This window comes from Thauera sp. WB-2, assembly GCF_027594845.1.
GTDB lineage: Bacteria > Pseudomonadota > Gammaproteobacteria > Burkholderiales > Rhodocyclaceae > Thauera > Thauera mechernichensis.
The window spans coordinates 57672-288357 of record NZ_CP088935.1 but is presented as its reverse complement, the minus strand read 5'-3'; the positions used below and the strand labels follow the sequence as shown (position 1 = coordinate 288357).

General features: G+C 65.5%; 186 protein-coding genes and 5 pseudogenes (1 of these 191 running past the window's edge). 87 read left to right on the top strand and 104 right to left on the bottom strand.

What is annotated here, in order from left to right:
- Nucleotides 1-63 precede the first annotated feature (63 nt).
- The 9 genes from LQF09_RS01175 to LQF09_RS01135 form a co-directional block, all read right to left on the bottom strand.
- Nucleotides 64-489 (bottom strand): F0F1 ATP synthase subunit epsilon, encoded by a 426-nt coding sequence (locus LQF09_RS01175; protein ID WP_002925429.1) that lies wholly within the window; start codon nucleotides 487-489, stop codon nucleotides 64-66.
- A 54-nt stretch (nucleotides 490-543) separates the two neighbouring features.
- Entirely contained in the window at nucleotides 544-1944 is a 1401-nt protein-coding gene (gene atpD / locus LQF09_RS01170; protein WP_002925431.1) for a F0F1 ATP synthase subunit beta, read from the bottom strand.
- A gap of 26 nt (nucleotides 1945-1970) precedes the next feature.
- Nucleotides 1971-2840 carry a F0F1 ATP synthase subunit gamma gene (atpG, locus tag LQF09_RS01165; protein WP_002925433.1) on the bottom strand — a complete coding sequence of 290 codons (870 nt, stop codon included), beginning with the start codon at nucleotides 2838-2840 and terminating at the stop codon, nucleotides 1971-1973.
- 21 nt (nucleotides 2841-2861) lie between these two features.
- Nucleotides 2862-4400 (bottom strand): F0F1 ATP synthase subunit alpha, encoded by a 1539-nt coding sequence (gene atpA, locus LQF09_RS01160; RefSeq protein ID WP_002925435.1) that lies wholly within the window; start codon nucleotides 4398-4400, stop codon nucleotides 2862-2864.
- A gap of 12 nt (nucleotides 4401-4412) precedes the next feature.
- Nucleotides 4413-4946 carry a F0F1 ATP synthase subunit delta gene (locus tag LQF09_RS01155; protein ID WP_002925436.1) on the bottom strand — a complete coding sequence of 178 codons (534 nt, stop codon included), beginning with the start codon at nucleotides 4944-4946 and terminating at the stop codon, nucleotides 4413-4415.
- Between the two features lie 3 nt (nucleotides 4947-4949).
- Nucleotides 4950-5423: a F0F1 ATP synthase subunit B gene (locus tag LQF09_RS01150; RefSeq protein ID WP_037982477.1), complete on the bottom strand. Its 474-nt coding sequence runs from the start codon at nucleotides 5421-5423 to the stop codon at nucleotides 4950-4952.
- Between the two features lie 47 nt (nucleotides 5424-5470).
- The gene (gene atpE, locus LQF09_RS01145) at nucleotides 5471-5716 is read right to left on the bottom strand and encodes a F0F1 ATP synthase subunit C (protein ID WP_002925444.1); all 246 of its coding nucleotides are present in this window, start codon (nucleotides 5714-5716) and stop codon (nucleotides 5471-5473) included.
- A 65-nt stretch (nucleotides 5717-5781) separates the two neighbouring features.
- Nucleotides 5782-6627 carry a F0F1 ATP synthase subunit A gene (gene atpB / locus LQF09_RS01140; protein ID WP_002925446.1) on the bottom strand — a complete coding sequence of 282 codons (846 nt, stop codon included), beginning with the start codon at nucleotides 6625-6627 and terminating at the stop codon, nucleotides 5782-5784.
- A 2-nt stretch (nucleotides 6628-6629) separates the two neighbouring features.
- Nucleotides 6630-6971, bottom strand: a complete 342-nt coding sequence (locus LQF09_RS01135) for an ATP synthase subunit I (RefSeq protein ID WP_002937654.1) — start codon at nucleotides 6969-6971, stop codon at nucleotides 6630-6632.
- Between the two features lie 234 nt (nucleotides 6972-7205).
- Between LQF09_RS01135 and LQF09_RS01130 the strand changes: the two genes are divergently transcribed.
- Nucleotides 7206-8540, top strand: a complete 1335-nt coding sequence (locus LQF09_RS01130) for an MFS transporter (RefSeq protein WP_270068948.1) — start codon at nucleotides 7206-7208, stop codon at nucleotides 8538-8540.
- Here the strand turns inward: LQF09_RS01130 and LQF09_RS01125 are convergent.
- The 4 genes from LQF09_RS01125 to mnmG all read right to left on the bottom strand — a co-directional run bounded on the left by LQF09_RS01125 (nucleotide 8537) and on the right by mnmG (nucleotide 12856).
- The gene (locus LQF09_RS01125; protein ID WP_002925451.1) at nucleotides 8537-9388 is read right to left on the bottom strand and encodes a ParB/RepB/Spo0J family partition protein; all 852 of its coding nucleotides are present in this window, start codon (nucleotides 9386-9388) and stop codon (nucleotides 8537-8539) included. The genes LQF09_RS01130 and LQF09_RS01125 overlap by 4 nt on opposite strands.
- Nucleotides 9389-9402: 14 nt before the next feature.
- On the bottom strand, nucleotides 9403-10173 hold the full coding sequence (locus tag LQF09_RS01120) for a ParA family protein (protein WP_270068947.1): 771 nt from the start codon (nucleotides 10171-10173) through the stop codon (nucleotides 9403-9405).
- A gap of 104 nt (nucleotides 10174-10277) precedes the next feature.
- The gene (gene rsmG, locus LQF09_RS01115; protein WP_270068946.1) at nucleotides 10278-10931 is read right to left on the bottom strand and encodes a 16S rRNA (guanine(527)-N(7))-methyltransferase RsmG; all 654 of its coding nucleotides are present in this window, start codon (nucleotides 10929-10931) and stop codon (nucleotides 10278-10280) included.
- A complete protein-coding gene (gene mnmG, locus LQF09_RS01110; protein ID WP_270068945.1) occupies nucleotides 10928-12856 on the bottom strand; it encodes a tRNA uridine-5-carboxymethylaminomethyl(34) synthesis enzyme MnmG in 1929 nt (642 codons plus the stop codon). The genes rsmG and mnmG overlap by 4 nt, the downstream gene beginning before the upstream one ends.
- Nucleotides 12857-13264: 408 nt before the next feature.
- On the opposite strand from mnmG, the gene LQF09_RS01105 reads away from it, so the two are divergent.
- The 12 genes and pseudogenes from LQF09_RS01105 to LQF09_RS01050 form a co-directional block, all read left to right on the top strand.
- Nucleotides 13265-13630 carry a response regulator gene (locus tag LQF09_RS01105; protein WP_002925461.1) on the top strand — a complete coding sequence of 122 codons (366 nt, stop codon included), beginning with the start codon at nucleotides 13265-13267 and terminating at the stop codon, nucleotides 13628-13630.
- Nucleotides 13631-13632: 2 nt separating this feature from the next.
- Entirely contained in the window at nucleotides 13633-14907 is a 1275-nt protein-coding gene (locus tag LQF09_RS01100) for a methyl-accepting chemotaxis protein (protein WP_002925463.1), read from the top strand.
- 8 nt (nucleotides 14908-14915) lie between these two features.
- Nucleotides 14916-15236, top strand: coding sequence for an STAS domain-containing protein (locus LQF09_RS01095; protein ID WP_002925465.1), 321 nt, complete (start codon nucleotides 14916-14918; stop codon nucleotides 15234-15236).
- Nucleotides 15237-15254: 18 nt separating this feature from the next.
- On the top strand, nucleotides 15255-17480 hold the full coding sequence (locus tag LQF09_RS01090) for a chemotaxis protein CheA (RefSeq protein ID WP_270068944.1): 2226 nt from the start codon (nucleotides 15255-15257) through the stop codon (nucleotides 17478-17480).
- A 39-nt stretch (nucleotides 17481-17519) separates the two neighbouring features.
- The gene (locus tag LQF09_RS01085) at nucleotides 17520-19739 is read left to right on the top strand and encodes a methyl-accepting chemotaxis protein (protein WP_270068943.1); all 2220 of its coding nucleotides are present in this window, start codon (nucleotides 17520-17522) and stop codon (nucleotides 19737-19739) included.
- Between the two features lie 28 nt (nucleotides 19740-19767).
- Nucleotides 19768-20307, top strand: coding sequence for a chemotaxis protein CheW (locus LQF09_RS01080; protein WP_002934334.1), 540 nt, complete (start codon nucleotides 19768-19770; stop codon nucleotides 20305-20307).
- On the top strand, nucleotides 20307-22775 hold the full coding sequence (locus tag LQF09_RS01075) for a methyl-accepting chemotaxis protein (protein ID WP_270068942.1): 2469 nt from the start codon (nucleotides 20307-20309) through the stop codon (nucleotides 22773-22775). The genes LQF09_RS01080 and LQF09_RS01075 overlap by 1 nt, the downstream gene beginning before the upstream one ends.
- A gap of 37 nt (nucleotides 22776-22812) precedes the next feature.
- Nucleotides 22813-23403, top strand: coding sequence for a chemotaxis protein CheD (locus LQF09_RS01070; protein WP_002925469.1), 591 nt, complete (start codon nucleotides 22813-22815; stop codon nucleotides 23401-23403).
- A gap of 20 nt (nucleotides 23404-23423) precedes the next feature.
- On the top strand, nucleotides 23424-24287 hold the full coding sequence (locus LQF09_RS01065) for a CheR family methyltransferase (RefSeq protein ID WP_002925470.1): 864 nt from the start codon (nucleotides 23424-23426) through the stop codon (nucleotides 24285-24287).
- Complete coding sequence (locus LQF09_RS01060) at nucleotides 24284-25348, top strand: protein-glutamate methylesterase/protein-glutamine glutaminase (protein ID WP_270068941.1); 1065 nt, start codon at nucleotides 24284-24286, stop codon at nucleotides 25346-25348. The genes LQF09_RS01065 and LQF09_RS01060 overlap by 4 nt, the downstream gene beginning before the upstream one ends.
- A 104-nt stretch (nucleotides 25349-25452) precedes the next feature.
- The gene (locus tag LQF09_RS01055; RefSeq protein ID WP_004249240.1) at nucleotides 25453-26304 is read left to right on the top strand and encodes a CheR family methyltransferase; all 852 of its coding nucleotides are present in this window, start codon (nucleotides 25453-25455) and stop codon (nucleotides 26302-26304) included.
- A gap of 23 nt (nucleotides 26305-26327) precedes the next feature.
- Nucleotides 26328-26891: pseudogene (locus LQF09_RS01050) on the top strand (chemotaxis protein CheB); the annotation flags it as partial.
- 5 nt (nucleotides 26892-26896) lie between these two features.
- On the opposite strand, the gene LQF09_RS01045 reads toward LQF09_RS01050, so the two are convergent.
- On the bottom strand, nucleotides 26897-27985 hold the full coding sequence (locus LQF09_RS01045; RefSeq protein WP_002937638.1) for a substrate-binding domain-containing protein: 1089 nt from the start codon (nucleotides 27983-27985) through the stop codon (nucleotides 26897-26899).
- Between the two features lie 128 nt (nucleotides 27986-28113).
- On the opposite strand from LQF09_RS01045, the gene LQF09_RS01040 reads away from it, so the two are divergent.
- Nucleotides 28114-28947 (top strand): extracellular solute-binding protein, encoded by an 834-nt coding sequence (locus LQF09_RS01040; protein ID WP_270068940.1) that lies wholly within the window; start codon nucleotides 28114-28116, stop codon nucleotides 28945-28947.
- A gap of 25 nt (nucleotides 28948-28972) precedes the next feature.
- Here the strand turns inward: LQF09_RS01040 and LQF09_RS01035 are convergent, their stop codons facing one another.
- On the bottom strand, nucleotides 28973-29443 hold the full coding sequence (locus LQF09_RS01035) for an Lrp/AsnC family transcriptional regulator (RefSeq protein ID WP_198291753.1): 471 nt from the start codon (nucleotides 29441-29443) through the stop codon (nucleotides 28973-28975).
- Between the two features lie 171 nt (nucleotides 29444-29614).
- Between LQF09_RS01035 and leuA the strand changes: the two genes are divergently transcribed.
- Nucleotides 29615-31327 carry a 2-isopropylmalate synthase gene (leuA, locus tag LQF09_RS01030; RefSeq protein ID WP_270068939.1) on the top strand — a complete coding sequence of 571 codons (1713 nt, stop codon included), beginning with the start codon at nucleotides 29615-29617 and terminating at the stop codon, nucleotides 31325-31327.
- 48 nt (nucleotides 31328-31375) lie between these two features.
- Here the strand turns inward: leuA and LQF09_RS01025 are convergent, their stop codons facing one another.
- The 7 genes from LQF09_RS01025 to LQF09_RS00995 form a co-directional block, all read right to left on the bottom strand.
- The gene (locus LQF09_RS01025; RefSeq protein ID WP_270068938.1) at nucleotides 31376-31597 is read right to left on the bottom strand and encodes a hypothetical protein; all 222 of its coding nucleotides are present in this window, start codon (nucleotides 31595-31597) and stop codon (nucleotides 31376-31378) included.
- A gap of 49 nt (nucleotides 31598-31646) precedes the next feature.
- Entirely contained in the window at nucleotides 31647-32309 is a 663-nt protein-coding gene (locus LQF09_RS01020; RefSeq protein ID WP_270068937.1) for a C39 family peptidase, read from the bottom strand.
- Between the two features lie 44 nt (nucleotides 32310-32353).
- Nucleotides 32354-32935, bottom strand: coding sequence for a hypothetical protein (locus tag LQF09_RS01015; protein ID WP_270068936.1), 582 nt, complete (start codon nucleotides 32933-32935; stop codon nucleotides 32354-32356).
- Nucleotides 32936-33264: 329 nt separating this feature from the next.
- Nucleotides 33265-33675 (bottom strand): hypothetical protein, encoded by a 411-nt coding sequence (locus LQF09_RS01010; RefSeq protein WP_270068935.1) that lies wholly within the window; start codon nucleotides 33673-33675, stop codon nucleotides 33265-33267.
- A gap of 156 nt (nucleotides 33676-33831) precedes the next feature.
- Nucleotides 33832-34584, bottom strand: a complete 753-nt coding sequence (locus tag LQF09_RS01005) for a transporter (protein ID WP_270068934.1) — start codon at nucleotides 34582-34584, stop codon at nucleotides 33832-33834.
- Nucleotides 34585-34707, bottom strand: a complete 123-nt coding sequence (locus LQF09_RS01000; RefSeq protein ID WP_270068933.1) for a hypothetical protein — start codon at nucleotides 34705-34707, stop codon at nucleotides 34585-34587.
- Nucleotides 34708-34973: 266 nt separating this feature from the next.
- The gene (locus tag LQF09_RS00995; RefSeq protein ID WP_270068932.1) at nucleotides 34974-35855 is read right to left on the bottom strand and encodes a DUF2059 domain-containing protein; all 882 of its coding nucleotides are present in this window, start codon (nucleotides 35853-35855) and stop codon (nucleotides 34974-34976) included.
- 282 nt (nucleotides 35856-36137) lie between these two features.
- Here LQF09_RS00995 and LQF09_RS00990 point away from each other — a divergent pair, with 282 nt between their 5' ends.
- Together LQF09_RS00990 and LQF09_RS00985 are read left to right on the top strand one after the other, a co-directional pair.
- Entirely contained in the window at nucleotides 36138-36971 is an 834-nt protein-coding gene (locus LQF09_RS00990; protein ID WP_270068931.1) for a DUF3025 domain-containing protein, read from the top strand.
- Between the two features lie 171 nt (nucleotides 36972-37142).
- Nucleotides 37143-38024 (top strand): DNA ligase, encoded by an 882-nt coding sequence (locus tag LQF09_RS00985; protein ID WP_270068930.1) that lies wholly within the window; start codon nucleotides 37143-37145, stop codon nucleotides 38022-38024.
- Between the two features lie 18 nt (nucleotides 38025-38042).
- Here the strand turns inward: LQF09_RS00985 and LQF09_RS00980 are convergent, their stop codons facing one another.
- Nucleotides 38043-39848, bottom strand: a complete 1806-nt coding sequence (locus LQF09_RS00980; protein WP_270068929.1) for an ABC transporter transmembrane domain-containing protein — start codon at nucleotides 39846-39848, stop codon at nucleotides 38043-38045.
- A gap of 212 nt (nucleotides 39849-40060) precedes the next feature.
- Between LQF09_RS00980 and LQF09_RS00975 the strand changes: the two are divergent.
- Nucleotides 40061-40165 (top strand): annotated as a pseudogene (locus tag LQF09_RS00975) (DUF924 family protein); the annotation flags it as partial.
- 11 nt (nucleotides 40166-40176) lie between these two features.
- Here the strand turns inward: LQF09_RS00975 and LQF09_RS00970 are convergent.
- Nucleotides 40177-44016, bottom strand: coding sequence for an EAL domain-containing protein (locus LQF09_RS00970; RefSeq protein WP_270068928.1), 3840 nt, complete (start codon nucleotides 44014-44016; stop codon nucleotides 40177-40179).
- A 227-nt stretch (nucleotides 44017-44243) separates the two neighbouring features.
- Between LQF09_RS00970 and LQF09_RS00965 the strand changes: the two genes are divergently transcribed.
- On the top strand, nucleotides 44244-44756 hold the full coding sequence (locus tag LQF09_RS00965) for an LEA type 2 family protein (RefSeq protein ID WP_002925508.1): 513 nt from the start codon (nucleotides 44244-44246) through the stop codon (nucleotides 44754-44756).
- Nucleotides 44757-44793: 37 nt separating this feature from the next.
- Nucleotides 44794-45582, top strand: a complete 789-nt coding sequence (locus LQF09_RS00960; protein WP_037984138.1) for an enoyl-CoA hydratase-related protein — start codon at nucleotides 44794-44796, stop codon at nucleotides 45580-45582.
- A 48-nt stretch (nucleotides 45583-45630) separates the two neighbouring features.
- Here LQF09_RS00960 and LQF09_RS00955 read toward each other — a convergent pair whose 3' ends face one another.
- A complete protein-coding gene (locus LQF09_RS00955; RefSeq protein WP_002925512.1) occupies nucleotides 45631-46443 on the bottom strand; it encodes a helix-turn-helix domain-containing protein in 813 nt (270 codons plus the stop codon).
- Between the two features lie 308 nt (nucleotides 46444-46751).
- Between LQF09_RS00955 and LQF09_RS00950 the strand changes: the two genes are divergently transcribed.
- From LQF09_RS00950 to LQF09_RS00930, 5 genes are all read left to right on the top strand, one after another.
- Nucleotides 46752-48221, top strand: a complete 1470-nt coding sequence (locus LQF09_RS00950) for an alanine/glycine:cation symporter family protein (protein ID WP_002937586.1) — start codon at nucleotides 46752-46754, stop codon at nucleotides 48219-48221.
- A gap of 73 nt (nucleotides 48222-48294) precedes the next feature.
- Nucleotides 48295-49698: an aspartate ammonia-lyase gene (locus LQF09_RS00945; RefSeq protein ID WP_002925515.1), complete on the top strand. Its 1404-nt coding sequence runs from the start codon at nucleotides 48295-48297 to the stop codon at nucleotides 49696-49698.
- A complete protein-coding gene (locus tag LQF09_RS00940) occupies nucleotides 49695-50699 on the top strand; it encodes an asparaginase (protein ID WP_270068927.1) in 1005 nt (334 codons plus the stop codon). Before LQF09_RS00945 ends, LQF09_RS00940 begins: the two co-directional genes overlap by 4 nt.
- A gap of 132 nt (nucleotides 50700-50831) precedes the next feature.
- Nucleotides 50832-52748 carry a B12-binding domain-containing radical SAM protein gene (locus tag LQF09_RS00935; RefSeq protein WP_270068926.1) on the top strand — a complete coding sequence of 639 codons (1917 nt, stop codon included), beginning with the start codon at nucleotides 50832-50834 and terminating at the stop codon, nucleotides 52746-52748.
- A gap of 90 nt (nucleotides 52749-52838) precedes the next feature.
- A complete protein-coding gene (locus LQF09_RS00930) occupies nucleotides 52839-54530 on the top strand; it encodes a DUF342 domain-containing protein (RefSeq protein WP_270068925.1) in 1692 nt (563 codons plus the stop codon).
- Nucleotides 54531-54586: 56 nt separating this feature from the next.
- On the opposite strand, the gene tpx is transcribed toward LQF09_RS00930, so the two are convergent.
- From tpx to phnD, 4 genes are all read right to left on the bottom strand, one after another.
- Nucleotides 54587-55087 carry a thiol peroxidase gene (gene tpx / locus LQF09_RS00925; protein WP_002925521.1) on the bottom strand — a complete coding sequence of 167 codons (501 nt, stop codon included), beginning with the start codon at nucleotides 55085-55087 and terminating at the stop codon, nucleotides 54587-54589.
- Nucleotides 55088-55186: 99 nt separating this feature from the next.
- The gene (locus LQF09_RS00920) at nucleotides 55187-57196 is read right to left on the bottom strand and encodes a PhnE/PtxC family ABC transporter permease (protein ID WP_270068924.1); all 2010 of its coding nucleotides are present in this window, start codon (nucleotides 57194-57196) and stop codon (nucleotides 55187-55189) included.
- Between the two features lie 37 nt (nucleotides 57197-57233).
- Nucleotides 57234-58049, bottom strand: coding sequence for a phosphonate ABC transporter ATP-binding protein (locus LQF09_RS00915; RefSeq protein ID WP_002925525.1), 816 nt, complete (start codon nucleotides 58047-58049; stop codon nucleotides 57234-57236).
- A 68-nt stretch (nucleotides 58050-58117) separates the two neighbouring features.
- Nucleotides 58118-59038 carry a phosphate/phosphite/phosphonate ABC transporter substrate-binding protein gene (gene phnD / locus LQF09_RS00910; RefSeq protein ID WP_270068923.1) on the bottom strand — a complete coding sequence of 307 codons (921 nt, stop codon included), beginning with the start codon at nucleotides 59036-59038 and terminating at the stop codon, nucleotides 58118-58120.
- Between the two features lie 307 nt (nucleotides 59039-59345).
- Between phnD and LQF09_RS00905 the strand changes: the two genes are divergently transcribed.
- Nucleotides 59346-60482: a toll/interleukin-1 receptor domain-containing protein gene (locus tag LQF09_RS00905; RefSeq protein WP_270068922.1), complete on the top strand. Its 1137-nt coding sequence runs from the start codon at nucleotides 59346-59348 to the stop codon at nucleotides 60480-60482.
- Nucleotides 60483-60487: 5 nt separating this feature from the next.
- Here the strand turns inward: LQF09_RS00905 and htpX are convergent, their stop codons facing one another.
- From htpX to def, 3 genes are all read right to left on the bottom strand, one after another.
- Nucleotides 60488-61327 (bottom strand): zinc metalloprotease HtpX, encoded by an 840-nt coding sequence (gene htpX, locus LQF09_RS00900; protein WP_002937570.1) that lies wholly within the window; start codon nucleotides 61325-61327, stop codon nucleotides 60488-60490.
- A 101-nt stretch (nucleotides 61328-61428) separates the two neighbouring features.
- Nucleotides 61429-62388, bottom strand: coding sequence for a methionyl-tRNA formyltransferase (fmt, locus tag LQF09_RS00895; protein ID WP_002932977.1), 960 nt, complete (start codon nucleotides 62386-62388; stop codon nucleotides 61429-61431).
- Complete coding sequence (gene def / locus LQF09_RS00890; RefSeq protein ID WP_270068921.1) at nucleotides 62388-62891, bottom strand: peptide deformylase; 504 nt, start codon at nucleotides 62889-62891, stop codon at nucleotides 62388-62390. Before def ends, fmt begins: the two co-directional genes overlap by 1 nt.
- A gap of 187 nt (nucleotides 62892-63078) precedes the next feature.
- Between def and LQF09_RS00885 the strand changes: the two genes are divergently transcribed.
- The 4 genes from LQF09_RS00885 to LQF09_RS00870 all read left to right on the top strand — a co-directional run bounded on the left by LQF09_RS00885 (nucleotide 63079) and on the right by LQF09_RS00870 (nucleotide 68571).
- Nucleotides 63079-64113, top strand: a complete 1035-nt coding sequence (locus LQF09_RS00885) for a LysM peptidoglycan-binding domain-containing protein (RefSeq protein WP_270068920.1) — start codon at nucleotides 63079-63081, stop codon at nucleotides 64111-64113.
- Nucleotides 64114-64150: 37 nt separating this feature from the next.
- Entirely contained in the window at nucleotides 64151-65317 is a 1167-nt protein-coding gene (dprA, locus tag LQF09_RS00880; RefSeq protein ID WP_002932985.1) for a DNA-processing protein DprA, read from the top strand.
- A 113-nt stretch (nucleotides 65318-65430) separates the two neighbouring features.
- Nucleotides 65431-65901 (top strand): DUF494 family protein, encoded by a 471-nt coding sequence (locus LQF09_RS00875; protein ID WP_002937563.1) that lies wholly within the window; start codon nucleotides 65431-65433, stop codon nucleotides 65899-65901.
- Nucleotides 65902-66006: 105 nt separating this feature from the next.
- A complete protein-coding gene (locus tag LQF09_RS00870) occupies nucleotides 66007-68571 on the top strand; it encodes a DNA topoisomerase III (RefSeq protein ID WP_270068919.1) in 2565 nt (854 codons plus the stop codon).
- 142 nt (nucleotides 68572-68713) lie between these two features.
- On the opposite strand, the gene ipdC is transcribed toward LQF09_RS00870, so the two are convergent.
- The gene (gene ipdC / locus LQF09_RS00865) at nucleotides 68714-70342 is read right to left on the bottom strand and encodes an indolepyruvate/phenylpyruvate decarboxylase (protein WP_270068918.1); all 1629 of its coding nucleotides are present in this window, start codon (nucleotides 70340-70342) and stop codon (nucleotides 68714-68716) included.
- Between the two features lie 121 nt (nucleotides 70343-70463).
- Here ipdC and LQF09_RS00860 point away from each other — a divergent pair, with 121 nt between their 5' ends.
- Nucleotides 70464-70985: an Lrp/AsnC family transcriptional regulator gene (locus LQF09_RS00860; RefSeq protein ID WP_002932997.1), complete on the top strand. Its 522-nt coding sequence runs from the start codon at nucleotides 70464-70466 to the stop codon at nucleotides 70983-70985.
- 67 nt (nucleotides 70986-71052) lie between these two features.
- Here LQF09_RS00860 and LQF09_RS00855 read toward each other — a convergent pair whose 3' ends face one another.
- Nucleotides 71053-71523, bottom strand: a complete 471-nt coding sequence (locus LQF09_RS00855) for a Dps family protein (protein WP_002932999.1) — start codon at nucleotides 71521-71523, stop codon at nucleotides 71053-71055.
- Nucleotides 71524-71641: 118 nt separating this feature from the next.
- Nucleotides 71642-72592, bottom strand: a complete 951-nt coding sequence (locus LQF09_RS00850) for a hydrogen peroxide-inducible genes activator (protein WP_270068917.1) — start codon at nucleotides 72590-72592, stop codon at nucleotides 71642-71644.
- 134 nt (nucleotides 72593-72726) lie between these two features.
- Here LQF09_RS00850 and LQF09_RS00845 point away from each other — a divergent pair, with 134 nt between their 5' ends.
- Nucleotides 72727-74775, top strand: coding sequence for a TonB-dependent receptor plug domain-containing protein (locus LQF09_RS00845; protein WP_270068916.1), 2049 nt, complete (start codon nucleotides 72727-72729; stop codon nucleotides 74773-74775).
- A gap of 154 nt (nucleotides 74776-74929) precedes the next feature.
- Nucleotides 74930-76399, top strand: a complete 1470-nt coding sequence (locus tag LQF09_RS00840) for a DegQ family serine endoprotease (RefSeq protein WP_270068915.1) — start codon at nucleotides 74930-74932, stop codon at nucleotides 76397-76399.
- A 57-nt stretch (nucleotides 76400-76456) separates the two neighbouring features.
- Here LQF09_RS00840 and LQF09_RS00835 read toward each other — a convergent pair whose 3' ends face one another.
- Nucleotides 76457-78082, bottom strand: coding sequence for a methyl-accepting chemotaxis protein (locus tag LQF09_RS00835; RefSeq protein WP_002932210.1), 1626 nt, complete (start codon nucleotides 78080-78082; stop codon nucleotides 76457-76459).
- A 264-nt stretch (nucleotides 78083-78346) separates the two neighbouring features.
- Between LQF09_RS00835 and LQF09_RS00830 the strand changes: the two genes are divergently transcribed.
- Nucleotides 78347-78799, top strand: a complete 453-nt coding sequence (locus LQF09_RS00830; protein ID WP_002932207.1) for a c-type cytochrome — start codon at nucleotides 78347-78349, stop codon at nucleotides 78797-78799.
- Nucleotides 78800-78879: 80 nt separating this feature from the next.
- Here LQF09_RS00830 and LQF09_RS00825 read toward each other — a convergent pair whose 3' ends face one another.
- Nucleotides 78880-79566 (bottom strand): cytochrome b/b6 domain-containing protein, encoded by a 687-nt coding sequence (locus LQF09_RS00825; protein ID WP_002932194.1) that lies wholly within the window; start codon nucleotides 79564-79566, stop codon nucleotides 78880-78882.
- Nucleotides 79567-79681: 115 nt separating this feature from the next.
- Nucleotides 79682-85471 carry an excinuclease ABC subunit UvrA gene (uvrA, locus tag LQF09_RS00820; protein WP_270068914.1) on the bottom strand — a complete coding sequence of 1930 codons (5790 nt, stop codon included), beginning with the start codon at nucleotides 85469-85471 and terminating at the stop codon, nucleotides 79682-79684.
- Between the two features lie 234 nt (nucleotides 85472-85705).
- Between uvrA and LQF09_RS00815 the strand changes: the two genes are divergently transcribed.
- Both LQF09_RS00815 and LQF09_RS19625 read left to right on the top strand, forming a co-directional pair.
- A complete protein-coding gene (locus LQF09_RS00815) occupies nucleotides 85706-86350 on the top strand; it encodes a DUF1826 domain-containing protein (RefSeq protein WP_002932189.1) in 645 nt (214 codons plus the stop codon).
- A gap of 316 nt (nucleotides 86351-86666) precedes the next feature.
- Complete coding sequence (locus LQF09_RS19625) at nucleotides 86667-87086, top strand: ATP-binding cassette domain-containing protein (RefSeq protein WP_333482874.1); 420 nt, start codon at nucleotides 86667-86669, stop codon at nucleotides 87084-87086.
- Here LQF09_RS19625 and LQF09_RS00810 read toward each other — a convergent pair.
- The 3 genes from LQF09_RS00810 to earP form a co-directional block, all read right to left on the bottom strand.
- Nucleotides 87013-87564, bottom strand: coding sequence for a hypothetical protein (locus LQF09_RS00810; RefSeq protein ID WP_270068913.1), 552 nt, complete (start codon nucleotides 87562-87564; stop codon nucleotides 87013-87015). The genes LQF09_RS19625 and LQF09_RS00810 overlap by 74 nt on opposite strands.
- A gap of 150 nt (nucleotides 87565-87714) precedes the next feature.
- Nucleotides 87715-88272, bottom strand: coding sequence for an elongation factor P (gene efp / locus LQF09_RS00805; RefSeq protein ID WP_002932183.1), 558 nt, complete (start codon nucleotides 88270-88272; stop codon nucleotides 87715-87717).
- Nucleotides 88273-88337: 65 nt separating this feature from the next.
- On the bottom strand, nucleotides 88338-89522 hold the full coding sequence (gene earP / locus LQF09_RS00800; RefSeq protein ID WP_270068912.1) for an elongation factor P maturation arginine rhamnosyltransferase EarP: 1185 nt from the start codon (nucleotides 89520-89522) through the stop codon (nucleotides 88338-88340).
- 399 nt (nucleotides 89523-89921) lie between these two features.
- On the opposite strand from earP, the gene LQF09_RS00795 reads away from it, so the two are divergent.
- Nucleotides 89922-90878, top strand: coding sequence for a hypothetical protein (locus tag LQF09_RS00795; protein ID WP_270068911.1), 957 nt, complete (start codon nucleotides 89922-89924; stop codon nucleotides 90876-90878).
- 75 nt (nucleotides 90879-90953) lie between these two features.
- Here the strand turns inward: LQF09_RS00795 and LQF09_RS00790 are convergent, their stop codons facing one another.
- Entirely contained in the window at nucleotides 90954-91688 is a 735-nt protein-coding gene (locus tag LQF09_RS00790; RefSeq protein WP_270068910.1) for a 16S rRNA pseudouridine(516) synthase, read from the bottom strand.
- A gap of 77 nt (nucleotides 91689-91765) precedes the next feature.
- On the opposite strand from LQF09_RS00790, the gene LQF09_RS00785 reads away from it, so the two are divergent.
- The 5 genes from LQF09_RS00785 (at nucleotide 91766) to hemG (ending at nucleotide 96913) form a co-directional block, all read left to right on the top strand.
- On the top strand, nucleotides 91766-92233 hold the full coding sequence (locus LQF09_RS00785; RefSeq protein ID WP_002932175.1) for an SRPBCC family protein: 468 nt from the start codon (nucleotides 91766-91768) through the stop codon (nucleotides 92231-92233).
- Nucleotides 92234-92340: 107 nt separating this feature from the next.
- A complete protein-coding gene (locus LQF09_RS00780) occupies nucleotides 92341-93321 on the top strand; it encodes a recombination-associated protein RdgC (RefSeq protein WP_270068909.1) in 981 nt (326 codons plus the stop codon).
- A gap of 174 nt (nucleotides 93322-93495) precedes the next feature.
- The gene (locus tag LQF09_RS00775) at nucleotides 93496-95643 is read left to right on the top strand and encodes a methyl-accepting chemotaxis protein (protein WP_002932171.1); all 2148 of its coding nucleotides are present in this window, start codon (nucleotides 93496-93498) and stop codon (nucleotides 95641-95643) included.
- A gap of 360 nt (nucleotides 95644-96003) precedes the next feature.
- Nucleotides 96004-96387 (top strand): hypothetical protein, encoded by a 384-nt coding sequence (locus LQF09_RS00770; protein WP_002932170.1) that lies wholly within the window; start codon nucleotides 96004-96006, stop codon nucleotides 96385-96387.
- Between the two features lie 4 nt (nucleotides 96388-96391).
- Nucleotides 96392-96913 (top strand): menaquinone-dependent protoporphyrinogen IX dehydrogenase, encoded by a 522-nt coding sequence (gene hemG, locus LQF09_RS00765; protein WP_002943477.1) that lies wholly within the window; start codon nucleotides 96392-96394, stop codon nucleotides 96911-96913.
- A gap of 40 nt (nucleotides 96914-96953) precedes the next feature.
- Here the strand turns inward: hemG and LQF09_RS00760 are convergent, their stop codons facing one another.
- On the bottom strand, nucleotides 96954-98561 hold the full coding sequence (locus LQF09_RS00760) for a peptide chain release factor 3 (RefSeq protein ID WP_002943480.1): 1608 nt from the start codon (nucleotides 98559-98561) through the stop codon (nucleotides 96954-96956).
- 399 nt (nucleotides 98562-98960) lie between these two features.
- On the bottom strand, nucleotides 98961-99179 hold the full coding sequence (locus LQF09_RS00755) for a glycine zipper 2TM domain-containing protein (protein WP_037983081.1): 219 nt from the start codon (nucleotides 99177-99179) through the stop codon (nucleotides 98961-98963).
- Nucleotides 99180-99523: 344 nt separating this feature from the next.
- Between LQF09_RS00755 and LQF09_RS00750 the strand changes: the two genes are divergently transcribed.
- The 4 genes from LQF09_RS00750 (at nucleotide 99524) to LQF09_RS00735 (ending at nucleotide 106792) form a co-directional block, all read left to right on the top strand.
- Nucleotides 99524-100675: a sugar diacid recognition domain-containing protein gene (locus tag LQF09_RS00750; protein WP_270068908.1), complete on the top strand. Its 1152-nt coding sequence runs from the start codon at nucleotides 99524-99526 to the stop codon at nucleotides 100673-100675.
- A gap of 123 nt (nucleotides 100676-100798) precedes the next feature.
- Nucleotides 100799-101947 (top strand): glycerate kinase, encoded by a 1149-nt coding sequence (locus LQF09_RS00745; protein WP_002943487.1) that lies wholly within the window; start codon nucleotides 100799-100801, stop codon nucleotides 101945-101947.
- A gap of 32 nt (nucleotides 101948-101979) precedes the next feature.
- A complete protein-coding gene (ppc, locus tag LQF09_RS00740; protein ID WP_270068907.1) occupies nucleotides 101980-104754 on the top strand; it encodes a phosphoenolpyruvate carboxylase in 2775 nt (924 codons plus the stop codon).
- Nucleotides 104755-104983: 229 nt separating this feature from the next.
- Nucleotides 104984-106792 (top strand): sensor domain-containing diguanylate cyclase, encoded by a 1809-nt coding sequence (locus tag LQF09_RS00735; protein ID WP_270068906.1) that lies wholly within the window; start codon nucleotides 104984-104986, stop codon nucleotides 106790-106792.
- Nucleotides 106793-106797: 5 nt separating this feature from the next.
- On the opposite strand, the gene LQF09_RS00730 is transcribed toward LQF09_RS00735, so the two are convergent.
- Entirely contained in the window at nucleotides 106798-107388 is a 591-nt protein-coding gene (locus tag LQF09_RS00730; protein WP_270068905.1) for a hypothetical protein, read from the bottom strand.
- Between the two features lie 139 nt (nucleotides 107389-107527).
- Here LQF09_RS00730 and LQF09_RS00725 point away from each other — a divergent pair, with 139 nt between their 5' ends.
- The 5 genes from LQF09_RS00725 to LQF09_RS00705 all read left to right on the top strand — a co-directional run bounded on the left by LQF09_RS00725 (nucleotide 107528) and on the right by LQF09_RS00705 (nucleotide 118397).
- Complete coding sequence (locus LQF09_RS00725) at nucleotides 107528-109117, top strand: glycoside hydrolase family 19 protein (protein ID WP_270068904.1); 1590 nt, start codon at nucleotides 107528-107530, stop codon at nucleotides 109115-109117.
- A 51-nt stretch (nucleotides 109118-109168) separates the two neighbouring features.
- Entirely contained in the window at nucleotides 109169-115204 is a 6036-nt protein-coding gene (locus tag LQF09_RS00720) for a DUF7379 domain-containing protein (RefSeq protein WP_270068903.1), read from the top strand.
- 128 nt (nucleotides 115205-115332) lie between these two features.
- A complete protein-coding gene (locus LQF09_RS00715; RefSeq protein WP_270068902.1) occupies nucleotides 115333-116313 on the top strand; it encodes a Bug family tripartite tricarboxylate transporter substrate binding protein in 981 nt (326 codons plus the stop codon).
- A 131-nt stretch (nucleotides 116314-116444) separates the two neighbouring features.
- Nucleotides 116445-116888 (top strand): tripartite tricarboxylate transporter TctB family protein, encoded by a 444-nt coding sequence (locus LQF09_RS00710; RefSeq protein ID WP_002926289.1) that lies wholly within the window; start codon nucleotides 116445-116447, stop codon nucleotides 116886-116888.
- A 3-nt stretch (nucleotides 116889-116891) separates the two neighbouring features.
- Nucleotides 116892-118397 carry a tripartite tricarboxylate transporter permease gene (locus LQF09_RS00705; RefSeq protein WP_270068901.1) on the top strand — a complete coding sequence of 502 codons (1506 nt, stop codon included), beginning with the start codon at nucleotides 116892-116894 and terminating at the stop codon, nucleotides 118395-118397.
- A 406-nt stretch (nucleotides 118398-118803) separates the two neighbouring features.
- Here the strand turns inward: LQF09_RS00705 and LQF09_RS00700 are convergent, their stop codons facing one another.
- The 6 genes and pseudogenes from LQF09_RS00700 to LQF09_RS00675 form a co-directional block, all read right to left on the bottom strand.
- A complete protein-coding gene (locus LQF09_RS00700; RefSeq protein WP_270068900.1) occupies nucleotides 118804-119214 on the bottom strand; it encodes an acyl-CoA thioesterase in 411 nt (136 codons plus the stop codon).
- Nucleotides 119215-119296: 82 nt separating this feature from the next.
- A complete protein-coding gene (locus LQF09_RS00695) occupies nucleotides 119297-121999 on the bottom strand; it encodes a CoA-binding protein (RefSeq protein WP_270068899.1) in 2703 nt (900 codons plus the stop codon).
- Between the two features lie 32 nt (nucleotides 122000-122031).
- On the bottom strand, nucleotides 122032-123321 hold the full coding sequence (locus tag LQF09_RS00690; protein WP_270068898.1) for an ATP citrate lyase citrate-binding domain-containing protein: 1290 nt from the start codon (nucleotides 123319-123321) through the stop codon (nucleotides 122032-122034).
- 31 nt (nucleotides 123322-123352) lie between these two features.
- Nucleotides 123353-124396 (bottom strand): porin, encoded by a 1044-nt coding sequence (locus tag LQF09_RS00685; protein WP_270068897.1) that lies wholly within the window; start codon nucleotides 124394-124396, stop codon nucleotides 123353-123355.
- Nucleotides 124397-124548: 152 nt separating this feature from the next.
- Complete coding sequence (locus LQF09_RS00680; protein ID WP_270068896.1) at nucleotides 124549-126075, bottom strand: sensor histidine kinase; 1527 nt, start codon at nucleotides 126073-126075, stop codon at nucleotides 124549-124551.
- Nucleotide 126076: 1 nt separating this feature from the next.
- A pseudogene (locus tag LQF09_RS00675) lies at nucleotides 126077-126764 on the bottom strand (response regulator).
- Here LQF09_RS00675 and LQF09_RS00670 point away from each other — a divergent pair.
- Both LQF09_RS00670 and LQF09_RS00665 read left to right on the top strand, forming a co-directional pair.
- The gene (locus tag LQF09_RS00670) at nucleotides 126660-128021 is read left to right on the top strand and encodes an ABC transporter substrate-binding protein (RefSeq protein WP_333482873.1); all 1362 of its coding nucleotides are present in this window, start codon (nucleotides 126660-126662) and stop codon (nucleotides 128019-128021) included. The pseudogene LQF09_RS00675 and the gene LQF09_RS00670 overlap by 105 nt on opposite strands.
- Entirely contained in the window at nucleotides 128022-129083 is a 1062-nt protein-coding gene (locus tag LQF09_RS00665; protein WP_002936124.1) for an AbrB family transcriptional regulator, read from the top strand.
- A 29-nt stretch (nucleotides 129084-129112) separates the two neighbouring features.
- Here LQF09_RS00665 and LQF09_RS00660 read toward each other — a convergent pair whose 3' ends face one another.
- On the bottom strand, nucleotides 129113-130675 hold the full coding sequence (locus tag LQF09_RS00660) for a sensor domain-containing diguanylate cyclase (RefSeq protein ID WP_270068895.1): 1563 nt from the start codon (nucleotides 130673-130675) through the stop codon (nucleotides 129113-129115).
- Between the two features lie 352 nt (nucleotides 130676-131027).
- Here LQF09_RS00660 and LQF09_RS00655 point away from each other — a divergent pair, with 352 nt between their 5' ends.
- A complete protein-coding gene (locus tag LQF09_RS00655; protein ID WP_002926263.1) occupies nucleotides 131028-131402 on the top strand; it encodes a hypothetical protein in 375 nt (124 codons plus the stop codon).
- A 15-nt stretch (nucleotides 131403-131417) separates the two neighbouring features.
- Here the strand turns inward: LQF09_RS00655 and mscK are convergent, their stop codons facing one another.
- Entirely contained in the window at nucleotides 131418-134771 is a 3354-nt protein-coding gene (gene mscK / locus LQF09_RS00650; RefSeq protein WP_288023789.1) for a mechanosensitive channel MscK, read from the bottom strand.
- Nucleotides 134772-134942: 171 nt separating this feature from the next.
- Between mscK and LQF09_RS00645 the strand changes: the two genes are divergently transcribed.
- The 8 genes and pseudogenes from LQF09_RS00645 to LQF09_RS00610 all read left to right on the top strand — a co-directional run bounded on the left by LQF09_RS00645 (nucleotide 134943) and on the right by LQF09_RS00610 (nucleotide 145911).
- Nucleotides 134943-136130, top strand: coding sequence for a YbfB/YjiJ family MFS transporter (locus LQF09_RS00645; RefSeq protein WP_002936116.1), 1188 nt, complete (start codon nucleotides 134943-134945; stop codon nucleotides 136128-136130).
- A gap of 215 nt (nucleotides 136131-136345) precedes the next feature.
- The gene (locus LQF09_RS00640; protein ID WP_002926254.1) at nucleotides 136346-138583 is read left to right on the top strand and encodes an NADP-dependent isocitrate dehydrogenase; all 2238 of its coding nucleotides are present in this window, start codon (nucleotides 136346-136348) and stop codon (nucleotides 138581-138583) included.
- A gap of 101 nt (nucleotides 138584-138684) precedes the next feature.
- On the top strand, nucleotides 138685-139977 hold the full coding sequence (locus tag LQF09_RS00635; protein ID WP_270068893.1) for a nucleoside recognition domain-containing protein: 1293 nt from the start codon (nucleotides 138685-138687) through the stop codon (nucleotides 139975-139977).
- Between the two features lie 267 nt (nucleotides 139978-140244).
- Nucleotides 140245-142023: pseudogene (locus LQF09_RS00630) on the top strand (putative bifunctional diguanylate cyclase/phosphodiesterase); the annotation flags it as partial.
- Nucleotides 142024-142053: 30 nt separating this feature from the next.
- On the top strand, nucleotides 142054-142584 hold the full coding sequence (locus tag LQF09_RS00625) for a BLUF domain-containing protein (RefSeq protein ID WP_270069905.1): 531 nt from the start codon (nucleotides 142054-142056) through the stop codon (nucleotides 142582-142584).
- Nucleotides 142585-142698: 114 nt separating this feature from the next.
- Complete coding sequence (locus LQF09_RS00620; RefSeq protein ID WP_002936112.1) at nucleotides 142699-143277, top strand: NnrU family protein; 579 nt, start codon at nucleotides 142699-142701, stop codon at nucleotides 143275-143277.
- Nucleotides 143278-143334: 57 nt separating this feature from the next.
- Nucleotides 143335-144537, top strand: coding sequence for a hypothetical protein (locus LQF09_RS00615; protein WP_270068892.1), 1203 nt, complete (start codon nucleotides 143335-143337; stop codon nucleotides 144535-144537).
- A 48-nt stretch (nucleotides 144538-144585) separates the two neighbouring features.
- Nucleotides 144586-145911, top strand: coding sequence for an SIR2 family protein (locus LQF09_RS00610; RefSeq protein WP_270068891.1), 1326 nt, complete (start codon nucleotides 144586-144588; stop codon nucleotides 145909-145911).
- Between the two features lie 22 nt (nucleotides 145912-145933).
- Here LQF09_RS00610 and LQF09_RS00605 read toward each other — a convergent pair whose 3' ends face one another.
- The 4 genes from LQF09_RS00605 to LQF09_RS00590 form a co-directional block, all read right to left on the bottom strand.
- Complete coding sequence (locus LQF09_RS00605) at nucleotides 145934-146353, bottom strand: hypothetical protein (RefSeq protein ID WP_002926243.1); 420 nt, start codon at nucleotides 146351-146353, stop codon at nucleotides 145934-145936.
- A 110-nt stretch (nucleotides 146354-146463) separates the two neighbouring features.
- Complete coding sequence (locus LQF09_RS00600) at nucleotides 146464-147480, bottom strand: class I SAM-dependent rRNA methyltransferase (RefSeq protein WP_270068890.1); 1017 nt, start codon at nucleotides 147478-147480, stop codon at nucleotides 146464-146466.
- A gap of 46 nt (nucleotides 147481-147526) precedes the next feature.
- Nucleotides 147527-148033 (bottom strand): hypothetical protein, encoded by a 507-nt coding sequence (locus LQF09_RS00595; RefSeq protein WP_002926240.1) that lies wholly within the window; start codon nucleotides 148031-148033, stop codon nucleotides 147527-147529.
- 58 nt (nucleotides 148034-148091) lie between these two features.
- Nucleotides 148092-149213, bottom strand: coding sequence for an extracellular catalytic domain type 2 short-chain-length polyhydroxyalkanoate depolymerase (locus LQF09_RS00590; RefSeq protein ID WP_002926238.1), 1122 nt, complete (start codon nucleotides 149211-149213; stop codon nucleotides 148092-148094).
- A 213-nt stretch (nucleotides 149214-149426) separates the two neighbouring features.
- On the opposite strand from LQF09_RS00590, the gene parA reads away from it, so the two are divergent.
- Both parA and LQF09_RS00580 read left to right on the top strand, forming a co-directional pair.
- Nucleotides 149427-150086: a ParA family partition ATPase gene (parA, locus tag LQF09_RS00585; RefSeq protein ID WP_002926237.1), complete on the top strand. Its 660-nt coding sequence runs from the start codon at nucleotides 149427-149429 to the stop codon at nucleotides 150084-150086.
- A gap of 2 nt (nucleotides 150087-150088) precedes the next feature.
- A complete protein-coding gene (locus tag LQF09_RS00580) occupies nucleotides 150089-150466 on the top strand; it encodes a hypothetical protein (protein ID WP_002926235.1) in 378 nt (125 codons plus the stop codon).
- An 18-nt stretch (nucleotides 150467-150484) separates the two neighbouring features.
- Here LQF09_RS00580 and LQF09_RS00575 read toward each other — a convergent pair whose 3' ends face one another.
- Entirely contained in the window at nucleotides 150485-151126 is a 642-nt protein-coding gene (locus LQF09_RS00575) for a hypothetical protein (protein ID WP_002926233.1), read from the bottom strand.
- A gap of 215 nt (nucleotides 151127-151341) precedes the next feature.
- On the opposite strand from LQF09_RS00575, the gene gpmI reads away from it, so the two are divergent.
- Nucleotides 151342-153009: a 2,3-bisphosphoglycerate-independent phosphoglycerate mutase gene (gpmI, locus tag LQF09_RS00570; RefSeq protein ID WP_002926231.1), complete on the top strand. Its 1668-nt coding sequence runs from the start codon at nucleotides 151342-151344 to the stop codon at nucleotides 153007-153009.
- A 111-nt stretch (nucleotides 153010-153120) separates the two neighbouring features.
- Here gpmI and LQF09_RS00565 read toward each other — a convergent pair whose 3' ends face one another.
- The 22 genes from LQF09_RS00565 to tnpA form a co-directional block, all read right to left on the bottom strand.
- On the bottom strand, nucleotides 153121-154266 hold the full coding sequence (locus tag LQF09_RS00565; RefSeq protein ID WP_270068889.1) for an OprD family outer membrane porin: 1146 nt from the start codon (nucleotides 154264-154266) through the stop codon (nucleotides 153121-153123).
- Entirely contained in the window at nucleotides 154263-155099 is an 837-nt protein-coding gene (locus LQF09_RS00560; RefSeq protein WP_270068888.1) for a methylated-DNA--[protein]-cysteine S-methyltransferase, read from the bottom strand. The genes LQF09_RS00565 and LQF09_RS00560 overlap by 4 nt, the downstream gene beginning before the upstream one ends.
- Nucleotides 155100-155234: 135 nt before the next feature.
- Entirely contained in the window at nucleotides 155235-155756 is a 522-nt protein-coding gene (locus LQF09_RS00555) for a M48 metallopeptidase family protein (RefSeq protein ID WP_270068887.1), read from the bottom strand.
- Nucleotides 155753-156205, bottom strand: a complete 453-nt coding sequence (locus LQF09_RS00550) for a gamma-glutamylcyclotransferase family protein (protein WP_270068886.1) — start codon at nucleotides 156203-156205, stop codon at nucleotides 155753-155755. Before LQF09_RS00550 ends, LQF09_RS00555 begins: the two co-directional genes overlap by 4 nt.
- A 147-nt stretch (nucleotides 156206-156352) precedes the next feature.
- Nucleotides 156353-156985, bottom strand: coding sequence for an RluA family pseudouridine synthase (locus LQF09_RS00545; RefSeq protein WP_270068885.1), 633 nt, complete (start codon nucleotides 156983-156985; stop codon nucleotides 156353-156355).
- Between the two features lie 237 nt (nucleotides 156986-157222).
- Nucleotides 157223-157891 (bottom strand): DUF4276 family protein, encoded by a 669-nt coding sequence (locus LQF09_RS00540; protein WP_270068884.1) that lies wholly within the window; start codon nucleotides 157889-157891, stop codon nucleotides 157223-157225.
- Nucleotides 157892-157893: 2 nt separating this feature from the next.
- A complete protein-coding gene (locus LQF09_RS00535; protein WP_270068883.1) occupies nucleotides 157894-159288 on the bottom strand; it encodes an AAA family ATPase in 1395 nt (464 codons plus the stop codon).
- 93 nt (nucleotides 159289-159381) lie between these two features.
- Nucleotides 159382-160590 carry a DUF3322 domain-containing protein gene (locus LQF09_RS00530; RefSeq protein ID WP_270068882.1) on the bottom strand — a complete coding sequence of 403 codons (1209 nt, stop codon included), beginning with the start codon at nucleotides 160588-160590 and terminating at the stop codon, nucleotides 159382-159384.
- Nucleotides 160587-164006 carry an ATP-binding protein gene (locus tag LQF09_RS00525; RefSeq protein ID WP_270068881.1) on the bottom strand — a complete coding sequence of 1140 codons (3420 nt, stop codon included), beginning with the start codon at nucleotides 164004-164006 and terminating at the stop codon, nucleotides 160587-160589. Before LQF09_RS00525 ends, LQF09_RS00530 begins: the two co-directional genes overlap by 4 nt.
- Nucleotides 163999-164667: a DUF4194 domain-containing protein gene (locus LQF09_RS00520; RefSeq protein WP_270068880.1), complete on the bottom strand. Its 669-nt coding sequence runs from the start codon at nucleotides 164665-164667 to the stop codon at nucleotides 163999-164001. Before LQF09_RS00520 ends, LQF09_RS00525 begins: the two co-directional genes overlap by 8 nt.
- Before the next feature lie 23 nt (nucleotides 164668-164690).
- Nucleotides 164691-166145, bottom strand: a complete 1455-nt coding sequence (locus LQF09_RS00515) for a DUF3375 domain-containing protein (RefSeq protein WP_270068879.1) — start codon at nucleotides 166143-166145, stop codon at nucleotides 164691-164693.
- Between the two features lie 3 nt (nucleotides 166146-166148).
- On the bottom strand, nucleotides 166149-166427 hold the full coding sequence (locus LQF09_RS00510; RefSeq protein ID WP_270068878.1) for a type II toxin-antitoxin system RelE/ParE family toxin: 279 nt from the start codon (nucleotides 166425-166427) through the stop codon (nucleotides 166149-166151).
- Nucleotides 166427-166696, bottom strand: coding sequence for a CopG family ribbon-helix-helix protein (locus LQF09_RS00505; protein WP_270068877.1), 270 nt, complete (start codon nucleotides 166694-166696; stop codon nucleotides 166427-166429). Before LQF09_RS00505 ends, LQF09_RS00510 begins: the two co-directional genes overlap by 1 nt.
- 239 nt (nucleotides 166697-166935) lie before the next feature.
- Nucleotides 166936-168126 carry a hypothetical protein gene (locus LQF09_RS00500; RefSeq protein ID WP_270068876.1) on the bottom strand — a complete coding sequence of 397 codons (1191 nt, stop codon included), beginning with the start codon at nucleotides 168124-168126 and terminating at the stop codon, nucleotides 166936-166938.
- On the bottom strand, nucleotides 168123-168695 hold the full coding sequence (locus LQF09_RS00495; RefSeq protein ID WP_270068875.1) for a hypothetical protein: 573 nt from the start codon (nucleotides 168693-168695) through the stop codon (nucleotides 168123-168125). The genes LQF09_RS00500 and LQF09_RS00495 overlap by 4 nt, the downstream gene beginning before the upstream one ends.
- 501 nt (nucleotides 168696-169196) lie before the next feature.
- A complete protein-coding gene (wrbA, locus tag LQF09_RS00490) occupies nucleotides 169197-169799 on the bottom strand; it encodes an NAD(P)H:quinone oxidoreductase (RefSeq protein ID WP_270068874.1) in 603 nt (200 codons plus the stop codon).
- 374 nt (nucleotides 169800-170173) lie between these two features.
- Nucleotides 170174-170779 (bottom strand): exopolysaccharide biosynthesis protein, encoded by a 606-nt coding sequence (locus LQF09_RS00485; RefSeq protein ID WP_270068873.1) that lies wholly within the window; start codon nucleotides 170777-170779, stop codon nucleotides 170174-170176.
- On the bottom strand, nucleotides 170776-171852 hold the full coding sequence (locus tag LQF09_RS00480; protein WP_270068872.1) for a calcium/sodium antiporter: 1077 nt from the start codon (nucleotides 171850-171852) through the stop codon (nucleotides 170776-170778). The genes LQF09_RS00485 and LQF09_RS00480 overlap by 4 nt, the downstream gene beginning before the upstream one ends.
- A 128-nt stretch (nucleotides 171853-171980) precedes the next feature.
- Entirely contained in the window at nucleotides 171981-172400 is a 420-nt protein-coding gene (locus tag LQF09_RS00475; RefSeq protein WP_270068871.1) for a hypothetical protein, read from the bottom strand.
- A gap of 395 nt (nucleotides 172401-172795) precedes the next feature.
- Nucleotides 172796-174412: an IS66 family transposase gene (gene tnpC, locus LQF09_RS00470; protein WP_270067957.1), complete on the bottom strand. Its 1617-nt coding sequence runs from the start codon at nucleotides 174410-174412 to the stop codon at nucleotides 172796-172798.
- Nucleotides 174413-174441: 29 nt separating this feature from the next.
- The gene (gene tnpB / locus LQF09_RS00465) at nucleotides 174442-174801 is read right to left on the bottom strand and encodes an IS66 family insertion sequence element accessory protein TnpB (RefSeq protein WP_270068870.1); all 360 of its coding nucleotides are present in this window, start codon (nucleotides 174799-174801) and stop codon (nucleotides 174442-174444) included.
- Nucleotides 174801-175109, bottom strand: coding sequence for an IS66 family insertion sequence element accessory protein TnpA (gene tnpA, locus LQF09_RS00460; protein ID WP_333482882.1), 309 nt, complete (start codon nucleotides 175107-175109; stop codon nucleotides 174801-174803). Before tnpA ends, tnpB begins: the two co-directional genes overlap by 1 nt.
- Nucleotides 175110-175239: 130 nt before the next feature.
- Here tnpA and LQF09_RS00455 point away from each other — a divergent pair, with 130 nt between their 5' ends.
- Nucleotides 175240-176685 (top strand): trypsin-like serine peptidase, encoded by a 1446-nt coding sequence (locus LQF09_RS00455; RefSeq protein WP_270068869.1) that lies wholly within the window; start codon nucleotides 175240-175242, stop codon nucleotides 176683-176685.
- A gap of 170 nt (nucleotides 176686-176855) precedes the next feature.
- Here the strand turns inward: LQF09_RS00455 and LQF09_RS00450 are convergent, their stop codons facing one another.
- The 6 genes from LQF09_RS00450 to LQF09_RS00425 form a co-directional block, all read right to left on the bottom strand.
- Nucleotides 176856-177581: a type I restriction enzyme endonuclease domain-containing protein gene (locus LQF09_RS00450; RefSeq protein WP_270068868.1), complete on the bottom strand. Its 726-nt coding sequence runs from the start codon at nucleotides 177579-177581 to the stop codon at nucleotides 176856-176858.
- A 153-nt stretch (nucleotides 177582-177734) separates the two neighbouring features.
- Nucleotides 177735-179846, bottom strand: a complete 2112-nt coding sequence (locus LQF09_RS00445; protein ID WP_270068867.1) for a 3'-5' exonuclease — start codon at nucleotides 179844-179846, stop codon at nucleotides 177735-177737.
- Nucleotides 179846-180661 (bottom strand): HNH endonuclease signature motif containing protein, encoded by an 816-nt coding sequence (locus LQF09_RS00440; protein WP_270068866.1) that lies wholly within the window; start codon nucleotides 180659-180661, stop codon nucleotides 179846-179848. Before LQF09_RS00440 ends, LQF09_RS00445 begins: the two co-directional genes overlap by 1 nt.
- A 231-nt stretch (nucleotides 180662-180892) precedes the next feature.
- Nucleotides 180893-181930, bottom strand: coding sequence for an IS5 family transposase (locus LQF09_RS00435; RefSeq protein ID WP_270067868.1), 1038 nt, complete (start codon nucleotides 181928-181930; stop codon nucleotides 180893-180895).
- A gap of 235 nt (nucleotides 181931-182165) precedes the next feature.
- On the bottom strand, nucleotides 182166-184949 hold the full coding sequence (locus LQF09_RS00430) for a site-specific DNA-methyltransferase (RefSeq protein WP_270068865.1): 2784 nt from the start codon (nucleotides 184947-184949) through the stop codon (nucleotides 182166-182168).
- A 2-nt stretch (nucleotides 184950-184951) separates the two neighbouring features.
- Nucleotides 184952-186625, bottom strand: coding sequence for a restriction endonuclease (locus LQF09_RS00425; protein ID WP_270068864.1), 1674 nt, complete (start codon nucleotides 186623-186625; stop codon nucleotides 184952-184954).
- On the opposite strand from LQF09_RS00425, the gene LQF09_RS00420 reads away from it, so the two are divergent.
- Nucleotides 186606-187643: an IS5 family transposase gene (locus tag LQF09_RS00420; RefSeq protein WP_270068863.1), complete on the top strand. Its 1038-nt coding sequence runs from the start codon at nucleotides 186606-186608 to the stop codon at nucleotides 187641-187643. The genes LQF09_RS00425 and LQF09_RS00420 overlap by 20 nt on opposite strands.
- 113 nt (nucleotides 187644-187756) lie before the next feature.
- Here LQF09_RS00420 and LQF09_RS00415 read toward each other — a convergent pair whose 3' ends face one another.
- The 3 genes from LQF09_RS00415 to LQF09_RS19665 all read right to left on the bottom strand — a co-directional run bounded on the left by LQF09_RS00415 (nucleotide 187757) and on the right by LQF09_RS19665 (nucleotide 189692).
- Entirely contained in the window at nucleotides 187757-188575 is an 819-nt protein-coding gene (locus tag LQF09_RS00415; protein ID WP_270068862.1) for a hypothetical protein, read from the bottom strand.
- A complete protein-coding gene (locus LQF09_RS00410; RefSeq protein ID WP_270068861.1) occupies nucleotides 188556-189191 on the bottom strand; it encodes a TnsA endonuclease N-terminal domain-containing protein in 636 nt (211 codons plus the stop codon). Before LQF09_RS00410 ends, LQF09_RS00415 begins: the two co-directional genes overlap by 20 nt.
- Nucleotides 189192-189461: 270 nt before the next feature.
- Nucleotides 189462-189692 carry a helix-turn-helix transcriptional regulator gene (locus LQF09_RS19665; protein WP_443081769.1) on the bottom strand — a complete coding sequence of 77 codons (231 nt, stop codon included), beginning with the start codon at nucleotides 189690-189692 and terminating at the stop codon, nucleotides 189462-189464.
- A gap of 360 nt (nucleotides 189693-190052) precedes the next feature.
- Here LQF09_RS19665 and LQF09_RS00405 point away from each other — a divergent pair, with 360 nt between their 5' ends.
- Nucleotides 190053-191033, top strand: coding sequence for a helix-turn-helix domain-containing protein (locus LQF09_RS00405; RefSeq protein WP_270068860.1), 981 nt, complete (start codon nucleotides 190053-190055; stop codon nucleotides 191031-191033).
- A gap of 289 nt (nucleotides 191034-191322) precedes the next feature.
- On the opposite strand, the gene LQF09_RS00395 is transcribed toward LQF09_RS00405, so the two are convergent.
- A complete protein-coding gene (locus tag LQF09_RS00395; protein ID WP_270069917.1) occupies nucleotides 191323-191493 on the bottom strand; it encodes a hypothetical protein in 171 nt (56 codons plus the stop codon).
- Between the two features lie 52 nt (nucleotides 191494-191545).
- On the opposite strand from LQF09_RS00395, the gene LQF09_RS00390 reads away from it, so the two are divergent.
- The 9 genes from LQF09_RS00390 to LQF09_RS00350 all read left to right on the top strand — a co-directional run bounded on the left by LQF09_RS00390 (nucleotide 191546) and on the right by LQF09_RS00350 (nucleotide 201900).
- Nucleotides 191546-191863, top strand: a complete 318-nt coding sequence (locus LQF09_RS00390) for a helix-turn-helix domain-containing protein (protein ID WP_270068859.1) — start codon at nucleotides 191546-191548, stop codon at nucleotides 191861-191863.
- Nucleotides 191864-191898: 35 nt separating this feature from the next.
- Nucleotides 191899-192468 (top strand): Hsp20/alpha crystallin family protein, encoded by a 570-nt coding sequence (locus LQF09_RS00385; RefSeq protein ID WP_270068858.1) that lies wholly within the window; start codon nucleotides 191899-191901, stop codon nucleotides 192466-192468.
- Nucleotides 192469-192560: 92 nt separating this feature from the next.
- Nucleotides 192561-195410, top strand: a complete 2850-nt coding sequence (clpK, locus tag LQF09_RS00380) for a heat shock survival AAA family ATPase ClpK (RefSeq protein ID WP_270068857.1) — start codon at nucleotides 192561-192563, stop codon at nucleotides 195408-195410.
- A 16-nt stretch (nucleotides 195411-195426) separates the two neighbouring features.
- Nucleotides 195427-196857 (top strand): cardiolipin synthase, encoded by a 1431-nt coding sequence (gene cls, locus LQF09_RS00375; protein WP_270068856.1) that lies wholly within the window; start codon nucleotides 195427-195429, stop codon nucleotides 196855-196857.
- A 27-nt stretch (nucleotides 196858-196884) separates the two neighbouring features.
- A complete protein-coding gene (gene ftsH, locus LQF09_RS00370; RefSeq protein WP_270068855.1) occupies nucleotides 196885-198768 on the top strand; it encodes an ATP-dependent zinc metalloprotease FtsH in 1884 nt (627 codons plus the stop codon).
- Complete coding sequence (gene trxC / locus LQF09_RS00365; RefSeq protein ID WP_009238721.1) at nucleotides 198765-199205, top strand: thioredoxin TrxC; 441 nt, start codon at nucleotides 198765-198767, stop codon at nucleotides 199203-199205. The genes ftsH and trxC overlap by 4 nt, the downstream gene beginning before the upstream one ends.
- A gap of 75 nt (nucleotides 199206-199280) precedes the next feature.
- Complete coding sequence (locus tag LQF09_RS00360) at nucleotides 199281-199781, top strand: phosphate-starvation-inducible PsiE family protein (RefSeq protein ID WP_270068854.1); 501 nt, start codon at nucleotides 199281-199283, stop codon at nucleotides 199779-199781.
- Nucleotides 199759-200724: a zinc metalloprotease HtpX gene (locus tag LQF09_RS00355; protein ID WP_270069904.1), complete on the top strand. Its 966-nt coding sequence runs from the start codon at nucleotides 199759-199761 to the stop codon at nucleotides 200722-200724. The genes LQF09_RS00360 and LQF09_RS00355 overlap by 23 nt, the downstream gene beginning before the upstream one ends.
- A 24-nt stretch (nucleotides 200725-200748) precedes the next feature.
- Nucleotides 200749-201900: a S1C family serine protease gene (locus tag LQF09_RS00350; RefSeq protein ID WP_270068853.1), complete on the top strand. Its 1152-nt coding sequence runs from the start codon at nucleotides 200749-200751 to the stop codon at nucleotides 201898-201900.
- An 18-nt stretch (nucleotides 201901-201918) separates the two neighbouring features.
- Here the strand turns inward: LQF09_RS00350 and LQF09_RS00345 are convergent, their stop codons facing one another.
- Entirely contained in the window at nucleotides 201919-202284 is a 366-nt protein-coding gene (locus tag LQF09_RS00345; RefSeq protein WP_270068852.1) for a lysozyme, read from the bottom strand.
- A gap of 43 nt (nucleotides 202285-202327) precedes the next feature.
- Between LQF09_RS00345 and LQF09_RS00340 the strand changes: the two are divergent.
- Nucleotides 202328-202864, top strand: a pseudogene (locus tag LQF09_RS00340) (IS1634 family transposase); the annotation flags it as partial.
- Between the two features lie 849 nt (nucleotides 202865-203713).
- On the opposite strand, the gene LQF09_RS00335 reads toward LQF09_RS00340, so the two are convergent.
- Together LQF09_RS00335 and LQF09_RS00330 are read right to left on the bottom strand one after the other, a co-directional pair.
- Nucleotides 203714-204487: a competence protein CoiA family protein gene (locus LQF09_RS00335; RefSeq protein ID WP_002926204.1), complete on the bottom strand. Its 774-nt coding sequence runs from the start codon at nucleotides 204485-204487 to the stop codon at nucleotides 203714-203716.
- Entirely contained in the window at nucleotides 204480-204710 is a 231-nt protein-coding gene (locus LQF09_RS00330) for a hypothetical protein (RefSeq protein ID WP_270068850.1), read from the bottom strand. The genes LQF09_RS00335 and LQF09_RS00330 overlap by 8 nt, the downstream gene beginning before the upstream one ends.
- Before the next feature lie 131 nt (nucleotides 204711-204841).
- Here LQF09_RS00330 and LQF09_RS00325 point away from each other — a divergent pair, with 131 nt between their 5' ends.
- The 6 genes from LQF09_RS00325 (at nucleotide 204842) to LQF09_RS00300 (ending at nucleotide 215742) form a co-directional block, all read left to right on the top strand.
- Nucleotides 204842-205933 (top strand): hypothetical protein, encoded by a 1092-nt coding sequence (locus tag LQF09_RS00325; protein ID WP_270068849.1) that lies wholly within the window; start codon nucleotides 204842-204844, stop codon nucleotides 205931-205933.
- 168 nt (nucleotides 205934-206101) lie between these two features.
- Nucleotides 206102-208375: a type I restriction-modification system subunit M gene (locus LQF09_RS00320; protein WP_270068848.1), complete on the top strand. Its 2274-nt coding sequence runs from the start codon at nucleotides 206102-206104 to the stop codon at nucleotides 208373-208375.
- Nucleotides 208372-209457: a PDDEXK nuclease domain-containing protein gene (locus LQF09_RS00315; protein WP_270068847.1), complete on the top strand. Its 1086-nt coding sequence runs from the start codon at nucleotides 208372-208374 to the stop codon at nucleotides 209455-209457. The genes LQF09_RS00320 and LQF09_RS00315 overlap by 4 nt, the downstream gene beginning before the upstream one ends.
- The gene (locus tag LQF09_RS00310) at nucleotides 209457-210746 is read left to right on the top strand and encodes a restriction endonuclease subunit S (RefSeq protein WP_270068846.1); all 1290 of its coding nucleotides are present in this window, start codon (nucleotides 209457-209459) and stop codon (nucleotides 210744-210746) included. Before LQF09_RS00315 ends, LQF09_RS00310 begins: the two co-directional genes overlap by 1 nt.
- A gap of 11 nt (nucleotides 210747-210757) precedes the next feature.
- Nucleotides 210758-213730, top strand: coding sequence for a type I restriction endonuclease subunit R (locus tag LQF09_RS00305; RefSeq protein ID WP_270068845.1), 2973 nt, complete (start codon nucleotides 210758-210760; stop codon nucleotides 213728-213730).
- Between the two features lie 53 nt (nucleotides 213731-213783).
- On the top strand, nucleotides 213784-215742 hold the full coding sequence (locus LQF09_RS00300; protein WP_270068844.1) for an ATP-dependent nuclease: 1959 nt from the start codon (nucleotides 213784-213786) through the stop codon (nucleotides 215740-215742).
- 506 nt (nucleotides 215743-216248) lie between these two features.
- Here LQF09_RS00300 and LQF09_RS00295 read toward each other — a convergent pair.
- Both LQF09_RS00295 and LQF09_RS00290 read right to left on the bottom strand, forming a co-directional pair.
- The gene (locus LQF09_RS00295) at nucleotides 216249-217022 is read right to left on the bottom strand and encodes a competence protein CoiA family protein (RefSeq protein ID WP_002926204.1); all 774 of its coding nucleotides are present in this window, start codon (nucleotides 217020-217022) and stop codon (nucleotides 216249-216251) included.
- Complete coding sequence (locus LQF09_RS00290; RefSeq protein ID WP_002926203.1) at nucleotides 217015-217245, bottom strand: hypothetical protein; 231 nt, start codon at nucleotides 217243-217245, stop codon at nucleotides 217015-217017. The genes LQF09_RS00295 and LQF09_RS00290 overlap by 8 nt, the downstream gene beginning before the upstream one ends.
- Before the next feature lie 131 nt (nucleotides 217246-217376).
- Between LQF09_RS00290 and LQF09_RS00285 the strand changes: the two genes are divergently transcribed.
- The 3 genes from LQF09_RS00285 (at nucleotide 217377) to copK (ending at nucleotide 219619) form a co-directional block, all read left to right on the top strand.
- Nucleotides 217377-218453 (top strand): hypothetical protein, encoded by a 1077-nt coding sequence (locus LQF09_RS00285; RefSeq protein ID WP_270068843.1) that lies wholly within the window; start codon nucleotides 217377-217379, stop codon nucleotides 218451-218453.
- 379 nt (nucleotides 218454-218832) lie between these two features.
- On the top strand, nucleotides 218833-219228 hold the full coding sequence (locus LQF09_RS00280) for a CzcE family metal-binding protein (protein WP_043742024.1): 396 nt from the start codon (nucleotides 218833-218835) through the stop codon (nucleotides 219226-219228).
- A 112-nt stretch (nucleotides 219229-219340) separates the two neighbouring features.
- The gene (gene copK, locus LQF09_RS00275) at nucleotides 219341-219619 is read left to right on the top strand and encodes a periplasmic Cu(I)/Cu(II)-binding protein CopK (protein ID WP_168940888.1); all 279 of its coding nucleotides are present in this window, start codon (nucleotides 219341-219343) and stop codon (nucleotides 219617-219619) included.
- A gap of 223 nt (nucleotides 219620-219842) precedes the next feature.
- Here copK and LQF09_RS00270 read toward each other — a convergent pair whose 3' ends face one another.
- From LQF09_RS00270 to LQF09_RS00230, 9 genes are all read right to left on the bottom strand, one after another.
- Complete coding sequence (locus tag LQF09_RS00270; RefSeq protein WP_012586262.1) at nucleotides 219843-220472, bottom strand: methyltransferase family protein; 630 nt, start codon at nucleotides 220470-220472, stop codon at nucleotides 219843-219845.
- Between the two features lie 17 nt (nucleotides 220473-220489).
- Nucleotides 220490-220744 carry a DUF2933 domain-containing protein gene (locus LQF09_RS00265; protein WP_141020265.1) on the bottom strand — a complete coding sequence of 85 codons (255 nt, stop codon included), beginning with the start codon at nucleotides 220742-220744 and terminating at the stop codon, nucleotides 220490-220492.
- A gap of 117 nt (nucleotides 220745-220861) precedes the next feature.
- Nucleotides 220862-223210 carry a heavy metal translocating P-type ATPase gene (locus LQF09_RS00260; RefSeq protein ID WP_270068842.1) on the bottom strand — a complete coding sequence of 783 codons (2349 nt, stop codon included), beginning with the start codon at nucleotides 223208-223210 and terminating at the stop codon, nucleotides 220862-220864.
- Nucleotides 223211-223234: 24 nt separating this feature from the next.
- A complete protein-coding gene (locus LQF09_RS00255) occupies nucleotides 223235-223633 on the bottom strand; it encodes a c-type cytochrome (RefSeq protein ID WP_002943401.1) in 399 nt (132 codons plus the stop codon).
- A gap of 1 nt (nucleotide 223634) precedes the next feature.
- Entirely contained in the window at nucleotides 223635-223883 is a 249-nt protein-coding gene (locus tag LQF09_RS00250) for a DUF2933 domain-containing protein (RefSeq protein WP_141020262.1), read from the bottom strand.
- Between the two features lie 242 nt (nucleotides 223884-224125).
- Nucleotides 224126-227365 (bottom strand): efflux RND transporter permease subunit, encoded by a 3240-nt coding sequence (locus LQF09_RS00245; protein WP_270068841.1) that lies wholly within the window; start codon nucleotides 227363-227365, stop codon nucleotides 224126-224128.
- 1 nt (nucleotide 227366) lies between these two features.
- A complete protein-coding gene (locus LQF09_RS00240; RefSeq protein WP_270068840.1) occupies nucleotides 227367-228905 on the bottom strand; it encodes an efflux RND transporter periplasmic adaptor subunit in 1539 nt (512 codons plus the stop codon).
- A 14-nt stretch (nucleotides 228906-228919) separates the two neighbouring features.
- Nucleotides 228920-230227, bottom strand: coding sequence for a TolC family protein (locus tag LQF09_RS00235; RefSeq protein ID WP_270068839.1), 1308 nt, complete (start codon nucleotides 230225-230227; stop codon nucleotides 228920-228922).
- 134 nt (nucleotides 230228-230361) lie between these two features.
- Nucleotides 230362-230686, bottom strand: partial view of a copper-binding protein gene (locus tag LQF09_RS00230; RefSeq protein WP_247726269.1) — the 3' portion only. The gene runs 23 nt beyond the window's last position; only the last 325 of its 348 coding nucleotides appear in the window; the start codon falls outside the window, past its right edge — the gene reads right to left on this strand; it ends in the stop codon at nucleotides 230362-230364.

Genomic DNA, 230686 nt, shown 5'->3' with positions numbered 1-230686 from the left:
CAGCTCCGCAGAGCTGCTTTTTTGTTGTCCGGCGCCTTGTACCAAGGTACAAGGCAAGCCCGCTCAGTGCCCGCGCTTGCGCAGACGCTGGATGGCGGCAAGTTGCGCCACCGCTTCCATCAGTTCGGCCTGGGCCTTGGCATAGTCCAGACGCGCGGTCTGGTTGGCCATGGCTTCCTCGGCCTTGCGCTTGGCTTCGAGCGCCTTCGCTTCGTCGAGATCCTTGCCGCGGATCGCGGTGTCGGCAAGCACCGTCACCAGACCCGGTTGAACTTCCAGCAGGCCACCCGCAACGAAAACCAGTTCGTCTTCGGTTGCGTTCTGGGCACGCACACGCACGGCGCCCGGCTTGATCCGGGTCATGAGCGGCATGTGACCAGGCAGGATGCCGAGTTCACCCGTCTCGCCAGGCAGCGCGACGAATTCCGCCAGCCCGGAGAAGATCTGCTCTTCCGCGCTGACGATGTCGACGTGAACCGTCATAGCCATAGTGTTTCCCCTTGATGTCCCGCGCACCACACACGTGGCGCGCGGGCAGCCTCGTTACTGGAGCTTCTTGGCCTTCTCGATGGCCTCGTCGATGTTGCCGACCATGTAGAAAGCCTGTTCCGGCAGGCTGTCCAGCTCGCCGCTGACGATCATCTTGAAGCCCTTGATCGTGTCCTTCAGCGAGACGTACTTGCCCGGCGAGCCGGTAAACACTTCCGCAACGTGGAAGGGCTGCGACAGGAAGCGCTGGATCTTACGCGCACGAGCCACGGAGAGCTTGTCTTCCGGCGACAGTTCGTCCATGCCCAGAATCGCGATGATGTCGCGCAGTTCCTTGTACTTCTGCAGGGTCTGCTGAACCTGGCGGGCCACACCGTAGTGCTCTTCGCCCACGACCAGCGGATCGAGCTGGCGCGAGGTGGAGTCGAGCGGATCAACGGCCGGGTAGATACCCAGCGCGGCGATGTCACGCGACAGCACGACGGTGGAGTCGAGGTGCAGGAAGGTGGTAGCGGGCGACGGGTCGGTCAAGTCATCCGCCGGCACATACACGGCCTGGATCGAGGTGATCGAGCCAACCTTGGTCGAGGTGATGCGCTCCTGCAGACGGCCCATTTCTTCGGCCAGCGTCGGCTGGTAACCCACCGCGGACGGCATACGACCCAGCAGCGCGGACACTTCGGTACCGGCCAGGGTGTAGCGGTAGATGTTATCCACGAAGAACAGGATGTCGCGGCCTTCGTCACGGAAGCGCTCGGCCATGGTCAGACCGGTCAGCGCCACGCGCAGACGGTTGCCCGGGGGCTCGTTCATCTGACCGAACACCATCGCAACCTTGTCGAGAACGTTGGAGTCCTTCATCTCGTGGTAGAAGTCGTTGCCCTCACGGGTACGCTCACCCACGCCAGCGAACACCGACAGACCGGAGTGCTGCTTCGCGATGTTGTTGATCAGCTCCATCATGTTCACGGTCTTGCCGACGCCGGCGCCACCGAACAGACCCACCTTGCCGCCCTTGGCGAACGGGCAGATCAGGTCGATAACCTTGATGCCGGTTTCGAGCAGCTCGACCGACGGCGACAGCTCGTCGAACTTCGGCGCCTTCTGGTGAATCGCGCGCAGCTCGTCGGTCTCGATCGGGCCGGCTTCGTCGATCGGGCGACCCAGCACGTCCATGATGCGGCCCAGCGTGCCGTGGCCAACCGGCACCGAGATCGGCTTGCCGGTGTTGGAAACCTTCATGCCGCGGCGCAGGCCGTCGGAGGAACCCAGCGCGATGGTACGCACCACGCCATCACCGAGCTGCTGCTGGACCTCGAAGGTCAGGCCAGCTTCGGCGAAGGAGTCGGCAGCGTCCTCGAGCTTCAGGGCGTCATACACCTTGGGCATCGAATCGCGCGGGAACTGAATGTCCACCACGGCGCCGATGCACTGAACGATCGTACCTTGACTCATCGTCATATCCTTAAATCAATAATCCGTTACACCGCGGCGGCGCCGCCGACGATTTCCGACAGCTCCTTGGTGATCGCAGCCTGGCGGGTCTTGTTGTAGACCAGCTGAAGCTCGCCAATCACGTTCTTGGCATTGTCGGAAGCGGCCTTCATTGCCACCATGCGCGCGCTCTGTTCGGATGCCATGTTCTCGGCCACGGCCTGATAGACCAGCGCCTCGACGTAACGCACCAGCAGCTCGTCGATGACGACCTGCGGATCCGGCTCGTAGAGGTAGTCCCAGGAGCTCTCGGGCGTGCCCAGCTTCTCGCCGGTGAGCGGCAGAACCTGCTCGAGTACCGGCTCCTGCTTCATGGTGTTCACGAAGCGGGTGTAAGCGATGTAGACCGCGTCGAGCTCGTCGTTCTGGAACGCGTCGAGCATGACCTTGACCGGACCGATCAGCTTTTCCAGGTGCGGCGTGTCACCCAACTGGGTGACGTTCGACACCACCTTGGCGCCCATGCGCTGCATGAAGCCCAGACCCTTGTTGCCGATGCAGCAGGCACGGATCTCGGTCACGCCGGCGGACTCCCAGTCCTTCATCGCGTTGAGCGCGATACGCTGGACGTTGGTGTTGAGACCACCGCACAAACCCTTGTCGGTGGTCACCAGGATCAGCCCCACCCGCCTCACCTGGTCCTTGCGGACCAGGAACGGGTGCTTGTAGTCGGTCACATTGGCCTGGGACAGGTTCGCGGCGAGTCGGCGGATCTTCTCGGCAAAGGGGCGGGCAGCGCGCATCCGGTCCTGCGCCTTGCGCATCTTGGACGCGGCCACCATCTCCATGGCCTTGGTGATCTTGCGCGTGTTTTGCACGCTCTTGATCTTGGTACGGATTTCCTTACCGCTAGCCATATTCCGTCTCCCTCGCCAGTCTTAGGCCCAGCTCTTCTTGAACTCGGCGATCGCGGCAGCCAGGGTCTTTTCGCCGTCGGCGTCCAGTTCCTTCTTGCTCAGGATCGAGGAGACCAGGTCAGCCTGCTTGGTCTTGACGAACTGCAGCAGCGCGGCTTCGAACGGCAGCACACGTGCGACATCGACATCGTCGAAGTAGCCGTTGTTGACCGCGTAAAGCACGATGGCCATGTCGGCGATCGACATCGGTGCGTACTGGGCCTGCTTCATCAGTTCGGTCACGCGGCGGCCGCGCTCGAGCTGCTTGCGGGTCGCATCGTCCAGGTCGGAAGCGAACTGAGCGAAGGCGGCGAGCTCGCGGTACTGCGCGAGGTCGGTACGGATACCGCCGGACAGCTTCTTGACGACCTTGGTCTGCGCAGCACCACCGACGCGGGACACCGAGATACCGGCGTTGATCGCGGGACGGATACCGGCGTTGAAGAGGTCGGTCTCGAGGAAGATCTGGCCGTCGGTAATCGAGATCACGTTGGTCGGAACGAACGCGGACACGTCGCCGGCCTGGGTCTCGATGACCGGGAGGGCGGTCAGCGAACCGGTCTTGCCCTTGACTTCGCCGTTGGTGAACTTCTCGACGTAGTCGGCGTTCACGCGCGCGGCACGCTCGAGCAGACGGGAGTGCAGGTAGAACACGTCGCCCGGGTAGGCTTCACGGCCCGGCGGACGGCGCAGCAGCAGGGATACCTGACGGTAAGCCCAGGCCTGCTTGGTCAGATCGTCATAAACGATCAGCGCGTCCATGCCGCGGTCGCGGAAGTACTCGCCCATGGTGCAGCCGGCGTAGGCGGCCAGATACTGCATGGCGGCCGATTCCGACGCGGTGGCGGCGACGACGATGGTGTACTCCATCGCGCCGTTCTCTTCCAGCTTGCGCACGACGTTGGCGACGGTCGAAGCCTTCTGGCCGATGGCCACGTACACGCAGTACATGTCCTGGCCCTTCTGGTTGATGATCGCGTCAACCGCAACCGCGGTCTTACCGGTCTGACGGTCGCCGATGATCAGCTCGCGCTGGCCGCGGCCAATCGGCACCATGGAGTCAACCGACTTCAGGCCGGTCTGCACCGGCTGCGAAACGGACTGGCGGGCGATGACGCCCGGCGCGACCTTTTCGATCTTGTCGGTGAGCTTGGCGTTGATCGGGCCCTTGCCGTCGATCGGCTGACCCAGGGCGTTCACGACGCGACCGACCAGCTCGGGGCCGACGGGCACTTCGAGAATGCGGCCAGTGGCCTTGACGGTGTCGCCTTCGGTGATGTGCTCGTATTCGCCGAGGACCACCGCGCCAACGGAGTCACGCTCGAGGTTGAGCGCCATGCCGAAGGTGTTGCCAGGGAATTCCAGCATTTCGCCCTGCATGACGTCGGTCAGGCCGTGGACGCGGCAGATGCCGTCGGTCACGGAGACGACCGTGCCCTCGTTACGCGACGTGGCGGCGAGCTGCAGGTTCTGGATCCGGCTCTTAATCAGATCACTGATTTCAGAGGGGTTGAGTTGCATATATGTATGCTCCTAGTTCTTAAGCGCAGCGGCCATGTTCGCGAGCTTGCCGCGGACCGAGGCGTCGATGACTTCGTCGCCGACAGCAATGCGGACCCCACCGATGAGTTCGGGGTCCAGGCTGACAGTTACGTTGATCGCGGCCTTGAAGCGAGCTTCGAGGTCCGCCTTCAACGCAGCCAGCGCTGCATCGTCGAGCGGGAAGGCAGAGGCGATCTCCGCCTCCAGGACGCCTTCGTGTTCGTTCTTGAGTGCAACGAACAGGTCACGGATCTCCGGAAGCACCAGCAGGCGTTCGTTGTCGATGAGGACACGAACGAAGTTCTGCTGTTCGGCGGTCAGTTCACCCGTGACTTCCTGCATCAGCTTGTCGAGCTGTGCGGCAGAAAGGTTGGGGTTCTTGATGCACGCCTGCATGTCGGGATCGGCCGCCACGGAGGCGAGCCGATCCAGCGCTTCCGACCAAGGCCCCAGCGCACCTGCCCCGCGAGCCAGCTCGAAGGCGGCATCGGCATAGGGGCGCGCGATGGTGACGTTCTCGGCCATGACTTATTGCAGTTCCTGTTTCAGGTTGGCAAGCAGTTCGGCGTGCACCTGGACATTGATCTCGCGGCGCAGGATCTTCTCGGCACCGGCAACCGCCAGATGGGCGACCTGGTCGCGGAGAGCTTCCTTGGCACGTTGCGCTGCGACGCCGGCTTCGGCTTCGGCAGCTTCACGCGCTGCGGCAATGATGCGACCGGCTTCGGCGCGGGCTTCGTCGATCAGCTGGCTCGCCTGCTTTTCAGCAGAGGTACGCACGTCACCCGCGGATTCGCGGGCCTTGCGCAGTTCCTCGACGACCTTCTTCTCGGCGAGTGCCAGATCGGCCTTGGCCTTGTCCGCAGCTGCCAGCCCGTCTGCGATCTTCTTCGCACGCTCGTCCAGTGCCTTCACGATGGGCGGCCACACGAATTTCATCGTGAACCACGCCAGAATGAAGAACACAACGAGCTGGGCTATCAGAGTTGCGTTCAAATTCACGGTTCTTGGCCCTCAGGTTGGTTCAAAAAAGGATGAACTCGAACCGATCAGAGCTGGAACGGGTTGGCGAAGGCGAACATCATGGCGATACCGACACCGATCAGGAACGCGGCGTCGATCAGGCCGGCCAGCAGGAACATCTTGGTCTGCAGGGCGTTCATCAGCTCGGGCTGGCGCGCCGAGGCTTCGAGGTACTTGGAACCCATGATGCCGATACCGATACAAGCACCGATGGCACCGAGACCGATGATCAGACCAGCAGCCAGAGCAACAAAACCCAGAACGTTTTCCATGACGACTCCTTAGTGGGGAAGGTGAGTTTAAAAACTAGGTACTGCGTTGAAGATGAAACCGAAACTTAGTGGCTCTCGTGCGCCTGACCGACATACACCAGAGTCAGCATCATGAAGATGAAGGCCTGGAGCAGGATGATCAGGATGTGGAAGATCGCCCAGATGGAACCCGCGATCACGTGACCAACGAAGCCGAACACGGTGGCGGTGCCGCCGAGCAGCGCGATCAGGATGAAGATCAGCTCGCCAGCGTACAGGTTGCCGAAGAGTCGCATGCCGTGCGAGATGGTCTTGGCGAGGAACTCGATGATCTGCATCGCGAAGTTGATCGGGTAGAGCACCGGGTGGCTGCCGAAAGGCGCGGTGAAGAGCTCATGCACCCAGCCGCCAAGACCCTTGATCTTCACGTTGTAGTACAGGCAGAGCAGCAGCACGCCGCAGGACATGCCCAGAGTGGCGGACAGGTCGGCGGTGGCCACGACGCGCATGTAAGCGTGGGCAGGATCACCGCCTGCGGCGGAATAGATGCCGGTCCAGAGCATGGGGATGAGATCGACCGGCACGAGGTCCATCGCGTTCATCAGGAAGATCCACACGAACACGGTGAGCGCGAGCGGGGCAACGAACTTGCGCGACTCCGGGCTGTGGATGATGCCCTTGGCCTGGTCTGCGACCATCTCGACCAGGAGCTCGATGAAACCCTGGAAGCGCCCGGGGACGCCGGAGGTCGCCTTGCGAGCGGCCAGCCACAGGATGAAGATGGTCAGCAAACCGAGTCCGATCGAAAACACCATCGAGTCGATATTGATGATGCTGAAATCGACGATGTTTTCCTGGGGGTGCCCGGAATTGTTGAAGTGTCCGAGGTGGTGGGTCACATACTCGGATGCGGTGGGAGCGTTTCCAGCCATGGTCAGGTCTTCACCAAAAATGCAAATAAATTCGCTTTCAGCGCCAGAACGAGCCCGATCAGCATGCCCCCCCAGTGGAGGTCAGGATAAACGGCCCACACCAGCACCAACAATCCCACTATCGAGGCGACCTTGATGAATTCGCCTGCGACGAAGGCAGCCACCGTCGCCGACCCGGTCTTGCGCGTCATGGCCGTAAGGCGCATGGCGAACATCCAGCTCGGCAATACACACGCCAGGCCCGCTGCTGCTGCCGAGATCGCCCCGGCAACTCCGAACAGCGCGGCAGAAATCAGCGCGGCGAGGAGTGTAGCTAGCAACTGCAGTATGACGGCTTTAAGCATCGGTGTAACAGCTCCTGCGTCAAACGCGCGCAGGCGACCGCCCAAAATCCCGCGGATGGTAGGGGTTAACCGCAGTAAAGTCAAACCTCGGTTGCATTGCAGCAAGCACTTCCCGAGGCGTCGTGTATCTTATAGAAGTTGTATCACCAGCGGGGGCCGCAATGAACCGATCTTCGACAGTTCGCGCCGCCCGCCCCCCGTCACCTGCACTGCAGCCGCAGCCCCCGCACAATCATGATCCGTACCCGCAAGGCCAGTCGCAGGGAGATCTTCGGCTGGTGCATGTTCGACTTCGCAAACCAGGCCTACACACTACTGATCATCACGGTGGTGTTCGGCGACCTGTACACCCGGGTGATCGTTGGCGACGCCCCCGATTACAGGCTCGGCAACCTGCTCTGGAGCCTTGCACTGTGCATCAGCTATGCCATGGTCGTGGTGAGTGCGCCGCTGCTCGGTGCGGTGATGGACCACGCGCAGGCCAAGAAGCGCATGCTGCTGGCGAGCTACCTCGTCACCGTGGCGAGCACCGCCATGCTCTACCTGGTCAGCCCGGGATACGTGTGGCTGGGGTTCGCGCTCATCGTGATCTCGAACACGGCCTACTCCGCAGGAGAGTCCTTCATCGCCAGCTTCCTGCCTTTCCTCGGCGACAGCCACGAGATGGGGAAGATCTCCGGCCTGGGCTGGGCGCTCGGCTATGCGGGCGGGCTGGTGTCGGCCGGGTTCGTGCTGCTCTTCCTCGGCGAGGTGAGCGCGGAGAACTTCGAGCGCATGCGCTGGGTCGGCCCCTTCGCCGCGGCCTTCTTCCTGCTCGCCGCCATCCCGACCTTCCTGTGGGTACGCGAGCCTCGAGTGGGCCACCATCGCCGGCTCGACGCGGCGGTGCTGCGCGGCGCCTATGCGCGCCTGCTGGCGACCTTGCGCTCGGTATCGCAGTTCCCGGACCTGGGTCGGCTGTTCATGTCCATCCTGTTCGCGATGGCCGGGGTCTATGTGATCGTGGCCTTCTCCTTCATCTACGGCGCCCAGGTGATCGGATGGAGCGAGGCCACGCGCAACCTGATGTTCATCGTCGTGCAGATCACCGCCCTGCTGGGGGCGCTGCTGTTCGGCGCGCTGCAGGGGCGGCTCGGCGGACGTCTGACCTATTCGCTCACCCTCGTGCTGTGGATTGCAGCCATCCTGGCGATCTACTTCGTCGGCGAGCTGACCGCAGGCCTCAACAGGCAACTCGGTATCGAACTGAAGGTCGAGGAGGTATTCCTGTTCGCCGGGCTGCTGTCCGGCCTCAGCCTGGGTTCGAGCCAATCGGTGGGACGCGCCCTGGTAGGCATGTTCGCACCTGAGCAACGCGCGGCCGAGCTGTTCGGCTTCTGGGGCCTGTTCAGCAAGCTGGCGGCGATCTTCGGCATCTTCGGCGTCGGCCTGCTGCAGTGGCTGTTCGGCCTGCAGGGCGCAGTGCTGTTCTGCATCCTGCTGTTTGCGCTGGCCTTGCTGCCGCTCGCAGCGATCGACGAGGCGCGCGGCATCGCCGCCGCGCAGCGCGCAGACGCGCCTGCGCCCTAGCGCAGGCGGCCGAGCAGGCCGTCGAGCTGGTCGAGGCTGCCGAAGCGGATCGTGACCTCGCCGGCACCCTTCTTGTTGGCCTTGATCTTCACCGTCGCGCCAATCGCGTCCGACACCTCTTCCTCGAGCCGCAGCAGATCGCGGTCGGGCTGGGGCGCAGGCTTCTTCTGGCGCGGGTTGAGGATCTGCTGCACCAGGCGCTCGGTGTCACGCACCGACAGCTGACGGGCGGCGACCTGGTTGCCGAGCTGGATCTGGCTGGCGCCGTCGAGCGGCAGCAATGCGCGCGCATGACCCATGTCGATGTCGCCCGCCATCAGCAGTTCCTGCACCGGCTTGGCAAGGTTGAGCAGGCGCAACAGGTTCGACGCCGCCGGACGCGAGCGGCCGACCGCATCCGCGGCCTGCTGGTGGGTCATGGCGAACTCGTCGATCAGGCGCTGGATGCCGCCGGCCTCTTCGAGCGGGTTGAGGTCCTCGCGCTGGATGTTCTCGATCAACGACATCGCCAGCGCGGCTTCGTCGGGGATCTCGCGCACCAGGCAGGGCACTTCGGCGAGGCCGGCAATCTGCGAGGCCCGCCAACGGCGCTCGCCGGCGATGATCTCGTAGGCATCGTCGCCTACCGGGCGCACCATGATCGGCTGCATGATGCCCTGCGCCTTGATCGACGCCGCGAGCTCTTCGAGCGAACCGGGGTCCATGCGCGTGCGCGGCTGGTACTTGCCCGGCTGCAGCGCGATCGTGGGCAGCGTCTGCAGCTCGCCCTTGTCGGCTTCGTCTTCCTGGTTGGCTGCGAGCAGCGCATCGAGGCCGCGGCCAAGGCCCTTGAGTCTGGGTTTGTTCATGTCGGTTCCGGTCTTCAGAAGGTCTTCGCGCGTTCGATCATCTCGTGCGCAAAGGCCATGTAGGCCTGCGCACCCTTGGCCGCCCTGTCGAACACCACGCCCGGCATGCCGTGGCTGGGCGCCTCGGCCAGGCGCACGTTGCGCGGCACGATGGCTCGGAACACCTTGTCGCCGAAGTGGCCCTCGAGCTGGGCGGAGACCTGTTGCTGCAAGGTGACGCGCGGGTCGAACATCACCCGCAGCAGGCCGATGATCTTGAGGTCGCGATTGAGGTTGGCATGCACCTTCTTGATCGTGTTGACCAGGTCGGACAGACCCTCGAGCGCGTAGTACTCGCACTGCATCGGGATGATGACGCCGTTGGCGCAGCACAGGCCATTGAGGGTGAGCATCGACAGTGAGGGCGGGCAGTCGATGAGGACGAAATCATAGTCGGCATCGAAGGCAGCGAGCGCGTTGCGCAGGCGTTTCTCACGCTGATCCAGATTGACCAGCTCGACCTCGGCACCGGCGAGGTCGCGGTTGGCCGGCAGCACGTCGTAGCCGCCGGTGGGCGAGGGCACGCGGACGCCGGCGAGGTCTACCATGCCCACGAGCAGGTGATAGACCGAGCTCTTCAAGCCGCGCTTGTCGACCCCGCTGCCCATGGTCGCGTTGCCCTGCGGGTCGAGGTCGATCAGCAGAACGCGCTGGCCGGCCTGGTGCAGGGCAGCAGCGAGATTGACGCAGGTGGTGGTTTTGCCCACCCCGCCCTTCTGGTTGGCAACGCAGAAAATCTTGGCCATGTCGGTTCAGGCTGTTCCGTATGCAGGGACCGCACGCAGGGTGCGAGTCCCGGAGTGTACTTCAATGCGGCGCCGCAGCAGACGCCCCTCTTCAGGGCTCAGTATCAGGCACGACGGATGACCAGCAGGTGACGCTCGGCATCCAGCCCGGGCACCACGAGCGCGTGGGTCTCCGCCACCACCCACCCGGCGGGCAGCGCAGCGATCTCGTCAGCCGGGTGGGCGCCCTTCATCGCGTACAACGCACCACCCTCTGCGAGCAGATGGCCCGAAAGGTTCACGAAATCGGCCAGACTCGAGAACGCCCGCGAGATCACGCCTTCGGCCGCACCGCCGGGCAGGCCTTGGGCCTGCACCTGTTCGACCCGCTTGTTGAGCACGCTGAAGTTGCCCAGCCCAAGCTCGATCTTCGCCTGTTGCTGGAAGCTCGCCTTCTTGCCCACGGTCTCGATCGAGCTGACCACCAGACCGGGACGCACGATCGCCAGTGCCACGCCCGGCAGCCCGCCACCGGAACCGATGTCGGCCAGCCTGCTCACGCGCTCGAGGTGCGGCAACACCGCCAGCGAATCGAGCAGATGATGGGTGATCACCTCCTGCGGGCTACGGATCGCTGTGAGGTTGTAGACCTTGTTCCACTTGAGCAGCAGCTCGCCGAAAGCGAGCAGGCGATCGACCGTTTCCTGCGGCAGGGCAAGTCCGAGAGCGGCGACCCCATCGCTGAGCTGTGCCGCCCAGGGTTGCAGGCGGCCGCTCATGCCGCAGGCCTCCGCGCCGCCTCGTCCGCGGCCACACCGGTGCGCGCCGCCAGGTCGCGGCGCTTGAGCCACACCAGCAGCAGCGAGATCGCCGCCGGGGTCACGCCCTGAATGCGGCCGGCCTGGCCGATGGTTTCCGGCTTGTGCAGGTTGAGCTTCTGCTGCACTTCCTTGGACAGGCCGCGCACCTGGGCATAGTCGAGTTCGACCGGCAGGCGGGTGGCCTCAGCCTGGGCCTGCTTCGCCACCTCCTCCTGCTGGCGGTCGATGTAGCCCTGATACTTGGCTGCAATCTCGAGCTGCTCGATGACCTGCGCGTCGGTCTCGCGCTCTTCCGGCGCTCCAGGCAGGCTCATCAGCGTCTCGTAGCTGGTCTCGGGCCGGCGCAGCAACTCGAAGTAGCGCTGCTCGCGCTCGAGCGCCTTGCCGAGCACGCGTTGCTGGTCCTCGGCGGGAATCGCCTCCGGTCGCGCCCACGCCGCCTTCAGTTGCGCGGTGCCGCGCTCGATCGCCTCGCGCTTGGCACAGAAGGCGGACCAGCGTTCGTCATCCACCAGGCCAAGCTCGCGGCCCTTCTCGGTCAGGCGCAGGTCGGCATTGTCCTCGCGCAGGCTCAAGCGGTACTCGGCACGCGAGGTGAACATGCGGTAGGGCTCGGAAACGCCGCGGGTGATCAGGTCGTCCACCAGCACGCCGAGATAGGCCTCGTCGCGACGCGGACACCATGGCTCGCGGCCCTGTACCTGCAGCGCCGCGTTGGCACCGGCGAGCAAGCCTTGCGCAGCGGCCTCCTCGTAGCCGGTGGTGCCGTTGATCTGGCCAGCAAAGTACAACCCGCCGATCGACTTCGTCTCCAGGCTGGACCTGAGGTTGCGCGGATCGAAGTAGTCGTACTCGATCGCGTAGCCGGGGCGCAGGATGTGGGCGTTCTCCAGGCCGCGGATGCTGCGCACGATCTGCAGCTGCACGTCGAAGGGCAGCGAGGTCGAAATGCCGTTGGGGTAGATCTCGTGCGTCTCCAGCCCTTCCGGCTCGAGGAAGATATTGTGGCTGTCCTTCTCGGCGAAGCGGTGGATCTTGTCCTCGATCGACGGGCAATAGCGCGGCCCGACGCCCTCGATCACGCCGGAATACATCGGCGAGCGGTCGAGGTTGGCGCGGATCACGTCGTGCGTGCGTTCGTTGGTCTGCGTCATCCAGCACGGCAGCTGACGCGGGTGCTGGGCGGCGTTGCCGAGGAAGCTGAACACCGGCACCGGATCGTCGCCCGGCTGGATGCTCATCACCGAGAAGTCGATGGTGCGCGCATCCAGCCGCGGCGGCGTGCCGGTCTTGAGTCGGCCCTGCGGCAGCTTGAGCTCCTTCAAGCGCGCGCCGAGCGAGATCGCCGGCGGATCGCCCGCGCGCCCGGCCGAGTAGTTCTGCATCCCGACGTGCACCAGGCCGTTGAGGAAGGTCCCTGCGGTCAGCACCACCGCCGGCGCCTCGAAGCGCAGGCCGATCTGGGTGACCACGCCGGTAACGCGGTCGCCGGCCACGGTGAGATCATCCACCGCCTGCTGGAACAGCCACAGATTGGGCTGGTTCTCCAGCCGACGCCGGATCGCCGCCTTGTACAGCACGCGGTCGGCCTGGGCGCGGGTGGCACGCACCGCCGGGCCCTTGGAGGCGTTGAGGGTGCGGAACTGGATGCCGCCCTCGTCGGTGGCCGCCGCCATCGCACCGCCGAGCGCATCGACCTCCTTGACCAGGTGGCCCTTGCCGATGCCGCCGATCGAGGGGTTGCAGCTCATCGCCCCCAGCGTCTCGATGTTGTGGGTGAGCAGCAGCGTGGCTGCGCCCATGCGCGCTGCGGCAAGCGCAGCCTCGGTCCCGGCGTGACCGCCGCCGACCACGATGACATCGAAACGAGTGGGATAGAGCATGGCGCGCTCCGGGCTGCAATGCGTGAACAAGGGGCGAGATTCTACGCCTTCAACGCCCGAGCGGCCAGGCATGCGCCCCATGTTTCACGAAATTACGCATTTTAAACAGCTGCTTATCACTTATCGTCGGGCAAGATCCAAGAGAGGCGCCACCCACCCGCCTTGCTCCGTCCCCGTCCGAGCGGTCCAACAAAGGCATCCGCGCGCTAAAGTCCTCGCGCCAAGCCCCCGTTAATATCCCCAACGATTGGACTACAGTAACGACATTCGCTTCGAAGTGTGACATGGTTCGCGGAGCAGCCCGTGTAGGGACGAGGTTTGTAGACCTTGATCAAAGCTCAGTGCGCTGCTCGATGATGTCATGCCGGTGCCCTTCCCCATCATCAAGACCGACCCGGTTAACTCACAATGAAAACCATCTTCCTCGTCGATGACTCCGCCACCATCCTGCTGTCGATCTCCGGGATCCTGAGCAAGGCTGGCTACGCGGTAGAGAAAGCGCCGAGCGCGCTCGACGCCCTCAAGAAATTCCAGGGCGGCGTCAAGGCAGACCTGCTGATCACCGATCTCAACATGCCGGGCATGAACGGCATCGAGTTCATCAAGGAGGTGCGCAAGCTGCCCGCGTATCGCTTCATGCCAATCCTGTTCCTGACCACGGAGTCGCAGCAGTCCAAGAAGGCGGAGGCCAAGGCGGCAGGCGCTTCCGGCTGGATCGTCAAGCCCGCCTCGGCAGACGAACTGCTCAATACGATCAAGCTCGTCATGCGCTGACCATGAACTCCTCGATCTTCCTGCGTCGCTCACTGGTGATGCTGGGCGCCATCGCGCTCGCTGCCGGCGTCACGGTGTTCCTGTTCAACGAGTGGTTCAACGCCAGCTTCCTGCCGGCGCTGGGCATCCCCCAACCGCTCGGAAACGCGATCGGCGCAATGTTGATCGTCTTCGCGGCCTATCTCGGGGTGCGTCTGGTATCGCTCGCCGTCTTTCGCGACGCTGCATTCGGCCAGGAGATCACCCTCGACACGCTGCAGAACAACCGCGAACAAGCCAGCCAGGTCTGCCGGGAAATCGCCGTCGAGCTACGTGCCGTGCCGGCTTTCAGCGACGTGCTGCGCAAGCAACTCGACAGCGTCGTGCAGCAGACCGAACAGGCTGCCTACGACATCGGCGAGCGTCTGCAGACGATTGACGACGTGGTCAATCGGCTCAACACCTTCGTCACCGAACAGTCGAACGAGTCGACCGAGAGGGTGCATAGCTCGGAATCGCGCATCGCCAACAACCAGAAGCTCATCCGGCGCATGCAGCAGTACATCGACCATCGCATCCAGGAAGCCCGGGAGGATCAGGAGCGCGTCGCCCAGGTGGTCCGCGAGGCACGCTCGCTGGAGTCGCTGACCAAGCTGATCAAGGACATCGCAGCACAGACCAACCTGCTCGCACTCAATGCCGCGATCGAGGCAGCGCGGGCGGGCGAAGCCGGTCGCGGCTTCACGGTCGTTGCCGACGAGGTTCGCAAACTATCGACCGAGACGGAAAATGCCGTGCAGTCGATCAACCTTGGCATCCAGGGCGTGGCCTCGACGATCGAGACCCAGCTCAAGGAAAAACTGGCCGCCACCGATCTCGACGACGAACGTGACGCGCTAGGCCAGTTCGCCGTGCAGCTCGCCGAACTCGGCCAAAGCTACGAAGACATCCTGCAGAATCAATCCAGCGCAATGGACACGGTGCGCCAGAGCAGCAACGAGCTTGCAGCAATGTTCATGGATGCGCTGGCAAGCGTCCAGTTCCAGGACGTCACCCGGCAGCAGATCGAACACACGGCCGAATCGCTCAGTCGCCTCGACCAGCACCTGGGCGTACTCGCCGAGCGACTCGATCAGAGCGACAACCCCAGCTTCAGCTACACCCCGCTCGCGGAGCACCTGGAAGAGATCTATGGCCGTTACGTGATGGAGCAACAGCGCCACACGCACGAGCAGGTCACCGGCAAGACATCGTCAGGTACCGCAGCGGCAGCAAATCCAAAGATCGAACTTTTCTGAGTACGACCATGCCTGCGCGCAAGAAAAAGACCGGGGATCGCATCGCCATCGCCGAGGACATGAGCATCTACCACGCTGCAGCACAGAAGCAGCAGCTCATCGACGCACTGCACCACGCAGCCGAGCGCCTTGAGATCGACCTCTCCGGCGTCGCCGAAATCGACACCGCCGGCTTCCAGCTTCTTATGCTGGTCAAGCGCGAGGCACGCCGACTCGGCAAGGAGGCACAGATCATCGCGCACAGCGAGGCAGTACGCGACGTGCTCGATTTCTACAACATGGCAGCCGAGTTCGGCGATCCGCTGCTTATCCCGGCAAACCAGGCCTGATTCCGGACGCGCAGAACCATGGACGAGATCACCACCGTATTCGTCACCGAGAGTCGCGAACAACTCGCAACCCTCGAGTCGGCCCTGCTGCAACTCGAGAACAGCCCCGACGACGACGACACCCTGAACGCGATCTTCCGTAGCGCGCACACCATCAAGGGGGGCGCCGCGGTCATCGAATGCGGTTACATCGTCGCCTTCACCCATGTGGTCGAGAACGTACTCGACAAGTTGCGCAACCGCGAGATCAAGCTCGACTCAGACCTCATCGCGCTGCTGCTGGGCTGCGGCGACCACATCGGCAATCTGCTCGGCGTGCTCGAATCCGCTGCCAGCAGCCCCGACCCCGACCTCGCCGCCGAGGGCGAAGGGCTGCTCGCCCGCCTGCAGCGCGACTGGCTGTCGGAGACGAAGGCCGACTCGAGCTCGGGGCCGCCAAGCGCCATGCCGCCACCGATCGAGAGCAGCGGTGGCGGCATGGTCGAAACCGATTGCTGGCATATTTCGCTGCGCTTCGGCCCCGACGTGCTGAGGAACGGCATGGACCCGCTGTCCTTTCTGCGCTACCTCGGCAGCATCGGGCGCATAGAGCGCCTGGAGACCATCGCCGACGCCATGCCGAACGCGGAGGACATGGATCCCGAGGCCTGCTACCTCGGCTTCGAGATCAGCTTCTCGTCCAATGCCGACAAGGCCGCCATCGAGCGCGTCTTCGACTTCGTGCGTGATGACTGCAGCCTGCACATTCTGCCGCCGCACAGCCGGCTGGACGACTACCTGGCGCACATAAACGCCCTGCCCGAAGACCCGATGCGCCTGGGCGAGATCCTGGTGAAGGTGGGTGCGCTGACCCAGGCCGAACTCGACGAGGGGCTCAGGCTGCAGCACGCGGACGATGGCGAAACCGTGCTGGCCGAGGCTCAGGACGCTCCCGCCGAGCCCCACCCGATCGGCGAGATCCTCGTCGAGCACAAGGTCGTCCAGGCCGAACTGGTCGATGCCGCGGTCGCCAAGCAGAAGCAGGTCGCCGAAAAGAAGGTCGCCGAGGCGCGCCTGATCCGCATCCAGGCCGACAAGCTCGACCGCCTCATCGACCTCGTCGGCGAGCTCGTCATCGCCGGCGCCAGCGTCAGTCTTCTAGCCAGTCGCAGCGGCCTGGGCGAGCTGGTCGAAGCCAACTCCATTACCAGCCGCCTGGTCGAGAGTATTCGTGACGCTGCGCTGCAACTGCGCATGGTGCAGATCGGCGAGACCTTCAACCGCTTCAACCGCGTCGTGCGCGACACCGCACGCGAGATGGGCAAGGACATCGAGCTGGTGATCAGCGGCGGTGAAACCGAGCTCGACAAATCCATGGTCGAGAAGATCGGCGACCCGCTGATGCATCTGGTGCGCAATGCCATGGACCATGGCCTGGAGCAGCCTGCGGCGCGCGAGGCCAAGGGCAAACCGGCGCGCGGCCGGCTCGAACTCAACGCCTTCCACGACTCGGGCAGCATCGTCATCGAGGTAGCAGACGATGGCGCCGGCCTCAACCGCGACCGTATCCTCGCCAAGGCGATCGAGCGCGGACTCGCCCAGCCTGGCCAGGCCCTGTCGGACGCCGAGATCTACAACCTGATCTTCGAGCCCGGCTTTTCCACCGCCGAGAAGGTCACCAACATTTCCGGCCGTGGCGTCGGCATGGACGTCGTCCGCCGCAACATACAGAGCCTGCGCGGCAGCGTCGAGGTCAGCTCCGAGATCGGCAAGGGCTCGCGCTTCGCCATCCGCCTGCCGCTCACGCTGGCGATCATCGACGGCTTCCTCGTCGGCATCGGCGATGCCGCCTACGTCATCCCGCTCGACAGCGTGGTCGAGTGTGTCGAGCTCTCGGTGGATGGCTTCACCCGCGACTACGTCAACCTGCGCGGCGAAGTCCTGCCCCTGGTGCGGCTGCGCCAGATGTTCGACATGGCGGGCGAGGCACCGGCGCGTCAGAACGTGGTCGTCGTACAGTACGCCGGGATCAAGTCCGGCATCGTGGTCGATCAGCTGATGGGCGAATTCCAGACCGTCATCAAGCCGCTCGGCAGCATTTTCCGCCACATCAAGGGGATTGGCGGCTCAACCATCCTCGGCAGCGGCGAGGTCGCACTCATCCTCGACGTGCAGGCATTGGTTCAGCGCTGCGCTTCGAGCGAGGAGCAACGCGCCGGCGGCCACGCCACCACGCGCGCACCCGCCTTGGCAGCCCGCAACTGACGGCGACCTGGCTCGCATCGATTTTTCCTGGAGTACATCATGAAGAACCTGAAGATCGGCATCCGGCTCGGCATCGGCTTCGCCATCGTGCTGCTGCTGCTGGTCGCCATCGCGGCCGTGGGCAGCCTGCGACTGAGCAACCTGCAGGCCGAAATCACCGACATCGTCAGCGACAAGAACGTCAAGCTGTCGACCTCGAACGAGATGATCGCGTCGATCAATCTGATCGGGATGTTGCACCGGAACATGCTGATCATGCGCGGCGAGCAGGACCTGCGCGACTTCGCACAATCAACAAGCGCAGAACGCGCCAAGCTGCTTCAGAACCTGGAAAAGCTCAACGGCATGACGTATGGCGCTGAAGGCGCGCGCTTGCTGGAAGCCATCAAGACCACCCGGCAGGCTTTCATGGGCCTGCAGCAGGAGTTCGAGGGGCTGACCCAGCAGCGTGACTTCGACGCCGCGGCCACGATGTTCTCGGCAACCTATCGCCCAGCCTTCCTCGCCTATCTCGACGCCCTCAACAGGTTCATCGCCTATCAGACCACACTGACCCAGGAAACCGGCCGCAATGCCGAGACGCTCGCCGAGCGTTCCGTTACCGTACTGATCGGGCTGGCGATCGCCGCGCTGCTGGTCGGTATCGGCTTTGCCATCTTCATCACGCGCTCGATTACGCGCCCGGTGGGCGAGGTGAGCGCCGCTGCCGAGCGCATGGCCAGGGGCGACTTCGCCTTCGACCTCCAGTCCGACGCCAAGGACGAGGTGGGTAGCGTGGTGCGTGCAGTGGCCGGCGTCCAGACCAGCGTCAAGCGCATGATCGACGACGCCAGCATGCTGGCCGACGCCGCAATCGCCGGCAAGCTCTCCACCCGCGCCGACGCCAGCCGCCACGAGGGCGATTTCCGCAAGATCGTCGACGGCGTCAATGCCACGCTCGACGCCGTCATCGGGCCGCTCAACGTGGCCGCCGACTACGTCGACCAGATTGCCAAGGGCGCCATCCCCGCCCGCATCACCGACAGCTACAACGGTGACTTCAACACCATCAAGAACAACCTCAACACCGCCATCGACGCGGTCAATGCGCTCGTCACCGACGCCAACATGCTCGCCCAGGCCGCCGTCGAGGGCCGCCTGTCCACCCGCGCCGACGCCAGCCGTCACCACGGCGACTACGCCCGCATCGTCCAGGGCGTCAACGCCACCCTGGATGCGGTCATCGCCCCCATCGACGAGGTCAAGCGCGTCATGGTCGCACTCTCCGGGGGCGACCTCACCCAGAAGATCACCGACAACTACGCCGGCGACTTCCAGGTGCTGCAGAACGCGGTCAACGAGTCCATGGACAAGCTCGCCGAGATCATCGAGCAGGTCCGTGGCGCGGCCGATGCGCTCACCAACGCCGCAGGCCAGGTCTCGGCCACCGCTCAGAGCCTGTCCCAGTCCTCCTCCGAGCAGGCCGCCAGCGTCGAGGAAACCTCGGCTTCGATCGAGCAGATGAGCGCCTCGATCAACCAGAACTCGGAAAACGCCAAGATCACCGACGCCATGGCCACCAAGGCCGCCTCCGAAGCCGGCGAGGGCGGCCAGGCCGTCAAATCCACGGTCGAGGCGATGAAGAACATCGCCGGCAAGATCGGCATCATCGATGACATCGCCTACCAGACCAACCTGCTCGCGCTCAACGCCGCCATCGAAGCGGCCCGTGCCGGCGAGCACGGCAAGGGCTTTGCGGTGGTCGCCGCCGAGGTCAGAAAGCTCGCCGAGCGCAGCCAGGTCGCCGCCCAGGAGATCGGCCAGCTCGCCGGCAACTCGGTGCACCTGGCCGAGCGCGCGGGTACGCTGCTCGACGAGATCGTGCCCTCGATCAACAAGACCTCCGACCTCGTGCAGGAGATCGCCTCGGCCAGCCAGGAGCAGACCGCCGGCGTCGGCCAGATCAACAACGCCATGGGCCAGCTCAACAAGGCCACCCAGCAGAACGCCTCGGCCTCCGAAGAGCTCGCCGCCACCGCTGAGGAGCTCGGCGGGCAGGCCGGACAGCTGCAGGAGCTGATGGGCTTCTTCAGCGTCGGCAGCGACGACGCGACATCCAGGCGCAGCCCCGCACGCAAGCCAGCGGCGGCAGTGAGTCCTCCGTCCCCGGCGCCGACGGCAAGCGATAGCGCACCGCGCCGCAACACGGCGCGCACCAACAGCCGGCTGAAGATCGGCAAGTCAGTCAGCTTCAGCGAAAGCGATTTCGAGAAATTCTGAGCACACGCCACGCAGCAGGAGCCAGGCCATGAGCCAGAGCCTTACACAAACCAGACAGAAGATGCCTGCGATCGCCGATGCGGGACCGCAGCAATACCTCACCTTCAGCCTCGGCGGCGAGGTGTTCGCGCTCGGGATCCTGAACGTCAAGGAGATCATCGAGTTCGGCAACATCACGGAAATTCCGATGATGCCGGCCTTCATCCGCGGCGTGATCAACCTGCGCGGCGCGGTTGTGCCGGTGATCGACCTGTCTGCTCGCTTCGGCGGCGAGACCTCTGCCGTCTCCCGCCGCACCTGCATCGTCATCGTCGAGCTGGGCGACGGTGACGACCGCCAGGACCTCGGGGTGATCGTGGACGCTGTCAACGAAGTGCTGGAGATTCCACGCGGCGATATCGAACCACCGCCGAGCTTTGGCGCAAAGATCAGGGCCGACTTCATCCAGGGCATGGGCAAAGTGGATAACCGATTCGTCATCATCCTCAATGTCGATCGCGTGCTCTCGACCGAGGAGATCACGATGCTCGCCAGCATGGGCGGCGACAGCGCCAAGGAAGAGGGCTGATGCCCATCCCCGGGAAGACCATGATGACTACGCAATCCTACGGCTGGCGCTCGATCCGGCTACGTCTTTTCCTCCTCTTTGCAATCGTGATCGCAGCGGTGCTGTTCTATGCGCTCACCGATGTCGCCCGCCAATGGCAGGCTCAGAACGCCATGCAGCGCGGCGCCCAGTACAGCCAGCTGTCGGTGCAGATCAACAACCTGGTGCACGAACTCCAGAAGGAGCGCGGGCTGTCGGCGGGCTTCATCGGTTCGCGCGGCGGCCGCTTCCAGGCCGAACTCGCCGCTCAGCATCAGGACTCGAATACGGCGCGCAACGCACTGGATGCCTGGCTGGCAAGCGCCGATCGAAACCTGCTGGGCAGCGACATCGTCACCGCAGTGGAGTCCGCGCAAGGCCGCCTCGCTGCGCTGCAGGATACCCGTGGGCGCGTCACGAGCCTGTCGCTGCCGGGCCCCGAGTCATTCAGCTATTACACCGGAACGATCGAACACCTGGTGGCGGTGATCGACATCGCCGCCTCCTCGGCCGAGGAGGTCGAGTTGTCGCGCGGCATGAACGCTTACCTGATGTTCGTGCTCGCCAAGGAGCAAGCCGGACGCGAACGTGCATCGATCAACGGGCTGTTCGCCGCCAACACTGCCGCCGATGTTGCCCTGCATCGGCGCATCATCACCATCCTGACCGCGCAGGACACCTATCTTTCGAACTTCCGCTCGATGGCACCGCAGAGCTGGATCGACGGCCTGCAATCGGCACTCGACAGCGAGGCGGGGCGCGAAACCGCGCGCATGCGCCAGATCGCGCTCGATCGCATGAACATCGGCGAGTTCGGCGTCGAGCCCGCCACCTGGTTCGCCACGATCACGCGCAAGATCGACCTGCTGAAGGTCGAGGAAGATCGTATCGCGTCCACGCTGCTCGACCGCGCCCAGGCGCTGCGCGCCGACTCATCGTCGCAACTGGCGCTGTCGGTCGCGATGACGGTGGCCGTCCTGGTCGCCGCCATCCTGTTCGGGCTGCAGGTGACCGGCCTGTTGCGCGGCCTGCGTGGCAACGCCGAAGCGGCCCATCGCATCGCGCAAGGCCAGCTCGACGAGAAGGTCACGGTGCGCAACCACAACGAACTCGGCGAGATCGAAGGCGCGCTGGCCGAGGTGCAGTCAAACCTGCACGCGATGATGGACGACACCGCGATGCTCTCTGCCGCCGCCGTCGAGGGCCGCCTCGCCACGCGGGCCGACGCCGATCGCCACCCTGGCGACTACGCCCGCATCGTGCAAGGCGTCAATGCCACGCTCGACGCCGTCATCGGGCCGCTCAACGTGGCCGCCGACTACGTCGACCAGATTGCCAAGGGCGCCATCCCTGCCCGCATCACCGACAGCTACAACGGTGACTTCAACACCATCAAGAACAACCTCAACACCGCCATCGACGCGGTCAATGCGCTCGTCACCGACGCCAACATGCTCGCCCAGGCCGCCGTCGAGGGCCGCCTGTCCACCCGCGCCGACGCCAGCCGTCACCACGGCGACTACGCCCGCATCGTCCAGGGCGTCAACGCCACCCTGGATGCGGTCATCGCCCCCATCGACGAGGTCAAGCGCGTCATGGTCGCGCTCTCCGGGGGCGACCTCACCCAGAAGATCACCGACAACTACGCCGGCGACTTCCAGGTGCTGCAGAACGCGGTCAACGAGTCCATGGACAAGCTCGCCGAGATCATCGAGCAGGTCCGTGGCGCGGCCGATGCGCTCACCAACGCCGCAGGCCAGGTCTCGGCCACCGCTCAGAGCCTGTCCCAGTCCTCCTCCGAGCAGGCCGCCAGCGTCGAGGAAACCTCGGCTTCGATCGAGCAGATGAGCGCCTCGATCAACCAGAACTCGGAAAACGCCAAGATCACCGACGCCATGGCCACCAAGGCCGCCTCCGAAGCCGGCGAGGGCGGCCAGGCCGTCAAATCCACGGTCGAGGCGATGAAGAACATCGCCGGCAAGATCGGCATCATCGATGACATCGCCTACCAGACCAACCTGCTCGCGCTCAACGCCGCCATCGAAGCGGCCCGTGCCGGCGAGCACGGCAAGGGCTTTGCGGTGGTCGCCGCCGAGGTCAGAAAGCTCGCCGAGCGCAGCCAGGTCGCCGCCCAGGAGATCGGCCAGCTCGCCGGCAACTCGGTGCACCTGGCCGAGCGCGCGGGTACGCTGCTCGACGAGATCGTGCCCTCGATCAACAAGACCTCCGACCTCGTGCAGGAGATCGCCTCGGCCAGCCAGGAGCAGACCGCCGGCGTCGGCCAGATCAACAACGCCATGGGCCAGCTCAACAAGGCCACCCAGCAGAACGCCTCGGCCTCCGAAGAGCTCGCCGCCACCGCCGAGGAGCTCGGCGGGCAGGCCGGACAGCTGCAGGAGCTGATGGACTTCTTCACGGTGGTCAGCGCACACCGCGGTCGGGCGCGTTGAGGCTGGCACGACTGCAGGCTGCCGAGGACAGTCCCGCATGATCGACTGGCACAACATGTCGCCGCAGGAAATCGAGCGCCGGGCGAGGAACATTGCGCCGGGCGAGTGGGCGGTCGAAATGCAGAAACCGATCTCCACCCTGCTCGGCTCCTGCGTTGCCGTGTGCATGTACGACCCGGCTGTCGGGGTCGGTGGCATGAACCATTTCATGCTGCCGAACATGCGCAAGCGAGAGGGGACGGTCGACGTGGATTCGCTGCTGTCCGGAGACTACGCGATGGAGGTGTTGCTCAACGGCATCCTCGGCCGCGGCGGCGCTCGCCATCGCATCAAGGCGAAGGCGTTTGGCGGCGGTACGATCATCAGCGGCATCGCCGCTTCGGGCATCGGCAAGCGCAATGCCGACTTCGCGCGCGAATGGCTCGATCGCGAAGGCATCGAGCTGATCGCCTCGGACTTCCTCGGCGCTTGCTCACGCAAGCTGCTCTTCGTGCCGGCGACAGGTGATGCATACTGCCGGCGCATGACCACCACAATGGCCACGGCCCAGGAAGTCGCCAAGGCCGAGCAGGCCTATGCCGAATCACTGCGACGTCCACCGCCCAAGTCCAATGTCGAACTGTTCTGAGCTCGGGACTCCACCCGTACATGGATAACCAAAGCCTGACCGACCAGGAATTCAGCCTGTTCCAGAAGCTGATCTACCGCCTTGCCGGCATCAACATGGCCGACAGCAAGAAGGCGCTGGTGGCCGGCCGCCTGTCACGACGCCTGCGCCACTACGGCCTCGACAGTTTCGGTGCCTATTACACGCTCGTCACCAGCGGCGACGCCCTCGACGAACGCCAGTTGATGGTCGACCTGCTGACCACCAACGAGACCTACTTCTTTCGCGAGGCGGCGCACTTCGACTTCCTGCAGGACTTCGCCGCCAGCCGGCGCGGCCGCCCGCTCAGGGTCTGGAGCGGTGCGTCGTCGAGCGGCGAGGAGCCCTATACCATTGCCATGGTGCTGGCCGAAACCCTGGGCATGTCAGCCCCCTGGGAGGTGATCGCCTCGGACATCAGCCTGACCGTGCTCGAACGCGCCGCAGCCGGGCTCTATCCGCTCGAACGCGGTCGCGGCATTCCTCCCGAGCTGATGAAGAAGTACTGCCTGAAGGGCGTTCGCAGCCAGGACGGAAACTTTCTCGTCATGTCCACGCTACGCGAGCGGGTGACGTTCCGCCATCTCAACCTGCTCGAACCTCACCACCGCGACCTCGGCCAGTTCGACGTCATCTTCCTGCGCAACGTAATGATTTACTTCGACAACGACACCAAGCGCAAGGTCATCGCCAACATGCTCCCCCACCTGCGCGAGGACGGTGTCTTCATCGTCGGCCACTCGGAGACGCTGACCGGGATCACCGACCAGCTCGGCGCCCTGAGGCCGACGCTGTACTGCCGCGCGGGTGCCCGCGCCCAGTTCGAGCGCTACCGCAGCGCAACGCGAAGCGGGCACGGACGATGAACAGCCGGATCAAGGTCATCATCGTCGATGACTCGGCGGTGGTGCGCCAGACCGTGCGCCAGGCCCTCGAGCGTGACAGCGGCATCGAGGTGATCGCGGCAGCCTCCGACCCCTTGTTTGCCATGGGCCACATGCAGCGCCAGTGGCCGGACGTGATCGTGCTCGACATCGAGATGCCACGCATGGACGGCCTGACCTTCCTGAAGAAGATCATGACCGAGCGCCCCACACCGGTGGTGATCTGCTCCTCGCTCGCAGAGAATGGCGCTGCCGCAACCATGCAGGCCCTGGCGGCCGGCGCGGCGGCGATCATCACGAAACCCAAAATGGGCGTGAAGCAGTTTCTCGAAGGCAGCGCCAACGACGTGGTACAGGCGGTGAAGGCCGCCGCACGGGCCAACGCGAGCCGGCTCGCGCCGCGTACCGTGGCGCCCAAACTGAGCGTCGACGCCATGATCGGCGCTGGCCTGGGAAGCGGCTCGAGCATGGTGCGTACCACCGAACGCGTCATCGCCATCGGCACATCCACCGGCGGTACGCAGGCGCTCGAAGCCGTGCTGACCCGCCTGCCGGCGGTATGCCCGGGCATCGTCATCGTCCAGCACATGCCCGAGCGCTTCACCGCGATGTTCGCCGAACGCCTCGACAGCCTGTGTGCGCTGGAGGTGCGCGAAGCGTGCCACGGCGACCGCGTCATGCCCGGACGCGCGCTGATCGCCCCCGGCGGCAAGCACATGATGCTCGCCCGCAGCGGCGCACAGTACACCGTCGAAGTGGTCGATGGCCCGCTGATCAATCGCCATCGGCCCTCTGTCGATGTGCTGTTCCGCTCGTGCGCCAGATTCGCCGGTCGCAACGCGGTCGGCGTGATCATGACCGGCATGGGCGACGACGGCGCACGTGGCCTCAAGGAGATGCACGATGCCGGCGCCCACACCATCGCCGAGGACGAATCCAGCTGCGTCGTCTTCGGCATGCCGCGCGAGGCGATCAAGCTCGGCGGTGTGGACCAGGTGCTGCCGCTCGACCTCGTTCCCGAAGCGATCATGAAGGCGGGTTGAAAGGTCGCAGCGCACACGAGGCGCCGACGCGGCATCCATGCGGCAATGCTGATGCATACTATCGGCGGCGGATCCCCACCCATGTTCAGCACAGGCGCTCGACAATGCACAGCACCGGCCTCACCGACCAGGAGTTCAAGCTTTTCCAGACGCTCATCTACAGCCTGGCGGGCATCAGCATGGCCGACAGCAAGAAGCAGCTGGTTGCGGGTCGCCTGTCGCGCCGACTGCGTCACTACGGCCTGGACACCTTCGACGCCTATTACCGGCTGGTCACCCGTCCGGACCAGTCCGTCGAGCGCCAGTTGATGGTGGACCTGCTGACCACCAACGAAACCTACTTCTTCCGCGAAGCCGCGCATTTCGGCGTGCTCGCCGAGCTTGCGGCCAGCCGTCGTGGGCGAAGCTTCCGGGTCTGGAGTGGAGCCTCGTCCACCGGCGAAGAGCCCTACACCATCGCCATGGTGCTGGCCGAGACCCTGGGCATGTCGGGCAACTGGAAGGTCATGGCCTCGGACATCAGCCTGACCGTACTCGAGCGCGCACGCGCCGGCGTATACCCGCTCGATCGCGGACGCGGCATTCCACCGGCGCTGCTCAAGAAGTACTGCACGCAGAGCGGACAGGGGCTCGATGCCAGCCTCGAGGTCGTGCCCCAGTTGCGTACCCGCGTGGAGTTCCGCCAGATCAACCTGATCGCCCCTGGCCATGCCGCAATGGGCAAGTTCGACATGATCTTCCTGCGCAACGTCATGATCTACTTCGATCAGGACACCAAGCGCAAAGTCATCGGCAACCTGCTCCCGCACCTTGCGGACGACGGCATCTTCATCGTCGGGCACTCCGAAACCCTCAGCGGCATCACCACCGAGCTGACGTCCCTGCGCCCGACCCTGTACACCAGGCCCGGCGCACGAGAACAGCTCGCACAGTTCACCAACAACGCCCGCCGATGAAGCTCGACCGCCTCCCTCGCAGCGGCGAACGCATCATCGCCATCGGTACGTCCACCGGCGGTACCCAGGCACTCGAAACAGTGCTCACGCGACTACCGGCCAACTGTCCCGGTATCGTGATCGTGCAACACATGCCCGAGCGCTTCACCGCGATGTTCGCAGCGCGTCTGGACAGCCTGTGCGCACTCGAGGTGCGTGAAGCGCGCAACGGCGACATGGTCCAGCCCGGGCGGGCATTGGTCGCCCCCGGCGGCAGGCACATGCTGCTCGCGCGCAGCGGCAGCCATTACTCGGTGCAGGTGGTGGATGGCCCCCTCGTCAGCCGCCATCGCCCGTCGGTGGATGCCCTGTTCAACTCCTGCGCCAAGGTCGCCGGTCGCAACGCGGTCGGCGTGATCATGACCGGCATGGGCGACGACGGCGCACGTGGCCTCAAGGAGATGCACGATGCCGGCGCCCACACCATCGCCGAGGACGAATCCACCTGCGTCGTGTTCGGCATGCCGCGCGAGGCGATCAAGCTCGGCGGCGTAGACCAGGTGCTGCCGCTGGAGCGCATACCGGACGCAATCCTGAAAGCTGTTTGAGTGCCTCACTTTCGTCTGGGGAAACGCCACCAGGGCAACACACGGCTCATCGAAAGCACCTCACCGCTATTCGAGGGTTGGTAGCCGGGGAGGCTCACCAGCCGACGCTGCCACGCGCTCGAACCGAGCAGTGCGAGAAGCGCACGGACTGCGGATTGATCCAGGGTGGACTTCAGGCAGGCGAGGAAGTATGTCTCCTCCACCAAGGGTATGAAGTCCAGCCCCCGGTCACGAGCACTTGCCTCAATCCCGAAACCGGCATCGGCCTCACCGCTTGCCACGGCCTGGGCAACCGCGGCGTGCGAAGGCTCGTCCACATCGTAGCCTCGGATCGAGAAAGGGCTCACCCCGAGCTCCCCCAGAAGCTCGTCGAATACGACACGCGTACCCGTACCGCGAGCCCGGTTGACGAAACGCACGCCTGGCCGCGGAAGATCACGCAGCCCGCATAGGGCGAGCGGATTACCCGGCGCCACGATCAAGCCCTGGCTGCGGCGCGCAAAACCGATGAGCTTATGAAGCCCGGGGCGCAACAGAGGCTTGTAGGTGTGGCGGGAGAGCGAGTCGGGCGCTGCGGGCTGGCGGACATGGAAGCCTGCCATCGTGCAACGGCCTTCGTTGAGCGCTCGGATGGCGTCGACGCTGCCCGTGAAGCGTATGTCCAAGTGCAGACGGCCAGAACGCGCCTCCTCGGCCAGGGCCGCAAGCCCTTGATCGTAGCTTGCGTGCAAGCTCAATACATGCGCCGACTCATCGAAAGCGATCGCAAAGGCGCGCTCCAGATCTCCACGCAGAGCTTCGATCTGCGGCAAAAGCCTCGCCTGCACCTGGCGTTCTGCCATAAGCAGCTTGGCCGCAAACGCGGTAAGCCGCGCCGCCTGTCCCTTCTCCCAAAGGATCAGCGGCTGACCAAGCTCGGCCTCCCAGCGCTTGAGTTCGCCCCAGACATGACGGTAGGACAAGCCAAGCGCGCGTGCTGCAGCCGAGATCGAGCCCTGCACACTGACCGCCTGCAGCAGGTCCAGCAAGGGGTTGCGCACCAAGGCGGGTGCCGCCGCCGGGCCGAGGGTGTAGTTGAGGCTGATCCTATGCATAGCCGTTCATATTGATGAGCTTAGGTTAGGCCAATAGATTGCGCCAAGCTGGTCGCTGAAGCCAATCCTGCCGATCACTCCAATTTGCCTACAACACGGTTGCCCGATAGCCGACGGAGACGATACCCATGCGCACCTCACTGCTTTCCCTCGCCAGCAAGCACGTCGCAAGCCTCGTTGCGGCCACCACCATCGCACTGTTACCGCTCGTCGCCCAGGCGCAAGCCACCTCGATCGTGATTGCATCCACCACCTCGACCGAGCAGTCGGGCCTGTTCGGCCACATCCTGCCCCAGTTCAAGCAGGCAACCGGCATCGACGTGAAGGTGGTCGCGCTGGGTACCGGACAGGCGCTGGATGTGGGCCGCCGCGGCGACGCCGACGTGGTGTTCGTGCATGACGCTGCGGCCGAGCAGAAATTCGTCGACGAGGGCCACGGCGTAGCGCACCGCCAGGTGATGTACAACGATTTCGTGCTGGTCGGCCCCAAGGGCGACCCGGCAAGCGCGGCAGGCAATGACATCGCCGCTGCGCTGCAGAAGCTCGCCGCCGCCGGAGCCCCTTTCGTGTCGCGCGGTGACAAGAGCGGCACCCACGCGGCCGAACTGCGCTACTGGAAAGCCGCCGGCCTGGAGGACAAGGGCAGTGGCTACAAGGAATGCGGCTGCGGCATGGGGCCAGCGCTCAACATGGCGGCATCGAGCGGCGCCTATGTCCTCACCGACCGCGGCACCTGGCTCAGCTTCAAGAACCGCGCCGACCTCGCAGTCCTGGTCGAGGGCGACACCCGGCTGTTCAACCAGTACGGCGTGATGGTCGTCAATCCGGCGCGCCACCCGCACGTCAAGGAAGCCGAAGCGCGCAGCTTCGTCGACTGGGTCGTGTCGCCCTCCGGTCAGGAAGCGATCGCCTCGTACAGGATCGCTGGCGAGCAGCTCTTCTTCCCCAACGCCGGGCAGTAAGCGAACGCCGGCAAGTAAGCAACGATCAGGCGCTGCCCAGCGGCAGCGCCGTCTTGTCGATCACCCGCCGCAGCACGAAGCTCGAATGCACCCCGGTGACACCGGGAATGCGGGTAATGCGGTTCAGCAGCAGTTCCTGGTAGCCGTCCATATCGGTGACGACGACCTTCAGCTGGTAGTCGGCATCCTGACCGGTAATGAGCAGGCACTCGAGCACCTGCGGAATGTTCTCGACCTCGGCCTCGAAATGCGAGAAGCGCTCGGGCGTGTGGCGGTCCATCGAGATGTGGATCAGCGCCATCAGCGACAGGCCGAGCTTCTTTGCATCGAGCAGCGCGCGGTAGCCGATCACCAGGCCGGACTCCTCCAGCGCGCGCAATCGCCGCAGGCAGGCCGAAGGTGACAACGCGATACGGTCGGCGAGCTCCTGGTTGCTGATTCGACCATCCTGCTGCAACAGATCCAGAAGCTGGCGGTCATAGCGGTCAAGCTGCATGATCAGGCGCCTCATTGTTCATGAATCGCAGATTGTTGCACCAAACTTCCGTTTCGTGAACTTTTCTGCCGGCAAACACCGAATCGCACTGCAACAACGCAATCGTCTGCCGCAGCTCGGCGCGTAAACTCTCCTCCATCGAATCACGCCACGCCCCCCGAGGACCGCGCCATGATGTTGCAGAACCCCGCCGCCAAGTACCGCCCCTTCGCCCCGATCGCACTCGCCGACCGCCAATGGCCGAACAAGGTCATCGACCGTGCGCCGATCTGGATGAGCACCGACCTGCGCGACGGCAACCAGGCGCTGTTCGAGCCCATGAACGTCGAGCGCAAGATGCGCATGTTCCGCACCGTGTGCGATATCGGCTTCAAGGAGATCGAGGTCGGCTTCCCGTCCGCCTCGCAGACTGACTTCGACTTCGTACGCACCCTCATCGAGGGCGGCCACATCCCGGCGGACGTCACCATCCAGGTGCTCACCCAGGCGCGCGAGGACCTCATCCGCCGCACCATGGCGTCGGTACGCGGTGCGCCGCGGGCGATCATCCACGTCTATAACGCCACCTCGCCCACCTTCCGCGAAGTCGTGTTCAACATGGATAAGCCCCAGGTGGTTGCGCTCGCGGTGTCGGCCGTGCGCTTGATCAAGCAGATCGGCGCGCAGATGAGGGCCGAGTGCGGCACCGAGATCCGCCTCGAGTACAGCCCGGAGACCTTCTCCGCCACCGAGCTCGACTTCGCCAAGGAAGTCTGCGACGCCGTCACCGCCGAATGGGGCGCAACGCCGGACAACAAGGTCATCATCAACCTCCCCGCCACGGTCGAGGTCGCCACGCCCAACGTCTACGCCGACCAGGTCGAGTGGATGCATCGCCAGCTCGAGCGCCGCGACAGCATCGTGCTCTCGCTCCACCCGCACAACGACCGCGGCAGCGGCATCGCCGCCGCCGAACTCGGCATGATGGCCGGCGCCGACCGCGTCGAGGGTTGCCTGTTCGGCAACGGCGAGCGCACCGGCAACGTCGATATCGTCACCCTCGCGCTCAACATGTACACCCAGGGCGTCGCGCCCGGGCTCGATTTCTCCGACATCAACGCGGTTGCACGCACCGTCGAGTACTGCAACCAGTTGCCCATCCACCCACGCCACCCCTATGTGGGGGATCTCGTATTCACGGCCTTCTCCGGCTCCCACCAGGACGCCATCAAGAAGGGATTCGCCGCCCACAAGGCGGACACCCCGTGGAACGTACCCTACCTCCCGATCGACCCCGCCGACGTCGGCCGCAGCTACGACTCCGTGATCCGGGTGAATAGCCAGTCCGGCAAAGGCGGCATCGCCTACCTGCTCGAGACCGAGTACGGCATCGTCATGCCGCGTCGGCTGCAGGTGGAATTCTCGCGCGAGGTCCAGCAGGTCACCGACGCCAGCGGCGGCGAAATGTCGGCGTCGGCAATCTGGAACCTCTTCCGCAGCACTTACCTCGACACCGTCGCGCCGGTTCGCTACGTCGAGCACCATCTGTTCGAGCACGGCGAGGCGCAGGGCATCCGCCTGGTGGTGGAGATCGGCGGCACCCGACACCTGCTCGTCGGCGAGGGCAACGGCCCGATCGACGCCGCCATCCACGCCTTGCGCGGCGCCGGCATCGACGTCCAGGTGCGCAGCTTCGAGGAGCGCTCGATCACCCCCAGCGAGGACGGCGGCAACGCCCAGGCCTGCGCCTTCCTCGAGCTCACCGAGGCCGGCGGACAAGGCGGCGACCGCTACGGCGTGGGCGTAGACGGCAACATCGTCACCGCCTCGATCCGCGCCATCATCAGCGGCATCAATCGCCTACAGCCGGCGCACGCAGAAGCACCGGCAGAAAAGGCGGCCTGAGGCGAGCGGCGGGCGACGCGCGGTCAAGGCGATCAGCATCATCGCCACCTAGCGGTCGCGCGCTTCATGTCCGGGCAGGCCCATGTGCTCGCGCCTGATAGCCTCGATCCGCGCGGCGATCCCATCAGCGGATGCATCACGCACAAGCAGACGGAAGATCTCCGGCACATAGTCGTCGTACTCCGTCTGTGCGCCAGGCTCGGAGTCGATACTGAGCGGATCCCACACCGTGTGCAGGATCTGGCTGACCCGCTTTGCCAACACACCCATGGGCGGGTAGCCAACCCCGGCATCATCTCAGTCCCTCTGACTGCCACGGTTACGGCTGCACGCGAAACGCGAGCTGCGCCGTTGCATTGGCGCTCTGGCGGCGTGGCGCTCGGGTGAAGAAATCGTTGGGCGGTACGCCGTCCGAATCGACGGGCAGCACCGCCAGAAACTTTCCCGCCAATCCATCGTCCGCGTCTTCGCGCGTCTGCCACATCGCCAGAAACTGAGCGCGGCTATAGGTGCGATTGCCCAGCGACGGATCGGCCAACCACACCGTGTCGCCGCTGATGCCGCGCAAAACGGCGAAATGGTCGTCCTTGCGGTGCTTCACATACACGACGACGGGCATCCTGAGCCGTGAAAGCTGCTCCCAGCTCGCAGCAAAGCCCTGCGCCCGAAACCCGAACTCCGGCAAGGCGCGCGCCATATCGTCGAAGCTGGCCCGGCCATCGCCCTTGTCCATGGCCTTGAGCAAGGCTTCCTCAGTGACGTTCTGGCCGTAAAAACTGTTGAGCAAGGTTGCCAGGGACGCCGCGCCGCAAGAGTAGTCCAAGTCCTGCTTGACGATGCGCGCGTCGCGGCGCGTCTTCCAGCTTTGCACCGGGACGATGCGATGGACGGAGTGGGTGACGAGCAGGACGCCTTCGGCACGCTGGGGCGGACCTGCGTCCGCCGTGCCGAGAGTATCCGCCAACACCATGGTGCTGATCATGGGCAGCGCAGCGATGGCGATGAGGCGCCTGTGCAAGGGTCGCATCAACCCATGCCCGCCGGCCCTGCGCCCGGAGGCGGCAGCGGGACAACCCCGAGCATGGCCAGCACGATGCCGAGCACCGCGAACACGACCATAGAGGCCAGCATGGCCGGGATCAGCCCGAGGACGATGCCGCCGATGCTGTAGCCCAGGCTCGCCTTGGGAATGGCGCCCGACAGCGCATTGGCCCCAACCCACACCGAATACAGCCACAGCGGAAAGGTGAATAGCGGGGCGACCCCGAGCGCCGACAAGCCCGCACCCAGGGCATCGGCCACCAGCCACGACGCTGCCACCAGGTTGAACAGATCGCCCTGGCCGTCCCAGCGGCCACCGCGCCTCATCCACCAGCGCAGCACGCCGACGATGATCAGAAACGCCACCCAGGTTGTGAGAAGGCCCATGCCCACGGCCAGCCACAACGGCGGTACGGGCATGTCGGGTGGCGCGGCGCGCAAGCTCGGATCGAGGCCGATCAGCAGGCCGATGAGCGTGATGGCCAGTCCCGATTGCCAACGCGGAAAATCGAGGCGCGATAAGGGAAGTTTGCGTAGAAGGAAGAAGGAGAGGGAAGTATTTAGCATTCCGATGCTGACCAATTCAGTGCTTCCGCTTGTAGCGGAATAGACGAGTATGGGTGCTCCAAGGCAAAACAATCCGAGCAGCACAATGACTACCGGATTCGCCACTTCTTCCGTGCGAGGGTCAAGCAGCCCAAACCCCGCGAGCATCCCCCACGCGCCTAATCCGAGACATAAGGCCAACACTAGTTTTCGGCGACTAGCGACGTGCCACGACCAATACATCAGGGAAAAAGCAGTCACCCGGACAAACATCTCGAGCACAAGCCACTCTCCAGAACACGACGGACTTCACCATTGCATGGCGAAGTCCGTGGGAGTTGATTAGTGCGTCACCGCCAACGCTGCACGTGAGTGGAGTACATGCTACCGCCGACCCCAACACCCCAACCGCTGATCCGCCCTAGAGCACCACCCAGCGCTCCACTTCCGACGGCAACGGCAAGGCCGGAAAAGTTGCGGCTCGGGTTGTTGTACCAATAGGTTGCGCCACCCCCGATGCCGCCGAGAATAGGCATCCACCAGACCGCTCCCTCTGTCTCCCTCATCTCCTGCTGCGACAGCGCCGCCAGCTGCATCGGCTGCCCTGCCTGCTCGAACATCGCATCGATGTCCGTCTGGCTGAACGCCGCGATCGGTTGCGCGGCTTGCAGGTTCTGCACCTGCACCTCGCTGGCGTTTGCCTGTGCCGACAGCATGCCCACCATGGCCAGCGCCACCGCTGCGTGTTTGAACTGCTTCATATAGACTCCTTCGTGTCACGAAGTACAACAACTAGCCTCGAAACAGACTCCCGAGGCACCCATTGACGGTGTTTGCGGCACCGGCAATTTGTCCCGGGCGGCTTGCCGCCCGACTTTCTCGCGCTACCTTCGCACTCCTGCACGCCGCGCCAGCGATCAGAACGTGTACAGCCAGTTCGCCCGCAGTTCCGTACCGCTGCGCCCCGAGGCGTTGACCTTGAACGTGGTGTTGAGCGTGTTGCCGCGGGCAACGCCATAACCGACCCCCAGCAGCAGATCGGTAGCCGTGCGGTCGATGCCCTGGCGCTGGCCGTCGAAGCGGTCTGCCTGGCGGCGCGTCCATTGCACGCCGGTGGTCAGCGTCACGCGGTCGTTCACCGCAAAACCCACCGAGGGGTTGAGCAGCAGCAGGTCGCCGGGCCGGTAGTCCTGCGCGCCGTCGCGGCGGCTCTGGTTGAAGCGGTAGGCGGCGGTCAAGGAGAACACGATCGGGTCGATGGCCGTGTAGGTGGTGACGCCCAGCATGGCCGACTTGAAGCTGGCGCTGCTGTGGCGATGTTTCTCGCGCAGGGCGATCTCCCCGAAACCGAGCACGGCAGGGCCGTCGTCATCCTGCTTGAACTGGTAGTTGACGCCCGCCCAGGCATCGGCGAAACCCGCTTCGCTGCTCGATGTCGTGCCGCCCACACCGCTGCTGCGGTGGCTCGACGACAGGCTGCTCATGCGGGCATAGACCTCGGCCTTGGCCGTCAGGCCATAGCGCAGGCCGAAGGTGGCGACCAGGGTGTCGCTGTTGCCGATGCGCTCGCCCACGAGCGTAGGCACGGCTACGAACGAGGTGGGCCCGGTCTGGACGATGATCGGCTCACCCGTCGACACGCCACTGCGGTCCATGTTGGCGTAGGCCAACTAAAGATCGAGCTTGACCTTGCCTTTGTCGGTGATGAGGTCTTCCACGGTGAGCGGCAGGTCGGCCCAAACCGCGGGGGAAACGGCCAGAAGCAGGCCGGCAAGGCGACAGCGAACAATCATGATGACAAACCATTCCATTGGCGTTTTTATCTTAAATGGATTACATCAATTAGGGCAAATGAATGTAAATTGCAATAACGCAGATGAGCCGTTCACGGCCACAGCGCCTGTTCCGACTGCATGAAGGCGAGCCGTACGACTCTCTCGTCGGCGTACTGCTGCGCGGCGGCCAGCATCCGGCCATCGACGTCACACGGCTCGCAGGGGGTTTCGATCACCCGGATGGCGCTGCAACTGCAATCAATCCGGCCCCGGGCGTCATCCTCTCAAACGGGTCGTTGCCCCAGCCGCCGCCCGGCGGCCTCTCCGACCGCCTCGGACAGGGCCGCCAGGGTCTGGTAGAAGCGGGTGCCGAATTCGATATACAGTGCCCGACCAGCCGGACTGTTCGCCCTTTTCAGCAGCTGTCCGAGTTCCTCCGTATCGAACTCCTGGTACGCGGCGGCAGAGTGAACGAGCAGCATCTGAGCCATCTGTGCCCGCATCGCAAAACGCTGTGCATTCATGTGGCTCTGCACCTCGTCGAAGCTGGGTCTCGCCGTGCCCTGCGGCAGGGTCGAGATCAAACCCCACTCGAGCGCCAACTGGCTTTGCAGCGCCATGTTGGTGGCCTGCTCCACCGCATCGGTGGCCTGCAGCCAGGACTGCAGCAGTGCCATCCGGCTGGCATCCTGGCTGAGCGTCTCCATGATCTGCGGCGCCCGCTCCATCATCTCGCGCTGGAAGGCCGGCGAGGCCGCGTGCTCGTCGGCGGCGGTCAGCTTCCTGCCCAGCGGCGTCGCATAGAAGCCCAGCCAATCGGCCAGCTGCTCTGCGCTCAGGCTGGCTTGCAGGTGGGCGGTGACCGCCTGCTGCAAGCCCTCGAAGCCAAACACCTCGTCGGCCGCAGCCTTGAGCGCAGCCTCGACCTCGGGAGGCACCGCCGCCCCCTGAGCCCTGGCCTGGTCGAGCCCCTGCCTGAAATAGGTGGGCAGCTCCCGCACCATCCGCTCGATGCTGGTCACCTTCAACAGCCGCCGCCAGTCGGTGGCGGCTGCATCGGCCTGGACGCCCTGCATGCCGTCCTGCTGCGCAAACACATGCGCCCCCGGTGCAAGCAAGCTCAACGCGAGCAGCCCTGCCCCCAGGAATCGAAACCGTTTGAACATGATCACTCCTTATCAATGAAACACTCAGGCAGCATCAGGACCGCCAAGTCCGGCCAGCCAGGTTCGAGAGCGCTGGCGCGGCACCAGGCTGCGCGCACACTGACGAACACGGGGGCTGTTAGACGAGACCAGCGGATCTGCGTGTTGATACTCTGTAGTAAATGCCTTTCATTATCATTTACTTTTTTGTCATTTTATCTCCTTCTGCTCCCCGCTTGTCAAGCGCATACGGCTCAGATGAGTTTCCAGAAACAGGCGGTTTGGAGAAGGCACAATGCGAGGATGAGCACCGCAGATCACCATCCCGCAAGTCTCGCTACACAGCCTCTGTTCGCACCGATCGGGCGCTGGCTCGAACGCTGCGCCGGCACCGGCCTGCCTGACCACGCGGCGCTCGACGCCCTGCTCGCCGAGGCGGCCCCGGGCACCCGCAGCGGTGGCGGGGCGCCGATCCGCTTCGTGCCGCCCGGGGAGACGCCTGCGGGCTACGAGGCCCACATCTTCGCCCGCGGCGAGGTGCCGACCCGCAGCGGCGACTGGCACGATTTCTTCAATGCGCTGGCCTGGTGCGCTTGGCCGCGCACCAAGGCCACGCTCAACCGCCTGCATGTCGAAGAACTGCAGACCCGCACGGCGGCAGGCCTTTCCGGGCGCGGGCCGCGCCGTGACGCACTGACCCAGTTCGACGAATGCGGCATCGTGGTGGTGTCGGCCGATACCGAGATCCCCGCGCTGCTCGCTGCGCATGAGTGGGAAGCCGCATTCTGGGACCGCCGTCAGCGCCTCGCACGGACCACCCGCTTTCTCGTCTTCGGACACGCCACCTGGGCGCTGCTGCGCGCGCCCTTCTTCGGCCTGTGCGCGAAAGCCCTCTACCGCAGGGTCGCACCCGACTGGCTGGCGCTGCCGGCGGACGCAGCGCGGGCCGACACCGACGCCTGGCTCGCCCACGCGTTCGCCACCATGATCGGCGACTTCAGCCCGCGCAGCCTGTCAGCCCTGCCACTGCTCGGCATCCCCGGCATGACGCCCGAAAACGAATGCGCCGCGTATTACCGCGACACCCGCCAGTTCCGCCCGCGCCGCGCGCATGAGGCCCACGCCGCCATCCTCTGATATTCGATATGGATAATCCGGACGGCGCCACGTACAATGCCTTCGTCATTGACAGCGCAGATGCTCATGCCGCGTCCACCCACCTCCCCAGAGACGACCCCCAGGACTACCCAGCGGGCCTGCACCGCCTGCGCGCCCGCACCCACGGGCACTCAACGCCCCCGACGGCCAATGAACGCTGCATCGCGACTCGGGCCTGCCCGCACGCACCGCACATTGATCCTGGCGCTGCTGGTGGCCGCGGTCAGCGGCGCGGCCTGGGCCGACCCGCACACGCCACCGGCGCCCGCCCCCATGCTCGCGCTGCGCTACGACGCGGCCATCGACCCGGCCCAGTACTGGATCAGCGAAAAGCTCGACGGCGTACGCGCGCTGTGGGACGGCCGCCAGTTGCGCTTCCGCAGCGGGCGGCCGATCGTCGCGCCCGACTGGTTCGTTGCCGGGTTGCCCCACACGCCGCTCGACGGCGAGCTGTGGCTGGGCCGCCAGCGCTTCGACGAACTCTCCGGCCTCATCCGCCGCGCCGACCCACAGCACCCGGGCTGGCGCGCGGTGCGCTACATGGTGTTCGACCAGCCCGCCGGGGCGGGCGACTTCAGCGCCCGTCTGCAGGCGCTCCAGGCCCTCGTCATGGCGGCCGACCGGCCCTGGCTCCAGGTCGTGGAGCAGCGCCGGGTCACCGACCGCGCAGCACTGCAGCGCCTGCTCGACGACACCGTCGCCGGCGGGGGAGAAGGACTCATGCTGCACCGCGCCGACGCCCACTGGCAGCCCGGCCGCAGCGACGCCCTGCTCAAGCTCACCCCATGGCTCGACGCCGAAGCCCGCGTCGTCGGCTACATCCCCGGCAAGGGCCGGCTGCAGGGCAAGGTCGGCGCACTGGAGGTCGAGACCGACGACGGCCGCCGCTTTCGCATCGGCAGCGGCCTGACCGACGCCCTGCGCAACACCCCGCCCGCCATCGGCACGCTGGTCACCTACCGCTACCGCGAACTTACCCCCGGCGGGCAACCACGCTTTCCACGCTATGTGCGCGAGCGCACGCTGCCGTAGGGCCCCGCGCCGCTCTCCTCACGCCTCCAGCTGCAGCGCCGCCAGCCGTGCATACAGCCCGCCCTGGCGGCGCAGGTCGGCCGGGGTACCGGTCTCGACGATGCGGCCGGCGTCCATCACCACGATGCGGTCCACCTTCTGCACCGTGGCCAGGCGGTGGGCGATGATCAGCGTGGTCCGCCCCCGCATGGCGGCGGCCAGGCCCTGCTGCACCAGGATTTCGGATTCGGCGTCGAGCGCACTGGTGGCTTCATCGAGCAGCAGGATGGGCGCACCCTTGAGGATCGCACGCGCGATCGCGATGCGCTGGCGCTGGCCGCCCGAGAGCCGGGTGCCGCGTTCGCCGAGGAAGCTGGCGTAGCCTTCGGGCAGGCGGGCGATGAATTCGTCGGCAGCCGCGGCGCGGGCGGCGGCGATCACCTCGGCGTCGCTGGCGTCGGGACGGCCGTAGCGGATGTTCTCCAGCGCGCTTGCCGAGAAGATCACAGGGTCCTGCGGCACGATCGCGATCCCGGCGCGCAGCGCATGCAGCGACAACGCGCGGATGTCGCTGCCACTGATACGGATACAGCCCGCGCTCGCCTCGTAGTAGCGCAGCAGGAGCTGGAACAGGCTGGTCTTGCCGGCGCCGGAGGGGCCGACGAGCGCAATCCGCTCGCCGGGTGCGATCTGCAGCGAGATGCCGTCGATCGCGCGCACGCCCGGGCGTGCCGGGTAGCAGAACACGACGTGGTCGAACGCGATCGCGGGCAGGGCGGCGTGGGCTGAGGGCGTGGCGCGGGCGCCCTCGCCGGCGCGGGCCGCGTCGCCATCCCGGATCGCCGGCTCGGCGTGCAGCAGTTCCATCAGGCGCTCGGTGGCGCCGCTTGCACGCATGACGTCGCCCCACACCTCGGCCAGCGTGCCCACCCCACCCGCCACCAGCGCGGCATAGATGAGGAAGGCGCCGAGTTCGCCCACCGACAGTGTGCCCGCCTGTACCTGGCGCGCGCCGATCCACAGCACGAAGATGATCGTGCCCATCACCGCCGCGATGATGAGCGCGGTGAGCAGGGCGCGCACGCGGGTACGCTGCACGGCAGCCTGAAACCCAGTCTCGCTGCGCGCAGCGAAGCGCCGCGCCTCGTTCGCTTCCTGGGTGAAGGCCTGCACCGTCGGCATGGCGTTGAGGATCTCGCCGGCCAGGGCCGAGGCATCGGCGATGCGGTCCTGCGACGCGCGCGACAGCCGGCGCACGCGCCGGCCGATGACGGCGATGGGCAAGGCCAGCACAGTCATCAGGCCGACGATGAGGCCGAACAGTTGCACGCTGGTCACCGCCAGCATGAGCATGCCGCCGACGAACTGGAACAGGCTGCGCAAGCCCATCGAGATCGAGCTGCCAACGACGGTCTGCACCAGGGTGGTGTCGCCCGTGAGCCTTGAGAGCACTTCGCCGGTCTGCAAGGTCTCGAAGAACTGTGGCGACTGATGCAGCACGCGGGCATACACCGCGCTGCGCAGGTCGGCCGTGACGCGCTCGCCGATCCAGGACACCGTGTAGTAGCGCGCCGCGACCACCACCGCCCAGAACAGCGCGAGGCCGACCAGCGCCACGAAGCGGCCGTCCAGGCCCTGCGCACCGAATAGCCCGGCCCCCGCCACATCGCCGCCAAAACCCGCGTCGATCAGGTCGCGGAAAGCCAGCGGCACGACGAGGATCGCGGCCGAACCGAGGCAGAGCAGCACGAAGGCCAGGGCCACCCGGCCACGATGCGGGCGCAGGAATGGCAACAGGCCGCGCAGTGCGGAGAGTGGGCGGGCAATCGGGGGCGAGGACGTCACGGTCGGTAGGCAGGCACGGTGAATGCCCGATTATTGCCGGATTTCCCGCGCTCGAACGCGAACTCCATACCGCACCGAGCTCGCAGACACGGACGGTCGACTGCGCTATGGTGTCCGTACCGCCCGCCCGCAGGAGGTCCCGCTTGGACACGCCCGACTCAATCCACGCCTTCTGGTTCGGCCCGGACGCCGACACGACCGCGCAGACAGCCATCATCGACCGCTTCGGCCGCTTTCCCCATCGCAACGCAGCCCTGGGCCGCGAATCGACGGCGGATGAAGTCGCCTTCCTGCAACAGCCCGGATCCGGGTTCTGACGTAACCGGACTCAGCCAGCGCGAAGCACGGCGTCGAGCGCGCTCTCGATTGCGGCTCGGCGTGCGCCCAGCTCCGCAATCAGGGATGGACGACTGCCGGCGGCAGCAGGCGCGCCAGCACAGCGCTCGCACAGCTGCGCCAGTTGGGCGAGTTCATCCTGCAGGGCTTCGCAGGCCGGTGCGTCGACAGCGCCGGACGCACGCTCTGCGGCCAGCCAACGCCCGAAGGCGCTGCCCTCGATGTCGAACGCAGGCACCTCCGCGCCCTGGTTGCCAAGCGCCGCCGCAGCCAAAGCGCACCAGTGTGCAAGCTCGGCCCCGGCATACAACAGCAGCACCTGGTCGCGGCCGAGTTCAGCCGCACTCTGCCAGGATGGATCCGGTCGCCAGGCCGTCACCCACACGGGTACGGCGGCCGCAGGCATCGGCCGCGCAATACCGTAGCCCTGGGCAAACTCGCACCCCAGCAACAGCAGGCGGCGCGCATGTACGATGCTCTCCACCCCTTCGGCAACCGCCTGACGGCGGAAGGCCTTGGCCAGGCCGATGACGCCTTCCAGGATCGCCAGGTCATCGGGGTCCTCCAGCATGTCGCGCACGAAGGTCTGGTCGATCTTGAGCACGTCGGCCGGCAGGTGCTTGAGGTAGGCGAGCGACGCATAGCCGGTGCCGAAGTCGTCGAGCGCAAACCGCACGCCGAGGCGCCGGCAGCCGCGGATCACCTCTGCGACATGCTCGAGGTTGCCGAGCGCGCTGGTTTCGAGAACCTCGATCTCGAGACGCCCGGGGCCAATGTCGCGCTGACGTCCGAGCAAGGCCTCCAGGCGGGCGACGAAGTCCGCGCGCTGCAGGTGCTCGGCCGAGATGTTGACGCTGACCGGCAGGTCCAGTCCCTGCTCGCGCCAACTCACATGCTGGGCGAGCGCGGTATCGATGACCCATTCACCGAGCTCCACGGCAAGCGGGCTGGCCTCGACATCGGCGAGGAAGGCGCCCGGTGAAAGCAGGCCGCGCTGCGGGTGATGCCAGCGGATCAGCGCCTCCAGCCCGATCACCGCACCGGTACGCATGTTGACCTTGGGCTGGTAGAAGAGCTCGAACTCGCCCCTGCGGAGACCCGCGGCAACCTGGGCCAGCGTCTCATGATGGCCGCGCACGCTGCGATCGAGCTCGGTATCGAAGATGCAGAAGCGGTTCTTGCCGGCCAGCTTGGCCTGGTACATCGCCTGGTCGGCCTGGCGCAACAACTGGTCGGCATCGACGACATCGGGCTGTGGGAACAAGCTGACGCCGATGCTGGCCGACAACTGCAGTCGCACGCCATCGATGTCCACCGGGCGGGACACGACATCGAGCAAGCGCATCACGAAGGGCACGAAGGCACCATGCTCGCCGACATCGACGAGCACGGCCGCAAACTCGTCACCGCCGAGGCGTGCGATGGTGTCGCCCTCACGCAAGGCCGCGCGCATGCCGCCGGCGAACTGCTTGAGCAGGCGGTCGCCGAGCGCGTGGCCATGCTGGTCATTGACCAGCTTGAAACCGTCGAGGTCGAGGTAGGCCACCGCCACGCGCTGCTCGCGGCGGCGGGCCTGCGCGATGGCCTGCTCAAGGCGGTCGCGCAGCAGCGCCCGGTTGGGCAAGCCGGTGAGGGCGTCGTGGTGGGCGAGGAACTCGAGCTCGGCCTCGTGCGCCTTCTGCGCTGCGATATCGGCATACAGGGCAACATAGCGCAGCGCCTCACCGCCGGCGTCCGGCACCGCGCTGATGGTGAGCAGCGCCGGGTAGTGCTCACCGGATTTGCGCCGGTTCCAGATCTCGCCACTCCAGAAACCGCGCTCGCTCAGGCTTCGCCTCATCACGGCGTAGAACTCCGCACCATGTCGCCCCGACTGGAACATCCCCGCCGGATGACCCAGGATCTCCTCGCGCGTATAGCCGCACTGCCTGCAGTAGGCCTCGTTGGCGTCGACGATCAGGCCTTGCCCGTCGGTGATCAGGATGCCCTCGCGGGCATACGAGAACACGCTCGCCGCCAGGCGCTGGCTGGCCTGCGCCTGGCGTTGCTCGGTGAGGTCGATGTCGATGCAGTACATCTCGAACTCACCATCAGCGTTGCGCTGCATGACGTGGCTGGAGAAAACCGGCACGCTGCTGCCATCCTTGCGCAGCAGGTTGAGCTCCCCTGCAGGGATCTCGACGCCTTTCTCGATCCAGTCGCGATGCAAAACCTCGAGGTCAGCGCGCATCTCGGGCGGAATCAGCAGTTCGTCCAGCCTGCGTCCGAGCGCTTCCTCGGCACTGAAGCCATACAGCGCGGTGCTCGCTTCGTTCCAGAAGATCACTTTGCGCTGGGCATCGTAGCCCTGCACCGAGATGTTGGGGATCTTCTCGAACAGCTGGCGGAAGCGCGCCTCGCTCTGGCGCAGCCGGCGCTCGGCATCGCGGCGCTCGAGCGCGTTGCGGATGGCGTCGCCGGCAAGCGCGAGCAAGGCCTTCTCCTCGTCGGCCCAGCGTCGCCGGGCATGCACCGAGTCGAAGCCGATGAAGCCGGACAGGCGCTTGTTCGAGCGCATCGGCGCTGCCAGCGTGGAATGGATGCCCTGCGCCAGCAGTATCTCGCGGTCGAGGCGAGCCTCATCGTCCAGCGCCTCCACGTCCTCGATATCGACGCAGTCGAACGCCCTCAGCGTACGTGCGAACAGCAGCTCGTGATCGAAACGCACCTGCTGCAGGCTGCCGATCTGCGTCGACACCCCCGGCGCGCACCACTCATGGGTATTGCAGGCGTGGGCGTCGTCCTCCGCGACTGCGAACACGTAGGCTCGATCGGCACGCGCATGGCCGGCGAGCTCGCCGAGCGCCTCGACGATCACCTCGTCGAGGCGCTCATGCTCGGCACCGACGATGCGCGCCGAGATGCGTGCCAGGGTCTGCTCGAGCGACACCCGCCGCCGCAGGGCGGACAGATTGCGGCTGTTCTCGAGCTCCGCGCTGACCGGTGCGTCGAAGATCTGGAGCAGGTCGAGCACCACTTGCGGCTGGGCCAATGGACGCCGGCTGAGCAGCGCAAGCAGCCCCAGCGGGTGCCCGGCATGATCGATCAGCGGCACCGCGCAATAGCCTTCTATACCCTTGCGTACGAGCGCCTCGTCGCGCGGGAAGCGCATCGCGACGCCCTCGGCATAGACGCAGGGCGCCCGCCCGATCACATGCTCGCAGGGCGAGTCCGCAAGCGCGTAGTCGAAGGCCTGCATGCGCCCCGCGCTCGACCAGCCGGCGACCGCATTGACCCGCTCGCCGACCGCGTCGACCGCACCGACGAACACGTAGTCGGCATCGAGCGCCTCAACCAGGTGCCGGCACACGCGCTCATGGAAGGCGACCCCGGTCCGCGGAGTGGAATCTGCGGCAAGCAGATCGAGTGCGGCCCGCATGCGCCGCTCGTGGGTGACGTCGTGGGCAATGCCGAGCACGCCGATGAGGCGTCCATCCGCGCCGTGCAGGGGCGCCTTGGTAGTGAGGACAAGCTCACGGTGGCCGTCGCGGGCAAAGGTGAGCCACTCCTCACGGCTCACGGGCTGCATGGCGGCCAGGGCCCGCAGATCGTCCGCGCGAAAGGCTGCGGCCTCTGCTTCGGCAAAGAAATCAGCGTCCGTCCGCCCGAGGATCTGGTCACGGGACCGGCCAAGCAAGGCCTCGACCTGGCGGTTGCAGTGCAGGAACACACCGTCGGGGCTCTTTACCCACACCAGCGCGGGCAACGCATCGACGAGCGCATCAAGCCCGCCGTCGGCAAACACGGAGGTGGCGGCCGGCAGATTGAGGCTCGGATGCGTATGGTCGATCACTCGGACTCCTTCACCGATGCACAGCCGCAGCGGGCGCTACGCATACTGGATTCTAGACAGCTGCCGAAACACCGGTAGTGAAAACCGCACGCCTGGCGAGATACGCCGGTGCCTGCCTCGGTGATGACCTTTGCCCATGCGCGAGCCGGCATGGGCACGCGCCTGGCCAGAGGCCCGTCTGCAGGTAGAATGGACCAGGCCCGGCTTTCACAATGGAAGTTCCGCCCATGCATGCCGCGATCCCCATCCGCCTCGCACACCTCTGCTACCGCAGTCTCACTGCGGTACTGGTCGTCCTTGCCCTGCTCGCGGTCGGCGGCTGCGCCAGCCTGGTGCACCGCGAACCGGTTCGAATCAACGTCGTCGGCCTGGAGCCCATCCCGGGCGAGGGCATGGAGATGCGCTTCAAGGTCAGGATGCGGGTGCAGAACCCCAACGACTCGGCAATCGACTTCGACGGCCTCGCGCTCGAACTCGAGCTCAACGGTCGGCCCTTCGCCACCGGCGTCAGCGATCGCGCGGGCAGCGTGCCGCGTTTCGGCGAGACGCTGATCGAGATCCCGGTGTCGGTATCGGCGATCGCCGTGGTACGCCAGGCGCTCGGCGTGATCGAAGGCGAGGCCAAGGCCGAAGTACCCTACACGCTGCGCGGCCGGCTCGCCGGTGGTCTGGCGGGTGGCATGCGCTTCTCCGACTCCGGTACCCTCAAGCTACCCGATCCGCTCAGGACGCCACGCTGAAACCCGCCGCGCGCGACACTCAAAAGGAGACCGAATGATGTCCCAGCCCGCCCTCAAGGACGCCCGCCTGCAACTCGACGATCGCGTCGCCACCCTCACCCTGGCGCGCGACGACGTGCGCAATGCGCTCACCGGCACCGCACTCATCGACGACATCGTCGATGTAGCCGAGTGGGTGAACCGCTGCGACGAGGTCTCCGTGCTGGTGATCACCGGCGAGGGTTCAGCCTTCTCCGCGGGGGGCAACATCAAGGACATGGCCGAGCGCGGCGGCGACTTTGCCGGCGATGTGGCCGAGGTCGCCACCCGCTACCGCCGCGGCATCCAGCGCATCCCGCTGGCCTTGCAGGCGGTCGAGGTGCCGATCATCGCCGCAGTCAATGGGCCCGCAATCGGCGCCGGCTTTGATCTGGCCAACATGGCCGACATCCGCATCGCCTCCACCCGGGCGAAGTTCGGCGAGACCTTCCTCAACCTCGGCATCATCCCGGGCGACGGCGGCGCCTGGTTCATGCAGCGCCTGATCGGCTACCAGCAGGCCTTCGAGCTCACCCTGTCGGGACGCATCGTCGGTGCGGAGGAGGCGAAGACCCTGGGCATCGCGCTCGAGGTCGTCGAGCCTGAGCAGTTGCTGGCACGCGCCCACGACATGGCCGCGCGCTTCGCCGCCCAGCCGCCCAAGGCGCTGCGCCTGACCAAGCGCCTGATGAAGATGGCCCAGCGCACCGAACTCAAGGACTTCCTCGACCTGTGCGCGGCCTTCCAGGGCATGTGCCACAACGAGCCGGAACACCTCGCGGCAGTCGAGCGCTTCCTGAAGCGCTGAACGGCAGTCAGCCAGGCCCAGCCGTGCAGGCGAGGTGCGCGCGCACGCTCAGTGGCGCGCGCGGAAATGCCACTCGCCGGCTGCGATATCGTTGGCCACGGCCCGGCGCGTCGCCTCATCCACCCGTGTGTCATCGAGCGGATACAGGCCGCACAGGCGCAGCGCGCGCCGGACCTCGATGGCCTGGCCGAGGTATTCATACACGACCCGGGCGCAACATGGCATGCGCTCGCCGCTGCCCGACACCCCCAGCTTGAGCCCAGTGAGCCGGGTGACACGGTTCTTGAACGAGGGGAAGAGGATGGTCTGCGTCATCTCCAGACCAGTCAGCGTCTCGTAGTCGGTCAGGAAGATCCGGTCGGTGAGGAAATGCGCCAGGCCGCGATAGATGCCATGGTAGGCCTTCTCGCGCGGATGCTCGATGAGGCGCTCGGTACGCTGGTAATACACCCGGTCGTCACGCCTTTCCAGGCATACCAGGGTACGCAGAAGCTGCCCGGGGCAGGCCATCGACAGGTAGGTCTCGAAGTAATAGCCCAGGTACTTGTCCAGCCCTGCGCTACCGATCTCCTTCAGGTGGGCGAGATCCGCCGCCTCCGGTGCGTGCGCCACGGCGGGCACCACCGGCCGCGGGCGGACTTGCACCAGGCGCTCGAACTGCGCGCTGGGCATCATGATTTCGTGCTCGTCCACCCCGAAGAAGGCGCAGAACCGGCGCAGCGTATGGGCCGAGGGCCGATAGCGCCCGCTCAGGTAGCGGTTGAACTGCGGCCGGTTGATGTCGAGCCGGCGGCAGACCTCGGCTACGGAGCGGTAGTAGCTGCACAACAGGCGCAGGTTGCGGGCGAAATCCTCGTTCATGGTGGCTCCAGGGGCGACGCGGCGGGCAACAGGAGTGGCGGCTCACGCGTACGGCCCCGGTCGGTGGCACACCTTGGATATGTCGCAGTATGGCGCAGTTTGTGCGCCCATTGGCAACGGCTTGAGCCAGGTCGTCAAATTCCCGTGCTGCCCGCGGCTTGCTGAAATGTCCGTGCTCCCGCCGTTCGCGCGGGGGAAAACGACAACAGCGGCCACGCGCCGCGCAGCAAGGAGACATCTCATGCCTGCCTACCCGTGTCACGTCCCGGCCCTGGCCGCCTGCCACCTCCGCCAGGGAGGGCGCCGTCATGCTTGACCTGCTCAATGACCTGCTATGGTCCAAGGTGCTGATCGTCGTGCTGATCGGCCTCGGCCTGTGGTTCACCATCGGTTCGCGCTGCGTGCAGTTCCGCCACTTCGGACGCATGTTCCGCATCCTCGGCGCCAATCAGGCCTTTGCACGTGACAAGCACGGCCACATCAGCTCCTTCCAGGCCCTGATGCTGTCCGTGGCCGGCCGCGTCGGCGGCGGCAACATCGCCGGCGTCGCCGTCGCCATCACGCTGGGCGGCCCCGGCGCCATCTTCTGGATGTGGATGGTGGGCCTGATCGGCATGGCCACAAGCTACTTCGAGTGCACGCTCGCCCAGGCCTACAAGACTGCCGAGCCTGACGGCACCTACCGCGGCGGCCCCGCGCACTACATCGCCCGCGGCATGGGGCGGCGCTGGAAGTGGCTGGCGGCGGTCTATTCGGTGCTGCTGCTGCTGACCTTCGGCTTTGCCTTCAGCGCGCTGCAGTCGTACTCGGTCGCCACCTCGATCAACGACGCCTTCGGCATCCCGGTCAGCGTGACCGGCGGCATCCTCGCCGTGATCGTCGGCGCGATCATCTTCGGCGGCGTCAAGCGCATCGCCAAGGTGGCCGAGGTGCTCGTGCCGGTGATGGCGGTCGGCTACATCGCCATCGCGCTGGTGGTGGTGGTGCTCAACCTCGGCGAGTTGCCGGGCGTGCTGGCACTGATCGTCAAGAGCGCCTTCGGCCTCGAACCCGCGATCGGCGGCGGCATCGGCGCGGCGATCGTGATGGGCGTCAAGCGCGGCCTGTTCTCCAACGAGGCCGGTCTGGGCAGCGCGCCCAACGTCGCCGCGGTGGCCTACGTGCGCCACCCCGCCAGCCAGGGCATCGTGCAGGCCTTCTCGGTGTTCATCGACACCCTGATCGTGTGCTCGTGCACCGCCTTCATCGTGCTGCTCGGCGACGTCTACCAACCCGGCACAGGAGCCCAGGTCGGCGGCGTAGCCCTCACCCAGGCATCGCTGGCCGGTCTCGTCGGCGAATGGGGCCGGGTATTCGTAAGCGTTGCGCTGATGCTGTTCGGCTTCACCACCATCATCTACAACTACTACCTCGGCGAGAACAGCCTGAGCTGGTTCAACGCCAGCAACCGCGGGCTGGTCGTGCTCTACCGCGCGGTGGTGATCGCACTGTGCGGCTGGGGTGCCACCACCGACCTCGGCACCGTGTTCGCCTTCGCCGACGTGACCATGGGCCTGCTCGCGCTCGCCAACCTGCTTGCGCTCGCGGCGCTGTTCAAGCCCGGACTGCGCCTGATGCGCGACTACGACGCGCAGATCGACGCCGGCGTCGCCGAGCCGGTGTTCGACGCCACACGCTTCAGCGACCTGGACATCGACGCCGACGCCTGGCGCCTGGAGGAAGAAGACCGCGCGGCGATCCAGTCGCCCGCCGCGGACCCGGTTCCGGCCAAGGCCTGATCCGCGACCTCACCCGACCACTCCCGGTGGCTGGCGCACACGGCGCCTGCCACCGCCACAGGAACACACCAACATGAACACCCGCATCGAACACGACCTGCTCGGCGACATGGCGCTGCCCGCCACCACCTGGTACGGCATCCAGACCCAGCGCGCTGTCGACAACTTCGCCATCACCGGCGTACCCATCAGCCACTTCCCGGCACTCGTCAACGCGCTGGCCATGGTCAAGGCCGCTGCCGCGCGCGCCAACCACGAACTCGGGCTGCTCCCGGCGCACAAGGCCGACGCCATCCTCGCCGCCTGCTCGGACATCATCGGCGGTCACCTGCACGAGGCCTTCGTCGTCGACCTGATCCAGGGCGGCGCCGGCACCTCGACCAACATGAACGCCAACGAGGTCATCGCCAACCTCGCGCTGGAGAAGCTCGGCCAGCCCAAGGGCGCGTATGCACACCTGCACCCCAACGACGACGTGAACATGTCGCAATCGACCAACGACGCCTACCCGACCGCGGTCTGCGTCGGCCTGCAGTTCGCCGTCGAGCCGCTGGTGGACGCCATCGCCAGCCTCAAGCGCGCCCTCGAAGCGAAGGGCCGCGAGTTCGCCGACGTCATCAAGATGGGCCGCACCCAGCTGCAGGACGCCGTGCCGATGACGCTCGGCCTGGAATTCGAGGCCTTCGCAGTGAACCTGGGCGAAGACATCGACCGCCTGCGCGAGGTCTGCACCCTGTTGTGCGAGGTCAACCTCGGCGGCACCGCGATCGGCACCGGCATCAACACCCACCCCGACTACGCCGCACTCGCCGTGCGCCATCTCGCCGAGATCTCGGGCAAGCCGATCGTGCCCGCTGCCAACCTGGTCGAGGCGACCTCGGACATGGGCGCCTTCGTGCTCTTCTCGGGCGTGCTCAAGCGCTTCGCGGTCAAGCTGTCCAAGCTCGCCAACGACCTGCGCCTGCTCTCCAGCGGGCCGCGCACCGGCTTCGGCGAGATCCACCTGCCGCCGATGCAGCCGGGCTCGTCGATCATGCCGGGCAAGGTCAACCCGGTGATCCCGGAGGCAGTGAATCAGACCGCCTACCAGGTGATCGGCAACGACCTCGCGGTAACGATGGCGGCCGAGGCCGGCCAGCTCCAGCTCAACGCCATGGAGCCGCTGATCGTCTACAACCTGCTGTCCTCGGTACGCATGCTCGACGCCGCCTGCCGCATGCTGGAGGAACGCTGCATCCGCGGCATCCGCGCCGACCGCGAGCAGTGCCGCCGCCACGTCGAGCACAGCATCGGCGTGATCACCGCGCTGGTGCCGCACATCGGCTACGCCAACGCCTCGCGCATCGCAGCCCAGGCGCTGCACAGCGGCGACACCGTGCGCGCCCTGGTGCTGGGCGAGGGCCTGCTTGGCGAGGCCGAACTCGATGCGCTGCTCAGCCCGCAATCCATGCTCGCCCCGCAAAGGCAGCCGGCATGAACGAGCGCATCCTGGTGCTGCACACGGGCGGCACCATCGGCATGGAGCGCGGCACGGACGGCTATCGTCCGATGCCGGGCTTCGGCGCGGTGCTACGGCGCCATCTGGACGGCGTGGCAGGCCTGCCCGCCTTCGATCTCGTCGAACTGGCACAGCCGATCGACAGCGCCAACCTGCAGCCAGCGCAATGGACCGCGATCGCCCGCGAGCTCGTCACGCGCTGGAACGACTACCGCGGCTTCGTCGTGCTGCACGGTACCGACACCATGGCGTGGACGGCGTCGGCGCTGTCCTTCATGCTGCAGGGCGCCGATCGACCGGTGATCCTCACCGGTGCGCAGGTTCCGCTCGTCGAGCCGCGCACGGACGCACTGGCCAACCTGCAGTCGGCGCTGCTGCTCGCCGACAGCTTGCCGCACGGCGAAGTCGGCGTGTTCTTCGGCCGCCAACTGCTGCGCGGCAACCGCAGCACCAAGGCCAGCAGCACGGCCTTCGAAGCGTTCGCCTCACCCAACGCAGCCGCGCTGGCCGAGGTCGGCATCACGCTGAATGTGCATGCGCAGCGCCTGCAGCCTGCGGGCGCACGCAACTTCCGGCTCCCCGAGTTCGATCCGCGCGCGGTGGCGGTGCTGACCGTGCATCCGGGCCTGGGCGCACACCAGGTCGATGCGCTCACGGCCGATCCCGCATTGCGCGGCCTGGTGCTGAGCAGCTACGGCGCCGGCAACCTGCCCGATGCCGAGCCCGGCCTTCTCGATGCGCTCGCGCGCGCGGTAGCGCGCGGCGTGGTGGTGGTGAACCGGACCCAGTGCAGCCACGGCGCGGTGATGCAGGGCGCCTACGCAACCGGCGCAGCACTGCACCGCATCGGTGTCGTCCCGGCCGCAGACATGACGCTCGAGGCGGCCTTCGCCAAGCTGCATGTGCTGCTCGCGACCGACGCCGATCCTGCGCAGGTGCGCGCGCGCTTCGGCACCGCGCTGTGCGGGGAGATGTCCTGAACCTGGCGCCGGGCACGGCGCGCCGGCGGGGCTGACGTAGAATGGCGCTCCCCGCCCCCGCACAAGACAAGTGCTCGGCCCGACGCCGCGACCGCCCTCATCCCGGCAAGCGACACGGGTGAGCCCCCCATCATGGCAGACAGCTCGCCACGCGTGCTTTCGGTGATCCCGCCGATGACGCAGCTCAACACGCCGTATCCGTCCACGGCCTATCTCACCGGCTTCCTGCGTTCGCGCGGCATCGCCGCGGTGCAGGAGGATCTTGCGCTGAAGCTGGTGCTGCGCCTGCTGTCGCCTACCGGCCTGGACGACATCCGCGCCCGCGCCGAGACCTTGGCACGCAGACAGCGCACGCCGCTGGTGCAGGGCTTTCTCGAGCACTTCACGCGCTACCGCTACACCGTCGGCCCCACCATCGCCTTCCTGCAAGGCCGCGACCCCACCATCGCCCATCGCATCGCGAGCCGGACCTTCCTGCCCGAGGGGCCGCGCTTCGACACGCTCGATGCCTATGTCGACCCGGACGATCCCGAAGGCGGCGACCCGCTCGCCTGGGCCTTCGGCGCCCTCGGCCTCGCCGACCGTGCGCGCCACCTCGCCACGCTGTACCTGAACGAGCTCGCCGACATCCTGCGCGACGCCATCGATCCGCGCTTCGAATTCGTGCGCTACGCCGAATCGCTGGCCATGAGCCAGGCCACCTTCGACGCGCTCGCCGACGCCCTGGCCGCCTCACCGACCTTGGTCGATGCCTACCTCAAGGAACTGACCCTCGAGGCCATCTCCCACCATCGGCCGCAGCTCGTCCTCGTCTCCACGCCCTTCCCCGGCTCGGTGTACGGCGCTTTCCGCATCGCCCAGGCGATCAAGGCCGCCCATCCGGGCATCGTCACCGTGCTCGGCGGCGGCTTCGTGAACACCGAGCTGCGCGAGCTGTCCGAGCCGCGCGTGTTCGACTACTTCGACTACGTCACCCTCGACGACGGCGAGCGCCCCCTGCTGGCGCTGCTCGAACACCTGCAGGGCAAGCGTGGCAAGTCCCGTCTGGTACGCACCTTCGTGCGCGACGCGGACACGCATGCGGTGCGCTACATCAACCTCATCGAGCCCGACGTGCCCTTCGCCGAGGTCGGCACGCCGACCTGGGACGGCCTGCCCCTGGACGGCTACCTGTCGGTGCTCGACATGCTCAACCCGATGCACCGGCTATGGTCCGACGGGCGCTGGAACAAGCTCACGGTGGCCCACGGCTGCTACTGGAAGAAGTGCAGCTTCTGCGACGTCAGCCTCGACTACATCGGCCGCTACGACGGCGCCCCGGCCGCGCTGCTGGTCGACCGCATCGAAGCGATCATCGCCGAGACCGGCCAGACCGGCTTCCACTTCGTCGACGAGGCGGCGCCGCCCAAGGCCCTGCGCGCGCTCGCCGAGGAGCTGCTGCGCCGCGGCGTGGCAATTTCGTGGTGGGGCAACATCCGCTTCGAGAAGTCCTTCACCCCCGAGCTCTGCCGGCTGCTCGCCGACAGCGGCTGCATCGCGGTGTCGGGCGGGCTGGAAGTGGCCTCGGACCGGCTGCTCAAGCTGATGAAGAAGGGCGTGTCGGTGGACCAGGTGGCACGCGTCACCCATGCGTTCACCGAAGCCGGGGTACTGGTCCACGCTTACCTGATGTACGGCTTCCCAACGCAGACGGTGCACGACACCGTTGATGCCCTGGAATACGTGCGCCAGCTCTTCGAAGCCGGCTGCATCCAGTCGGGCTTCTTCCACCGCTTTGCGTGCACCGTACACTCGCCGGTGGGGATGAACCCGCAGGAGTACGGTATCGAGCTCGTACCGCTGCCACCGGTAAGCTTCGCGAAAAACGACATCGGCTTCATCGACCCCACCGGTGTCGACCACGATCGCCTCGGCAAAGCGCTCAACAAGGCGCTATACAACTATATGCACGGTATCGGCCTCGATGCGGACGTGCGCCAGTGGTTTGCCGACAAGGTGCCGCGCCCGCGCGTGGCGCGACAGTTCATTGCCCGCGCGCTCGGGCAATGATGCTCGCACTTGATCTGGCACATGCATGCACGCCCCCGATGAGGGCTAGAATCCCGCCCCGCCTCCCTTCAACGCCACTGCACCGCGCGCATGGACAATGACCTGGCCCCAGGCCCTCTACTGAGCCTCACCCTCGACGCGGCGACCCGTGTGCTCAGCGCGAACCTGGCACATGACACACGCTTCCCGCGCATCGATGCACTCTGGTTGCGCGAGCAGCTCGGCGCGGCCGGCTACGCCGAACTGCGCATCCGGCCGGATGCGATCAAGGGGCTGATCGCGCGCTACAACGCCGGGCAATCGGTCGAGGCCGTCGAGATCGCCGAGTGCGCGGATGCCATGCTCGAGGTCGAAGTCGCGGCCGATGGCCTCAGCGCGGAACTCACCCTCACCCCGGCCAAGGGCGGCCGTCCGGCAACCAAGGCAGAACTGCTCGGCCTGCTCGCCGCACGCGGCATCGTCGAGGGCGTGCTGGTCGACGAGATCAACCGCGCGATCGCCAAGGGCCAGGCCAACCGCCTGGTGATCGCCCGCGGCCGCGAAGCCGTGCCCGGTGAGGACGGCTGGCTCGAACGCCTGCTGCCCGAGACACCTGCGCGCGTACCCAACGTCCGCCCCTGCGGCCGTACCGACTTCCGCGACTTCGGCGAGATCCTCGTGGTGCAGGAGGGAGAGGGCCTGATGCGACGGCATCCCGCGACTCGTGGCGAGGACGGCCGCAACGTGCTCGGCCAGCCGATCGCGCCCAAGCCGGGGCGCGATGTCCGCTTCGCCAGCGGTTTGCGCGGCACGCGCACCGCGGCCGAGGACCCCGACCTCCTCGTCGCTGCCTGCGACGGCCAACCCGTGGAGGTGCGCGATGGCATCATCGTCGAGCCCATCTACACCGTCGACTCGGTGAACATGGCCACCGGCAACATCGACTTCGATGGCACGGTCAGGGTACGCAACGACATCCAGGCCGGCATGAGCGTCCGCGCCAGCGGCGACATCGAGGTCGGCGGCGTGGTCGAGCCCGCCACGCTGGAGGCCGGCGGCAACATCATCGTGCGCGGCGGCGTGATGGGCGGGCTCGGCGGCAAGACGGCAGGCAAGGATTTCAGCGCCGTCGCCATCCGTTGCGACGGCAGCTTCACCGCCACCTATGCTCAACAGGCACGCATCACGGCGGGCGACTCGATCTTCATCGATGATCTGGCCATGCAGTGCCAGCTCGTGGCGCGGAACCATATCCGCGTCGGCAACCAGCGTCGCGGCCACATCATCGGCGGCAAGGCCTGCGCGAACCTGTCGATCCATGCCCGTGTGATCGGCGCGCACAACCGCATCCGCACCGAACTCGAGATCGGCGCCGACACGGCACTCTCCCAGGCGGTGCAGGCCAAGGCCCAGGAGCGCGACATCCAGGAAAACAAGCTGCTCGATGTCGGCAAGCTGCTCAACTTCGCCGACCGCAATCCGGGCAAGGTCACAAGCGAGATGCTGAGCCGCGCCGAGCTTGCAGCGGCTGCGCTGTCGACCGGGATCGAGGCCTTGCGTAACGAGGAAGAGGCCTTGCGTTTCCGGCTCGAGCTCGCCCAGCAGGCGCGGGTGAATGTGGAGCAGACCGTGTTCGAAGGCGTCACGGTCAGCATGGGTGAGCGCAGCCTGCGCATCCCGCAAGTACTCGCCGCCAGCACCATCCGCCTTGCAGACCAGGGGCTCGGCGTGTTTCCGCTCGAGGATGACAGCCACTTTGACGAGCCACAGAAACCGGGTGGCGAGTCTGCTCGCCGCCGCTGAGCGGAAAAGGCAAGGGCCCCGACTGGGGCCCCTGCCTTTCACTGCATGACTGCCGCTTACTTCAGCGCGGCAAGCGCGGCCGCATAGTCCGGCTCATCCTTGATCTCACCCACGCGCTGGGCATGTACGACCTTGTCGTTGGCATCGATCACCACCACTGCACGCGCGGTGATGCCGGCGAGCGGGCCGGAAGTGATGGCCACGCCATAGGCCTCGGCAAAGCCCGGGTTGCGGAAGGTCGACAACGTCTGCACGTTCGCCAGGCCTTCGGTCTCGCAGAAGCGCTTGGCCGCGAAGGGCAGGTCGGCAGAAACCACCAGTACGACGGTATCGGCCAGCTTGCCGGCTTCCTCGTTGAACTTGCGCGTCGAGGTCGCGCACACCGGGGTGTCAAGGCTGGGAACGATGTTCAGTACCTTGCGCTTGCCGGCAAAGGCCTCGAGGCCGACGTCGGCAAGGTCGGCGGCGGTGAGCTTGAAGGCGGGGGCGGCATCGCCGGCTTGCGGGAAACGGCCCGCCACGTCGATCGGATTGCCGCCGAGGGTCACTGCGCTCATGGTTATCTCCTGTGGGTGAGGGTGGTGCCGGCTTGTTCGTGGGGCACCGGCTGGTCCGCCCGCTAGCCTACACCAAGGCGCTGCCCGCTGCCCGGCCGTTCAACGCCCGACGCGGGACAGCTTGAGCAGGCGCGAACCGCGGTCGATCAGCACCGTCAGCAACACGATCATGAGCAGGTAGGTGCCGGCCCGCTCGAAACGGAACCACTCGAAGTTGAAGCTGAACTGGAAGCCCAGGCCGCCCACGCCGACCAGCCCGAGCACCACCGCCGCGCGCACGTTGCTCTCGAACTGGAAAAAGCCATAGGTCATCCAGTCGCGCCACACCCGCGGCACCGCCACCAGGCCGTAGGTTGCCAAGCGCGAGCCACCGCAGGTGGGCTCGAAGCGGCGCAGGGGCTGGTTGTCCACCGCCTCGCCAAACACCCGGGTGAGCACGCCCAGCGTGTGCAGCGCGATGGCCAAGGTCCCCGCCACCAGGCCGGGACCAAAGAAGGCGATGCACAGGAAGGCCCACATCACCTCAGGCACGCCACGTGCGATCACCGCCGTGGCGCGCGCCGCAGCGAGCTGCAGGGCGCGCAGCGCGCGCTGCCAGGGCGCCGGCGTCTCGCCGCTGAAGCGTGCGGCGTGGAGCTGGAAGCTGGCCGAATGCGGATAGGTGAGCAGGATCGCCCCGGCCACGCCGAGCACCGTGCCGACGACCGCAATGGCGAGCGGGATCGCCGCCGATTCCACCACCCGCCACACGAACCACTTCTGCAGCGCCTGCTGCCAGGCCAGCCACGCCGACGGTCGCCAGAAATCGAGCGCGCCATGGGTGGCGAACAATTCGACCGCCTTGCCCTGCTCGAGGCGCGCCGCCGCCTTGGCCGGGTCGCCCAGGCCGATCGCGGCGAGGTCGAGCTCGGGCTGCAGCAGGCGTTCGAAGAAGCGCAGCTTTCCCCAGGCCTCACCACTCAGCAGCTCCATGGCCGGTGCGAGGTGGTTGCGTGCAGCCCCATCCTCGCCGCCACGGTTGCCCCAGCCCATGAACCACAGCGACCACAGCAGGGCCAGCACGACCAGGCCGGTAGCCAGCCAGGGGCCGAACGGCGGACGGGAGACGCCAACCGCAATGGGCGGCGCCACAGCATCGCCCTCAGGCCGTCCCTGGCGCGAGGCATCGCCAGCCCCCGCCACCGCGCACGAGGCACCGCCGCTCTGGCGGGACTGGTCACCGCGCAACTGGCGACGAATGGTGTTGCTGACGAGATCCGCGGCCAGCGTCAGTAACAAGGTGAACAGGATCAGCGTGCCGACCTTGTCCCATGCGCCGAAGCGCACCTGGTACCAGATCTCCGAGCCCAGCCCGCCGCCGCCCACCGCACCAATCACCGCGGCGTTGCGAATCGCGCATTCGGCGCGCATCAGCGTGAAGGACAGCACGTTGCGCGAGGCGAGCGGACGGATGCCGTAAAGGAAGGTCGCCAGCCGGCCACCGCCCAGGCTGCGAACCTGGCCATAACGCGCCGGATCAACGCTGTCCCAAAGCTCGCTGTACACCTTGGCCAGAATGCCGGTGATGTTGAGCGCCAGCGCGAGCGCACCAGTGAGCGGGCCGAGGCCAACCAGTGCGACCAGGATGATCGCCCACACGAAATCCGGCACCGCGCGCAGGATGTCCTGCACCAGCCGGCAGGCCGCGCACAGCAAGGCGGCCGGCGAGCGCAGCGGCAACCACCGCCACAGGCGGGCGACGAGCTTGCCACCCACAGCGCTGCGTTCATCGCCGACACACACCGCACGGCTCGCCCCCATCGCCAACGGCCAGGCCAGCAGCACCGCCAGCGCCGTACCGAGGATGGCAGCGGACAGGGTCTGCAGGGTCAGGTCCCAGGCATGGCGCACGAAGTCCGGCGACAGGTCGGGGCGAGCGAAGGCCGCCAGCCAGGCGCCGATGCGCGCTGCCGCCTGAGCGCGGCGCTCGGCGTCAGTGAGCGCCCCCCAGTCCCAGTCGGCGGCGGCGAAGGCCGCCAGCAAGGCCAGCAGGACGGCGAGCAGGGCGACGAAATGGCCCAGCGGGCGGCGCTCGTAACGCGCGCTGGCGGCCAAGGCGAGCGTACTCACCAAGACACCCCCGGTACACCGCTGCGGCAGCCGTGCTTCATTCCTGCACCTCGATCTCGTCCAGGTGCAGCGCGCGGTATTCGGCGCCGTAGAGCTCGCGCAGCAGATGCTGGGTGATCTGCGCTGGTTCTCCCTGCCAGAACAGGCGGCCGCCACGCAGCGCGATCACGCGGTCGAAATGGCCTTGCAAGAGGTCCAGCGTGTGCAGATTGACCACCAGCGTCACGCCGTCGCGCTGCGCCAGTTGGCATAGCAAGCCGATGATCTCGCGCCCGAGGCGCAGGTCGAGCGCGCTCACCGGCTCGTCCGCCAGCACCAGGCGCGGCTGCTGCACGATCAGGCGGGCGACGGCGACGCGCTGCTGCTGGCCGCCGGAGAGTTCGTCGGGTAGTGCCCACAGCTTGTCGGCGAGCTCGACGCGCGCCAGCGCAGCGCGCGCGCGTTCGATCTGTTGCGGCCACAGCAGGGACAGCAGCGCACGCGCCAGCGACCAGTGGCCGAGCCGGCCCATCAGCACGTTGTGCACCACGCGCAGCTGAGGGATCAGGTTGTCCTGCTGGTAAAGGAAGCCGAGTTCGCGGCGCAGCCGCGCCAGCCGCCGCCCGCGCAGGCGGCGGGTATCCTCGCCCAGCGTCAGCGCGCAACCAGCCGCAGGCTTGACCAGGCCGGCGATGAGACGGAACAGCGTGGTCTTGCCCGCGCCCGAGGGCCCGATGACGGCGACGCGCTCGCCCGGAGCGATGTCCAGGCTGATGTCGTCGAGTACGCGCTGGCCGCCGTAGGCGACCGCGGCGCCCTGCAGGCGAACCGGGTGCTCGGGCACGGCCTGCGCATCAATGGAGTCTGTATTCATGATGATGAGCGGGCAGGGGGCGGCACAGCATCCGGCCGGACGCTGCGCCTACCGGTCCCAGCCAGCCCTCAGCCGCCGATGTCGATACCCGACTCGAGCAGGTCGACGTAGCCCTGCCACTCGCCGATGTCGGCCTCGATGAACTTGCCTGCCTTCAGGTACTTGAGCACCTGGGCACCTTCCGGCGTGCTGCCATCGACGGCGAGCAGCGCGGCACGCAGCCTGGCGAGCAGGTCCGGGCCGAGATCGGCACGGGCGGCGAGGGCGTAATTGGTATAGGGCGGGGTCTTGTAGACGATCGGCGCACGCGCCTTGAGCGCGTCGTCGGCCTTGTCCCACGATGCGTAGTTGAGCGCGCCGACCTGATGGGTGCCGTCGGCCACCATCTGCATCACCACGTCATGGCTGCCGGAATAGGCCACACTGCGGAACACCCGCTCCGGCGCGGCACCGGCCTGGTCCATGAAGTACTTGCGCGGCATCATGTGGCCCGAGGTGCTGCTCTTGCTGCCGAAGGTGAAGCTCCAGCCCTTGCCCTGCGCGGCCTTGGCGAGTTCTCCGAGGTCGCCCACGGTGCCCAGACCGGTCGCCGGGTTGGCGATGAAGTAGCTGACAAAGCCCTTGTCGATGTCTCGGCAGCCAAGGATGGTGAGCTGCTCGCCCATCTGCATGCGCGCCTGCGCGGTGGTCACCGCGCCGAGCCAGGCGACATGGGCGCGGCCGGTGGCGAGCGCAGTGACGCTGGCGGCGTAGTTCTCCACGTGCATGTACTCGACCGGGATGCCCACGGCCTTGCCGAGATGACGGGCCAGCGCGCCGAAGTTCTCGCGCATGCGGTCGGCGTCGCCGTCGTCGGGGATCGCGGTGATGACGAGCTTGGCCGGCTGGGCCAAGGCATCGCCTGCGTTCAGACCCAGGCTGCCGGCCACGGCGAGAGCGGCGGCGGACAGCAGGAAGCCTCTGCGCGAGGCAGTGCGTTGATGGTGCATGTGCTGCTCCGGTTGTTCGGAGACCGCCGGCAGTCGCGCCGCCGATCGGCTTCCAGCCACCCCGGTGCGGGCGCGCCGGGGTTTAATGGCCCGGCATTCAGACCGGGCAGATAGGGTTCGGACGCTTGTCGATATGTAGATCGACGTTCAGGTGTCCGGCGCGCATTATCCGCAATGCTGGCCGGCAAAGGTAGGGTCAGGCGCAGCGGGCGCCGCACCCACGCAGGCCCATGCACCATCGCTTGCTGACGGCGCGGACAGCCTGATCTATGTTGAAGATCGGGCTGTACCGCATGGGAGCGTCGTCATGGAACCGGTCGATCTGTTCTACAGCTATGCACACGAAGACGAGAAACTCCGCGACGAGCTCGATGGCCACCTTGCGCTCCTGCGGCGCAAGGGCGTGATCCGCCCCTGGCACGATCGCAGCATCGTTGCGGGCCAGAAATGGGACGAGGCGATCGATGCCCAGCTCAGCACGGCAGACCTGATCCTGCTGCTGGTGAGCATGGACTTCCTCAACTCCGACTACATATGGGGCAAGGAACTTGCATCGGCAGTAGCGCGTGCCGAGCGCGGCGACGCCAGCGTGGTGCCGGTGCTGTTGCGCGCAGTGGACATCGAAGGGGCGCCCTTTGCCCACCTTCAGGGCCTGCCCACCGACCTGCGCCCGGTCACCTCCTGGCCCAACCGCGACGAGGCGTGGACCGATGTCGCCAAGGGCATCCGGCGCGCCGTCGAGGCAATCCAGCAGCGCTGGGTGAGTGCAGCACCCGCGGCCGCCGCCGCACCGAGGTCGAGCGACTTCGGCGCCACCTCAGCAAGTGTGGCCGCATCGGCGGCCGAGGACGACAGCTGGGCGCTCGAGGCCGCAGCGCCAGAAGGTACGGGCGACACCGCGGCACGCAAGCACGAAGAACCCGACAGTCTGGTCCGGCGCATGATGGCCGGCTTCACCAACGAACTGGCGGTCGCGGCACGAATACGCGGCGCACCCGCGATGGATGGCGCCGAGGCCGAAGATACGGCACTGGCGCTGATCGACATGCCCGAGCAGAAGCGGCTGCTGTGGGTGGACGACAAACCGGAAGGCAACGCGCACGAAATCGCCGCGCTCGCAAAACTGCAGGTCGAAGTCGTGACCGCACACAGCACGGAAGAAGCGCTCACGCGCCTCGACGCCGATACCGAGGGCTTCGACCTGGTGCTATCGGACTGGAGCCGACCCGAAGCACTGGAAGGTCAGCCGAGCGCCGCGTTGAGACTGCTGCGCGCGCTGGCGTCGAGACCGCGCCGGCCTCCGCTGATCGTCTACCACGGCGAGTTCGACGATGCTCGCCGCACGGCCCGACGCGACATGCTGCTGCGTGCGGGTGCCTTGGGCGAGGCCGTCGCCCCGGGCGAACTGCTCGCCTTGGTGAAGACCGCCCTACAGGCGCGCTGAGGCACTCAGCGCATCGCGCGCAGGCGGGCGATACGGTCCTGGGTCGCCGGGTGGGTCGAGAACAGCCCGCGCAGGCCGCCGCCGGAGAGCGGGTTCATGATCATCATCTGCGCCGTCTCGGGGTGCTGCTCGGCGGTATGCATGGGGATGCCGCGCGCGTAGGCGTCGATCTTGGCGAGCGCGCTGGCCAGCGCCTCGGGGTCGCCGGAGATTTCAGCGCCGCCACGATCGGCACCGAACTCTCGGGTGCGGCTGATCGCCATCTGGATGATCATGCCGGCCATCGGCGCCAGGATCATCATCGCGATCGACACGATCGGGTTGGGACGGTTCTCGCCGTCGCGACCTCCGAAGAACATGCCGAAGTTGGCCAGCATCGAGATCGCGCCCGCCACCGTGGCCGAGATCGTCGAGATCAGGATGTCGCGGTTCTTCACATGCGCCAGCTCGTGCGCCATGACGCCGCGCAGCTCGCGCTCGGACAGCATGCGCATGATGCCGGTGGTGGCGGCCACCGCGGCATTCTCGGGGTTGCGGCCGGTGGCGAAGGCGTTGGGCTGGGCCTCGTCGATGATGTAAACCTTGGGCATCGGCAGGTCGGCGCGCTGGGCGAGCTCGCGCACCATGTTGTAAAGGTAGGGCGAGGAGGCGGCATCGACCTGGCGCGCGTTGTACATCTTGAGCACGGCCTTGTCGGAGAACCAGTAGGCCCAGAAGTTCATGGCGCCGCCAATGACGAGCGCGATCAGCATGCCCTGCTGGCCGCCGATGGCCGCGCCCATGGCGCCGAACAGGGCGACGATGCCGGCCATCAGGATGGAGGTCTTGATCCAGTTACCGAACATTGCGGTGTCCTTCCTGCAAAAGGTTGATTCAAAAGCCTAGTTTGGGGCCCGACCAGGCAAATTCAAGCATGGTGCGAGGCCCACCGGCCCAACCGTGGCGCTCAGGCCACGGTTGCGAAGCGTTCGCCCACAGAGACCGGGAAGCCGCGCAGGAATTCCGCGGCAGGCAGGCGCTTGCTGCCCGGACGCTGTAACACCGTGCAACGCAGGGCGTCGCGACCGCAGGCAACGGTGATGCCGTCGTCGCCTGCCGCGATCACCGTGCCGGGCTCGCCCCGGCCGGGCACGACCTCGGCCGACCAGCACTTGACCACCGTATCGCGCAGGCTGGAAGCCGCCCCGGGGAAGGGGTCGAAGGCACGCGTCGCGCGCTCGATGTCGGCCGCCGGGCGCGTCCAGTCGATGTTCGCCTCGGCACGCCCGATCTTGGCAGCGTAGGTCACGCCCTCGGCCGGCTGCGGCCTGGCGACCAACTCGCCGCGCTGCAGGGCGGCCAGCGCGGCGACGATGCACTCACCGCCGAGCGCCGCGAGGCGGTCGTGCAGCGTGGCGGTCGTGTCGCGGGGCAGGATCGGCGTCGAGCGCTCGAGCAGCATCGCACCGGTGTCCAGGCCCTCGTCCATCTGCATGATGGTGATGCCGGTCGCGGCGTCGCCGGCTTCGATGGCGCGGTGGATGGGCGCGGCGCCGCGCCAGCGCGGCAACAGCGAGGCGTGGATGTTGAGGCAGCCCAGGCGCGGCATGTCCAGCACCGCCTTGGGCAGGATCAATCCGTAGGCCGCCACCACCAGCACGTCCGGCGCACAGGCCGACAGGCGCGCACGCTGCTCGTCCGTGCGCAGCCTCTCCGGTTGGTCGACCTCGATGCCACGCGCCAGGGCGAGCTGCTTGACCGCGCTCGGCGTGAGCTTCATGCCACGGCCGGCAGGGCGGTCGGGCTGGGTGAGCACCAGCGGCACCGTGTAGCCGGCCTCAAGGATGGCTTCGAGCGCGCAGGCGGCAAACTCGGGCGTGCCGGCGAAGGCGACGCGCAGCGCCGCGGGGGAGAGGGTGTCGGCCATCACGCGGTGATGCGGGCCTTCTTGGCCAACTTGCTCTTGATGCGGCTGAGCTTGAGCTGGGACAGGTATTCGACGAAGACCTTGCCGTCGAGGTGATCGATCTCGTGCTGGATGCAGACCGCGAGCAAGCCGTCGGCCGCAAGTTCGTAGGGCTCGCCCTTGTCGTCGAGGGCGCGCACCCGAACCCGCTCCGCACGCGTCACCTTCTCGTAGATACCGGGGACGGAGAGGCAGCCTTCCTCGCACACCTGTTCGCCCGAGCGCTCGAGAATCTCGGGGTTGATCAGCGTCATCAGGCCGGATTTGTCCTCGCTGACGTCGATGACCACCACGCGCATGTGGACGTTGACCTGAGTGGCCGCGAGCCCGATGCCGGGCGCCTCGTACATGGTCTCGGCCATGTCGCGCACGAGCTGGCGGATGTCGTCATCGACCGCTGCAACCGGCTTGGCAACCGTATGCAGGCGGGGATCGGGGTATCTGAGAATGGGTAGGAGAGCCATGAATGCCTTGCCGCGTTAAACCTTTAAGTGCAGAATTTCAAGCGTTTTCACATGCATGCGCATGTACTGCGCCGGGGACTCGAAGCGCTTCACGACCGTGTTTGCTTCGCGCATCCGGTTCGACCCTGTCCATGCAACAGCGTTCCAGGGCCTCGTCGGCACGCCCCGCATCTACCGGAAGCGATCAATGACCCGAATTATATTCTCTCTGCTCGTCGCCTTCGCGGCCCTGTTTGGCGCGAGCGCCCACGCTCAATCCGGTGTCCGCCTTGCTGACAACGCACCCGACAGCTACACGGTGGTCCGTGGCGACACCCTGTGGGACATCTCGGGCCGCTTCCTGCAGGAACCCTGGCGCTGGCCCGAAGTCTGGCGCCTCAACCGCGAGCAGATCCGCAACCCGCACCTCATCTACCCGGGGCAGGTCATCCTGCTCGACCGCAGCGGCCCCTGGCTGAGCATCGGCCGGCGCATCGGCGGCACCCAGGACGATCGCGTGCAGCCGCGCATCTACAGCGAAGCACTCGACAGCGCCCTGCCCAGCATCCCGCTGCAGGTAATCGAGCCCTTCCTGAACCGCCCGCTGGTCATCGACGGCCCCCGCCTGGAAGGCTCGGCGACCATCATCGCCACCGAGACCAGCCGCGTGCTGACCGGCACGGGCGACACCATCTTCGCCAAGGACGTCGGCGACGCCGCCGAGGTGTGGCACATCTACCGCCCGGCCAAGCCGCTCGAAGACCCGGTGACGCGCGAAACCCTGGCCTGGGAGGCTGCCTACCTCGGCACCGCGCGCGTGACCGAACGCGGCCAGCCAACCACCCTCGAGGTCACCACCTCGGTCGAGGAAATCGGCGTCGGCGACCTGATGATGCCGAGCGATCGCCCGAGCGTGTTCTCCTTTGCGCCGCATGCGCCCGAGCGCGACGTGAACGGGCGCATCATCTCGATTCATCGCGGCGTGAGCGAAACCGGTCGTCTGCACGTGGTGGCGCTCAACGTTGGCGAACGTGACGGCATCGAGCGCGGCCACGTGCTGGCCCTGTTCCGCAACCGCGGCACGGCCGAATATACCGGCGACGGCGGCAAGGAGACCTTCCAGCTGCCCGAGAAGCGCTACGGCATGGTGTTCGTGTTCCGCGTCTTCGATCGCATCTCCTACGCCCTGGTGATGGAATCCGACGGCCCGGTCACGCTCTCCGACGTCGTACGCCAGCCCTGACGGTCGCCGCCGAGACTCACACGCACTCCCAGGCCTCTTGTCCGCCGATCACGACGACCTCGCCGACTGGTTGCGCCTGAGCTCGCTGCCGGGCCTGGGCGCCGACCGCCAGCGCAGCCTGCTTGCCGCCTTCGGCCTGCCGCGCCACATCTTCGGCGCCGGCCGCAGTGCGCTCGCGGCAGTGGTGGGGGGCGAAGCCGCGGATACAGTGCTCGGCACCCCGCAGGCCGAATGGATGGAGCGCGCGCTCGCCTGGGCGGCCGAGCCCGGCAGCCACGTGCTCACCCTTGCCGACGAAGCCTATCCACGCAGCCTGCTCGACATGGCCGACCCGCCGGTGCTGCTCTACGTCAAGGGCGACCCGGCCCTGCTCCAGCGCCCGGCGATCGCCCTCGTGGGGGCGCGCTCCGCAACCGCTCAGGGAGAGGCCAACGCCGAAGCCTTCGCCCGCGAGCTGGCGGCGCAGGGCTTCACCATCGTCAGCGGGCTTGCTCTGGGTATCGACGCGGCAGCCCATCGCGGCGCACTCGCCGCAGGTACAGCCGGGGGCGGCACGATCGCCGTGATCGGTACCGGAATCGATCGCATCTACCCCGCACGCAACGCAACACTTGCCCGCGACATCGCCCGCTGCGGCGTGGTCGTCAGCGAGTTCCCGCTCGGCACACCGCCACTGCAGCACAACTTCCCGCGCCGCAACCGGCTCATCGCCGGTCTCGGGCAAGGCGTGCTGGTGGTCGAGGCCGCACTCAACAGCGGCTCACTGATCACCGCGCGACTGGCGACCGAATGCGGCCGCGAGGTGTTCGCGATCCCGGGCTCGATCCATTCGCCACTGTCGCGCGGCTGCCACCGCCTGATCCGTGAAGGCGCCAAGCTGGTCGAGACGGCCGAAGACGTCGTCGAGGAATTGCGCGGCCGGCTCGGCTGGGCGGCACCCGAGCGCCCGCACACGGCGGCCGGACGCCGTCGACGCGAACGCAAGGATGCCGCTTCGACGCCGCCGACCATGTCCCAGGCCGAGCTTGCCCTCGACGGCGAGGCGGCACGGGTGCTGCAGATCATCGGCCATGACCCGGTGGACATCGACACGCTGGCCCAGCGCTGCAGCTTGACGGTCGATGCCCTGTACGCCATCCTGCTTCCGCTCGAGCTGGATGGACTCCTCGCGCGCTTGCCCGGGGGGCGCCTCCAGCGCATCTGAATCCGGCCGCACATCACCAGCCGCACGCAAGCACAGCGGGCGAAGCCCTCCATCCGGCATGCCGGTCCTGGAACCGCCCACCACGCTGCCGACCGCCCCAAAATGAGGCCGCCTTGTTCGACATCCTCGTATATCTCTTCGAAAGCTACATCCACGCAGACGCCTGCCCCGAATCCGATCTGCTCGCCCGCAAGCTGTCGGCGGCCGGATTCGACCAGGACGAGATTTCCGAAGCGCTCGACTGGCTGGCCGGCCTGCGCCGCGTGGCACGCGACATCCACCCCGGCATCGCGCCCAGCAGCGGATCGGTACGGATCTACACCGATGAAGAGCAGAAGCAACTCGACGCCCGCTGCCGCGGCTTTCTGAGCCTGCTCGAAAGCGCTGGCGTCCTCGGCGCCGCGCACCGCGAGCTGATCATCGAGCGTGCGATGGCCCTGAACGACTTCACCATCTCGCTGAATCGCCTCAAGGTCATCGTACTGATGGTGCTGTGGCAGCAGGAAGAGCCTATCGACACCCTGATGGTGGACGAGCTCCTCACCGAAGAGGAAGACTGGGCCTACGAACCGACCTTGCATTGAGTGGTCAATCCAGCCTGCTTGCAAGCGCAAGCAGGCTGTCCTTATCATCCGCCGCTTCCCGAACCCCGCGCGCCCGCTGGGCGCCACAGTCGTCTCGACACGAGCATGAGCAAGCAACTGATCATCGCGGAAAAGCCTTCCGTTGCGCAGGACATCGCCCGTGCGCTGGGCGGCTTCACCAAGGAGAAGGACTACTTCGAGTCCGACGAATACGTCTTGTCGTCGGCCGTGGGTCACCTTCTCGAGCTCACCGTGCCCGAGGAGTTCGAGGTCAAGCGCGGCAAGTGGACCTTCGCCCATCTGCCGGTGATCCCGCCCCACTTCGCGGTCAAGCCGATCGAGAAGACCGAGGATCGGCTCAAGCTGCTCACCCGGCTCATCAAGCGCAAGGACGTCACCGGCCTCATCAATGCCTGTGACGCGGGCCGCGAGGGCGAGCTGATCTTCAACTTCATCGCCCAGCACGCGGGCAGCAAGAAGCCGATGCAGCGCCTGTGGCTGCAGTCGATGACCGCACAGGCGATCCGCGACGGCTTCGCCCATCTGCGCGCCGCGCAGGACGTCGAGGGCCTGCGCAACGCGGCGATCTGCCGCGCCGAATCCGACTGGCTGATCGGCATCAACGGCACGCGCGCGATGACCGCGTTCAACTCCAAGACCGGCGGCTTCCACCTCACCACCGTGGGCCGGGTGCAGACGCCGACGCTGGCGATGGTGGTCGAGCGCGAGGACCGCATCCGCAAGTTCAAGTCGCGCGACTACTGGGAACTCGAGGCGCGCTTTGGCTGCGCCGCCGGCGAGTACCCGGGGCGCTGGTTCGACGAGAAGTTCAAGAAGCCCGAGGGCGACGAGCACGCCACCGCCTTCCGCCTGTGGGACAAGGCCCAGGCCGAGGCCATCCGCAGCAAGTGTGCAGGCAAGCCGGGCGTGGTCAGTGAAGAGGCCAAGCCCTCCACCCAGTTGTCGCCGCTGCTGTTCGATCTCACCAGCCTGCAGCGCGAGGCCAACGGCCGCTTCGGCTTCTCCGCCCGGGTGACGCTGCAACTCGCCCAGGCGCTGTACGAGAAGCACAAGGTGCTGACCTACCCGCGTACCGACGCGCGCGCACTGCCCGAGGACTACCTCGCCACGGTGAGCGAGGTCATGCGCACGCTGCCCGACCAGTACGCGCCCTTCGCCAACGAGATCGCCAAGCACGGCTGGGTGAAGCCCAACAAGCGCATCTTCAACAACGCCAAGATCTCCGACCACTTCGCGATCATCCCCACCGGCGCACTGCCGAAGAACCTGTCCGAAGCCGAACACAAGATCTACGACCTCGTCACCAAGCGCTTCCTGGCGGTTTTCTACCCCGCGGCCGAGTACCAGATCACCACCCGCATCACGCGCGTCGAGGGCGAGGCCTTCAAGACCGAGGGCAAGGTGCTGGTCAATCCGGGCTGGCTGGCGGTGTATGGCAAGGAAGCGGCCAACGACGAGAAGGATGCCAAGGACGGCAGCGCACCGCAGCTGGTCGCTGTGAAGCAGGGCGAAACGGTGTCCACCGAGGACATCACGGTCAAGTCGCTGCAGACCAAGCCGCCAGCGCGCTTCAACGAAGCCACGCTGCTCTCCGCAATGGAAGGCGCGGGCAAGATGGTCGACGACGAGGAATTGCGCGCGGCGATGGCCGAACGCGGTCTCGGCACGCCAGCCACCCGCGCGCAGATCATCGAAGGCCTGATCAGCGAGCAGTACATCCATCGCGAAGGCCGCGAACTGATCCCGAGCGCCAAGGCCTTCTCGCTGATCACGCTGCTGAAGGGACTGGGCGTCACCGCGCTGACCTCGCCCGAACTCACCGGCGGCTGGGAATACAAGCTCGCGCAGATGGAGCACGGCAAGCTCAGCCGCGAAGCCTTCATGAACGAGATCGCCGAGATGACGCGCGAGGTCGTCGAGCGCGCAAAGCGCTACGAGTCCGACACCGTGCCAGGCGAGTTCGTGACGCTGCAGACGCCGTGCCCGAAGTGCGGCGGCGTCGTGAAGGAGAACTACAAGAAGTTCGCCTGCCAGGCCTGCGACTGGAGCACCTGGAAGATCGTCGCCGGTCGCCAGTTCGAGTACGACGAGATCGAGACCCTGCTGCGCGAGGGCAAGGTCGGCCCGCTGCTCGGCTTCCGCAACAAGATGGGGCGCCTGTTCAATGCCGACATCGTGTTGAACGAGGACAAGCAGCCCACCTTCGACTTCGGCCAGCCCAAGGAGGGCGAGGAGGCCGAGGCGGTGGACTTCTCCGCGCAGGAGGCCGTCGGTGCCTGCCCGAAGTGCGCCAGCCGGGTGTACGAGCACGGCATGGCCTATGTGTGCGAGAAATCGGTGGGACCAGGCAAGAGCTGCGATTTCCGCTCCGGCAAGATCATCCTGCAGCAGCCAATCGAACGCGAGCAGATGGCCAAGCTGCTGACCGAGGGCAAGACCGACCTGCTCAAGGGCTTCGTGTCGGCACGCACGCGGCGCAAGTTCTCCGCCTTTCTGGTGCGCGGCAAGGACGGCAAGGTTGGCTTCGAGTTCGAAGCCAAGGCACCGAAGGCGACCAAGCCCGCAGCGGCGAAGGCGGGCGAAACCGCAGGCGAGGGTGCTGAAGCACCCGCTCCGCGCAAACGCAGCACCACGCGCAAGGCGAGCTGAACAGACCAGAAAGCTCGCGACTTGCGTCGCGCCTACAGCGAGGCCGCACGCGGCGCGGTTTTCCGCGTGGGAGCGGCACCCGCCGCGAGGGGTTGAAGGCGATGCCCCCTTCAACCCCCTCGGCCGCGCACGCCGATCCGGTTCAGCCCGATTTGGCGGCGTTCAGGCGCTTGACCCCGGCGACGAAGCGCGACAGCGTCTCGGACAGCACACCACGCGGGATCATCACTTCGATGAGCTGGAAACGCCCACGCGTCGCCATCGCACGATCCAGCGCCTGCTTGAGCTGGGCCCGGGTGTGCACGCGCACGCCGTCGCCGCCCATGCCCGCGGCCATCTGCGCGAAGCCCCAGTCGTCGAGATCATTGAAGCCCGACTCGGGCTGGAAGGTGCGCAGCATCTCCCAGCTGCTGTTGTTGAACAACAGCACGATCGGATCCCAGCCGTAGCGTCGGCAGTTGCCCAGTTCCCAACCCGTCATCTGAAAGGCGCCGTCGCCAACGAGGATGAGCGGACGCTGGCCCGTAGCCGCCTGCAGGCCGAGGCCCGCGGGCACACCAAAACCCATCGTGGCGTAATAGCCCGGCGCCACCAGGGCGGTGTGCTCGATGTCCATCGCGGTGAACAGGCAGTCGCCCATGTCGGAGGCGATCGGCAGCTTGCCATGCTCGGCCATCAGGTCATTGACGGCCAATGCCACGTCGGCTGGCGCGATGGTGGCCTCGTCGGCCACCAGGCCATGCGGGAAAGCCGGGCGCGACACCTCGAAGTGTTTCGCCGCCGGGGGCACGCAGGCAAGCAGGCCATCGACGAGCGCATCGAGCGGGATGCGTGGGTAGGTGTGGTAACCCATCGTCACCCGTCCCTCCAGCGCCTGGATGGTCTTGCGCAGGTCGATGTGCTTCTCTGACACCGCGAAGTTGGTGTCCGAGATGATCACGCCGAGCAGGAACAGACCGTCGGAGTCCTCCACCAGCCGCGTCACCTCGGGCAGGCCGGCCAGGCCCATGTAGGTACCCACCAGCGGTGCGCCATGATCTGCAAGCAGGCCGCGGCCCATGAAGCTGGTCACCACCGGCAGGCCAAGGCGGCGCGACAGCTCGGCGACCTTGTCCTCGAGCCCGAAGCGGCGCACCTCGACACCCACCATCAGCACCGGCGCGGATGCGCGCCCGATACGTTCGAGGATCTCTGCGACACACGCCTGCAGCGCCTCGCCATCGACCGCTGGCGGCGGCTCGGCGATCACCGCTGCGCAGGGCTGGGCGACCATGTCGCGCGGGATCTCGATGTACACCGGCTGCGAGTTGCGCAGGCAATTGGCGAGGACGCGCGCGATGTCGGCGGGCGCGCGCGCTGCATCGTCCAGACGCACCTGATCGCAGGTGATCTCACGGAAGATCTGGAACTGGGAGTCGAGCGTCTTGGCCTGGTGATGCAGCAGCAGCCCGGAGTTCGACTCGCCGCGGCCCGGACCGCCGGACAGGACCACCAGCGGTGATTTCTCGGCATACGCTGCGGCCACCGAGTTGATCATGTTGAGCGCACCTGCGCCGTAGGTTACCGCGGCCACGCCCAGTCCGCCGCCGATGCGTCCGGCCGCGTCGGCGGCGAAGCCCACCCCTGGCTCATGCGAGAGCGTATGCAGGGGCAGGATCTTCGATTCCTCGATGATGCGGAAATAGGGCAGGGCGAAGTCGCCCGGGATGCCGAAGATCTGCCGCGCGCCATGCGCCTTGAGCGCATGCAGCAAGGATTCGGTAAGCGTCATGGGGTGTCTCCTCAGGTGGTCTTGTGAGGAGCATTATGCTGCGCATCCCACACATAAAGTGCGCGTTATTCGCGCATTTATCGGTAATATGCGCACAATTCATGCATATTAAAGCACATAAATGAGCACTTTCACCGTAGACCGTCAGGATCTGGCACTCCTCGATGCCCTGCAGCGCAGCGGCAATGCCACCAATGCCACGCTTGGCGAACAGGTCCACCTGTCCGCATCCCAGGTGAGCCGGCGCCTGCAGCGCCTGCAGGAAGGCGGACTGATCGCCGGTTACGCCGCACTGCTGAACCCCGCAGCCGTCGGCCTGGGCGTCACCGCCTTCGCCCATGTCGTGCTCGAGCGCCAGGGCGGGGCACGCAGCGAAGCCTTCGAAGCCGCCGTCGCCGGCTTGCCCGAGGTACTCGAGTGCTTTTCGGTGAGCGGCAACGCCGACTACGTACTGCGCCTGGTCGCTCCCGACCTGGCCGCTTTCTCCGAACTGATGATGAAGCGCGTGCTGTGCCTGCCCGGCATCGCCAACGTGAAGACCGACATCGTGCTCGGCCGCGTGAAGCAGACCCATGTCCTGCCCCTGGACCACATCACCCAGCCCAGCCAGCCCAGGCAACGCGTGCGCTTTTCCGGAGGCTGAAATGAGGACGGGCCCCGCAGGGCCCGTATGCAACTCCGCGCGCCGACCGGCGCGGCTGCACTCAAGCTCAGGCTTCGAGCAGGCTGCGCAGCATCCAGGCGGTTTTCTCGTGCACCTGCATGCGCTGGGTCAGCAGGTCGAGCGTAGGCTCGTCGCTCGCCTTGTCGGCGACCGGCGCGATGCTGCGTGCGGTCTTGATCACCGCTTCCTGGCCCTGGACGAGCAGGCGGATCATGTCCTGCGCCGAGGGTACCCCGTCCGGCTCACTCATGCTGGTGAGCTTCTGGAACTCCTTGTAGGTGCCGGGCGCCGGGAAGCCCAGCGCGCGGATGCGCTCGGCGATCTGGTCAACTGCGAGTGCGAGTTCGTTGTATTGCGCCTCGAACATGAGGTGCAGCGTGTTGAACATCGGCCCGGTGACGTTCCAGTGGAAATTGTGTGTGGTCAGGTACAGGGTGTAGCTGTCCGCCAACAGGCGCGAAAGGCCCTCGGCGATCTTGGCGCGATCCTTCTTGGTGATGCCGATATCGATTTCCATGTCGCTTCTCCTGTGATTGATGCGCTGGAGCGGCTGCGTCCAGCCGGGATGGTTCAATCGTAAGCCAATCGGTCCAATGAATCCAATTGATCGCCGGAATACCTTTCATGCCGCAGGGCTATGCCTGGCGCAGCCCCGTATCCACCTGTGGAACACGCCCCACCGGCCGTACCCCGGGCAGTTCGCTGTCCAGGATCGCCGCTCGTAGCACGTCGATCGCCCCGCTGCGCGGGTAGGTGACACGCCACGCCAGGGCGACACGGCGCTGAGGCTCGGGGTCGCTGAACGGCCGTACCGCGACCAAGGGGTTCTGCGCCGACATCTCGTCGACCGCCGAACTGGGCAACACCGTCACGCCGAGACCCGTGGCCACCATGTGGCGGATGGTCTCGAGCGAACTGCCCTCCAGCGTGCGCTGCAGCCCGCCGATGTTGCGGCAGCTCGGGCACACCTCGAGCACTTGCTCGCGGAAGCAGTTGCCCGCGCCAAGCAGCAACAACTGGTCGTCGGCGAGGTGCTCGGCCGAGACCGACTCATCCTGCGTCCACGGATGGGCCGACGGCATCAGCACCCGGAACGGCTCGTCGTAGACCGGCTGGGCGACGATGCCGGTCTCCTCGAACGGCAGGCTGATGATGATGACATCGAGCTCGCCGCGCTTGAGCGACTCGGCCAGGCGAGCGGTGAAGTTCTCCTGGATGATCAGCGGCATGCGCGGCGCAAGCTGGTGCACGCGCGGGATCAGGCGCGGCAGCAGGTAAGGGCCGATGGTGTAGATCACCCCTACGCGCAGCGGGCCTGCAAGCGGATCCTTACCCGCCGCGGCGATCTCCTGGATCTGGCTCGCCTCCATCAGCACCTTCTCTGCCTGCGCGACGATGCGGCGACCGGTCTCGGTGATCTTGACCTCGGAGGCGCTGCGCTCGAAGAGCTGGACGCCGAGCTCCTCCTCGACCTTCTTGACCGCCACAGACAGCGTCGGCTGTGACACATGGCATTTCTCGGCCGCACGGCCGAAATGACGCTCGTACGCCAACGCGACGAGGTAGCGGAGATCGGTCAGGGTCATGGCGTTTATGCGTTCCGGAAAAGGAATGGAGCCTGAAGCGGATAGCTGGGGATGTTACAGCTTCCAATGCCCTCCTGCGCGACCGGCGGCTCACCGCTATACTTCGCCAGCCCTGACTCAGCTCAAACCCATCGATGCGCTCCCACTCCGGTACTGCCGGCGGACTGGCCCTGATTCTCACCGCAAGCCTGTGCGCAGGACAGGTGCGGGCAGAAGACAGCTTCTTCGCACCGCTGCCGGTCGTGCTCAGCGCCTCGCGCCTGCCCCAGACCCTGCACGACAGCCCGGCTGCGGTCACGGTATTCGATGCGGACTTCATCGCTGCCACCGGCTACCGCGACCTCAGCCGCCTGATGCGGCTCGTCCCCGGCTTCCAGGTTGGCCAGGAACGCGGCAACGCACACTGGGTCACCTACCATGGCCTGGGCATGGACTATCCACTGCAGATGCAGGTCCTGATCGACGGGCGCTCTTATCCTGCGCCCTCGTTCAACTCTTCGGCGGAGCGCATCTCGCTGCAGGATATCGAGCGCATCGAGGTGGTACGCGGCTCGAACTCCGCCGCCTTCGGCTCGAACGCCTTCCTGGGCATCGTCAACATCCGCACCCGGCATAGCGCCGACAACACCGGAACAAGCCTGCGTCTGAGCCGTGGCGCGCCCGGTATCCTGGACGTCAGCGCGCGCCATGCCGTCGAATCGGCCCCGCTCAGCCTGCGCATCAGTGCGCAGCACGAGGCCGACGAAGGCTTTGCCGGGCTGCATGATGGTCGCCGCACGAACCTTTTGTCGGTGCGGGGAGATCTCCAGCTCGACGAACGCAACGAGCTCAACCTCAATGCGGTGTTTGCCGAGGGCCGGCGCGACGCGGGCTATGAGCGCTCCTTCTTCAACAGCGCCGGCATGCGCGAATCGCAGCACGCCAACCGCACCTTGCACCTGCGCTGGCGCCACGTCGCCGCGGCCGAAGAGGAGTGGCTGGTATCGGCCTACTGGAATCGCCAGCGCGTGCGTGACGAATGGCGGCTGGATTCGCGCATCAACCCCCCGCTCCCGCTCGCGCCTGGCGTTGCCTTCGGTGCCGACGTCGGCAACACCGCAGTGACCGACCAGCACAGTCTCGAAGTCGAGCACCGCTGGCGCCTCGATCCCGCCACACGCGTGCTGTGGGGCGCCGAATGGCGGCATGTCGAGCAGGCCTCGCCCTTTTATTTCCACGCTGCCAAGGCGCACCAGCGCAGCGAGCAGCGCCTGTTCGCCAATCTGGAATGGCGCAGCGCACCGGCATGGCTGTGGAACTTCGGCGGCATGGTGGAGAAGCTCGGTGGCGATGCCGCTCGTTTTGCGCCACGCGTATTCCTCAACTGGCAGGCCGCTCCCGACATGACCTGGCGTCTCGGCCACTCGCGCGCCTGGCGCCAGCCCGGACTTTTCGAACGCAATGCCGATGTGCGCATCGTTTCCGACACCGGTGCGCTGCTGCAGCAACGCCAGCTTCCCAATCCGGCCCTGAGGCCGCAGCGCATCGACGCCTTCGAACTCGGCTTCCTGGGCGTACTGCCTGACCAGCGCAGCACCCTCGACGTGCGCCTGTTCCATGAGCGCATCGATGATCTCATCGTGCGCCAGCCCGGACCGCTCATCACCGACCTGCCCCGCACCGGCGACGCGGGCTACCTTGCCTTCCTGGAGACCCTGCGCAGCACGCGCTGGGAGAACTACGCCGGCGAGGTCCGCCTCAGCGGACTCGAGTACCAGTTGCGCACCAGCCCATGGCCCGGGACCGAGTTCATCCTGTCGCACAGCATGATCGATCGCCGCGCCGCGGACGACCGCATCCGCGGCAATACCGCACCCTACTCCGGCAGCCTGAGCTGGCTGCAACGCGTCGGCCCCTGGCAATCGATGCTGAGCGTACTGCGCATGGGACCGATCGACGCCGGCTTCAGCTACGTGCCCGGCTTCAGCTACACCGTGCCTGCGTACACCACCGTGGACTGGAGTGCAGCGCGCAGCTTCCGCCTTGAACACGGCACCCTGAGCTTGCGGCTGAGCGCGATCAACCTGCTCGGCCGCCACCAGGAACTGGCCAACCGGCCACTGCAGGCACAGGCGGAGTATCGCAACCGGCCGGCGAACCAGGCCGGGCGACAGGTCCATGTCACGCTGCAGGCGGAATTCTGACGCCCCTGGCGGGCAGGCAGAGGCGCCGGCCTTGAAGTCACGCCCGCTCGGCCCGATCTGAAAGCGGACGTGTCGTCGGGAACAGGATGCGGATTCCCGCGTCTACGCACTCGTGCACGTCCATCAACTTCCACGACCACGCGTGAATACCGATATGAAGAAGATCATTGCCGTCAGTGCCCTCGCCGTCGCGCTTGCAGCGGCGCTCCCGCAGGGGGCCTTCGTGTCGCCGGCCATGGCGCAGGCGACCGCTCCCTCCATGGTGTCGCCCAACCGCTACGGGCTGCCGGACTTCGGCGACCTGGTCGAGCAGGTCGGACCTGCGGTCGTCAACATCAGCGTCGTCCAGCGCCAGGCACAGGGCGTCACCGGTGAGAACCCGTTCGCGAACGACCCCTTCTACGACTTCCTGCGTCGCTTCGGGGTACCCATGCCGGGATTCCCGGGCCAGCCGGGCATGGGGCCGCGCGCACGCCAAGGCATCGGCTCGGGTTTCATCGTCAGCCAGGACGGCTATGTGCTGACCAATGCCCATGTGGTGGCAGGCGAGAACGCGGATGCCGCGCTGTCCGAGGTCATCGTGCGGCTGATCGACAAGCGCGAGTTCAAGGCAACGGTGGTGGGGGTTGACCGCCGCACCGACGTCGCCCTGCTCAAGATCGACGCGCAGAACCTGCCCACCCTCAGGATCGGCAATGCCGACGACGCCCGCGTCGGCGAGTGGGTGGTGGCGATGGGCTCACCCTTCGGATTCGACAACACGGTCACCGCCGGCATCATCTCGGCCAAGGCGCGCCGCCTGCCGGACGAGACCTACGTACCCTTCATCCAGACCGACGTCGCGATCAACCCGGGCAACTCGGGCGGCCCCTTGTTCAACCTCGCGGGCGAAGTGATCGGCATCAATTCGCAGATCTACTCGCGCTCGGGCGGCTTCATGGGCATTTCGTTCGCAATCCCGATCGACGTTGCCATGAACGTCAAGGACCAGCTCGTCGCCCACGGCCGTGTCCAGCGCGGCCGCCTGGGCATTGCCATCCAGGGCGTCGACAAGGAGCTTGCCCAGTCCTTCGGGCTGGCCGAGGCTCACGGCGCGCTGGTGGCCAGCGTCGACCCGGGCAGCGCGGCGGAGAAGGCCGGCCTGCAGCCCGGTGACGTGGTGCTGCAAGTGGATGGCCGGCGCATCTCCGATTCGGCCGAACTGCCGCGCGTAATCGGCGAGAAACGCCCGGGGACCCAGGTGCGCATGGAGATCTGGCGCGATGGCCGCAGCCGCAGCGTCACCGCAACGCTCGACGAACTGACCACCGATACGGTGGCCGCAGCCGACCCCCTGCCCAGCCAGGTGGAAAAGCTGGGCGACAAGCTCGGGCTGAGCGCACGCGCCCTCACCGCCCAGGAGGCTTCCGAACTGCGGCTGCGCGGCGGCCTGGCCGTGGAGAGCGTCGATGGCGCCGCCGCGCGTGCCGGATTGCAGCGCGGCGATGTAATCCTGGCCATCAACAACCAGCCGGTGACCACCATCGCCGAGTTCCGCGCTCAGTTGCAGCGTTCGGGCAACCGCTTCGCACTGCTGATCCAGCGCGGCAGCGCACGCATCTTCGTCCCCGTCCGCATCGAATAAGTCATTCGACACGCTGGCGGGGGCTGCAGCACGTGTGTTGCAGCCCCCCGCCAGCGTTCAGAAGCGGAACCGCGATACCGAATCCTGCAGCTGTGCTGCCAGCGCCTCCAGGTGGCGTGCAGCCTCCACGGTCTGATCGACGGTGCGGCCGTTGTCCTGGGCCATGCCGGCGATCTCGCTGATGCTGGAAGTCACCGACTGGCTCGATACCCGCTGCGAACCGGTGGCCTGCGCGATGTGGTCCAGCCCGTCCACGACCTCTACGACCAGCACATTGGCCGAATCGAGCACCTGGCTCACCGTTTCAGCTACTGCGCGGCTCGACTCGATGTGATGCAGGCCATCCTCGATCGAACCCTGAACGGAATCCGAGCGGCTGCTGATCTCGCGCGTCAAGGCATCGATCTCGCCTGCCGAGCGCGCGGATTTCTCTGCCAGCTTGCGCACTTCGTCGGCCACCACGGCAAAGCCACGGCCCTGCTCGCCTGCCCGCGCCGCTTCGATCGCCGCATTGAGTGCAAGCAGGTTGGTCTGCTCGGCAATGTCCCGCACTTCGCTCGTCATGCGCGAGATCGCCTGCGTCGAGCCAACAAAGTCGCTCACCGCATCGGCCATCTGCTTGACGGTGGCTTCGACCTGGCCCACCTCGCCGACAAGTCGCCGCAGGCTCTCCTGCCCTTCCCGAGCGCGCTGCAAGCTGTCATGCGAACGCGCACGCACGGCCTCGGTGCGCTCGGCAATGCTGGAGATGTTGCCCATCATGGCGTCGACGGTCTCCGCCGCGTTTGCCGATGTGGCGCGCTGGCGTTGCGAGCCCTGGGCAACTGCCGTGGCGCTTCCGGCCAGCTGCCCGGCCGCGTTGGTGACTGCCGAGGCCGACTGCGCGACCTGGCGTACCAGTGCGGCCAGGGTTGCCAGCATTTCATTGAAGGTGAGCGCGGTGCGCCCGATCTCGTCGTGGCCACCCACTTCCAGGCGCCGGGTCAGGTCACCACCGCCTTGCGCAATCTGTGCCAGGCCTTCATTGAGGTGAGACAGCGGACGACTGACGAAGCGACGGATGAACAGATAGACGAAACCGATCAGCGGCAAGGAGACGAGGAAGGCAAACACGATGCTCTGGTTGCGAAAATCGATCACCGCCGCATTGGCCTTGTCGAGCGAAATCCGCATCGACACCGCACCGAGCGGTGTGCGATCGGCGACCTGGTGACATGCGATGCAATCCTTTCCCAGCCAGTCGCGCAAGGCGAGAGACGGGATCACCACACGCAGATGCTCGCCATGCTCGGCATTGTGCTCGACCCGCATCGTGGTCCGGCCCTCGGCCAGGGCCAGGCGTTCGTCGGCATCGCCACCGACCGTCGGCAAGCCGCCGTCGCCGAAGACCTTGCTCACTGCCTCACCACGGATCACCTTGAGGTCGCGCACGACGCTGAGTTCCTTGATCTGGTCAAGGAACACGTCGCGTTGACCGACCGTACCCGTGATCATCATGCCGGTGAGGCCGGCCATGGTCATCTCATTGATGCTGCCGGCAAAGTCCTTGGCCTGCTCGATCGCCATGTTGCGGTTGACCCGTGTCTCCCACGCGATCATCCCACCCCAGGCCACGACCAGCATGAGCCAGATCACCAGGGTGAGGCGAAGCCAGATCGGTGTATCAGCCAGACGGCGCATCATTCATCTCCTTGTCCGCAGGGACATATCCCTTGCTTGCTGTTTCTTGCTTATAGACTGCTTATTACGACGCCGTCGCGGCAGGCTTTAACACTACGCACGCGATTGCCTCCGCTCATACGAGCGGAATATCATCGCTTGTCGATATGCGATGTGCTGAACCAATCCGCAAGGCGCACTGTCGCAAGGCGGTCAGTCAGCAACCCACATGCCCGCTGTGCCGCTGCCGACACGCATTACCCTTCCCACAACGCTAAGAGGTCGTCAATGAAGAAATCCATCCTGTTCGGCGTCATCGCCCTGTCCGTTGCAGCCACCGCTTCCGCTCAGGTCAAGCCGGAAGACCAGATCAAGTTCCGCCAGGCCGGCTACAGCTTCATGAGCTGGAACATGGGCAAGATCAAGGCCAACGTTGAAGGCGAGTTCAACGCGCAGCAGGTGCAGGCCGCTGCCAACGCCATCGCAGCCATCGCGGGTTCGGGCATGGGCGCACTGTACGGCCCGGGCACCGACAAGGACATCGGCGACCGCAAGACGCGCGCCAAGCCCGAACTGTTCCAGAACATGGAAGATGTCGGCAAGCTGGCGATGGATTTCAACGCCGCTGCAGCGAACCTGGCACAGGCTGCCGCCAGCGGTGACAAGGCCGCGGTGCAGAAGGCCTTCGGCGAAACGGGCGCCACCTGCAAGGCCTGTCACGACAAGTACCGCGCCGACTGACCCGGCACGGTACTTGTACTCCAACGACAAAGCCACCCAAGGGTGGCTTTGTCGTTCTCTACGCCAGGCAAGGGACGACCTTACCAGGCGGGTACCGGAGGCGGTGGCGGTGGCGCAATGAAGCTGCCCGTCGCCGCGTAAAGCACGGCAGCCGTGATCGCCAACGCAAGCAGCAAAGCCACGATGCCGCCACCCTGCGCGGCTTGGGCATCGGCCTCATCGACCTCCTTGTCGCCGGTGATCATCGGCTTGACCAGGTTGTCCTTCTTGAACACGGCATAGAACAGCACTGCCCCCACGTGCAGCGCGACGAGGACGATGATCGGCCAGTAGTTCTGCCGGTGCAGGCCGCTCAACCAATCGCTGGTATCGCCGCTCACCAGCGCGCGCAAGGGGCCGGAAAAAGCGATGTCATCGTTGGCAAAAAGCCCGGTGACCGCCTGGTAACTCATCACGCCGAGCAGGGCGAGCACCGACAGGGCGCCGAGCGGGTTGTGACCAAGCCCGCTCCAGTGACCGCGCAGGTGCGCCCACAGATGAGCGGGGCCCGGGACGAAGTCCGCAAAGCGGGCATAGGTGGAGCCGATGAAGCCCCACACCAGGCGAAAGGTTAGCAGCCCCAGGATGGCAATGCCGACGCGGCCGTGCCACTGGATGAAGCTGCCGCCGAGTTGGCCGGTAACGTAGGCCGCAACCACGAGGACGGCCAGCAGCCAGTGGAACAATCGGGTGGGCAGGTCCCAGACGCGGACTTTACGTGTCGTCATGTGTGTGTCGTTCCATGATCAAAATGCGTGGTGTTGCGAAGAAGGCTGCGCGCCGCAAGATCGTCTGCCCGAGCACAGACCCGGCGTCGGCGCGCGGGTTCCGGCGCACAGGACATCATCCAGCCTTGCGCTGCGCCAGGAACTCGCGCAGATGGCGCCCGGTGTGCGACTCCGGCGTCGCCATCGCCACCTCGGGCGGGCCTTCGGCCACCACCCGGCCGCCGCCATCGCCGCCCTCCGGGCCGAGGTCGATCAGCCAGTCGGCCTCGGCCATGACGTCGAGGTCATGCTCGATCACCAGAACCGTATGGCCAGCATCGGTCAGGCGGTGCAGCACCCGGATCAGCTTGTCGACGTCGGCCATGTGCAGGCCCACCGTCGGCTCGTCCAGCACATACAGGCTGTGCTTGTCGGCCGGCAGCGGCACACCACCCGTGTCTTCGGAGTCACCCGGGCGGCGGCGCACCTTGGCCAGTTCGGTCACCAGCTTGATGCGCTGCGCCTCGCCGCCCGACAGCGTCGGGCTGGGCTGGCCCAGGGTCAGGTAGCCAAGGCCGACGTCCTGCAGCAGCTGCAGCGGGTGGGCGATCGCGGGATGGGCGGAGAAGAAATCCACCGCCTCGTCCACCGGCATCGCCAGCACCTCGGCGACGGTCCTGTCCTTCCAGCGCACCGACAAGGTCTCGGGATTGAAGCGTGCACCGCCGCAGCCCTCGCAGGGCGTCTTCACATCGGGGAGGAAGCTCATCTCGACGGTGGTCTGGCCGGCGCCATCGCAGACCGGGCAGCGCCCGGCGCCGGTGTTGAAGGAAAAGCGCGAAGCGTTCCAGCCGCGGGTGCGGGCGTCGAAAGTGTCGGCGAAGAGCTTGCGGATCGCGTCCCAGAAGCCGACGTAGGTCGCCGGGCAGGAGCGCGGGGTCTTGCCGATCGGGGTCTGGTCGACCTCCAGCACACGGCCGACCTGTTGCCAGCCATGGACGCCCTTGCAGCCGATCAGTGCCTGGTCGACCTCTTCGGGCTGTGCCTTGCCGCGGCGGCGGGCACGGGTGGCCTCGGGGTCTCCAAGGCGGGCGCGCAGGTTGGCGTGGATGACGTCGCGTGCCAGGCTGGACTTGCCCGAGCCGGACACGCCCGTCACCACCGTCAGGCGCGCGAGCGGAATGCGCACCGTCACGTTGCGTAGGTTGTGCAGGCTGGCGCCTTCGATGCGGATCGCCGCATGGTCGTCGGGCACCGCGCGGCGCGGCCGCAGCGGGTGCTGCAGCGGGTGGCGGAAGCATGCGCCGGTGGCGGATTCGGGCGCGGCCAGCAGGTCGTCGATGCCGCCTTCGGCCACCACCCGGCCGCCGCGCACCCCGGCGCCGGGGCCGAGGTCGATGACGTGGTCGGCGCGGCGGATGGTGTCCTCGTCGTGCTCGACCACCAGCAGGGTGTTACCGCGGTCGCGCAGCGCCTCCAGGGTGTCGAGCAGCAGGCGGTTGTCGCGCGGGTGCAGGCCGATGGTCGGCTCGTCGAGGATGTAGCACACGCCGCGCAGGTTGGAGCCGAGCTGCGCCGCCAGGCGGATGCGCTGCGCCTCACCGCCGGACAGCGTGGGCGCGGCACGGTCGAGCGCCAGGTAGCCCAAGCCGACGTGCTGCAGGAAGGCCAGCCGCCCACGGATCTCGCTGACGAGGTCGCGGGCGATGTCGGTTTCGCGCTCGTTCAGCGCCAGATCGGTGAAGAAGCCGGCCGCCTCATCTACTGCTTGTGCCGCGAGCTGGTGCAGGCCGAGCTCGCGGAAGCGCACTGCACGCGCCACCGGATTGAGGCGCGCGCCGTCACAGGCGGGGCAGGGCTCGTCGCTGACGATGACCTCTTCCGCATCGCCCAGGTCGAGCGCGTCCGGGTCCTCGATGCGCGCTGCAGTCTTCAGCCCGGTGCCGTAGCACTTGGGGCACCAGCCGTGCTTGGCGTTGTACGAGAACAGGCGCGGATCGGGCTCGGGGAAGCCGGTGCCGCAGCTCGGGCAGGCGCGAAGGGTAGAGAAGGTGATCGGCGCCGCACCGAGCTTACCGATCTCGAGCACCTTGATCACGCCCTTGCCGATCTCCAGCGCCTGGCGGACGAATTCGCGCAGCGTGGCCTCGTGCTCGGGCTGCACCACCACCATGCCGGTCGGCAGCTCGATGTTGTGTTCCTTGTAGCGGTCCAGCCGTGGCCACTTGGCGGTGGGCAGGTATTCGCCATCGACGCGCAGCTGCGTGTGGCCCTTGCTCCGCGCCCACTTGGCGAGGTCGGTGTATAGGCCCTTGCGGTTGACGACCAGCGGCGCCAGCACTTCGACCGAGGCGCCGCGCAGTTCGCGCTGGATCTGGGCGACGATGGCCTCGAAGCTCTGCGGCGTCACCGGCACGTTGCAATCGGGGCAGAACTGCGTGCCCAGCTTCACGTACATCAGGCGCAGGAAGGGGTGGATCTCGGTCAGCGTCGCCACCGTGCTCTTGCGCCCGCCGCGGCTGGTGCGCTGCTCGATCGCCACCGTGGGCGGGATGCCGAACAGGCCATCGACGTCGGGCCGGCTGGCCGGCTGCACGAACTGGCGCGCGTAGGCGTTGAGCGATTCCAGGTAGCGCCGCTGGCCCTCGCCGAAGACGATGTCGAAGGCCAGGGTGGATTTGCCCGAGCCGGACAGGCCGGTGATCACGGTGAACTGGTCACGCGGGATCTGCAGGCTGACGTTCTTCAGGTTGTGCTCGCGGGCGTGGCGGATCTCTATCGCCGGCGCGGCAATCGGGCGGTAATCCACCCGCGGTTCGGCAGCGACGAGTGATCGCTTCCCCCCTGTAGGAGCGGCGCCAGCCGCGAGCGGTTCTTCCGTCTGGAGATGCGCCAAACCCTCGCGGCTGGCGCCGCTCCTACCGTCGGATGTCTCACCGCTGCGGGTGCGGGCCAGGGCTTCGGCGTATTCGCGCAAGGCGGCGGCGGTGTGCGAATCTGCATGCGCGCGCACGAACTCCGGCGGGCCTTCCACGACGACCGCGCCGCCGCCTTCGCCACCTTCCGGGCCGAGGTCGATGATCCAGTCCGCGGCAGCGATCACGTCCAGGTTGTGTTCGATGACGATGAGTGAATGCCCCGCCTGCAGCAGCTTGTCGAAGGCGCCGAGCAGCTTGGCCACATCCTCGAAGTGAAGTCCTGTGGTGGGTTCATCGAACAGGAAGAGCAACCCGGGGTCGCGATCTTCCCCACGCTTTTCCCCAAAGTTATCCACAGGCCTGGATTTGCGTACAGCTTTCTTCTGCGCTGCCTCGGCGAGGTGGCCGGCGAGCTTGAGGCGCTGCGCCTCGCCGCCGGAAAGCGTCGGCACGGGCTGGCCGAGGCGCAGGTAGTCGAGGCCGACGTCGGCCAGCGGCGCGAGCGCGGCGAGCACCTTGGGGTGCTCGCGGAACACGTCCAGCGCCTCATGTACCGTAAGTTCGAGCACATCAGCAACGGACATTTCTTTCCATTTCAATTCAAGCACTTCCGGCCTGTAACGCTTACCGTCGCAGTCGGGGCAGCGCAGCCAGACGTCGGACAGGAACTGCATCTCGACGTGCTCGAAACCCGAACCAGTACAGGTCGGACAGCGGCCATGGCCGGCATTGAAGCTGAAGGTGCCAGGCGTGTAGCCACGCTGTTTCGCCTCCGGCAGGGCGGCGAACAGGGCGCGGATCGGGTCCCACGCGCCGACATAGCTCACCGGATTGGAGCGCGAACTCTTGCCGATCGGCGATTGGTCCACCATGACCACGCCGCGCAAGTTATCCACATTGTCGAGACGGTCGAAGATCCCGGGTGATTCGACCGCCTCGCCGAAGTGTTTCGCCAGCGCTGGAAACAGCACGTCCTGGATCAACGTCGACTTGCCCGAGCCGGAGACGCCGGTCAGGCAAGTGAGACGCTGCAAGGGGAAGCCGACACGAAGATCACGCAGGTTGTGCTGACGCGCTCCGACCAGCGTCAGCCGCGGGGTGGCGTCATCGACCCGACGCGGCGGGCGATCGACGTCGATGCGCTTCTTCCCCGCCAGCCAGGGGCCGGTCACCGAGTCCGGATTTGCAGCAATCTCGGCCGGCGTGCCGCGCGCGACAATGTTGCCGCCGCGCTCGCCCGGGCCTGGGCCGATCTCCAGCAACTCGTCGGCGGCGACCATCACCTGAGGGTCGTGCTCGACCACCACCAGTGTATTGCCGGCGTCGCGCAGCCGCGTCATCACGCCGAGGATGCGGCCGATGTCGCGCGGGTGCAGCCCGATCGAAGGCTCGTCGAGCACGAACAGGGTGTTCACCAGCGAGGTGCCGAGCGCGGTGGTGAGGTTGATGCGCTGCACCTCGCCGCCCGATAAGGTGCGCGACTGGCGGTCCAGGGTCAGGTAGCCGAGGCCGACGTCGGTGAGGTAATTCAGCCGGCTGCGGATCTCGCCGAGCACCAGTTCGGTGGCCTCGTCAGGGACGCCCGGGATGCGCAGCGCCGCCACCGCCTCGCGGATGCGATCGACCGGCATCGCCATCAGTTCGTGGATCGCCAGCCCGGTCGCCGCGCCCCCTGTAGGGGCGCTGGTCGGCAGGCGCCAGAGCAGGGCGTCGGGTTTCAAGCGCGCGCCGTGGCAGGCCGGGCACTCCGTATAGCTGCGGTAACGCGACAGCAGCACACGGATGTGCATCTTGTAGGCCTTGGTCTTCAGCCAGTCGAAGAAGTGGCGCACGCCATACCAGTAGCGCGGCCACGAGCTGTCCCAGTTCTTCCACTTCGGGTCGCCTTCGAACAACCACTGGCGATGCTCCGGTGGCAGGTCGCGCACCGGGATGTCCATCGCCACACCATACTTCTTCGCCATCTTCTCGAGGTCGGCCTGGCACTCGCGGTAGCTCTCGGTCTGCCACGGCTTCACCGCGCCTTCGGCCAGGGTCTTCGACTCGTCGGGCACCACCAGACCGAAATCCACCCCGATCACCCGCCCGAAGCCGCGGCAGGTCTCGCAGGCGCCGATCGGCGAGTTGAACGAGAACAGACCGGGCGTGGCCTCGGAATAGTGGATGTCGCAGTCCGCGCAATGCAGGCCGGAGGAATAGCGCCACACCGCCTCGCCCGGTGTCCCCGTCCCATTCGGTGTCCCGGATTTGACGCCCTCACCCGACGCATACACCGACAACCGGCCATGGCCGCGCGCCAGCGCCGTCTCCAGCGCCTCGGCCAGGCGAGCATCCTCGGCATTCGACGCGCGGAAGCGGTCCTGCACCACCTGCAGGACGTCGTTGCTCTCGGCGCCGCCCGCGGCGATGCGTTCCTGGATGCGGGTGTAGCCCTGCGCATTGAGCAGGCCGGTCACCTCCGTCTCGCTGAAGTTGGACGGCACCGTCACCGGAAAACACACCACCAGCCGGGGGTCACCTTCCGCCGCCGCGCGCGCACGCAGCTCCGCAGCAATGCTGTCGGCCGAATCGCGCCGCACCGGCTTGCCGCAGCAACGACAGTGCAGGTGCGCGGCGCGCGCATACAGCAGTTTGAAGTGGTCGGCGAGCTCGGTCATCGTGCCCACGGTCGAACGCGAGGTGCGCACCGGGTTGGTCTGGTCGATCGCGATCGCCGGCGGTACACCCTCGATGCGATCCACCTGTGGCTTGTCCATGCGGTCGAGAAACTGGCGCGCATAGGGCGAGAAGGTCTCGACGTAGCGTCGCTGGCCCTCGGCGTACAGCGTGTCGAACACCAGCGAGGACTTGCCCGAGCCAGACACGCCGGTGACCACCGTCAGGCGATTGAGCGGCAGGTCCAGCGAGAGGTTGCGCAGGTTGTTCTGACGCGCGCCACGGATGCGGATGGCGGCTGCGATCGAAGCGGGAGCGTCGACAGGGGTGTAGCGGGGTGCGGAGGCGGACATGAGTGCGGGGCGAAGGCGTGAGCCGCCATTTTAGTCGGCGGAGGTTCGTCTCGGACTCATGGAGCAGGGAGAAAGGTTCCCGCGGGATGACAGCGACGCGATAGCCCGAGACCTCTACGAGACCTCCTCGGCACTCATGCCCAGGACGCTGGGGGTACTTTGGGTCAGCAAATGCAATGTTATATTATTGCATTTGCTGTAGTTTGATCGCCCTAACCTGCCCAGAGAATCCGCATGACCGCCGCGCTCCCGAACCTGGTGACCAGCTGTGCTGCAATCGGCGACGACGCCTTCGGCCTGACTCGCATCTTCGATCCAGCGATTCAGCTCGCCGTTTGGCGCAGGACCCCCGATCCGACGATCGGCAACTGGCTCGAGCGCAATGCGGGCGCACTCGGATGCGGCTTCCGGCAGCTGATCACCCCTGGCCAAACCCCTGTTCTCGACACACTGCCAACGGGCAGCGGGCGTGATGCGCTGGCGGACGATCTCGCCCAACTCGCCGAGATGCTTGCCGAACTGCTCGATGCTCCGGCCATCGGCGTGCGCCTGGAGGTCATCCACAAGGCGATGTGTCCGCGCCTGCACGTCGATCGGGTCGGCGTGCGCATGCTATGCACCTACCGCGGCCCCGGCACCGAGTGGGTCGAGGAACAGTCGATCGACCGCAGCCGCCTTGGCGCTGCATCTGCCGGACTTGCAGACACGCACTCTGGAGTGCTGCGTCCGGACCACTGCATCGAGTCCATTCCGCTTTATGCCGCTGCCCTGCTCAAGGGCAGCCTCTGGCAGGACAACACCGGGCGCGGAATCGTCCACCGCTCGCCCGCCGTGTCCAGCCCGCCTCGCGTGCTGGCTGCATTCGATGCGGCATGGTGAGCCGGACTCACTGGCTACAATCAATATCAATATCGATTATCATTAACAAAAGCACTGACTGGGTACCGATCACCTGGGCCGCAGCATGGTCGCCCGTCTCGCCCATGCCGGGCAGCTGTCCTTGGGGTTGGCCGCGCTCAGCGTGCTCAGTGCCGCCATCCCCGGCGTCCTTCTCGGTATCGTCGCAGCCTGGCGCGGCGGCTGGCTGGAGCGGGCCTGCAGAATGGCGAACGGGTGGAGTCCGGCGCATGTACCCAGGTCCTGAGTAAGCCACACCCCCCTAAACGCAAGCCCTGGTCGCCGCCCAGCCCGAGCGTTGGGCGCCGGGCTGCTTGAACGGCCGCCCGGCGGCGTCTCCGGAGGCGAGTTGCAGCGTGTTGCGCTTGCCCGCGCGCTGCTCCTCGAACCGTCACTGATCTTCGCCGACGAACCGACCTCCCGACTCGACCTGCTGACCCAGCAGCAGACCCTCGAGGTGCTGCTGAGAAGCGCTGAAGCGCGACAAAGCGCGGTGCTGCTGGTTACCCACGACCGCCATCTGGCGCGCTGGTTCAGCCCTGCACAGGTCATCCTCGATACCAGGTCGAACCCCGACACGACCGCCGACTCATCGCACGGAAGCGACCACTCGGTGCGCTCCCTGCCAGCCGGCGTGCCCCCGCTCAGCGCGGCGCTTCGGACTCCACAGGCCGCGCAACATCGCGCTCCTCGACGGGCGCCGGCTGCTGTTCGGTAACGGCATCTACGTCACTACCCTCGCCATCGGCAGCAGTCCCGGAGCGCTGCCGCACGCTGTCGATCGCACCCTTGCCAGCCTCCTTGAGGCGCTGCGCAGCATCTCGCGTGGCGTCGGCAATGCGCTGCGCCGCCTGCTCGGCAGCCTCCTTGGCATCGCGCACCATCGGCTCAGTGCCGGCCGCGGCCTCGGCACCCTTGCGCAGCTTGTCCTCGGTGGACTCGACCACGGCCTGGGCCGCCGCGGCACCGGCTTCGCCGAGCTTCTTCGCCGCCTCTCCCGCCTTGGCAGCCGCCTCACGTGCAGCTTCGACGGCTTCACGCCCAGCCTCCCGGGCGTCTGGCCTGGACTGATCCGCAACCGCAGCTGGCTCGACCGCCTCAGGGGCCTTGGAAGCCTCAGGTGCGACAGGTTCCGGGGCACAGCCCAACAGCAGGCTCATACCGAGGACGGACAGGAGGGGACGCATTACGCTCATGGTGTTCGCAGGACAAGGATGGACAGTGAAGGGTGCATCGATGAGGTTACGCATTCCGACACGGAAGACAACGCGCAAATTGCACACTGCAACATCCGGAAAGCAAAATGGGCCCTTGCGGGCCCATTTTGATGAAGCGATGAAACGCGCTTACTTGACGCGGTTCTTGTACTCGTCGGTACGGGTGTCGATCTCGATCTTGTCGCCGATCTCGACGAAGGCAGGCACCGGCAGCTCGAAACCGGTACCGATCTTGGCCGGCTTCATGACCTTGCCCGAGGTGTCGCCCTTGACGGCGGGTTCGGTATAGACGACCTCGCGCACCACGCTGTTGGGCAGCTCGACCGAAATCGCCTTGCCGTTGTAGAACACCACCTCGCACTGCAGGCCGTCCTCGAGGTACTTGAGGGCGTCGGTCATGTTCTCGGCCTCGACTTCGTACTGCTCGTAGTCGGCGTCCATGAACACGTACATCGGGTCGGCAAAGTAGGAGTAAGTGACTTCCTTGCGGTCGAGTACGACCACCTCGAACTTGTCGTCAGCCTTGTAAACCGACTCCGACGGCGCGCCGGTGAGCAGGTTCTTGAGCTTCATCTTGACGACTGCGGCGTTGCGGCCGGACTTGTTGTATTCGGCCTTCTGCACCACCAGCGGGTCGCTGCCGACCATGATGACGTTGCCCGAGCGGAGTTCCTGAGCGGTTTTCATGCTGTTTCCTGAATTGTTCGACGCGGCGCGCGGCCGCATGTCCTTGAAAAAATTAGCCCGCGATTTTACCTCGCGGCGCCGCGGATGTGGAAACAGAATTTTGTCAAGCGGCTGGCGAGATCGGCTGTCGATGCCAGCCGATCGCTCCAGCACCGCGCATGTCCTGCGATCACGGGCAGGGCCTGCTCCAGTGCGTGCCAGGCTTGGCCAGGCGCGATGTCGTCAGCCCCGTTCCAGGCCCGCCAGAAGTCTCCGAGGGCAGCGGCTGCACCTTCTTCCAAGCCATGACAGTAACGCGCCAGGAAGGCCTCGAGCTTCACGAGGTGGGCGTCATCCTGCTGTGCATAGATCTGCCACACCAGCGGCACTGCAGCCCATTGGGCGCGTACGAATGAGTCCTCGCCGCGAACGAAGTTCAGCGCACAGCTCCATAGCAAGGCGTCGTAACCCGCCTGGTCAGTGAATGGCAGCACACATGTCGTGAGCCGGCCGCGCTCGATACGCTGCCCGGCGTGCAGCGTATCGAGCCCAAGGCCGGCGGCCACATTGCCAAGGATGCGCGACTCCGGCACCAACAGGGCGACCGGGCGCGTGCCCTGTTGCCAGGCCTCGAGCAGGCCGGGCAGGGCAGCTTGCTCGTAGGCGAACAGCGAGATCCATAGCGTGTCATCCGCAAGGCTGCCCAATCCACGCTCGGCGCGCCATGCCGCCATACCCGCAGGATCGGACCTGAAACGCTCACGGCGGCCGATCAGGCCGGTCTCTCTCGGCAGGCCGCCGCTTGCCTCGTCGAAACCAGGGAAGAAGAAGTGCTTGACCAGAGGCAGGCGGGGATGCGGCGAGGCAAGGCCGTGACATCCCGCAACCCAGTCTTCGGCCGACAGATACTCGAGGTTGATCCATACCGGCCGCTCGGCGAGTTTCGCCATCGCCTGCAGATGAACTTCGGGCAGCTCACAGGCAAACGCCTCGATGACGATCTCGCCAGGCACGACGTCCGGGAAAGGCTGCACCCAGTGGCGGAACACCACCCCATCCACTTCGACTCCGCGCCCGGGATCGGCTGCGGCCGCAGCCGGGCAGAGCCGGCCGAGCACGGTCCAATCATCCACCCATAAACGAACCCGCTTGCCGTCGCGATCGGCAAGATCGCGCGCAATACGCAGGCAAACGCCGATATCCCCAAAGTTATCCACAACCTGACAGAAGATCTCCCACTTTGGCCGCTCGTGCAGCAATCTCACATCCATGCGGTGAACAATCCTGAGGGTAAGAAGAGGCGTGCTTGTGAACAACCGGGGCAAAAGGAAAACAAGCAGAATCGATGAACAATGAAGCCACAGGCCATACAAGCATTTCTCAACGCCTTGTTAGACCGGCAACACCCTTGCTGTGCTTGGCACCCGCCGATTTATCCACAGATTTCGCTCTACTGTTAACTTCTTTATTATTTAAATCAATATAAAAACAAAAGAACAAACCTACACCCTGCCAGCAGCAACCGTGCAAGTCCCGGCCTCCGGAAATCCATCCAGTTGGAGTGCATGCAGACCTCGCACCATCCTGCGGTTAGAATCGGGAACGATTCAGCCAAGGCAGGTACCCAGCACGGTTTCGCCGTTCTGGAGGCAACACAAGAGGATCCGACATTGACCAAACGAATCGCCATTCCGCTCCTGATTGGCCTGCTCTGCTCGGGTGCCCAGGCTGCCGGTAGCGGCATAAAGCCAGGCGCGGACGCGCTGCATGCAGAGGACGGGCTGCTCGATACCAGTCGTCACCACGTCAGGGGCTTCTCACTGTGGCTGGGCGAAACCGTCAACGACTGGTTTGGTGACCGGCCATTCGAGGACGGTGGCAAAGTCACACACGGCCGCCTGGGCCTGCGCACGCTATGGCGCCAGGACAATGGCTGGGATACGGGGGTACGCTTCCGTGCGCGCTTCGAATTGCCCAACCTCAAGGACCGCGCCTATCTGTTCATCGGTCGCCAGAACGAGCGCGAGCTGGTCACCGACCAGTCCGAGACCTTCACGCGCGAGCAACAGCTGCTGCTGGAGCGTCGGCGAGACGACCAGACGGGCTTTGCCGGATTGGGCGTGGCACTGCGCAAGAACCTGGATTTTCGGGTCGGTGTGCGTGGCAGCCTGAAAGCCTACGCGCAGGCGCGTTACCGCAAGCAGTGGGCGCTGAGCGATGCCGACAGGATCGAATTCCGCGAGACCGTGTTCTGGACCACACGCGACAAGTTTGGCTCCACCACTTCGCTTGATTACGAACACGCCTTCAACCCCAGGTTGTCGCTGCACTGGAACAACTCGGCGACGATCTCTCAGATCACCGACGACTTTGCCTGGGGTAGCGCACTCGGCCTGTTCCGTAGCTTCGGTGACGACAGGATGCTTTCCGGCGAACTGCTCGTGACCGGCGAGACCGGCAAGCGGGAGAACATCGGCGAATACGGCGCACGCATGAAGTGGGTACAGCCGGTCTATCGCGACTGGCTGATCGGCGAGTTTCTGGTCGGCCATTTCTGGCCGCAGCGCGAGGAGCGCGAACGCGAGCGCTCGTGGGCGGCGGGCGTCAACCTCGAGATGCGTTTCTGATCCGGCATTGCACGCGGATCACATGGATTCGGCAGCGGCCCGGATCGTCCTCGCGACGACCCGGGCCGCGATCCTTCAGGCATAGTCGGCGAGCTGCGCGAGGTCGGCCGCTTCCAGCCAGCGCCACTGCCCGGGCGCCAGCGCCGCGTCCAGCTCCAGGCCGCCGACCCGGCTGCGATGCAAGGCTTCGACCCTGTTGCCGGCAGCGCCGATCATGCGCTTGACCTGATGGTACTTGCCTTCGCAGATCGTCAGCCGCAGCGTGGTCGGGCTGGTGAGTTCGCAGGCGGCGGCAGCAATGGGAGCGGGTTCATCGTGGAGTTCGACGCCAGCCAGCAGCTGCGCGACAAAGTCCTCGCTCACCGCGTGCTTGAGCGTCACCTCATAGACCTTGGGCGTGCGCTTCTTGCCCGAGCTCCACTGGTGGATGAACTGGCCGTCGTCCGACAGCAGCAGCAAGCCCGTGGTGTCCTGGTCCAGCCGGCCCACGCACTGCACGCCGCGCGTCAGCAGCTGCGGTGGCAGCAGAGTGAAGATCGAGGGGTGGAAGGTCGGCTTGTGCGAGCATTCGTAACCGGCCGGCTTGTGCAGCACGACGTAGGCCTGGGCGCGAAAGCGCCACGGCGCCTCATCGACGCTGAACTCGAGTCCGGGCGAGCCATCCTGGCTGCCGGGGTCGAAGTCGGCCTGCGGGTCTTCACACGGGGTGCCGGCGACACTGACTAGGCCGGCGCGGATGAGGGCGCGGCATTCCTTGCGGCTGCCGAAGCCCTGGGCATGGAGTAGGCGTTCGAGTTGCATGGCGCGCATGGTATCCCGGCTCGGGGCGCGAGCGGGTAAACTCCCGGCTTGCCCGCGCGATGTAATCGGGCGCCCGGGAGAAGCCTGTGAAGTTCGAACACCTGATCGAGGTCAACGACCTCAACAACCCCCTGCAGGACCCGCTCACGCGCGAAGCGCTGTGGTTCGGCCTGCTGTGCCGTGCCGAGGATGCGCGTGCCTTCCTGCCCGGGCTGGAAGCCTGCCGTATCGTCGAGCGCCGCGACGACATGCTCGTGCGTGATCTCGACTTCGGCGCGGTCGTCATCCGCGACCGCGTTACCTTCGAGACCCTGCAGTGGATCTGCTTCGAGTCCGAGGCCACTGCGGACCATGCCGGCGGCAGCCTCACCATCAGCATCGAGGAGCCCCAGCCCGGCGCGCTCTTCCTGCGTTTCCGCTACCAGACCACACTACCCGAAGGCGGCGAGGACGCACGCTACGCCGAATTCGTACGTGCGGCCTACCACCGCTCCGACGTCGATACCGTGCGCGTCATCCGCATGATCGCCGAGTCGGGCGGCCTGGAGCAGTAGCCGAACCACGGCTGCACGCAGACCTCACTTCCATCCGCTTCCGCCATGGCCATGCGCCGTGGCCGGAGCGGGTACTCCATTGCATCTCATCAACAGGAAACATCCTCATGTGGTTCAAGAACCTTCAGATCTATCGCCTGCCTGCCGGCTGGGACATTGGCCTCGAGCGCCTCGAAGCGCAGCTTGCCAAGAAGCCCTTCCACCCCTGCGGCAGCCAGGACATGGAAAGCCGCGGCTGGCTGTCGCCGCTCGGCAACGAAGTCCTCGTGCATGCCGTGGGCGGGCAATGGCTGGTCTGCCTGGGCTTCGAGCATCGCCTGCTGCCTTCGGCCGTGGTCAAGCAGGAGGCCGATGAGCGCGCAGAGGAACTGGCCGAGCAGCAGGGCTACAAGCTCGGCCGCAAGCAACTGAAGGAACTGCGCGAGCAGATCACCCAGGAACTGTTGCCGCGCGCATTCACCCGCCGCCGCCGCATGTATGCCTGGATCGACCCGGTCAATGGCTGGCTGGTCATCGATGCGGCCAGCCAGAGCAAGGCCGAAGACATGCTCGAGCAACTGCGCCACACCCTCGACAGCTTCCCGCTCACGCTCCTGCGCACCGAGCTCTCGCCGATGTCGGCGATGGCGGACTGGCTGGCGGGCGGCGAAGCCCCCGAGGGGTTCACGATCGACCAGGATTGCGAACTGCGCTCGGTGAGCGAGGATAAGGCCGCAGTGCGCTATGTGCGCCACCCCCTTGAGGGAGACGAGGTCAAAGGCCACCTCGAAGCCGGCAAGCTGCCGACCCGGCTTGCACTGACCTTCGATGACCGCGTCAGCTTCGTGCTCACCGAGAAGCTGGAGATCAAGCGCGTGGATTTCCTGGACATCGTACGCGACCAGGTCGATGGCGATGCTGACGATGCCGAGGCCTTGTTCAACGCCGAGTTCGCACTCATGACGGGTGAGCTCGTGCATCTGCTGCCTGCAGTCGTGCGTGCCCTGGGCGGCGAACTCGCGAACATGGCGGTCGAATCCCAGGTCGATTCCTCCCTCGCTCCTGCTCCGTCCCCGGCGGCCGTGACGGCAGACGATCCTCCGTTCTGAGTCTTGCCCCGGACGATTCATGAAGGCGCTTCCAGGCTGAGGCTCCGGTTTGCGTGAGTTGGGCATGGTTCCTGCTGCTGCAGCTTGAAGGCGAGCGCTGACGCGTTCCTGGAGCAGCAGGAGCAACAGGGCTCGGGCCACAGGCAAGCTGGAACTCAGTTTTGGAGCAAATTCATGAAATCGATACAAGGGCGGATCGCCGCCCTCGGCAGCGCTTGCCTGTTGGGCACGGCGATCAGTCTGGTGATCTACGGTGTCGTTTCAGAGCGCAATACGCGCGAACTGGTCTCATCGCGCGTTGGCGATCTGATCCAGGAAAACACTGCCGAAAGCCTCAAGAATCTGGCCTGGGCACACGCAGGCGTCATTCAAAGCAAGTTCGACCTCGCGCTGGACGCCGCGCGGACCATGGCGCATGTCTTCGAGGTGGGCAAGAAGGCCGGCACCCTGGATCGTGACGGTATCAACGCCGTCCTGTACCACGTCCTCGTCAACAACCCTGAGTTCAACGGCACCTACTCGAACTGGGAGCCTGACGCGCTCGATGGCCTGGATACCATGTTCCGTACCGGCGAGGACGGCAACAATCGCCAGACCGGGCGTTTCACGCCGTACTGGAACCGTGGCCAGGACGGTCGGATCGCCGTCCAGCCCCTGGTCGAATACGACACCATGGACCGCCATCCGAACGGCGTGCTCAAGGGCGGCTGGTACATCGGACCGCGCGAGAACCACCGTGAAAGCGTACTCGATCCTTTCCCCTACATCGTGCAGGGCAAGTCGGTCTGGCTGACGACGCTATCGGTCCCGATCATGGTCGACCAGCGCTTCATGGGCGTTGCGGGTACCGACTACAACCTCGACTTTGTGCAGAAACTCGCCGAGCAGGCGGATCGCGAACTCTTCGGCGGGCAGGGCGAAGTCACGATCATCAGCAATGTCGGCCTTGTCGTTGCCGACAGCGAACACCCGGATCGCATCGGCCAGGCCTTCGCGCGCAGCAATGCAGACGACGCCGGGCTGCTCAAGGACGTCAAGGAAGGCCGTGCAAGGGGCTGGATCGACGAACGCGGCGGCACCATGAGCGCCATTGCACCGATCGTGCTCGGGCGCACTGAGCGGCCCTGGGCGGTGCTGGTGACGGTGCCGCAGGAGGTAGTGCTCGCCAAGGCCCAGCAGCTCGATCAGGAGATCCAGCAACGTGGCGAATCGAGCACGATCTGGCAGATCATGGTCGGGCTGGTCGTCACCGTGGTGGCGACCACATTGCTCTGGTTCGTCGCCGGCAGCATCGCGCGCCCGATCCGCGCCGCTGCCGATTTTGCCCGCGCAGTGCTGGCGGGTGATTTCTCGCGCCGATTCAGGCATGAATCCAAGGACGAAGTCGGACAACTGGCGACAGCGCTCGACGAGATGTCGCAGAGCTTGCTCGCCAAGGCCAGGCTTGCGGAACAGATCAGTGAAGGCAATCTCGACCTCAATGTCCCCTTGGCCTCCGAGCGCGACCAGCTGGGCTTGGCCTTGCGACAGATGCTCAATGGCCTCAATAACCTGGTATTCGAGTTGCAGGGAGGATCCGAGCGGATCAACGGCAATGCAGGAAAGGTGGCTGGTCTCAGCAAGACCCTGTCCGAAGGAGCGGCTCGCTCGGCCGCATCGATAACCGAGATCGCAGGCTCGATCGGGCAGATGAGCGAGCAGATCAAGCTCAATGCGCAGAATGCGACGCAGGCCGAGCGCTACTCTCAGGAATCCCAGGCTGCCGCGCGCGCAGGCAGCGAGCACATGGCCGAGATGACCGGGGCCATGAGTGAGATTCGTGCAGCGGGGGAGCGCATCAACGACATCATCAATGCCATCAACGAGATCACCATGCAGACCAATCTGCTGGCCCTCAACGCGGCAATCGAGGCGGCGCGGGCTGGCGAGCAGGGGCGTGGCTTCGCAGTGGTCGCCGACGAGGTCCGCAAGCTCGCGTCGCGCAGTTCCGAAGCCGCTGGCCAGGCTGCAACACTGATCGGGGAGTCGGCTGCCAAGACCGAGCGCGGTATCGAGATCGCCGCCCGCACCGCAGCAACGCTCAACGATATCGTGCTCAGTGCAGAACGCGTTTCTGGACTCATCTCCCGTATTGCCGGCGCGTCGCAGCAGCAGTCATCGTCGATTGACGAGGTCAACGTGGGCTTGGGGCAGATCGATGGTGTCACGCGGCGTACCAACGACAACGCCGGCGACTGCAGTGGTGCGGCTGGTGAGTTGCTGCAACAGGCCGAGAATCTCAAGAGCCTGGTTGGTCGTTTCCGAAGCAGGCAACAGGTCTGATTCGTTTGCAGCCGGTCTTCAAGGGCTTATGGAGGATACGGATGTTGGTGTACACAGCTTTTAAATATAAATAAAGACTGTAAACATAGTGTACCGACGTTTTCTGTTGATAAGCCACTTTTCAACTTACTAAACAATGGCTTGAAGTATGTAGAAGAAGGTGCACAGACGCTCGGTGAAGCTAGGACGGTTTGTTGATGAAAAACGCCCGGACGGTGACAGCCATCGTTATCCACAATCCGCGCCAGTGCCTGTGCACAGTTTGTTCACTCACCGAGGTTTGATTCCGCTCATTGTGTGTGGCCGTGCAAGGTGCAGAATCCGGTTCTTGCAGAACCGAACAAACCCTGAGGATCAGACATGAAGCTCAAGCACTTGAAGATGGGGCGCTCCCTGGCGATGGCTCTCGCGTTATCGACGATGTCGGCCGGCGCGATGGCGCAGAACTTCGTCACCAGCAAGGCTGAGGTCGAGCAGTTGTTGAGTGGAGCGACCTTCATCGGCGTCTATCTGCGTACCGAATCGGCCTACACACTCAAGTTCGGAACCGATGGCACGCTTACCGACACCACCGGTGCCAAGGCGCGCTGGTGGGTCGACGATGAGGCTCGCTACTGCCGCGAATGGCTGGATGGCAAGCTCAAGGGCAACACCGGCTGCATGAACGTGGAGCTCGAGGACGGCCAGGTCGCGCTGTATTCAGAGGGCAAGAAGGTGGTCGAGGGCATCATCGCCGGCAACTAAGGCCATGCGGCTGCTGATAGCCTATTCGACGGTGGATGGCCATACGCTCGAGATCTGCGAGCGCATCGCGGACATCGCGCGTGCGGCTGCCCACACGCCGGAGGTGGTCGAGATCGGGTCGGTGTCGGCGACGCAGGTGGCGACTTGCGACTGCGTCGTGATCGGTGCCAGCATCCGCTATGGCGCCCACCGTCCCGCAGTGAAGACCTTCATCGAGCGCTATCGAACCGAGCTCGAGGGGCGGCCGAATGCCTTCTTCTCGGTCAATGCGGTGGCGCGCAAGCCGCACAAGCGCGATGCAGACACCAACCCCTATGTGCGCAAGTTCCTGCGCCAGATCGGCTGGAAGCCGCAACGGGTAGCGGTGTTCGGCGGCAAGATCGAGTATCCGCGCTATGGGGTATTCGACCGCAGCCTGATTCGCCTGATCATGTGGATGACCGGCGGGCCGACCGACCCGCGCTCGGTCACCGACTTCACAGACTGGGCGCAGGTCGAGCGCTTCGCGCGTAAGCTCATCGCCTGATGGGGTGGCAGGCTTGGCCTGCCACCCTGCGGCGGTTGCTTCAGCCCAGCACTTCGCCGTGCTCGCGCGTGGCGTGGAACATCACCTTGGGCCACTTCTCGGCGGTCACTTCCAGGTTGTAGCGGCTGGTGGCGAGGTACACCGGGTTGCCGTCGATGTCCTTGCCCAGGCGTAGCGCCTGCTCGCGCTCGAAGTTGCGACGGGTGACGTCGTCGGGGAAAGTCAGCCAGCGCGCGGTGTGGATGTCGGCGGGCTCGAAGATCGCATCGACCTTGTACTCGTCCTTCAGACGCTGGGCGACGATCTCGAACTGCAGCACGCCGACCGCGCCGAGCAGCATCTGGCCGCCTTCGAGTTCGAAGACCTGGATCGCACCCTCCTCGCCCAGCTCCTGCAGGCCCTTCTGCAGCTGCTTGGACTTGAGCGGATCGCGCAGGCGGGCCGCACGGAACATTTCCGGGGAAAAGTACGGAATACCCTTGAAGCCGAGGTTCTCGCCTTCGGTCAGGGTATCGCCGATCTGCAGCTGGCCGTGGTTGTGGATGCCGACGATGTCGCCGGCCACGCCGTCCTCCATGATCACACGCTCGTTGGCCATGAAGGTGAGCACGTTGGCGAGCTTCATGTCGCGCCCTGCGCGCACGTGCTTGACCTTCATGCCGGCGCTGTAGCGGCCGGAGCAGATGCGGAAGAAGGCGATGCGGTCGCGGTGTTTCGGATCCATGTTGGCCTGGATCTTGAATACGAAGCCGGTGAAGGCGGGCTCGGCCGGCTGCACCATGCGCGTGCCACCATCGCGCGCCTGCGGCGGCGGTGCCCAGTCGATCAGCGACTGCAGGATCTCCTGCACGCCGAAGTTGTTGATGCCCGAGCCGAAGAACACCGGGCTCTGCTTGCCGGCAAGGAAGTCGTCGAGGTCGAAGGGCGGCGAGGCGCCGTCGATCAGCTCGACGTCCTCGCGCAACTGGCCGACCTCGAGCGGGAAGCGCTTGTCGAGTTCGGGATTGTCCAGGCCCTTGATGATCTCGCCGTCACTGCGGCGCTCTTCGCCTGGGGTGAAGGTCAGCACCTGTTGCTGCAGCAGGTGATACACGCCGCGGAAGGCCTTGCCCATGCCAAGCGGCCAGGTCACCGGCGCGCAGGTGATCTTGAGCACGTCCTCGATCTCGGCGAGCAGCTCGAAGGGCTCGCGCACTTCGCGGTCGAGCTTATTTACGAAGGTGATGATCGGCGTGTTGCGCAGGCGGCACACGTTGAGCAGCTTGATCGTCTGCGCCTCGACGCCCTTGGCGGCGTCGATCACCATCACCGCGGCGTCCACCGCGGTGAGCACGCGGTAGGTGTCTTCCGAGAAGTCCTCGTGGCCCGGGGTGTCGAGCAGGTTGATGGTATGGCCCTGGTACTCGAACTGCATCACCGAGCTGGTCACCGAGATGCCGCGCTGCTTCTCCACCTCCATCCAGTCTGATGTGGCGTGGCGGGCGGACTTGCGCGCCTTCACCGTGCCGGCGAGCTGGATGGCGCCGCCGAACAGCAGCAGCTTCTCGGTCAGCGTGGTCTTGCCCGCGTCGGGGTGGGAAATGATGGCGAAGGTGCGGCGCTTTTCGACATCGCGCAGCAGCTCGGGCGGGTAAGGGGTGGTGGTCATCGTGGCTCGTCGGCGAAAAGAAAACCGCCTGCGCGCGATGAGCGAGGCGGGACAAGCGCAATTCTACCAAGCAATCAGGAGCTTCCGACGCAGATGGAGTGCCGCCAGCCGCGAGGGGTCGAAGGCCGATCACGCTGGGGGTGCCGTCCCAGAAGCTCGCGACTTGCGTCGCTCCTACAAGGGCTTATGGGCCGCGCGGCTTTCCGTGTAGGAGCGGCGCCAGCCGCGAGGGGTCGAAGGCGATCACGCTGGGGGTGCCGCCCCAGAAGCTCGCGACTTGCGTCGCTCCTACAAGGGCTTATGGGCCGCGCGGCTTTCCACGTGGGAGCGGCGCCAGCCGCGAGGGGGCGAGGGAGATCAAGCACAGGTGGGCGAACCACGATGGCCCGCCCTCGTCCTTCAGCGCTGCTTGCCGACCTGATCGCCGATCACGCCGCCAATCGCGGCACCACCGACCGTGCCGAGGATGCCACCGTCGGTGACCACCGCACCGGCGACACCGCCCACGCCTGCACCGATCACGGCGCTCTTCTCGCGTGAGGACATGCCATCCCAGGTTGCACAGCCGGTTGCGGCGATGGTGATCAGTACAGCGGGAATGAGGGTTCGCATCTTCATGATTGCCTCCTTTGCGTTGTTGGAGAACAGCACGGCGTTTGGCGGAATGCTGTTTCATGCGAGCAGTATGAACAGCCGCAGCGCATGAAATTCCCGCGCAGCGTTTCAAGTTGTTTCCCGCGGTGGCAGCGGGACGCGTTCTGGAATGGGCTCCGATACGCATGTCTGGCGGGATCTCGGCTCATCGCTGGATGGCTTCGCGGTGCATCGGCCTGGAATACATTCCGATTCATGTCTGCGTCCCAGGCAAGTGTGTTGATCCGACTTGAGGCAATCGATCGCTACTTGTCTGTCCCCGCGCTGCGCGGCAGCATGTGGTGCTCATCAGTTGCCGGCCTGTAGCCATGTTCCTGCTCGATGCGTCACTTGCACAGTCCATCGTCGATCGCGCGATGCAGATCCTGCGCACCAACGTCAATGTGATGGACGAGCGCGGCCTCATCATCGCCAGCGGCGACCGCACGCGAATCGGTACCCGCCACGATGGCGCCTTGCTCGTGCTCGCCCAGGCGCGCACGATCGAGATCGACGAGGCCATGGCGAGCCGCTTGCAGGACGCACGGGCAGGCATCAACCTGCCCTTGCGCGCAGAGGGCAGAGTCGTCGGTGTGGTTGGCCTGAGCGGTGACCCGGCGGCAATGCGCGAGCATGCCGAGCTGGTGCGCATGGCGGCCGAGACCATGCTCGAGCAGGCGCAGTGGCTGCAGACGCTCGCGCGTGACGAGCGCTTGCGCGACGAACTCGTGCTGCAACTGATCGGTGTCGCACCCGCTGCGGCAGGCCTGGAGGTGTGGGCACATCAGCTCCGCATCGACCTTGCGCAGCCGCGGGCGGCAATACTTGTCGAGCTGGCCGACGAAGCGCTCGATGCGGATGGCTTGCTCGCCTGTCAGCAGCGGCTTCGCCGTGTGTTGGCATCGGCCGTGCCCGGGCTGTTGTGTGCGGCCGTCTCGTTGCGCGAACTGGCCGTGCTGTGGCCGCAGGCGGACGTCGACCGGTGGCCCGACGGGTTACGCGCGCTGCTCGATAAGCTACAGCTGCGCCTGGTGGATGAGGCTGGCGGCCCCGTGCGCCTCGCCCTGGGTGGCCATTTTGGCGGTAGGGAGGGCTTGGCGCGCGCCTGGCAATCTGCGCGCGCCACTCTTCAGGCAGGTCGACGCCACCGTCCGCAGGACGTCGTACTGTGCTACGACGAGCTCACACTGCCCGTCCTGCTTTCCGGCCTGGGCGAGGGCTGGCGCGCGGAGGAACTGCAGCGACCCCTGCGCAGGCTGGCCGAACATGACCGCGAAGGCCAGCTGCGGCGCACGCTCGCGACCTGGTTCGCCCACGACATGAAGGCAGTACCGAGTGCGGCAGCGCTGCATGTGCATCGAAACACGCTCGATTACCGCCTGCGCAAGGTTGGCGAGCTCACTGGGCTAGACCTCTCGCGCCTTGGCGATTGCCTGCTGCTGTTCATCGGCCTCGAACTCGATCGAAGCCTGAGTTTGTAATTAATCACAATTTATACTCTTATGAGACCGTTTTTATTGTGATTTAAGTGGAGGCGAGGGTGTGTGAAAGCCACTAAGCTCTCTGTCAGCGGACATCCAGGCCGCAGTGACCGGAGACAGCCCATGAACAAGATCGTCATTGCCCCCGATTCGTACAAGGAGAGCCTTTCGGCGCTGGAAGTGGCGCACGCCGTCGAGGCGGGCTTCCGCCAGGTTTTTCCCGATGCCGAGTACGTTCTGGTGCCGGTGGCCGACGGCGGTGAGGGTACGGTCGATGCCATGGTCGCCGCGACCGATGGGCGCCGCGAGAAGGTCACCGTCACGGGGCCGCTCGGTGATTGCGTCGAAGCCTTTTACGGCCTTACCGGCGATGGCGACACCGCTGTGATCGAGATGGCCGCGGCCAGCGGCCTCGCCCTGGTGCCTCCGGCACGTCGTGATCCCCGCCTCACCACCTCGCGCGGCACCGGGGAGCTGATCCGCGCAGCGCTCGACGCCGGCGCGCGCCGCTTCATCCTTGGCATCGGCGGCAGTGCCACCAACGACGGTGGTGCGGGCATGGTGCAGGCGCTTGGCGCCCGCTTGCTCGATGCGCAGGGGCGGGACATCGGCGCTGGCGGCGGTGCGCTCGCCGCGCTCGCGCGCATCGACGTCTCCGCACTCGACCCCCGCCTGGCCGAGTGCCGCATCGAGGTTGCGTGCGACGTGGATAACCCGCTCACCGGTGCACGCGGTGCCTCGGCGGTGTTCGGCCCGCAGAAGGGCGCCACGCCAGCGATGGTGCAGACCCTGGACGCCAACCTCGCCCACCTGGCCCGCATCGTCGAGCGCGACCTCGGCGTGGCGGTCGATAGCGTGCCTGGCGCGGGCGCAGCCGGTGGCACTGGGGCGGCGATGCTGGCCTTTTTCGGCGCCAGCCTGAAGCCCGGCATCGAGATCGTCACTGCCGCAGTGGATCTCGATGCCCATGTGCGCGATGCCGATCTGGTGATCACAGGCGAAGGCCGCATCGACTTCCAGACGGTCCATGGCAAGACCCCGATCGGGGTCGCTCGCGTCGCCAAGCGCCACGGCAAGCCGGTGATCGGCATCGCCGGTTCGCTCGGTGCCAATGTCGGTGTGGTCCACGCACACGGCATCGATGCCGTGTTCAGCGTGCTCAGCAGGCCATGCACGCTGGATGAGGCGCTCGGTGAAGCCGCCGCCAACGTCGAGCTGACAGCGCGTAACGTGGCGGCAGTGCTGCGCCTGGGCGCCCTTGCCCAGTCCTGAACATGAATCTGCCTGATTCACTGGAGAACACGATGCACGCTGACCCCCTGCTGACCAAGGACCACCCATTGCGCGAGGACATCCGCCTGCTCGGGCGTGTCCTGGGCGACACCGTGCGCGAGCAGGAGGGCGATGCGACCTTCGACTGCATCGAACAGATCCGCCAGAACTCGGTGCGCTTTCGCCGCGACGACGACATTGCGGCCCGGCGCGAGCTCGAGGACATCCTCGATGCGCTGTCGCGCGACCAGACGATCCAGGTCGTGCGCGCCTTCAGCTACTTCTCGCACCTGGCCAACATCGCCGAGGACCAGCACCACATCCGGCGCTCGCGCGCGCACCTGGTGGCGGGCTCGGCCCCGCGCGAGGGCAGCCTGCCGCACGCGCTGCAGGCGGTGTTCGACAGCGGCGTGACCGATGCTGCAGGCCTGGTCGCGTTCTTTGACGGTGCGCTGGTGTCGCCGGTGCTCACCGCCCACCCCACCGAGGTGCAACGAAAGAGCATCCTCAACTGCGAGACCGTGATCGCGCGCCTGCTCGACGAGCGCGACCGCATGCAGCTCACCCCCGAGGAGGCCGCCGCCAGCGACGAGGCGCTGCGCCGCGCGGTGCTCACGCTGTGGCAGACGCGCATGCTGCGCACCGCCAAGCTGTCGGTGATCGACGAGGTCAATAACGGCCTGTCGTATTTCGACACCACCTTCCTGCGCGAGCTGCCGCGTCTGTACGCCAGCCTGGAAGACCGCCTGGCCGCGGCCGACCCGGCGCTGGGCGCGCCCGAGCTGGCCGCCTTCGTGCAGGTGGGCAGCTGGATCGGCGGTGATCGCGACGGCAACCCCTTCGTCACCGCCGAGGTGCTCGAGCGCGCGCTCGCCATGCAGGCGGCCGTCGCCCTGGGCTACTACCTCACCGAACTGCACACCCTGGGCTCGCAGCTCTCGCTCGGGCTGGGCCTGGTCTCCGCCTCGGAGGCGCTGCTGGCGCTGGCCGAGCGCTCGCCCGACCACTCGCCGCACCGCAGCGACGAACCCTACCGGCGCGCCATCACCGGCATCTACGCCCGCCTGGCGGCCACCTACCAGGCGCTGCTCGGGCACGCCCCGGCCCGCCCCGCAGTGGCCGCGGCCGAGCCCTATGCCGGCGCCGACGCGCTCGCCGAGGACCTCGACACTCTGCACCACTCGCTGGTGGCCAACGGCTCGGCCGCGCTCGCGCGCGGGCGGCTGCGCCACCTGCGCCGCGCGGTGAAGGTGTTCGGCTTTCATCTCGCGCCGCTCGACCTGCGCCAGAACTCGGACGTGCACGAACGCGTGGTCGCCGAGCTGCTCGAAGTGGCCCGTCCCGGCACTGCCTATTCCAGCCTTGACGAGGCCGCGCGCTGCGCGCTGCTGCTCGAAGAGCTCGCCACCGCGCGCCCGCTCGCCTCGCCCCACGTCGCCTACTCCGAGGAGAGCGCGGGCGAGCTCGCCATCTTCCGCGCCGCGCGCGGCATCCACCAGCGCTACGGCAGCGCCGCCATCCGCAACTGCATCATCTCCAAGACCGACGACGTCTCCGACCTGCTCGAGCTGGCCGTGCTGCTGAAGGAGGCCGGCCTGCTGCGCCCGCTCGAGAACGCGCTCGACGTGAACATCGTGCCGCTGTTCGAGACCATCGGCGACCTGGAGAACGCCGCCGGCGTGATGGAACGCCTGTTCTCGATCCCGGCCTACCGCGGCCTGCTCGAGGCGCGCGCCCACACCCAGGAGGTCATGCTCGGCTACTCGGACAGCAACAAGGACGGCGGCTTCCTCACCTCGGGCTGGGCGCTGTACAAGGCCGAGGGCGAGCTGGTGGCCACCTTCGCCCGCCACGGCGTGCGCCTGCGCCTGTTCCACGGCCGCGGCGGTTCGGTGGGGCGCGGCGGCGGGCCGAGCTACCAGGCCATCCTCGCTCAGCCCGAGGGCGCGGTGCAGGGCCAGATCCGGCTCACCGAGCAGGGCGAGGTGATCGGCGCCAAGTACGGCAACCCGGAAGTGGGCCGGCGCAACCTCGAGGTGCTGGTGGCCGCCACGCTCGAGACCAGCCTGCGCCCGGCCAGCGCCGCGCCCACCCCGGCGGCCTTCCTCGAGGCCATGCAGGCCTTGTCGGACGCCGCCTTCGCCGCCTACCGCGGCCTGGTCTACGAGACCGAGGGCTTCGAGCGCTACTTCTGGGAATCGACCGTGATCAGCGAGATCGCCGCGCTCAACATCGGCAGCCGCCCGGCCTCGCGCAAGAAGAGCACCGCCATCGAGGATCTGCGCGCCATCCCCTGGGTCTTCAGCTGGTCGCAGTGCCGGGTGATGCTGCCGGGCTGGTACGGCTTTGGCAGCGCGGTGCAGGCCTTGCTCGCCCGCCAGCCCGCGGACGGCCTGGCGCTGCTGCAGCGCATGAACCGCGAGTGGCCCTTCTTCCAGACCCTGCTGTCGAACATGGACATGGTGCTGGCCAAGACCGACCTCGCGATCGCCAGCCGCTACGCCGAGCTGGTCAAGGACGCCGCGCTGCGCGAGGCGATCTTCGGGCGCATCCGCGCCGAGCACCAGGCCACCGTCGAGGCGGTGCTCAAGATCACCGGCCAGGCCGCGCTGCTCGACGGCAACCCACTGCTCAAGCGCTCGATCCGCAATCGCTTCCCCTACCTGGACCCGCTCAACCACGTCCAGGTCGAGCTGCTGCGCCGCCACCGCGAAGCCGCCGCCGCTGCCGGCAGCGACGAGCGCACCCGCAACGGCATCCATATCTCGATCAACGGCATCGCGGCGGGCTTGCGCAACAGCGGCTGATGTCCGTGCCTGTGGGGCTTGTGCGCGGGTGACCCTGTCACTGTTGCTCTTCCTTCTGCCGCCGGCCAGCGGCTGAAACAGCACGCTGGTCGGAACAATGCCGTTTGGGTCAATCGGGCTGGCAGGCTCGTAGTACCATCGAGCAGCGATAGGCTTGGGGGTAGGACCCTCGCCCCGACGACAACAGCCGGAGACTGTCTTGCCGCGGCACTCCTTGAGAATGCAGGTCATGCCATGGCCGCTGAATACGATTCGTGCCGCGATCGTGGTATTGACCCTGTTCGCGCTCGTTTTCGGGTGGTCGGACATGTTGCGCAGCATGGACCAGACCGAGGCGGCAACGGTCGAGCGCGCGCGCCATCAGGCGCGTGGGCAGGCGAAGGCCGTGGGGGAACTGGTGCAGGCAAGGCTCGACAGCCTGGACCTGGCCATCAGGTCGGTGCGCGCGGCCGTCTCCGACGGCCATGCCGCCATCGAGCGCCAGACCCGGCTTGCGCTGCAGGACATGCCGAGCAATTTCGTGCTCCAGTTGTTCATCATCGACCACGATGGTTACCTGAGCTACTCCTCGCTTGGTCCGTCACCGCGCAACTATCTTGGCGATCGCGACTACTACGCCCGCCTGGCGCACGCCGAGGATGACATCCTCGTCGTCAGCGAACCCGTGCTCGGGCGGCTGACCCAGCGCTGGAGCATCCAGGTCGCGAGGGCGATCCGCGACAATGGCGTGTTCGCGGGCGTGGTGTCGATTGCGGTGTCGGTCGAGACCTGGGCCGAGACGCTGGCGCAACTCGAGCCGGGGCGGAGAGACATGCTGACGCTGGTCGGTCGCGATGGCGAACTGTTGATGCGCTCGCTGAGCGGGCCTGAACACTACGGCAAGCAGTTGCGTCTGAGGCGCGACTTCATCGATCAGCCAGCGCTTATGGAAGGCGACTACCTTGCCGAGAGTGTCGCTGATGGCGTTTCCCGCATTTTTGGCTGGAGCCGTTTGTCGTCCGGCTTGGTCATGGTTTCGGGCCTGGCGCTCGATGACGTGCTCGCGCCGGTCAGGAAGGCGCGCGAGCAGGGCATCACGCGAGGAGTGTTCCTGAGCATCTTCTTCCTGCTCGCCGTCTCCGGGCTCCTCTATGCACTCGCGCGCTCGGCACAGGTGATGCGCCGGCTGGCCGTGCGCGAGGCACGCACCAGGAATCTGGTGGACAACATGGCCGAGGGCATCATGGTGGTCGATGATGCGATGCGCATCGTCGCTTCCAACCCGGCCCTGTGTGAGATCAGCGGTCACACCGAGGAGGTGCTCCACGGCGCAAGCCCCGCGATGCTGTGCGGCGAGACGACAGCGGCTGACGATCTGCTGGCCCTGCTGGACGTGGAGGGCGAGGACATGCGTGGTGGTGACTTCGTCGGCATGAGACCTGACGGCGCCCGCTACATTGCTCATGCACGCGTGACGCGGATGAGCAGCGACGAAGGCGGACGCCACAAGCGGCTGGTGCTGGTTGCCGACGTCACCGAATCCCGGCGCGAGGCGGATGACATCTGGCGACGTGCCAACTTCGACATGCTGACCGGCCTGCCCAATCGCGCCCTCCTGCTCGATCGGCTGGAGCGCATGATCCTGCACGCCCGGCGCGAAGGCTCGGAAGTCATCGCACTGTTCGTCGATCTCGATCTGTTCAAGCCGATCAACGATCGTTTTGGCCATGCTTTCGGTGACCGCTTGCTGTGCCAGGTCGCGCGGCGCCTGGAACAGCTGTTTCGCAGCGAGGATACCGTGGGGCGTCTGGGCGGCGACGAGTTCGTCGTGCTGATCCCTGCCAACCCGGCGCGCGATCTCGCGGGGCAGTCTGCCCAGAAGCTCGTAGACCGCCTGTCCGAGCCTTTCGAGATCGACGGTGAAGTGGTGAGCATCTCAGCCAGTGTTGGTGTGGCCTTCTATCCGCGCGATGCCGAGACACCAGCCGACCTCATTGCCGAGGCCGACGCCGCGATGTACCGCGCCAAGCACGCGGGGCGTGCCACCTGGCGCGCCTGAGCCGTTCAGTCATCCGCCCTGGCGAGAACGAAGCGGCTGCACTGCACGGCGACGAGTTGCAGACGGTTTCCGGTGCCGGCGTAGAACAGGGACCCCAGTGCGCGCCCATCCTGCCAGGGCTCGTGCATGGCAAGCGACCCACGCAGCCCCTCGAAGGCGACGGCATCCGGATCGATGGCGTGGAAATCCACCAGGCGGAGCGCGCCTGCGGCATCGTGCAGCGTCTCAAAATGCAGTGCTGTGGCGAGGTCCGGTGACGCATCGCTGAGGCCGGCTGCAAAGCGCGCGCTCTCGGCCTGACCCGGTGCGGGCCAGAGAAACTCCGGAGTGACGATCTCGAAGCGGGTGATGGCGGCCGGTGCGCCCGCTGCCGGCTGCAGCAGGCGGAGTACGAGACGCGTGTGGTCGCTGTCCTTCAGCTCGCTGCAGATCAGTTCGAGTTCATGATCGGCTTCCGTGCCGGGGCCGATGGCCGCAGTGACGATCTCGGCCGCGTACGCGCCGGCGGGTGCAAGCAGGGCGATGGCGATGCAGGTGCAAGCGATGGCGCGTGCCCGCTTGCATGCAGCCGGCGTCGGGGTGTGGGCGGTGTCCATCTGCGCGGCGTCCGAGGGGGCGGGTGGCCGTCATTATGCCGTGCCCTGCCGCCGCTGGTTCTGCGTCTGCTCGAGCAGGCTTGAATTGCGCCATTCCATGGGCTTAAGTTGGAGCGGGACGGACGACCGGAGAGGGGACATGTCGATCACGCGTGAAGTGCTCACCCGCATGGGGGCCAGTGCGGCGAACGCCGACAAGTACCTCGATAGTCTCAATGCCGCGATGGCGGTGCATGGCATCGACTCCAGCCTGCGGGTCGCCCATTTCCTTGCCCAGCTCATGCATGAGTCGGGGATGCTGAAGACCACGGTCGAGAACATGAACTACTCGGCCGAGCGCTTGCAGGCGGTGTTCCCGCGTTACTTTCCCACTGCTGCGGAGGCCGCAGCGCATGCCAACCAGCCCGAGCGCATCGGGAATCGTGTCTATGGCGGGCGCATGGGCAATGGTGCCGAGGCCACGGGCGACGGCTACCGCTACCGCGGTCGTGGCCTGATCCAACTCACGGGCAAGAGCAACTATCGCGCGTTCTCGGCCTGGATCGGCGATGACGTCGTCGCCATGCCCGAGCGTGTGGCCACCCAGTATGCAGTCCAGTCCGCAGTGTATTTCTGGGAGCGGAACGGTCTCAATGCGCTTGCCGATGTCGATGACCTGAGTACGATCACGCGACGCGTCAATGGCGGCCTGAATGGCTTTGCCCACCGCCGCGAACTGCTCGAGAAGGCCAGGCGCGCGCTTGCCGAGCTTGCCGCGCGCGGGGCGGTCGAGCTGCATGCGGGCCCGGTGTTCAAGGCAACGCACAAGGTGGTGCCCGCTGCCCTGAATCTGCGTACTGCGCCGCGTGCCGCGGACAATACACGCATGGCGACGCTGGCGCAGGGCTGCCTGGTCGAAGTGCTGGGCGCGGCGGATGCCGATGTCTGGGTGCGCGTGCGGATCCTGCTCGATGGTGTGCTGCGCGAAGGCTTCGTTGCTGCGCGCTTCCTCGAGCCCCTGGTGCGCGGCCGTGCGCGCACCGCCGTGGCCTCCGAGGCGGCTGCGGCGAGCTTGCCGGCTGCACACATGCAGCAGGGACGTGCCGATATCACGCGCGCGCGTGACGGTGGGCGCGCCTACCCGCTCGGCGAGGAGGGACGACCGGCGCGCGGCGGACGCACGACGCAGGCGCGTGCGGCGGCGCTGGATGCCATTGTCGATTATCTGGACGTCGCTGCGCCCGCCCATCGGCGTTATCAGCCCCAAGGCGGGGCGACCTATTGCAACATCTATGCGACCGATTTTGCCTACCTTTGCGGGGCCTACCTGCCGCGGGTGTGGTGGTCCGGCCCGGCCCTGCGCCGCATCGCCGCGGGTGAGACGGTGGCGGTCAGCTACGGGCAGACTGTGCGCGAACTCAACGCCAACGCCCTGTTCGACTGGCTGGAAGACCATGGCACCGCTTTCGGCTGGGTGCGTGAGGTCGATCCGACCCTGCTCCAGGCCGCCGCCAATGCAGGTGAGGTGTGCCTGATCGTCGCCCAGCGCCGCGACCTCAACAGCCCGGGCCACATTACCGTCGTCGTCCCCGAGCGCGACGGCGCTGTTGCCCGCCGCAATGCCCGCGGCGAGGTCGTGCAGCCGCTCGAATCCCAGGCTGGGACACGCAACGTGCTGCGGGCGCCTGCTGCCAATGCATGGTGGTTGCATGCGCGCTTTCGCGCCCATGCTTTCTGGCGTCATCCTTGAACCAGGCGCCACCCTCCGGCCTGACCCCAACCCTCATCCGGGAGCATCCCCATGGCCAGACGCAAGGCTGCCCGCGCCGCCCGTACCCTGCTCAAGCTGCCGCTGTCGACGCCCGCTTCGGCGTTGGCCGACGCCCGCCCGCCATCGCTTCTCAGCCTGCCAGGCAGCCGTGCCGATGGCAGCGATGCGCTTGCGCTCGTGCCTGGCCTCGAGGTTACCGAAGTGCTGGAACTGGCTGCTGCCAGCCGTAGCGAGGAAGCGCCCGTTGTCCATGGCCTGGACGAGGATGCGGGCCTGCTCGCCCTGGAGGCGGAGGATGGCACGACCATCTTCATTCGCGCCGATGCGCTTGCAGAACAGCTCGCGCGCACCCGGCCCGAACTCGTCGATGCGGATGGCGCGGTCGACTTCGCCGGTTTCCGCGACACCCAGGACAGCACCCGCGGTGCGCTGGGCTGGGTATGGCGGCGGGTGAGCCGGCTGCACCTGCCCGAGGATGCAGTGGGCAAGGCGGCCAAGGACAAGCTGCTCGATCTTGCTGGCGGCAAGGTCGAGGACTGGGCGGCAGCCTGGGCCTCGCGCAAGGGCGCGACCGCACTGATGGCGATGATCGAGGACCGGCTGGCAGGCGAACCCGGTCTGTACGCCTGGGATGGCGGCGCGCTCGCCCGCGAGGATCTGTGCCGGGCGGGCGACGCGCGCCTGGACAGGGCGGCCAGGGCGGGCGCCTTGCTTGTCTTCATCCACGGTACCGGTTCGCACATCCTGGGCGGCTTCGGCGATCTGCGCGGCAGTTCAGCGTGGGCGGTGCTCAAGGAGCGCTTCGGCGATCGCATCTTCGGCTACGAGCACCGGACCTTCTCCCAGAGCCCGATCGACAATGCGCTGGCGCTGGTGGAGACCTTGCCAGCCGGGAGTACGATCAGCCTGGTGACGCATTCACGCGGCGGTCTGGTTGGTGACCTGCTGTGCCTGGACGGTGGCGATGGTGCGCTGGATGCCCTGATCGACGACTACCGCAGCAGCATGCCCGCGCTGGCAGCGCTGCGGGGCAGTGCCAAGGCGGACGCTGAGGCCGACACCGAAGCCTATGCCGCCGGCGAGCGCGCCAAGCTGCGCCGCCTTGCCGCCCTGCTGGTCGAGCGCGCCATCACGGTCGAGCGCTATGTGCGCGTGGCCGCGCCCGCGCGCGGCACCGCGCTGCTGTCCGACAACCTCGACGTGTTCCTGTCCGGGCTGCTCAACCTGGTGCGGCGCGCCGGATCGTGGGGTGTGGGCGCGGCGGTCGGCGTGCTGGCGCCGGCCGCGGCGGCCAAGGCCAAGGCGGTGGCCGATCGTGGCCTGCAGTTTCTCGCCCGCGTGGTGCTCGAGATTGCCGACAAGCGCCTGCAGCCGCAGGTGGTGCCGGGCATCGAGGCGATGCTGCCCGAAGCGCCGATGGGCATGCTGCTTGGCCGCGCCCGCATCGCCGCGACCGTGAAGGTGGGCGTCATCGCGGGTGATATCGAGGGGGGCGGTGTATTGCAGCGTATCGGCGTGATGTTCGTCGATTGGGCGCTGTTCGACCGCGCGCGCAACGACCTGGTGGTGGACACCGACTCGATGTACGGCGGCCTGGTGGCGCGTGCGGCCACTGCCGACAGTGGCGCCGAGACACTGGCGGACGGCCCGGTCGCGGCCAGCCTGCCGGCACACCGTGCGATCTTCGTGCAAGGGCCGGAGGTCAATCACTTCCGCTATTTCCGCGACGAGGTTCAGCGCGACGGCGTGCCCTTGCCGGCCGCGCTCGCCGCCTGGCTGCGTGCAGGCGCGTTGGCGGACAAGGACCCGGCGCTGGCGGCCTGGGCGCCACTGGCGCTGCCGGTGATCGACCCTGCGCTCGCCACCCGCGCCAGCCGGGGCGAGCCCGAGCCGGCCGCCAACACCGTGCCGGTGCTGTTCTTCCTGCCCGGCATCATGGGCTCGCACCTGGCTGCGGATGGGCGGCGGATCTGGCTCGACCCGATCGAACTGGCGCGCGGCAGGCTGGTGCGCATTGCCATCGACAGCAGCAAGGCGGTGAGTCCGGCCGGCCTGGTCGGCATGGCCTACGGTCGGCTCGCCGGCTACCTCGAGTCCGGCCACCGCGTGATCCGCCACGACTACGACTGGCGCCAGCCGATCGCCGAGCTCGGCAAGGCGCTCGCCGGGCGCCTGCGCCAGGCCTTGCAGGACCACCCCGACCAGCCGTTGCGCATCCTGGCGCACAGCATGGGCGGGCTGGTGGTGCGCGCGGCGTTCGCGGCCGACCCCGGCCTGTGGGCCGAGATCGTCGCCCGTCCCGGCCAGGGTGTGCGCCTGCTCATGCTCGGCACGCCCAACCAGGGCTCGCACCTGCTGGTCGAGACCCTGCTAGGCCAGTCCGACACCATCCGCATGCTCGCCCGCCTGGACCTGCGCCAGGGCCTGCAGGCCGTGCTCGACATCGTCGCCGGCTTCCCCGGTGCCGTGCATCTGCTGCCTGCGCCCGGCTTTGTCGACAGCGGCGGCGTGGCGCCCAAGGACTACTATCGCGCCGAGACCTGGGCTGAGCTCGGCGCGATCAATGATGACTTCTGGTTCGGCCGTCGCCTTGCCGGCAAGCCGACCCAGCGCGTGCTAGACAAGGCACGCGCGTTCTGGACTGCAGTCGCCGATACCGGCTGGGTCGCGCAGGCGCCCGAACGCATCGCTTACGTGTTCGGCAACGCGGACAACACGCCCTGCGGCCTGGTCCTGCTCGACGAGGGCAGCCGGCCCTTCGTGCGCATGCGCGGCACGCCCCATGGCGACGGTTCGGTGACCTGGGCCTCGGGGCGGCTTGCCGGCCTGCCGGACGAGCGCTGCTGGCACATGGCCGCCGACCACATGGGGCTGACCAGCACGGCGGATCATTTTGCCGACATCGAGGCCCTGCTCACGCGCGGGACACCGCTGCGCCTGGGCCGGCTGCCGCTCAGCCGCAGCGAGACGGCGCGCGTCCCCGTGCGTGACTACCGCGCCGGGCCACCGCCCGCCTGGCCGACCGAGGCCGAGCTCGCCAGCCGTGCGCTCGGCGGCCGTGTTCCGGCGCTGCCGCAGCGGCGACGCAGCGTGCTGCGCGTGGGTGTGCGCGCGATGGATCTGCGCTTCGTACAGATCCCGCTGCTGTGCGGGCATTACCGTGGTGACCCGATCGCGGGCGCCGAGGCCGTCATCGACCGCTGGCTGGTCGATGGTGCCCTCAGCCACCGCCAGCGCCTGGGCATCCATTCCGGCGAGCTGGGCGATGCGACCGTGGTTTTGATGCCGCGCAGCGCCGAGGAGCGCCTGCGCGGCACCAGCCGTGGCGCGGTGGTGGTCGGCCTGGGCGAGATGGGGGCGCTCGGTGCCGAGGGGGTGACCGAGGCCGTGCGGGCCGGCGCGCTGCGCTACCTGCTGCATGCGTCCGACCGCTACGGCGAGGACCATTGCGATGGCCGCGGCCGTCAGCCCGATACTGCGATTCCGCTGCGCCTCGCAAGCCTGCTGGTCGGCAGCAACTCCGCGGCCAGCCTGGACGTCGGCGAGGCGGTGAAGGCGGTGGTGCGCGGCGTGCTGCTCGCCAATCGCGACTACGCCCAGTGCGCCAAGGCGCGCAGAGGGCCGGTCGGGCGCATTGTCGAACTGGAGTTGATCGAGCTCTATCGTGATGCCGCCATCTCTGCGGCCCATGCAGTGAGCGTGCTCGACAAAAGCCTCGCCGCCGAACTCGAGCGCCTGGGCGCCCGCCTCGACCTGTCCGAGCCGCTGCGCCATGGCGAAGGCGTGCGCCAGCGCCTGAGCGTGACCCCCTTCGGCGACTACTGGCCGCGCCTTGCGGTCACCGATGCCGACGGCGAGACCGCAGCATTGATCGATGCGCCCACGCCGCTGATCCGCCATGCCCGGCGCTTCCGCTTCACCTTCATGGGCGAGAAGGCGCGTGCAGAAGTTGTCGTGCAAGCGCGCCAGCCCGGTCTCATCGAACGCCTGGCCGATGAAGCACTGACCGGGCCTGCGTCTACCCGCTACCGCGGCGGTGAGGGCAGCTTCGGCCACACCCTGTTCCAGCTGCTGGTGCCGGTGGAGTTCAAGGCGGCAGCGCGCAAGGCGCGCAACCTGATCCTGGTGGTCGACGAAAGCACCGCCAACTTGCCCTGGGAACTGATGGAGGATGACGGCGAGCCGCTGGTGAGCCGCAGCCGCATGGTGCGCCAGTTCATGACCCGCAGCTACCGGCACAATGTCGTGCGTACCGACGCCATGACGGCCTGCGTCATCGCCAACCCGAGTACCGAGGGATACCACGTGCAGTTCGGCGGGCCGGGCTGGAAGCCTCGCGTGGATGCCGACGGCACGCCGCGCCCCGACCGCCTGCCCAGTCTGGAGGGCGCTGTGCGCGAGGGTGAGGCCGTGGTGCGCATCCTTGAGGGTGCCGGCTATACGGTGAGCCATGCGCCGCCGGACGCGCTGGCCGGCGATGTGTATGCCCGTCTCTTTGCGCGCCCCAGCCGCGTGCTGGTGATTGCCGCGCATGGCATCCACGCCTGCCGTGCCGCTGACGGCAGCTACCGCAGCGGGGTCGTGCTGTCCGATGGCTTGTTGCTGACCGCAGCCGAGATTGCCCTGATGGAGACGGTACCCGACCTCGTCTTCCTGAGCTGCTGCCACCTCGGCAAGGTCGACGTTGCACAGGGTGCGCACCGTCTGGCTGCCAGCCTGGCGCGCGAGCTCATCGACATGGGTGTGCGCTGTGTGGTCGCAGCCGGCTGGGAGGTGCGCGACGATGCGGCGCAGACCTTTGCCGAGCGCTTCTTCAGCGCGATGGCGATCGAGGGCATGCGCTTCGGCGATGCAGTGTTCGAGGCGCGTGCCGAGGCCTTGCACCGCCATCCGGACTGCAACACCTGGGGCGCCTACCAGGCCTATGGCGATCCCGCCTTCCAGCTCCGGGTGGACCAGCGTGCCGAGCGTGAGGACGGGACCTTGCTGGCGCCCGAGGAGTTGCTCGACTGGCTGGACCAACTCTGGCTGGACGGCCACAGCATCCGCGGCGAGCAGCGCGAATCCGGCTTGCGGGCACTGCAGCGCCGCATCGACCGCCGCCTGGGCCGGCTGCCCGCGCAGTGGTTAGCGCGCCCGGATGTGCAGCAGGCGCTCGGCCGCTTGTATGCCGCCTACGGCGATGTGGGCGGTTTCGACGCGGCCCGAGCGCCCTTGCTGCGTGCAATCGCGGAGGACTCGTCGCGAGGGGCGGTGCCGATCGCGGCGATCGAACTGCTGGCCAATGTCGAGGCCCGGCTGGCCGAGCAGCTCAGCCAGCCGGGCGAGGGGCAGGATCTGGTGCGTGCGCTGGGCCTTGTGGATGACGCCATTGCGCGCATGCGCGCGCTGATCCTGATCGCTTCTGCCGCGCCGGCCGTGGCGGACGCATCCTCGCCGCAGGCTGGGATGCCAGCCAGCCTGCAGCGTCAGGCGATCCTGGGCAGCGCCTGGAAGCGGCGCGCCCTGGTGCAGCTGCGCCAGCTACAGGCCGATGCCGGGTTGGTGGCCGACGGCGGCAAGCCTTCCGCACGCGCTGCGGGCACGGCCGCCTGGGCACGTGTGCGCGATGACCTGTTGCGCGCGCATGATGCCTACGCGCTCGGCGAGGGCGATCCGGCGCAGGCCGACTGGAACCCCTACCCGTGCATGAACCGCCTGCAGTTGGGCTGGCTGCTCGGCGAGTCGATCGACGCTGCCGTGCTCGATGCCTGTCTGGCTGCCGCACGCAGGCGCTTTGCGCGCAGCTTCGACTTCTTCGATGGTGCCGTGGTTGCGGACTGCGCGCTTACGCGCTGGCTCGTCGGCGATGTCGTCGAGGAGGAGGACGCCGCGGCCGCCAGGCTGGTGCAGGCCTACCGCGATGCACTGGGCATGCTTGCGGTGTCGCCGCGGCAGCTCGGTTCGGTGGCAAAGCAGCTTGGCTTGCTGGCCGGTTTCCTCGCGTTGCGCGCAGACGCCGGGGATGACCGGCGTGCAGCGGTGCTCGCGGCGGCGGCGGCGGCATTGGGCGAGGGCCTGTCGTGAGGATCGGCAGAGGAGGCCTGCAACACTGAAAGGCTATCGAAAGCACGTCTTCGTATCGTCCGCTCCACTTGGGGCGAGGCGGTTCTGCTCCGGGATAGACGAATCGATAATCGGAGGAGATCGCCGTGATGCTCAAGAAGACCCTTTTTGCCGCCGCTACCGCGGTGTTTGCCACCCTTGCCGCCGGCGTCGCCCACGCCGAGCCGGCCAAGCCCGAGTGCATCGCCCCGGCCAAGCCGGGTGGTGGCTTCGACCTCACCTGCAAGCTGGCACAGAGCGGCCTGCAGGACGGCGGCCTCCTGAAGGCGCCGATGCGCGTCACCTACATGCCGGGCGGCATCGGCGCCGTGGCCTACAACACCGTGATCGCCAACCGCCCCGCCGAAGCCGGTACCATCGTCGCCTTCTCGGGCGGTTCCTTCCTGAACCTGGCGATCGGCAAGTTCGGCAAGTACAACGAGAACGACGTGAAGTGGCTGGCTGCGGTGGGTGCCGACTACGGCGCCATCATCGTGCGCGCCGACGCGCCCTTCCAGAGCCTGAAGGACCTGATCGAGGCCACCCGCGCCAATCCGGGCAAGGTGGTGTATGGCGCTGGCGGTTCGGTCGGCAGCCAGGACTGGATGAAGTCGGCGCTGATCGCGCGCGAGGCCGGCGTCAATCACAAGAACATGCGCTACGTGGCCTTCGAAGGCGGTGGCGAGGCGATGGCCGCGCTCATGGGCGGCCATGTCCAGGCTTACTCCGGCGACGCCTCCGAGGTGCTCGGCCACCTCAAGGGCGGTCGCATCAAGGTGCTCGCCATCCTGGCGCCCGAGCGCCTGAAGGGTGAGCTGGCCGACATTCCGACCGCGATGGAGCAAGGCTACAACGTCGACTGGACGATCACGCGCGGCTTCTACGTTGGCCCCAAGGTGGCCGATGCCGACTACCAGTGGTGGCTGCAGGCCTTCGACACCATGATGGCCACGCCCGAGTTCGACAAGCTGCGCGAGGAGCGCGGGCTCTTTCCCTACCACCTGACGGGTGACGACCTGACGGCCTACGTGCAGAAGGAAGTGGCGCGCTATCGCGAGCTCGCCGCCGAGTTCGGCTTGACGGCGCAGTAAGCCTCGCCGCTCGGGCAAGGGCGCGGGCACGACCCGCCCGCGCCGCGTGCAGGCTCCAGCTGGCGCGCTGCCCCCACTCCTGTCCCCTCCGCGCCTTGCCGGGCGCGGCCCTCACCTGAAGGGAGATCGCCATGAGCGAACGCATCTTCGGCGGCGTGCTGGTGCTCATCAGCCTCGTCGGCCTCTTCATCGCGCGCGGTTTCGAAGCGCCGTTTTCCTATGAGCCGGTCGGGCCGAAGGCCTTTCCGATGATCGTGCTGGCGTTGCTCGGTCTGTTCGCGCTGGCGCTGGTCTTCGGCAAGACCGAGAAGACTGCCTGGGCGCCGGGTCCGGTCATGCAGCGCATCGGCCTGCTGTTCCTGGTCGTGCTCGGCTATGCGCTGCTGTTCGACCGTCTCGGCTTCGTGATCGCCACCGCGCTGGTGACGCTACCGGTCGCGCGTCTGTTCGGCGCGAGCTGGAAGCAGGCGCTGGCGAGCGGCGTCGGCCTCGGCATCGGCCTGTTCTATTTCTTCGACCGCCTGCTCGACGTCGCGCTGCCGACCGGGCTGTGGCTCAACGCGATCACGGGGTAAATCATGGAAACCTTGACGCTTCTCGCCCAGGGCTTCGCCGTCGCGGCGACGCCCGAAAACCTGATGATCGCGCTGATCGGCTGTTTCCTCGGCACCGTCGTCGGCCTGCTACCCGGCCTGGGCCCGATCAACGGCGTGGCCATCCTGCTGCCGATCGCCTTCGCCATGAAGCTGCCACCGGAGTCGGCGCTGATCCTGCTGTGCGCGGTGTATGCCGGCTGCGAATACGGCGGCCGCATCTCGGCGATCTTGCTCAACGTGCCGGGTGATGCCGGCGCGGTGATGACCACGCTCGACGGCTATCCGCTGGCCAAGAAGGGGCTCGCCGGTCCGGCGCTGTCGATGTCGGCGGTGGCGTCCTTCACCGGCGCCATGGTCGCCACCCTGGGCATCGTCGCCTTCGCGCCGCTGCTCGCCGAATGGGCGATCGCCTTCGGTCCGGCGGAATATTTCGTGCTGATGGTGCTGGCGCTGTCCTGCCTGGGCGGCCTGGTGGGCGATTCCCTGCCCAAGGCGATGATTGCCTGCCTGATCGGCCTGCTGCTTTCGACGGTGGGCATCGACTCGAACAGCGGCGTGTATCGCTTCACCTTCGACATGCTGCATCTGGCCGACGGCATTCCCTTCATCGTCATCGTCATCGGCCTGTTCGCCGTCAGCGAGATTTTGCTGATGCTGCAGGGCCTGCATGCCAACCCCGAGCCGATCGCGCTGTCGGGCCGGATGATGTTCAACCTGAAGGAGTTCATGCTCGCCAAGTGGACGATGCTGCGCTCGGCCGTCGCCGGCTTCTTCATCGGCGTGCTGCCCGGCGCGGGCGCCACCATCGCCTCGGCGATGTGCTACGCCAGCGAGCGCCGCATGGCGGGCAAGGATCACCAGTTCGGCGAGGGCGACATGCGTGGCGTGGCCGCGCCGGAGGCGGCCAACAACGCCTCGGCCAACGGTTCGCTGGTGCCGATGCTGACCCTGGGCGTGCCCGGTTCGGGCACCACCGCGGTGATGATGGGTGCGCTCACGCTGTACAACATCACCCCCGGCCCGACCCTGTTCCAGGACCAGCCGGTGATCGTGTGGGGCCTGATCGCTTCGCTCTTCATCGCCAACGTCATGCTGCTGGTGATGAACATCCCGCTCATCCGCGTGTTCGTCAAGTTCCTGTCGATCCCGGTGTGGCTGCTGGTGCCGGGTGTGGCAGCGATCTCGATGGTTGGCGTGTATGCGGTGCATGGCAACACCTTCGACCTCATCGTCGGTGTGCTCGTCGGCGCACTGGGCTATGCACTGCGCGTCATGAACTTCCCGATCGCGCCCTTCATCCTCGGCTTCGTGCTCGGCGACATGATGGAGCAGAACCTGCGTCGCGCGCTGTCGATCAGCGATGGCGAGATCGGCGTGCTGTTCTCCAGCCCGATCGCGATTGGCCTGTGGGTGGCGGCCATCGCCATGCTGGTGGGCCCGCGTGTCGCACGCATGCTCGACAGCCGCCGCGCGGTGGCTCAGGCATGAGTTGAAGACTCACTTCCGCGGATTCCGGCCTCTGCGTTGCGACGGAATCCGGCTTGCGGTGGCCCCGTCCCGGGCCGCCGCCTTCGATGGGCGCCTGCGGGCGCCCGTTTTTTTGCGGCAAGGCCCGAGGACTCGACGGCTCACCTTGAACCTCTTCTGCTCGACGGTGAGGTTGAGGTCGCCGGCGTGGCTGAGCGGTGTCTTCCCTACCGATCCCGTTGACTGTGCGTCGCCGCTTGATCGCCATCTCGGGCGTCTTCCGGGAGATCTGCTCGAAGCCTCTGCCGGTGATGGCCGAATCGCGACACTTTCGCTGTCCTGCCGCCCTTGCGCACAGCAATAGAGGCGGAACTCTGGCGAGTTCCGCCTCCATCAGGGTAGCTGCGCGCCTGCCAGCGATTCGACTTTACGTGTTTGCCGCGGACTGGGATCCAGGACTGATCACCCGCGGCCGTCCGCCCTGGTCGAGGGCGACGAAGACGAAGCTGGCGTCGGTGACCTTGACCTGTTCCTCGCCGTCGCGCGAGCGGCGCCAGGCCTCGACCTCGATCGTCATCGAGCTGCGGCCGACGCGCACGATCTCGGCGTGGAGGCTGACCTCGTCGCCGATGAACACCGGGCGCAGGAAGGTGATGCGGTCCACCGACACCGTGGCGCAGCGGCTGCGCGCACGGCGGGCGGCGACGTTGCCGGCGGCGAGGTCCATCTGCGCCATCAGCCAGCCGCCGAAGATGTCGCCGGCGGGGTTGGCGTCGGCGGGCATGGCGATGGTGCGGATTGCGGGTTCGCCGCGCGGCATGGCGGTCGAGTCGTTCATGGTGAGGTTCCGGTGGGGGTGGGGGAAGCGCTGCCCGCGGCTCGCCGGGGGCGGCGGCGTGCCCGCCCCCGGGTGAGCGGCGTCAGCTGACGTGACGGCATTTCGACGCTGGCGTGCGCGTATCCATGTTGCGCCCGCGGTTCAGGTGGTCGTCGATCTCGGCCGCGCAGCCCAGCATGCGGGCGTGCAGGAACAGGGTGAACGCGGCGTCTTCCAGGCGCGCTTCGTCGATGCGGCCCTCGCGCCACGGCTGCCAGGTCAGGCGCAGCAGCAGGGCGGCGATCACCGCGTCGATGTTCACGCAATACACCGTGCGCGACACCCCGGCCTCGTGCAGCGCCTGCACCAGGGCGTGGTAGAAGTCGTGGAACACGTTGGCCTCGCTGCGCGCGGTCATCAGCTCGCGGATGAAGGCTTCGCGCGGATCGATGTTGACCGGCCGGTCCTTGAACACCGGGTGGTTCACGCCCGGGATCTTGCGGATGTCCGCGCTGCCGGTCTGCTTGCGTTCGGCCTTGTAGCGCGCGTATTCCTCGGCGCAGTGACGGGCCAGCGCGGCGACGTCGATGCCGTGGGCGGCCGTCGGGTCGTCGAGGCCGCTGTCGCGAAACTGCTCGATCAGGAACTGCACGCCCTCGAAGCCGTTGCCACCGTGGGCGTAGCCGGTGTGGGTGAGGAAGCCGACGACCGCCTTGTTGAGCTGCACACGCTGCGGCGTTTCCGGGCCGTCGGCCGAGACCGCACCCTTGGCGCCCTGGGCGGAGATGGTGCCGGGGCCGTTGCTGAGCAGGATGCCGACCAGGGTCTGGTAGGCGAACAGGTCGGCCGGCTGCGGCACGCGGCCGAGCAGGGCCTGGCAGGTGAGCGCGGTGAGCGAACCGCTACCGAGCATCTCGGCCTCGTCGATGCCGCAGAAGCGGCCGGCCTCGTGCTGCTCGGCCGGGGCCGAGGCGCCGATCAGGGTGCCGACCAGCTGCATCCACCATGGCAGGCTCTCGGCGGTCAGGCGTGAGACGCGCTTGCGCATCAGCGGTCCCCACGCGAGCGTGGTGGTGATCGCGGCGAGCACGGCATCGGCACTCAGGGGCACGCCGGTGTGCTGCAAAAGGCGCACCGGCAACGAGCGCGCGTCGCGTGCCGCCAGCCCGGCGAGCATCGCCTCGGCGCGGGCGTCGGGCGCCGGGGCGCGGACCAGCGCGACCAGATCGGCGTCGTCGGCGAGCGTGCGGCAGTCGAAGTCCTCGTCGAGCGCGTCGCGCAGGCCGGCGGCATGCAGGCGCTCGATGAGCGCTGCGACGATCGTGCGCGCGCGCTCGGCGCGGCCTGGGCCGACGATCGCCATTGCGGCGGCGAGCACGGCGTTGGGCGCATTGCCGGCGGCGCGCGCGGCCTCGGTGGCGGCGAGCGCGGGGTCGCTATGGAGGTTGAGGTGGGCGCCGACCGCCACCGCGATCAGCTTGCGGTCGTTGTCGCCGCCGGCTTCGCGCAGCAGCGCCAGGCCGAGGTTGGCCTCGAGCGGGCGGCGCGCGGCCTCGAGCACGCTCACCCCGTGCAGGCTGGAGACCTGGGTCGCGGGATCCATCTGCGAGGCGCCCGAGGCGTCCTTCATCGTTTCGCGCGGGAACACCGCGCCGACCTGTTCGGCCAGCCGGGCGATCTGGCTGCGGTAGGGCTCGATCGCCGGCACCACCGGCAAGTCGAGTTGCGGCGGCAGCGCGATGCCGAGATTGGCGCCGAACCAGGGCTTGAGCTCCATTGTGCCTTCGGGCTCGAAGTCGGGCAGGGTGGCGTTGGCGCGCATCACCGCGGTGAGCGCGGCGGGGATATGGGCGATGTTGGTGACCACCGCGCCCTTCGCCGAGAACACCGGGTTATCGGGTGTGTACAGGCCGTCGACGCCGAACTTGTCCATGAACCAACGTTCCTTGGCGGCGGCATCGTCCTCGCCGCCGGCCATCGCCCCGGCATGGCCGACCGCGCGCGTCAGCCGCGACTTCCAGCGTCCGACCACGCAGGCCACCACCGGCTTGGTGAACTCGGCGTCGCGCTCGTAGTAGCCGCCGGGCTCGCAGTACAGCACCGCGGCCTTGCTGCGCGCGTCGTTGGCGAGGGCGAAGGCGAACTCCGGCGCGGCGTAATGGATGTAGACGTCCTTGCCGCTGGAGACCAGCGTGGTCGTGCCCCAGCCCGCCATGCGCAGGTACTGGGCGATGGTGGTGGTGAAGCCGCCCGAGTTCGACAGTACCGCGATCGAGCCGCGGCGCAGCGTGTCGGACGGGTTGTCGCCACCGAGGGCGCCGCCGATGCGCACCTGGTTCCACGAGTCGGCCACGCCCAGGCAGTTGGCGCCGAAGATGTCGATGCCGTGCTGCTGGCCCATGGCGCGGATCTCGCGTGCGTCATGCACCGAGATCTTCTCGGTGATGATGAAGACCTTCTTCAGCTCCGGATTCACCCGGATCAGCTCGGCCACGCCGTCGCGCGCCGCCGACGGCGGCAGATAGACCACGCCGCAATTGAAGCGGTGGCCGTCGTCCAGGCCCTCGCGCACGCTGTTGTAGACCGGGACGTTGCCGAGCGGGGTCTCCAGCACCTGGCCGCGGCGCCCCGGCGAGGTGCCGAACACCACGTTGCCGCCCGACCACGCATGGCCGACCGGCGTGACCTCGCTGGATTCGCCGCCGAGGATGTTGAGCACGCACACCCGGTCGTGCCGGGTCGCGATGTGGGCCAGCGAACTGATGCCCACGTAATACTTGAAATCACCAACGCCTTGTTGGTACATGGCTGTCTCCTTGGAATCGGGGGTGTCGGGGCTCAGGCGGCCGTGGCCGCGGGGGCGAGCCCCAGGCGCGCGGCGACGGCGTCGCGGCCGCCGGCCTTCATCCATTCATTGGCTTCGCGGGCGTAGTCGACCACCTCGCTCATCGCCGAATCGAAGCCGAACAGGCGGTAGGGCAGGCCGAGCGCCTCGCAGGTGTCGCGCAGCACGCCCATGCCGCGCACCAGGTTCGGCCCGCCGCGGCCGGCGACCACGGTGAGCGGCGTTGGGCCATGGCTGCCGAAGTGCTCGCGCAGCGCGTCGGCCATGGCGCGGAAGGTCTCGTGGATGTCGGTGTTGTTGGACTTGCCGCCGATGATGAAGAGCACGTTGGCCTGACGCAGCCAGTGCTTGAAGCAGATCGACGCCACCGACTTCATCTTCTCGTAGGGCGGGTTGCCGCCGAAGTCGGACGAGATGATGGCGTCGTCGCCGAGCATCTCGGTGACCAGCGAGTTGGCGCCGCCGCCGAAGGTGGGGGCGAGGATGGTGCCGCCGGCGTTGATCACGTAGACGTCGCTCTGGCCCTGGTGGGTGCGCAGCTGATTGATCTCCTGCTCGAAGTCGGAATAGTCCACTGCGAACAGGTGGGCGGGCAGGTTGAGCCGGTGCCAGCGCGGATCGTCGCGGTCGAAGCCGCACTTGAAGTCGCAGGCCACCGGCGTAAGCCGGCCGCGACGATCGGGGCGCATGCGGATCGGGTTGAGCTCGAGGGTGGTCATGCCGAAGTCGTGATACAGCTCCCACAGGCGCGGCAGGTGCTGCACCAACGGCGAGATGATCTGCTTGGGCGCGCCGATGTCGGCGAGCGCGTTGGCGACGACGAAGGCCTTCAGGCCGGTGAGCGGGTCGAAGGGCACGCGCGCGACCTGCGACTTGTCGAGCTCCTCGATGTCGACGCCGCCGCGGTGGGTCAGGGTCATGGTCGGAGCGCGGAACTCGGTCGAGTCGGTGATCGAGAAATAGACCTCGTGCTCGGCCGGCACCGCGCCTTCGAAGGTGACGCCGTTGGCCTTCGCCACCTGGTGGCCGTGGCGATGCTCGACGAAGTACAGGCGCTCCTTCTCGGCCAGCGCGGTGCGCAGGTCCTTGGCACGCCCGATGAGGCCGGCCTTGCCCTTCTTGCCGACACCGCCCTTGAACAGCGGCTTGACGAAGACCGCGCCGTGACGCTCGATGAGCGCCTTGATCTGCTCCTCGCTGGCGTCCGGGCCGAGCACCTCGGCGGTGGGGAAGTCGGCGAACTGCAGCAGACGCGCGCCGTACAGCATTCCCGTGATGTTCATGTCGGGTTCTCCCGTATGCGGTTATCGAGGGTCAGAAGCGGTGGCGCATGCCGGCCATCATCACCCGGTGGTTGTCGCCGGCTGCCGGCGTGATGTTGCCTATTGCATAGTTGGCACCGCTCTCGTTGGAGAGCTGCGAGTAGCCGGCGTAGAGCGTGGTGCGCTTGGAGAGGGCGTGCAGGTAGTAGGCCGACCAGCCGCTGGCGTCCTCGCCGGCGGCGCCGTCCGATTCGTCGCGATCGGCATAGCTGAGCGCGACCGTGTTCGCAGGGTTCAGACGGATCTCGGCGCTCACGGCCCAGGTGCGTGCCTTGCCATTGCCGACGGTGCCGCTCTCCTTGTCCTGCGACCAGGCAAAATAGGGCTTGACGATGCCGAAGTCGTAGGCCAGGCCGACGCCGCTGGTGCGCACCTTGCCGCCGCTGGCGTCGCGCTGCACGCTCTGCGTGGTGAGCGCGCCCGAGAAGGCGCCGTTGCCGTAGAGCAGGCTGAGGCCGTGGCCGTCGCCTTCCTTGCGCGCGGTGGACGTGGTGGCGACCTTCTCGCCCAGCCAGTAGCCAGCATCGAGCTCGAAGCCGGCAAGCTTGGGCGAGCGGTACTTCACCATGTTGTCGAAGCGCACCTCGTAGGCCGGCTTTACGGCGCCGGTCTTGCGCAGCAGCAGGCCGGCGCTGCGATCGGCGTTGCCGGTGGCGTCGAAGGGGTCGAGGGCGACGAAGGCGGGCGAATACTGGCGGCCCAGGGTCAGGCGGCCGAGGCTGCTCTCGAGGCCGACGAAGGACTGGCGGCCGAACAGGCGTCCGCCCTGCTCGGCGAGGCCGGTCGAGGGGTCGAAGCCGCTCTCGAGCACGAACAGGGCCTTCATGCCGTGGCCGAGGTCTTCGGTGCCACGAAAGCCGAGGCGCGAGCCGTTGAGCTCGCCGTGGTGGACGCCTTCGTAGCGCTGGTCGCCCGATCGCTCATGGCTGAGGTTGAGGTCGATGAGGCCGTAGATGGTGACGTTGGACTGGGCGAGCGCGAGCGACGGGGCAGCGACGGCGGCGGCCAGCAGGACCGATTTGGAAAGGCGTTGCATGGAAGTCTCCTCGATCTTGTGAGTGGGCGCGCCAGACACGTTGGCGCGGCCCGCATTGCAGCGCCGTCGCCTTTCGATCGCCTTTCACTGCTGCCGGTCCGTGAGGAGGATGGACCGATGACTGCGCCCGTTGCAGGGCTGTCGTCGACAATTCAGGGTGCCGGGGCGGCCCCGAGCGGCAGCTCCACTTCCACGCACAGGCCGTGCCCGCCCTCGCCGTCGCGCAGCGTGATGCGGCCATCGTGGGCGAGCGCGATCTCGCGCACGATGGCCAGTCCTAGGCCGCTGCCGTCGCTGTCGCCCTGGCCGAGGATGCGGTAGAAGCGCTGGAACACGCGTTCGCGCTCGGCCTCGGGAATGCCCGGCCCCTGGTCGCATACGCTCACCACCGCCTCGCCGTCGAAGGCGGCGACAGCGACGGTGACCGCCGAGTCGGGCGGGCTGTAGCGGATCGCGTTGTCGACCAGGTTGGAGACCATCTCGCGCAGCATTGGCGCGTTGCCCTCGATCATCAGCGCGTGGCCGATGCCTTCGTAGGCGAGGTCGATGCTGCGCTTGAGGGCGAGCGGGGCGAGCTCCATTGCTACGTCCTTGACCAGGCCGGCGAGGTCGAGCGGCGCGCGCTCGTCGATGAGGCCGTTGGCCGCCTCGGCGCGCGACAGGGTGAGCATCTGGTTGGCCAGCCTGCGCGCGGCGCGGGTGCTGCGCAACAGACTGGCGAAGGTGTTGAGCATCTCTTCCGGGTCGGTCTGGCGCAGGCCGTACTCGGCCTGGGTGGTGAGGACCGCGAGCGGGGTGCGGATCTGGTGCGCGGCGTCGGCAAGGAAGCGTCGGCGTGCGGCCAGCATGGCCGACAGGCGCTGCATGTGGTGGTTGATGGCGTCGATCAGAGGCGCGACCTCGCTCGGCACGCCGTCGGCCCGCACCGGGGTGAGGTCTTCCTCGTCGCGGTTGCGGATGTGGTCGCGCAGCGCCACCAGCGGGCGAAACGCCGTGCCGAGGGCGAGCAGCACCAGCACCGCCCCGACGGCGACCAGGGCCGACTGCCGTTGCAGGCTGGCGAGGAAGAGCTCGCGGGCGAGCGTCTCGCGCGCGCCGGTGGTCTCGGCGAACACGATCAGCACGGCGTCGCCGCCTTCCAGTGCGGGGTCGTACAGGCGCTTGTACATGGCGGCCATGCGCACCGTCTCGCCGCGATAGGCGAGATCAAAGATCCTCACCATGCCCTCGCCGGCGGGCAACGTGGGCGGGCGCAGGTCGGCATAGCCGGTGACGAGCACGCCCGCGGGGTCGAACACGGCATGGAAGATGCGCTCGGCGGCGCTGTCCTCGAAGCCTTCGAAGGCGGCGTAGGGAATGTCGACCTGGATCTCGCCCTCGAGCGAGTGGGTGCGCTCGCCGATCGCCCGCACCGAGGCGGTCAGCGTGCGGTCGTAGGCCTGGTTCACCGCGTCCAGTGCGCCGCGGTAGCTGAACCAGGCATTGACGACCAGCATGATCGCGAGCGGTGGCAGCAGCCAGCCGAGGACGCGACGGCGCAGGCTGCCACCGTGGCGGCGCAGCGCGGCGGGTTCGACGTCCGCGGCCGGTGCCGCGGCGGCTGCCGCAGCCTCGCCGTCGCCTTGGGCGGCGGCGCCATCCGCGCGTCCGCCCTGCTCGGCCCCGGGGGCTGCGCGCATGTCAGGGCGCCGGCCGTTCGGCGAGCAGGTAGCCGAGCCCGCGCAGGGTGTTGATGACGACGTCGGCACCTTCGAGCTTCTTGCGCAGGCGCGAGACGTAGATCTCGATGGCCTCCACGCGGGCGTCGGCGTCGAACTCGAACACTTTCTGGAACAGGGCCTCGCGCGCCACCGGGCGGCCGACGCGCGACAGCAGCACCTCGAGCACCGCCAGCTCGCGCGGTCAGCGCCAGCACCTGGCCGTCCACCGTCGCCATGCGGCTGGTGGTGTCGAACTCGAGCCGGCCCAGCCGCACCCGCGGCACCTGGTTGCCGGCGCGGCGCAGCAAGGCCTTGATGCGGGCCTCGAGTTCGGCGAGCTCGAAGGGTTTCGTCAGATAATCGTCGGCGCCGAGGTTGAGGCCTTCGACGCGTTCTTCGGTGCTGCCGCGGGCAGTCAGCACCAGCACCGGGGTGGGAGTGCTGCCTTCGGCACGGCTCTCGCGGGTGCGCAGCCGGCGCAGCACGTCCAGGCCGTCGAGACCCGGCAGGGAGAGGTCCAGGATCACCACGTCATAGCGCTCGCTGCGCAGGGCCTGGTCGGCATGGTCGCCACGCCCAAGCACCTCGAGCACGAAGCCGCTCTGGCGCAGCGAGCGCGCGACCCACTCGGCGAGTTCGGCGTGGTCTTCGACCAGCAGCAGGCGCATTGGCGTTCCGGTGAAAGTGAATCGAAAGGCGTGTCGGCGATTATCGGGGCAAAGGCGGATGGCGTCCAAGCCGCCGACTTGCAGGGAGATCGGGATATGAGAACAGTGCGGACGAGGACTGGCGACGGCGCCGTGATGGCGATGGTCCGAGCTTGCCGTGAGGCGTTGTGCGGACTGCGCGTGGCGGTTTTCGGGCTGGCCATGCTGTGTGCGGGCAGCGCCCTCGCCCGGCAGGCGCCCGATGCGCGCGAGGCGGCGGTGCGTGAAGGCGTGGTGGTCGTGTATGCGGCGGCTGACCAGGATGTGGTGCAACCCATCCTCGACGACTTCGAGGCCTTGCACCCAGGGATCCGCGTCGAATACCACGACCTGAGCTCGAACGAGCTCTACCAGCGGGTGGTGGATGAGCGTGCAGCCGGTACGTTAGGTGCCGACGTGGTGTGGAGTTCGGCCATGGACCTGCAGGTGAAGCTGGTCAACGATGGCTATGCCCAGCCCCACCGCTCGCCCGAGACCGCCGCGCTGCCGCGCTGGGCGGTATGGAAGGACGAGGCTTTCGGCACCACCTATGAGCCGGCGGCGATCGTCTACAACAAGCGCCTGCTGACTGAGGCCGAGGTACCTGACACCCATGCCGAGCTGATCCGCCTGTTCGGGGAGCAGCCTTCACGACTGCTTGGGCGCTTGGCCAGCTATGATCCTGAGCGCTCTGGCCTGGGCCTGCTGCTGCATACCCAGGATGCACAAGCCAACCCGATCGTGTTCTGGCAGCTGGCGCGCCGGATGGGCGAGCTGGGGCTGGAGCAGCACAGCTCGAGCCGCGACATGCTCGACCGTCTCGCCGCAGGCCAGCTGGTGCTGGCCTACAACGTGCTCGGTTCCTATGCGCACAAGCGCGCACGCAGCGAGGCGGTGCTCGGCGTGGTGTGGCCGCAGGACTATACCCTGGTGCTGAGCCGGGTTGCCTTCATCGCCCGCGATGCCCGCCATCCGGCCGCGGCGCGGCTGTGGCTGGACCACTTGCTGTCGCCGCGCGGACAGGCTTTGCTCGCCGAGCACCTCGGCCTGCTGCCGGTACGTGCCGATGCCGGCACGGCGGGGGCCGACAGTGCGGCTGCCCTGCTGCATGAGAACCTGCGCCATGCTTTCCGCCCGATCCGCATCGGCTCGGGACTGCTCACCTACCAGGACCAGGCCAAGCGCCAGGCCTTCCTGCGCCAATGGGACGCTGCCACACGGCCGTCCGTCGAACCCTAGATGTCGTCCTCAACACAGAAGAACAGCGGCGCTTCGTGGCGCTATGTCCTGGCCACGCTTGTGCTCGCGGCCGTCGCCGGCTGGCTGGCCGAGCGCTTCCACCTGCCGCTGCCGTGGATGATCGGTCCGCTGTTTGCCGTCGCCGCCGTGCGCATGGCCGACATCGAGCTGCGCCCGCTGCCCGGTGGTCGGCAGAGCGGGCAATGGGCGATCGGTGCCGCACTCGGCCTGTACTTCAGTCCCGAGGTCGTGGCGCAGCTGAGCCTGCATGCAGCGCTGGTGGTGGCTGCTGCAGTCGGTTCGCTCGTGCTCGGTGTCCTTTGTGCGCTGATCATGCGTCGCCTGGGTGGCGTCGATACGCCAACCGCCTTCTTCGCGGCGCTACCCGGCGGTGCCTCCGAGATGGCCAATCTCGCTGACCGCTACGGCGGCGCGGTGGATCGCATTGCCGCAGCACATGCTATTCGAGTAATGATGGTGGTGTCGCTACTGCCCTTCGCGCTCACCTTTGGTGGGGTGCACGGCAGTGATCTCTACGTGCCGATCGCCCAGGCCGTGGATGCCCGGCATTTCCCGCAGCTGGTGGTGGCGAGCCTGCTTGGCGTGGCGGCGTTCAAGCTGTTGCGCATTGCCAACGCCTGGGTGCTTGGTCCGCTGCTCGGCGTGGCAGTCGCGACGCTCGCTGGGGTTCCGCTGTCCGCCCTGCCCGTCTGGGTGGTCAACGGCGGACAGCTGCTGATCGGTTGCGCGCTGGGCTGCCGCTTCTCGCGTGCGTTCTTTCGTGCTGCGCCACGCTTCATGGCGGTGGCTGGGCTGACTGCGGTAATGTCGATCGTGTTTGCCGGCGCTTTCGCCGCTTTGCTCGCACTGGCTTCGGGGGTGCCGCTGCCGACCTTGATACTGGCGACTGCGCCGGGCGGGGTATCGGAGATGTGCATCACTGCCAAGGTGCTGCAGCTCGGCGTGCCGCTGGTCACCGTCTGCCACGTGCTGCGCGTGGTGGTGCTGACCGTGGGTGCGCAGTGGAGCTTCGGGGCGTTCCGGCGGATGGTGGAGACCTGAGCAAGGCAGTCGACCTGGGCCGGGCTGGATCAAGCTGTGGTGTCAGCGCTCAGGACGACTGCATGCCGGCCCGACTGCTTGGCGGCATACATGGCCATGTCGGCGCGACGGCGCAGGCTGTCGAGATCGGTGCCGTGGTCGGGACAGATGGCGACCCCGACGCTGCAGGACATGGGCAGCGCACCGGCGCTGGTATGCACGGGCTGCGAAATTGCGGCGAGCAGCTTGTTGCCGACCTGAAGCGCATCGCCAGCGTCGAGGATGTTGGTGAGCAGCACGATGAACTCGTCGCCGCCGTAGCGCGCCACGGTGTCGCAGGAGCGCAACTGCGCGCTCATGCGGTCGCTGGTGGCGCACAGGACCTGGTCGCCAGCTTCATGGCCGTAGCGGTCGTTGATGTCCTTGAAGTGGTCGAGATCGATCAGGATCACGGCGAAGCGTGTGCCATGGCGTTGCCAGCCGTGGAGGGCGCTGGCGAAGCGGTCAGCGAGCAGGTAGCGGTTGGGGAGTCCGGTGAGCACGTCGTGCGTCGCGAGGTAGGCGGAATGTGCGTGCTCGATGCCTGCCTCCCTCAGCGCGCGATAGTGGCGCAGCAGCAGCGAGGAGGCTGCGAGCGCGGCGACCAGCAGCAGGGTAAGGATGGCGACCGTCTGGGGAGTAAGTACATCCTGCAAGTGCGGTTGCCGGGTGAACTGGAGGCCGATCGTCTGGCCTGCCGTCTCGATCCGTTCATGATGTTCCAGCATGGCGAGCAGGCGGCGGTCCAGTGCCGTTCCGGCATCCATTTCCTGCCGCAGCAGAGTGTCTTCCATACCCTCACTGCCGATCAGCACGGCCTGGATACCGAGCTGTCTGCCCAGTGCCGCGCGCTCGCCGGCAGGCAGGAGGGCGGCGCTCTTGATCACCAGCATCGATGCCATCGTGCTGCCGAAGAAGTTGGGGGCGCCTGTGCGGCGGTCGTCCGTGCTGCGTTCGACGACCTGAAGCAGGATGTAGCCGGTGTCGCCCTCATAGAAGTCGAACATCGGTGAAGCCACTGCATGCCCTTTGACGTGCGCGCGGGCGAGCGTGCTGGCGAGGTGGTCCACCGTCTCAAGGCGCAAGCCGAAAATAGGCAGTGTGTCGGGCAGTGGCGGATGGATGAACAGGATCGGCCAGTAGTCCGCCCCGGGCGGCAGCGTGGCCGGCGTACGACCCGTCAGCTCGGCGAAGGTCTTCAGGGCGAATTCGCCACGCCAGTTGCGGCGCAGGCCTTCGGCCAGCCTGGGGGCGTCGTGCGGTCGGATCCTGCGTGCGATCTCGACCTGGTAGATGTGGTCGTGGGCGGCGGTGACAGCGGCCGCATAGCGTTCGGTCGCAGCGTAGTCGTCGCGGTCCACCGCGAGCAGGAAGGCCGATAGCCCTGACAGAACGGCCTCGTTGGCGTGGAGCCTGTGCTGGACGCCGTTAGCCAAGGTGCCCGCGGCCTGGTGGAACTGGCGCTCCACGCGCTGCAGCTCGGTCATGATCAGCAGCGAGCCGGCGACTGCGAGCAGTGTCAGCCATCCGAGCAACAGCAGGATGAGTTTCGATCGTCGGGGTCGATGCGGCATGGCGGCTCCTGTCCGTGCAGTATCGACAGATGGATGCGCCGTGTAAATTTGACCAAAGTCGTAGAGCCCTTGGACGCTTGCCAGCCTTCGACGGGATGAGCGCTCACAGGCGCTAATCCGTGGCGGCCCGCAGGCGATCGAGGCGCAGGCGCTGGCGTTCGTCGAACAGGCGGCGCGCGGGTTTTCAATCGGTGTTCGTCGTGCTTTGGCTAGGTGCCGAGGGCGCGTGTGCGCGAGAATGCATAGCCTCAATCCGCGTGCGCGATGATGCGGAATCTTTCTTCCGCGCAGCGCTCAGATCTACCAATACGCGACGCAGGCGCATACTGCGCATTCACTTCAGGACAAGTTCATGCACAAGGATCCTCGTTTCTCCGGTGTGTTCCTCAATGTTGGCGGTGGCAGTGCCACGCCGCCATCGCTGTGGCAGAAAATCGTCGGCGGTGTGGCGGCGCTCGGGGTGTTCGTGCTGGCGCTGACCTTCTCGGTGGCCTTGTTCGCCGTGGTGATCACCGTTGGCGTGGTCGTATGGGCTTACTTCTGGTGGAAGACGCGCGCGCTGCGCAAGGCTATGCGTGAGCAGATGGATGCGCGCATGGCCGAGGCCGGCATGCGTGCGGGCGAGTCCGGCGGGGCGCAGGCCGCGCGTGGCCTGATCATCGAGGGCGAGGTGATTCGCGAGGTCAAGATCGAGGACGGCGCGGGCCAGGACGAGCGCGGACGCTGAGCAGGCCGCCCGCCCTCACTTCAACTCGCCGCCGCCGCCGGCCCGCGGTGCCTCGATGGTCTGCAGCCGCGCTTCCTTGCCGTCGATGCTGCGGATATGCACATCCATCTGGTTGAAGGCGATTTCGATGCCGTGCTCCTTGAACAGGCGGTCGATCTCGCGGTTGATCTCGTCGATGGCGGCGTTGCGGTCGCCCAGCTCGCGTACATGCACGCGCAGTTCATGGTCGAGTGTGCTGGGGCCGAAGCTGAGGAAGAACACCAGCGGCTTGGGCTCCTTGAGTACGCGCGTGTTGTCCTCGGCGATCCGTAGCAGCAGCTTGCGGGTGAGCTCGAGGTCCGAGCCGTAGGCCACGCCCACCTTGACCGTGATGCGGGTGACGGTGTCGGTGAGCGACCAGTTGGTGAGCTGACCGGTGATGAAGGCCTTGTTGGGGACGATCATTTCCTTGCGGTCGAAGTCGGTGATCGTGGTGGCGCGAATCTGGATGCGGGTGACCGTGCCCGACACGTTGCCGATGGTGACCGTGTCGCCGATGCGCACCGGGCGCTCGAACAGGATGATGAGGCCGGATACGAAGTTGGCGAAGATCTCCTGCAGGCCGAAGCCCAGGCCCACCGACAGCGCTGCCACCAGCCACTGCAGCTTGTCCCAGCTCACCCCCAGCGAGCCGAGCGTGGCGACGATGCCCACCGCCATGATCACGTAGGACAGCAGAGTGGTGGTCGCGTAGGCGCTGCCCTGCGCCAACTGCAGCCGTGACAGCACCAGCACCTCGAGCAGGCCAGGCAGGTTGCGTGCGAGCAGGAAGGCGATGCTGCCGATGACCAGCGCGGCGATGAGGTCGCGCAGGCTGATCGGGGTGACGCTGGCGGTGTCGCCGCTGCCGCTGGCGTATTCGTACAGGGTGATGTTGTCGAGGTAGGCGAACACCGTGATGAGGTCCGCCCATACCCAGTACAGGCTCAGAAGCAGCCCGGCGAGCAGGCCCAGATGCAGCAGGCGCAGCGATTGCTGGCTGATGCGATCGATGTCGAAGCGAGGTGGCTCGATGCCGTCGTCGGTGTCGGCGCCGGGCAGGCCTTCGCGCTCGGCGGCTTCGCGGCGCGCGACCGCCTGCTGGTGGTCGAGGCGGCGGGCGGCGACGCCGAGGGCGCGGATCACGGTGGCTTCGACCAGGCGCCAGAGGATGAGCACGAACAGGGTGTCGATCAGCCGCCCGGTGAGCTTGAGCGCGGTGTAGTAGTAGCCCATGAGCAGGGCCGCGATGAGGGCGAGCGGCATCAGTCCGAGGGCGACGCCGATGGCGACGCGCAGCGGCGAGGGCCGGTCCTGTTGCGAGCGGTGGATCAGCAGGCGCGCCATCAGCCAGGCCATGGTGGCGTAGCCGGCGAGCAGGATCAGGATGCCGAGCACGTCGTTGGCGAGCGCCTCGGGCTGGCGTTCGGCCATGGCGACCACCGCCACCACCGCGAGCACGACCAGGCCGAGGTGGCGCATGTGGCGGTGCAGCTCGCGCACGCGCTCGAGCGGCCAGCGGAAGTGGCGCTCGGCGACGCCAGCGGGCGCGAGCACGCGATACGCGGTGTAGAACACCAGCCAGGCCTGGGCCATCTGCAGCAGGGCGGCGCCCAGGCTGGCGTTCTGGCCGCGGGCGTCCATCTGCAGGGCAAGCCCGGCGAGGGCGAGCAGCAGGCTCACCGGCAGTGCGAGCAGGATGTTGAACAGGATCGCGAGCGGCGTGTGCAGCTGGCTGTCGCGGCGCACGTAGCCGATGTCTGCATGCAGACCGTCCAGCCGGGCGCGCAGCCAGCGCCGCCGCGACAACAGCCACAGGGTCAGCAGCAGCACCGGCAAGAACAGCAGCGGACGAGCCTTGAGACCTGCCCACAGTTCCGTGCTCGCCGACTGCCACGGGATGGCGGCCAGCTGCGCCTGCAGCGCGGCAGGAACGGCCATGACCCAGGCAGCATCGAGCGGGCGGTTGCTGGGGATCCAGAACATCTGCTCGTCCAGCGTGCTGCGCAGGCGGTCTGCCGTGGCCTGCAGCTGCCGTTCGCTGAGCTGCAGTGTGATCGATTCGTTGAGGACGGCGCTGAGTTCGCGGTTGAGCCGTTCGAGTAGCTCCGCGCGTGCCGTCAGCAGCCCGAGCAGCTGGCTGCGCATGGTCTCGTCGGCCTGCTCAGGCGGCAGTTCGGCGAGCAGGCGTTCGGCATGGGCGGCGGGGGTGCCGAGCTGTTCGCGTTGCTTGCTGACCTCGAACTGGTAGAGGCGGATGTCGGCGATCTGCTCGGCGAGCTGCTTGTCCACGCGCGGCTGCGGTAGCGCGCGCTTCTGCTCGAGCAGGATGCGCGACAGCAGCAGGCTGCCTTGCAGTACGTTGATCTGCTCGTCGATGATGGTGCCGGCGCGGTTGAGGCTGTCGAGCTGCTGGCGGGTTGCCAGATTGCGCTGGGTGAGCGTGTTGAGGTGCTCGGTGGCACGCAGCAGGTATTCGGACACACGCTGGTTGGCAGCGATCTCGCGCGCGATCAGGCCGCCGGTGTCGGGTGTCTGGGCCTGCTCGCGCCTGAGCGCCTCCACGGTTTCCACTGCGTCGGCGCTGCGCCGTGCGTTGATCGCGGATTGCAGTGCGTGGGTTTCGGCGCCGAGGCGGCGAAGGTGCTCGGCAGCGAGTTCACGCCGTGCCTGGCCGAGGTCCTGCAGTACGCTGCTACCCGAGAGTTCGAGCTGGCGCAGGCGGTTCTGTGCGTCGAGCGCATGCCATTCGGCCGCGAGCGCGTCGCGCCGCTCGGTGGTCAGCGAGCGGGCCTCGCGGCCCGGGCCCTGCTCGCGGTTGGCGGACAGGGCGGCCTCGATGGCGGTCATGCGTGTCTGGTTGGTGCTGATCTCGGTCTGGGCGCGCTCCGGGCCAGTGCGGGCACTCAGCAAGAGTGCGTCGGCCTCATCGAGACTGCGCTGCCATTGGCTGAGTTCGGCATTGCGCTCGGCCAGGCGTTGTTCGAGCACACCGGCGGACAGCTCCGGGCCGAGGGCTGCAGCCTGGTCAGGCTCCGCCTTGGCCTGCAACGCATCCAGTTGAGTCCGTGCAGTGGAAATCTGCCGGGGGGCTGCGGCCAGGCGCTCGTTCAGCGTGCTGAGCTGCTGGCGGTAATCCTCCGCGGCGGCGAGCCGCGACAAGGCCTGGTCCAGGGCTTGCTGAGCCGCCTGGCGCTCGGATTCGGGCAGCTGGCGCTCCGCCAGTGCAGCGGCGCGAGCCTGCAATTCCTTGGCCGCCGGCGGCAGGGGCGGTTCTGCCGCTGCCCGCAACACGAGCAGTGGCAGGAGCAGGAGGACGAGAAGGCGGACCAGGTGCGGGAACGAGGGCATGCGCGTGAGGAGCGATCTGGGCAAGAGCGGAGTGTACCCTGCTGCGCGGCGAGCGCAGTGTTCCTCCAGCATGGGTGGGTGTGGGTCGGCGCGACGGCAGCGCCCCGTGCTTGAGTCTGCGTCCTGCGCAGACTATGGTGTGTGCCCCAAGAGAGACGGAAAACAACAACAATGGATGAGCAGTTCCAACGCATGAAGGTGCTCGGCGCCGGCATCTTCAGCCTGATGCTTGCGCTCGGCGTAGCACGTTTCGCCTATACGCCCCTGCTGCCGCTGATGCAGGCACAGGCCGGCCTCGGGCTTGCCGAGGGCGGCTGGCTGGCGGCGATCAACTACCTGGGCTATCTGAGCGGTGCATTGCTCGCGGCATCGATCAGCAATCTGGTGCTCAAGGACCGCCTGTACCGTATCGGCATGGTGATGGCGGTGCTGACCACGGTGATGATGGGGCTGACGACCGATTTCTGGGTATGGGCCGCGTCGCGCTACCTGGCTGGGCTGTCGAGCGCGGCGTCGATGCTGCTCGGTACCGGGCTGATCCTGAACTGGCTGATCCGCCACAACCACCGCAGCGAGCTCGGTATCCACTTCGCCGGCATCGGCCTGGGCATCGCGGGTTGTTCGCTGGCGGTGGCGCTGATGAGCCAGTGGCTCGACTGGCGTGCGCAGTGGTTCGTCTTCACGGTGATCGCCTGCGGGCTTCTGGTGCCGGCGCTGTCCTGGCTACCGGCGCCTGATACCAGCGGGGTGACGCGGAGCGGCGCACCCATGCACGACGACCCGCCCAGCCCGCTGTTCATGCGCATCTTCATGGCGTCCTATTTCTGCGCCGGGATTGGCTTCGTGGTCAGCGCGACCTTCATCGTCGCCATCGTCAACCGCCTGCCGGGGCTGGAAGGCCAGGGTAGCTGGAGCTTTCTTGCCATCGGCCTGGCAGCGATGCCGGCCTGTATCGTGTGGGATTTCGTCGCCCGTCGCACTGGCGCCCTCAATGCGCTGATCCTTGCCGCCGTGCTGCAGATCGTCGGCATCCTGCTGCCGGTGGTGGTGGGCGGCATGGTGGGGGCGATCGCAGGCGCGCTGCTCTTCGGCGGCACCTTCGTCGGCATGGTGAGCCTGGTGCTGACCATGGCCGGACGCTACTACCCCACGCGGCCAGCGAAGATGATGGGCAAGATGACCATCTCCTACGGCGTCGCGCAGATCCTCGGCCCGGCGGTCACCGGCTGGCTGGGCGCCACCTTCGGCAGCTATGCGGGTGGCCTGTATTTTGCCGCAGCCATGATGGTGGTGGGCACCATCCTGCTGTTGATGCTGAAGGCGGTGGAGCGCCGCGACCGCGAGGGTGCGCGGGCCTGAGCCGCGGCAGGGGCCAACCCGGGTTGCGAGGCGCCGCCGCCTGATCCATCGGGGGCCGCACAAATTTCCCCTCCATGGCCGTGAAGTGCGAAAATGCGCGCGCAGCGCGTGCTATTTTTTCGCGTCTGCTGCGCGCACGGTCCTCACGTTCCTACAGGGGCGATGAGGGGCCGGCCATCGTTCGTCACCACAAGATCAAGGTCCAGGGGGAAACAATGTCTGCAGGGAATTCGAAGATCATCTACACGCTCACCGACGAGGCGCCGCTGCTGGCGACGTGCGCGTTCCTTCCGATCGTCCGCACCTTCACCGCACCCGCAGGCGTCGAGGTGGAGAAGGCCGACATCTCGGTTTCGGCGCGTGTGCTTGCCGAGTTTCCCGAGTACCTGAGCGAAGATCAGCGCGTGCCCAACACGCTCGCCGAGCTGGGCAAGAAGACCCTCGAGCCCGACGCCAACATCATCAAGCTGCCCAACATCAGTGCCTCGGTGGCGCAGCTCAAGGCCTGCATCAAGGAGCTCCAGGAAAAGGGCTACAAGATCCCCGACTTCCCCGAGGATCCGAAGACGGACGAGGAAAAGGACATCCGCGCGCGCTATGGCCGCTGCCTCGGTTCTGCGGTCAACCCGGTGCTGCGCGAAGGTAACTCCGACCGCCGCGCACCGGCCGCGGTCAAGAACTTCGCCAAGAAGAACCCGCACTCGATGGGTGAGTGGAAGCAGTGGTCGCAGACCCACGTCTCGCACATGCACCACGGCGACTTCTACCACGGCGAGAAGTCGATGACGCTCGACCGCGCACGCTCGGTCAAGATGGAGCTGATCACCAAGTCGGGCAAGACCGTGGTGCTCAAGCCCAGGACCGACCTGCTCGAAGGCGAGATCATCGACTCGATGTTCATGAGCAAGAAGGCACTGTGCGAGTTCTACGAGAAGGAACTCGACGACTGCCGCGAGGCCGGCATCCTGTTCTCGCTGCACGTGAAGGCGACGATGATGAAGGTCTCGCACCCGATCGTCTTCGGTCACTGCGTCAAGATCTACTACAAGGACGCCTTCGCCAAGCACGGCAAGCTGTTCGAAGAGCTGGGCATCAACGTCAACAACGGCATGGTCGACCTCTACGAGAAGATCAAGACCCTGCCCGAATCCAAGCGCGACGAGATCATCCGCGACCTGCATGCCTGCCAGGAGCATCGTCCGGCGCTGGCCATGGTCGATTCGGCCAAGGGCATCACCAACTTCCACTCGCCCAACGACATCATCGTTGACGCGTCGATGCCGGCGATGATCCGCCAGGGCGGCAAGATGTGGGGTGCGGACGGCAAGCAGTACGACGCCAAGGCGGTCATGCCGGAATCGACCTTCGCCCGCATCTACCAGGAGATGATCAACTTCTGCAAGTGGCACGGCAACTTCGACCCGCGCACGATGGGCACGGTGCCGAACGTCGGCCTGATGGCGCAGAAGGCCGAGGAGTATGGCTCGCACGACCGCACCTTCGAGATCGTCGAAGACGGTGTGGCCAACATCACCGATCTCGACACCGGCGAGGTGCTGCTGTCGCAGAACGTCGAAGAGGGCGATATCTGGCGCATGTGCCAGGTCAAGGATGCGCCGATCCGTGACTGGGTCAAGCTCGCCGTCACGCGCGCGCGCAACTCCGGCATGCCGGCCATCTTCTGGCTCGATCCCTATCGTCCGCACGAGAACGAGCTCATCAAGAAGGTGCGCACCTACCTCAAGGAGCACGACACCACAGGCCTCGACATCCAGATCATGAGCCAGGTGCGTGCGATGCGTTACACGCTCGAGCGCGTGATCCGCGGCCTCGACACCATCTCTGTGACCGGCAACATCCTGCGCGACTACCTCACCGACCTGTTCCCGATCATGGAGCTGGGCACCAGCGCCAAGATGCTGTCGATCGTTCCGCTGATGGCCGGTGGCGGCATGTACGAGACCGGCGCCGGCGGTTCGGCACCCAAGCACGTGCAGCAACTGGTGCAGGAGAACCACCTGCGCTGGGATTCGCTGGGCGAGTTCCTTGCCCTGGCGGTGTCGCTCGAGGACCTCGGCATCAAGACCGGCAACGACAAGGCCAAGCTGCTCGCCAAGACCCTGGACGAAGCGACCGGCCGCCTGCTCGACGAGAACAAGTCGCCCTCGCCCAAGACCGGCCAGCTCGACAACCGCGGTAGCCAGTTCTACCTGGCCAAGTTCTGGGCCGAGCGCCTGGCTACGCAGACCGAGGACGCAGAACTGGCGGCGAAGTTCGCGCCCCTCGCCAAGGACCTGGCCGACAACGAGGCGAAGATCATCGCCGAACTGGCCGAAGTTCAGGGCAAGCCCGCTGACATCGGTGGCTACTACAAGGCCGACCCCGAGAAGTGCAAGGCAGTGATGCGTCCGAGCGCCACGCTCAACAGCATCCTGCGTGCCGCAGGGGCCTGATGCAGGCGCCGGCCTGACCGGCGTGCAGCAATGAGACGCGTGGGCGAGCCGCCGAGCGGTTCGCCCACGCGTTTTTTCTTGGTTTCGATATCTTTCCGGTCATGAACGGGATCTTCTTCGGCATCGTCCTCATTGCCTTCGTCGCCGCCGCCTGGCGGCAGTTCAGCCACGTCCCGGTCGACGGCGTGCAGTCGCCGATGGAGGTGCTGTCCGCAGGCATGATCTCGTCCGCCAGCGGCGCGGTGGAACTCGCGCTCGGCCTGGTGGGGGTAATGACGCTGTTCCTTGGCCTGATGAAGGTGGCTGAGGCTGGCGGGCTGCTGGTGATCATCGCGCGCCTGATCCGGCCCTTGATGACCCGGCTGTTCCCCGAGGTACCGCCCAACCATCCGGCGATGGGGGCGATGATCCTCAACCTGTCGGCCAATGCGCTTGGCCTGGGCAATGCCGCCACGCCTTTCGGCATCCGTGCCATGCAGGAGCTCGACAAGCTCAATACCCGGCCCGGTACGGCGACCAACTCGATGGCGCTGTTCCTTGCCATCAACACCTCCAGCATCACGCTGCTGCCCACGGGTGTCATCGCCATCCGCGCTGCGGCCGGCTCGGCCGATCCCGCAGCCATCCTGCCGACGACGTTGTTCGCGACCGTGTGCGCCACCATTGCCGCCATCACCGCGGCACTGATCTACAAGCGCTTCTCGGCCCTTGGCCCGATCGATCCGGCCGCCGCTGCGATGGAGCGGCCCTGGGTGGCCGACGATCCGGCGCGTGAGGCGGTGGACGACCCCGGCGCTTACCCCTTGTGGGTGTCCGTCCTCGCCCTGGGCGCCATCATCGCGCTCATTCCCGCGACCATCGTATGGGGGCGCGTGATCTCGCCGTGGATCATCCCCGGGCTGATGATGGGCTTCCTGCTTTTTGGCGTGTTGCGCGGGGTGCGCATCTACGAGGTCTTCGTCGACGGCGCCAAGGACGGTTTCCAGGTGGCGCTGCGCATCATTCCCTACCTGGTTGCGATCCTGGTCGCGGTCGGCATGTTCCGCGCCAGCGGGGCGATGGACGTGATGGTGAACCTGCTCGGCGGGCTCACCTCCCGCGTCGGCCTGCCGCCGGAGGCACTACCGATGGCCTTGCTGCGCCCGCTGTCCGGTTCGGGCGCCTACGGCGTGATGGCCTCGATCATCAACGACCCGGCGATCGGGCCCGACAGTTACGTCGGTTACCTCGTCACCACGCTGCAGGGCTCGACCGAGACCACCTTCTACGTGCTGGCGGTGTATTTCGGCGCGGTGCAGATCCGCCGCATCCGCCACACCCTGGCGGCGGCGCTGACCGCGGACGTGGTCGCGGTGGCAGCCGCGGTAGCGATCTGCTCCTACCTGTTCCTGTAGTTCCGTCGTGCTGGCTTGTGTTCCAAAAAATGTTGATTTCTTGATGATGTGACAAAATCGCGAGGCGCTTTGGCGCTTGGATGCTAGCTTTTGGGGCTCGCGCGCAGCATCACGAATATGGAGCTTGAACGTTTTGAGCGGTAAGTTTCGCATCGGTTTGATGGCTCCCTTGAGTGGCGTGGTCAGTCTTTATGGCCCGGAGATCGTCGCCGCGGCGACGATTGCCTGCGCCGAGTCGAGGTAAGTGGTCCGCAGGGCGAAGTCCGGATGGATCCCGTGACCCAGCATGCAAGCGTCAATGTCCATCTGGCACGCTGCACCCGCGACGGGGTGTTCGAGATCGTCGAGCACTTCGGTTGCATCGAGCCGCGCATCCCTGCGCGCTATCAGGCCGAGATCGACCAGGAGCGGGGCCTCGAGCTGCCAAGCCCGGCGCTGACGGCCCGGCTCGCTGCGGAGATCGGCGCCAGCCGGCAGCCCCTCGAGTCGGCCCAGCGCATCCTGTCGGTGGCCGACATGGCGATCATCACGACCAATGGCGAAGGCGTGATCAGCCAGTGCAACCTCAGCGCGGAAGCGATGTTTGGCTACGAGGCTGGCGAGCTCGTCGGCCTGTCGGTTCATCACCTCGTACCCCCGCATTTTCGTGAGCGCCATACGGCCTTGGTCAAGGCCTTCATCGACAGTGAGGAAACCGAGCGCCGCATGGGTCGGCGCAACGAGATCACCGACTATCGCAAGGATGGCAGCTTCTTTCCGCTCGAAGCCTCGATCGCGAAGTTCCATGACGGTCGGGGTTGGTTGCTGGTGGTCACCCTGCGTGACATCACCGAGCGCAAGGAGGCCGAGGCTACCCTGACCTGGCAGGCAACCCACGATACGCTGACAGGACTTCCGAACCGCGCGCTGATCCGGGACCGTCTCACCAATGCGCTGCAACGCTCGCGGCGCAGCGGCCTGATCGTGGCTTTGCTCTTCATTGATCTGGATGGCTTCAAGTTGATCAACGGTGCGCATGGCCACGCAGCCGGTGACGAGTTGCTGAAGACGGTCGCGAGGCGCCTGATCGAACAGATTCGGCCCGGGGACACAGTTGCGCGTCTGGGCAGCGATGAGTTCGTGGTGTTGTGCGAGCAGGTCGAGCAACCGACCAGCATGTCGGTGCTGGCCGAACGCATCAACGACGCCTTGCGCTTGGCGATCGAGGTCGACGGCAACGCCCTGTACGTCACTGCCAGCATCGGCATCGCGGTTGGTAACGGCACCACCCACGCCCCGGACGACCTCCTGCGTCATGCCGATACGGCCATGCATGCAGTGAAGGCCCGCAGCGGGGACGGCTGGCAGTTCTTCAGCGAGGGGCTGGAGGAGAAGGCGCGTCAGCGGCTCATGATCAGTACCGGTTTGCGCCTGGCGATCGAGCGCAACGAGTTGTCCCTGCGCTACCAGCCCATCGTGGCGGCGGAAACGGCCAGGATTGTGGGCGCAGAGCTCCTGCTGCGCTGGCACCCGCCGACGGGCGAAGTGTCGCCGGCCATCTTCATTCCCATTGCCGAACTGAGTGGTGCGATCGTGCCGATCGGTGAGTGGGTGTTGAGGCAGGCCTGCCGCTGCGAGGCAAGCTGGCGTCAGCGCTGAGGCGAGCAGGCGCCGTATGTTTCGGTGAACCTGTCGGCACGCCAACTGGGTGAGGAGAATCTGCCGGAGGTGTTCGCCGCCATCCTGCGCGACACGGGGGCGGACCCTTCGCGGTTGCTGCTGGAGATCACAGAGACCGCGCTGATGGCCGATGTCGAGGCGAATCTGCGCGTATTGCGGCGCCTGGCCGAGTTCGGCCTGCGCGTGGCCGTCGACGACTTCGGCACGGGCTACTCGTCGCTGTCGCAGCTGACACGGCTCCCGGTAGATGTGCTGAAGATTGACCGCGCCTTCGTGGACGGTCTAGAACGGAGCGAGGAAAACCGTGCCGTGATCCGCGCGGTGGCCGGCCTTGGCGCAGCGCTGGGCTTGAAGCTTGTCGCCGAAGGCGTCGAGAACGATGCACAGCGGCAGGAGTTGTGCGCCTGCGGTTGTGAAATGCTGCAGGGCTACCATTTCTACCGCCCTCTCATCGAGGCCGATTTCGCGCGTCACTTCCAGGCTCAGCAGGCTGATGGGGGAGAGGCAAACGCGCCGTCGCTCTACTACCTCATCTATGTGAGCCGCGCACAGGTGGAGGTCGGAACGGATACGCTCAAGGCGTTGCGGCAGGTGATGCAGCGCCGCAATCGTCTCGAGGGGCTGTCCGGTTGCCTGCTCTACATGAACGGTGAGTTCATGCAGATGATTGAGGGCCAGCGCGAGGCGGTCGAAGCGCTCATGCGCAGGATTCGACAGGATCCGCTGCACCGTGACATCCGCGTCGTCGTCGAGGGCTCGGCGGCCCGTCGCGTGTTTGTCGACTGGGGTATGGTCGTGCATGACCTCGAGTCACTGCCCGGTTGCTCGCTTGCCGGCGAGGACGACAAGGCCGCATCACCGCTCACCTTCTCCAGGGTCGCGGACGACGCGCGCCTGTGTTACGTGCTCATCACTGCGCATGCAAGTGGCGGCGCGCAGAGGCGTTAAGCGAATTGTCGTGGTCTGCCCGAGCGGGCCATAGTGTGACGGGCTCGTCGATCGGGAGCGAAATTCGATCGACGGGGTCTGACTCGCTCGATTCAAACTCTGGAGACCTGTTTCATGACCGCACTCATCATCGGCCTGGTGCTGTTTCTCTGTACGCATTCGGCGCGCATCGTTGCCGAGGACAACCGCGCCCAGTACATCGCACACTACGGCGCCGCAAAGTGGAAGCTGGCCTACTCGATCGTCTCGGTGATTGGCCTGGTGCTGATTGTCTGGGGCTACGCGCAGGCGCGCTACGACCCGGTGTACCTGTGGTTCCCGCCGGTGTGGACGCGCCATCTGGCAGCCCTGCTGCTGCTGCCGGCCTTCATCCTGCTGGTGGCGACCTACCTGCCGGGCACGCGCATGAAGTCGGCGCTCGGCCACCCGATGAGCGCGGGGGTGAAGCTGTGGGCGCTGGCGCATCTGATTTCGAACGGTACGCTGGCAGACGTGCTGCTGTTCGGCAGTTTCCTGGTGTGGTCGATCGCCGCGTTCGCCAGTGCGCGCAAGCGTGATCGCGCACATGGCGTGGTACGCGCGGATGGCGCGCTCGGCCGCGACGCGCTCGCCGTGCTGATCGGCGCCGGGGTCTGGTTCGTGTTTGCACGCTACCTGCACGCCTGGCTGTTCGGGGTGGCGCCCTTCGGCTGAGCTTGCCGGCTGCGGGGCTGGCGTCTAGGCTGCAGCAACAGCCTGGAGGCCGCCGCCATGCGCAGATTCCTCTTGTCCGTCCTGGTCGGGGCGTGCATATCCTCCGCCGTCCTGGCGCAGGCCCGCCCGCCCATTCCTGCCGTCGTGCTCACGCACATGAACGACCTGGACCGCCGCTGCACTGCAGCCGGCGGGCGTGCCGGCAGCGGGCGTTATGTCGTTGCACAGGATTTCACCGGCGACGGCCGCCTCGATTACCTGCTGTCCGAAGGCGATTACGATTGCACCGGCCGCCCCGGCCTGTTCCGCCAGGGGGGTGTGGCGCGGGTCGATATCTTCGTCGTCGACGCGCGCAACAATGCACGCCGGGTCTATTCGGATCAGCTGATTGCCTACCGTGTACTCGCCGGCAAGCCAGCCAAGGTGCAGATTGCGCGCCGTGGTGCGGCCTGTGGGCCGGGCAGCAGCGCCAGTACGCAGTGCGCTGCCCAGCTGGCCTGGAATGGCCATGGTTTTGGCGAGGCGGTTGCCGTCAGCGATGCCAGCGAGGGCAAGGCTGCGGCGCCTCGGCCAGCCACGGCGGCGGTAGCTGCAGCGCCGGCAGGGAATACGGCTGCTGCTGGTCCGGCCCCGCCACCGCTGGTGGTCCAGCCCGAGGCGCGGCCGCGTTTTCTGGCCGATTGCCGCCGCTTCTATGTGTCGCTCAGCGCGGATGCGGCGCGCTGGGCAGACGAACAATGCGCAGCCGACTGGGAAAAGATCGGCGCGAGTGCGGCGGCAACCGATGCCCTGCTGGCCGCCTTGCCGGCGGCAGCGGGCGAGGCGCTGCCCGTCGCCGCCCTGCGCCAACGTCTCGGCGGTGTGCGCTGGGCAGCGAAGGCGAGTTCGCGCGAACTGTCGGCGAGCGGCAAGCTGGGCAGGTTCGAGGTGTCGGTCAGCGGTTCGCCCGCGGCCAGGACACTGGCCATGAACTGGATGGCAGTCGGCGCTGAGCCACCCTATGACATCGTCGGTGCGATGCGTGCGCGTGGTGTGCAGCTGACCGAGATCGCCTGCGAGGAGTTCGGCAGCGGAGAGTGGCAGCGCGTTTTTTCCGGCGTGGCTCCAGGGCGCGCGCCGTTCAGGCTCGAGGTGGCGCAGCGCGTTGCGCCGACGGCAAATGCCAACTCGTACTATGGCGCTACCATCGATCTCTCGGGACAGGCTCCGCGGGCGGGGGCGGCCCAGGCGTGCCGCAATCCGAGCAATCTCTTGATGTAGGACGCGGCAGGCCGGTGCTGCGTCCGGCACGACCAGGAGGTGGGCGCCATGTATGTCGGACCATCGCAGCATGCGCACGCCTGGCGGGCGTTCTTTACCGGACGCAGCTGGGAGCCGCAGCTGTTTGCCGATCTTGTCGAGCGTGACGAGATCGGCGCTGCGTTCTTCGAGATCGAGACCCAGATCAACGGCCTGTATCGCTCGCTGCAGGTGTCGCAGGCGCTGGCCCAGCGCTTCGGCTTGTCCGTGGACGAAGACCGCCGGGGCGAGGTCGAGCTGAAGGCGCGCTGGCTGTCGCTCAACGCGGAGCGCTTTCGTGAGGCGCTCGGGCCCGCACAGCGGGAACTCGACATCGGCCTCATGCAGTGGATGCGGCGAGCGTCCTGTCTGTCGGTGGTGATCGGCGCCGGCGCGACGATGGACGCGGGTGGACCGTCGTGGGCCGAACTGGTGCGACGCCTGCTGCTGCGAGTGATCGAGCGCGGACGGGAGCAGACGGAGATGCGGCCGCGGCCGGGCGGTACGCGCGAGAACGCCGAGTTCGAGCGTGTGGTCACCGCTGTCGAGCATCTGGCGGCCGGCGAGGACCTGCGCGCACGTGCCGTACTGGCATCGATCGAGGCGGGCCAGGCCGATACCGAGGCGCTGATGGAGGGGGCGCAGATCTGCTACGACTTTCTCGGCCAGCACCTGTTTACCGATCTTACGGACATCCTCTACGAGAACGATCGCCGGCCAGGGCCGATCCATCGTGCGATTGCCGAACTCGCGCCGGCAGTCAATGTGCCCGATCGTGGCGGGTTGCTGCCAGGCTGGGACGCGATCATCACCTACAACTTCGACGACCTGATGGGCGAGGCGCTCGATGAGGCCGGACTCGCGCGTGCGGCCTACGCAATGCGCGGAGATGAGCTCGCTGGCGACCCGAACACGCTGGCGCGAGAGCAGGGCCAGCACGCCTTGCATCAGGGCATCTACCATGTGCACGGCTACACGCCGCGGAGGCTTTTCCTGATCACCCATGTGCGCTTCGTGTTTTCCACCAGCCAGTACGAGTGCACGTATGGCGGCAGCCGCGCCGGTATCGTCGGCGAGGTGTTCGCACGCTGGCTCGCCAACCCCGTGCATCATGCGCTGTACGTCGGGTGCTCGTTTGTGGACGAGGAGATGAACCGGCTGCTGCGCGATGCCGCGAAGGTCTTGCCCGGGCGTTACCACTACGCGCTACTGAAGTGGCCAGGGTCCTGTCGCCATTCCGAGGCGAGCGCGATGGAGCTTGCGCTGGCCTCGGCGCCCTATCTCTCGATGGGGGTGCGCCCGCTCTGGTTTGACGATTTTGGCGAGATTGCGGGCCTGATTCGCCGGCTGGCCTGAGCGTGGTGTGGCCGCTCGTGGTCTAGCCGCTGTTGGCCACGCGCACCGGCACCTGCCGGCATTCGCTGGCGATGGGTTTGTGGCTGCGGCCATCGAGCAGCACGCTCTTCCACGGCAGGTCGATCCACACCAGGCCACTGGCGGGGTCCTCGAAGCGTGGCAGGCCGGAGTGCGACAGGTCGCGCTCGAGCAGGTACTGATTGCCGTTCCAGCCGAGCTGGATGCGGTTGTTGATGCGCTCCTGCATGTCGCGCCGAACCTGCACGCGCACGCCGTGCTCGCAGCCGTAGTCGCCACTGGCAAGCGCGAAGTCGAGCTGTCCGTTGCGGTGCGCCGGGCCCGCGTCCGGCAGTTGGGCGACCGGGGATGGGCGCACGGAGCTGAAGCAGGCCGACAGCAGGAGAGGTAGGGTAGCGATGGCGATCGTGGACAGGCGGATCATGAGAAAAACTCTGAATGAAACGGTGCAAGTGATTGTAGATCAACAATAAAACGCATTGTTCACCGTTACAGCTCAGTCCTGTGCGTGTCTGCACGCGGCGTATGTGTCGCTTACACGCGCAGTAGCACGGTTTTCAGCGGCGGCTTGTCGTCAAGGCTGGGGAAGTCGTCTTCGGGGGTGATCCATTCGGCCTCGCGCAGCGGCCTGCCGGCCTTGCGCGCACTGCGTTCGAGCTGGTCGAGCCAGGCCTCGCGCTCGACCTGAGCGACGTTGTTGCAGCACACCAGGGTGCCGCCTTCGGCTGTGGCGAGCAGGGCGGGCTTGAACAGGGCGGCGTAGTCGTTGATGAGGTCGACGACGCCGAACGGGCTCTTGGCGTAGCGCGGCGGGTCGACGAAGACGATGTCGAAGCGGTGCGGTTCGAGGGCGGGGAACGGCGGCAGGTGCTTGCCGCGCACCATCCGGGGCTGGCCGATGCCGGCGTACTGGCGCAGGGCGGCGAAGGCGTCGCACTTGATGAAGCGCGGGCGAGTTGCCAGCGTGTTGAGGCGGGCGTTGTCCTTGCCGACGGCAAGGCTGGATTCGGCGAAATCCACGTTGATCACATGGCGTGCGCCGGCCTTGGCGGCGGCGATGCCGATCCCGCAGGTGTAGGCGAACATGTTGAGCAAGGACTTGCCCGGCGCTTCCTGCATGATGCGCCGGCGTGCGGCGCGCAGGTCGAGGAACAGCCAGGGGTCCTGGCCGGCGTGGCGGGCCTGGAAGCGGTAGCGCACGCCGAGTTCGGAGAACTCGCAGGGTGTTTCGGCGACCGCCTGCTGTTCGGGCGGCAGCGGGTTGGCAATGCGCGAATGCTTGCCGCTGCGATCGTTCCAGATCAGCGGCAGGCCGGGCAGGGCGGTGGCGTAGAAGGCCTGCAGTTCGGCGAGGCTGTCGAGGCTGAGCGGGTGGTGAAAGGTCTGCACCAGCAGCATCGGCCCGTAGCGGTCGACGGTGAGACCGGGCTCGCCTTCGACCGTGCCGTGGAACAGGCGGTAGGCGTCGGTGTGTTCGGCGGCGAGGCGCTCGATCAGGGGCGCGCGGGCGGCGAGCGCGGTGGCGAGCAGGTCGGTGAGGGTCGAGGACATGGGGCGCTCCGGCGCTGGGCGCGCCAGTATGCCCCAGGGCGAGGCTTCAGCGATCGACTTCGAACTCGAACAGACCGGTGATCTCGGGCAGTTGCAGGCGCAGGCGCCAGCGCCCGGGTTCGGGCAGGGCCGCCTTGGCGACATAGCTGCCGGGGCCGGCGAGCGTGTGCTGCAGCGGGATGGGCGCGCGGTCGTGGTCGGGCATGTCGAGGCTGAGGTCGAACGCCAGCGTGGCGGGTGCAGGCTGAGCAGTGGGGCCGATGAGGTCGAAGCTGAAGCTCACCTGACGCTCGGCGTCGAGCGTCATGCGGCCGCGCACTTCCCAGATGTTCGCCGTGCCGTGGAACACCAGTCCGCCGCGCTCGGCGCCGGGCGCCGGGGGGATCGGCCCCACGGCGTTGAGGCGGGCTTCGTCGCGCACCGTGAACACCATGGCGACGAAGGCCACGATCAGCAGCAGGAAAAGCCCGCCGACAATGAGCGCAACCAGGCGCGCCTGGCGCGCTGCGGGTGCGCCCGCGCTGCGGGAGGAGGGTGTCGAGGATGAGGCCATGCCGGGCTTCCTGGTCTGGGACGAGGCCCGTAGTGTGCCGCAAGCAGCGCTGCGGGTGCTACGACCCTGGGCGCAGGCCTGCGCCGAGGCGGTCGATCATGGCGCGCAGGGCGCGGATCTGGACGCCGTTACGCGTCGCGTAGTGCTCGTCGGTGTAGCCCCACCAGTCCCAGCAGCCGTTCGGGTTACGCCAGGGGATGGACACTGCCTGCGGGAACAGCACGACCAGGCGGTTGGCGTCGGCCCAGCGGTCGTAGCCGGTGTTCTTCACGAAGGTGGTGCCGTTATAGAGCCCGCCGCCCGGCGGGCGCTTGAGAGGCAGGTAACTCTGGCCCTGCTTGCAGCCGTGCAGTGCGATGTGGAGGCGGCAGCGCTCGCCCGCTTCGCACACCTCGGGGACATACACCCAGCCTGTCTTGTCCATGCCCGAGCCCCACAGGAAGTCGAACAGGCCGCCCTTGGGCACATAGCCACTTTGGTCGAACTCGACGAAACGGCCGGCCGCCGGCGTGCCCGCCGGGGCGGGCGGGACAGCGTCGGGATAGATCCAGCCGAGGATTGCGCCTGCGGCGTCGAAATCGCACTTGCCGATATAGGGTTCATCGGTGGCCGCGCAGGCGGCGCCGAAGTCGATGGTGGGCATCGTGTGCCCCGCGCCGTCCAGGGCGATGGCTTTCAGGCTGTCCGGCGGCAGGCCGAAGGCGCCGTAGTAGTCGTGCAGCTGGCGTGCGATCGGTGTGGGTACCAGCCGGTCTTCGCCGCCGACGACCGTGGCAACGCGTTGGCGGGCGATGTTGGCAGGGTCGTCGATCAAGCCCTTTGCGAAGAAGCCCTGGGTGGCCGTCACCAGCGCCTGAACGGCCGCGCTGTGCTCGGTGACCTTGCAGCCGAGCATCGGTTCGCCGGTGCATGAGCACAGCGTGGTGGCGGTGATGACGTCGTTCTGGGCGCAGTAGTACGGGCCCCCGGCGACGATGCCTGCGCCCTTGATGATCGACGAGTGCGCGACCTGCAACTGCGCAGACATGAAGCCGCCGGAGGAGATGCCCGACACCGAGGTCTCGCGGATGTCGATGTTGAGCGCGGGAAGTGGCCCGGGAGGCGAGGCCGCTGCGGGGGTGGAGAGAACTGTGGCGAGGGCGAGCAGGCCGGATGCGAGCGCTTTCGATAGCGATGTCATGACGGATCTCCCGTTGTTGGCGGCCGGGCGGGAAACACCACGGCTGCGAATCGATGACAGTGGCAAGAACTGTGCCGAATGGTGCGCTGCGCAACACGATTTGCCAAGTGAAATGATCCAATGCAGGCGCGGGTGCGTCGACAGGGCGTGCAAGCCGGCGCCGATTCGCTAGACTGTCGGGTATTACCTTTACACGCCTGAACGGGACGCACCATGAGCGCACGGCGGCTGATCGCGCTGATTTCGCAGAAAGGAGGCTCAGGCAAGACTACGGTCAGCCTGCAACTGGCGGCAGGCCTCGGCTTGCAGGGCTACCGGGTCGCGCTTGCCGACCTCGACCCACAGGAGAGCGCATCGCGCTGGGCGGAGCTTGCCCCGGCGGACGCGCCGATTGCGAGCGAGGTGCTGCAGCTCAAGGGCTCTGCTGTCGACATGGCCGAGGCCCTGCGTCCGGTGGCGAGGCGGGTCGATGTGGTCGTGATGGATTGCCCGCCGTCGATCGAACACCCGCATACCATGAGTGCGCTGGAGCTATGTGATGTGGCCCTGGTGCCGGTGGTGCCAAGCCCGACCGATCTGTGGGCAACGCGCGGCATCGAACGCCTGATCCTCGATCGCCAGCGCAGCCGCCCTGCCCTCTGCGGCGTGCTGCTGCCCAACCGCGTCATGCGTACGGCGCTCGCCGGCGATGTGCTCGAGGTGTTGCAGGATTTCAAGCTGCCGGTGCTGGACGCAGCCTTGTCGCAGCGTAGTGCGTATGCCTTGAGTGCGGTGCGCGGTACCTCCGTCTATGGCTTGGGCCGTGCCGCAGCGGCGGCACAGGAAGAAGTCGATCGATTGGTCTCGGCCGTCGTCCGGCTGATCGAGGGGTGAGCATGACTGCAGCGACGACGCGTAAACGACGTGCGAGCGCCGGCCCGGCGAAGGTGCCGGTGCAGCCTGCGGCCAGCGAGGTGACCAGCGGGGTGGCCGGCGAGATGGACGACGGTATCGACACGCTGGGAGCGCAGGAGGCCGAGCGCAAGGATCGCCACGAGAAAGTGGAGCGCGACTCCTTTTCGATGCCGGCGAGCGAGCACCGCCGCATCAAGGCCTTGCGCGAGGCGCTGGGCAAGGCCGGCGTGCTGGTGAGCAAGTCGGAGATCCTGCGCGCGGGGCTCGCCCTGCTGGCCGAGCGCGACACCGCGGGTGTCGCGCAGGTGATCGCCGCGCTGCCCAAGGTCGCCAAGGGCAAGCGCAGCAAGAAGCACTGACCCTGCGCTCGGCGCCGCTCAGCGCTTTTTCTTGTTGGTCTTGCGTTTGGCGGTGGCTTCCTTGCGTCCGCCGGCCTTCTTGGGGGCGGGCTTCTTGGCCGCGGTCTTCTTGCGCTTGGACTCATCCTTCTTCTTCTCTGCAGCCTTGGCCTTCTTGCCGGTGCCGAGCGGCGCCAGTGCGCGCAGCAGTGCCCTTACCGCGTCCGTACCCTGAGCGGCGAGGGCGCCGATCGCGGCGCGGACGAGCTCAGACTTGCCGGGCCGCTTGCCGCTGTCGGCCAGGTCTGCGCGCAGCACCTTGAGGCGCTTGCAGTCGTTCTCGCCGATCACGAAGGTTTCGCGTTGCGGCTTGTCGGCTGCGACCGGCTCAGCGGGCGTCTGTGCGCTGGCAGCCGGTGCTGCGGGGGGCTCTGCATCGGCCGCCGCAGTGGCAACCGGCGTACTGTTGGCGGCGGTGGTGTCGGCAGTGCCGGTCTGAGCTCCCGCAGGTGCTGCGACCGGCTCCGGCGCAGCGGTGGAACCGGCTTCCTGCACTTCGGCTACAGGTGGCTGCGCGGTCGCGGCCGCTTCTGTCTGGGCCGGCTCGGGCAGGCGCTTCTCGAGCGCGGAGTCTTCATGCTGGAGGGCGGCACGCAATGCGTTCTGGGTCTTGGTGTTCATGTCGTCGGCTTTCCTTGTAAAGGTAATACTTTATTATTTTGTCTCGATCGACGCCACTCGGCAATGGGATGCATCCCTTTGCGTGGGGTTCGAGCGTGGCCTTGCAACGGGCGGGATGTTGCAGCGCCGCGTTGATGCTATCTTCCGCCCTTTGGACATGGGCACCGGGCAGGCCGGTTGCCGCCATCGACATCTTCAGATCCCAGGAAGCGACCATGCTGCAGAAACTCCCCGCCTTCGCCGGCGTCAAGGGCCCCGTTGTCGTGATTGTCATGGATGGCTATGGCATCCCCAGGCACGATGTGGGCAGTGCGATCGATGCCGCGCGCAAGCCGACGCTCGACCGCCTGTTCGCCGAGTATCCGAACATCACCCTGCGTGCGCACGGTACGGCGGTCGGCATGCCGTCGGACGAGGACATGGGTAACTCCGAGGTGGGCCACAACGCCATTGGTGCCGGCCAAGTGTATTCCCAAGGGGCGGCGCTGGTCGCCAACGCGATCGCCAGCGGCGCGATCTGGGAAGGCAAGGCGTGGCAGGAGGTGGTGGCCGCAGCCAGGGCAGGCACTGCGGGCAAGGCGGGCGTGCTGCATTTCATCGGCCTGTTCTCGGATGGCAATGTGCACAGCCACATCGACCACCTGCGGGCGATGGTGGTGCAGGCTAAGGCCGATGGCGTGCGCACGGTGCGCATCCACGCCCTGCTCGACGGCCGCGACGTGCCCGAAACCAGCGCGCTGGACTACGTCGAACCCTTCGAGGCCTTCCTGGCCGGGATCAGCAGCGACGGCTTCGACGCCCGTATCGCCTCGGGCGGCGGCCGCCAGTACATCACCATGGACCGCTACGACGCCAACTGGCCGATGGTCGAGCGCGGCTGGCGGACCCACGTGCTGGGCGAAGGGCCGAAGTTCGCCAGTGCGGCCGAGGCGGTCAAGGCCTTGCGCGACAAGCACCCCGGCACCATCGACCAGGACCTGCCCGAGTTTGTCATCGCCGAATTCGACGGTGACGGTTGCGGTCAGCCGATCGGCACCATCGAGGATGGCGATGCCGTGGTCCTGTTCAACTTCCGTGGCGACCGCGCAATCGAGATCACGCGCGCATTCGTCGAGAATGACTTCGACGCCTTTGATCGCGTGCGCGTGCCCAAGGTGACCTACGCCGGCATGCTGCAGTACGACGGCGACCTGCAACTGCCCAAGCGTTTCCTGGTCGCCCCGCCGGCGATCACCGATACCTCCAGCGAGTGGTTCAGCAAGATGGGCCTGGCGCAGTTCGCGTGCTCGGAAACGCAGAAGTTCGGCCACGTCACCTATTTCTGGAACGGCAACCGCTCCGGGCGTTTCGATGGTGAGACCTGGGAGGAGGTGCCGAGCGACGTCGTACCCTTCGAGCAGCGGCCGTGGATGAAGGCGGCCGAGATCACCGATGCCATGATCGCTGCGCTCCAGTCGGGCAAGTATGCGGTGATGCGCTGCAATTACGCTAATGGCGACATGGTCGGCCACACGGGCAATTTCCGCGCCGCGACGATGTCGATCGAGGCGGTCGACCTGGCGCTGGCGCGCCTGCTGCCGGCGATCGACGCTGCCGGCGGGGTGGCGCTGATCACCGCCGACCACGGCAACGCCGACGAGATGTTCGAGCTCGACAAGAAGACCAAGGAGCCGGCGCGCAACGCCGATGGCAGCTACAAGGCCAAGACCGCGCACACCCTCAACCCGGTGCCGCTGATCCTGTACGACAACGTCAGCGGCGGCAGGCTGGGCCTGAAGCAGGCCGATGGCGCCGGTCTGTCGAACATCGCCGCTACCGTGGCCAACCTGCTTGGGCTGGACAAGCACCCGAAGTGGGACGACAGCCTGCTCGTGGTCAAGTGAGCGCCCGGGCTGTGTGCGCTGTGCGCACCTGAGCGAGGAGCACAGCGCATCGGATCCGGTCGCAGCGCATGGGGCGGCGGGGCAAGCGCTGCCCCATGCGCGTCAGGCGGATCAGAACGCGTTGAACGGGTAGTCGATGAAGACCCGCACTTCGCGGCCGCTGACGTTGTAGTCGGCGGCATCGCTCGACACGCGCAGCGCCGAGGTGCGCAGGCGGATGTTCAGGTCCTTGGCGGCGCCGTTCTGCACGGTGTACGAGATCTGGTTGAAGAACTCGTGTTCCTTGCCGCGGGTGGTGACGTCGGTGTCGATGTCGCTGCCACGCACGTAGGCGACGCGGTACTTGAGGCCGGGCATGCCGTACTGGCCGAAATCGACCGCGTAGGCGAGTTGCCAGGATTTTTCATCCTTGCCGTTGAAGTCCGACCAGTAGGAGTTCGCCAGCCAGATCGAGGCCCCGCCGTTACCGGTGCCGCCGGCCTTCTGGTACCAGCCGTAGTCGAAACCGACGTCGCCGCTGCTGCGCTGGTAGGCGAGCGTGAAGGCGTGTGGGCCGGTCTCGTAGGTTGCGGCCAGGCTCCAGATGCGGTTCTTGTCGCCGGACACGTCGTACTTGGTGCGATAGCCGTTGAGATCGAAGCTCAGCGTGTTGCTGGCGATCGGCAGCGCGTAGTTCAGGTTCACGTACTGGCGCTTGAAGCTGTTGTCGCGCACCACGTTGTCGACGTCGGAGAAATACAGCGCCGCGCTCAGCGCGTCGTTGAACTGGTAGCTGCCACCGATCACGTCGATGCCTTTCAGCCCACCGCTGTCGCGGCCTTCATCGCTCTTGCGCGACTGCGCATGGAAGCGGCCGGCGACCAGTTCGAGGCCGTCGATCTCGCTCGAGGTGAGCAGGGTGCCGGTGTAGCTCTCCGGCAGGAGGCGCGAGTCGTCGTGGTTCAGCACCGGCAGCGAGGGGCGCAGGTCGCCGTAGGCCAGCACGGTGTTGGAAACGCGCACCTTCAGCGACGCACCGCCCTTGGCCAGGTCGCTTGCGGGCTTGCCCGTGCTGTCTTCCTGCTTGAAGAAGTCGATGCCACCCGCGCCGGCGCGGCGACGGGTGCTGTCCAGGCGCAGGCCGTAGGCCGCGAAGGCATCCACGCCAACGCCCACGGTGCCCTGGGTGAAACCCGACTCGAAGTTGGCGACGATGCCCTGCCCCCATTCGCGCTTGTCCCGGTGCAATAGCGTCGGGAGGTTGGCTGTTGGCGTCAAGGACCCGCCTCGCGACCGAGCATTGCCAGCTTGCGCTCGCTGCCCCAGCGGTATTCGCCGGTTTCGCCGCTGTCGCGGATGACGCGATGGCAGGGGACCAGGTAGCCGATGGTGTTGGCCGCCAGCGCCGTGCCGACTGCGCGTGCGGCGCGTGGCATGCCGATTTCGTGTGCGAGCTGCCCGTAGGACAGGATGTGGCCGGGTTCGATGCGGATGAGCGCTTCCCAGACCTTGATCTGGAAGTTCGTGCCGCGCAGCACCACATGCACGCGGCCGCGGCTTGGCGCCTGTGGGAAGATCTCGTGCATCAGGCGCCTGGCGGCCTCGTCGTCTCTGTGCAGGCTGGCGGCCGGCCATTGGGCCCGCAGTCCGGCAAGCAGGGCTGCGTCGTCGGTCGTGCGGAAGGCGAAGTGGCATACGCCGCGTGGTGTCCACGCCACCAGCGCGGCGCCGAAGGGCGTAGGGGCGATGCCGTGGCCGATGTCGATACCGCGTGCGGCGGTCTTGATCTCGCCCGGAGTCATGGCCTCGCAGCTCACCATCAGGTCGTGCAGCCGGCTCGGACTGCCCAGCCCGGCCTCGGCGCTGACGGACAGGATATCCAGCGCTTGGCGCAGGCGTGTGCGTGCGTATTCCTTGGTGAGGTGCTGCAGGAAGCGTTTGGGCGAGATGCCTGCCCATTCGGTGAACACGCGTTGCAGGTGCGCGGGGCTGAGATGTACGGCGGCGGCGACTTCGTCCAGCCCGGGCTGATCGCTGACGCGGGCGCGGAGGTAGGCGATCGCCCGCGCCACGGTGTCGTAATGGCGTGCGTGGTGGTCGAGTGCATCCATGGTGTCCTCCCGGTGGGTGGCGGCCAGGCGCGCAGCGCGCCTGGCCCGGCTGGCCCCGAGTATGGCGACGCGCCTGGCAGGTGCAACCCGATTCTTGCGGAGCGGACACCGGCAGGCCGGGAGCGTGTGCGGCGCTCAGGCCCCCCACAGCGCATCGCCACCCGCATCGCGATAGCTGAGATAGGCGCGCAGGTCGAACTCGTGCTGGTGGTAGTCGGGCTCCATGTGCTGGCAGAGCTGGTAGAAGGCCTTGTCGTGCTCGCGCACGCGCAGGTGGGCCAGCTCATGGACCACGATCATGCGCAGGAAGGCCTCCGGTGTGGCGCGGAACAGCGTGGCCACGCCGATCTCGCGCTTGGCCTGCAGGCGCGCACCCTGCACGCGCGAGATGGCGGTGTGGGTGCCGAGCGCGCCGTGGATGACGTGCAGGCTGTTGTCGAAGCGCACCTTGCCGAGCGGTGGCGCGCTGCGCAGGTGCTCGGCCTTGAGCGCCTGCACGTAGTCGTAGAGCGCATTGTCCGAGCGCACGGTGTGGGCGTCGGGGTAGCGCTTGCGCATGGCGTCGGCGAAGCGCCCCTGCTCGATCAGGGTCGTCACCTGATGCACGAGTGCGGGCGGGTAGCCGGCGAGGTAGGCGGGTGCGCGGCGGTTGCTCATCGTGCCTGCAGGGTGTCGAAGCCGATATAGTCGGCGACGAAGCGCGCCTTGCCCTCGCGCAGGAAGTGCTCGTAATCCCAGTCGTCTGGCGCCAGCCGGTGCGCGAAGCAAGGGCGAAAGACGTAGGTCCACGCCCGCAGGCGAGATCCGTCGGCCATCTCGACCTCGACGATGCGGCGCTCGTACTCCTCGCCCTCGAAGCCGTCCAGGCGCGGCCATGCTGAGTCCGGGAGCTCGAGGTAGAGCACGCCCTGTACGCAGTGATCGGCGTTCGGCTCCACACCGGGGTACGTCGCGCCGACCACCGCACGGCGGCGGTAACCGTGCAGTGTGGCGGGACGTCGAGTGCTGCGGGTGCCGCAGACGGCGGTCATGATGTCGTCGCACATCAGCGAGCCGTAGGCAAAGCAGGCGCTGGAGGCCTGGTGATCGGTGTCGGTGCGGTTCATGGTTGGATGAGCACTGAAATGAGGCGGGTCGGGTGGGGGCGCTGCCGCGCAGGCGGGCGCGCTGTCATCGAAGCAAATCCGGTGCCTGCATGCGCAGGTGTGCGGATCGAGACGCGCATTTCGCATGCGGCGATCTTCCCGGCCAGCCTAGAACGGTACCGGACTTTCGAACTGCAGTGGTACCCGGGTGCGCGGATGGATGAAGGCGATGCGGGTGGCGTGCAGGTGCATGCGCACGAAGTGTGCGACGCTGGCGGGCGGCGCGTAGAGCGGATCGCCCAGGATGGGGTGGCCGAGGGCGAGCAGATGGACGCGCAACTGGTGGGCGCGGCCGGTCACCGGCTTGAGCGCCACGCGCGTGCATGCCTCGGCGCCCTCCCCCATGCGTGCGAGCACCCGGTAGCGGGTAAGCGCGCGCCGACCGTGCAGGTGGTCGACGATCTGGCGCGGACGGTTGGCGGCGTCCTCGCCGAGCCGTAGGTCGATCTCGCCCTCATCCAGTGCGAGGTGCCCGTGCACCACCGCCACGTACTGCTTGCCCACGGTACGTTGCTCGAAGGCGAGGCTCATCCGGCGCAGCATTTCCAGTCCGCGTGCAAACAGCACCAGCCCCGAGGTGGGGGCATCCAGGCGATGCACGATCAGCGCGTCCGCGTGAAGTGCCTGGATGCGGGCGGCCAGGCAGTCCTGGCGGTCCGCGCCACGGGCGGGGACGGAGAGCAGGCCGGCAGGTTTGTCGACAACGAGGAGGTCATCGTCGAGGTGGAGGACGGTGGGCATGGCGATCGGGCTCATCGCAGAACGGGGGATTGCATGGTGAAGCAGGCGGCCCGGCGCGGAAAGCTCGCGGCTGGCGCCCCTCCCATGGGCGAGGCACGCCGCGGCCTGCTGTAGGAGCGGCGCAAGCCGCGAGCTTCCGAAGGCGTTCGCGCACTTCTCCTGCAAACTCAGGATCACTCTCGTGCGATGGTCCCGGGGAGCGCTCCAGGATCGCTGCGCGATGATCGGAAACCGGCATCAACTCAGTATCCCGAGCGCCTCCAACCCCCGCCGCAGCTCGTGTTCGAGCGCCTGGAATCCCGGAAGTAGGCGAAGCCTCTGCAGTGAAACGGACTCCCCGAGAGCGTTGAGCATGGGCGAGGCGCCCTGCCGCCGCTTCCTTGATGTTGGATTCGTTTTCAGGAACGCATCGTCCAGCGCTTTCTTGGGATCCAGGATGGCTTCCACGCCCGCGGCGTTGTGCGGCAAGCCGAGCGCATCATCGGATAGCAGCGTGCCAAACACCCGGCGAATCGCGTCGCCGTCTGCAAGTGCCCATGACTCCGTTTCGCGTATTGGGACCACCGCGACCCCCACACCATCATTTGGAAGCTCCTGGGCGAGCCTGTCGATGGCGGGCTGGGCGCAGGTTGCGCGGGCGCGTTCCGCACTACCCGCGCCGTCGGTATGAATGAACACGATGCGCCAGGCGCCCCGTGCTTCGCGGGCCGCTTCGACGATGCGCTCGTCGCGTGAGCCGCCCTTGATTCGTGCGGGATCGTCCAGGGAGACGACCTCCTCGCCGAACTCCACCGACTGGTTTGCCTCGTTCAGGCAGATGTCTTCACATAGCCGCAGCAACAAGGGGCGCAGGAAGTAGTAGTCGGTGGGGCCCTCGGCATAGAGCGCCAGTCCGAGGTAATGCATCCTCAGCCCTCCGCCGCTACGGTATCGAGTACTTTGCGAACCTCGAGGTCGGAGACGATGCCTTGTGGATTCGCATCATCCCCAAACAGCGAGGCCTGTGGTTTGGAGTGAACCGGTCGAAGGCGCGTCTTTCGGCGTTGCTCCTTGCGTTCGGGGTCGGTCACCACGGCCGTGTCGGCGAACAGCACCGCGCCATCGACGGGGCGCAGATTCGCGTCGATCAGGGCAGACAGGACCACCGGAGAATGGCTGTTGAGCAGCAACTGGCTGAGTGGCGGGCCTCCCTCGTCGGCATCGTACTGGGCTGGATCGGTGACGATGTCCCTCAGTTGCTGAACGAGCTGCTTGATGCGCCCGGGATGCACGCCGTTTTCCGGTTCCTCGAAGCAGATCAGGCCTCGATGGCGCGGATCGTGTAGCAGGGTCAGCAGGGCGAGGATGCGCAGCGTGCCGTCCGAAATGACACGCGAGGTGAATGGCAGGCCGTCGCGCATCGTCAGTTCGATCCGGTATTCGCGGCTCGCCTCGTGCAGCTTGGCGTCGAGATGGGCAATCCCCGGGATCAGGTGGTTGAGCTCTGCGGCGATGTCGCTCAGCACCCCATCTGGTTTCTCGGCGCTTGCGGTTTCGGCCTTGAGTTGAGTCAGCACCGCGGCAAGGTTCGAGCCATCCGCATCCAGCATGTCCGATGCCGTCGCCGGGACTGGACGCCGCAGCAGTGCGGGGTCGAGCTGCAACAGGCGCCAGTGGCGCATTTCCTCTCGCAAAGCGAAAAGATGCGGAAACTCGGCATTGGTCACGCTGTACAACACGGTTGCTTCGGCCGCGCTCGCGGGCCGATTGCGCCCTTGCTTGCCGTCCTGATGGATGCTGAAAGCCAGCCCCTCGTCCGTTTCGTCTGTCGTGAGCCACGGCTTCAGGCGTGTGTACTTCAGATAAGCCGCACGAAAATCCCTCGTCGGATTTACCGCCCTGGCCCAGCGGTCGTCCTTGCGCATGATGGGTGTCACGCGCTCCTGCGCCACCTGAATCCGCTCGATCCCGGGCTTGGTCTGACGGCGCTCCAGTGTCACCTCATAGCGGAGCCGCGTGTGTGTGATCTTGACCTCGCTACCCCATGGGTCCCGCACTAGCGGGTCGACGAGCACCTCGGCGGCCATGCGGATCTGGGTGCTGCGGCCAGAAGGCGTCAGGCGGAACAGTTCGAGCGGTTCGCCGCGCATGTCCTTGACGGCCTCGGCGACGTCACGCGTGGCGAGCAGCGAGAGCAGCCGAATCGCGTCGAACAGGTTGCTCTTGCCTGCGGCATTGCTGCCCAGTACGACGGTGAAGGGCAGAAGGTCGATGGCGAGGTTCTCGAAGGTCTTGAAGCCGTCGATCTCGAGGCGGGTCAGCATGGTGCGGTCCTTCTCGGCGTGGATCTTGATCCGGGTGCTCGGGTGGGTCTTGTTGCGGCTTGTCGCCCGGATCGTAGCAAGGGCGGAGGAAAATCAACCATCAAGTGGCTGAAAATCATCCATCGGCCGGATGATTTTCAGCGCCCTTTCAAGCCAGCCGAAGCTGATGTACTCCTGCTCCAGGCGCAGCAACGGGCGGATGCGATGCTCGCGCAGGTCCTCGTACAGGCTGCGTTCCTCGGTGGTGAGGCGGGAGACGTCGGCCGTGCGCGGGCTGTCTTCCCAGCCCCACATGGGTTCGTGTGCAAGCAGCGCGGCGCGGTCCATCAGCAGGGATTCGACGTGGGCGAAGCGAGCGCGCAACTGGGCGAGGATGGCGAAGCCGTTGGTGTCGATGTCGCCCCAGTAGTGGATCGGGCAGTGTTGCAGCCAGGCGGCGCGCGCGAGCGCTTCCCAGCCGTAGCCGGCGCCGAAGATCACAATGGCCTTGTCGACGCGGGGAAAGGCGAGGAAGTTGGTTTCGTTTTCGGTGATGAAGACGCGCGCCACGTCGAGTTGCAGGCGAGCGAAGCTGTCCGCGTCGAGGGCGAGGTCGGGGCAGGGCGCGCCGGGCAGCAGGTGCAGCGCCGGGTCGAGCACGCGCAAGCGCAGCAGCGCGGGCTTGTCGAGGAAGCCGTAGCGCGCGGCGAACTGCTGCGCGCCGGTGCGCGTCGGGTCGATCGCGGCCTCGGGCAGGGCAAGGTCGAGCAGTTCGGCGAGTACCCCGCGCTGGGATTCGATGAACTTGGTGTGGATGCCGGGCAGGTCGACTTGGCGCAGATACCCGCCCGGCCGCGGGTGGGCCTGCAGCCAGGCCACCACGTCGAGCAGGCGCGACCATTCGGCGGCGAGCTCGAGCGCGCGCAGCGGGCGCTTTTGCAGCCAGGGCAGCAGCAGGGGCTGGCGTGCGGCGGTCTCGGCGCACAGCGTGCGAAAGCGCGCGTGCTCGGCGCGCTTGCCGACCCAGGCCAGGGCTTCATCCAGGCTGTCGACCCAGGCGCTCGCGGGCAGGCGCTGGTTGCCCTGTACGCGGTGGCGGGTCTCCTGCCATTCGAGGCGCACATGGGGCGTGGCCGAGATCGCCGCGACCCAGGCGCGCACGGCGTCGAAGCGGCGGGTGATGTCGTCCGCGGTGGGTGTCTTCAGGCTGAGGCGCAGCGGGAAGCGGCTCGCGCCGGCGTCCAGCCTCTCGCGCAGCAGCTCGCCGCGCTCCCACAGGCGCATCACCTGCGCCCTCAAGTCGGGCGCCGTGCTCCAGCTCATGATGCCGCCGCGCCGCCGCTCTGCGGCGCGGCCTGGGCGGAGGCCCGCATCTCCGCCTTCTGCGCGCGGTAGTCCTCGATCGACAGGTTCCGCAGCTTGGAGGCGCTGCCGCCCTCGTTATGCACGAAGCCGACGCTGGCAACGAAGGGTTCGATGATGTGGATCTTCTGCAGCGGAGTGACGATCAGCAGCTGCAGGTTGAGTTGCTCGAAGAGGCGCAGACCGTATTGCGCGGATTCGTCCGAGCCGCGGCCGAAGGCTTCGTCGATGACGACGAAGCGGAACGAGCGCGAGCGCACTGCGCCCCACTCCAGGCCGAACTGGTAGGCGAGGCTGGCGGCGAGGATGGTGTAGGCGAGCTTCTCCTTCTGCCCGCCCGACTTGCCGCCCGAATCCGAGTAGTGCTCGTGCTCGCTGTCGTCCTCGCGCCAGCGCTCGCTGGCGGCGAAGAGGAACCAGTTGCGCACGTCGGTGACTTTGGCGGTCCACCGCCGGTCCTGGTCCGAGAGGCCCTCGCGGCCGCGGAAGCGGTCGATGATGCCTTTGACGCGCAGGAAGCGGTCTTCGGAGTACTGCTCGTCGTCGCCCTCGCCCGCCCCGCTGAGCGCGCCCTCGGTGCAGGCGCGCAGCTCCTGCTGGAAGTCGCGGATCTCGGCGTCGGGGCTGGCCTGCGATTCGAGCACGATGTAGCGCCCGGGGTTGTAGTCGATCTCGCCGAGCGACTTGTTGATGTGGGCGATGCGCTCCCTGATGGTCTCGCGCTCGCGCGCGAGCTGGGCGCTGAAGTTGGCGATCTCGTTGATCGTGTTGACGTTGAGCAGCTCCTTGAAGCGCGCGAGGAAGCGCGGCAGGTCGTCGCGATTCAACTGCGTCAGCAGGTTCTCGTACTCGAAGCCCGCCTCCAGGCTGGCGTCGATCTCGGCGGTTTCGAGCGCGAACTGCTGCTTGAACGCCGACATGGCCTTGATGATCTTTTCGGCCAGGCGCGCCAGCCGGCGGTCCTCGGCGTCGATCCGCGTCTGCAGCAGGTCGCGAACCTCCTTCTCGCGGTTGTCGCAGGACTCGACCGTGAGCTGGTGCTCGCCGAGCACCTCGGTGCACAGGGCTTCGAGCGGGGGGACGAGCTCCGCGTCGATCGGTGCGGCGTTGACGAGGGCGAGCGTGGTCGCGCGCAGCGCCTCGGCGTCGGCCTGGCGCTGCTCGACCTTGGCGCGGCGTTCACGTGCGGAGTCGAGTTCGCGTTCGGTATCGCCGCGGATCTGCTGAAGCTCGGTGAGCTGGCGGTTGAGCGTCTGGAGGAGGTCGGAGGCGGCTTCGAGCGCGCGGCGCTCGTCCTCCAGCGTCGCAATCTCGCTGGCGACGCTTTCCCAGTCGAGTTCGTCGAAGGTGATGAACTCTTCCAGACGGATGAGCGCGTCCAGGCGGCCGGCAAGGGCGCGGCGCTTGGCCTCGATGCGGCCGATGTGGCTGCCGACCTCGCCGAGGCGGGCTTCGAGCTGGCGGCGCTGGCCTTCGAGGGCTTCGATCTTGGCCGTGTTGCTCCAGCCCAGCACGTAGCGGCTGCGGTCGGCGATAGCGTGGCGGTCGTCTTTCTCGTGGCGACCGCTGGGATCCTTGATCTGGCCGGCGCGAGTGATCGCGCGCGTCTCGCGGCGGAACTGCTCCTGGGTGGCGCAGCATGCGACGTCGAAGCGGTGGGCGAGCTCGCGTTCGAGCCAGTCGTAGAGCGGGCTGTCGGGCTTGATCGCGAGCTTGCGCACCAGCGAGTCGGGGTGCAGCGCCGCCAGCTCGCCAGTGCGTGGTGGGCGGACGTGGAAATACACCAGGCGGCCGCGCAGGTGGTTGCCGTCCACCCATTCGGCCACGGCCTTGTAGTGCGCGTCGGGCACCAGCAGGGCGAGGCCGAACCCGCGCAGCAGGCGCTCGGCGGCGCCCTCCCAGTCGCGCTCATCCTCGCGCACCTGCAGCAACTCGCCGGCGAAGGGCATAGCGTCCACATCGATGCCGAGCGCGCCGCACAGCGCGGCGCGGATCTGGATCTGGCGGTCGTCGATGTTGCTGCGCCGGCGCTTGAGGCTGTCGATCTCGGCACTCAGCGCGTCGTGCTCGAGCTTGCCCTGGCGCAGGGTGACGGTGTGCTCGGTGAGTGTGTTTTGCAGCTCGGCGTCGTGGTTGCGCGTGTCCTCGCGGCCGGTGGCGAAGTACAGGCGCTGGGTGGCGAAGGCCTCGCTGTCGGCGGCGGCGGGAGTGTCGAGCACTGCGGCGAGCTCGGCGTAGCGGCGCGACTTGGCCAGGCGCGCGTCGCGCACCTGCGCGAGCTTGCGGATCTCGGCAGTGAGACGCTCGAGGCGGTCGCCGCCGTTGGCGTTGATCGCCTGCTTGAGCGCGTCGATGCGCATCGCCTGCTCCTCGCGCAGCCCGTCCAGGCGCTTGATTTGGGCATCGGCGCGTGCCCACTCCTCGGCGGCGAGCGCCAGGCGGTGGTCGAGCAGGGTGAGCTTGCGCGTCGCGAAGTGCGGCTGCAGTGCCTCGCGGCAGCGCCGCAGTGCACCGATGTCGGCTGCAAGCGCGTCGTGGCGGTGGCAGTCCTCCACCAGCGGGGCGAGCAGCGACACCTGGCGCTGGGCCTTGAGCACGGCCTGGTGGGCGCGGTCGAGGTCGTCGAAGTGGCCGATGAGGGCCTGGATGCGCGAGCCGACCTCGAAGGGCTCGAGCATGTGGTGGCGCACGAAGTCGGTGAGATTGCCGACCGACTTCATCGACACGGTCTGATGGAAGAGCTCGAGCGCCTGGTCGTTGTCGATGCCGAAGCGGCGGCGGAACCAGGCCGCGTAGGGCGGGAAGCTGTCCTGCACGTCCGCGCCCGAGCCGCGCAGGCGCCTGCGCAGCTGGGTGATGTCGGGGCCGAAACCGGAGAAATCGTCAGTGATCGACAGCGCATGCTCCGCACCGACATACATGCGTGCTGGCTGGCCCTGGCTATCCTTGAACCAGAATACCTGTGCCAGGCTTACCGTCTGGTCGTAGCCGGCGTTGTGGAACACCCCGAGGATCACCGAGTAGCTGCTGGCATCGCGCAGGCCGAGCGGGCGCGCGGCGCCGGTGACCTCGTTGCGCTCGGATTTGTAGTGGCCGAGCACGTAGGAGCGCAGGCTGCGCTCGCGGGTGTCGGCGCCGGCGGCCTTGTTGTAGGCGATGCGGTGGGCGGGGACCAGCAGGGTGGTGATGGCGTCGACCAGGGTGGATTTGCCCGAGCCGATGTCGCCGGTGAGCAGCCCGTTGCGGCCGTCGAGCTGCAGCGTCCATACGTGGCGGTCGAAGGTGCCCCAGTTGAGCACCTCCAGGCGCTGCAGGCGAAAGCCGGACAGGGTGTCGTCGGCGATGAAGTCGAGGCCGAGGGACAGGGGCTCATTCATCGTCTGCCTCCTTGCTGCTGGCGAGCGCGGCGCGGTAGCTGGCGAGGCGGGTGTCGAAGTCGGCCAGCCATTGCGCGTCGACGAAGGCCTTGAGGATGCGGCGCACCTCAAAACTGGCGGGTGCGCCCGGGCTGGCGCTAGTGGGCTTGAGGCGGGCGAGGAAGCCGAGTTCGACGACCTTGTTGATGTGGGTCTCGATCTGGTCGATGAGGCGCGCTTCGTTGGGTCCCTCGGGCAGGAACACGCGCACCAGCTCGACGATGTCGTCGCGCCCGAGCACCAGGCGGGTGTCGCCGCCGCCAGCGTCGAACTCGGCGAGCTTCTTGCGCAGCAGGGCGAGCAGCAGGCTTACCGGGTAGGACAGCGGCCGGCGCGCCACCAGCCGCGGCAGGCGCGGTACCGGGTCGTCGTCGGCGGGCTCGGGGCGGCCGCGCAGGAAGGCGTAGCCCTCGGCTTCGTCGAGCACCAGTTCGAGGTTGAGGACCGCCACGTACTCGCGCACCCGCGCCTGCAGCTGCAGCAGGCTGGACCACTGGCGCTCGTCGGCTTCGCGGTAGAGCACGCCCTTGAGCAGGCCGATCAGCAGCACCGAGAGGTCGGGCGCCGGGGCGGGGACCGCGGGTTCGGCCGGGGCGGGGGCGAGGTGTTCGTCGTCCATCATTCAGGTATCCATCGTCTTGACGCTCAGCGCATGAAGATCACCCGCGGCAGGCGCGCCCGGCGGGTGACGGTGCTGCCGTCGGCGGCGCTGGCCTGCCATTCGATCGGCTCGGGCGTGGCCTCGTCGACGGTGGTGGTGAAGGCGTCGCTGCCAAGCTGCAGGTAGGCGATCAGCTCGGCCAGGCCTTGCTCCAGCGGCTGCGCCGCAACCAGCGCGGCGAGCGTGACCTGGGCGCGGTCCTGCAGGGCGTGGCGGATGTGGCGGGCGAGGCGCGCCTTGTCCACCGTGACCTGCTCGAAGAGCGCGTGCGGGTCGATGTCTTCGTCACCGGCCTCGATGCGCAGTTCGGCGATCGCCGGTCGGGTGGGCGGGGTGTGCAGCGGGCGCTCCAGCGGCAACTCGATCGCCGCGCCGGGCAGGGTGATCTGCATCGCCGGGCTGGGCGGCGGTGCGGCGCGCAGGGCCAGCGCCTTGCTCTCGATGCCGTGCAGCAGGTCCATGATGCGGCGGTTTTCCAGCCAGGCCTGGTCGTCGAGGAAGCGGCGCAGCTGCTGCGAGAGCTGCGCCACGGTGCGCTGGGTGTGCTCGCCCGCCTCCAGCCAGTCGTAATGCACGCGGCGGGTGCGGGCGTCGGGGTTCAGCTCGGCCACTGCCGGTAGCGCCAGCACCTGGTCGAGCAGGTCGCTGAGTTCTTCCTGGCGCCGGCTTGACAGCAGGAAGTCCCAGAAGGCGCGGAAGCTGCGGCCCTGGTCGGAGTCGGCGATGGCGTCGCGCTCGCCCATGATCTGCTCGAGCAGCGCGCCCTTGCTGCCCTCCCACAGCGCGATGCGCTCGCGCACGCGGCGGTCGAGCTGGCGGAAGTTGTGCTCGACTTCGCGGAAGTCGGCAAGCAGTTCGCGCGCGCCCTGCATGAACTGCTGGAAGCGGTCCTTGATCGCGGTATCGTCGAGCAGTGGGATGTCGCCGGCGAGCACGCGCGCCATCTCGGCATCGATCTCGTCGCGCTTGCGCTGCAGCTCGGCGATGCGCCGCGCGGGGTCGGTCTCGCTGCCCTCGCCCATCTGCTTGAGCAGCGCAAAGAGGGTGAGCAGGCGCGACTCGGTGCCGACGAACTGGCGCTCGCTCAGCTGCGCCAGCCAGGCGAGCGCCTTCTCGGTGGCCGGGGTGAGGTCGAACTGGGCCTCGTCGGTGCCGGGCTTGTAGTACTTGCGCAGCCAGCCCTTGTCGGCCCCGGCCCAGTCGTTGAGGTAGTCGATCGCCGGCTTGGGGAAGGCGTCCTCGCCGCGCGTCAGCCGCAGCGCGTAGAGCTCGTCCTCCAGCGCCTCGGCGAGATCCGCCGCCGGCATGCCGCGCACGTTGGGGGTGACAAAGACCCGATGCAGGAAGCTCGCCACCAGCGCCGCATGGTCCGAGCGCAGCAGCCGCCAGGCGGGGTGGTGGCTGCGCAGGGCGTCGAGGGTGGCGAAGTCGAGGGGCATGGCTCAGGCGCGGTCCTCTCGGGTGTGCCACAGCCGCAGGACGTAGATGACCGAGTCGCGGATCTCGTAGCGCACCTCGTACTGCGCGACCAGGATCCGCCGCACCTCACGGGGCGCGAACTGGAAGAGCTGTTCGCCGATGCGCGGGTTGCTCAGCAGGATGGTCGGGGCCTTGGTCAGCCCCTGTACCGTCTTTGCGGCGGCCTGCCTGTTCACCGGCGCGAGGAACTCATGTAGGCGCACCAGATCGGCAAGCGCCTTGCTGGTCCACTTCAGCTCCATCAGCGTGGCAGCGGCAGCGGCTGGTCAGTGCCCAGGCTGTCAGCCCAGGCCTGCACCGCGAGAGGGTCGACGACGAGACCGGCGTCCACGTCGGCGAGCGCCTCCTGGGTCAGGCGGTCGCGCTCTTCCTCCTGGGCAATCCAGGCGGAGAGCGCTTGCTTCATGATCCAGCCGCGCGAGCGCTCCAGCCTCGCGGCCATCTGATCGACCTTCTCGGCGAGCGGGAGCGGTACGTGGGCGGTGAGCACTTTGGTTGTGGCTTGCGTCATCTGGAGGCCAGTCGGTCGGGAGCGGGTGTCGGGAAGCGGTCCCTACGGAGCCGCTTCGTGTATTCGGGGCGATGCTGAAAAAATCATAGTGATTCAAAGTGAATCAATCAAGGGTGCGGGGTCATGGCCAGGCAAGTTAGCCCACGAGCTTCTCGTCGGGCGGGCGCTTGTGGAAGGGACTCTCTGCCAGTACGGCGAGGAAACGGCCGCGCGGTACTGCCCCTTCCAGGCCAGCACCCTCATATCTGCCGCTTGATCTGCATCGCCAGGGTACCGAAGCCGATGAAGGCGACGCCCATGAGGACCAGCGAGATCGGCCAGCCGAGCGAATCCACGAAGTGTTCGGCGGTGAAGTAGCCGATGAAGCTGAGCATCGCGAGCACCGTGGTCAGGAGCAGCGCGCGACTCTGCAGCCACACGCAGGCGTAGAGCATCGCCGCGGTGACGGCGAAATAGAGCAGCTCGACCGGGGTCTGGCGCAGCAGGTCGAAGAGGCCGCTGTAGGCGAGCGCCGACCCGATCAGGTAGCCGAGGCCGGATAGCCGGAGCTGCCGCCCGTCCTTGTGCAGGCCGTAGGCGGCCGACATGACCGAGGCGCCGGTCAGCAGCGCGGCCCAGTCGGCCGCGGCGGCGATGGCGACGCGGTCGAACAGGCCGGCGTTGAGCCAGCACAGCGCGACCAGGTAGGCAAACTCGGCGAGGCTGCGCTGCGGCGACTTCTCGAGCCCGCTGGCGACCAGCAACAGCGATGCGCCGAGCATGATCGCGCTGAAGCCCGCCGGCACGTCGAGCAGGTCGAGGCCGACCGACAGAAAGGCGTAGACGAAGCACAGGGTGGTGAAGGCGAGCACGCTCAGCGCGTACTGGCGAAACAGCAGGCCCTGATGAATCGCCATCGTGCCGAAGACGGCGAGCGCCGCCAGCCGCCAGTCGTCGCCGCGCGGAAAGACCTCGTCGATGAAGACGAACCAGCCGCTCGTCAGCATGAACGCCGTCGCCAGCGTCAGCGGCAGGACGAGCCCGGGAAACTTCTTCTCGTGCAGCGCCGAGACCAGCACGACCAGCAACGCATAGCCGACGCCGAGGGTGACGACGATCCGCATGACGCTGCCCATGCGATTCCAGAACATGCCGATGTAGGTGCCGATGCCGGCGAGGATGAAGATCGCGCCAAGGTAGATGGAGAGCGTCCGTGCAATCTCGCCGCTGCTGCGTTTGGGGGCCGCGGTCGAGATCAGTGTCGGATCGCGGTATACCGCAGCGACTTCGGCCGGCGTGATGTCATGGGCACGCATCAACTCGGCGATCTTGCCAAGCGCGCTGGTCTTGTCATCGATCGCGCGGCTGCCGAACAGCACCGCGGCGAGCGGCCAGCCCCACCAGCCGCCGGCGAGGACGACCAGCACGATCAGCAACAGGAGCCAGGTCACGGCAGCACCCAGCCGACGAAGCGGACCGTGTTGCCGTAGTGGGCGCCGTCGGTGTTGGGCAGCCGGATGCTGCGCCCGTCCTTGATGAGCTTGGCCTGAACCCGGTAGCGCGAAGAACCGAAGAACAGGCCGTCGAAGACGTTTCCGCGGTAGCTGTCGGCGCCGCTGCGGAACGTGTAGCCGTCCGGCGCCAGGCTCGACGAATCGACCTCGAGTTCGGCGAGGTCGGGGACGTCGATGGGGGTCACGCTCGGGGTCTTCTCCGCCTCGACCGGGTGCCCGCTGTTGGGGGCGAGGCCGGCCGGCAAGGGCAGCGCGATTTCCCTGACCGCGCCGGTTTTCGGGTTGAAGCGCCACAGCCGCGGGGTCTGGTAGGGCTGCGTGTTGCCGACGTAGCTGACCTGCACGCGATCACCGACGACCGCGATCTGGATCGCGTTGTGCGCGTTGTTGTGGAAGTTGTAGTGGGTCGCGTACAGCACCTCGTACTGCGGCGGCGCGACCAGCAGCGCGGGAATGCCCGAGATGGCGAGGAATACCGCGACGAGCAGCAGTGTAGCGGAGGGCATAAATTGGCAGACGCCCCCTTATAGACTCAGCCTTTTTCGATACTTTGCTAAGCAATTATTGGCAGAGTTGCAGGCATAAACTGGCAAACGGGAAAATACGCCGCGATCAGAGATTTCCTGAAGTCAGTTGCATAAGTAAGTCGCTACCTAATTAAGTCTAAGCCGTTCAGCCACTCCGTCAAGCCCTGCCGCACGTTTGAGTGCTACTGCATGTGGCCCTTTCTAAAGCGGGGCTCAATGTCCTCGCCACCGGCTTCGCACGCAGGCCAGACTGCTCCAACCGAAAAGACGTTCGCATCAGAGCCTGCGCAGCAACTTGACGTACAGTCCGCGACAGTCTCGAATCGACGCTTAGGAGCCGCTCAAATCGTCTGCACCCCAATGCGCGGTTTTCGGGTGAGCCCGTCTCTCAATTCATCACAGGCGCCTATGCGCTTGAGGCCCACATCGCACGAGCGTAAGTAACGTTTAGGCTCGGGCCCGCGAGCCTTCGGCGTGTGCTTACCCGGCGGCAAGTTTCGCGGCGATCGCCGCGACGTGCCTGCCCTGGAAGCGGGCGATGGCAAGCTCGTTCTCGCTCGGCACGCGCGAGCCATCGCCCGCCGCAATCGTGGTTGCACCGTACGGGCTGCCACCCGTAATTTCGCTCATGATCGTCTGGCGCGCTTCCGAGTAAGGCACGCCGACGATGACCATCCCGTGATGCAGCAACGTGGTGTGGAAGCTCGTGATCGTGGTTTCCTGGCCACCGTGCTGGGTCGCGGTGCTGGCGAACACGCTACCGACCTTGCCGATCAGCGCGCCTTTCGCCCACAGACCGCCGGTCTGATCGAGGAAGTTGCGCATCTGGGAGGCCATGTTGCCGAATCGGGTCGGGGTGCCAAAGATGATCGCATCATAGTCGGGGAGTTCGGCCACCTTGGCAATCGGCGCGGCCTGGTCGAGCTTGATGCCGGACGAACGCGCAATTTCCTCGGGCACCAGTTCAGGTACACGCTTGATCGTGGCCTGCGCGCCCGCTTCCCTGACGCCTTCCGCGACGGCTGATGCCATCGCCTCGATATGCCCGTACGACGAGTAGTACAAAACAAGAACCTTGGTCATGACGCTTTCTCCGGGGAATTGATAGTGCATCAAGGAACTGCCAGCTGCCTGCTTAACTCGTGCTCAGCGTGGAAGGGCCAAGCGTCGAGCAGTATAGGGTAGCCGCGCAGGTCGCAGCCTCTGAAAGCGAAGGGGCTGACCCGTTCTGAGCCGGCGCGACGGCAAGCACACAGGCGGGCAAACAGGGCCGCGAATCCGATACGCTTATCCACAGCTGCAGTAATGACGAGCAGCTATCGCCCCTAGTCAAAGTTTAGCCGGTACACCTGGTCAATGTTGGACCGGCGCCGACAGGCTACCAAGGTCTGATTCCTCGATCCATGGACAGTACGCGCAGCATTTTGAGGATTGCATGAATCATCGAGAAAGCCCTTTCAACTTGAAGCCCAGCGCAGAATCCACTCGCTGCCATAAACCGATGCCATCAGCACCAGGCCGGCCGTGACGAAAAACGCCAGCACTGCCGTGGTCAGGCCAAGTACCGCGACGACGCCATCGCGAAACACCAACCCCAACCCGATAAGCATCATCGCCAGCGCCGGCAGCAGGTTGCCGAAGGGAATCGGCAGTATGACGATGAAGGCCATCAGCCCGATCGCTGCGGCAGTCCATGACCGTCTGCCTGTGGATGCGAGATGGCTCAGTCGGGCCTTGGCGAAGCGACCGGCGATGGCATAGGCAGACGCCAGGATGCCCAGCACGCGCTGCGCCCAGTGGCGGGAGAGTTCGAGTTCGGCGACCCGCCGGGGCAGGCATACCGAGGTGTGGCCCTGCCACATCGCTGCCGCGAGCGCCGCCATCCCGAAGCCGAGCACTGTGCCCACTCCCGGCACCGGCAGGAGGCAAGGCCCGGCCATCAACAGCAGCAACGTGCCGTGTGCTGCGGTCCCGTGGGCGTGCGCCAGGGTTTGCATCGACACCCGCTCTTCGGATAAAGCTGCGGCTGTTTCACGTAACCGCTGCACGATGGGCGCCGTCATGTTGCGGACGGGCGGCGGATCACCACCACCACCAGTGTCACCACGGTAATCGGTACGACAAAGCTCATCATCACGCTCGAGAAGACGGGCAGCACATCATGCTGCTGCGCCGCCAGAAGCAGGTAGGCCACGTAGGCGATGTAGTAACCCAGAAAGACGCCGCCTTCCCAGCGCGCGATCTCCCGACCGGTCATGAACACCGGCAGGCAGGCCAGGGCTACCGCCAGCATCACCCAGACATCGAAGGCTAGTAGCGATGGCGCCATCGCCAGGCCAAGGTCGCCCGACACCAGCCCCGACAAGCCCAGGCAGCCCAGGATGTTGAAGGTGTTGCTACCGACGACGTTCCCCACCGCGATATCGCGTTCGCCCTTGATCGCAGCTGTGATGCTGGTAGCCACTTCAGGCATGCTGGTGCCAGCGGCGACGATCGTCAGGCCGATGACGAGGTCGCTCACACCCATAGCCTTGGCAAAGTTCACCGAGGCCTGGACCAGGTAGTCCGAGCCGAAGACCAGCGCTATCAGACCCGCAGCAATCAATCCTATCTGCACCGCCCAGTGGCTGTCCCAGGCTCCGGTCTGGGCTGACTTGATCTCTTCGGCAAACTCGTCCTTGGCGGCTTGGGTCTCGCGCCGCGATTGCACAATCAAGAACACGGTGTAGGCAAACAGCAGGGCGAACAGGAAGGCCCCGTCGAGGAACGAAAGCCTTCCATCCAGCGTGAGCGCCAGCAGCAGCAGGCTTGCGCCCAGCATGATCGGCACCTCCTGCCGGATCAACTGGATGTTGACCACCAGTGGCGTGATCAGGGCACTGATGCCCAATATGAAGAGCACATTGAAGATGTTGCTGCCCACCACGTTGCCGATGGCAATGTCGGTCTTGCCGTCGAGGACGGCGCCAACGCTCACCGCAACCTCGGGCGCGCTAGTGCCAAAGGCAACGATGGTGAGCCCGACGACAAGCGGGCTGATACCGAAAGACATCGCCAGCCTGGACGCACCGCGAACCAGGATGTCGGCGCCGATGACCAGCAAGGTCAGGCCGCCGAGGAACAAGAGAAGGTTCATGATCAGTGCCTGCAGAGCTCAAAAAGTTGCCCAATGCACATTGTCCGCCTTGCGCGGACAGCCAAGAGATTGACGATGGACCACTTGAGCACGGCGTCGAATACCCCCGCGCGGCGGGGTGATTCCCGTCATGCCGCCAACCGACTCGCCGGTTGCGGCCCGGAACCACCGCTGTGGCGGCGCCACATTGCAATGCCCAGATGCAGCCCCGCTCCAAGCAGTAGCAGCAGCGCACTGCCAAGACCCCAGATTACCCAAGCCACCATGGTCAGACCGCCGGCCAGCGCCGGCATGGTTTGCAACAGACTTTCGACGACCGGCGCAAAATCTGCCAGCAGCGAGGTCATCGCCTGTGTGATCTCCGGCGGCACCCAGGGCTGCAGCCATTGCGGTAGACGAAGACCCTCGACACCTGATGCGACACCGGTCAGCGCGCTGGCATTCGAAACCGACCAAACGGCAACGGAATGCAGCCCCCAGACTGATAGTGACCAGAGTGCGAGTAGGCCGAACACGGAAAACCAACTAAGTGCGTAGAACACGATCATCTCCTCGCTGTATTGCAGTAACGGCGATCATTCTTGCATTGTTCAATGCTCGAGCTGATCGTTTATGAGGAGGCTTATCTTCCATATTTTCGACGTAATTTCGATCGTTGCGCGCTAATCAGCGGCCGGGACTGGGAGCGACGGGTACCTGGGCCAGAGCGGCCACCATGAAACGGCAAGAATGGAGCCGATGAGCGCCACCGCCAGCAAGCCTAACAAACGCCTTCGATTCGTGCGGCGCCGATCGCGTTGCCACAGATCGTCGAATGGGACATCCAGCAGCCCGGCAGCGAGTTGGGCACGGACTCTCTGGAATCCTTCGCGTTTAAGGTCGAGTGCGCGCGGCTCATCGGGCTGGTCGGTCGGCTGTAAGCGCTCACCCAGCGGCGTCGTTGCTACGCAGCGCGGCTTGAGATATCCGAGCGCAACGGCGCTTTCCCGAAGTGCTGCTTCCACAGTCTGGGCGTGAGCTGCGCGACGTCGGCGGCCGGGTGCTGGGCGACGCGCTGCAGTACGTCGACGAAATAGTCGTAGGGATCGAGCTCATGCAGCCGACAGGTCGCAATCAGGCTCTGGACGACGCCAACGTGCTGGGCGCCGAGCTCGGTCCAGCTGAACATCCAGTTTTTGCGACCCAGCGGAATCGGCCTTAGCGCCCGTTCGAGGTGGTTGGTATCGATCGGCACATCCGGGTCGGCCAGGAACACTTCCAGTGCCGCCCGTCGCTTGTGCGCGTAGATCAGCGCCTTGGTCAGCGGGCTGCTCGGCAGCAGCCCCTGCGCGTCCAGGCGCTCCTGTACCCAGGTGAAGAAGGCCGCCACGATCGGGCGGGCGTGATCGAGCCGGTACTCGCGCTTGGCCTCGCCCTTGAGCTTGTCGTCGCGGATCTTCGCTTCGACCGCGTAGAGCGCGCCGATGAACTCGAGCGCCTTGGCCGCCAGCGCTGGCTCGGCCGCTTCTGCGTGGATGAATTCGCGCCGGCAGTGCGTCCAGCACTGCGCGTGCGTGAGCCCGGTCTTGCTCGCGTAGGTCTCGTAGGCGCCGTAGCCGTCCGAGAGCAGCACACCCCCTTCGGTGGGCTTGAGCCCGAGCACCTTCTCGACGTTGCTGTGGGCGCGGCTGTCGAAGAACGGGAAGCAGATCTCGTGCAGTTCGCCATACACCGGCCAGAAGTAGCAGGCCTTCATCTTGCCCGGGCCGGCACGGCCGGCCTTGATCGGGGTTTCGTCCATGGCCTTGACGCGACTGGCACGGATCGACGCGAGCTGCGCCTCGTAGATCGGCGTGAGCAGCGCGGCCGCCTGCGCAGCCAGTTGCGTGAGCCAGGCGCGGCTGACCGTGATGCCAGCGTCAGCCAGGCGCTGATGCTGGCGGTACAGCGGCAGGTGCCAGGCGAACTTGTCGAGCAGCAGCCCGACCAGGAAACTCACGTCGGCGCGGCTGCCCTCGATCACCCCGACGGGCGCCGCTGGGCAGTGGATCGTCTGCGTGTCGCGGCGCTTGATGACCGGGCGCACGTACTTGAGGATCACGTAGCTGCCCGGGCGCTGCGCCAGGCGATGGCTGACCTTCTCGCCGATCACCTCGAACTGGTCGGCGGCAAGCCCCTCGGTCTCGGGGTTGGCGAGCGTGATGGTCTCGACCGGGACGCGCGTCTCGTCGAAGAACAGCGCCGATTCGTCCTTGTCCTGTGCGTAGTCGGTGCGCGACGCACGGCGGGTGTGTCCCGCCACGGTCTTGCCGGGGACATCGGGCTGCGTGTCGGGGATCGGTAGCTCGCCCAGATGCAACTGCGCCGGGTCGGGTGAAACCACGCGTTTCTCGCTCTTCTGGCCGAAGAGCTGGCGGCGGAACCACTCGAGCTGATGCTTGAGCGCCGCAAACTCAAGCCGCATCGCATCCATGTCGCGCTGCAAGGCGATGTTCGCCTGGGCCAGTTCGACGATCTGCTCGGGCGCCCACTGGGCGGCCTCGGCAAGGGTCGGAACAGGGGTGCAGTGCGGTGCGGACATAGCGCACATTTTACCGTAGAGCCCAGCATTCATGCGGGTTGCACGGCGTTTGCGGACAGTCGGAACCGGCGCTTGTAGCGGACCGGCTCGATGCCTTCGAGCAGCAGCTTGAGCCCGGTCCAGTCCGTCTGACGCGTGCTCACATGCGTCCAGTTCGACACGAAGCGCCCCTGCTCGAGGCGCTTGGCCCATACGCAGAACCCAGTGCGGTCCCAGTACAGCACCTTCATCTGCGTGCCGCGCCGGTTGATGAACACGAACAGCTCGCCCGACAGCGGATCGCAGCCGAGCGCCTGGCGGGTGAGCGCGTACAGGCCATCGAAGGATTTGCGCATGTCGACCGGCTGGCCATAAACATGGACCCGGACCGCGCCTTCGGGGAAGAACATCAGCCGCGCGACAGGTGAAGGATCACGCCCTCGCCCAGATCGAGTCGGAGCTCGAGGCGACCCGTGCCGCCGAGTTTGAGCGTGCCGGCGTCGACGAAGCCGATCCGCTCCATCGCCGGCGCGGCGGACTGCGTACTGGGCTCGCCCAGCAGGCTACGCCAGCGCCGGAAGCTCGACTCGCTGAGCCCCTCGCGGGTGCAGAACGGCTCGATCCCCAGGCCACTCTCGGCAAACCGCGCGATGACTGCTTGCCATTCCTGACGGCTACGCCGCCGCCACTTGTTGTTGGTCGCTGTCGCCCTAGTCACTGCCGGCTCCTCCCTCATGAACATGGGAGGGATTGTTCCGCGTGGGCGCGAGCGGAAAAAGAACGCCGCTCAGTGACCGGTTACGAATTACTGGCCTCGTGATCAGACCTCAATACGGGGACAAACACCGATGACGTCAGTCTGTATCACAGAAGATAATCCTGCGCTGGCGACGCTGCAGCGGTCCTGGGTCTCCGCCATTTACTCGGACGAGGACGGCATAGGGCCCATGGGGTCGTTGCACGAGGCAGGCGATGCGCTGGTCGCCCTCGCCCTGCTCGAGGAAGACGGCCCCATCGTTCTGGGCAGTGGCGTCATGATTGGTCCGGGACTGGTGGTGGTGGCCACGCACGTGCTGGAAGAGTTTGTGGCGCGGAATGCCGACCCGGTGCTGCTGACATTCGTGCCAGATGGGGCACGTGCTTGGCTTCCACGCGAGCGGTCGACCATGACGGGGCCCAGTGCCTTCGGAGCGGATCGCCGGATCGTCTCAGACGTATCGCTGTTGAGCTGTACACTGAACTCGGAGGCGCATCTGCACCATCCGCTGACGCTAGCGCCGTTGCAGGTCGCCCTGCCTCTGGTCGGCGAGCGCCTCTGGGCGTTCGGCTACCGCCACTACGCGCTGCAAGACGCCGAGGCGCTGATCACACCACTAGTGACCTCCGGGGTGGTGACTGCGGCCTTTCCGCAAGGCCGGGGCGAACGAATGCCTTCCGCGTGCATCGAGGTCGCGATGGATACCAAAGGCGGCATGAGCGGTGGGCCCGTGGTCAACGCAAACGGCGACTTGGTGGGCATCGTGTCGTCGTCATTCGACAGCGGGCCGTCCTACGTCACTCTGATCTGGGAGGCGCTTCGCCTAAAGGTCTCCAGCAGGCTGCCGTCGCCTGCGTGGGGCGAGATCGACCTGTTCGCGGCGGCGGCCCTGGGGCTCGTGAAGCTCAAGGGGCGGGTCACGAGGAGCAAGCGCGGCGACATCATGATGACGTTGTCCGAGCCCGAGGCCGAACTGATGGCAGTGTCGGTGGATCCCTTGGCAATGGTGTCGTCGCGGCGCACGAGCAGGTTGCTTGCCGTTGCGCAGTTGGAGGACTTCGAAGAGCGTTGGCTGCCTGAGATAGAAATAGCAGCAGCCGACGCCGCGCTGGCGCATCTGGAGAAGTTAGCACTGCCGTCGGTGCACTGCTTCCTTACGGCGTCTGACGTGCCTGCAGCGTGCTTGGCACCGATCCGGGCGTTCGCCGTCGAGGACTTCGAGGGCTCAGAGGACCCCGACCTTCAGTCTGTGTGGGAGGATGAACATGGCACCGTTACCATTGCCGTTGCCTTCGATCTGCTGTCGGTCGTGTGGACGGTGCAAGTGTCCGCTGCGGACTATCGCGCGGGGGCCGAGGACTACGACGCCCATTTTACAAATATTGCGGTCGATGGTCCGACGGCAAGCATGGAGCTAGTCCAACGCTGCCACTTTGAGGCGGAGCTGACCCTCGATCAAGAGGCTGCGCAGATTATGCAGGCGTCGATCACTTTTTCTGGTGTCATACGCCCTAAGCGGCGTGCTCCTTCTAGCTAATGCCGGCATCGGGTCAGTAGCCTCATTCCACATGGTTGGAGGTCGCTGTTCTGGGCGAGCGGTGGCTGAGCGGCAAGTAACCGAAACATAGCTGCTCGACACGCGAAACATCTCCAGTGTCGGCTCTGGCCGGTCTCTGCCATTGACGAAAGCTGAAGCGCAGATGCGTGTTAATGCGCCGCAACACCTTTTCCCTGATACACGCTCTCCCCCGCCCCGAAGTAGCTCTCGTAGATGTGGGCATAGGTCTTCGCCCGCTTATCCTTCTTCAACTCCGGCGTGTAGGCCTTGGGCAGCTTGATGTAGAAGTCCCGAATGGTCCGCTCGACATCCGCCTTGGTCTGGGTCTTCAGCTTCCAGTCCAGCACCAGCTTCTCGGCCTTCAGCTTGGCGAGCATGTCCTTCGCCACTTTCTTCACCTCGTGCTTCTCCTTCTCGGTCAGCTCGGGTTCGGGCTGTGTCAGGAGGTCGAAGATGGCCAGCTCCTCCTCGCTCAGGTTCTCGCGGGTGGCCCGCTGTTCCTCCTGGGTCAGGTTCTGGGCGAAGTGCATCAGCTCCTTGAAGAAGGCCTCCAGGTTGTGGCTGGATGAGTTGTAGGACCCGATCAGCTTCTGGAACTTCTCCAGGAAGTCGATCCGGCCCTTATTCTCGCGGACCATCGTGTCGAGCTTCTTCTCGATCTGCCCCTTCAGCTTCTCGGTCTCGGTGGCCTTCTTGCCTTCCTCGAACTTCTTCTGGAGGGAGGCGAGGTCGATCTGCGACAGGTCGATCAGGGCCTCGGCTGCCGGTCGCGCGCTGATGCGGTAGCCCTCGGTGGCAATCGAGTCGTCGAGCAGGGCATCCAGGTCGTTCATCACCCCGGAGATGTCCGGTGGCGGACGCAGGGCCTTGATCATCGCCCCGAGTCGATGGCGCGACGTTCTCTAAAATCCTGGGTGACCGGCTGTTTGATGTTGCCCGCTCCAAGGACAACAGTTATTGACTGGGTGCGCATCACCGGTCGGGGATAGTTGTCGTCAACCGGCCGAATTAATTAGCAGGCTTTTGCATCAGCTTGCTGGCGGTGCGAGGTCGTCCAGAAACTCCGATGATGGCGCGGTGCCGGTGACAAGCAAACGATCCCGAGCACGCGTGCACGCGACGTAAAGCAGATGGCGTTCTGTGTCATAGACCTCCTGAAGATCGCCGCCATCGCCGACGGTTTCGATCCGCTCCTGAAGGGGGATGACTTCATCGTCGCAAGCCATCACCGCCACCGCGCGAAACTCCAAGCCTTTTGCCAGATGCATGGTGCTGACTGACAAATGGGCGTGTGTCGTCGCGACGTGGTCGTCCAGAACCTGGTAGGGCAAACCAGCAAGTTCGACGGCTCGTACTGCCCGTCCGATCTGGGCGTCGGAGCGTACGAAGACTCCGATCTCATGGGGCTGAATGCCATCCGCCGTACATTCGGCGAGCCATTGCCCGACGATGTCGCTTTCGTCGTCGTGATCACTCAGGATCCGAACACGGGGTGGCGGGCCGTTGAAAACAGAAACGGTGTCGCTTCGATCTTCCGCGTTGCCATCGACGTCTGCCACCGTGGGGTCCAGCAAGCGGTCTGCCTGACTGCGAATCTGGTGCGAGGTCCGGTAATTGACGCGAAGTGTGCGTGAACGGCCGCGTACATCAACGCCCAGCCCCTTCCAGGAGAAGGGCTGTTGGAAGATTCGCTGCCCGAGATCGCCGGCGAAGAACAGCGCGTTCGGGCGAACGCTCCCGTCTCCACCGCCCAACGCCACCAGAAACCGCAGGTGAGCCACTCCGAGGTCTTGCGCTTCATCGACCACGGCGAAATCGAAAACAGGATTGCTCCTTTTCTTCAGGGTACTCGCCAAGGTCGTGAAGAGCTCAGAGGTCGTGATGAGTCCCTTGTCGCGCAGACCGGACCGAACGCGCTCGAAGATCGACCACAGGACCGCCCGCCGTCCTTCGGGCAGGCGGGTCCTTCGACCGAGGCGCGCCACGTCACGATAAGCCTCCCAGTGATCGAGCTGCCAAGCATCGACCACGTGCTCCCATTCGGTCAGTAGAAAATGGTGCCCAAAGCCATGTCCTGGAACGGCTTGCGCGGCCTCATCGATAAGCAGGCGAATTTCCCCAGGGGTTGCCAGTTGACCTACGCCGACTTGGGTCTTGTGGAGACGCAGGCCAATAGCCTGGAGGGAATGCACATCAATCCGCTCGGCAAGACGAGGCTCCGGGGTCAGCAGTCGGTTGAGCTTGGATTGGAGGGCGTTCGCCAACGCATCGGAGAAGGTGGTCAGCAGTACGCGGGCATCGGGATGCTGACGCGCGAGGTACGCAGCACGGTGCAAGGCCACGATGGTCTTGCCGGTACCGGCCGAACCTGAGACACGCGCCGGGCCGTTGTAATCCCTTTCCACCCATTGGCGCTGTTCGGGGTGAAGGAAGACAGTCCACTTCTCCCATGGGAAATCGAGGGCGCGCTGAAGCTCCTCGACGTTGCCCATCACCCGGAATCTGCGTTGGGCGTCGGGATGCTCGAAGGGGTTGGCCAACGAAGGTGCCGGCAGGCGAGGTTTGCCACCGGTCGCCAGCTCCAGAAGGGCTTCGGCAGCCTCGGCGGGCAAATGGTCGGCGAGGGCGAGCAGGTTTTCGTCGGTGGCGTGACGTACATCGGTCAACCACTCGGGCGGCACGCCGTAACCTAGCAACTCTTCATCGGGCACGCCCTGGAACAGCAGTTTCGCTGGCTGTGCAGGCTTTGCGGTGCTCGGTTCCAGCGGCGGCTCACCCTGCACATAGACGGGGACGATCACTTCCTTGAGCGTCTCGCGGATCTCGATCAACTGCGCCGCGCCGGTCGTTGGATGCGTCTCGAGCTTACGGCGCTCTGCCCATTCGTATGCCTTGTCATGGTGATCGACGTAGCAGAGCAAGAGGCTGGATTCGCTCCGGTGAACGATGAGCCGAATGTCGCTGCTGACCCGAACCGACCAAAAGTTCTTGTCCTTGACTCGGTCCAGCTTGTGGAAGCTCATCCCGGGGCTGGCTGGGTTCAGTTGGAGGTCAAAGGCCGTTGTTTTGACGGCTTTCTGCTCCTCACCGGTCAGCTTGGCCAGGCTATCTGTAAAGGTGTCGGCAATCAGGAAATTCATCAGGTAGCTCCCTGCACGGCGCGACGAGCACGAAGACTCTCGAGCATCTCTCTTGCCTGTGGGTACCGAGTTTGCAGGACTGCCGTGAGTGAATCGAAAAGTGCGTCTCGGTCTTCGCCGTGATGTGCGCGACGGTGATCGTTCGGGCAGATGGCAACCACGTTCCATTCGGCGTCCGGACCTTCTTCCGCCAAGGGCACGACGTGATGGGTCTCCAGGTAAATCCCACCCGAGGCTGCCTTGAAGCCGGCACACCCGCAGAACTCGCAGACCCCAGCCGCTCGTGCCAAGGCGGCACGGCGCACTTCGGCAGATCGGCTGACGGAGGTGCCGGTAGTCTCCCGCCATTCAGGCGCGTCCGGAATGGCAAATTGGTCCAGGTAAGGGGCCGGGGGCTGCTCGGGGGCGGAGTCGTTTTCATCGACAGCCGGCGACGTACCCTCGTCATCCGCTTCGGTCACCTCTGCATCGTCGGCAGGTGGCACGCCTCTTACGACCCGGAAGGAGCCATCGTCGTTGTATGCATGGACATACCACTCGACGTCGTCCAGCCGCCGGAATCTCACCCTGGCGGTCTCCCAGCCTACTTCAACCGCCGCCCTCTGCTCGCCCTGCAGGATGATGATCCGCAAAGGCTCCGAACTTCGAAAGGCGCGTTGCAGCAAAGAATCGAATCCGCGCGCGCGTTTCGCCTGGTCACGTGCACGCGACTTGACGTGTGCGGGATTCGTCCGGTCGATGGCGACCCGATCCAACTTCAATGCGAGATCTCGGATGCAGTCTTCGTAGACGATCAGGCCATCCGACACAGCCATCGACCGATGCCAAACGCACAGTACGCTCGGCTCTCCATTGCCGCCGAATGCCCACTCATAGCAATAGGGCACCTCGAATAACGCGAGGTTTTCGTTGAATCCCGCCGCCAAACAATGACAGCGACCGAACTCGGTTCAATTTCTCCGGCAAATCACCGCTTTTCTCTGCGGTGTCGCTCCGTTTTCTCTTCGAATCGCCCGGGAAATCGGCGATTCGGCCCATTTCGGGCGTCAGAAAGCCTCGATTCCGGCCTTCTGGAAGTACACCAGCCGCTTCAGGTTGTAGCAGGCGGCCATCATCGTCATCGCAAAGTTCGCTCGCGCCTGGCCGATCGTGCGGATCAGCTTGCCACCCATCTGATCGATGGCCGCGAACACGTGCTCGACACGGGCGCGCGTCTTGGCGATGCGATGGTTACGCCCTTGCTGACACTCAGACAGCGGCTTGTTGCGCGTACCCTTTCTCTGAATCTGGTTCCGGTAACCCTTGTCCTTCAACCAGTCTTCACGCCCCTTGGACGTGTAGCCCCGGTCCGCATAGACGTCTCGGCTCGTGTTCAGGGTGTAGAACACGCTCTCGAAGTGCTGGCTGTCGTGGATGCTGGCCGTACCCGTCTCGATCTTGCGGATGACCTTGTACTTCTTGTCGACGTTGATCGAGAGCTTGTAGCCGAAGTGACTCTTGCCGTGCTTCTTGGTCCAGGTGGCATCGGTGTCTTTCTGGCGCCGTTTGGCCGGTTTCCAGTCGGCCGGCATCGCCCCTTCCTTGACGAGCTTGTTCTCTTCACGGCTGTTGCGTTGCTTGGGCGCGGGCACCAGCGTGGCGTCGATGATCTGACCACCGCGGGCGATGAAACCGCGCTTGAGCAGTTGGGCCGACACGCCGTCGAACAGGACCTTCGCGCCGGCTTCACCGATGCGATTCTCGAACGTCCACATCGTCGTTCGATCCGGAATATTGATCGCGCTGGCCAACCCGCAGAAGCGCTTGTAGCTCATCCGGTCAAGCAACTGATACTCCATCTGTTCATCCGACAGGTTGTACAGCCGCTTCAACACCAGAATGCGTACCATCGTCTCGGTCGGATACGGCGGACGACCGCCTTGCGGACTCACCGGACGCGGCGCCACCCGATCCACTTCCGCCGCCAACGCCCCGAAGTCGATGTACGACTCGATTTCGGCCAGTGGATCTCCGAGCGTGTCGATCTTCTTGCGGTGATGCTCGTCGGCGAACAGGTCGGTCTTGATGGCGGTGCGTTTCTTCATGGCTGGTGGCAGAGAACGAAATCAGGACAATCCAATTTTACCAATCACAGAGGTGCCGAGGTTTTTCGAGGCGCCCAATAGTTTGGGTTCGCAGCGGGTCTCGGAACTTGAGAGCCGTCTTGTCGGAAAGCCCACTGAGACACATCGATGCCTGCGGCCTCGACCAAATCCATGACTCGGCCCGCATGTTGCGGGCGAAGCGCTTCGAGTTCTCGATTGAGATCCGCAGCCATGATCAAACCCTGAACACCTTCATCACCTCATCGCCCAGGTGATTGATGACCTTCACCGCGATCCGTCCGGACTTCGGTTTGCCGAACGCTCGCGAGGTGTCGCTGTTCAGCGAGGCCCACGCTTCCACGTCAATCTCGGCCTTCAGGGTGGTCTTCAGTGCCTTGTAGGGGTCGCTCGCGCCGAGGAAGTAGGCGTGGCGGACGAAGAAACTCTCCTGGTTGTAGTCGGTGTCGATGAACCAGCAGGCGATCCCGTCGGCGCCATCGCTGATGACTTCGCCGGTTTGAGGCTTGAACACGTCCACGCCGTTCACCTTCACGCGCAGCAGATCTCCTTCGGGGATCAGCTCGATGTCCGGCTCGCCGAAGATCACGAACAGGTTGCCCTTGCCGGTGTTCTTCAGGTCTTCGGCCATGTGCAGATCGGCGTTCATGCGCGCCTTGAGCACCGGCAGCTTGCCCAGCTTGGCAAACTCGGTCGTGTGGGCCTCGAAGTTGAAGGCGCAGGCGATCAGTACGTCGAAGCCGGCGTCGGCGGCTTCCCTTGCCGCTTCCACCAGATCGGCGCGCTGCACGGTGCCGAACTCCGGACCAATGAAGATGGCGGCGCGCTTCTCGTTGCCTTCCGCTTCCAGAAAGCGACCTTCCGCGCACACCAGCTCGCCGGGCCATGCGGTGAGCGAAGTGAAGCTGATGCGGTCTTCCTTATGTGCCTGCTGCACCCCGGCGGTCTTGAGGTTCTCCAGGATCATTTGCGGGAAGGACTGCTTGGCCGCGTAGTCCGCGCCCGGCTCGCGCAGGGTGTCGATCAGTTCGTCGTTCTCATCCACACCCAGCACGCGGTGCGGAGAAAGGCTCTCGACGGTGAATGGACCGGCCACGCGCACCGCCTTCTTGTTTTCGTAAGGCTTGTCATAGAGGTATTCGTGCTCAGCCTTCGCGGCGATGGAGGCGTCGATCTCCTTCTGCCGGGCGATGCGGGCTTGCCACCAGTCGGCGTGGAGCTTCCGGGCGGGCTCGGGCCATTTGACGTCCGCTTCACGGGGGACTTCCCATTCCTGCCAGGACTTCTTCAGCAGGCCGTTCAGCTGCCCACGCAGCGGCTCCAGCCTTTCCTGCCACTTGTCCCAGATCACGTCGATCTCGGCATTGTTGGCGATCGATTTCAGCGTGATGTGTGGCACGCGCTCATAAACGAAGCCATGGCGGATATTGCCGTGGGTGGGTTGCGAACTTGGCGCGCTGCGGGTGACTTCTGCTTCCTTCACTTGGCCTTCGCGGGAATCGGCGAGGAGGTAGTAGGGATAGCGCGCGCCCATGATGCGCGCACGGGCCAAGGCCAGCGCGACCCGGGAGGTATCGATGGTGATCCAGCGGCGGCCCCATTGTTCGGAAACGTAAGCGGTGGTACCAGAGCCGCAGGTGGGGTCCAGGACGAGGTCGCCGGGGTCGGTAGTAAGGAGGATGCAGCGCTGAACAACGGTATTTCCTGTCTGGACGACATAGATCTTCGGATCACTGCGGCTTTGTACGGCACCTCCGATATCAGACCAGTTATTGGTGAGCCCTTGTCCAGAAGCATCGTCTTCAGCGCGCACAAACCGCAACTTCTTCTTACCTGTTACGAATAGTCGATGAGCCTTGGCGACGCGCTCAAGGCTTGCTTTTTGGGTGCCCCACCAACGGTCACCAGACTCAAACTCATGCCCGGAGAAAGCGAACTTATACTTTGCTCCGGGCCCCGGTTTGGTGAGGTCCGCATCTGTGAATAAACGAAACCATTCGCCCTTCGATTGGAGTTGCTCCAATGCCTTGTCTGAAAGGGGAATTGTCGTGCCATCGATCATCTGCAAGGCACGAAACCGGTCTGCAGAGGCGGCGCTACGTGCTTGGACAAGGGGGCGATACTTGATGGAAGATGCATCTCTTGCGTACCAAAGCAGGTAATCGAAAGCGCCAGCCACGCTATCGGCAGACTCTAGTCCTGTCGTTTTGGCAAAACTAATCATAGAGATGAAGTTCTTTTCGCCAAACACCTCATCCATCACCGCCCGCACCCGGTGCACATTCTCATCCCCAATCTGCACAAAGATCGACCCCGACTCCGTCAGCAGGTCGCGCGCCACCGTCAGGCGGTCGCGCAAATAGGTGAGGTAGGAATGAATCCCGTCCCGCCAGGTATCGCGGAACGCCTTGACTTGTTCCGGCTCGCGGGTGATGTGGTCGGCCTTACCGTCTTTCACATCGCGGCTCGTGGTGGACCACTGGAAGTTACTGTTGAATTTGATGCCGTAGGGCGGATCAAAATAGATGCATTGCACCTTGCCGCGCAGACCCTCGCGCTCGGCGAGGCTGGCCATGACCTGCAGGCTGTCGCCGAGGATCATGCGGTTGGTCCAGTTCTGGTCGTGCTGGTAGAACTCGGTCTTGTCGGCGTCCTTGGGAATCCCATTGAAATCGGCAAAGAGGTCTGCCGTTGCATGGCCCTGCTCGTGCTCCCGTTCCCGCGATTCCCGCAGCAGATCGTCGATCAGTGCCTTGGGGTGCACTTTTTCCTGGATGTAGAGGGGCGGTGCATGGACGACGAGGTCGGACCAGTCCTGCTCGTCCTTGCCACGCCAGACCAGTTGCGGGTCCAGATCGGTGTTACGCGGGTAGCGCACCTGCTTGGGGGTTTTCTCGTGGTCGTCCAGCACCGACTGGTATTCGGCAGTGGGGATGTTCTTGCGCTTGGCGTCGTCGTGCTTGATGGCGTCGACAGACTTGGTGGTGGATTGCGTGGCCATGGTTATGCTCTCTCGGCGTCGCCGTTGACTGCCGCCTCGATCATCTTGTTGAACTCGTTCTCGACCTTCTTGGCGAAATCGTCCTGCATCTGGAAAACGTCGGTGAATTCTGCGAAAGCCCAGCGACCATAGGTGCCGAGATGGTTCACGCCGGGCACCCAATAGGTGTCCATGGTGGACTTCTTTTCCTTCGCGTCCTCGCGCCGGTAGCCCTTGATCTCGACCACCAGATGTAGGAGATCGTCCGGTCCCTTGCCGTCATCCACCAAGACGATGAAGTCGGGCAGGTACTTGCGGGTTTCCGAGCCGTAGCGGTAGGGCACCTCGAAGCCGAGGCCATGGTTCTTGACGTAGGCGCGCACCTTGGCGTGCTTTTCCGCCACTCTGCAGAACTCGGCCTCCCAGTCGCTATCGAGCACCACCCAGTTGATGTGGCAATGCCTGGAGCTGGTCTGCCAACGGTCCGCTTTGGATGTGTTAAAGCGCACGTGGCGGGTCGAGCCAGTGGGGTTGTAGGGGTCGGGCAGTGCCTTGATCGGGCGGGTACCGAGAAAGTTTGCGGTGATGGCGTTGGTGATCTTGTTGCATGCCATATCGGCCAGCTCCTGATACATCAACTGGGCCGGATACGTACCGCCCTTGCACTCCAGGTGATGGTCCAGCCATTCCTTGGCGAGGCGCTTGAGCTGTCCGAAGAGGTGCAATTTGGGCTCTTCGCCCGGGTCGCGCCACTTGGTGTAGATCAGCCGCTGGGTGAGGTGGAAGAGGAGGGTCGACGAACGGACGTCGCCAAGATGCTCGACCGTGAGGTTGACGCCCTCGCCGATAATGCCCTCGTTGCGTGTTTCGCACGGGCCGACGAGATCAGGGGTCAGCGTGAGCGTCGAGTCGTCGGTGAACTTGGCCACGAGACGTTCTTCCGGGAGCTCGACGCGATAGCCCTCCACGCGCGGGAAGACGATTTCCAGGGCGTCGCGTTCCGGGCGGACCGCCTTGACCTGTATGGTTTCGCGCGGCGGCTGCGGCGGGCCGATCACCGGCTTTGCAGTGAAGTCGAACGGGATGCCAAATACATCGGCATATTCGACATTGAAAAGCCCTTCTTCGTTGAGTTCGTAGGACTGGCGACGCAGGGCTCGCCCGATGACCTGCTCGCAGAGCAATTGGGTGCCGAAGGCGCGGATGCCGAGCACGTGGGTGACGGTGTTGGCGTCCCAGCCCTCGGTGAGCATCGAGACGGAGACCACGCAGCGGATGCTGCCGCCGAGCTGCCCGGCCTTGCCGACGGTGTTCATGACTTCGCGCAGAAGCTCCTGGTCGGTGATGTTGTCCCCCGCGCGGGCATCGCCGGTGCGCTCGACGATCTCGCGTCGGAAGCGCTCGATCTCGTCGGCAGCCATCTCGTGGAATTTGTCGTCGAGCGCATCGCCGGCTTCGAGCTGTTCGCTGTCGATCAGCAGCGTGTTGGGGCGCGGCAGCGGGTTGCCGGTTGTTTCGTCGAAGTTGCGGAACAGCGGCAGGCGTCCGTTCTCCAGCGTCGTGGAGCCGTCATCATTCTTGCGGTGGAAGCCCGAGATAAAGGGCGCCTCGAAAAACCTCGGCACCTCTGTGATTGGTAAAATTGGATTGTCCTGATTTCGTTCTCTGCCGCCAGCCATGAAGAAACGCACCGCCATCAAGACCGACCTGTTCGCCGACGAGCATCACCGCAAGAAGATCGACACGCTCGGAGATCCACTGGCCGAAATCGAGTCGTACATCGACTTCGGGGCGTTGGCGGCGGAAGTGGATCGGGTGGCGCCGCGTCCGGTGAGTCCGCAAGGCGGTCGTCCGCCGTATCCGACCGAGACGATGGTACGCATTCTGGTGTTGAAGCGGCTGTACAACCTGTCGGATGAACAGATGGAGTATCAGTTGCTTGACCGGATGAGCTACAAGCGCTTCTGCGGGTTGGCCAGCGCGATCAATATTCCGGATCGAACGACGATGTGGACGTTCGAGAATCGCATCGGTGAAGCCGGCGCGAAGGTCCTGTTCGACGGCGTGTCGGCCCAACTGCTCAAGCGCGGTTTCATCGCCCGCGGTGGTCAGATCATCGACGCCACGCTGGTGCCCGCGCCCAAGCAACGCAACAGCCGTGAAGAGAACAAGCTCGTCAAGGAAGGGGCGATGCCGGCCGACTGGAAACCGGCCAAACGGCGCCAGAAAGACACCGATGCCACCTGGACCAAGAAGCACGGCAAGAGTCACTTCGGCTACAAGCTCTCGATCAACGTCGACAAGAAGTACAAGGTCATCCGCAAGATCGAGACGGGTACGGCCAGCATCCACGACAGCCAGCACTTCGAGAGCGTGTTCTACACCCTGAACACGAGCCGAGACGTCTATGCGGACCGGGGCTACACGTCCAAGGGGCGTGAAGACTGGTTGAAGGACAAGGGTTACCGGAACCAGATTCAGAGAAAGGGTACGCGCAACAAGCCGCTGTCTGAGTGTCAGCAAGGGCGTAACCATCGCATCGCCAAGACGCGCGCCCGTGTCGAGCACGTGTTCGCGGCCATCGATCAGATGGGCGGCAAGCTGATCCGCACGATCGGCCAGGCGCGGGCGAACTTTGCGATGACGATGATGGCCACCTGCTACAACCTGAAGCGGCTGGTGTACTTCCAGAAGGCCGGAATCGAGGCTTTTTGACGCCCGAAATGGGCCGAATCGCCGGTTTCCAGGGCGATTCGAAGAGAAAACGGGGCGACACCGCAGAGAAAAGCGGTGATTTGCCGGAGAAATTGAACCGAGTTCGGTCGCTGTCATTGTTTGGCGGCGGGATTCAACGAAAACCCCGCGTTATTCGAGGTGCCCTTTACAAGCAGCTTGCCAGTGGCGTCTCGGTGCTTATTGTCCGCTGCGTATTTGCCGAGGCGAGCGCAGTCGAGAAGGTACGGATCAAGCCGGTCGATGTAACGCCGGACCGTCATCTCCGACGGCAGTTTCAATTGATCAGCTGGCAGGAGATGGGTGTTCTCCTCCTCGACACGTAGGACAAAGGCGTCGTAGAGCTGGTTGACCCTGGGGCGTTCTTCTTTCAGAAAACTTGTCTCGAGCGTTTCTTCAAGGAGTTCCTCGAGCCGTCCTTTCACAACGTGGGTGCGCCCCTTCATGTTGTGGGCAGGGACAAGTCGCACGGTACATTTCCCGCGCAGGTAGAGTCGCGCCCAGCGTCTCACCGTTGAAGGACTGGGCGGTTTCGCGTCGTTCCTGCGCGTCGCGATCCCCTGAATCAAGCCCATCAGTTTCCCGTTTCCAGGAAGAACGCCATTTCCCTCCTGGAGCAGTTCGTCCAGGTAGGCTGCTCGCCGCAGCGCCTCTTCTGCGTGTGCCTTTGGCCAGCAAGTGAGGTCCGGCGGGGCATTGCGGACGCTTGGAACCCGGCCGAGAACTGGCTGCTCCTCGCTGACCAGGATGTCCTTCTTCTCATATGCCGAATAGAACTCCTTTTCGGTCATCACCAGAGGCTCACCAAACTCATCCTTGAAGGCCAGCTTGCGATTCATGAGGCGTCCCGTGAGTACAAGGTGGCGCCCCTTCATCTCGACAGCGAGATTCTGCTTAAGCGAGAAGGTCAGCATGGCGATGCCCTCCCGTCAGAAAGATCTGGGATTGCGGTTCGATCACCTTTTCAAGATCAACCCCGACGAGTCCCGCGCCCAGCAGACGCCACGCCAGATCCTTGCCCAGGAGTTCCTCAAGGTCGGAAAGGTCCTTGGGGCTTGCAACGTGCAACTGACGCTCAATCGCCTTCACCTCGACCGGAGGGAGGGGGGCGCGACGGTGATACATCAGGCCTGCGACGTTGCTGCGGCGCGGTTCTTGATGCAGCCACGTGTCGGTGACGACGACAAACTTGGAGCCGTCGCAAGCGAAACGGGCGTGAGCCGCTGACATACGTGCAGCGACACGAGCGACCGCGAGTCTTGCCGCCGGCTTCACTTCGCACCAGACATCCTTCCCGTCGGTGAGGAAGACGTGGAAGTCAGGGAAATAGCGCTGCATCTCGTCCCCGACCTGCAGTTCCAGCTTCATTGGTTGGGCGGTGAAACTCGCAACCGTCGGGGAAAGCTCCAGGAAGCGCACAAATTCCGCCTCGAGGATCGACTCGCATGGAGTGGGATGAGGGTTCTTCCGCGAAGGGATGATGGCGCGAAAGTGGTTCGAGCGCCGTGTGACGACTTTTCTGACTGACATGATGGTCTCCTGCTCGCCGATTACTTCTGAGCAATACCTGCCCATCGGCAACCGACCGATGTTTCCAGGGAGCCTTCGGAAGGGCGAATGCAGCCCTCGGAAAGCCCGATTTCGTCGAAAAGATGCGGGGAGGATCTTGACGCGTGCCTGGAACAGGCGGAGACTTCAGTCACCACACTGTAGTACCGCTGTACCCAGACGCGATCATGGCTCCCGGCTTTGGTCGCGTTTTACATTGGTGCCTCCTTTATCGCTCTGCGGCCGGCTTTATCAGCCGGGCCGCGTGGTTGATGATGTCCCTGTCAACTCGTCCTCCGGCGGAGGACAATCGGCCCCGTAACGCTGAGCGATCCATGTTCGAACGATCGCGGGCTCCCACCGTCTCGACCGCCCGACCCAGTAGTAGGGCGGAGCCTCTCCTGCGCTGATCAACTTCTCCAGGGTTCGCAGCGAGATGCTGAGGAGCCCTGCGACTTCCTGCGCTGACAGCTGTTTTTCCATCGTGAGTACTTCCGTGCAGCTAAATGCATTGGGATGAAGTTTCCTTCGGCGCGCCGGGGGGTACAATGCACCGGTCAAAACAGAAAGTGTGCACAGGTCGGATCATAAAATGCTGATTTACAAGCGTTTTGCTGATACACGACCTCATAACGCATCAGGCATTGAATGCAGGCGCAGTGGCTGAGAGCTCGACATTTTCGACTTAGTGCATCTGCGTTGCTCTCGGAGGGCTACGCGCGACTCCATCACGCGGCAGCATTCGCTGCGCCGGAAAACCCGCGCTCTCGCCGTGCTTCGAACACCCTTTTTCGTGAGCACCTTGCGGGTCTTCCGCTTCGCGTTGCGGAGCAGGCCGCGTCCTTGCGCGATCTTCCGATCGTAACCTCCAAACTCCTGGCCGATCTCGGTGCGCTCGGCCTAGGAGACGTCTCACTTCGTCGGCTCACCAACACGACGACCTGGGGCCTTGGCAAGGACGTCGACTACGGGGAACTCTTGCGCCTTGAGCCTCATTCCTTGTTTGGCAGGTGCTACGAGTTCCTCTTTTCTAGAAGGCGCCAGGCCCAGGTCAGCGAGCTAGATCTCTATTTACTTGTGCTGATGGGCCTGGCCGCGACAGGCTTGCGGGAGATGCGTTACTGCGAGTTCTGTCCCAGGTGGGCTTACCCCGGCGCGAGTTTGTGCGTTCATCACAGCCAATCCCGCCTGGCGCCCGGCACGCCGTCAGAGAAGGCAGCCCGCTATCGGATTGGCCGCGAGGTCGGCGAGATCTTTCGTCGCCATGTTCCCGAGGTCCCTGCTCAGGTCGAACTGACGGACTCGACTCTGCCCGCTTTCCTTGCGCACTTGCTGTGGCGCGCGGCGAGCCCAAACGAAGCGAGGACAGCGGGTGCGGTGAGGCGGCAGATTACAGACAGTCCGGCATTAGAAGAGCTGATCGGCGAAGACTTCGACTCGTTGGGCAACGATCGGCTTTACTCCCGTCTCCAGGAAACGGTCGACCCCTACGAGGTGCGTCCGGCGGCGTGGCTGTGGAAGTTGCGGCTGCTCCGGTTGTGGTCAGGCTATGCAGCAGCCGTCGCTGCTCGACCGCGCAAGACGCCTCTTGATGCCTGGCTGCGGCTGGTGAAAGCGAGTTTTCTCGAACGAGACGGTCTCTCCAAGGCCGAGATTGCGCGCCGACTTGACTTGTCACCCTCTGCCATCTCGAACTGGCTCCGACGTCATGAAGCGAACTCTTTACAAGAAGCAGTTAAGAAGCATATCGAGGACAGTCGGATGACGTTCAGAACCGATCGGATGCTCGCTCTGGATGTTGAGCCTGACGAGAACCTCGCATGACGAGAAGGGCCAGCGGCCCACTCGGGCTGGCTTGGGAGGGATTGTTCCGCGTGGACGGAGGTTGGAGAAGGACGCCGCTCAGTGACCGGTTACCGTCGATCTTCTTGCGGTGATGCTCGTCAGCGAACAGGTCAGTCTTGATAGCGCTACGCGGTTTCATCGGTGCAGGCTGCAGGGTTCAGGACGTCGTAATTTTACCAAGGGCGGGCGGAGCAGAGGTTTTTCGAGGCGCCCGGATGAGTTTCCACCAAGGAACATGCGGACGAGCAAGGGGCTGCCGGGCGCTCGGTTACAACGTGAGGATCGGCGTTTGATCTGCGGCTGCCCGCAGCACTTGTAGGTTCCCGATCAAACCTTTGCCTATCGCCGGATCGGACCGCCCCAGCACACCCTCACTGGAAATTTGAGTCACATCAATCGCCCAGCAGATCGCGGGGTGTTGACTCTTGATTTTCTGCATGTCTTGCGCAATATCTTACAAAGTCTTGCAAGGTCTTGAAGAAAATCCTCGATTGAAGCTGCACGAAGGCGGAACTTGTGGGGGTGGTATGACAGCGCGCCAGCAGGCGATCTTCACACTCGACGAGTTGGCTACCTACTTAAAGGTCGGCAAGCGAACGCTCTACCGGCTCGCCGCGCACGGGGAGATTCCGGCCTTCAAGGTCGGCGGGACGTGGCGGTTTCGTCAAAGTGAAATCGATCGATGGATCAATGATCAGATCCAAGCAGGCAGAAAGAAGGGGGTGATACGCACAGATGAGCAGCCAAAGTTAGCGGAACACTCCGTGTCGTCTGGGCGCGCTGTCCGTCACCGCAGGCAAACGGAGTGAGCGAGAGTCTTCAATCTTTCTTCTGGAGGTGTGACATGGACATTGATTTCAAGAAATTGGCTCCCTGGAACTGGTTCAAGAAAGAGCAGGAAGAACAACAGAACACCGCCTCGCTGCCGGTGCAGCGCAATGACCTGCCGGTGGCGGGTGGGCCGGTCAGCCCCATCCTGCAATTGCATCGCGAGATCGATCGCCTGTTCGACGACGCGTTTCGAGGCTTCGGTTTCCCGACGCTGGCCATGCCACGCTGGCCGTCGGAGTGGCCGGGCCTGCTGAAACCGGCGCTGGACATCCAGGAGACCGACAAGCAGTACAAGATCGCCCTGGAAGTGCCCGGCGTCGAGGAAAAAGACATCCAGATCACGCTCGACAACGACGTGCTGCTGGTGCGCGGTGAAAAACGTCAGGAGCAGGAAACGAAAGACGGCGGTTTCCACCGGGTGGAGCGCTCCTACGGCAGCTTTCAGCGCGCTCTGAACCTGCCGGCCGATGCCAACCAGGACACGATCAAGGCCGCTTTCAAGAACGGCGTGCTCACGATCACGATGGAAAAGCGCGAGGCCAGTACGCCCAAGCAGGGCCGCTCGATCCCGATCAACGGCTGACGCTGGTCGGCTCGCTTTTCTCAAAACCACAAAAGGATGAGGCGCCGTGATCGGCGGCGTCTCATCAAATCAATCTTTACAGGAGCATCAGCATGGCCAGAAAACAATGCCAGGTCTGCGGCCAGACCGCCACGGTGCGGGTGGAAGCCAATCTCAATGGTCGTCACAGCACCATGCTGTTGTGTGACGATCACTATCGCCAACTGGTGCGCCAGCAAAAGCGCACCGTCTCGCCGCTGGAAGCCTTGTTTGGCTCGCGCAGCGGCTTGTTCGAAGACTTCCTCGGCAGCGACTTCTTCCGCATCGGTGACGATTCGCCGTCCGTGGCGGCCGATGCCGATGAGGTGGTCGATGCCTCGTTTGGCGAGCCCGCCCCGGCCGGTACGGGCACCGCGCGCCGTCGCGGCAGTGGGCTCGCCAGCCGTATCAGCGAACAGTCCGAGGCCCTATTGCAGGAGGCCGCCCGACACGCTGCAGAGTTCGGGCGCGCCGAAGTCGATACCGAACACCTGCTGCTGGCGCTATCCGACAGCGACGTGGTCAAGACCATCCTGGGGCAGTTCAAGATCAAGGTCGATGACCTCAAGCACCAGATCGAATCCGAAGCCAAGCGCGGCGATAAGCCGTTCGAGGGCGAGATCGGCGTGTCGCCCCGGGTCAAGGACGCGCTCAGCCGTGCTTTCGTGGCCTCCAACGAACTCGGCCACTCTTATGTCGGGCCGGAGCATTTCCTGATCGGGCTCGCCGAGGAAGGCGAAGGTTTGGCGGCCAACCTGCTGCGCCGTTACGGCCTCACGCCGCAAGCGCTGCGCCAGCAGGTAAGCAAGGTGGTCGGCAAAGGGGCCGAGGATGGCCGCGCCGAGACGCCGACCAACACGCCGGAACTCGACAAGTATTCGCGCGACCTCACCAAGATGGCGCGCGAGGGCAAGCTCGATCCGGTCATCGGCCGCGCGCAGGAGATCGAGACGACCATCGAAGTGCTGGCCCGGCGCAAGAAGAACAACCCGGTGCTGATCGGCGAGCCCGGCGTCGGCAAGACCGCCATCGTCGAAGGGCTGGCGCAGCGCATGGTCGCCGGCGAAGTGCCCGAGACGCTGCGCGACAAGCGCCTGGTGGAACTCAACATCAATGCCATGGTGGCCGGCGCCAAGTACCGCGGCGAGTTCGAGGAGCGCGTGCAGAAGGTGCTCAAGGAAGTGACCGAGCACCAGGGCGAGCTGATTCTCTTCATCGACGAGGTGCACACCATCGTCGGTGCCGGCCAGGGTGGCGGCGAAGGCGGGCTGGACGTGGCCAACGTGTTCAAGCCGATGATGGCGCGCGGCGAACTGAACCTGATCGGCGCCACCACGCTCAACGAGTATCAGAAGTACATCGAGAAGGACGCCGCGCTGGAGCGTCGCTTCCAGCCGGTGATGGTGCCCGAGCCGACGGTAGCGCAGACCATGATGATCCTGCGCGGCCTGCGCGACACCTTCGAGGCGCACCACAAGGTCAGCATCACCGAGGATGCGATCATCGCCGCCGCCGAGTTGTCGGACCGCTACATCACCGCACGCTTTTTGCCTGACAAGGCCATCGACCTGCTCGACCAGGCGGCCGCACGCGTGAAACTGTCGGCCACGGCCCGCCCGGTGGCGGTGCAAGAGCTGGAGTCCGAACTGCACCAGCTGCGGCGTGAGCAGGACTATGTGGCCTCGCGCAAGCAGTACGACAAGGCCGCCGAGCTGGGCAAGCGCATCGAGACCAAGGAGACTGAACTCAAGAAGCTCGTCGAGGAATGGGAACGCGAGCGCGCCTCGGGCAGCGCCGAAGTCAAGGCCGAGCATGTCGCGCAGATCGTCTCGCGCCTGACCGGCATTCCGGTCAACGAGCTGACGGTGGAAGAACGCGAGAAGCTGCTGCATCTGGAGCAGCGGCTGCACGAGCGCCTGGTGGGTCAGGATGAAGCAGTGCGCGCGGTGGCCGATGCCGTGCGGTTGTCACGCGCGGGCCTGCGCGAAGGCAGCAAGCCGGTGGCGACTTTTCTGTTCCTCGGGCCGACCGGCGTGGGCAAGACCGAGCTCGCCAAGGCGCTTGCTGAGTCCATCTATGGCGATGAAGGTGCGCTGCTGCGCATCGACATGTCCGAGTACGGGGAACGCCATACCGTGGCACGCCTGGTGGGCGCGCCTCCGGGTTATGTGGGCTATGACGAGGGCGGCCAGCTCACCGAGAAGGTGCGTCGCAAGCCCTACAGTGTGTTGCTGCTGGACGAGATCGAGAAGGCTCACCCCGACGTCTACAACATCCTGTTGCAGGTGTTCGACGACGGGCGGCTCACCGACGGCAAGGGCCGGGTGGTGGATTTCACCAATACCATCATCATCGCCACCTCGAACTTGGGCTCGGACATCATCCAGCGTCGGCTGAAGGCCCGTAGCGCCGCCGGCGAGGAATACGAGAAGACCAAGTCCGAGGTGATGGACGTGCTGCGCGGACACTTCCGCCCCGAGTTCATCAACCGCATCGACGAGATCATCGTCTTCCATGCGCTGGGCAAGGAGGAGATCCGCCATATCGTCGGCCTGCAGCTCGATCGTGTGGCCCGCAACGCCGCCAGCCAGGGCGTGACGCTGACCTTCGATCAGACCTTGATCGATCACTTCGCGGAGGAAGGCTACAAGCCCGAGTTCGGCGCGCGTGAGCTCAAGCGGCTGATCCGCAGCGAGCTGGAGACGGCACTGGCGCGCGAGATGCTGGGTGGCGGTATCGGCAAGGGCGATCACGCCAGCGCCCGCTGGGACGACAAGGCCGAACGGGTGGTCTTCGAGCGCCAGGAGCCACCCGCGAAGCCGGCCGAGCCTGAAAAGCCCGATGCCGCGAACGTGGCCGAGGCACCGCCTAGCGACGCGAGCAAGCCTGCGCGCAAGAAGAAGTCAGCGGGCGGCGAATCTTGAGCGATGGGAGGCTGTCGTGTCCGACCCCAACGGGCTGACATGGGCAGCCACCCTCGTGTCGCTGGCGGTCGCTATCCCCACAGCGGGGCACGCGGTCATCTACAAGCGTGACCCTCGATCGGCCACGCTGTGGGTACTGCTGATCGCCTTGTTGCCGCTGGGCGGTTCGCTGCTGTATGGGCTGTTCGGCATCAACCGTTACCAGCGGCGGGCGCGGCGGCTCTTCCCGGGGGCAGATCCTGCTGTTCGGCAGGACCTCTCGCCCACGATGCCCGAGGCTGTATCGCCGCCGCTTGCCGGTCTGGCCCACCTGGTGGGACGCGCCACCGGCCAGTCGCTGACCGGCGGCAACCGCATCGAGCCGCTTGTCGATGGCGAGCAGGCCTACCCGGCCATGCTCGCCGCCATCGAATCGGCGCGGTACAGCGTCGCCCTGGCCTCGTACATCTTCGACAGCCAAGGCATCGGGGCGCAGTTCGTCGATGCGCTGCGCCGGGCTCATGCGCGCGGCGTGCAAGTGCGGGTGCTGATCGACGACGTGTATGCCCGCTGGACGCCCCGCAGCGCCTACCGCGCCTTGCAGCGCGCCGGCGTTCCGGCGGCGACGTTCAACCCGACGTTGATTCCCGCGCGCCTGCATGGCGCGCATCTGCGCAATCACCGCAAGCTGCTGGTGATCGATGGCAAGACGGGTTTTACCGGCGGCATGAACATCTTCAGCCCGTATTGGCGGCCCGATGCGCCGGGCCAGGCCTGTCACGATTTACACTTTCGTCTGCGCGGGCCGGTGGTAGAGCATCTGATGCGGAGCTTCACCGATGATTGGTGCGATACCACGGGCGAGCGGCTCAGCAAGGGTTTCTGGCGCGAATCTCCCGCAATGGCTGATGAGCAAGGAACCTCTTGGGCGCGCGGCATCGAGGCCGGTCCCGATGAGGCCCTGGACAGGATGCGCTGGACCTTCATGGGCGCTTTGAGCGCGGCGAAGCATTCGGTGCGCATCTGGACACCTTACTTCGTCCCCGATCAGCCGATGATCGCGGCGCTAAGCACGGCCGCGTTGCGCGGCGTGCGTATCGACGTGCTGACGCCCGCAAACGGCGACCATCCCACGGTGCAATGGGCCGCGCGCGCCCACTACTGGCAGGTGCTGGAGCACGGTGTGCGCATCTTCGAACGGCCTGGCCCGTTCGACCACAGCAAGCTGATGCTGGTAGACGGAGCGTGGTGCTGCCTGGGTTCGGCCAATTGGGATGCGCGCAGTTTGCGCCTCAACTTCGAGTTCAATGTGGAGGTGTACGACACCGCGTTGTCTACGCGGCTGTCATCCCTTTTTGATGCCGCTCGTGATGCGTCGGGCGAGATATCGGCGAAGGCGTTGCGCGCCCGCCCGCTGGCCATCCGCTTGCGCGACGGGGTGGCCCGTCTGTTCACCCCCATTCTCTAGCGACACGACTTGCGAGGAACATTGCCCATGGAAAAGAAAGATCAATGGAACATTGGCTACTGGATCGTCGCCGGCCTGTTGCTTCTGACGCTGCAGAACTACTGGCAGGCGGCCAAGACCGTCGAGCCCGTGCCCTACAGCGAATTCGAGAAGGCGCTGGCCGAGGGGCGCGTCGCCGAAGTGCTGGTGTCGGACCGCACGGTCACCGGGCGCCTGAAATCGCCGGACAGCCGGGGCAAGACCACCATCGTGGCCACCCGTGTCGAACCCGACCTGGCCGAGCGGCTGTCCAAGTACGACGTGCCCTATGCGCGGGTGGTGGAAAGCACCTGGCTGCGTGATGTGCTCTCCTGGATTCTGCCGGCGGTGGCCTTCTTCGGCGTCTGGTTCTTCCTGTTCCGCCGCTTCGCCGAGAAGCAGGGCATGGGTGGCTTCCTGAGCATCGGCAAGAGCCGTGCCAAGGTATTCATGGAGAAAAACACTGGCGTGACCTTTGCCGATGTCGCTGGCGTCGATGAAGCCAAGGCGGAGTTGGTTGAGATCGTCGATTTCCTCAAGAATCCGCAGGAGTATGGACGGCTCGGGGCGCGCATTCCCAAGGGCGTGTTGCTGGTCGGCCCACCGGGCACCGGCAAGACATTGCTGGCCAAGGCTGTTGCCGGCGAGGCGGCGGTGCCCTTCTTCTCCATCTCCGGATCAGAGTTTGTCGAGATGTTCGTCGGCGTGGGTGCGGCCCGTGTGCGCGACCTGTTCGAGCAGGCCCGCGGACAGGCGCCGGCCATCATCTTCATCGACGAACTCGATGCACTGGGCCGCGCGCGCGGCGCCGGCGGGCCCATCGGCGGCCACGACGAGCGCGAACAGACCCTCAACCAGCTGCTCACCGAAATGGATGGCTTCGACAGCTCGGTCGGGCTGATCATCCTTGCAGCTACCAACCGGCCGGAGATCCTCGATCAGGCCTTGCTTCGCGCCGGTCGCTTCGACCGTCAGGTGCTGGTGGACCGTCCCGACAAGAAAGGTCGCCTGGATATCCTGAAGGTCCATGTCAAGAAGATCACCCTGGCCCACGGTGTAGATCTGGAACAGGTGGCGGCGCTGACCACCGGCTTTTCCGGCGCTGATCTGGCCAATCTCGTGAACGAAGCAGCGCTGAACGCGACGCGGCGCAAGGCGCAGGCTGTGGAACTGCAAGACTTCACCGCCGCCATCGAGCGCATCGTGGCCGGCCTGGAAAGGAAGAACCGTGTGCTCAATCCGAAGGAGCGGGAAACCGTGGCCTATCACGAGATGGGGCATGCGCTGGTGGCGCTGGCGCTGCCCGGCACCGATCCGGTACACAAGATTTCAATCGTTCCGCGTGGCATCGGTGCACTCGGCTACACCCTGCAGCGGCCCACCGAAGACCGATTTCTGATGACACGTGCCGACCTGGAGCACAAGATCGCCGTGCTCCTGGGAGGGCGCGCGGCTGAGAAGCTCGTGTTTGGCGAGCTGTCCACAGGGGCTTCAGACGATCTCGCGCGGGCCACCGACATCGCCCGCGACATGATTACGCGCTTCGGCATGGATGAGGGCTTGGGGTACGTTGCTTTTGAGGCACAGAGGCCGCGTTTTCTTGATGCGCCTGAACTGGTACAGGGTGGCTGCCGGGTAGCCGAATCGACTCAGGCACGCATCGACCAAGCCATCCGTGACATCGTGATGGGTGTGTTTGATCGTGCATACCGAATTCTCGAAATTAACCGAGAAATGCTGGAGCGGTGCGCGCGCGAACTGCTCGCACGGGAAACGCTGGATGAATACAGCATCCGGCAACTGACGCAAGGGCTACAGCTCGAATCCCCATGTCACAGCGGCCCAACTGCCGGAGCCATTACTTCCTCTGTGTCCCAAGGAGCCACCTCATGAGTGACAGCATTCATATCGTCTGCCCACACTGCCAATCCATCAATCGCGTGCCAGCCAACAAGTTGGCAGAGAAGCCCAATTGCGGGCGGTGCCAGCACCCGCTGTTCACCGGAGAACCCATTGATCTGACCACAGCGACCTTCGCCCGTCATCTGGAGCGCAGTGACCTGCCGCTGCTGGTTGACTTTTGGGCGCCGTGGTGCGGACCGTGCAAGATGATGGCGCCGCAGTTCGAGCAGGCAGCCTCCCTGCTTGAACCCAAGGTGAGGTTGGCCAAGGTAAATACCGAGGCCGAGCCTCACCTGGCCGCCCAGTTCGGTATTCGCAGCATTCCAACCCTGATTTTGTTCCGAGGGGGACATGAGGTTGCACGTCAGGCGGGCGCCATGGGCGCGCAGGACATTATGCGCTGGGTGGCTTCGCAATTGCCCCGATGATTCAGGTGCAATCGAGTCGTCTTCTCGGACTCCCCGTTCCATTAACGTTTCATTGAAAGAGAGAGCGCAACGCCTATGCATAAAGAATCCGGCCACACGGCCCTTGACGAGATGCGCTCCCAGTGGCGGTTGATGACGGTTTACGAGCGCTTCGAGCAGGTCGTCGCCCTCGTTCTGTCGGCGGTAATTGCCGTCATCATCGTGGTGTCGCTGTTCCAGCTCATCGCCATCGTCTTCACGCTGCTGGTCCTCGATGCCTTCAATCCCATGGACCACAAGGTATTCCAGAGCGTGTTTGGCATGATCATGACGCTATTGATCGCGATGGAGTTCAAGCATTCCATCGTGCGCGTGGCGCTGCGTCGGGACAGCATCATCCAGGTCAAGACCGTAATCCTCATCGGCCTGATCGCGCTGGCGCGCAAGTTCGTGATCCTCGACCCCGAGGCGAGCCCTGGCAAGATCGCCGCGCTTGCAGGGGCCACACTGGCGCTCGGTGCCACTTACTGGCTGCTGCGCGAGCGCGACGACCGCGCCGCCAAGACATCTGAGCATGATCCGTCATCATCCCAGTGACCTGCGTGCTGCGTTGTTGCAACATCGCCGGCTCAACCGCCTGCAGACCGGGCTGTTGGTCCTGACTCTGATCGGGATCGCAGCCACCGCAGGAAGCCTGCTGTTCGGGGAAAGCGGCCTGTGGCTCGCGCTGTTTGCCGTTGCTGGCGCGCTGCTGCTGGAGCCGGCAGCCGCATCCGCCTTGACCTTGCGCTTGTACCGCGCACGGGCTTTGCGCCCGCACGAAGCCCCCGAGATTTGGGCTCTGTTGCGCGAGCTGTCCGCCCGTGCCGGTTTGCCCGCCACGCCGGTGCCGCACTACGTGCCCAGTGCCGTCGTCAACGCCTTCGCCACCGGCTCGAAGCAGCATGCATCGATCGCCCTTACCGATGGCCTGCTGCGCAACCTGAGTTCGCGCGAACTGGCGGGTGTGCTCGCGCACGAGGTCGCGCACATCGCTAATGAGGATCTGCGTGTCATGGGGCTGGCGGATTCCGTCAGTCGCCTCACGAGCCTGCTGGCTATGGTCGGACAGATCGCTATTGTGTTCAGCTTGCCCGCACTGCTGGCCGGCGCGGTGGCGGTCAATTGGCCTGGACTGCTTCTGCTGGCCGCCTCGCCCCAGCTGGCCCTGCTCGCACAGCTCGGCTTGTCTCGCGTGCGTGAGTTCGACGCTGACCGCCTCGCGGCGGAACTGACCGGCGACCCGCAAGGGCTGGCGTCCGCGCTGGCGAAGATCGAGCGGGTCAGTCGCTCCTGGCGTGCCTGGCTGTGGCCGGGATGGGGCAATCCCGAGCCTTCCTGGTTGCGCACCCATCCGGCAACGCAAGATCGCATCTCACGCCTGCTGACGTTGGCGCCTGGACCAGCAACAGCCTTGCCGTTTCACGCGCCCCATTTCTTGCCGGAATCCGCTGTGACGCCGCGCCCGCCGCGCTGGCGCCCGAGCGGGCTGTGGCGCTGATTGCCCATCAACAGGAGACTTCTCATGGCCTATCTCGACCCGTACCAACGCCCCGCGCCGGACCGCTTCGTCCGGCGCTGGCTCTTCATCGCCGCCTGCATTGCCGCGCTCATGTTGCTGTGGCAGTTTCTGCCCGCCATCGAGGCCTGGTTCAGTCCGCGCGAGGCAGCAGAACGCACCGTGACGGCGCGTGGTGATCTGGCGGCGGACGAGAAAGCCAACATCGAACTGTTCGAAAAATCGCGCGCCTCGGTGGTCTACATCACCACCGCGCAATTAGTACGCGATGTCTGGACGCGCAACGTGTTCTCCGTGCCGCGCGGTACAGGCTCGGGCTTCATCTGGGACGACGCCGGCCACGTCGTCACCAACTTCCACGTCATCCAGGGCGCGTCCGAAGCCACCGTCAAACTGGCCGACGGCCGCGACTACCAGGCCGCACTGGTGGGGACGAGCCCCGCGCACGACATCGCCGTGCTCAAGATCGGCGTCGGTTTCAAGCGCCCGCCGGCCGTACCGGTGGGCACCAGCGCCGACCTCAAGGTAGGCCAAAAGGTCTTTGCCATTGGCAACCCCTTCGGCCTGGACTGGACGCTCACCACCGGCATCGTCTCCGCGCTCGACCGCTCGTTACCCGGAGAAGCGGGCGGCCCGGCCATCGATCACCTGATCCAAACCGACGCCGCCATCAACCCCGGCAACTCGGGCGGGCCGCTGCTCGATTCGGCAGGAAGGCTCATCGGCATCAACACGGCGATCTATAGCCCCTCCGGCGCATCGGCCGGGATTGGTTTCGCCGTGCCGGTGGACACGGTCATGCGCGTAGTCCCGCAACTGATCAAGACCGGTAAGTACATCCGTCCGGCGCTGGGCATTGAGGTGGACGAACAGCTCAATCAGCGCCTGCTGGCGCTGACTGGAAGCAAGGGCGTGTTCGTGTTGCGTGTTACCCCTGGTTCGGCAGCGCACAAGGCCGGCCTCGCGGGTGTCGAAGTCACGCCGCAAGGCATCGTGCCGGGCGACCGCATCATCGATGTTGATGGCAAGGCGACGGACGATGTGGCTAAGCTGCTCGCGCGGCTAGACGACAGGATGGTCGGCGATGTGGTGGTCTTGTCAGTGGAACGGGCCGGCAAATCGCGCGAGGTGCGTGTGGAGCTGCAACCGGGGATTTGATCGAGGCGACCCGGTCTATCAGGCGGCGCGGAGCAGGCAAGTCGCCTCGGCCTCTCGCCGCGTGACAAGCCCCGGCAGTACCTTGCCACCGCCATACACCCAGCGCCGCAGCTCTTGGCCCGCACTATGCCAGTCCCGCTGGTTTATCCGCCGCCGCAGCGTCGACGTTTGAAGTCGCCCCGCGCCGAGGTTGAAGGTGAAGTCGACGATGGCCGCGAGTCGCTTTTCTGGCTCGGTGGCCAGCACCGGGCAGTAGCGCAGCGTCGCGTTCAATGCCGTCATGAGGTCGGCACCCGAGTTTGACAGTTCCGAGACACATTTCCGCCCCACCTCCAGTAACGGCGCGGGTTTCAGGGCGATGATGCGCCAGAATCCTAGATACATGGATTGTTGATTTATCGCCCTCGATGCCGCTACTTTGCTGCACATGTACTTGAGACAGAGCAAACAGAAGCGGGCTGACGGCCGGGAGATCACCTACCTGCAGTTGGCCGAGAACGTGTGGGACGCGACGAAGGGGCGCTCACAAGCGCAGATCGTGTTCAACTGCGGCCGTGCCGACGACCCGGAAGTCATCGAACGGCTTCGCCGTCTGGCCAAGAGCATCCTGCGTCGCTGCTCGCCCGAGGCCATCGTGGCCGACGATCCGGGCTGGCGACTGGTGTGCGCCTGGCCCTACGGCGACGTGCACGCGCTCGAGGCGGTATGGCAGCGACTCGGGATCGATGCCATCGTGCGTGCGCAGGCGCACGGCCGGCGCTTCGGCTTCGAGATGGAGCGGGCGCTGTTCGCACTGGTGGCCAATCGTGCGTGCGCGCCTGCCTCCAAGCTTTACTGTCACGAGCAGTGGCTCAAGGAGGGCGTGCACATCGAAGGCACGCAAGCCCTGGCGCTGCACCAGCTCTACCGCGCGATGGACTTTCTCGAGGCCAACAAGGCCGCGATCGAACAGGCGATCTTCTTCACTTGCTGACATCTGGAACCGGTACTGAAGAAGCTGGGGTCGTGCTGGGCAGTTCAAAGACGCTACCCGGCTCAGCACTTTTGGCTCGCCCTCGGGGGGGCAGGGTAAAGCGTGGAGCCCCATCGACCACCCGTGCTGGGGACGACGACATCGATCCGAATGATCTGACGTACAAGGAGGCCTTCAAGAAATGGATGTTCGACGGGCTGATGAACTAAGTCTTCTTCCGCTACACCCGTCCCGAGATTCCATCGAGTGTCGCGGAGCCTTCTAGCTGCCTCGAGTAGGCAGCTAGAAGGCTCCGCGCTCTACACGCTCGCCTGCGTCAGACGGTTGAACGGACGCCTCGAGTGACCGTGCACAAGCCGCAATCGGGAACCGCCCGATGTGACTAGCTTCGACGCGAATCTCGAGAGCGAAAGCATCCGCAATTCCGACATCCTGAGAGGCGGCGACAGGATCCCCCTGCCTTGCCAGTGAAGCCGTCAAGAGCCACTGGCTTGCCTCAAAGGATCCGACTCTGCTCAAAGTTCGCCGCCCGTAGCTGAGCAACTATTTGTTAGTTTTCTCAGTTTTTCTGTGAACCTGTAGGTTCTCACATACGGTGAAATGGTTCCACCGACAGCGGCGCCGGAAATTTCACCCTTCAATGAGAACCCCCCACCAACCGATTCTCGAATACGGTGAAAGGATCCTGATTTTTTCGCAGAAACGATGATACGGCCAAGCTTTCTGGCGGCCGGAGGGGGTTGCAGGGCGAGGAGCCGCAGGCTTGGCGTGTTCTCTGGTGGGTCGCGCCCGCCGATGGTGCCGCACGTTTTCGACCCGTCGTAGCTCGCCGCCCTGCGTCTATTTCTCGGTGGACCGCCGCGCATCCAGTTCGCGGATGAGCTGAGCGCGTGCGACGGGATCACGTGGCACTAGCCCATACCAAGGATCGAATACGAGCAACGTGCCTTCGAAGGGGGCGTAGATGCGGGACGTCCGTGTGCTGGTGACGGGGACTGCGGGCTTGGTCTGAGTCTGCGTCTCAGGGGTGGTTGTTCGCCACTCCTTCTCCGCTGCTGGCTCTGGCAGATGGAGCCAGCGTCGAATCGCAGGATCGTGAACGAGACGATCGGTAAGCTGCTCGATCGTCCAACCCAGGCGCTTGCGCCGATAGGCCGTCGAGAGGTCAAGCTCGATGGTCGGGATTCCTGTACGAACGATCTCCTCCAGCTTTTCGGGGCTACATCGATGGGTTACGGTCACCTCGACATGCAGGGTCATCGACTCGGTCAAGAGAACGACGTCGGGGCGCCGGCCGGGCCAGTACATTTCATCCGGTAGCGCGGCGTCGCGGAAGACTGTCGGCGTGTCCCGTCCGGGTTCGACGAGACGACGCTCGTCCGCCACGATCTGTTTGGCCATCCGATGGAGCGCGGTTTCGGCGCCGGTGGTGCAGCTCTCTCCTTGGTGCGCGAAGTGATGCACGCGCACAGCCCCCTTTCTGGCGACAAGCGGACTTCCGCACTCCGGGCATTCGCATTTGCAGGCGAGTCCCTGCTCCACCTCGTCGATTCCGCGCATCCGCCCTGTGTGGTCGAGCCCGAAGTCCAAGCCGTGAAGCGTCCGTTCAGACATGGTCGGCCTCCGCTTCGAGTTCGCACACGACGGCTGCGCGGAACTGACGGAAGACGATCCAGTTGTTGTACTCGCTGTTCCAGTGGCCACGATTGCGGCAGATGGGTTCGACGAGCGCACGCACGTGCTCGGCGGGCCGGTGGTAAACAGCGAGATCGCCAGAGCGGAGCGAGCGGAGTTCGACGCGCTCGCCGGCGATGTGTAGAACGTGGGTTTCCAGCATGACCTTCTCCTGGGTTGAACGGAGAGGTCAGGTTAGGTACGCAAACCCGCGTGGTTGCTGGATCCGGACGGTCTGAAACCGGTCGGCGGACGGTTCGCTGCTAGAATCTCGTCATGTCTGCCGGGAGCCCCATGAGCGATCTGTCCGATACCCTTCAGAGCGAGGGCGCCTGCCCGTTGCCTAAGCGCGTCGAGTTTGCGCAGTGGCTTCTGCGCTTCGTGGATCCTGACCGCAGCTCGGACTACCGCGACGCGTTCTGGGACTTGCTGCGTGCACTGCTGACCCAGTACCAAGGCGATGGCAAGGACGGCATCGAGCCGAGTTCCCTCAGCACCCAGGATCTTTGGCGCTGGGCGCTCGATGGACGAGGTAAGCCATTCGATGACCTGACCAGCGAAAAGGCACGCAAGCGGGTGAACCCACACTGGTCTGCGTTGGAGCAGTCGTTCGCCGAGCTGCAGGGACGCTTCACCGACGCCGCGCGGAAGGCGGGCTTCACCGGGCTTCTGTGGCCGACCAAGGACAAGTCGGAGGGCGGGCGCTCGTCGGCCTATCGTCTCGAATGGCGTCCTTTCGGGGCCAGCACGGCGCTGCCGACCCTGCCAGTGGACTATGAGAAGCAGCCTTTTGTGCTTCGGTACCGTGAGGACCGGTCGAGTCTGCGGTTCTCGCTCCTCGGGCGCCTGTTTCTGTGGCCGCTGCTGTTCCGCCGCCAGGGTGAGGCGAGCATGCGCATCGATGGCGTGCGGCGCTATGTCCCGGCGGTCGGACTGGGCTTGATGATCCTTCTGGCGGGGCTGCCGATCGTCATTGCATTGCTGCAGCTGGGCAAGGGCGTGCTCGAGTGGGGATGGATCGCCGTCGCGGCCGTCTTCTTCTGGTTTCCGCTCCGGCCCCTGATGCGGCTCTACGATCGATTCATCATCATGGCCTCGCCGGTCTTCTATCCGTTCTCGGAGAAGGAGTGTCAGGTCGAGCTGGTCCGGGACCCTGAAGCAGCGGTGCCTCCAGGGAGGCAGCGCGGTTACAACCTGCGCCTGGTGCGGTATGTGGCGGATTGCCCGCTGTGTGGCGGCAACGTGTCGCTACGGGATGGCGGGCTTGGTCAGTTCAACCGGCTGATCGGGTGCTGCGACGAAGAGCCTGGGGAACACGTTTTCAGTTTCGATCGGAAGCTGCGGGCGGGGTACTGGCTGGGCGATCGAGGTCTCTTGAATCATTGATCGGTCTCGCAACGGCTTCCGCCGAGCGGACTCGACAGCTGCTCGCAAAGACAAAACAGCAATCCGTAAAGCACGGGAGGGTCACAAGGACTTATGGATCACTCAGTACACAACAAGATCGTCAGCTTTATCTGGTCAATCGCTGATGACTGCCTCAGGGATGTTTTCGTGCGTGGTAAGTACCGCGACGTCATCCTGCCGATGTTCGTGCTGCGCCGCCTGGACTGCCTGCTGGAGCCCAGCAAGGAGGCCGTGCTCGAAGAGGTCCGCTTCCAGCGCGAAGACGCAGAAATGGCCGACCTCGATCCGCATGGCCTGCGCGAGGCATCGGGCTATGTGTTCTACAACACCTCCCGCTTCACCCTGAAGTCGCTGCTGGGCAACCCGTCTCAGCTGGAAGCCAACCTCAAGAACTACCTCGATGGCTTCTCGGACAACGTGAAGGAGATCGTCGAGAAGTTCGACCTGCGCAACCAGATTCGCAAGATGGCGCAGTCGGACGTTCTGCACGACGTGATCGAGAAGTTCGTTTCCGACGAGATCAACCTCAGCCCCAACGATCGCAAAGGCCCGGATGGGAGAACCCAGCCGGGGCTGTCGAACCTGGGCATGGGCTACGTCTTCGAAGAACTGATCCGCAAGTTCAACGAGGAAAACAACGAAGAGGCCGGCGAGCACTTCACACCCCGTGAAGTGATCAAGCTCATGACCAATCTGGTCTTCATTCCGGTCAAGGATCAACTGCCCAACCCGCTGACCATCTACGACCCGGCCTGCGGCAGCGGCGGCATGCTCACCGAGTCGCAGGACTTCATCACCGATCCCGACGGCGAGGTCAAAGCGAAGGTGGGCGTGTTCCTCTACGGCAAGGAAGTGAACCCGGAGACCTACGCCATCTGCAAGTCCGACATGATGATCAAGGGCAACGACCCCGAGAACATCAAGTTCGGCTCCACGCTGGCCACCGACGATTTCTCGGGTACGCGCTTCGACTTCATGCTCACCAACCCGCCCTACGGCAAGAGCTGGAAGAGTGACCAGAAGAGCATCGTCGATGGCAAGGACGTGATCGACCATCGCTTCCAGGTCAATCTGTCCGACTACACCGGGGACGAACACGACTTCTACCCCGCGATCCCGCGCTCTTCGGATGGCCAGCTCCTGTTCATGATGGAGATGGTCAACAAGATGAAGCGGCGCAGCGACAGCCCGATGGGTTCGCGCATCGCGTCCGTCCACAACGGCTCCGCCCTGTTTACCGGGGATGCGGGGAGCGGCGAGAGCAACATCCGCCGCCACATCATCGAGAACGACTATCTCGAAGCCATCATCCAGTTGCCGAACAACCTGTTCTACAACACCGGCATCACCACTTACGTCTGGGTTCTTTCCAACAACAAGCCCGACAAGCGCAAGGGGAAAGTGCAGCTGATCGACGCCAGCAATCTGTACCAGAAGCTGCGCAAGAACCTGGGCGAGAAGAACTGCGAGTTCAGTGACGACCACATCCACCAGATCACCCGGCTCTACCTGGACATGCCGAACGACGGCATTTCAAAGGTCTTCAACAACCGCGACTTCGGCTATTACAAGGTCACGGTCGAGCGCCCGTTGCGACTGGCTGCACAATTCACGCCCGAGCGCATCGCAACCTTGCGCTTCACCCCGGGCATGCAGGACATCATGGAGTGGGTGTACGGCAAGTATGGCGACGAGGTCTATGCTGGCCTGAAGGCGCACACCGAGGCCATCGAAGCGCACCTCGAAAGAGAAGAGATCGCCCTCTCGCCCAAGAACCGCAGGGAACTGCTGTCCGAAGCGACGTGGCGCACGCAACGCGAGCTCTTGCATGCGGCGCAGCAACTGGCCGAGAAGGTCGGCTTCGGTGAGTTCCTCGACTTCAACCACTTCGAGGTCATCGTCGACGACGCCCTCAAGGCACTGGGTTTGAAGCTGCCTGCAACAGCCCGGAAGCAAATCCTCAACGCGGTGAGCTGGCGTGACGAACGAGCCGAGAAGGTGATCAAGAAGGTCCACAAGCTCGACGCCGGCAAGCTGGATGAGCTGCTGAACCAACTCGGCACGACTCGCGACAAGCTGGGCGACTACGGCTACATGGCGGCGGCCGGTGGATACATCGAGTACGAGCTGGACAGCGAGTTGCGCGACACCGAGAACGTACCGTTGGCGCCGGATACCAGACTGTCCGCATCCAGCGTGATCCACGACTACTTCATCCGCGAAGTGCGTCCGCACGTCGATGAAGCCTGGATTGCCATCGACAAGACCGTGATCGGCTACGAAATCAGCTTCAACAAGTATTTCTACCAGCACAAGCCGCTGCGCAGCCTGGAGGAAGTCACGGCGGAAATCCTCGCCCTCGAGGCGGAAACCGATGGCTTGCTCAAGCAACTCGTGAGCTTCGTGAAGGGGCGCACATGAGCCCGAACCCCGCCACGCTGGATGAACTGCTCGGCGCGCTGGCGCACACGCATACCCTGCTGCAACAGCAGGCGGCGCGTTCGGTCGACCTCGCACTGGTGGTGCGCAACTGGCTGTTCGGGCGCCATATCGTCGAGTTCGAGGACGGTGCGGCGTCGCGCGCCGAGCTGTATGGCAAACGTCTGCTCGACAATCTGGCCAAGCAGCTTACCGAGCGCCTGGGGCCGGGATTCTCCAAGCGCAACCTCGAGCAATGCCGCCGCTTCTACCTCGCCTATCGCGAGATTGCGCAGACAGCGTCTGCGCAATCTGCCTGGTTGGTGCAAACCGGCGATGCCACCGGCTGGCTCGCGCCCTTGCTCGGACATTTCCGTCTGGGTTGGTCGCATTACGTGACCCTGCTGGCGCTCAAGAGCGAGGACGAGCGGCGCTTCTATGAGATCGAAGCGCACGCCAACAGTTGGGGCGTGCGCGAGCTGCAACGCCAGATCGCCGCATCGCTCTACGAGCGCCTGGCCCTGAGCCGCAACACCGAAGAAGTGCGCGCCCTGGCCCGGTCCGGTCAGGTAATCGCCAAACCCGCCGACGTGCTGAAGAGCCCCTACGTCCTCGAGTTCCTCAACCTGCCCCAACGCCATGTCTACTCCGAGCACGACTTGGAAACCGCCATCATCGACCAGTTGCAGATGTTCCTGCTGGAACTGGGCAAAGGTTTTCTGTTCGAGGCGCGGCAAAAGCGGTTCACGTTCGACGACGACCATTTCTACGTCGACCTGGTCTTCTATAACCGGCTACTGCGCTGCTACGTGCTCATCGACCTCAAACGCAACAAGCTGACGCACCAGGATCTGGGGCAGATGCAGATGTACGTGAACTACTTCGACCGCTACGTGAAGACGGCCGATGAGAACCGCAGCATCGGCATCATCCTGTGCCACCAGAAAAACGACGCACTGGTGGAAATCACCCTGCCGCCCGATGCCAACATCCACGCCGCCGAATATCAGTTGTATCTGCCCAGCAAGGACGAGCTGCAGCGGCGGCTGGCGGAATGGGTCGCGCAGAGCGAGGGAGAGGCGTGATGCAGCGTTATGAGAGCTACAAGTCGAGCGATGCCGATTGGCTGGGCGATGTTCCCACGCATTGGGACGTGCAGCCGCTTCGTGCAGTAACCGCACTCAAGTCCGACAAGAACAGGCCTGAGCTGCCTGTCTTGTCTGTCTATCGAGAGTACGGCGTCATTCTTAAGGACTCTCGTGACGACAACCACAATGCGACCTCACTCGACACGAGTGCCTACAAGGTTGTGAAACCCGGCGATCTGGTCGTCAACAAGATGAAGGCATGGCAAGGATCGATGGGTGTAAGTGCTCACGATGGAATCGTCAGTCCAGCGTACATCACCTGCGCAACACGAGCGGATCGAGTTCGACCACAGTATCTTCACTACTTGCTGCGCTCGTCACCGCTGATCGGTGTTTACAACTCGTTGTCCTACGGCGTGCGAGTCGGGCAGTGGGATATGCACTACGAGGATTTCAAACAGATCCCGATTCCTTTGCCGCCCCAAGAAGAACAAGAGCGCATCGTTGCCTTTCTCGACCAGAAAACTGCCGAGATCGATGAAGCGATTGCGAAGAAAGAGCGGCTGATCGAGTTGCTTAACGAGCAAAAAAGTATCGTTACCAATCATGCGGTGACTCGTGGGCTTAATCCCAGTGCTCCTTTGAAAGACAGTGGGATCGGCTGGCTAGGTGAGATTCCTTCCCATTGGATGGTTAAACGAGTCAAGCATTTGGCTCGAAAGATTGTCGATGGAGCCCATCACACTCCGACATATGTTGATAGTGGGGTGCCGTTTCTTCGGGTAACAGACATCTCTGGCGGAAAGAAAGTTATCGATCTGAATAGCGTCAAAAGGATTCCAGAGCGTGAGCATAGGGCTCTATGTCAACGAGCCTTCCCCGAAAAAGGAGATGTCCTTTTATCGAAAAATGGAACGATTGGCGAAACTATCGTTGTGGACTGGGATTACGAGTTCAGCATTTTTGTTAGCCTTTGCTTGATTAAGCTTCGACGAGAAATTGATCCTCATTTTTTCTGCTTGTATTTTTCAAGCCCAGTTGTCGATTTGCAACTAGCAGAAGGCGGGAAGCGCACCTCGGTAACAAACCTACACCTCGAAAAGATAAAGGAGTTGGTGTTGGCTCTGCCTCCTATCGAAGAGCAGCGTGAGATTGTACGGATGGTTCGTAATGAGTTAACGCCATATAACAAGATAATTCTAAAAGCGCGCCACGAACTCGTTGCACTAAATGACTTTAAGAAGTCATTAACAGCCAGCGTAGTCGTCGGTGTAGTGAGAGTTTAAGAGGGCTAAAAATGGTCAGCCAAACCAACGAAGCAGCGCTCGAAACGCACATCGAAAACGTCCTCGCCAAGGACGGCTACTGCATCGGCAATCCGGCTGACTTCGACAGGGAGTTTGCCATCGACGGCAAACTCTTCTGGCAATTCCTCGAAGCCACCCAGCCCAAGGAACTGGCGAAGCTGAAGGATCGCCCGAACTGGCGGCGTCTGCTGCTGGAGCGGCTGAACAAGAAGATCAAGAAGGACAGCGTGCTGGCCGTCCTGAAGAAGGGGCTGGACATCGACGATGCCCACTTCGATCTGCTCTACCGGCTGCCCTACAACGACCTGAACCCGGAAGTCGCCGCCAACTTTGCGGCCAACATCTTCAGCGTTACCCGGCAGGTGCATTACAGCCAGGGCCTGGGGAGCAGCGACACCTTCAAGTCGGTGGACATGGTGCTCTTCGTTAATGGCCTGGCGATTGCCACGCTGGAGCTGAAGAACCCCTGGACCGGCCAGAACGTTCATCACGCGATCAGGCAGTACCGCAGCGACCGCGACCCGCGTGAGCCGCTGTTCGAATTTGGCCGCTGTCTGGTCCACTTCGCGGTCGACCCGGACGAGGCCTGGATGTGTGCACAACTGGCGGGAAACGAAAGCAATTTCCTGCCCTTCAACAAGGGCTTCAACTTCGGCAAGGGCAACCCGGTCAACCCGAAAGGCCACAGGACGGCCTACCTCTGGGAAGACATCCTGCCGCGCCGCAGCCTGACCAACATCATCGAGCAGTTCGCCAAATTCACTGTCGAGAAGGACAAGAAGACGGGCAAGGAGCGCAAGGCACTGTTCTTCCCGCGCTATCACCAACTGGACGTGGTGCGCGGCATCCTTACTGACGCCAGACAGCATGGCGTCGGCCAGACCTACCTGATCCAGCATTCCGCAGGCTCTGGCAAGTCCAACTCGATCACCTGGCTGGCCTACCAACTGGTGGAGCTGTACGACCCGGCAGGCACGGCCAACGTGTTCGATTCCGTGGTTGTGGTGACGGATCGCAGGGTGCTGGACAAACAGCTCAAGGACAACATCAAGCTCTTCTCGGAGACCAGGAACATCGTGGCGCATTGCGAGAGCGCTGCGGAGTTGCAGTACAACCTGGAGGCGGGCAAGAAGATCGTCATCACGACCGTTCAGAAGTTTCCCTTCATCGTGGACGGCATCGGCCAGCTTTCCGACCGCAGCTTCGCGGTCATCATCGACGAGGCGCATTCCTCCCAGTCGGGTATTGCGGCCGACAAGGTGAATGAGACCCTCACCGGCAGCGGGGACGAAGAGCCGGTCGATGTGCAGGACCAGATTCTTGCGGCCATGACGGCGCGCAAGATGAGCAAGAACGCCAGCTACTTCGCCTTCACCGCCACGCCGAAGCCGGCCACGCTCGAGAAGTTCGGGCGGCAAGGCGCGGACGGGAAGTTCTACCCCTTCCACCTGTACTCCATGAAGCAGGCCATCGAGGAGAAATTCATCCTCGACGTGCTGGAGAAGTACACGACCTACAAGAGCTACTACGAGGTCCAGAAGTCGGTCGAAGAGAACCCGCTGTTTGCCGCCGCGAAGGCGCAGAAGAAGCTCAAGGCATTTGTCGAGGCCAGCCCCCGGACCATCGAGGTGAAGGCCAGGATCATGGTCGATCACTTCATCAGCAATGTCTGGCAGGCAAAGAAGCTCAAGGGCAAGGCAAAGGCCATGGTGGTCACGCGCAACATCGAGTGCGCCGTCCGTTACTTCTTTGCAATCCGCGCTGCCCTGCAGGAGGCGAATGCGCCGTTCAAGGCACTGGTGGCCTTCTCGGGAGACAAGACCGTCGATGGCATCAAGTACACCGAGGACGGACTCAACGGTATTCCCGCGCGTGACCTGCCGGAGGCGTTCGAAAAGGACGATTACCGGATTCTGGTCGTCGCAAACAAATACCTGACCGGCTTCGACGAGCCCATGCTGCACACCATGTACGTGGACAAGAAGCTGCAAGGGGTGCTGGCGGTGCAGGCGCTTTCAAGGCTGAACCGCTGTAACTGGAAGCTGGGCAAAACCGACACCTTCGTGCTCGACTTCTACAACACGGTGGACGACATCAAGACCGCGTTCGACCCGTTCTACACGGCGACCAGCCTCAGCGAACCGACCGACGTGAACGTGCTGCACGATCTCAAGGACGCGCTGGACGGCTTCGGCATCCACGACTGGTCGGAGGTGACGGCCTTCAATGAGAAATTCTTCGCCAGCGCGGAAGCGGAGGAACTGCACCCGATCATCGATACCGTTGTGGCCCGCTTCGAGACCGACCTCGACGATGAGCAGCGCATCGACTTCAAGATCAAGGCCAAGCAGTTCGTGAAGATCTACGCCCAGGTCGCGGCCATCATCCCGTTCAACAGAGCGAACTGGGAAATGCTGCACTGGTTCCTGAAGTTCCTGATCCCGAAGCTGAAGGTGAAGGACCCCGATCAGGACAAGCTGGACGAACTGCTGAGCAGCGTGGACCTTTCCACCTACGGGCTGGAGCGGTCGCGCTTGGAGGCGAAGATCGGTCTGGATGCTTCGGAAACGGAGCTGGAACCCCAGAACCCGAACGTCCGAGGCGGGCATTTCGGGGACGGCGACAAAGACCCACTCGACGAGATCGTCCGCGCCTTCAACGAACGCCACTTCGCGGGCTGGGAAGCCACGCCGGAAGAACAGCGCGTGAAGTTCATCAACATCGCCAAGCATGTAATGAAGCACGCCGACTACAAGGCGCAGGTCGAAGAAAACCCCGACAGCCAAAACCGCCAGCTGGCGCTGGAGCGCCTGATTCAACAGGCGATCAGCGTAGAGCGGCGGCGGGAGCTGGACCTCTACAAGCGCTATGCGTCGGACCCCGATTTCAAGCGGGCGTTTGATGCGAGCGTGTCGAGACTGTTGGCCTCGGCCGGAAGTGCAGCTCTTTTCGCTGGTGCGTAGGGACTGTCATGAGCGGGCGGATACAGAATTTTGAATCGGATTAAGGGGCGAATATGAAACTAGCGAAAGTGCAGGTGACTAACTTCCGGTCTGTTGAAGACAGCGGAGTATTCGAAATTGGTGACATGACTTGTCTCGTTGGTAAAAACGAGGCAGGGAAGACAGCTATCCTCAAGGCGATTCATGGTCTTGACCCGATTGACGATTTTTCCTATGACCGCACTCGCGACTATCCCCGTCGATACCTGAGCAAGTTTGACGAGCGCCATAGGAATGGTGAGTCTCCTGTGGCAAGAACATGGTGGCAGCTCGACGATGCTGATATTGCAGACCTTGAAGAATTGCTTGGTGATGGTGTACTCAACAGAAGAGAAATAGAAATCACCAGCTACATAGGGCGCAAGGGGACGACCTGGTTTGTGCCGCTCGACGAGAAGAAGTGCCTTGCCAATCTTGAAGCAAGGCATGGATTAACCAGCAAGGACAAGGGGATCCTCCGTAGTGCGGAAAAATCCCAAGATGCCCTGACTATCCTGAAAGAGCAGCAAGAAAGATCGGCTGCGCAAGAGGCGCTCTTGCAGGCACTGACCAAGTTTCGTGATGGGTCTGCAGTTCGCGCTGCGATAGACCTTCTAGCGAAGCGCAAGCCCCAGTTGTTCTACACATCCCACTTCGAACGGATGTCGGGGGAGGTTTCGCTCAACAAGCTGGCATCTGATAAGCAAAACAACAGCGTCAGCATCGGTGATCGGATTTTCTTGGATTTCCTGGAATATGCGGGAACCACGATCGAGGAATTGCGAGACGCGACCAAATATGAAGATTTGGTCGCGCAATGCGAAGGTGCCTCCAACGACATCACCGATGAGATTTTCGAGTTCTGGAGTCAGAATGAGGCGCTGTCGGTAAAGATCGAACTAAACCAAGGCAGGGCGGAAGATCCCGCTCCCTTCAATAGCGGCACAGTTGCAAAAGTCCGAATCGAGAACAAACATCACCGTGCCTCTGTGCCCTTGTCGGAGCGTAGTGCTGGTTTTGTCTGGTTCTTCTCCTTCTTGTCTCAGTTTAAGCAACTCAAGAAGAATACGGGCAAAGCCATCATCCTGTTGGATGAGCCAGGACTTACGTTACACGGCAAAGCACAGTCAGATTTGCTGCGCTACATCGAAAGCCGAATTCTTCCTGAGCACCAAGTCATTTACACGACTCATTCACCCTTTATGGTCCCAGCGCAGCGCCTTGCTGATGTGCGGGTGGTTGAGGATGTCGTCGATTACCGCGATCCTAGGCGGCCATTGGTAAAGGGGACAAAAGTGTCGGCTGACGTGCTCTCGGTGGACAAAGATACTTTGTTTCCACTGCAAGCCCATCTTGGCTATGAGATTACCCAGTCCTTGTTCGTCGGTAAGCATTGCCTACTGGTGGAAGGCCCTTCGGACGTCGTCTACCTACAAGTGCTTTCGAGGGCATTGCAGTCGAGGGGGCGGATTGGTTTGGACAATCGATGGACTATTTGTCCAACCGGAGGGCTGGACAAGGTCACGTCCTTCGCATCCCTCTTCAGTGGAAATAACTTGAATATCGCCGTCCTATGTGACTACGGTTCCGGCGACAAGGCCAAGGTTGAGCGCCTACGCCAAAGTCAGATTCTGCAGTCAGGGCGTGTACTCACCGCGACCGACTTTACCGGGAAATCGGAAAGTGATGTCGAGGACTTCTTCGATGCCGCTTTCTACTGCAACTTGGTTGGCAGGGCTATCGGCCTGGATGGAAGTCATGCTCTCACTACTGAGAAGGCAGTGGCAGCCGCGAATGGAAGCCCTCGACTCGTGAAGCAGGTTGAGGCCTTCTGCAAGACACTTCCGGCTGATTTCCCTGAATTTGGGCACTATCTACCGGCAGAATTCTTGCTGCGCCACCCAGAAATGTTGGATGGTGACAGCCCCGAAGTCACTAAGTCGCTCGAACAATTCGAAATTGTCTTCAAGGAAGTAAATCGGTTTCTTAATTAAGCAGGAGGTGACGCTGTCGACAGTGGCGACACGGTGAAACCAACGAAACAGCCAACCCCGAAAGGTTGGCTGTTTCAGTTCTGGCGGGCGCCCCGAGAGTCGAAATCGGCACCAAGGGATTATGAGTCATCTGCTCACAATGGGTATGAGTGGGAAAAAGGGCGGGGAACCCATCGGATTCGCCCGCCCTTCCTGGCCGTCTGCCAATAATTGGCTAGCCATTTGCCAGTTTATGGTCGCTGCTGTAGGTTCTCACATACGGTGAAATGGTTCCACCGACAGCGGCGCCGGAAATTTCACCCTTCAATGAGAACCCCCCACCAACCGATTCTCGAATACGGTGAAAGGATCCTGATTTTTTCGCAGAAACGATGATACGGCCAAGCTTTCTGGCGGCCGGAGGGGGTTGCAGGGCGAGGAGCCGCAGGCTTGGCGTGTTCTCTGGTGGGTCGCGCCCGCCGATGGTGCCGCACGTTTTCGACCCGTCGTAGCTCGCCGCCCTGCGTCTATTTCTCGGTGGACCGCCGCGCATCCAGTTCGCGGATGAGCTGAGCGCGTGCGACGGGATCACGTGGCACTAGCCCATACCAAGGATCGAATACGAGCAACGTGCCTTCGAAGGGGGCGTAGATGCGGGACGTCCGTGTGCTGGTGACGGGGACTGCGGGCTTGGTCTGAGTCTGCGTCTCAGGGGTGGTTGTTCGCCACTCCTTCTCCGCTGCTGGCTCTGGCAGATGGAGCCAGCGTCGAATCGCAGGATCGTGAACGAGACGATCGGTAAGCTGCTCGATCGTCCAACCCAGGCGCTTGCGCCGATAGGCCGTCGAGAGGTCAAGCTCGATGGTCGGGATTCCTGTACGAACGATCTCCTCCAGCTTTTCGGGGCTACATCGATGGGTTACGGTCACCTCGACATGCAGGGTCATCGACTCGGTCAAGAGAACGACGTCGGGGCGCCGGCCGGGCCAGTACATTTCATCCGGTAGCGCGGCGTCGCGGAAGACTGTCGGCGTGTCCCGTCCGGGTTCGACGAGACGACGCTCGTCCGCCACGATCTGTTTGGCCATCCGATGGAGCGCGGTTTCGGCGCCGGTGGTGCAGCTCTCTCCTTGGTGCGCGAAGTGATGCACGCGCACAGCCCCCTTTCTGGCGACAAGCGGACTTCCGCACTCCGGGCATTCGCATTTGCAGGCGAGTCCCTGCTCCACCTCGTCGATTCCGCGCATCCGCCCTGTGTGGTCGAGCCCGAAGTCCAAGCCGTGAAGCGTCCGTTCAGACATGGTCGGCCTCCGCTTCGAGTTCGCACACGACGGCTGCGCGGAACTGACGGAAGACGATCCAGTTGTTGTACTCGCTGTTCCAGTGGCCACGATTGCGGCAGATGGGTTCGACGAGCGCACGCACGTGCTCGGCGGGCCGGTGGTAAACAGCGAGATCGCCAGAGGGGAGCCACCGGAGCGTGACGCGCTCGCCGGCGATGTGTAGAACGAGGGTTTCCAGCATGACCTTCTCCTGAATTGAACGGAGAGGTCAGGTTAGGTACGCAAACCCTTGTGGTTGCTGGGCCCGGACGGTCCGGAACCGGTCTGCGGACGGTTCGCTGTTAGAATCACGTCATGTCTGCCGGGAGCCCCATGAGCGATCTTTCCGATACCCCTCAGTGCGAAGGCGCGTGCCCATTGCCAGAGCGCGTTCGGTTCGCGCAGTGGTTTCAAATGTTCCTGGATCGCGACCGCAGTGCTGACTATCGGGACGCGCTGTGGGACTTGCTACGCGCGCTCCTCACGCAGTACCAGGGTGATGGCAAGGATGACATCGAGCCCAAGTCCCATAGCACTCAGGATCTGTGGCGCTACACGCTTGAGGAGCGCGGTGAGCCAGTCGATGGCCTGACCAGCGACAGGGCACGCAAGCGGATGAACGATCACTGGCCCGCGTTGGAGGAATCGTTCGCCGAGTTGCAGGGACGCTTCACCGACGCCGCGCGGAAGAAGGGCTTCACCGGGCTTCTGTGGCCGACCAAGGAGAAGTCGGACGGCGGGCGCTCGTCGACCTATCGCCTCGAATGGCGTCCTTTCGGTGTGAGCACCTTGCTCCCCACCTTGCCAGCGGACTATGGGAAGCAGCCCTTTGTGCTTCGGTACCGTGAGGACCGGTCGAGTCTGCGGTTCTCGCTCCTCGGGCGGCTGTTTCTATGGCCACTGCTGTTCCGCCGGCAGGGCGAGGCGAGCATGCGCATCGATGGCGTGCGGCGCTATGTCCCGGCGGTCGGTCTGGCGTTGATGATCCTTCTCGCGGGGCTGCCGGTCGTCATTGCATTGCTGCAACTGGGCAAGGGCGTGCTCGAGTGGGGATGGATCGCCGTCGCGGCCGTCTTCTTCTGGTTTCCGCTCCGACCTCTGATGCGGCTCTACGATCGATTCATCATCATGGCCTCGCCGCTCTTCTATCCGTTCTCGGAGAAGGAGTGCCAGGTCGAGCTGGTCTGGGATCCTGCGGTCGCGGCGCAGCCGGGGCGGTCGCGCGGTTACAACCTGCGCCTGGTGCGGTATGTGGCGGATTGCCCGCTTTGTGGCGGCAACGTGTCGCTACGGGATAGCGGGCTTGGCCGGTTCAACCGGCTGGTCGGATGCTGTGACGAGGAGCCTGGAGAACACGTTTTCAGCTTTGATCGGAGGTTGCAGGCGGGGTACTGGCTCCAAGGCCGGTAGCGACGGCAAGTCGGCTACTGCCGCCGTTCTATTCCGCTCGGTGATATGCGAGATGGAGGACCGGTTGCCGAAATTCCCAACTCACCCTAACGACCCAATCCAGCCGTCGGGCTCTTCGTGGTGCGAACGGCAAGTAACCGAGTGAAGCCGTCACCTCGCATGACATGTTGGGGGACGTGAAATTGGTGCTTCGTTCACGCGTCTGCCGTTCGGTCAAGGCCTTGGACTGACGAAACCCGGCCCGCCAACCCTGACCGTACCCTTTCATTCTTATGACTTAAACGTAATTGCAGGGTCACTGCCCTGTCAGTCGCTGGCTCCTATGATCGAGTCCATGGTTGCTCAAGCATGAGCAGCCAATCTGGACAAGGAGCCCATCATGAAAAAGTCGATCATCGCCGTTCTCGCCGTCTCGGCCATCAGCACCCTTGGATCTTCCGCTGCGTTCGCACACGAGGACTATTCCGAGGGCGGTGCGCTGCACTGGCTCGAGCATGTCCAGGCACGCGCTTCGAGCCCGACTGAGCGAGAGCTGGCCACATATGGCTACGCGAGCAACGCCACGCCCTCCCGCACCGTGATCGTCAATGCGGACACGCGCTACATCAACGTCACGCGGCTCGAGACGGTTGCCCTGAAGGTCGGTGACAAGACGATCAACTGGACCTTCGACACCCTCGGCACAAACAGCTTTCCGCTTTCGAAGGTGGTCCAAGGGGGCGACAAGGTGACTGTCTATCTCGAAGAAAGCCCCCTTTACCGCAGCGGCTCCTGATAGCACCAAGCTTCCCCAGGAACCAAGGCGGGTAAGGCATCGGGCAATCTTCTATGGAAGAGGCCTGATGCAATGTTCAGCAATTATTTGTAGTTGATTCAAGGAGACGAGCATGTTGAAGAAAGCACTGATGGTCGCGGCACTTGGGATTGCCACCACATCGGCCTTCGCGGTCGATGTCGAGCGGGTCGAAAAGTCCATCCCCTTGAAGGATGGCTCGACGGTCTACATCTTCAAGGATGGGAAAATGGGCATGGAGGACAAGATGGGCCGTGCGGTGAGGATGAAACACGGCGAAGTGATGGAGACCAAGGATGGACAGAAGATCATGATGCACGGCGACGAGGTCATGCGTCTCGACAGCATCCTTCGCCACGACACCCGTAACTGATTCGCACGTTTCAGGATGAACTTGCCCCCGGTGTCGATCCCGGGGGCTTTTCTGTCGACCTTTTTCAGGATCGGCGGGTTTGATTGATCAAACTCACTCTGCCCCGCGCGCATGCATGGTGCCCCAAACTCAAAGGCGCCTTGCTTGCAGGCAATGAGGAATCTGCGCGTCGGCATCTCCCTCTACTTCGCAAGCGGCGCTCTGGACCAAACGATCCGTCGAACTACCGCAGGCGAGGAATGAACGCCGGCGTGCGGTCGCGGTATGAGCGATAGGCATCACCGAATGCCTCGATCGCATCGAGTTCTTCCCGGCGGGCGAGCCTGGCGTACACGATCAACAGAACCGGGAACATGATCAGCGTGATCAAGGTCGGCCATTGCAGCAAAAAGCCGAACATGACCAGAACGAAAGCGACGTATTGCGGGTGTCGAATGCGTGCGTACGGGCCACTGTCGGCGACGCGGCGGGTGCGCTGAGCCTCGAGGAGTACGGGCCAGGCCTTTGCCAAGAGCCAGAAGCCACCGACGATGAACACCGTGCTCAAGAGGTGAAACGGGCCGAAGTGCGGGTTACTGCTCCATCCGAACATCACCTCCAAGAGGTGCCCCGAGTCGTGGGCAAAAAAATCGATTCCCGGAAATTTCGAAGACAGCCACCCCGAGAGCAGGTAGATCGTCAACGGAAAGCCGTACATCTCGGTGAAGAGCGCGAGGATGAAGGCCGAGTAAGCGCCCAAGGATCGCCAGTCCTGGCTTGTGCGGGGACGCGTGAAGCTGAATGCGAAGGCGATGAAGAACAGCGAGTTGATGATAACCAGTGACCACAAGCCGTAACTCGACGTCTCACTCATCTCGATCTCCCGTGGCATCACGCATCATGGTTACCTTGGTCTTCAGCCGGCGTTCGTTTTCTCTTGTGGCCGTGATCGCGATGCATGAAGACGTGCATCAGGGGGCACGCAAGCAAGATGAGCCACGGTAGGTAGCCGAGCACATGGAGCCGGTGCTCGGCGATAAGGAGAACGGCCGCCAGTACGACGAAGACCGGAAATACGCGGCGAACCCTTAAGTTCGACTCAGCCCGACCGGATGGACGGGGCTCGGCTTCCGTCTCGGCTTTCATGAGACAGCTCCTTGTGCGCAAACATCGGCATGCCGACGCCGGCATGCCTCCCAACGAACGAAGAACCCGTCACGCAGTTCGTCTGCCGAGCTTTCCGTGCGGGCGGATTGAGGACGATCAGACCCTTTTCCGTCCGAGGCGCAACGCGTTGCCGACCACGGACGCCGAGCTGAAGCTCATCGCCAGGGCGGCGATCAGGGGCGACAACAACAGGCCGAACGCTGGATAGAGCACCCCGGCTGCGATCGGCACACCCGCTGCGTTGTACAGGAAGGCGAATACGAGGTTCTGGTGCATGTTGCGCACGGTGGCGACGGAGATGCGGCGTGCGGTGGCGATGCCCCGGAGATCACCCTTGACCAAAGTCAGATGGGCACTGTTCATCGCGACGTCGGTCCCGGTGCCCATCGCGATACCCACATTCGCGCGCGCGAGCGCCGGCGCGTCGTTGATGCCATCGCCGGCCATGGCGACGATGCGCCCCTCGGCCTGCAGTTTGCCGACGAGCTCATTCTTGTCGGCGGGCTTCACTTCGCCATAGACCTCGTCGATGCCCAGGCGGGCGCCGACCGCGCGCGCCGTCGTGAGACCATCGCCCGTGGCCATGATGATCCGGAGCCCGCTTGCCCGCAGCGCATCGAGCGCTTCGGGGGTCGAGGCCTTGATCGGATCGGCAACGGCGATGAGGCCGACGAGCACGCCGTCTGCGGCGAGGTACATCACGCTTGCGCCCTCGAGGCGCAGAGCCTCGGCGCGCTCCGCGAGCCCGCGCCAATCGATGCGCTCATCGTCCATCAGGGCGGTATTCCCCAGAACCACACGTTGGCCATCGACGGTGCCGCGCACGCCGATGCCGGAAGAGGATTCGAAGGTGTCCGGTGTGCTGAGCGCGAGACCGCGCTCGCGAGCCTCGCTCACGATGGCCTGGGCGAGTGGGTGCTCGCTACCCTGATCGAGGCTGGCTGCGATGCGAAGCACGTCGGCCTCCGTCCCGCCCGGCGCCGCCACCACACTATGGAAGGCGGGGCGTCCTTCGGTCAGGGTGCCGGTCTTGTCGACGATCAGGGTGTCGACCTTGCGCAGCGACTCGATCGCCGCCGCATCGCGAAACAGCACGCCCTGGGTGGCGGCCTTGCCGGTCGCCACCATCACCGACATCGGCGTGGCTAGGCCCAGTGCGCAGGGGCAGGCGATGATCAGCACCGCCACCGCGTTGATGAGGCCATAGGCCCAGCTCGGCTGGGGTCCGAAGAGCCCCCACACCACGAACGTGGTGAGGGCGATGAGCACGACGACGATGACGAACCAGCCCGCGACGACATCGGCCAGGCGTTGCATCGGCGCGCGCGAACGCTGGGCCTGCGCGACCATCTGCACGATCTGCGACAACATGGTCTGCGCCCCGATCTTCTCCGCGACCATGACCAGGGCGCCGCTGGTGTTGAGCGTGGCGCCGATCACCTTGTCGCCGGGGCGCTTGGTCACCGGGATCGGTTCACCCGTCAGCATTGACTCGTCGACCGCGCTTTCGCCTTCGGCAACGGCGCCATCGACCGGCACCTTTTCACCCGGACGAATGCGCAACCGGTCGCCGGGGTGGACGTGCGTCAACGGGATGTCCTCTTCGGTGCCATCCGCGCGAATACGCCGCGCGGTCTTGGGCGCGAGGCCGAGCAGCGCCTTGATCGCGGCGCCGGTCTCCGAGCGCGCCTTCAGCTCCAGCACCTGGCCGAGCAGCGTCAGCGAGATGATCACCGCTGCTGCCTCGAAATACACCGCCACGTGTTCGCCCATGCGGAAAGAGGCCGGAAACACTTCGGGCGCAACCGTAGCGACGACGCTATATAGATAGGCCGCCCCAACTCCCAGTCCAATCAGCGTCCACATGTTCGGGCTGCGGTTGCCGATCGACTGCGCGCAGCGCACGAAGAACGGCCAACCGGACCAGAGCACGACCGGTGTCGCCAGGGCCAGCTCGACCCAGGGGCGCGCCGCACCCAGCATCGGATCGAAGACGCCACCGGACATGGCGATCGCGGTGACGATCACCGTCAGCGGCAGCGTCCACCAGAAGCGGCGGCGCAAGTCGGCGAGCTCGGGATTGTCCTCCTCGTCGAGGCCCGGCATCACCGGCTCGAGCGTCATGCCGCATTTCGGGCAGGTACCGGGCCCAATCTGGCGGATCTCCGGATGCATCGGGCAGGTGTACTCCGTGCCGGGCACCGGTGCGGGCTCCGTTGACGGCTGACTTGTCTCCGGTGCCAGATACCGCGCCGGATCGGTCTCGAACTTGCCTTGGCACTTCGCACTGCAGAACCGGTATTCGTGTCCGGCGTGAATGACCCGATACGGAGAGTCGGGCTTGACGGTCATGCCGCAGACCGGATCGGTATCCTGGCCTGGTGATGCATGATCGTGGCGATGAATGTGGCCAGAATGGCCGCCCTGCGAATGCTCGTGGGTCATGATGCCTCTCCCCGGCGATTGTTGTTATCGAATGCCGACCTTGCGCTGTTCCCCCCGGATGAATGCCGTGACATGAGCGACCTCGTCCGGCGTCAGGCCGGGAACAGGTGCCATGTCGCCGAACTGCCAGTGGTGGGCGCGCACACCGTTCGCCACCGCCAGCTGAAAGGCGATATCGGCGTGATGACTGGGTTCGTAGACCTTATGGAGCATGGGCGGCCCCTTGTCCGAGCCCTTGAGGTCGGTCCCATGGCAAGCGGCACAGTGCTGTGCGTAGAGTCCCTTTCCCTGCCCCGGATTGGGCATCAGCCCCGGAGAGGGCTGCGGGATCGTCCAGCCTTGCGCCGCTGCGCTCGAAATCAAGACGCCCGAAAGCGCCGCAATGACGACGCCACGGCCTAGGCACGCCTCTGTCATCGGCATCTCAGCGCTTCTCCGAGTCGGTGTCGTTACTGTGGTGCCCGCCGTGATGTCCGCCATGGCCAAACAAGTGCATCAGGGGACACAGCAACAGGATCAGATACACCCAGTTGCCCGACACATGCGCCCAGTGTTCGCGCAGCAGGAAGAACAGTGCGATCGCCGCCAGCATCAGGCCAGCGATGACGCCGGGGGAGCGATACCAGGCGACAGATCGAGGGTGTCCAGGATCATGAGCAGGCTTCGTGTTCATGGCTTCATACCTTGCGGGTCGGCGAACGGTGAACGGCTGCGGGCGGCTTCGAGCAGCACGGCGAGAGCGGGGCATCCCGGTGGGCCCGCTCGTTCTCGCGACACCAGTTCTTGAAGGATTGCCAGAGGGATTTGATCCAGGTAAGCATCGCAATGCTCCTCGTCACGTTCAGCGGCAGCCTCGGGAACGGGGCCTTGGAAACAGGCTACGCCCCCGATGCTGTCGCGCCGCTGACCGGTGCATTACAAATTCGACACCGTGACCAGCGCCTGCGCGGGTGCTGTCTTGGCGCTGCGGCGCAACTCCCACTGCTTGACCAGCGCATACAGCGCCGGAATCACCGCCAGCGTCAGCACCGTCGAGGACACCATGCCGCCCACCATCGGTGCAGCGATGCGGCTCATGACTTCGCTCCCGGTGCCGGTGCTCCACATGATCGGCAGCAGGCCGGCCATGATCGTCACCACCGTCATCATCTTCGGTCGCACGCGTCCGGCCGCACCCTCCATGATCGCCTGGTAGAGATCGGCGACGCCGGCCTCGCGGCCTTCGGCCCGCCTGCGGTCGCAGACCTCCTTCCACGCCTGATCGAGGTAGATCAGCATGATCACTCCGGTCTCGGCCGCCACCCCGGCGAGCGCAATGAAGCCCACCGCCACCGCCACGCTCATCTGGTAGTCGAGCCACCACATCAGCCACACCCCGCCCACCAATGCGAAGGGCACCGACAGCATAACGATCAGCGTCTCGGCAAGCCGCCGGAAGTTCAGGTACAGCAGCACGAAGATCAGCGCCAGGGTGAGCGGCACGACGACCTTCATCTTCTCCTTGGCGCGCTCCATGTTCTCGAACTGGCCGCTCCAGGTGGCGTAGTAGCCGGGCGGGAAAGCGACCTCCTCCACCACCGCCTGCTGCGCGCGCTTGACGAAGGCACCGAGGTCAGTCTCGCGGGTGTCCACATACACATAGGCCGCCAGCAGCGCGTTCTCGGTACGGATACCGGGTGCGCCGCGCGTCAGCTTCACCTCAGCCACCTGGCCGAGCGGGATCGGGCCGTTCATGGTCGGCACATAGACGTCGGACGCGAGCCGCGCCGGATCGTCGCGCAGGCCGCGTGCGTAACGCACCGACACGCCGTAGCGCTCCAGGCCCTCGACCGTCGTGGTCACCATCTCGCCGCCGAGCGCGGTGGCGATCACGTCCTGCAGCATGTCGATGGTGAGGCCGTAGCGCGCGAGCTGCTCGCGGCGCGGCACGATGTCGACGTAGTAGCCGCCGGCCACACGCTCGGCATAGGCGCTGCTCGCGCCCGGCACCCTGCGCACGGCGGCTTCCACCGCCTGGGCCACCTTCTCCAGCGTCTCCAGATCGTTACCGAAGACCTTGACCCCCACCGGCGTGCGGATGCCGGTGCTGAGCATGTCGATGCGGGCCTTGATCGGCATCGTCCACGAGTTGGCCAGGCCGGGAAACTTGAGCGCGGCGTCCATCTCGGCGATGAGCTTGTCGGTGGTCATGCCGGGGCGCCACTGGTCCTGCGGCTTGAGATTGATGACAGTCTCGAACATCTCCAGCGGCGCCGGGTCGGTAGCGGTGTTGGCGCGGCCGGCCTTGCCGTAGACCGACTCCACCTCGGGGAAGGTCTTGATGATGCGGTTGGTGGTGGCGAGCAGGCGCCCAGCTTCGGTCACCGACATGCCGGGAAGCGCCGCCGGCATGTAGAACAGCGTGCCTTCGTTGAGCGTCGGCATGAACTCCGAGCCGATCTGGCGCGCCGGCACCAGGGTCACCGCCATCGCAGCCAGCGCCAGCAGCAGCGTGATGAACTTGAAGCGCAGCACCGCGCGGATGACCGGCCGGTACAGCCAGGTGAGCACGCGATTCACCGGATTCCTGTTCTCGGGCAGGATGCGTCCGCGCACGAAGAGCAGCATCAGCACCGGCACCAGGGTGACCGACAGCAGCGCGGCCCCGGCCATGGCGAAGGTCTTGGTGTAGGCCAACGGCGCGAACAGCCGGCCCTCCTGCCCCTCGAGGGCGAACACCGGCAGGAAGGACACGGTGATGATCAGCAGGGAGAAGAACAGCGCCGGGCCGACCTCCTTGCACGCTTTCAGGATGACCTCGGCGCGCTGCGCCTGCGAGGCCTGCGCCGGCAGGTGTTCCAACCGCTTGTGCGCGTTCTCGATCATCACGATGCCGGCGTCCACCATCGCGCCGATCGCGATTGCGATGCCGCCCAGGCTCATGATGTTCGAGCCCAGCCCGAGGCTGCGCATGGCAATGAAGGCGATCAGGATGCCCAGCGGCAACGTGATGATCGCCACCAGCGCGCTGCGCACATGCAGCAGGAAGACCACGCACACGACGGCGACGATCAGACTCTCCTCGAAGAGCGTCCACTTGAGGTTGCCGATCGCGCGCTCGATGAGCTCGGAGCGGTCATAGACCGGCACGATCTCGGCGCCCGCCGGCAGCCCGGGCGTGATCTCGGCGATCTTGGCCTTGACGTTGGCGATCACGTCGAGCGCGTTCTGGCCGAAGCGCGCCATGACGATGCCGGAGGCGACCTCGCCCTCGCCGTTCAACTCGGCGATGCCGCGCCGCTCGGCCGGCACCAGTTCGACGCGGGCGACGTCGCCCACCCGCACCGGCGTGCCGCGCTCGGCCTTCAACACGATGTCGGAGATGTCATCCACGCTGCGCAGGTAGCCGCGCCCGCGCACCATGTACTCCTTCTCGGCGAGTTCCAGCACGCGGCCGCCGACGTCGCGGTTGGAGGCGCGGATGGCTTGCGTGACCTGGTCGAGCGTGATGCCGTAGCCGGCCAGGCGCAGCGGATCGACGGTGACCTGGTACTCGCGCACGAAGCCACCGATGCTGGCGACTTCCGACACGCCCTGCGCCTTGGTGAGCTGGTAGCGCACGTACCAGTCCTGCAGGCTGCGCGTTTCGGCCAGGCTCATGTCCTTGCCGAGCACGGCATATTGGTAGACCCAGCCCACGCCGGTCGCGTCCGGCCCGATCTGCGGCGCCACGCCCTGCGGCAGGCGGCCGGCGGCCGAACTCAGGTACTCGAGCACGCGCGAGCGCGCCCAGTAGATGTCGGTGCCGTCCTCGAAGATCACATACACGTAGGACGCGCCGAACATCGAGAAGCCGCGCACCACCTTCGCGCGCGGCACCGCCAGCATGGAGGTGGTGAGCGGATAGGTGACCTGATCCTCGACCACCTGCGGCGCCTGGCCGGGGTAATCGGTGTAGACGATCACCTGCACGTCGGACAGGTCGGGCAGCGCGTCGAGCGGCGTGTGCTTGACCGCGTAGAGGCCACCGCCAATCAGGAACAGCGTGGCCAGCAGGACGAGGAAGACGTTGCGTGCCGACCAGTCGATGACGCGGTCGAGCAGGCCGGGTGCTGCCGGTCTGGCTGCCGCGTCGGTTGGCACGACGTTCGAAGAGTCTGTCACAGGGGCATGCATCTCAGTGCCCCCCGTGACCGCCGGCGCTCGGTGCAGGCGCAGTGCCTGCAACCGGCTCGATGCCTGTGATGATGTACTCGCCTGGCTCACCCGCCTCGAAGACGAACCGCACCGGCGAGCCTGGGGCGATGCTCTTCACCAGCGCCGGATCGGCAATCTTGAAGTCCATGGTCATCGCCGGCCACTGGAGGGCCGGGATCTCGCCATGAGTCATCGTCACGCTGCCGCCTTCGGCGTCGAGCGCATCGAACGTCCCTTGCGCTTCGTAACGGGTCGGGCTCGCTTGAGCCTGATCGCGGGCATCGGGCTCAACCAGGTTGGAGAGTGCCGCCTTGAGCTGGCTCTCCGAGTCGATCAGGAAGTTGGCCGAAACCACCACGCGATCACCCGCAGTCACGCCGTCGAGCACCTCGACCACATCCCGGCCGCGCTGGCCGAGCTTCACTGGCTGCGGCTTGAAGCGGCCTTCGCCGAGCGCAATCAGCACGACCCGCCGTTCGCCATCGTCGATGATCGCCGAGGTCGGCACGGCGACCCTCGGGGTGGCATCACCTGCCGCCAGCGCGATCTGGGCGAACATGCCTGGGCGCAACAGGCCCTCCGGATTGTCCAGTTCCAGACGCACGCGGGTGCTGCGCGTCGCGGCGTCCAACGTCGGATAGAGATAATCGACTCGCGCCGCGAAGCTGCGACCGGGATAGGCCTCGAGCGCCACCTGCGCGCTCTGACCGACCTGCACGCGAGCGAGATCCTGTTCATACACATCAGCAATGATCCACACCTTCGACAGGTCGGCGATGCGGAACAGTGCGTCTCCCGGCATAAAGCGTCCGCCTTCGATGGCCTCCTTCTCCAGCACCACGCCGCTCGCCGGGGCGTGGAAGACCTGGCGCGCACCGGCCTGGCCGGCCACCTGCAGGTTGCGCAGGCGCGCACGCGTCGCCTCCGCCAGGCGGCGGGCGGATTCGCTTGCGATCGGATCCTGCGCCGCGCTCTGGCTGGCCAGACGCTCGGCAATGCGCAACTCCTCGCCAGTGGATTGCAGCTCTGGACTGTAGGCGGTGAACAGCGGCTGGCCCTTCCTCACCGGGTCGCCGACCGCATTCACATGCAGGCGCTCGATCCAGCCCTCGAAGCGCGGCGCCACCACCACCTGCCTGCGCTCGTCGAACTCGATACGGCCGCTCGCGCGCACCGCCGCATCCACGGTGCGCAGCTCAACCTCTGCGGTCTTCACCCCCAGGGTCTGGATGCGCGCAGGGCTGACCACCACCGCGCCGCTGTCGTCGGGCTGGTCGTCGGCGTAGACGGGGATGTAGTCCATGCCCATCGAATCCTTCTTCGGCACGGGCGAGGTGTCGGGCAGGCCCATCGGGTTGCGGTAGTAGAGGATCTTGCGTTCGCCGTCGGCCGGGGCTGCGCTATCGCTTTGCGCCTGGCTTTCGGTGATCAGCGGAACTGGATTTCCAGCATTTTGCAGGTGCGCAATCCAGTACCCCGCACCTATGGCAATCGCCACGCCCACAGCGATCGCCGTCATTCGAACGGCTGAGCTCACTTCAGATCCCCTGTCAGTTTCTTGATTTCTGTCAGCGCCAGGCGCGTGTCGAGCTCGGCCTTCAAGCGTTGAGTCCGGATGTCGATGAGCTGGCGCTCGGCTTCGATCACGCTGTCGAAGTCGACCTTGCCGCTGCTGAGCGCGGCCTGACTTGCATCCCGGGTGGCCTGGGCCTGCGGCAGCAACGTATGTTCGAGCAGGCGCAAGGTCTCGCGGCCTTGCGCATACATCGACCAGGCAATACCGAGCTCGCCGGTCGCGCGCGCGCGGGCGTCCTCCCGCCGCGCCTCGGCCGCCATCAGCATGTACTCGGCTTCGCGCTCCCTGGCGCGACGGCTGGACTGCTGCAGCGGGATCATCACCTCGAACATCACGTCCCACGACGCCTTGCCTTCATCCGGGCGGTTGTTGCGCACGCCAACGGCGAAGTCCGGCAAGCGGTCCTGATACGTTCGTTCGCGCTCGGCACGTGCCACGTCGATGCCGTAGGCGGCGGCATTCACGTCCGGGTTGGCACTGGCCGCCGACTCAAAAAGGGCGCCCGCCTCCAGCTGCTCGGGCAAGGGGGCTGGATCTGCGGGTGTGGCGAGCGGCGCATCATGCGCCCGGCCGAGCAGGCCGTTGAGCCCCGCTGCCAGCCCCTTGCGCCGCTGTTCGACCTCCACGAGCGCGAGGCGCTGGGCAGTGATTTCGCGCTGCATGCGCAGCACCGCCTGCTGCGGCAGCAGACCCAACTCGTAACGGGCCAGGCTGAGTTCCTCCAGGCTTTTCAGCAAGGTCAAGCCCTCGCGGTTGAGGACGAGTTCGCGGTCGGCGGCGTAGTAGCGCAACCACAGCGTCTCGATCTTTGCCGCGAGCTCAGCCCAGGAGGTATCGCGCATCGCATCAGCCTGGGTCGCCTGGGCTTCGGCGGCCTTCACCGCCAGCTCGCGCTTGCCCCACCCGGGTAGCGGCTGGGTGATGCGGTAGCGGGTCTCGCCCACCTGGCCGGGCAGCAACGACGCCGAGCGCCCGCTCATGGTGTTGGTGGCGTCCATCAGCTCGACCTCGAACGTCGGGTCGGGCAGCGCACCGGCGGGCGTCACGCGCTCCTGCGCTGCGGACGCTTCCGCGCGGGCAGCGGCAAAGCCGGGGTTGCTGTGGCGCGCATATTCAATCAGCGCCTGGGGGCTCGAGCCGAGCGTTGGAGTGTCGGGCGAACCCTGTGTCCAGGCACTGCCACTTCCCAGCGTGAGCGCGACCACCAGTGCAAGCGCTGCAGGACGTAGCAGGTGAGATGAGGGTACTGCGAACGGGGATTTCATCGAGAAACGATTCCGGCAGGCGGTCAAGTGCATGCGCAGGCCCTTCGCCACCCGCCTCGTCGTTCAGCCACTCAGTGGGGCATCCCCACGGCTGGCCGGTCAGAGTGGAACGCGACGCACCTGCGGGATAGGCGTCACTGGGCGGGCTCGAGAGACGTCACGGTCAGCGCACCGCCGACCTTCTCGACCGCGAACCGGATCTTGTCGCCCGCCTTGACCTGATCAAGCATGCCCGGCTCGGCCGCGCGGAACACCATGGTCATCGCCGGCATGCCGAGCGACTCCAGGGGGCCATGGGCAATGGTCAGCTTGCCAGCCGACTTGTCGATCTTCTTGACCGTGCCCTCGGCCAGCTTGGCGTTGGCTTCGGCCGGGGCACTCGCCCCGCCGTGATGTGCATCGTGATCGGCCTGTGCGAACGCAAGCGGGGCGCCGCCGCCGAGCACGGCCAGGAGCGCA

Excerpts from the sequence above, each read along its gene's own strand:
- LQF09_RS00770 (WP_002932170.1), top strand. The coding sequence starts at position 96,004 with ATGAAGCTCAAGCACTTGAAGATGGGGCGCTCCCTGGCGATGGCTCTC.
- LQF09_RS00425 (WP_270068864.1), bottom strand. The coding sequence starts at position 186,625 with ATGGCGGTGCGTTTCTTCATGGCTGGCGGCAGAGAACGAAATCAGGAC.
- tpx (WP_002925521.1), bottom strand. The coding sequence starts at position 55,087 with ATGAGCGCAGTGACCCTCGGCGGCAATCCGATCGACGTGGCGGGCCGT.
- LQF09_RS00495 (WP_270068875.1), bottom strand. The coding sequence starts at position 168,695 with ATGCCCTCCGCTACACTGCTGCTCGTCGCGGTATTCCTCGCCATCTCG.
- LQF09_RS00965 (WP_002925508.1), top strand. The coding sequence starts at position 44,244 with ATGCATGCCGCGATCCCCATCCGCCTCGCACACCTCTGCTACCGCAGT.
- LQF09_RS00335 (WP_002926204.1), bottom strand. The coding sequence starts at position 204,487 with ATGTCTGAACGGACGCTTCACGGCTTGGACTTCGGGCTCGACCACACA.
- LQF09_RS01095 (WP_002925465.1), top strand. The coding sequence starts at position 14,916 with ATGCCTGCGCGCAAGAAAAAGACCGGGGATCGCATCGCCATCGCCGAG.
- LQF09_RS00485 (WP_270068873.1), bottom strand. The coding sequence starts at position 170,779 with ATGACGGCGCCCATCGTGCAGCGGTTACGTGAAACAGCCGCAGCTTTA.
- LQF09_RS00885 (WP_270068920.1), top strand. The coding sequence starts at position 63,079 with ATGACCCGAATTATATTCTCTCTGCTCGTCGCCTTCGCGGCCCTGTTT.
- LQF09_RS00355 (WP_270069904.1), top strand. The coding sequence starts at position 199,759 with ATGATCCGTCATCATCCCAGTGACCTGCGTGCTGCGTTGTTGCAACAT.
- uvrA (WP_270068914.1), bottom strand. The coding sequence starts at position 85,471 with ATGTCCGCCTCCGCACCCCGCTACACCCCTGTCGACGCTCCCGCTTCG.
- LQF09_RS00295 (WP_002926204.1), bottom strand. The coding sequence starts at position 217,022 with ATGTCTGAACGGACGCTTCACGGCTTGGACTTCGGGCTCGACCACACA.
- rsmG (WP_270068946.1), bottom strand. The coding sequence starts at position 10,931 with ATGAGCGGCCGCCTGCAACCCTGGGCGGCACAGCTCAGCGATGGGGTC.
- LQF09_RS00300 (WP_270068844.1), top strand. The coding sequence starts at position 213,784 with ATGAAACTAGCGAAAGTGCAGGTGACTAACTTCCGGTCTGTTGAAGAC.
- trxC (WP_009238721.1), top strand. The coding sequence starts at position 198,765 with ATGAGTGACAGCATTCATATCGTCTGCCCACACTGCCAATCCATCAAT.
- LQF09_RS01100 (WP_002925463.1), top strand. The coding sequence starts at position 13,633 with ATGAACTCCTCGATCTTCCTGCGTCGCTCACTGGTGATGCTGGGCGCC.
- LQF09_RS00780 (WP_270068909.1), top strand. The coding sequence starts at position 92,341 with ATGTGGTTCAAGAACCTTCAGATCTATCGCCTGCCTGCCGGCTGGGAC.
- LQF09_RS00555 (WP_270068887.1), bottom strand. The coding sequence starts at position 155,756 with ATGAGCAACCGCCGCGCACCCGCCTACCTCGCCGGCTACCCGCCCGCA.
- LQF09_RS00990 (WP_270068931.1), top strand. The coding sequence starts at position 36,138 with ATGAGCACCGCAGATCACCATCCCGCAAGTCTCGCTACACAGCCTCTG.
- LQF09_RS00775 (WP_002932171.1), top strand. The coding sequence starts at position 93,496 with ATGAAATCGATACAAGGGCGGATCGCCGCCCTCGGCAGCGCTTGCCTG.
- LQF09_RS00715 (WP_270068902.1), top strand. The coding sequence starts at position 115,333 with ATGCTCAAGAAGACCCTTTTTGCCGCCGCTACCGCGGTGTTTGCCACC.
- LQF09_RS00705 (WP_270068901.1), top strand. The coding sequence starts at position 116,892 with ATGGAAACCTTGACGCTTCTCGCCCAGGGCTTCGCCGTCGCGGCGACG.
- LQF09_RS00255 (WP_002943401.1), bottom strand. The coding sequence starts at position 223,633 with ATGCCGATGACAGAGGCGTGCCTAGGCCGTGGCGTCGTCATTGCGGCG.
- atpG (WP_002925433.1), bottom strand. The coding sequence starts at position 2,840 with ATGGCTAGCGGTAAGGAAATCCGTACCAAGATCAAGAGCGTGCAAAAC.
- atpB (WP_002925446.1), bottom strand. The coding sequence starts at position 6,627 with ATGGCTGGAAACGCTCCCACCGCATCCGAGTATGTGACCCACCACCTC.
- atpE (WP_002925444.1), bottom strand. The coding sequence starts at position 5,716 with ATGGAAAACGTTCTGGGTTTTGTTGCTCTGGCTGCTGGTCTGATCATC.
- LQF09_RS00685 (WP_270068897.1), bottom strand. The coding sequence starts at position 124,396 with ATGCAACGCCTTTCCAAATCGGTCCTGCTGGCCGCCGCCGTCGCTGCC.
- LQF09_RS01035 (WP_198291753.1), bottom strand. The coding sequence starts at position 29,443 with ATGCAGCTTGACCGCTATGACCGCCAGCTTCTGGATCTGTTGCAGCAG.
- LQF09_RS01125 (WP_002925451.1), bottom strand. The coding sequence starts at position 9,388 with ATGAACAAACCCAGACTCAAGGGCCTTGGCCGCGGCCTCGATGCGCTG.
- LQF09_RS00995 (WP_270068932.1), bottom strand. The coding sequence starts at position 35,855 with ATGTTCAAACGGTTTCGATTCCTGGGGGCAGGGCTGCTCGCGTTGAGC.
- LQF09_RS00325 (WP_270068849.1), top strand. The coding sequence starts at position 204,842 with ATGAGCGATCTGTCCGATACCCTTCAGAGCGAGGGCGCCTGCCCGTTG.
- earP (WP_270068912.1), bottom strand. The coding sequence starts at position 89,522 with ATGGATGTGAGATTGCTGCACGAGCGGCCAAAGTGGGAGATCTTCTGT.
- ipdC (WP_270068918.1), bottom strand. The coding sequence starts at position 70,342 with ATGACGCTTACCGAATCCTTGCTGCATGCGCTCAAGGCGCATGGCGCG.
- LQF09_RS00830 (WP_002932207.1), top strand. The coding sequence starts at position 78,347 with ATGAAGAAATCCATCCTGTTCGGCGTCATCGCCCTGTCCGTTGCAGCC.
- LQF09_RS00545 (WP_270068885.1), bottom strand. The coding sequence starts at position 156,985 with ATGCCCACCGTCCTCCACCTCGACGATGACCTCCTCGTTGTCGACAAA.
- LQF09_RS01020 (WP_270068937.1), bottom strand. The coding sequence starts at position 32,309 with ATGATCAGCACCATGGTGTTGGCGGATACTCTCGGCACGGCGGACGCA.
- wrbA (WP_270068874.1), bottom strand. The coding sequence starts at position 169,799 with ATGACCAAGGTTCTTGTTTTGTACTACTCGTCGTACGGGCATATCGAG.
- LQF09_RS00960 (WP_037984138.1), top strand. The coding sequence starts at position 44,794 with ATGTCCCAGCCCGCCCTCAAGGACGCCCGCCTGCAACTCGACGATCGC.
- mscK (WP_288023789.1), bottom strand. The coding sequence starts at position 134,771 with ATGCCCTCGTTCCCGCACCTGGTCCGCCTTCTCGTCCTCCTGCTCCTG.
- LQF09_RS00590 (WP_002926238.1), bottom strand. The coding sequence starts at position 149,213 with ATGACATCGCTATCGAAAGCGCTCGCATCCGGCCTGCTCGCCCTCGCC.
- LQF09_RS00265 (WP_141020265.1), bottom strand. The coding sequence starts at position 220,744 with ATGAAAGCCGAGACGGAAGCCGAGCCCCGTCCATCCGGTCGGGCTGAG.
- LQF09_RS00600 (WP_270068890.1), bottom strand. The coding sequence starts at position 147,480 with ATGTCCTCGACCCTCACCGACCTGCTCGCCACCGCGCTCGCCGCCCGC.
- LQF09_RS01065 (WP_002925470.1), top strand. The coding sequence starts at position 23,424 with ATGGATAACCAAAGCCTGACCGACCAGGAATTCAGCCTGTTCCAGAAG.
- LQF09_RS00535 (WP_270068883.1), bottom strand. The coding sequence starts at position 159,288 with ATGCTGACCCGCCTCGAGATCGACGGCTTCAAGACCTTCGAGAACCTC.
- LQF09_RS00745 (WP_002943487.1), top strand. The coding sequence starts at position 100,799 with ATGAACAAGATCGTCATTGCCCCCGATTCGTACAAGGAGAGCCTTTCG.
- LQF09_RS01055 (WP_004249240.1), top strand. The coding sequence starts at position 25,453 with ATGCACAGCACCGGCCTCACCGACCAGGAGTTCAAGCTTTTCCAGACG.
- LQF09_RS00580 (WP_002926235.1), top strand. The coding sequence starts at position 150,089 with ATGACTGCAGCGACGACGCGTAAACGACGTGCGAGCGCCGGCCCGGCG.
- LQF09_RS00985 (WP_270068930.1), top strand. The coding sequence starts at position 37,143 with ATGAACGCTGCATCGCGACTCGGGCCTGCCCGCACGCACCGCACATTG.
- LQF09_RS00610 (WP_270068891.1), top strand. The coding sequence starts at position 144,586 with ATGTATGTCGGACCATCGCAGCATGCGCACGCCTGGCGGGCGTTCTTT.
- LQF09_RS00525 (WP_270068881.1), bottom strand. The coding sequence starts at position 164,006 with ATGAATGAGCCCCTGTCCCTCGGCCTCGACTTCATCGCCGACGACACC.
- LQF09_RS00700 (WP_270068900.1), bottom strand. The coding sequence starts at position 119,214 with ATGAACGACTCGACCGCCATGCCGCGCGGCGAACCCGCAATCCGCACC.
- atpA (WP_002925435.1), bottom strand. The coding sequence starts at position 4,400 with ATGCAACTCAACCCCTCTGAAATCAGTGATCTGATTAAGAGCCGGATC.
- LQF09_RS01060 (WP_270068941.1), top strand. The coding sequence starts at position 24,284 with ATGAACAGCCGGATCAAGGTCATCATCGTCGATGACTCGGCGGTGGTG.
- LQF09_RS00645 (WP_002936116.1), top strand. The coding sequence starts at position 134,943 with ATGGATGAGCAGTTCCAACGCATGAAGGTGCTCGGCGCCGGCATCTTC.
- LQF09_RS00350 (WP_270068853.1), top strand. The coding sequence starts at position 200,749 with ATGGCCTATCTCGACCCGTACCAACGCCCCGCGCCGGACCGCTTCGTC.
- gpmI (WP_002926231.1), top strand. The coding sequence starts at position 151,342 with ATGCTGCAGAAACTCCCCGCCTTCGCCGGCGTCAAGGGCCCCGTTGTC.
- LQF09_RS00755 (WP_037983081.1), bottom strand. The coding sequence starts at position 99,179 with ATGAAGATGCGAACCCTCATTCCCGCTGTACTGATCACCATCGCCGCA.
- LQF09_RS00905 (WP_270068922.1), top strand. The coding sequence starts at position 59,346 with ATGGAACCGGTCGATCTGTTCTACAGCTATGCACACGAAGACGAGAAA.
- efp (WP_002932183.1), bottom strand. The coding sequence starts at position 88,272 with ATGAAAACCGCTCAGGAACTCCGCTCGGGCAACGTCATCATGGTCGGC.
- LQF09_RS00640 (WP_002926254.1), top strand. The coding sequence starts at position 136,346 with ATGTCTGCAGGGAATTCGAAGATCATCTACACGCTCACCGACGAGGCG.
- LQF09_RS00840 (WP_270068915.1), top strand. The coding sequence starts at position 74,930 with ATGAAGAAGATCATTGCCGTCAGTGCCCTCGCCGTCGCGCTTGCAGCG.
- LQF09_RS00735 (WP_270068906.1), top strand. The coding sequence starts at position 104,984 with ATGCCATGGCCGCTGAATACGATTCGTGCCGCGATCGTGGTATTGACC.
- LQF09_RS00945 (WP_002925515.1), top strand. The coding sequence starts at position 48,295 with ATGAACACCCGCATCGAACACGACCTGCTCGGCGACATGGCGCTGCCC.
- LQF09_RS00540 (WP_270068884.1), bottom strand. The coding sequence starts at position 157,891 with ATGCATTACCTCGGACTGGCGCTCTATGCCGAGGGCCCCACCGACTAC.
- LQF09_RS00235 (WP_270068839.1), bottom strand. The coding sequence starts at position 230,227 with ATGAAATCCCCGTTCGCAGTACCCTCATCTCACCTGCTACGTCCTGCA.
- LQF09_RS00385 (WP_270068858.1), top strand. The coding sequence starts at position 191,899 with ATGGACATTGATTTCAAGAAATTGGCTCCCTGGAACTGGTTCAAGAAA.
- LQF09_RS00475 (WP_270068871.1), bottom strand. The coding sequence starts at position 172,400 with ATGATCGTGTTCTACGCACTTAGTTGGTTTTCCGTGTTCGGCCTACTC.
- hemG (WP_002943477.1), top strand. The coding sequence starts at position 96,392 with ATGCGGCTGCTGATAGCCTATTCGACGGTGGATGGCCATACGCTCGAG.
- LQF09_RS00810 (WP_270068913.1), bottom strand. The coding sequence starts at position 87,564 with ATGAGCGTAATGCGTCCCCTCCTGTCCGTCCTCGGTATGAGCCTGCTG.
- LQF09_RS00440 (WP_270068866.1), bottom strand. The coding sequence starts at position 180,661 with ATGGCTGTGTCGGATGGCCTGATCGTCTACGAAGACTGCATCCGAGAT.
- def (WP_270068921.1), bottom strand. The coding sequence starts at position 62,891 with ATGGCTCTCCTACCCATTCTCAGATACCCCGATCCCCGCCTGCATACG.
- LQF09_RS00670 (WP_333482873.1), top strand. The coding sequence starts at position 126,660 with ATGGTCGCCACGCCCAAGCACCTCGAGCACGAAGCCGCTCTGGCGCAG.
- LQF09_RS01175 (WP_002925429.1), bottom strand. The coding sequence starts at position 489 with ATGGCTATGACGGTTCACGTCGACATCGTCAGCGCGGAAGAGCAGATC.
- tnpB (WP_270068870.1), bottom strand. The coding sequence starts at position 174,801 with ATGTTCTTCCCCGAAGGCGCGGTCCGGGTCCATGTTTATGGCCAGCCG.
- LQF09_RS00435 (WP_270067868.1), bottom strand. The coding sequence starts at position 181,930 with ATGAAGAAACGCACCGCCATCAAGACCGACCTGTTCGCCGACGAGCAT.
- LQF09_RS01010 (WP_270068935.1), bottom strand. The coding sequence starts at position 33,675 with ATGAAGCAGTTCAAACACGCAGCGGTGGCGCTGGCCATGGTGGGCATG.
- LQF09_RS01120 (WP_270068947.1), bottom strand. The coding sequence starts at position 10,173 with ATGGCCAAGATTTTCTGCGTTGCCAACCAGAAGGGCGGGGTGGGCAAA.
- LQF09_RS00560 (WP_270068888.1), bottom strand. The coding sequence starts at position 155,099 with ATGGATGCACTCGACCACCACGCACGCCATTACGACACCGTGGCGCGG.
- LQF09_RS00240 (WP_270068840.1), bottom strand. The coding sequence starts at position 228,905 with ATGACGGCGATCGCTGTGGGCGTGGCGATTGCCATAGGTGCGGGGTAC.
- LQF09_RS00595 (WP_002926240.1), bottom strand. The coding sequence starts at position 148,033 with ATGGCCTCATCCTCGACACCCTCCTCCCGCAGCGCGGGCGCACCCGCA.
- LQF09_RS00530 (WP_270068882.1), bottom strand. The coding sequence starts at position 160,590 with ATGAGCTGGAGCACGGCGCCCGACTTGAGGGCGCAGGTGATGCGCCTG.
- LQF09_RS01090 (WP_270068944.1), top strand. The coding sequence starts at position 15,255 with ATGGACGAGATCACCACCGTATTCGTCACCGAGAGTCGCGAACAACTC.
- LQF09_RS00605 (WP_002926243.1), bottom strand. The coding sequence starts at position 146,353 with ATGATCCGCCTGTCCACGATCGCCATCGCTACCCTACCTCTCCTGCTG.
- LQF09_RS00690 (WP_270068898.1), bottom strand. The coding sequence starts at position 123,321 with ATGAACATCACGGGAATGCTGTACGGCGCGCGTCTGCTGCAGTTCGCC.
- LQF09_RS00285 (WP_270068843.1), top strand. The coding sequence starts at position 217,377 with ATGAGCGATCTTTCCGATACCCCTCAGTGCGAAGGCGCGTGCCCATTG.
- LQF09_RS00625 (WP_270069905.1), top strand. The coding sequence starts at position 142,054 with ATGCTGCAGGGCTACCATTTCTACCGCCCTCTCATCGAGGCCGATTTC.
- LQF09_RS00680 (WP_270068896.1), bottom strand. The coding sequence starts at position 126,075 with ATGCGCGCAGCCCCCGGGGCCGAGCAGGGCGGACGCGCGGATGGCGCC.
- LQF09_RS01075 (WP_270068942.1), top strand. The coding sequence starts at position 20,307 with ATGCCCATCCCCGGGAAGACCATGATGACTACGCAATCCTACGGCTGG.
- LQF09_RS00855 (WP_002932999.1), bottom strand. The coding sequence starts at position 71,523 with ATGGAAATCGATATCGGCATCACCAAGAAGGATCGCGCCAAGATCGCC.
- LQF09_RS00520 (WP_270068880.1), bottom strand. The coding sequence starts at position 164,667 with ATGATGGACGACGAACACCTCGCCCCCGCCCCGGCCGAACCCGCGGTC.
- mnmG (WP_270068945.1), bottom strand. The coding sequence starts at position 12,856 with ATGCTCTATCCCACTCGTTTCGATGTCATCGTGGTCGGCGGCGGTCAC.
- LQF09_RS00835 (WP_002932210.1), bottom strand. The coding sequence starts at position 78,082 with ATGATGCGCCGTCTGGCTGATACACCGATCTGGCTTCGCCTCACCCTG.
- LQF09_RS00245 (WP_270068841.1), bottom strand. The coding sequence starts at position 227,365 with ATGCATGCCCCTGTGACAGACTCTTCGAACGTCGTGCCAACCGACGCG.
- LQF09_RS00260 (WP_270068842.1), bottom strand. The coding sequence starts at position 223,210 with ATGACCCACGAGCATTCGCAGGGCGGCCATTCTGGCCACATTCATCGC.
- LQF09_RS00955 (WP_002925512.1), bottom strand. The coding sequence starts at position 46,443 with ATGAACGAGGATTTCGCCCGCAACCTGCGCCTGTTGTGCAGCTACTAC.
- copK (WP_168940888.1), top strand. The coding sequence starts at position 219,341 with ATGTTGAAGAAAGCACTGATGGTCGCGGCACTTGGGATTGCCACCACA.
- LQF09_RS00620 (WP_002936112.1), top strand. The coding sequence starts at position 142,699 with ATGACCGCACTCATCATCGGCCTGGTGCTGTTTCTCTGTACGCATTCG.
- LQF09_RS00790 (WP_270068910.1), bottom strand. The coding sequence starts at position 91,688 with ATGCGCGCCATGCAACTCGAACGCCTACTCCATGCCCAGGGCTTCGGC.
- LQF09_RS00860 (WP_002932997.1), top strand. The coding sequence starts at position 70,464 with ATGAGCACTTTCACCGTAGACCGTCAGGATCTGGCACTCCTCGATGCC.
- ftsH (WP_270068855.1), top strand. The coding sequence starts at position 196,885 with ATGGAAAAGAAAGATCAATGGAACATTGGCTACTGGATCGTCGCCGGC.
- LQF09_RS00725 (WP_270068904.1), top strand. The coding sequence starts at position 107,528 with ATGTCGATCACGCGTGAAGTGCTCACCCGCATGGGGGCCAGTGCGGCG.
- LQF09_RS00310 (WP_270068846.1), top strand. The coding sequence starts at position 209,457 with ATGCAGCGTTATGAGAGCTACAAGTCGAGCGATGCCGATTGGCTGGGC.
- atpD (WP_002925431.1), bottom strand. The coding sequence starts at position 1,944 with ATGAGTCAAGGTACGATCGTTCAGTGCATCGGCGCCGTGGTGGACATT.
- LQF09_RS00635 (WP_270068893.1), top strand. The coding sequence starts at position 138,685 with ATGAACGGGATCTTCTTCGGCATCGTCCTCATTGCCTTCGTCGCCGCC.
- LQF09_RS01000 (WP_270068933.1), bottom strand. The coding sequence starts at position 34,707 with ATGATTGTTCGCTGTCGCCTTGCCGGCCTGCTTCTGGCCGTTTCCCCC.
- parA (WP_002926237.1), top strand. The coding sequence starts at position 149,427 with ATGAGCGCACGGCGGCTGATCGCGCTGATTTCGCAGAAAGGAGGCTCA.
- LQF09_RS01105 (WP_002925461.1), top strand. The coding sequence starts at position 13,265 with ATGAAAACCATCTTCCTCGTCGATGACTCCGCCACCATCCTGCTGTCG.
- LQF09_RS01135 (WP_002937654.1), bottom strand. The coding sequence starts at position 6,971 with ATGCTTAAAGCCGTCATACTGCAGTTGCTAGCTACACTCCTCGCCGCG.
- LQF09_RS00730 (WP_270068905.1), bottom strand. The coding sequence starts at position 107,388 with ATGGACACCGCCCACACCCCGACGCCGGCTGCATGCAAGCGGGCACGC.
- LQF09_RS00455 (WP_270068869.1), top strand. The coding sequence starts at position 175,240 with ATGACGTCAGTCTGTATCACAGAAGATAATCCTGCGCTGGCGACGCTG.
- LQF09_RS00305 (WP_270068845.1), top strand. The coding sequence starts at position 210,758 with ATGGTCAGCCAAACCAACGAAGCAGCGCTCGAAACGCACATCGAAAAC.
- LQF09_RS00510 (WP_270068878.1), bottom strand. The coding sequence starts at position 166,427 with ATGGAGCTGAAGTGGACCAGCAAGGCGCTTGCCGATCTGGTGCGCCTA.
- LQF09_RS01025 (WP_270068938.1), bottom strand. The coding sequence starts at position 31,597 with ATGGGTGTGTTGGCAAAGCGGGTCAGCCAGATCCTGCACACGGTGTGG.
- LQF09_RS00760 (WP_002943480.1), bottom strand. The coding sequence starts at position 98,561 with ATGACCACCACCCCTTACCCGCCCGAGCTGCTGCGCGATGTCGAAAAG.
- LQF09_RS01155 (WP_002925436.1), bottom strand. The coding sequence starts at position 4,946 with ATGGCCGAGAACGTCACCATCGCGCGCCCCTATGCCGATGCCGCCTTC.
- LQF09_RS00280 (WP_043742024.1), top strand. The coding sequence starts at position 218,833 with ATGAAAAAGTCGATCATCGCCGTTCTCGCCGTCTCGGCCATCAGCACC.
- clpK (WP_270068857.1), top strand. The coding sequence starts at position 192,561 with ATGGCCAGAAAACAATGCCAGGTCTGCGGCCAGACCGCCACGGTGCGG.
- LQF09_RS00825 (WP_002932194.1), bottom strand. The coding sequence starts at position 79,566 with ATGACGACACGTAAAGTCCGCGTCTGGGACCTGCCCACCCGATTGTTC.
- LQF09_RS00345 (WP_270068852.1), bottom strand. The coding sequence starts at position 202,284 with ATGTATCTAGGATTCTGGCGCATCATCGCCCTGAAACCCGCGCCGTTA.
- LQF09_RS01040 (WP_270068940.1), top strand. The coding sequence starts at position 28,114 with ATGCGCACCTCACTGCTTTCCCTCGCCAGCAAGCACGTCGCAAGCCTC.
- LQF09_RS00550 (WP_270068886.1), bottom strand. The coding sequence starts at position 156,205 with ATGAACCGCACCGACACCGATCACCAGGCCTCCAGCGCCTGCTTTGCC.
- LQF09_RS00515 (WP_270068879.1), bottom strand. The coding sequence starts at position 166,145 with ATGCCCCTCGACTTCGCCACCCTCGACGCCCTGCGCAGCCACCACCCC.
- LQF09_RS01045 (WP_002937638.1), bottom strand. The coding sequence starts at position 27,985 with ATGCATAGGATCAGCCTCAACTACACCCTCGGCCCGGCGGCGGCACCC.
- LQF09_RS00445 (WP_270068867.1), bottom strand. The coding sequence starts at position 179,846 with ATGAATTTCCTGATTGCCGACACCTTTACAGATAGCCTGGCCAAGCTG.
- LQF09_RS00450 (WP_270068868.1), bottom strand. The coding sequence starts at position 177,581 with ATGATCAAGGCCCTGCGTCCGCCACCGGACATCTCCGGGGTGATGAAC.
- LQF09_RS01085 (WP_270068943.1), top strand. The coding sequence starts at position 17,520 with ATGAAGAACCTGAAGATCGGCATCCGGCTCGGCATCGGCTTCGCCATC.
- LQF09_RS00505 (WP_270068877.1), bottom strand. The coding sequence starts at position 166,696 with ATGACGCAAGCCACAACCAAAGTGCTCACCGCCCACGTACCGCTCCCG.
- LQF09_RS00430 (WP_270068865.1), bottom strand. The coding sequence starts at position 184,949 with ATGGCCACGCAATCCACCACCAAGTCTGTCGACGCCATCAAGCACGAC.
- LQF09_RS00665 (WP_002936124.1), top strand. The coding sequence starts at position 128,022 with ATGTCGTCCTCAACACAGAAGAACAGCGGCGCTTCGTGGCGCTATGTC.
- LQF09_RS01130 (WP_270068948.1), top strand. The coding sequence starts at position 7,206 with ATGATCCGTACCCGCAAGGCCAGTCGCAGGGAGATCTTCGGCTGGTGC.
- LQF09_RS00270 (WP_012586262.1), bottom strand. The coding sequence starts at position 220,472 with ATGAGTGAGACGTCGAGTTACGGCTTGTGGTCACTGGTTATCATCAAC.
- fmt (WP_002932977.1), bottom strand. The coding sequence starts at position 62,388 with ATGGCCGACACCCTCTCCCCCGCGGCGCTGCGCGTCGCCTTCGCCGGC.
- LQF09_RS00935 (WP_270068926.1), top strand. The coding sequence starts at position 50,832 with ATGGCAGACAGCTCGCCACGCGTGCTTTCGGTGATCCCGCCGATGACG.
- LQF09_RS00330 (WP_270068850.1), bottom strand. The coding sequence starts at position 204,710 with ATGCTGGAAACCCACGTTCTACACATCGCCGGCGAGCGCGTCGAACTC.
- LQF09_RS00915 (WP_002925525.1), bottom strand. The coding sequence starts at position 58,049 with ATGAATACAGACTCCATTGATGCGCAGGCCGTGCCCGAGCACCCGGTT.
- LQF09_RS00850 (WP_270068917.1), bottom strand. The coding sequence starts at position 72,592 with ATGACCCTGACCGATCTCCGCTACCTCGTCGCGTTGGCGTACGAGCGT.
- leuA (WP_270068939.1), top strand. The coding sequence starts at position 29,615 with ATGATGTTGCAGAACCCCGCCGCCAAGTACCGCCCCTTCGCCCCGATC.
- LQF09_RS00720 (WP_270068903.1), top strand. The coding sequence starts at position 109,169 with ATGGCCAGACGCAAGGCTGCCCGCGCCGCCCGTACCCTGCTCAAGCTG.
- LQF09_RS00575 (WP_002926233.1), bottom strand. The coding sequence starts at position 151,126 with ATGAACACCAAGACCCAGAACGCATTGCGTGCCGCCCTCCAGCATGAA.
- LQF09_RS00480 (WP_270068872.1), bottom strand. The coding sequence starts at position 171,852 with ATGAACCTTCTCTTGTTCCTCGGCGGCCTGACCTTGCTGGTCATCGGC.
- htpX (WP_002937570.1), bottom strand. The coding sequence starts at position 61,327 with ATGTTCGGTAACTGGATCAAGACCTCCATCCTGATGGCCGGCATCGTC.
- LQF09_RS00950 (WP_002937586.1), top strand. The coding sequence starts at position 46,752 with ATGCTTGACCTGCTCAATGACCTGCTATGGTCCAAGGTGCTGATCGTC.
- LQF09_RS00420 (WP_270068863.1), top strand. The coding sequence starts at position 186,606 with ATGAAGAAACGCACCGCCATCAAGACCGACCTGTTCGCCGACGAGCAT.
- LQF09_RS00750 (WP_270068908.1), top strand. The coding sequence starts at position 99,524 with ATGTTCCTGCTCGATGCGTCACTTGCACAGTCCATCGTCGATCGCGCG.
- LQF09_RS00615 (WP_270068892.1), top strand. The coding sequence starts at position 143,335 with ATGCGCAGATTCCTCTTGTCCGTCCTGGTCGGGGCGTGCATATCCTCC.
- LQF09_RS00250 (WP_141020262.1), bottom strand. The coding sequence starts at position 223,883 with ATGAACACGAAGCCTGCTCATGATCCTGGACACCCTCGATCTGTCGCC.
- LQF09_RS00845 (WP_270068916.1), top strand. The coding sequence starts at position 72,727 with ATGCGCTCCCACTCCGGTACTGCCGGCGGACTGGCCCTGATTCTCACC.
- LQF09_RS00655 (WP_002926263.1), top strand. The coding sequence starts at position 131,028 with ATGCACAAGGATCCTCGTTTCTCCGGTGTGTTCCTCAATGTTGGCGGT.
- LQF09_RS00360 (WP_270068854.1), top strand. The coding sequence starts at position 199,281 with ATGCATAAAGAATCCGGCCACACGGCCCTTGACGAGATGCGCTCCCAG.
- LQF09_RS00930 (WP_270068925.1), top strand. The coding sequence starts at position 52,839 with ATGGACAATGACCTGGCCCCAGGCCCTCTACTGAGCCTCACCCTCGAC.
- LQF09_RS00290 (WP_002926203.1), bottom strand. The coding sequence starts at position 217,245 with ATGCTGGAAACCCTCGTTCTACACATCGCCGGCGAGCGCGTCACGCTC.
- LQF09_RS00315 (WP_270068847.1), top strand. The coding sequence starts at position 208,372 with ATGAGCCCGAACCCCGCCACGCTGGATGAACTGCTCGGCGCGCTGGCG.
- LQF09_RS00710 (WP_002926289.1), top strand. The coding sequence starts at position 116,445 with ATGAGCGAACGCATCTTCGGCGGCGTGCTGGTGCTCATCAGCCTCGTC.
- LQF09_RS00695 (WP_270068899.1), bottom strand. The coding sequence starts at position 121,999 with ATGTACCAACAAGGCGTTGGTGATTTCAAGTATTACGTGGGCATCAGT.
- LQF09_RS00410 (WP_270068861.1), bottom strand. The coding sequence starts at position 189,191 with ATGTCAGTCAGAAAAGTCGTCACACGGCGCTCGAACCACTTTCGCGCC.
- ppc (WP_270068907.1), top strand. The coding sequence starts at position 101,980 with ATGCACGCTGACCCCCTGCTGACCAAGGACCACCCATTGCGCGAGGAC.
- LQF09_RS00815 (WP_002932189.1), top strand. The coding sequence starts at position 85,706 with ATGACCGCCGCGCTCCCGAACCTGGTGACCAGCTGTGCTGCAATCGGC.
- LQF09_RS00660 (WP_270068895.1), bottom strand. The coding sequence starts at position 130,675 with ATGCCGCATCGACCCCGACGATCGAAACTCATCCTGCTGTTGCTCGGA.
- LQF09_RS00415 (WP_270068862.1), bottom strand. The coding sequence starts at position 188,575 with ATGCTGACCTTCTCGCTTAAGCAGAATCTCGCTGTCGAGATGAAGGGG.
- tnpC (WP_270067957.1), bottom strand. The coding sequence starts at position 174,412 with ATGTCCGCACCGCACTGCACCCCTGTTCCGACCCTTGCCGAGGCCGCC.
- LQF09_RS01015 (WP_270068936.1), bottom strand. The coding sequence starts at position 32,935 with ATGCTAAATACTTCCCTCTCCTTCTTCCTTCTACGCAAACTTCCCTTA.
- LQF09_RS00870 (WP_270068919.1), top strand. The coding sequence starts at position 66,007 with ATGAGCAAGCAACTGATCATCGCGGAAAAGCCTTCCGTTGCGCAGGAC.
- LQF09_RS19665 (WP_443081769.1), bottom strand. The coding sequence starts at position 189,692 with ATGGAAAAACAGCTGTCAGCGCAGGAAGTCGCAGGGCTCCTCAGCATC.
- LQF09_RS00940 (WP_270068927.1), top strand. The coding sequence starts at position 49,695 with ATGAACGAGCGCATCCTGGTGCTGCACACGGGCGGCACCATCGGCATG.
- LQF09_RS01070 (WP_002925469.1), top strand. The coding sequence starts at position 22,813 with ATGATCGACTGGCACAACATGTCGCCGCAGGAAATCGAGCGCCGGGCG.
- LQF09_RS00395 (WP_270069917.1), bottom strand. The coding sequence starts at position 191,493 with ATGCAGAAAATCAAGAGTCAACACCCCGCGATCTGCTGGGCGATTGAT.
- LQF09_RS01080 (WP_002934334.1), top strand. The coding sequence starts at position 19,768 with ATGAGCCAGAGCCTTACACAAACCAGACAGAAGATGCCTGCGATCGCC.
- phnD (WP_270068923.1), bottom strand. The coding sequence starts at position 59,038 with ATGCACCATCAACGCACTGCCTCGCGCAGAGGCTTCCTGCTGTCCGCC.